225 protein-coding genes, 7 tRNA genes and 2 pseudogenes (2 of these 234 running past the window's edge) are annotated in these 225658 nt (G+C 60.2%); 71 read left to right on the forward strand and 163 right to left on the reverse strand.

The window, feature by feature from the left end:
* The 9 genes from CQ012_RS02280 to CQ012_RS02320 all read right to left on the reverse strand — a co-directional run.
* Positions 1-168, reverse strand: partial view of a hypothetical protein gene (locus tag CQ012_RS02280; RefSeq protein WP_105661314.1) — the 5' end (the start) only. Its footprint begins 582 nt before the window's first position; only the first 168 of its 750 coding nucleotides appear in the window; the start codon lies at positions 166-168; its stop codon lies off the left edge, out of view.
* 9 nt (positions 169-177) lie between these two features.
* On the reverse strand, positions 178-3462 hold the full coding sequence (locus CQ012_RS02285; protein WP_105661315.1) for a phage tail tape measure protein: 3285 nt from the start codon (positions 3460-3462) through the stop codon (positions 178-180).
* A gap of 23 nt (positions 3463-3485) precedes the next feature.
* Positions 3486-3704: a hypothetical protein gene (locus CQ012_RS02290; RefSeq protein ID WP_146112890.1), complete on the reverse strand. Its 219-nt coding sequence runs from the start codon at positions 3702-3704 to the stop codon at positions 3486-3488.
* 131 nt (positions 3705-3835) lie between these two features.
* Complete coding sequence (locus CQ012_RS02295; protein ID WP_105661317.1) at positions 3836-4489, reverse strand: hypothetical protein; 654 nt, start codon at positions 4487-4489, stop codon at positions 3836-3838.
* A 26-nt stretch (positions 4490-4515) separates the two neighbouring features.
* Positions 4516-4734: a hypothetical protein gene (locus CQ012_RS02300; protein ID WP_105661318.1), complete on the reverse strand. Its 219-nt coding sequence runs from the start codon at positions 4732-4734 to the stop codon at positions 4516-4518.
* A gap of 91 nt (positions 4735-4825) precedes the next feature.
* The gene (locus tag CQ012_RS02305; protein WP_105661319.1) at positions 4826-5344 is read right to left on the reverse strand and encodes a phage tail tube protein; all 519 of its coding nucleotides are present in this window, start codon (positions 5342-5344) and stop codon (positions 4826-4828) included.
* Positions 5345-5346: 2 nt separating this feature from the next.
* Positions 5347-5565 (reverse strand): hypothetical protein, encoded by a 219-nt coding sequence (locus CQ012_RS02310; RefSeq protein ID WP_105661320.1) that lies wholly within the window; start codon positions 5563-5565, stop codon positions 5347-5349.
* Between the two features lie 12 nt (positions 5566-5577).
* Positions 5578-6000 (reverse strand): hypothetical protein, encoded by a 423-nt coding sequence (locus tag CQ012_RS02315; protein ID WP_105661321.1) that lies wholly within the window; start codon positions 5998-6000, stop codon positions 5578-5580.
* Complete coding sequence (locus CQ012_RS02320; RefSeq protein WP_286134553.1) at positions 6000-6329, reverse strand: HK97-gp10 family putative phage morphogenesis protein; 330 nt, start codon at positions 6327-6329, stop codon at positions 6000-6002. The genes CQ012_RS02315 and CQ012_RS02320 overlap by 1 nt, the downstream gene beginning before the upstream one ends.
* 67 nt (positions 6330-6396) lie before the next feature.
* Here CQ012_RS02320 and CQ012_RS02325 point away from each other — a divergent pair, with 67 nt between their 5' ends.
* On the forward strand, positions 6397-6591 hold the full coding sequence (locus CQ012_RS02325; protein WP_105661323.1) for a hypothetical protein: 195 nt from the start codon (positions 6397-6399) through the stop codon (positions 6589-6591).
* On the opposite strand, the gene CQ012_RS02330 is transcribed toward CQ012_RS02325, so the two are convergent.
* The 5 genes from CQ012_RS02330 to CQ012_RS02350 all read right to left on the reverse strand — a co-directional run bounded on the left by CQ012_RS02330 (position 6588) and on the right by CQ012_RS02350 (position 10095).
* Positions 6588-7004 carry a DUF6093 family protein gene (locus tag CQ012_RS02330; protein WP_105661324.1) on the reverse strand — a complete coding sequence of 139 codons (417 nt, stop codon included), beginning with the start codon at positions 7002-7004 and terminating at the stop codon, positions 6588-6590. The two genes, CQ012_RS02325 and CQ012_RS02330, sit on opposite strands and share 4 nt — an antisense overlap.
* Positions 7004-7375 carry a hypothetical protein gene (locus tag CQ012_RS02335; RefSeq protein WP_105661325.1) on the reverse strand — a complete coding sequence of 124 codons (372 nt, stop codon included), beginning with the start codon at positions 7373-7375 and terminating at the stop codon, positions 7004-7006. Before CQ012_RS02335 ends, CQ012_RS02330 begins: the two co-directional genes overlap by 1 nt.
* Before the next feature lie 77 nt (positions 7376-7452).
* A complete protein-coding gene (locus tag CQ012_RS02340; protein WP_105661326.1) occupies positions 7453-8529 on the reverse strand; it encodes a phage major capsid protein in 1077 nt (358 codons plus the stop codon).
* 18 nt (positions 8530-8547) lie between these two features.
* Positions 8548-8898, reverse strand: coding sequence for a DUF2190 family protein (locus CQ012_RS02345; protein WP_105661327.1), 351 nt, complete (start codon positions 8896-8898; stop codon positions 8548-8550).
* A gap of 3 nt (positions 8899-8901) precedes the next feature.
* Positions 8902-10095, reverse strand: a complete 1194-nt coding sequence (locus CQ012_RS02350; protein ID WP_105661328.1) for a hypothetical protein — start codon at positions 10093-10095, stop codon at positions 8902-8904.
* A 26-nt stretch (positions 10096-10121) separates the two neighbouring features.
* Here CQ012_RS02350 and CQ012_RS17540 point away from each other — a divergent pair, with 26 nt between their 5' ends.
* Entirely contained in the window at positions 10122-10289 is a 168-nt protein-coding gene (locus CQ012_RS17540) for a hypothetical protein (RefSeq protein ID WP_181148999.1), read from the forward strand.
* On the opposite strand, the gene CQ012_RS02355 is transcribed toward CQ012_RS17540, so the two are convergent.
* Genes CQ012_RS02355 through terL form a run of 3 tightly spaced genes read right to left on the reverse strand, consistent with a single transcriptional unit; the run spans position 10269 to position 14427 of the window.
* Positions 10269-11321 (reverse strand): phage minor head protein, encoded by a 1053-nt coding sequence (locus CQ012_RS02355; protein WP_105661564.1) that lies wholly within the window; start codon positions 11319-11321, stop codon positions 10269-10271. The genes CQ012_RS17540 and CQ012_RS02355 overlap by 21 nt on opposite strands.
* A 13-nt stretch (positions 11322-11334) precedes the next feature.
* Complete coding sequence (locus CQ012_RS02360) at positions 11335-12867, reverse strand: hypothetical protein (protein ID WP_105661329.1); 1533 nt, start codon at positions 12865-12867, stop codon at positions 11335-11337.
* Positions 12868-12882: 15 nt separating this feature from the next.
* On the reverse strand, positions 12883-14427 hold the full coding sequence (gene terL / locus CQ012_RS02365; RefSeq protein ID WP_105661330.1) for a phage terminase large subunit: 1545 nt from the start codon (positions 14425-14427) through the stop codon (positions 12883-12885).
* Between the two features lie 22 nt (positions 14428-14449).
* On the opposite strand from terL, the gene CQ012_RS02370 reads away from it, so the two are divergent.
* Entirely contained in the window at positions 14450-15070 is a 621-nt protein-coding gene (locus CQ012_RS02370) for a hypothetical protein (protein WP_146112892.1), read from the forward strand.
* Between the two features lie 208 nt (positions 15071-15278).
* Here CQ012_RS02370 and CQ012_RS02375 read toward each other — a convergent pair.
* From CQ012_RS02375 to CQ012_RS02405, 7 genes are all read right to left on the reverse strand, one after another.
* A tRNA-His gene (locus CQ012_RS02375) sits at positions 15279-15351 on the reverse strand.
* A 250-nt stretch (positions 15352-15601) separates the two neighbouring features.
* Positions 15602-16201: a hypothetical protein gene (locus tag CQ012_RS02380; protein ID WP_146112893.1), complete on the reverse strand. Its 600-nt coding sequence runs from the start codon at positions 16199-16201 to the stop codon at positions 15602-15604.
* A 178-nt stretch (positions 16202-16379) separates the two neighbouring features.
* A complete protein-coding gene (locus tag CQ012_RS02385) occupies positions 16380-17069 on the reverse strand; it encodes a hypothetical protein (RefSeq protein ID WP_105661333.1) in 690 nt (229 codons plus the stop codon).
* A 9-nt stretch (positions 17070-17078) separates the two neighbouring features.
* Complete coding sequence (locus CQ012_RS02390; protein ID WP_105661334.1) at positions 17079-17342, reverse strand: hypothetical protein; 264 nt, start codon at positions 17340-17342, stop codon at positions 17079-17081.
* A gap of 4 nt (positions 17343-17346) precedes the next feature.
* Positions 17347-17664 carry a hypothetical protein gene (locus CQ012_RS02395; protein ID WP_105661335.1) on the reverse strand — a complete coding sequence of 106 codons (318 nt, stop codon included), beginning with the start codon at positions 17662-17664 and terminating at the stop codon, positions 17347-17349.
* Positions 17661-18359, reverse strand: a complete 699-nt coding sequence (locus CQ012_RS02400) for a hypothetical protein (RefSeq protein ID WP_105661336.1) — start codon at positions 18357-18359, stop codon at positions 17661-17663. Before CQ012_RS02400 ends, CQ012_RS02395 begins: the two co-directional genes overlap by 4 nt.
* Entirely contained in the window at positions 18349-18675 is a 327-nt protein-coding gene (locus CQ012_RS02405) for a hypothetical protein (protein ID WP_146112894.1), read from the reverse strand. Before CQ012_RS02405 ends, CQ012_RS02400 begins: the two co-directional genes overlap by 11 nt.
* 118 nt (positions 18676-18793) lie before the next feature.
* Between CQ012_RS02405 and CQ012_RS02410 the strand changes: the two genes are divergently transcribed.
* A complete protein-coding gene (locus tag CQ012_RS02410; protein ID WP_105661338.1) occupies positions 18794-19054 on the forward strand; it encodes a GlsB/YeaQ/YmgE family stress response membrane protein in 261 nt (86 codons plus the stop codon).
* Positions 19055-19108: 54 nt separating this feature from the next.
* On the opposite strand, the gene CQ012_RS02415 is transcribed toward CQ012_RS02410, so the two are convergent.
* The 7 genes from CQ012_RS02415 to CQ012_RS02450 all read right to left on the reverse strand — a co-directional run bounded on the left by CQ012_RS02415 (position 19109) and on the right by CQ012_RS02450 (position 22746).
* Entirely contained in the window at positions 19109-19489 is a 381-nt protein-coding gene (locus CQ012_RS02415; RefSeq protein ID WP_105661339.1) for a hypothetical protein, read from the reverse strand.
* A gap of 106 nt (positions 19490-19595) precedes the next feature.
* Positions 19596-19841, reverse strand: coding sequence for a hypothetical protein (locus CQ012_RS02420; protein WP_105661340.1), 246 nt, complete (start codon positions 19839-19841; stop codon positions 19596-19598).
* 372 nt (positions 19842-20213) lie between these two features.
* Complete coding sequence (locus tag CQ012_RS02430; RefSeq protein ID WP_181149000.1) at positions 20214-20624, reverse strand: ead/Ea22-like family protein; 411 nt, start codon at positions 20622-20624, stop codon at positions 20214-20216.
* A 95-nt stretch (positions 20625-20719) separates the two neighbouring features.
* Entirely contained in the window at positions 20720-20992 is a 273-nt protein-coding gene (locus CQ012_RS02435; RefSeq protein ID WP_146112896.1) for a hypothetical protein, read from the reverse strand.
* Between the two features lie 89 nt (positions 20993-21081).
* Positions 21082-21474, reverse strand: a complete 393-nt coding sequence (locus CQ012_RS02440; RefSeq protein ID WP_105661344.1) for a RusA family crossover junction endodeoxyribonuclease — start codon at positions 21472-21474, stop codon at positions 21082-21084.
* A 141-nt stretch (positions 21475-21615) separates the two neighbouring features.
* Positions 21616-22077 carry a hypothetical protein gene (locus tag CQ012_RS02445; protein ID WP_105661345.1) on the reverse strand — a complete coding sequence of 154 codons (462 nt, stop codon included), beginning with the start codon at positions 22075-22077 and terminating at the stop codon, positions 21616-21618.
* 240 nt (positions 22078-22317) lie between these two features.
* Complete coding sequence (locus tag CQ012_RS02450; protein WP_105661346.1) at positions 22318-22746, reverse strand: hypothetical protein; 429 nt, start codon at positions 22744-22746, stop codon at positions 22318-22320.
* Positions 22747-22806: 60 nt separating this feature from the next.
* On the opposite strand from CQ012_RS02450, the gene CQ012_RS02455 reads away from it, so the two are divergent.
* Positions 22807-23037 carry a hypothetical protein gene (locus tag CQ012_RS02455; RefSeq protein ID WP_105661347.1) on the forward strand — a complete coding sequence of 77 codons (231 nt, stop codon included), beginning with the start codon at positions 22807-22809 and terminating at the stop codon, positions 23035-23037.
* 225 nt (positions 23038-23262) lie between these two features.
* On the opposite strand, the gene CQ012_RS02460 is transcribed toward CQ012_RS02455, so the two are convergent.
* From CQ012_RS02460 to CQ012_RS02505, 12 genes are all read right to left on the reverse strand, one after another.
* Positions 23263-24828, reverse strand: coding sequence for a DNA cytosine methyltransferase (locus tag CQ012_RS02460; RefSeq protein ID WP_286134555.1), 1566 nt, complete (start codon positions 24826-24828; stop codon positions 23263-23265).
* A 157-nt stretch (positions 24829-24985) separates the two neighbouring features.
* Positions 24986-25321, reverse strand: a complete 336-nt coding sequence (locus tag CQ012_RS02465; protein WP_146112897.1) for a hypothetical protein — start codon at positions 25319-25321, stop codon at positions 24986-24988.
* Positions 25322-25350: 29 nt separating this feature from the next.
* Positions 25351-25641, reverse strand: coding sequence for a glutaredoxin family protein (locus CQ012_RS02470; RefSeq protein ID WP_146112898.1), 291 nt, complete (start codon positions 25639-25641; stop codon positions 25351-25353).
* Between the two features lie 221 nt (positions 25642-25862).
* The gene (locus CQ012_RS02475) at positions 25863-26345 is read right to left on the reverse strand and encodes a single-stranded DNA-binding protein (protein WP_105661350.1); all 483 of its coding nucleotides are present in this window, start codon (positions 26343-26345) and stop codon (positions 25863-25865) included.
* Positions 26327-27556: an AAA family ATPase gene (locus CQ012_RS02480; protein WP_105661351.1), complete on the reverse strand. Its 1230-nt coding sequence runs from the start codon at positions 27554-27556 to the stop codon at positions 26327-26329. Before CQ012_RS02480 ends, CQ012_RS02475 begins: the two co-directional genes overlap by 19 nt.
* Positions 27557-27636: 80 nt before the next feature.
* A complete protein-coding gene (locus CQ012_RS02485) occupies positions 27637-28521 on the reverse strand; it encodes a hypothetical protein (RefSeq protein WP_105661352.1) in 885 nt (294 codons plus the stop codon).
* Between the two features lie 23 nt (positions 28522-28544).
* A complete protein-coding gene (locus tag CQ012_RS02490; protein ID WP_105661353.1) occupies positions 28545-28784 on the reverse strand; it encodes a hypothetical protein in 240 nt (79 codons plus the stop codon).
* Positions 28781-29626: a hypothetical protein gene (locus CQ012_RS02495; RefSeq protein ID WP_105661354.1), complete on the reverse strand. Its 846-nt coding sequence runs from the start codon at positions 29624-29626 to the stop codon at positions 28781-28783. The genes CQ012_RS02490 and CQ012_RS02495 overlap by 4 nt, the downstream gene beginning before the upstream one ends.
* Positions 29627-29629: 3 nt before the next feature.
* Positions 29630-29776 (reverse strand): hypothetical protein, encoded by a 147-nt coding sequence (locus tag CQ012_RS17545; protein ID WP_181149001.1) that lies wholly within the window; start codon positions 29774-29776, stop codon positions 29630-29632.
* A complete protein-coding gene (locus CQ012_RS17550; RefSeq protein WP_181149002.1) occupies positions 29773-29976 on the reverse strand; it encodes a helix-turn-helix domain-containing protein in 204 nt (67 codons plus the stop codon). Before CQ012_RS17550 ends, CQ012_RS17545 begins: the two co-directional genes overlap by 4 nt.
* On the reverse strand, positions 29969-30253 hold the full coding sequence (locus CQ012_RS17555) for a hypothetical protein (protein ID WP_181149003.1): 285 nt from the start codon (positions 30251-30253) through the stop codon (positions 29969-29971). The genes CQ012_RS17550 and CQ012_RS17555 overlap by 8 nt, the downstream gene beginning before the upstream one ends.
* Before the next feature lie 15 nt (positions 30254-30268).
* On the reverse strand, positions 30269-30613 hold the full coding sequence (locus tag CQ012_RS02505; protein WP_105661356.1) for a helix-turn-helix domain-containing protein: 345 nt from the start codon (positions 30611-30613) through the stop codon (positions 30269-30271).
* A gap of 245 nt (positions 30614-30858) precedes the next feature.
* Here CQ012_RS02505 and CQ012_RS02510 point away from each other — a divergent pair, with 245 nt between their 5' ends.
* Genes CQ012_RS02510 through CQ012_RS02520 form a run of 3 tightly spaced genes read left to right on the forward strand, consistent with a single transcriptional unit; the run spans position 30859 to position 32869 of the window.
* A complete protein-coding gene (locus CQ012_RS02510) occupies positions 30859-31350 on the forward strand; it encodes a hypothetical protein (protein WP_105661357.1) in 492 nt (163 codons plus the stop codon).
* 53 nt (positions 31351-31403) lie between these two features.
* On the forward strand, positions 31404-31793 hold the full coding sequence (locus CQ012_RS17975) for an ImmA/IrrE family metallo-endopeptidase (RefSeq protein WP_105661358.1): 390 nt from the start codon (positions 31404-31406) through the stop codon (positions 31791-31793).
* Positions 31775-32869, forward strand: coding sequence for a tyrosine-type recombinase/integrase (locus CQ012_RS02520; RefSeq protein WP_105661359.1), 1095 nt, complete (start codon positions 31775-31777; stop codon positions 32867-32869). The genes CQ012_RS17975 and CQ012_RS02520 overlap by 19 nt, the downstream gene beginning before the upstream one ends.
* Positions 32870-32935: 66 nt before the next feature.
* On the opposite strand, the gene rpsD is transcribed toward CQ012_RS02520, so the two are convergent.
* Positions 32936-33562 (reverse strand): 30S ribosomal protein S4, encoded by a 627-nt coding sequence (gene rpsD, locus CQ012_RS02525; protein WP_105658291.1) that lies wholly within the window; start codon positions 33560-33562, stop codon positions 32936-32938.
* Between the two features lie 184 nt (positions 33563-33746).
* On the reverse strand, positions 33747-35153 hold the full coding sequence (locus CQ012_RS02530; RefSeq protein ID WP_105661360.1) for a replication-associated recombination protein A: 1407 nt from the start codon (positions 35151-35153) through the stop codon (positions 33747-33749).
* Between the two features lie 55 nt (positions 35154-35208).
* Here CQ012_RS02530 and dtd point away from each other — a divergent pair, with 55 nt between their 5' ends.
* Positions 35209-35646: a D-aminoacyl-tRNA deacylase gene (gene dtd / locus CQ012_RS02535; protein ID WP_105658289.1), complete on the forward strand. Its 438-nt coding sequence runs from the start codon at positions 35209-35211 to the stop codon at positions 35644-35646.
* Here dtd and CQ012_RS02540 read toward each other — a convergent pair.
* The 4 genes from CQ012_RS02540 to hisS all read right to left on the reverse strand — a co-directional run bounded on the left by CQ012_RS02540 (position 35643) and on the right by hisS (position 40463).
* Positions 35643-35972 (reverse strand): PadR family transcriptional regulator, encoded by a 330-nt coding sequence (locus CQ012_RS02540; RefSeq protein WP_105661361.1) that lies wholly within the window; start codon positions 35970-35972, stop codon positions 35643-35645. The genes dtd and CQ012_RS02540 overlap by 4 nt on opposite strands.
* Complete coding sequence (locus CQ012_RS02545; protein WP_146112899.1) at positions 35965-37086, reverse strand: hypothetical protein; 1122 nt, start codon at positions 37084-37086, stop codon at positions 35965-35967. Before CQ012_RS02545 ends, CQ012_RS02540 begins: the two co-directional genes overlap by 8 nt.
* 165 nt (positions 37087-37251) lie before the next feature.
* Positions 37252-39051 (reverse strand): aspartate--tRNA ligase, encoded by a 1800-nt coding sequence (gene aspS / locus CQ012_RS02550; protein WP_105661363.1) that lies wholly within the window; start codon positions 39049-39051, stop codon positions 37252-37254.
* 89 nt (positions 39052-39140) lie between these two features.
* Positions 39141-40463: a histidine--tRNA ligase gene (hisS, locus tag CQ012_RS02555; RefSeq protein ID WP_105661364.1), complete on the reverse strand. Its 1323-nt coding sequence runs from the start codon at positions 40461-40463 to the stop codon at positions 39141-39143.
* Positions 40464-40606: 143 nt separating this feature from the next.
* On the opposite strand from hisS, the gene CQ012_RS02560 reads away from it, so the two are divergent.
* Together CQ012_RS02560 and CQ012_RS02565 are read left to right on the forward strand one after the other, a co-directional pair.
* Positions 40607-41965, forward strand: a complete 1359-nt coding sequence (locus tag CQ012_RS02560) for a DUF349 domain-containing protein (protein ID WP_105661365.1) — start codon at positions 40607-40609, stop codon at positions 41963-41965.
* A 60-nt stretch (positions 41966-42025) separates the two neighbouring features.
* Positions 42026-42649 carry a hypothetical protein gene (locus CQ012_RS02565; protein WP_146112900.1) on the forward strand — a complete coding sequence of 208 codons (624 nt, stop codon included), beginning with the start codon at positions 42026-42028 and terminating at the stop codon, positions 42647-42649.
* Between the two features lie 27 nt (positions 42650-42676).
* Here CQ012_RS02565 and CQ012_RS02570 read toward each other — a convergent pair whose 3' ends face one another.
* From CQ012_RS02570 to pdxT, 9 genes are all read right to left on the reverse strand, one after another.
* On the reverse strand, positions 42677-44944 hold the full coding sequence (locus CQ012_RS02570; RefSeq protein WP_105661367.1) for a RelA/SpoT family protein: 2268 nt from the start codon (positions 44942-44944) through the stop codon (positions 42677-42679).
* A 238-nt stretch (positions 44945-45182) separates the two neighbouring features.
* Entirely contained in the window at positions 45183-46151 is a 969-nt protein-coding gene (gene secF, locus CQ012_RS02575; RefSeq protein WP_105658281.1) for a protein translocase subunit SecF, read from the reverse strand.
* Positions 46144-47868: a protein translocase subunit SecD gene (secD, locus tag CQ012_RS02580; protein ID WP_105661368.1), complete on the reverse strand. Its 1725-nt coding sequence runs from the start codon at positions 47866-47868 to the stop codon at positions 46144-46146. Before secD ends, secF begins: the two co-directional genes overlap by 8 nt.
* 60 nt (positions 47869-47928) lie before the next feature.
* Positions 47929-48339 carry a preprotein translocase subunit YajC gene (gene yajC, locus CQ012_RS02585; RefSeq protein ID WP_105661369.1) on the reverse strand — a complete coding sequence of 137 codons (411 nt, stop codon included), beginning with the start codon at positions 48337-48339 and terminating at the stop codon, positions 47929-47931.
* 187 nt (positions 48340-48526) lie between these two features.
* Positions 48527-49576, reverse strand: a complete 1050-nt coding sequence (gene ruvB, locus CQ012_RS02590; RefSeq protein ID WP_105661370.1) for a Holliday junction branch migration DNA helicase RuvB — start codon at positions 49574-49576, stop codon at positions 48527-48529.
* Between the two features lie 26 nt (positions 49577-49602).
* Positions 49603-50220 carry a Holliday junction branch migration protein RuvA gene (gene ruvA, locus CQ012_RS02595; RefSeq protein WP_105661371.1) on the reverse strand — a complete coding sequence of 206 codons (618 nt, stop codon included), beginning with the start codon at positions 50218-50220 and terminating at the stop codon, positions 49603-49605.
* A 108-nt stretch (positions 50221-50328) separates the two neighbouring features.
* A complete protein-coding gene (gene ruvC, locus CQ012_RS02600; protein ID WP_105658276.1) occupies positions 50329-50928 on the reverse strand; it encodes a crossover junction endodeoxyribonuclease RuvC in 600 nt (199 codons plus the stop codon).
* Positions 50929-50931: 3 nt separating this feature from the next.
* A complete protein-coding gene (locus CQ012_RS02605; protein WP_105658275.1) occupies positions 50932-51690 on the reverse strand; it encodes a YebC/PmpR family DNA-binding transcriptional regulator in 759 nt (252 codons plus the stop codon).
* A 3-nt stretch (positions 51691-51693) separates the two neighbouring features.
* Positions 51694-52305 (reverse strand): pyridoxal 5'-phosphate synthase glutaminase subunit PdxT, encoded by a 612-nt coding sequence (gene pdxT, locus CQ012_RS02610; RefSeq protein ID WP_105661372.1) that lies wholly within the window; start codon positions 52303-52305, stop codon positions 51694-51696.
* 159 nt (positions 52306-52464) lie between these two features.
* Here pdxT and CQ012_RS02615 point away from each other — a divergent pair, with 159 nt between their 5' ends.
* Together CQ012_RS02615 and CQ012_RS02620 are read left to right on the forward strand one after the other, a co-directional pair.
* Positions 52465-53298 (forward strand): aldo/keto reductase, encoded by an 834-nt coding sequence (locus CQ012_RS02615; protein WP_105661373.1) that lies wholly within the window; start codon positions 52465-52467, stop codon positions 53296-53298.
* Positions 53282-53977 carry a DUF6226 family protein gene (locus tag CQ012_RS02620; RefSeq protein WP_105661374.1) on the forward strand — a complete coding sequence of 232 codons (696 nt, stop codon included), beginning with the start codon at positions 53282-53284 and terminating at the stop codon, positions 53975-53977. Before CQ012_RS02615 ends, CQ012_RS02620 begins: the two co-directional genes overlap by 17 nt.
* A 1-nt stretch (position 53978) precedes the next feature.
* On the opposite strand, the gene CQ012_RS02625 is transcribed toward CQ012_RS02620, so the two are convergent.
* Complete coding sequence (locus CQ012_RS02625; RefSeq protein ID WP_105661375.1) at positions 53979-55196, reverse strand: CapA family protein; 1218 nt, start codon at positions 55194-55196, stop codon at positions 53979-53981.
* A gap of 76 nt (positions 55197-55272) precedes the next feature.
* On the opposite strand from CQ012_RS02625, the gene CQ012_RS02630 reads away from it, so the two are divergent.
* Positions 55273-57285 carry a M3 family metallopeptidase gene (locus CQ012_RS02630; protein WP_105661376.1) on the forward strand — a complete coding sequence of 671 codons (2013 nt, stop codon included), beginning with the start codon at positions 55273-55275 and terminating at the stop codon, positions 57283-57285.
* A complete protein-coding gene (locus CQ012_RS02635) occupies positions 57285-58052 on the forward strand; it encodes a GNAT family N-acetyltransferase (protein WP_105661377.1) in 768 nt (255 codons plus the stop codon). The genes CQ012_RS02630 and CQ012_RS02635 overlap by 1 nt, the downstream gene beginning before the upstream one ends.
* A 73-nt stretch (positions 58053-58125) precedes the next feature.
* On the opposite strand, the gene CQ012_RS02640 is transcribed toward CQ012_RS02635, so the two are convergent.
* The gene (locus CQ012_RS02640; protein WP_105661378.1) at positions 58126-58686 is read right to left on the reverse strand and encodes a dihydrofolate reductase family protein; all 561 of its coding nucleotides are present in this window, start codon (positions 58684-58686) and stop codon (positions 58126-58128) included.
* Between CQ012_RS02640 and CQ012_RS17840 the strand changes: the two genes are divergently transcribed.
* Entirely contained in the window at positions 58685-58813 is a 129-nt protein-coding gene (locus tag CQ012_RS17840) for a hypothetical protein (RefSeq protein WP_286134298.1), read from the forward strand. The genes CQ012_RS02640 and CQ012_RS17840 overlap by 2 nt on opposite strands.
* A 268-nt stretch (positions 58814-59081) precedes the next feature.
* Here the strand turns inward: CQ012_RS17840 and pdxS are convergent, their stop codons facing one another.
* The 5 genes from pdxS to CQ012_RS02665 form a co-directional block, all read right to left on the reverse strand.
* The gene (gene pdxS / locus CQ012_RS02645; protein ID WP_105658267.1) at positions 59082-59984 is read right to left on the reverse strand and encodes a pyridoxal 5'-phosphate synthase lyase subunit PdxS; all 903 of its coding nucleotides are present in this window, start codon (positions 59982-59984) and stop codon (positions 59082-59084) included.
* Between the two features lie 197 nt (positions 59985-60181).
* Entirely contained in the window at positions 60182-60796 is a 615-nt protein-coding gene (locus CQ012_RS02650) for a hypothetical protein (RefSeq protein ID WP_105658266.1), read from the reverse strand.
* A 154-nt stretch (positions 60797-60950) separates the two neighbouring features.
* The gene (locus tag CQ012_RS02655; protein WP_105661379.1) at positions 60951-61517 is read right to left on the reverse strand and encodes an HIT family protein; all 567 of its coding nucleotides are present in this window, start codon (positions 61515-61517) and stop codon (positions 60951-60953) included.
* A 23-nt stretch (positions 61518-61540) separates the two neighbouring features.
* Complete coding sequence (gene thrS, locus CQ012_RS02660) at positions 61541-63556, reverse strand: threonine--tRNA ligase (RefSeq protein ID WP_105658264.1); 2016 nt, start codon at positions 63554-63556, stop codon at positions 61541-61543.
* A 120-nt stretch (positions 63557-63676) separates the two neighbouring features.
* A complete protein-coding gene (locus CQ012_RS02665; RefSeq protein ID WP_105658263.1) occupies positions 63677-64312 on the reverse strand; it encodes a winged helix-turn-helix domain-containing protein in 636 nt (211 codons plus the stop codon).
* A gap of 80 nt (positions 64313-64392) precedes the next feature.
* Between CQ012_RS02665 and CQ012_RS02670 the strand changes: the two genes are divergently transcribed.
* Entirely contained in the window at positions 64393-65760 is a 1368-nt protein-coding gene (locus CQ012_RS02670; protein WP_105661380.1) for an MFS transporter, read from the forward strand.
* A 259-nt stretch (positions 65761-66019) separates the two neighbouring features.
* Complete coding sequence (locus CQ012_RS02675; protein ID WP_105658261.1) at positions 66020-66460, forward strand: VOC family protein; 441 nt, start codon at positions 66020-66022, stop codon at positions 66458-66460.
* 6 nt (positions 66461-66466) lie between these two features.
* On the opposite strand, the pseudogene CQ012_RS02680 reads toward CQ012_RS02675, so the two are convergent.
* The 3 genes and pseudogenes from CQ012_RS02680 to CQ012_RS02690 all read right to left on the reverse strand — a co-directional run.
* Positions 66467-66847: pseudogene (locus CQ012_RS02680) on the reverse strand (nucleotidyltransferase family protein); the annotation flags it as partial.
* 103 nt (positions 66848-66950) lie between these two features.
* Positions 66951-70406, reverse strand: a complete 3456-nt coding sequence (locus tag CQ012_RS02685) for a DNA polymerase III subunit alpha (protein ID WP_105661381.1) — start codon at positions 70404-70406, stop codon at positions 66951-66953.
* 36 nt (positions 70407-70442) lie between these two features.
* Positions 70443-70751 (reverse strand): hypothetical protein, encoded by a 309-nt coding sequence (locus CQ012_RS02690; protein ID WP_286134558.1) that lies wholly within the window; start codon positions 70749-70751, stop codon positions 70443-70445.
* Between the two features lie 642 nt (positions 70752-71393).
* Here CQ012_RS02690 and CQ012_RS02695 point away from each other — a divergent pair.
* Together CQ012_RS02695 and CQ012_RS02700 are read left to right on the forward strand one after the other, a co-directional pair.
* Positions 71394-72056, forward strand: coding sequence for a hypothetical protein (locus CQ012_RS02695; RefSeq protein WP_105661383.1), 663 nt, complete (start codon positions 71394-71396; stop codon positions 72054-72056).
* The gene (locus CQ012_RS02700) at positions 72056-74920 is read left to right on the forward strand and encodes a hypothetical protein (protein WP_105661384.1); all 2865 of its coding nucleotides are present in this window, start codon (positions 72056-72058) and stop codon (positions 74918-74920) included. Before CQ012_RS02695 ends, CQ012_RS02700 begins: the two co-directional genes overlap by 1 nt.
* Positions 74921-75329: 409 nt before the next feature.
* On the opposite strand, the gene CQ012_RS17980 is transcribed toward CQ012_RS02700, so the two are convergent.
* Together CQ012_RS17980 and CQ012_RS02710 are read right to left on the reverse strand one after the other, a co-directional pair.
* Positions 75330-76013 (reverse strand): DUF6308 family protein, encoded by a 684-nt coding sequence (locus tag CQ012_RS17980; RefSeq protein ID WP_105661385.1) that lies wholly within the window; start codon positions 76011-76013, stop codon positions 75330-75332.
* Between the two features lie 354 nt (positions 76014-76367).
* On the reverse strand, positions 76368-77396 hold the full coding sequence (locus CQ012_RS02710) for a DUF4238 domain-containing protein (protein ID WP_105661386.1): 1029 nt from the start codon (positions 77394-77396) through the stop codon (positions 76368-76370).
* Positions 77397-77633: 237 nt separating this feature from the next.
* Here CQ012_RS02710 and CQ012_RS02715 point away from each other — a divergent pair, with 237 nt between their 5' ends.
* The 3 genes from CQ012_RS02715 to CQ012_RS02725 all read left to right on the forward strand — a co-directional run bounded on the left by CQ012_RS02715 (position 77634) and on the right by CQ012_RS02725 (position 79957).
* Positions 77634-78719 carry an S-(hydroxymethyl)mycothiol dehydrogenase gene (locus CQ012_RS02715; RefSeq protein WP_105661387.1) on the forward strand — a complete coding sequence of 362 codons (1086 nt, stop codon included), beginning with the start codon at positions 77634-77636 and terminating at the stop codon, positions 78717-78719.
* Positions 78719-79348 (forward strand): MBL fold metallo-hydrolase, encoded by a 630-nt coding sequence (locus CQ012_RS02720; RefSeq protein WP_105658255.1) that lies wholly within the window; start codon positions 78719-78721, stop codon positions 79346-79348. Before CQ012_RS02715 ends, CQ012_RS02720 begins: the two co-directional genes overlap by 1 nt.
* A gap of 96 nt (positions 79349-79444) precedes the next feature.
* A complete protein-coding gene (locus CQ012_RS02725; protein ID WP_105661388.1) occupies positions 79445-79957 on the forward strand; it encodes a hypothetical protein in 513 nt (170 codons plus the stop codon).
* Here CQ012_RS02725 and CQ012_RS02730 read toward each other — a convergent pair.
* Positions 79954-80682 carry an SOS response-associated peptidase gene (locus tag CQ012_RS02730; protein ID WP_105661389.1) on the reverse strand — a complete coding sequence of 243 codons (729 nt, stop codon included), beginning with the start codon at positions 80680-80682 and terminating at the stop codon, positions 79954-79956. The genes CQ012_RS02725 and CQ012_RS02730 overlap by 4 nt on opposite strands.
* 127 nt (positions 80683-80809) lie before the next feature.
* Here CQ012_RS02730 and CQ012_RS02735 point away from each other — a divergent pair, with 127 nt between their 5' ends.
* Positions 80810-81088 (forward strand): glutaredoxin domain-containing protein, encoded by a 279-nt coding sequence (locus CQ012_RS02735; protein ID WP_105661390.1) that lies wholly within the window; start codon positions 80810-80812, stop codon positions 81086-81088.
* Between the two features lie 59 nt (positions 81089-81147).
* On the opposite strand, the gene CQ012_RS02740 is transcribed toward CQ012_RS02735, so the two are convergent.
* Positions 81148-81885, reverse strand: coding sequence for a lipoate--protein ligase family protein (locus CQ012_RS02740; RefSeq protein ID WP_105661391.1), 738 nt, complete (start codon positions 81883-81885; stop codon positions 81148-81150).
* 95 nt (positions 81886-81980) lie between these two features.
* Here CQ012_RS02740 and CQ012_RS02745 point away from each other — a divergent pair, with 95 nt between their 5' ends.
* Positions 81981-82595, forward strand: a complete 615-nt coding sequence (locus tag CQ012_RS02745) for a uridine kinase family protein (protein WP_105661392.1) — start codon at positions 81981-81983, stop codon at positions 82593-82595.
* Here CQ012_RS02745 and CQ012_RS02750 read toward each other — a convergent pair.
* Together CQ012_RS02750 and CQ012_RS02755 are read right to left on the reverse strand one after the other, a co-directional pair.
* Positions 82592-83410 carry a thioesterase family protein gene (locus CQ012_RS02750; RefSeq protein ID WP_105661393.1) on the reverse strand — a complete coding sequence of 273 codons (819 nt, stop codon included), beginning with the start codon at positions 83408-83410 and terminating at the stop codon, positions 82592-82594. The two genes, CQ012_RS02745 and CQ012_RS02750, sit on opposite strands and share 4 nt — an antisense overlap.
* 72 nt (positions 83411-83482) lie before the next feature.
* Positions 83483-84136, reverse strand: a complete 654-nt coding sequence (locus tag CQ012_RS02755; RefSeq protein ID WP_353616139.1) for a helix-turn-helix domain-containing protein — start codon at positions 84134-84136, stop codon at positions 83483-83485.
* On the opposite strand from CQ012_RS02755, the gene CQ012_RS02760 reads away from it, so the two are divergent.
* Both CQ012_RS02760 and CQ012_RS02765 read left to right on the forward strand, forming a co-directional pair.
* Entirely contained in the window at positions 84135-85070 is a 936-nt protein-coding gene (locus CQ012_RS02760; protein WP_105661394.1) for an NAD(P)/FAD-dependent oxidoreductase, read from the forward strand. The genes CQ012_RS02755 and CQ012_RS02760 overlap by 2 nt on opposite strands.
* 677 nt (positions 85071-85747) lie before the next feature.
* Positions 85748-85951, forward strand: coding sequence for a cold-shock protein (locus CQ012_RS02765; RefSeq protein ID WP_013349123.1), 204 nt, complete (start codon positions 85748-85750; stop codon positions 85949-85951).
* A 613-nt stretch (positions 85952-86564) separates the two neighbouring features.
* Here the strand turns inward: CQ012_RS02765 and CQ012_RS02770 are convergent.
* The 9 genes and pseudogenes from CQ012_RS02770 to CQ012_RS02810 all read right to left on the reverse strand — a co-directional run.
* On the reverse strand, positions 86565-87836 hold the full coding sequence (locus tag CQ012_RS02770) for an MFS transporter (RefSeq protein WP_105661395.1): 1272 nt from the start codon (positions 87834-87836) through the stop codon (positions 86565-86567).
* 450 nt (positions 87837-88286) lie between these two features.
* Complete coding sequence (locus tag CQ012_RS02775) at positions 88287-88646, reverse strand: hypothetical protein (protein ID WP_146112901.1); 360 nt, start codon at positions 88644-88646, stop codon at positions 88287-88289.
* A gap of 532 nt (positions 88647-89178) precedes the next feature.
* Positions 89179-90153 carry a class 1b ribonucleoside-diphosphate reductase subunit beta gene (gene nrdF, locus CQ012_RS02780; protein WP_105658533.1) on the reverse strand — a complete coding sequence of 325 codons (975 nt, stop codon included), beginning with the start codon at positions 90151-90153 and terminating at the stop codon, positions 89179-89181.
* A gap of 214 nt (positions 90154-90367) precedes the next feature.
* Entirely contained in the window at positions 90368-92506 is a 2139-nt protein-coding gene (nrdE, locus tag CQ012_RS02785) for a class 1b ribonucleoside-diphosphate reductase subunit alpha (RefSeq protein WP_105661397.1), read from the reverse strand.
* Positions 92503-92988, reverse strand: coding sequence for a class Ib ribonucleoside-diphosphate reductase assembly flavoprotein NrdI (nrdI, locus tag CQ012_RS02790; protein WP_105661398.1), 486 nt, complete (start codon positions 92986-92988; stop codon positions 92503-92505). Before nrdI ends, nrdE begins: the two co-directional genes overlap by 4 nt.
* Positions 92989-93030: 42 nt before the next feature.
* Positions 93031-93261 carry a glutaredoxin-like protein NrdH gene (gene nrdH, locus CQ012_RS02795; RefSeq protein ID WP_013349130.1) on the reverse strand — a complete coding sequence of 77 codons (231 nt, stop codon included), beginning with the start codon at positions 93259-93261 and terminating at the stop codon, positions 93031-93033.
* 514 nt (positions 93262-93775) lie between these two features.
* Entirely contained in the window at positions 93776-94513 is a 738-nt protein-coding gene (locus CQ012_RS02800; RefSeq protein WP_105661399.1) for a YggS family pyridoxal phosphate-dependent enzyme, read from the reverse strand.
* Between the two features lie 75 nt (positions 94514-94588).
* Entirely contained in the window at positions 94589-96313 is a 1725-nt protein-coding gene (gene poxB, locus CQ012_RS02805; protein ID WP_105658529.1) for a ubiquinone-dependent pyruvate dehydrogenase, read from the reverse strand.
* Between the two features lie 320 nt (positions 96314-96633).
* Positions 96634-97017, reverse strand: a pseudogene (locus CQ012_RS02810) (Cmx/CmrA family chloramphenicol efflux MFS transporter); the annotation flags it as partial.
* 84 nt (positions 97018-97101) lie between these two features.
* Between CQ012_RS02810 and CQ012_RS02815 the strand changes: the two are divergent.
* Positions 97102-97461 carry a cupin domain-containing protein gene (locus CQ012_RS02815; RefSeq protein ID WP_105658528.1) on the forward strand — a complete coding sequence of 120 codons (360 nt, stop codon included), beginning with the start codon at positions 97102-97104 and terminating at the stop codon, positions 97459-97461.
* Here CQ012_RS02815 and CQ012_RS02820 read toward each other — a convergent pair.
* The gene (locus tag CQ012_RS02820; RefSeq protein ID WP_105661400.1) at positions 97458-98519 is read right to left on the reverse strand and encodes a PLP-dependent cysteine synthase family protein; all 1062 of its coding nucleotides are present in this window, start codon (positions 98517-98519) and stop codon (positions 97458-97460) included. The two genes, CQ012_RS02815 and CQ012_RS02820, sit on opposite strands and share 4 nt — an antisense overlap.
* A 59-nt stretch (positions 98520-98578) precedes the next feature.
* Here CQ012_RS02820 and CQ012_RS02825 point away from each other — a divergent pair, with 59 nt between their 5' ends.
* Both CQ012_RS02825 and CQ012_RS02830 read left to right on the forward strand, forming a co-directional pair.
* Entirely contained in the window at positions 98579-99367 is a 789-nt protein-coding gene (locus CQ012_RS02825) for a TspO-related membrane protein (protein WP_105661401.1), read from the forward strand.
* Between the two features lie 117 nt (positions 99368-99484).
* Positions 99485-99832, forward strand: coding sequence for a hypothetical protein (locus CQ012_RS02830; RefSeq protein ID WP_105658525.1), 348 nt, complete (start codon positions 99485-99487; stop codon positions 99830-99832).
* Positions 99833-99905: 73 nt separating this feature from the next.
* Here the strand turns inward: CQ012_RS02830 and CQ012_RS02835 are convergent, their stop codons facing one another.
* Positions 99906-102440, reverse strand: a complete 2535-nt coding sequence (locus CQ012_RS02835) for an esterase-like activity of phytase family protein (RefSeq protein ID WP_286134561.1) — start codon at positions 102438-102440, stop codon at positions 99906-99908.
* A 178-nt stretch (positions 102441-102618) separates the two neighbouring features.
* On the opposite strand from CQ012_RS02835, the gene CQ012_RS02840 reads away from it, so the two are divergent.
* The gene (locus CQ012_RS02840) at positions 102619-103464 is read left to right on the forward strand and encodes a 3-hydroxyacyl-CoA dehydrogenase (RefSeq protein WP_219844345.1); all 846 of its coding nucleotides are present in this window, start codon (positions 102619-102621) and stop codon (positions 103462-103464) included.
* On the opposite strand, the gene CQ012_RS02845 is transcribed toward CQ012_RS02840, so the two are convergent.
* Entirely contained in the window at positions 103461-103871 is a 411-nt protein-coding gene (locus CQ012_RS02845) for a hypothetical protein (protein ID WP_146112902.1), read from the reverse strand. The genes CQ012_RS02840 and CQ012_RS02845 overlap by 4 nt on opposite strands.
* Positions 103872-103901: 30 nt before the next feature.
* On the opposite strand from CQ012_RS02845, the gene CQ012_RS02850 reads away from it, so the two are divergent.
* The gene (locus tag CQ012_RS02850) at positions 103902-105584 is read left to right on the forward strand and encodes an ABC-F family ATP-binding cassette domain-containing protein (RefSeq protein ID WP_105661405.1); all 1683 of its coding nucleotides are present in this window, start codon (positions 103902-103904) and stop codon (positions 105582-105584) included.
* A gap of 101 nt (positions 105585-105685) precedes the next feature.
* Here the strand turns inward: CQ012_RS02850 and CQ012_RS02855 are convergent, their stop codons facing one another.
* A complete protein-coding gene (locus tag CQ012_RS02855; protein WP_105658520.1) occupies positions 105686-106030 on the reverse strand; it encodes an ArsR/SmtB family transcription factor in 345 nt (114 codons plus the stop codon).
* A gap of 115 nt (positions 106031-106145) precedes the next feature.
* Between CQ012_RS02855 and CQ012_RS02860 the strand changes: the two genes are divergently transcribed.
* The 4 genes from CQ012_RS02860 to CQ012_RS02875 are packed head-to-tail and all read left to right on the forward strand — an operon-like array spanning position 106146 to position 111067.
* On the forward strand, positions 106146-107735 hold the full coding sequence (locus CQ012_RS02860; RefSeq protein WP_286134562.1) for an ABC transporter substrate-binding protein: 1590 nt from the start codon (positions 106146-106148) through the stop codon (positions 107733-107735).
* Complete coding sequence (locus CQ012_RS02865) at positions 107732-108736, forward strand: ABC transporter permease (RefSeq protein WP_105661406.1); 1005 nt, start codon at positions 107732-107734, stop codon at positions 108734-108736. The genes CQ012_RS02860 and CQ012_RS02865 overlap by 4 nt, the downstream gene beginning before the upstream one ends.
* Positions 108729-110336, forward strand: a complete 1608-nt coding sequence (locus tag CQ012_RS02870) for an ABC transporter permease subunit (RefSeq protein ID WP_181149004.1) — start codon at positions 108729-108731, stop codon at positions 110334-110336. Before CQ012_RS02865 ends, CQ012_RS02870 begins: the two co-directional genes overlap by 8 nt.
* On the forward strand, positions 110333-111067 hold the full coding sequence (locus CQ012_RS02875; protein ID WP_105661408.1) for an ABC transporter ATP-binding protein: 735 nt from the start codon (positions 110333-110335) through the stop codon (positions 111065-111067). Before CQ012_RS02870 ends, CQ012_RS02875 begins: the two co-directional genes overlap by 4 nt.
* Here the strand turns inward: CQ012_RS02875 and CQ012_RS17985 are convergent.
* The 9 genes from CQ012_RS17985 to CQ012_RS02915 form a co-directional block, all read right to left on the reverse strand.
* On the reverse strand, positions 111017-111205 hold the full coding sequence (locus tag CQ012_RS17985) for a hypothetical protein (protein WP_105658516.1): 189 nt from the start codon (positions 111203-111205) through the stop codon (positions 111017-111019). The two genes, CQ012_RS02875 and CQ012_RS17985, sit on opposite strands and share 51 nt — an antisense overlap.
* A 316-nt stretch (positions 111206-111521) precedes the next feature.
* Entirely contained in the window at positions 111522-112448 is a 927-nt protein-coding gene (locus CQ012_RS02880; RefSeq protein WP_286134565.1) for an urease accessory protein UreD, read from the reverse strand.
* Positions 112409-113020, reverse strand: coding sequence for an urease accessory protein UreG (gene ureG / locus CQ012_RS02885; RefSeq protein ID WP_105658515.1), 612 nt, complete (start codon positions 113018-113020; stop codon positions 112409-112411). Before ureG ends, CQ012_RS02880 begins: the two co-directional genes overlap by 40 nt.
* Before the next feature lie 43 nt (positions 113021-113063).
* Positions 113064-113759, reverse strand: a complete 696-nt coding sequence (locus tag CQ012_RS02890) for an urease accessory protein UreF (protein ID WP_105658514.1) — start codon at positions 113757-113759, stop codon at positions 113064-113066.
* Entirely contained in the window at positions 113740-114210 is a 471-nt protein-coding gene (ureE, locus tag CQ012_RS02895) for an urease accessory protein UreE (protein ID WP_105661409.1), read from the reverse strand. Before ureE ends, CQ012_RS02890 begins: the two co-directional genes overlap by 20 nt.
* Before the next feature lie 27 nt (positions 114211-114237).
* The gene (gene ureC / locus CQ012_RS02900) at positions 114238-115950 is read right to left on the reverse strand and encodes an urease subunit alpha (RefSeq protein ID WP_105661410.1); all 1713 of its coding nucleotides are present in this window, start codon (positions 115948-115950) and stop codon (positions 114238-114240) included.
* A 2-nt stretch (positions 115951-115952) separates the two neighbouring features.
* Positions 115953-116513: an urease subunit beta gene (locus CQ012_RS18040; protein ID WP_105661411.1), complete on the reverse strand. Its 561-nt coding sequence runs from the start codon at positions 116511-116513 to the stop codon at positions 115953-115955.
* Positions 116514-116540: 27 nt separating this feature from the next.
* Entirely contained in the window at positions 116541-116843 is a 303-nt protein-coding gene (locus CQ012_RS02910; protein WP_105658537.1) for an urease subunit gamma, read from the reverse strand.
* A gap of 376 nt (positions 116844-117219) precedes the next feature.
* Positions 117220-118944: an FAD-dependent oxidoreductase gene (locus tag CQ012_RS02915; protein ID WP_105661569.1), complete on the reverse strand. Its 1725-nt coding sequence runs from the start codon at positions 118942-118944 to the stop codon at positions 117220-117222.
* A 78-nt stretch (positions 118945-119022) separates the two neighbouring features.
* Between CQ012_RS02915 and CQ012_RS02920 the strand changes: the two genes are divergently transcribed.
* Positions 119023-119943, forward strand: coding sequence for a LysR family transcriptional regulator (locus tag CQ012_RS02920; protein WP_105661412.1), 921 nt, complete (start codon positions 119023-119025; stop codon positions 119941-119943).
* Here the strand turns inward: CQ012_RS02920 and CQ012_RS02925 are convergent.
* The 4 genes from CQ012_RS02925 to CQ012_RS02940 form a co-directional block, all read right to left on the reverse strand.
* Positions 119927-120553 (reverse strand): pentapeptide repeat-containing protein, encoded by a 627-nt coding sequence (locus tag CQ012_RS02925; RefSeq protein ID WP_105661413.1) that lies wholly within the window; start codon positions 120551-120553, stop codon positions 119927-119929. The two genes, CQ012_RS02920 and CQ012_RS02925, sit on opposite strands and share 17 nt — an antisense overlap.
* A 9-nt stretch (positions 120554-120562) precedes the next feature.
* The gene (locus tag CQ012_RS02930; RefSeq protein WP_105661414.1) at positions 120563-121561 is read right to left on the reverse strand and encodes an epimerase; all 999 of its coding nucleotides are present in this window, start codon (positions 121559-121561) and stop codon (positions 120563-120565) included.
* A gap of 10 nt (positions 121562-121571) precedes the next feature.
* Entirely contained in the window at positions 121572-122447 is an 876-nt protein-coding gene (locus CQ012_RS02935; RefSeq protein WP_105661415.1) for a VOC family protein, read from the reverse strand.
* Between the two features lie 75 nt (positions 122448-122522).
* A complete protein-coding gene (locus CQ012_RS02940) occupies positions 122523-123371 on the reverse strand; it encodes an SDR family NAD(P)-dependent oxidoreductase (RefSeq protein ID WP_105661416.1) in 849 nt (282 codons plus the stop codon).
* Between the two features lie 135 nt (positions 123372-123506).
* On the opposite strand from CQ012_RS02940, the gene CQ012_RS02945 reads away from it, so the two are divergent.
* The 3 genes from CQ012_RS02945 to CQ012_RS02955 all read left to right on the forward strand — a co-directional run bounded on the left by CQ012_RS02945 (position 123507) and on the right by CQ012_RS02955 (position 126657).
* Positions 123507-124013, forward strand: a complete 507-nt coding sequence (locus CQ012_RS02945) for an Lrp/AsnC family transcriptional regulator (protein ID WP_133833499.1) — start codon at positions 123507-123509, stop codon at positions 124011-124013.
* A 209-nt stretch (positions 124014-124222) separates the two neighbouring features.
* The gene (hisC, locus tag CQ012_RS02950; protein ID WP_105661417.1) at positions 124223-125284 is read left to right on the forward strand and encodes a histidinol-phosphate transaminase; all 1062 of its coding nucleotides are present in this window, start codon (positions 124223-124225) and stop codon (positions 125282-125284) included.
* Positions 125281-126657, forward strand: a complete 1377-nt coding sequence (locus CQ012_RS02955) for an amino acid permease (RefSeq protein WP_105658504.1) — start codon at positions 125281-125283, stop codon at positions 126655-126657. Before hisC ends, CQ012_RS02955 begins: the two co-directional genes overlap by 4 nt.
* Positions 126658-126690: 33 nt before the next feature.
* Here CQ012_RS02955 and CQ012_RS02960 read toward each other — a convergent pair whose 3' ends face one another.
* The 15 genes from CQ012_RS02960 to CQ012_RS03030 all read right to left on the reverse strand — a co-directional run bounded on the left by CQ012_RS02960 (position 126691) and on the right by CQ012_RS03030 (position 141916).
* Positions 126691-127365: a DNA alkylation repair protein gene (locus tag CQ012_RS02960; RefSeq protein ID WP_105661418.1), complete on the reverse strand. Its 675-nt coding sequence runs from the start codon at positions 127363-127365 to the stop codon at positions 126691-126693.
* Positions 127366-127379: 14 nt separating this feature from the next.
* On the reverse strand, positions 127380-128039 hold the full coding sequence (locus CQ012_RS02965) for a GyrI-like domain-containing protein (RefSeq protein ID WP_105661419.1): 660 nt from the start codon (positions 128037-128039) through the stop codon (positions 127380-127382).
* Positions 128021-129040 (reverse strand): magnesium and cobalt transport protein CorA, encoded by a 1020-nt coding sequence (locus CQ012_RS02970; RefSeq protein WP_353616140.1) that lies wholly within the window; start codon positions 129038-129040, stop codon positions 128021-128023. The genes CQ012_RS02965 and CQ012_RS02970 overlap by 19 nt, the downstream gene beginning before the upstream one ends.
* Positions 129041-129219: 179 nt before the next feature.
* Entirely contained in the window at positions 129220-130956 is a 1737-nt protein-coding gene (locus CQ012_RS02975) for an HNH endonuclease signature motif containing protein (RefSeq protein WP_105661571.1), read from the reverse strand.
* 111 nt (positions 130957-131067) lie between these two features.
* A tRNA-Ala gene (locus tag CQ012_RS02980) sits at positions 131068-131140 on the reverse strand.
* A 72-nt stretch (positions 131141-131212) separates the two neighbouring features.
* Positions 131213-131593 carry a ribosome silencing factor gene (rsfS, locus tag CQ012_RS02985; RefSeq protein ID WP_105658500.1) on the reverse strand — a complete coding sequence of 127 codons (381 nt, stop codon included), beginning with the start codon at positions 131591-131593 and terminating at the stop codon, positions 131213-131215.
* Between the two features lie 57 nt (positions 131594-131650).
* Positions 131651-133033, reverse strand: coding sequence for a hypothetical protein (locus CQ012_RS02990; RefSeq protein WP_146112903.1), 1383 nt, complete (start codon positions 133031-133033; stop codon positions 131651-131653).
* 82 nt (positions 133034-133115) lie between these two features.
* On the reverse strand, positions 133116-133721 hold the full coding sequence (nadD, locus tag CQ012_RS02995; RefSeq protein WP_105658499.1) for a nicotinate-nucleotide adenylyltransferase: 606 nt from the start codon (positions 133719-133721) through the stop codon (positions 133116-133118).
* A gap of 2 nt (positions 133722-133723) precedes the next feature.
* Positions 133724-133936 (reverse strand): hypothetical protein, encoded by a 213-nt coding sequence (locus CQ012_RS03000; RefSeq protein WP_105658498.1) that lies wholly within the window; start codon positions 133934-133936, stop codon positions 133724-133726.
* A 118-nt stretch (positions 133937-134054) separates the two neighbouring features.
* Positions 134055-135341, reverse strand: coding sequence for a glutamate-5-semialdehyde dehydrogenase (locus tag CQ012_RS03005; RefSeq protein ID WP_105661422.1), 1287 nt, complete (start codon positions 135339-135341; stop codon positions 134055-134057).
* Between the two features lie 16 nt (positions 135342-135357).
* Positions 135358-136515, reverse strand: a complete 1158-nt coding sequence (proB, locus tag CQ012_RS03010; protein ID WP_105658496.1) for a glutamate 5-kinase — start codon at positions 136513-136515, stop codon at positions 135358-135360.
* 3 nt (positions 136516-136518) lie between these two features.
* A complete protein-coding gene (obgE, locus tag CQ012_RS03015) occupies positions 136519-138108 on the reverse strand; it encodes a GTPase ObgE (protein WP_105658495.1) in 1590 nt (529 codons plus the stop codon).
* 124 nt (positions 138109-138232) lie between these two features.
* Entirely contained in the window at positions 138233-138487 is a 255-nt protein-coding gene (gene rpmA / locus CQ012_RS03020) for a 50S ribosomal protein L27 (protein WP_013349162.1), read from the reverse strand.
* A 48-nt stretch (positions 138488-138535) separates the two neighbouring features.
* On the reverse strand, positions 138536-138844 hold the full coding sequence (gene rplU, locus CQ012_RS03025; RefSeq protein WP_013349163.1) for a 50S ribosomal protein L21: 309 nt from the start codon (positions 138842-138844) through the stop codon (positions 138536-138538).
* Between the two features lie 228 nt (positions 138845-139072).
* The gene (locus tag CQ012_RS03030) at positions 139073-141916 is read right to left on the reverse strand and encodes an Rne/Rng family ribonuclease (RefSeq protein WP_105661423.1); all 2844 of its coding nucleotides are present in this window, start codon (positions 141914-141916) and stop codon (positions 139073-139075) included.
* Positions 141917-142522: 606 nt separating this feature from the next.
* Between CQ012_RS03030 and CQ012_RS03035 the strand changes: the two genes are divergently transcribed.
* Both CQ012_RS03035 and CQ012_RS03040 read left to right on the forward strand, forming a co-directional pair.
* Positions 142523-143146: a vitamin K epoxide reductase family protein gene (locus CQ012_RS03035; RefSeq protein ID WP_105661424.1), complete on the forward strand. Its 624-nt coding sequence runs from the start codon at positions 142523-142525 to the stop codon at positions 143144-143146.
* A 260-nt stretch (positions 143147-143406) separates the two neighbouring features.
* Positions 143407-143994, forward strand: a complete 588-nt coding sequence (locus CQ012_RS03040) for a GNAT family N-acetyltransferase (protein WP_105658492.1) — start codon at positions 143407-143409, stop codon at positions 143992-143994.
* 75 nt (positions 143995-144069) lie between these two features.
* Here the strand turns inward: CQ012_RS03040 and CQ012_RS03045 are convergent, their stop codons facing one another.
* Positions 144070-144342 carry a hypothetical protein gene (locus tag CQ012_RS03045; protein WP_286134567.1) on the reverse strand — a complete coding sequence of 91 codons (273 nt, stop codon included), beginning with the start codon at positions 144340-144342 and terminating at the stop codon, positions 144070-144072.
* A 189-nt stretch (positions 144343-144531) separates the two neighbouring features.
* Here CQ012_RS03045 and CQ012_RS03050 point away from each other — a divergent pair, with 189 nt between their 5' ends.
* Together CQ012_RS03050 and CQ012_RS03055 are read left to right on the forward strand one after the other, a co-directional pair.
* Positions 144532-145821, forward strand: coding sequence for an AI-2E family transporter (locus CQ012_RS03050; RefSeq protein ID WP_105658490.1), 1290 nt, complete (start codon positions 144532-144534; stop codon positions 145819-145821).
* 352 nt (positions 145822-146173) lie between these two features.
* On the forward strand, positions 146174-146380 hold the full coding sequence (locus tag CQ012_RS03055) for a hypothetical protein (protein WP_105661425.1): 207 nt from the start codon (positions 146174-146176) through the stop codon (positions 146378-146380).
* Between the two features lie 63 nt (positions 146381-146443).
* Here the strand turns inward: CQ012_RS03055 and ndk are convergent, their stop codons facing one another.
* The 6 genes from ndk to CQ012_RS03085 form a co-directional block, all read right to left on the reverse strand.
* Entirely contained in the window at positions 146444-146860 is a 417-nt protein-coding gene (gene ndk / locus CQ012_RS03060) for a nucleoside-diphosphate kinase (protein WP_105658488.1), read from the reverse strand.
* Positions 146861-146900: 40 nt separating this feature from the next.
* On the reverse strand, positions 146901-147335 hold the full coding sequence (locus CQ012_RS03065; RefSeq protein ID WP_105658487.1) for a DUF4233 domain-containing protein: 435 nt from the start codon (positions 147333-147335) through the stop codon (positions 146901-146903).
* Positions 147335-148630 (reverse strand): bifunctional folylpolyglutamate synthase/dihydrofolate synthase, encoded by a 1296-nt coding sequence (locus CQ012_RS03070; RefSeq protein WP_388022955.1) that lies wholly within the window; start codon positions 148628-148630, stop codon positions 147335-147337. Before CQ012_RS03070 ends, CQ012_RS03065 begins: the two co-directional genes overlap by 1 nt.
* A 56-nt stretch (positions 148631-148686) precedes the next feature.
* Positions 148687-151947 carry an isoleucine--tRNA ligase gene (gene ileS, locus CQ012_RS03075; RefSeq protein ID WP_105661427.1) on the reverse strand — a complete coding sequence of 1087 codons (3261 nt, stop codon included), beginning with the start codon at positions 151945-151947 and terminating at the stop codon, positions 148687-148689.
* Positions 151948-152312: 365 nt separating this feature from the next.
* Complete coding sequence (locus CQ012_RS03080) at positions 152313-153794, reverse strand: 5-methylcytosine restriction system specificity protein McrC (RefSeq protein ID WP_105661428.1); 1482 nt, start codon at positions 153792-153794, stop codon at positions 152313-152315.
* A 2-nt stretch (positions 153795-153796) separates the two neighbouring features.
* Positions 153797-155377 carry an McrB family protein gene (locus CQ012_RS03085; protein WP_105661429.1) on the reverse strand — a complete coding sequence of 527 codons (1581 nt, stop codon included), beginning with the start codon at positions 155375-155377 and terminating at the stop codon, positions 153797-153799.
* Positions 155378-155572: 195 nt separating this feature from the next.
* Here CQ012_RS03085 and CQ012_RS03090 point away from each other — a divergent pair, with 195 nt between their 5' ends.
* The 5 genes from CQ012_RS03090 (at position 155573) to CQ012_RS03110 (ending at position 161500) form a co-directional block, all read left to right on the forward strand.
* Entirely contained in the window at positions 155573-156820 is a 1248-nt protein-coding gene (locus CQ012_RS03090) for a sensor histidine kinase (protein WP_105661430.1), read from the forward strand.
* Complete coding sequence (locus CQ012_RS03095) at positions 156817-157434, forward strand: response regulator (protein WP_105661431.1); 618 nt, start codon at positions 156817-156819, stop codon at positions 157432-157434. Before CQ012_RS03090 ends, CQ012_RS03095 begins: the two co-directional genes overlap by 4 nt.
* Before the next feature lie 112 nt (positions 157435-157546).
* Positions 157547-159649, forward strand: a complete 2103-nt coding sequence (locus tag CQ012_RS03100) for an MMPL family transporter (protein WP_105661432.1) — start codon at positions 157547-157549, stop codon at positions 159647-159649.
* Positions 159642-160085: a DUF2871 domain-containing protein gene (locus tag CQ012_RS03105; RefSeq protein ID WP_181149005.1), complete on the forward strand. Its 444-nt coding sequence runs from the start codon at positions 159642-159644 to the stop codon at positions 160083-160085. Before CQ012_RS03100 ends, CQ012_RS03105 begins: the two co-directional genes overlap by 8 nt.
* Positions 160086-160261: 176 nt before the next feature.
* Positions 160262-161500 carry an exonuclease domain-containing protein gene (locus CQ012_RS03110; protein WP_105661433.1) on the forward strand — a complete coding sequence of 413 codons (1239 nt, stop codon included), beginning with the start codon at positions 160262-160264 and terminating at the stop codon, positions 161498-161500.
* 90 nt (positions 161501-161590) lie between these two features.
* Here CQ012_RS03110 and CQ012_RS03115 read toward each other — a convergent pair whose 3' ends face one another.
* The 11 genes from CQ012_RS03115 to CQ012_RS03165 all read right to left on the reverse strand — a co-directional run bounded on the left by CQ012_RS03115 (position 161591) and on the right by CQ012_RS03165 (position 172744).
* Entirely contained in the window at positions 161591-163045 is a 1455-nt protein-coding gene (locus CQ012_RS03115) for an FAD-dependent oxidoreductase (protein WP_105661434.1), read from the reverse strand.
* A gap of 17 nt (positions 163046-163062) precedes the next feature.
* Positions 163063-163842 (reverse strand): uroporphyrinogen-III C-methyltransferase, encoded by a 780-nt coding sequence (cobA, locus tag CQ012_RS03120; RefSeq protein ID WP_105661435.1) that lies wholly within the window; start codon positions 163840-163842, stop codon positions 163063-163065.
* Positions 163835-164692, reverse strand: a complete 858-nt coding sequence (locus CQ012_RS03125) for an ABC transporter permease (RefSeq protein WP_105661436.1) — start codon at positions 164690-164692, stop codon at positions 163835-163837. Before CQ012_RS03125 ends, cobA begins: the two co-directional genes overlap by 8 nt.
* On the reverse strand, positions 164664-165407 hold the full coding sequence (locus tag CQ012_RS03130; protein WP_105661437.1) for an ABC transporter ATP-binding protein: 744 nt from the start codon (positions 165405-165407) through the stop codon (positions 164664-164666). The genes CQ012_RS03125 and CQ012_RS03130 overlap by 29 nt, the downstream gene beginning before the upstream one ends.
* Positions 165407-166504, reverse strand: a complete 1098-nt coding sequence (locus CQ012_RS03135) for an ABC transporter substrate-binding protein (RefSeq protein WP_105661438.1) — start codon at positions 166502-166504, stop codon at positions 165407-165409. Before CQ012_RS03135 ends, CQ012_RS03130 begins: the two co-directional genes overlap by 1 nt.
* On the reverse strand, positions 166491-167786 hold the full coding sequence (locus tag CQ012_RS03140; RefSeq protein ID WP_105661439.1) for a sulfate adenylyltransferase subunit 1: 1296 nt from the start codon (positions 167784-167786) through the stop codon (positions 166491-166493). The genes CQ012_RS03135 and CQ012_RS03140 overlap by 14 nt, the downstream gene beginning before the upstream one ends.
* Before the next feature lies 1 nt (position 167787).
* Entirely contained in the window at positions 167788-168711 is a 924-nt protein-coding gene (cysD, locus tag CQ012_RS03145; protein WP_105661440.1) for a sulfate adenylyltransferase subunit CysD, read from the reverse strand.
* Between the two features lie 10 nt (positions 168712-168721).
* Positions 168722-169444, reverse strand: coding sequence for a phosphoadenylyl-sulfate reductase (locus CQ012_RS03150; protein ID WP_105661441.1), 723 nt, complete (start codon positions 169442-169444; stop codon positions 168722-168724).
* Positions 169441-171141 (reverse strand): nitrite/sulfite reductase, encoded by a 1701-nt coding sequence (locus CQ012_RS03155; RefSeq protein ID WP_105661442.1) that lies wholly within the window; start codon positions 171139-171141, stop codon positions 169441-169443. The genes CQ012_RS03150 and CQ012_RS03155 overlap by 4 nt, the downstream gene beginning before the upstream one ends.
* Before the next feature lie 67 nt (positions 171142-171208).
* A complete protein-coding gene (locus tag CQ012_RS03160) occupies positions 171209-171949 on the reverse strand; it encodes a sirohydrochlorin chelatase (protein WP_105658469.1) in 741 nt (246 codons plus the stop codon).
* A gap of 30 nt (positions 171950-171979) precedes the next feature.
* Positions 171980-172744: an SDR family oxidoreductase gene (locus CQ012_RS03165; RefSeq protein ID WP_105658468.1), complete on the reverse strand. Its 765-nt coding sequence runs from the start codon at positions 172742-172744 to the stop codon at positions 171980-171982.
* A gap of 459 nt (positions 172745-173203) precedes the next feature.
* Between CQ012_RS03165 and valS the strand changes: the two genes are divergently transcribed.
* The gene (valS, locus tag CQ012_RS03170) at positions 173204-175825 is read left to right on the forward strand and encodes a valine--tRNA ligase (RefSeq protein WP_105661443.1); all 2622 of its coding nucleotides are present in this window, start codon (positions 173204-173206) and stop codon (positions 175823-175825) included.
* 56 nt (positions 175826-175881) lie between these two features.
* Here the strand turns inward: valS and CQ012_RS03175 are convergent, their stop codons facing one another.
* The 13 genes from CQ012_RS03175 to CQ012_RS03235 form a co-directional block, all read right to left on the reverse strand.
* Positions 175882-176076, reverse strand: coding sequence for a hypothetical protein (locus CQ012_RS03175; protein WP_146112904.1), 195 nt, complete (start codon positions 176074-176076; stop codon positions 175882-175884).
* A 70-nt stretch (positions 176077-176146) separates the two neighbouring features.
* Entirely contained in the window at positions 176147-177154 is a 1008-nt protein-coding gene (locus CQ012_RS03180; RefSeq protein WP_105658466.1) for a trypsin-like serine peptidase, read from the reverse strand.
* An 898-nt stretch (positions 177155-178052) separates the two neighbouring features.
* Complete coding sequence (locus CQ012_RS03185; protein ID WP_105658465.1) at positions 178053-178661, reverse strand: mycothiol-dependent nitroreductase Rv2466c family protein; 609 nt, start codon at positions 178659-178661, stop codon at positions 178053-178055.
* Positions 178662-178701: 40 nt separating this feature from the next.
* Entirely contained in the window at positions 178702-179994 is a 1293-nt protein-coding gene (clpX, locus tag CQ012_RS03190; protein WP_105658464.1) for an ATP-dependent Clp protease ATP-binding subunit ClpX, read from the reverse strand.
* 167 nt (positions 179995-180161) lie between these two features.
* Complete coding sequence (locus CQ012_RS03195; protein WP_105658463.1) at positions 180162-180821, reverse strand: ATP-dependent Clp protease proteolytic subunit; 660 nt, start codon at positions 180819-180821, stop codon at positions 180162-180164.
* 47 nt (positions 180822-180868) lie between these two features.
* Positions 180869-181492, reverse strand: coding sequence for an ATP-dependent Clp protease proteolytic subunit (locus CQ012_RS03200; RefSeq protein WP_286134321.1), 624 nt, complete (start codon positions 181490-181492; stop codon positions 180869-180871).
* Between the two features lie 223 nt (positions 181493-181715).
* Positions 181716-183047, reverse strand: a complete 1332-nt coding sequence (gene tig, locus CQ012_RS03205) for a trigger factor (protein ID WP_105658461.1) — start codon at positions 183045-183047, stop codon at positions 181716-181718.
* Between the two features lie 87 nt (positions 183048-183134).
* Positions 183135-183209 (reverse strand) — tRNA-Pro (locus tag CQ012_RS03210).
* A 157-nt stretch (positions 183210-183366) separates the two neighbouring features.
* Positions 183367-183441: transfer RNA gene (locus tag CQ012_RS03215), tRNA-Pro, on the reverse strand.
* 157 nt (positions 183442-183598) lie between these two features.
* A tRNA-Pro gene (locus tag CQ012_RS03220) sits at positions 183599-183673 on the reverse strand.
* A gap of 812 nt (positions 183674-184485) precedes the next feature.
* A tRNA-Gly gene (locus CQ012_RS03225) sits at positions 184486-184559 on the reverse strand.
* 186 nt (positions 184560-184745) lie between these two features.
* Positions 184746-185714, reverse strand: a complete 969-nt coding sequence (locus tag CQ012_RS03230; RefSeq protein ID WP_105659203.1) for an Fpg/Nei family DNA glycosylase — start codon at positions 185712-185714, stop codon at positions 184746-184748.
* 2 nt (positions 185715-185716) lie between these two features.
* Entirely contained in the window at positions 185717-186190 is a 474-nt protein-coding gene (locus CQ012_RS03235) for a ribose-5-phosphate isomerase (protein ID WP_105659202.1), read from the reverse strand.
* A gap of 289 nt (positions 186191-186479) precedes the next feature.
* Between CQ012_RS03235 and pepN the strand changes: the two genes are divergently transcribed.
* From pepN to CQ012_RS03250, 3 genes are all read left to right on the forward strand, one after another.
* Positions 186480-189035: an aminopeptidase N gene (pepN, locus tag CQ012_RS03240; RefSeq protein ID WP_105659201.1), complete on the forward strand. Its 2556-nt coding sequence runs from the start codon at positions 186480-186482 to the stop codon at positions 189033-189035.
* Positions 189036-189116: 81 nt separating this feature from the next.
* Positions 189117-189593, forward strand: a complete 477-nt coding sequence (locus tag CQ012_RS03245; RefSeq protein ID WP_105659200.1) for an OsmC family protein — start codon at positions 189117-189119, stop codon at positions 189591-189593.
* Positions 189594-189605: 12 nt separating this feature from the next.
* Positions 189606-190124: a globin gene (locus tag CQ012_RS03250; RefSeq protein ID WP_105659199.1), complete on the forward strand. Its 519-nt coding sequence runs from the start codon at positions 189606-189608 to the stop codon at positions 190122-190124.
* A 56-nt stretch (positions 190125-190180) separates the two neighbouring features.
* On the opposite strand, the gene CQ012_RS03255 is transcribed toward CQ012_RS03250, so the two are convergent.
* Entirely contained in the window at positions 190181-190840 is a 660-nt protein-coding gene (locus CQ012_RS03255; protein WP_105659198.1) for a DUF8185 domain-containing protein, read from the reverse strand.
* Positions 190841-191013: 173 nt separating this feature from the next.
* Here CQ012_RS03255 and CQ012_RS03260 point away from each other — a divergent pair, with 173 nt between their 5' ends.
* Positions 191014-191907 (forward strand): acyl-CoA thioesterase, encoded by an 894-nt coding sequence (locus CQ012_RS03260; protein WP_105661445.1) that lies wholly within the window; start codon positions 191014-191016, stop codon positions 191905-191907.
* Positions 191908-191938: 31 nt separating this feature from the next.
* Here CQ012_RS03260 and CQ012_RS03265 read toward each other — a convergent pair whose 3' ends face one another.
* Positions 191939-193675 carry an MOSC domain-containing protein gene (locus CQ012_RS03265; RefSeq protein WP_105659196.1) on the reverse strand — a complete coding sequence of 579 codons (1737 nt, stop codon included), beginning with the start codon at positions 193673-193675 and terminating at the stop codon, positions 191939-191941.
* Between the two features lie 109 nt (positions 193676-193784).
* Positions 193785-194291 (reverse strand): redox-sensitive transcriptional activator SoxR, encoded by a 507-nt coding sequence (gene soxR, locus CQ012_RS03270; protein WP_105659195.1) that lies wholly within the window; start codon positions 194289-194291, stop codon positions 193785-193787.
* Between the two features lie 132 nt (positions 194292-194423).
* Here soxR and CQ012_RS03275 point away from each other — a divergent pair, with 132 nt between their 5' ends.
* The gene (locus CQ012_RS03275) at positions 194424-194930 is read left to right on the forward strand and encodes a flavin reductase family protein (protein WP_181149006.1); all 507 of its coding nucleotides are present in this window, start codon (positions 194424-194426) and stop codon (positions 194928-194930) included.
* A gap of 68 nt (positions 194931-194998) precedes the next feature.
* Here the strand turns inward: CQ012_RS03275 and ettA are convergent, their stop codons facing one another.
* The 3 genes from ettA to CQ012_RS03290 form a co-directional block, all read right to left on the reverse strand.
* Entirely contained in the window at positions 194999-196681 is a 1683-nt protein-coding gene (gene ettA, locus CQ012_RS03280) for an energy-dependent translational throttle protein EttA (RefSeq protein WP_105661447.1), read from the reverse strand.
* Between the two features lie 113 nt (positions 196682-196794).
* Positions 196795-197244, reverse strand: coding sequence for a single-stranded DNA-binding protein (locus CQ012_RS03285; protein WP_105659229.1), 450 nt, complete (start codon positions 197242-197244; stop codon positions 196795-196797).
* A 91-nt stretch (positions 197245-197335) separates the two neighbouring features.
* A complete protein-coding gene (locus CQ012_RS03290; RefSeq protein ID WP_133834188.1) occupies positions 197336-198211 on the reverse strand; it encodes a CPBP family intramembrane glutamic endopeptidase in 876 nt (291 codons plus the stop codon).
* A 126-nt stretch (positions 198212-198337) separates the two neighbouring features.
* On the opposite strand from CQ012_RS03290, the gene CQ012_RS03295 reads away from it, so the two are divergent.
* Positions 198338-198411, forward strand: a tRNA-Arg gene (locus tag CQ012_RS03295).
* A gap of 80 nt (positions 198412-198491) precedes the next feature.
* Here CQ012_RS03295 and CQ012_RS03300 read toward each other — a convergent pair.
* Positions 198492-200204 (reverse strand): FAD-binding dehydrogenase, encoded by a 1713-nt coding sequence (locus CQ012_RS03300; RefSeq protein WP_286134578.1) that lies wholly within the window; start codon positions 200202-200204, stop codon positions 198492-198494.
* Positions 200205-200497: 293 nt separating this feature from the next.
* On the opposite strand from CQ012_RS03300, the gene CQ012_RS03305 reads away from it, so the two are divergent.
* The gene (locus CQ012_RS03305) at positions 200498-201715 is read left to right on the forward strand and encodes an MFS transporter (protein ID WP_105659215.1); all 1218 of its coding nucleotides are present in this window, start codon (positions 200498-200500) and stop codon (positions 201713-201715) included.
* On the opposite strand, the gene CQ012_RS03310 is transcribed toward CQ012_RS03305, so the two are convergent.
* The gene (locus CQ012_RS03310) at positions 201712-202158 is read right to left on the reverse strand and encodes an Lrp/AsnC family transcriptional regulator (protein WP_105659214.1); all 447 of its coding nucleotides are present in this window, start codon (positions 202156-202158) and stop codon (positions 201712-201714) included. The genes CQ012_RS03305 and CQ012_RS03310 overlap by 4 nt on opposite strands.
* Before the next feature lie 154 nt (positions 202159-202312).
* Here CQ012_RS03310 and CQ012_RS03315 point away from each other — a divergent pair, with 154 nt between their 5' ends.
* The 6 genes from CQ012_RS03315 (at position 202313) to CQ012_RS03340 (ending at position 207700) form a co-directional block, all read left to right on the forward strand.
* Positions 202313-203029: a LysE family translocator gene (locus CQ012_RS03315; protein ID WP_105661450.1), complete on the forward strand. Its 717-nt coding sequence runs from the start codon at positions 202313-202315 to the stop codon at positions 203027-203029.
* Between the two features lie 148 nt (positions 203030-203177).
* Entirely contained in the window at positions 203178-203867 is a 690-nt protein-coding gene (locus CQ012_RS03320) for an energy-coupling factor ABC transporter ATP-binding protein (RefSeq protein ID WP_105656637.1), read from the forward strand.
* Complete coding sequence (locus tag CQ012_RS03325; RefSeq protein ID WP_166650789.1) at positions 203864-204469, forward strand: energy-coupling factor transporter transmembrane component T family protein; 606 nt, start codon at positions 203864-203866, stop codon at positions 204467-204469. The genes CQ012_RS03320 and CQ012_RS03325 overlap by 4 nt, the downstream gene beginning before the upstream one ends.
* Before the next feature lie 45 nt (positions 204470-204514).
* Positions 204515-205096 carry a biotin transporter BioY gene (locus tag CQ012_RS03330; RefSeq protein WP_105656639.1) on the forward strand — a complete coding sequence of 194 codons (582 nt, stop codon included), beginning with the start codon at positions 204515-204517 and terminating at the stop codon, positions 205094-205096.
* 4 nt (positions 205097-205100) lie between these two features.
* Entirely contained in the window at positions 205101-206540 is a 1440-nt protein-coding gene (locus CQ012_RS03335) for a class I adenylate-forming enzyme family protein (RefSeq protein ID WP_105656640.1), read from the forward strand.
* The gene (locus CQ012_RS03340) at positions 206537-207700 is read left to right on the forward strand and encodes a thiolase family protein (protein ID WP_105656641.1); all 1164 of its coding nucleotides are present in this window, start codon (positions 206537-206539) and stop codon (positions 207698-207700) included. The genes CQ012_RS03335 and CQ012_RS03340 overlap by 4 nt, the downstream gene beginning before the upstream one ends.
* A gap of 17 nt (positions 207701-207717) precedes the next feature.
* Here CQ012_RS03340 and CQ012_RS03345 read toward each other — a convergent pair whose 3' ends face one another.
* The 6 genes from CQ012_RS03345 to CQ012_RS03370 form a co-directional block, all read right to left on the reverse strand.
* On the reverse strand, positions 207718-208002 hold the full coding sequence (locus tag CQ012_RS03345; protein ID WP_105656642.1) for a metal-sulfur cluster assembly factor: 285 nt from the start codon (positions 208000-208002) through the stop codon (positions 207718-207720).
* A 147-nt stretch (positions 208003-208149) separates the two neighbouring features.
* Positions 208150-208494, reverse strand: a complete 345-nt coding sequence (locus CQ012_RS03350; protein ID WP_105656643.1) for a metal-sulfur cluster assembly factor — start codon at positions 208492-208494, stop codon at positions 208150-208152.
* A 10-nt stretch (positions 208495-208504) separates the two neighbouring features.
* Positions 208505-209263, reverse strand: coding sequence for a Fe-S cluster assembly ATPase SufC (sufC, locus tag CQ012_RS03355; protein ID WP_105656644.1), 759 nt, complete (start codon positions 209261-209263; stop codon positions 208505-208507).
* A 61-nt stretch (positions 209264-209324) separates the two neighbouring features.
* The gene (gene sufD / locus CQ012_RS03360) at positions 209325-210605 is read right to left on the reverse strand and encodes a Fe-S cluster assembly protein SufD (protein WP_105656645.1); all 1281 of its coding nucleotides are present in this window, start codon (positions 210603-210605) and stop codon (positions 209325-209327) included.
* 2 nt (positions 210606-210607) lie between these two features.
* Positions 210608-212068, reverse strand: coding sequence for a Fe-S cluster assembly protein SufB (sufB, locus tag CQ012_RS03365; protein WP_105656646.1), 1461 nt, complete (start codon positions 212066-212068; stop codon positions 210608-210610).
* Positions 212065-212850, reverse strand: coding sequence for a helix-turn-helix transcriptional regulator (locus CQ012_RS03370; RefSeq protein WP_105656647.1), 786 nt, complete (start codon positions 212848-212850; stop codon positions 212065-212067). Before CQ012_RS03370 ends, sufB begins: the two co-directional genes overlap by 4 nt.
* Positions 212851-213040: 190 nt before the next feature.
* Here CQ012_RS03370 and CQ012_RS03375 point away from each other — a divergent pair, with 190 nt between their 5' ends.
* Genes CQ012_RS03375 through CQ012_RS03385 form a run of 3 tightly spaced genes read left to right on the forward strand, consistent with a single transcriptional unit; the run spans position 213041 to position 215726 of the window.
* Positions 213041-213994 carry an ABC transporter ATP-binding protein gene (locus CQ012_RS03375; RefSeq protein WP_105656648.1) on the forward strand — a complete coding sequence of 318 codons (954 nt, stop codon included), beginning with the start codon at positions 213041-213043 and terminating at the stop codon, positions 213992-213994.
* Positions 213991-214755, forward strand: a complete 765-nt coding sequence (locus tag CQ012_RS03380) for an ABC transporter permease (protein WP_105656649.1) — start codon at positions 213991-213993, stop codon at positions 214753-214755. Before CQ012_RS03375 ends, CQ012_RS03380 begins: the two co-directional genes overlap by 4 nt.
* A gap of 32 nt (positions 214756-214787) precedes the next feature.
* On the forward strand, positions 214788-215726 hold the full coding sequence (locus tag CQ012_RS03385; protein WP_105656845.1) for a COX15/CtaA family protein: 939 nt from the start codon (positions 214788-214790) through the stop codon (positions 215724-215726).
* Positions 215727-215787: 61 nt separating this feature from the next.
* Here the strand turns inward: CQ012_RS03385 and CQ012_RS03390 are convergent, their stop codons facing one another.
* The 3 genes from CQ012_RS03390 to CQ012_RS03400 form a co-directional block, all read right to left on the reverse strand.
* Entirely contained in the window at positions 215788-216744 is a 957-nt protein-coding gene (locus CQ012_RS03390; protein ID WP_105661451.1) for a DUF1700 domain-containing protein, read from the reverse strand.
* Positions 216728-217078, reverse strand: coding sequence for a PadR family transcriptional regulator (locus CQ012_RS03395; protein ID WP_105656651.1), 351 nt, complete (start codon positions 217076-217078; stop codon positions 216728-216730). Before CQ012_RS03395 ends, CQ012_RS03390 begins: the two co-directional genes overlap by 17 nt.
* A gap of 213 nt (positions 217079-217291) precedes the next feature.
* Complete coding sequence (locus CQ012_RS03400; RefSeq protein ID WP_105656652.1) at positions 217292-218239, reverse strand: heme o synthase; 948 nt, start codon at positions 218237-218239, stop codon at positions 217292-217294.
* Between the two features lie 808 nt (positions 218240-219047).
* On the opposite strand from CQ012_RS03400, the gene tkt reads away from it, so the two are divergent.
* The 5 genes in view from tkt to CQ012_RS03430 are tightly spaced (at most 18 nt apart) and all read left to right on the forward strand, a layout consistent with a single transcriptional unit that may run on beyond the window.
* Complete coding sequence (gene tkt / locus CQ012_RS03410) at positions 219048-221162, forward strand: transketolase (RefSeq protein ID WP_105656654.1); 2115 nt, start codon at positions 219048-219050, stop codon at positions 221160-221162.
* 18 nt (positions 221163-221180) lie between these two features.
* Positions 221181-222284, forward strand: coding sequence for a transaldolase (gene tal, locus CQ012_RS03415; RefSeq protein ID WP_105656655.1), 1104 nt, complete (start codon positions 221181-221183; stop codon positions 222282-222284).
* Positions 222285-223859 carry a phosphoglucose isomerase-related protein gene (locus tag CQ012_RS03420; protein WP_105656656.1) on the forward strand — a complete coding sequence of 525 codons (1575 nt, stop codon included), beginning with the start codon at positions 222285-222287 and terminating at the stop codon, positions 223857-223859.
* A gap of 6 nt (positions 223860-223865) precedes the next feature.
* Positions 223866-225386: a glucose-6-phosphate dehydrogenase gene (zwf, locus tag CQ012_RS03425; RefSeq protein WP_105656657.1), complete on the forward strand. Its 1521-nt coding sequence runs from the start codon at positions 223866-223868 to the stop codon at positions 225384-225386.
* A protein-coding gene (locus CQ012_RS03430; protein ID WP_105656658.1) for a glucose-6-phosphate dehydrogenase assembly protein OpcA crosses the window boundary here: on the forward strand, positions 225383-225658 show its 5' portion. Its footprint extends 666 nt past the window's final position; the window shows 276 of its 942 coding nt (coding positions 1-276); its start codon is at positions 225383-225385; the stop codon falls past the right edge of the window. The genes zwf and CQ012_RS03430 overlap by 4 nt, the downstream gene beginning before the upstream one ends.

Consider the following 225658-nt stretch of genomic DNA (forward strand, 5'->3'; position numbering starts at 1 on the left):
CTCCCGGTAGAACTCAGGGAGGACATACCCGCCGTGTCCGTATGGCACGTCCTCCCTGTTTTCCTTGACGTCAGGGGTATCCCACCAGCCGTCGACCGAGTTGACTTTCCATTCATGGGCGTGGGTATCGCCGGTGAGCGTTTGCACGCCAAGCTTTACGAGGTTCATACTCACCGCCTAACTGCGAAATTGGTTCTCAAAGAAGAACTTCAACTCGTCGGACAATTCACGGCGGACAGCATTAGCGTCCGTCGCACCATATATCGGGATGTTCAGGGTTACTGTTGTCCCCCCACTGCCCACCGATGATGGGTTGCCACTCGCCCGTCCCCCGCTGGCGAAGCTGGCGAGGTGCTGTACGGATGGGTCGTCGGCGTTAATTGCTCCAAGTACTCGGTTGTACTTGTTGGCTGACGATTTGCGGATGATCCACTCTTCGTCGTCCACGTTCGCAATCGGGCGGCCCTCGGACGTTACTCCGAGGATCATGTCCCGTCCAAGACCGGTACGTGGGAGCTTCCCGCCGTCCTCGTAGCCAGGCAAACTGATTTGCCCGCCGCGATAGTTGCCGGTCAGCCCGCCTGTACCGCCACGATGCACCGCTGATGCGCCCGAGTCAGTGAATCGGGTGCTTACTGCGATGGTGGCGAAGCGTGTGCGTGCCGCGTTCTTCAGTGCTTCTTCTGCGGCGCCGGTGATCGCTTGCGCGTTGATCTTCGCGACCCGCTTCTTAGCCGCGGTCTCGTCGATCTTCTTACCGGTTTCGTCGGTGCCGGTTTCCGACACTTCGATACGACCATCAGGCAGTTCGGTAACGATGTACCCGAGGGTTTCCAACGCCGAACGCACTTCAGGCGAGTTCTCCGTGATGGTTACGTTGCCCTCCGGAGTGGACTGCACCAACTCGTGAATCTCAGTGATCTTCCCCGCCAACGAATCAGTGTTGGAGTTGAACTGCACGTACACGCTGCCAGGTATCAGGCCCAGCTGGTCTGCGTAGGCTGCAGCTGCTTCCTTGCTGTAGCCCATCGCAGTCGCCTGCTTGATGAAGTTCTCCCGGCCGTGCGCGAGCTCTTCGGACATCTCAGCGGTGGTCGCACCGGCTTCACGCATCGGGTCAATGACCGCCAGCGTACTGGATGCGATACCGTCGAGCGCCGACGAACTCGCAAGGTACTTCTCTGAGGTCCGGTCGAACGCTTCACCGTTCTTGTCGACGACCTCACCGTTTTCCTTAATGGTCTTCGTTGCCGAGTTGATCGATTCCTGCAGTCGCCGGATCGCTTCGTTCTCACCAATGATGACCATGCCAGAATTGACCAGCGAGTCGTACCATTCGTCGACAGCATCGGCCGCTTCTTCCGCCGCCTTAGCCGCGTTCTCATAAGCGGTGGCCATGCCATCGATACTGTCTTTCGCACCCGGTGCTTCAGCCTTTACGCGCCCAAGGGCGATACCAACTAACCCAAGCTCATCGTTCGGATCGAGCTGTATGCCGTTCTCGGTCGCAAGGTTAGTGAGCGCCGACTTGAGCTCGGGGGTGCTGTTGATCAGGGTTGCCATTTCCTGATCGGTAAATTCGAGCTGTTCAGCAAGACCCTTGAGCGAATCAATACCCAAGTCCGACTCGCCCATGTCGAAAGCACGCGCAATACCACGAGCCGCTTCCTGCAATTGCAGAGCGTCCTCGGTAGCGCCACGCACGTCTCCCACAGACAGGTTCTTAGAAAACCATCCGGTTAGTCCGGTCAGTCCGCTAGTGTTATCAAGTTGCTCGATAGCGCGCTTCGCGTTACCAGCCTCTACGGAGACAGTACCGAAGTGTTCCTTAGCTAGATCGCCGGAGTTCTTGAAAACTGATCCGGACCAGCCATCGTCCTCGCCGAGGTTCAGGGCTCCACGGAGGTCTCCGCCTGTGGCGAGAATGTTGAAGTACTCTTCAAGATCGGGGCGGCCAGAGCGAGCCTCGGTGTTGATCGCCTCAATAAGCTCTTTGCCTATGAGCAGTCCGGCGCCAACGGTGGTAATTCCGCCGATAGCTTTTCCTACGCCACGAGCACGGGTTTCAAGCTGAGTCATCGGGCCTTCTGCGCGCTGTGTGGCAGCACGAAGGTCCCTAAGTCCAGTGACAGTGGAGACGATGTTTGGTGCGATCTTCATGAAGGCGCCCGCAACCAGCGCGCCAACACCGATGAATCCAGTGAGTATGGTTAGCGCAGTCTGTGCTGGTTCCGGCAGGTCCGTGTACCAGCCAACGAGATCGGCGATGCCTTCTGCCAGTCCGGCAATGACAGGTAGCAGGGCGGCTCCCGCGTCGATTCCTGCGTCCTTGATGTTGTTCCAAGCGACTTTGACCTTGGATTCAGCGGTGGCGTAGCGTTGAGCGGCTTCGTCGGCCAACGCCGAGTTTTCCTCCCACGCCTTGGACCCGAGCTCCAAGGACTCGGTAAGCAGGTCGCCGGAGTTCGCCAAGGCGAGCATGACCTGCATTTCCTCGGTGCCCTTGATGCCCATGTCCTTCAATGTGGCTGTCAGGTTTCCGCCAGCGTCGTTGGTGCGGGCGATGCCTTCGGCAACGTCCTGCAGGGCTTCCATTGGGGAGCTGCTGAACTTGGAAGCGAATTCCTCGGCTGAGGTGCCTGCTACGCCTGCGAATGCTTCGAGGGATTCTCCGCTTTCGTCGACTGCGGTGCGCATTTTCAGCAGGACACGGGTGGCGACACCGCCACCGAGCTCTGAACGCACGCCCATGGATGCCAGGGTGTTAGACAGCGCCAGCACGTCAGCTTCGGAAGCGCCCAATGATGCGGCGGCGCCAGCGATGCGTTGGGCCATGGACAGGATTTCTGCTTCAGTGGATGCACCATCGTTACCCAGTGCTACCAGTGCGGAGCCGAAGCGTTCCACGCCTTGCGCGCCTTCGCGTTCCATGGTGCCCATGACGTTGGAGATCTGCGCAATGTTCGTGGCAGCGTCTTCCGCGGTCAGGTTGGTGGTTTCGCCGAGGTCGATCATGGTGGCGGTGAAGCCTAGAACGTCGTCGCGGGCTACGCCCAGCTGGCCGGCGGCCTCGGCCACGCCTGCGATCTCAGCGTGCGTTGACGGTAGTTCCTTGGCTAGGTCGCGTAGACCGTCGGAGAGCTCTGCGTAGCCTTCTTCGGTGTCGTCGATGGTCTTGCGGACACCAGCGAATTGGGACTGCCAGTCCATGGCTGCTTTGGCTGACAGGACAAGCCCGCCGGTGATGGCGGTACCGGCGCCGACCATGGTGTTGGCGACTTGGCCCCACGCTTTTTCGTGCTGGTTCGCTACGTCTGTCAGGCGGCCTATGCCGGACTGGGATTGTGTGCCCGCGTCTTCGGTCTTTTTGGCGGTTTCCTTGGCTTTTGCGGAAACCCGGTCCATGTCCTTGATGAACGCACCGATTTCGGCGCTAACAAGAACTCTCAGCTTTTTGTCCACCGCTGGGCACCGCCTTTATTTAGTTATCCGTCAAGATGGGTGTCTTTCAGGTGGAGTTTCTGGCCCGGCCATGTGGTGCGGTTCTTGTTGGACGTGAATGTTTCCAACGCTTCGCAGCCGTGGCACATGGTGTCGTCGTGCACTTCGAACCGTCCGACGTTGTCGTCCCCGCGGGTGATGTGCGCGGGTAGGCCGCAGCCGGAGCAGATCGTTTTCAGGTATTTCGTGTATGCGATCTGCATGATTTTGTCTTGGTCGCAGTACGTCCCGTCGTCTTCCCGTACGCCCAGGAGCACGGTGACGGGGATGCGGCAGTCCCGCGCTGTTTCCACCAGGTCGAGCAGGTGGGCCCAGCGCGGGGTTCCGAGGGCTTCTACGATTTTGGGACGGTCACCTCGGGGATGTCCTGGGTGGCGCGTGCGTTCGCGTCGGCAAGCAACCGCATTTGTGCTTCGCCGAGCTTTTCGTAGAGGGTGCGGGCCTGCTCTAGGTCTAGGCTGACCAGTTGCCCCTTGTTCATGAGTGTGGTGGATGCTGCGATGATGCGGAGCCGAGACTCACGCTCAATGAATTTCCGAGTGAACTCGTTGACGTTCAATCGAACTAGGGCGTTTACGTCGGCCGGGGTCTTCACTTCCATGCGCGCTGCGGTCTTGCGGGCTTCGTTTTTGCCCAGCTCTGCTTGCTTGTCGATTTCCTCGGAGCACTCGGTGAGGACGGTTTCGCGGATGCCGGCAATTTCAGCGTCGGTGAGTGAGGTGACTCGGAAGATCCTCTTCGACGCATGGATGCGCATTTTCAGTTCATCAATCTCAGCGTCGATTGCGGCGTTCGGGTCACTGTTCCCGCCGAGGGCTTCGTCGCCCTCGGGGACTTCTTCCACGGGCTGTTTCTGTGCTTCGAGTGCGTCGATTTCGGCGATCAGGTCGAAGCGTGCGTACAGGTTGACGTTATGGACGGTGCGTTCGCCCATGGCCAGCCACTCGTCGAGGTCTAGCTCGCTGTTTGGTGCAATGTTTTCGGACATGATGATTGACTCCTAAAGGATGGGTGTTACTTGACTTGCAGGGTGTAGCATCGGCGGTCGAAGCCTTCGAACGCTTCGTTGAGGATCCGGGCACCGTTCTCGTCGCGCACGTATTCAATGACACGGACACGATCTGCTGTCATGTTGATTGACACCGTGTTTTCGGGCTTCAGCCCCAACGCTTCAACAGTTGCTTTCAGCTGGTCGCGGGACACCGTGCCCTCATAGTGGCGTTTCTCGGCCATGGTTGACTCCTAATGTTTGTGGTGACCCCAGAAAGGTTTAGAGTCCGGGCAGGAGCGGGAGTCAAGCACCCCTACCCGGACTGGTCTTTGGTTACGCTGCAGCGACCACGGCGCGAGGCGCGAAGGACTGCGGAGCGAACGACTGGTTGAACTTCTCGTAACCCGCAGTCGCCGGCGACAGAGTGCGTGGCGACAAGGTCAGGACCTCCATCACGGCTACTTCATCACCAGTGGCCAGTGGCACCTCTGATGGGTCTTCACCGTCAGCGACCTGGCCGATACGCTCCACGAGGTACCCGCCGATGCCCTTGTCGGTGAACGTAGTCCACGCGATGTCTTCGACAGCGTCCTTGAAGCGGAACATGTCGAAGCCAGCTTCGACGGTGTCCATGCCTGGGGCGCCGGCTTCGATGGAGTCGCACGGCGAAGGGTCGGTAATCACGGCGGTGCCGGTGATACCGAACTGGTAGTTCGCTACGGTCACGAGGCACGTCAGCTGGATGCCAGCTGCGACCTCGGCGACCGTTGGTGCGTTCTTGTTAGCGATGGTTGGTACCCACCACAGGGCGCGGTTTTTCATGTTGAGCATCTTTGGACCCTTGGCGGCCATAGCTACTTACCTTCTTTCGAGGATGGTACTGGTGCGAGGTTTGGGAAGCGTCCGTCCAGCCAGGTTTCTGGTACTGGGCGGCGCACTACCTGCTTGGTGTTGGTGTCGTATACCTTGACCTTCTTGCGCGGGTCGTAGACGCGGTCTGGTTGTGATGGTTCGGTGATCCGGGCTACCACCGCGGGGGTGGCTGGCTCGGTGACCTGTTTAGGGGTTGCCACGGTGGGCCTCCTTTAGGTGGTGGTGAGCCGCCACGAGAGCGGCAGGAAAAACCGGGCTGGTGTTGCCTGGTCGTCTTTGATGGGCACGGCGACCCGGAACGCGTCGGTGTCGACGTGCAGCCGGTGGTTCCCGATTCGTGTGTTGGTCAGCGCGGCGGCGACTATTTCTGCGCATTTGCGTGCGTGGCCCGGCGTGGGTCCGACGCAGTTCGTCTGCGGTGCCCAGTCATGCACGAGGGTGTCCGTCATGCCAGTCAGATCTGGGTCGCCGATGTCTGCCGGGATTCCAGCGAAGAACAAAACGTATGGCAGGACGTATCCTGCGCCGTCGGTGGGGATCTTGCCCGGGATGTACCCGTCGTAGGCTCGCCCGACAAGGGCTGGGATAGCTTTCAGCTTGGCTTCGAGCTCAGCACTGAATTGTGTTGCGTCCATCAGCTGTTCACTGCTTTCTCGATGATTTGCGCCATCGCCTGTTCGAACGCGTCAGCATGCTTGTCTGCGGCTGGTCGCATGAACGGTTGAGGGGCCATGCGGCTGGTACCGAATTCGAGGTACGGGCTGTAGCTGGCGGATGCCGCGACTTCAGCGGACGGTGATTCCTGGCTGACATTGCGCAGGTCGGAGGTTTTGATTCCAGAGCGGAGGAAACCGGTGTCCACCGGGGCCAAGGTTTTGGCTGTGCCCTCGATGTCCTTCGCGGTTTTCTTGACCACGGTCTTCGCCAGTTGACCAACCACCTTGGGAACAGTTCCGAATTCCACGCTTAGGTTGCGTAACTCTGAAGCATCAAAGCTCATGACGCCTCCCCTCGCTGGGTAAGGTGGATGGATGACTGAGAAACCAATCAAGCCTGTGAAGTTGAACCGGGCAGCGCTGTTCTTCCTCGTGGTCGCCGTACTCGGGTTCCTTGCCGGTACCGCAGCCCCGTTCTTCACCGTGATTGGTGTAATTGGTGCCGTGATGTGCTTGATCACCGGCGCCTTATGGTGGATCAACTGGGCCAACGGCCGGAAGGGACTCTAGGCCGGGTTTTGCTGGGTTTGGTTTTCCCATGCGATGAAGTCGTGTGCCCAGAGTTCAGAGCCGGTCATGCGCTGTTTGAGGATGTACTCAGTGGCGTTGCTGGTGATGATGTCGCCGCGCTCCCCCACATGAAGTTCAGGCAGCGTGCGGTCGTATGGGAGTTGGATCAGGTATTGGCGTGACTCGGTGGGCTGGCCTGCAAGGTCTGCGGCTTGTTCTCGCTTCAGCTCTTGGATGCGGGCCTTGCCAGACCAGAGTTGAGTGCGCCCTGTCCAGCCTTCAGGCAACGGGAATGGTGCAGGGCCGTCGGTGACACGGTCGATGACACAATCAGCGGTCATGCCGCCCGCGGCGACTGGCCGGTGATGCTCAGACCAGCCGTCTGGAATGATTTTGGTTCCGGGGAATGGCATCAGAAGACCCGCCATTCCTCAGCTTCGAGACGGCTACGGCCGGCGTCGATGATTTCAAACGTTCCACCCAAGGTTGGGTCGTCGTCATCGGCTTGGGCACGTAGGCCTGCGGCGAGTTTTCGGAGCGACTCAGCCACGGCGGGGCCGTCGCTGGTCAGGTCTTGCGTGCGGATCTTCTTCGATACCAACACCTCGGACACTGCGATAGCTTCAAGCGCGTCGGCGGCTGCGCGCTTCACAGCCCATCGGGCGCCTTCGGCCCAGTCCTGCAGTTCCAGATAGGTTTGCAGGGTTGGGTCGTTGATTAGTGGAGGGGTGCCCATGTCTGCGATCAGTACGCGTACCTGTCGGATTGCTGCTTCGTAGTCCATGACCACCTCTTCGAAAGTTTTGGGTATAGCTGAGGGGCATCACCGATGGTGGTGCCCCTCAGCCCTACGGGTTTGGGCTAAGCGCCCTTGGAGCCGTAGACGGCTACGGTGAAGCCCTTGGCGCCACCGGTTACGTGGCGGCCACGGAACCAGATGGTGTCGTCGTTGAACGAACCGTCGTTCACTGGCACCTGGCCACCGCCGACGCGCTCGCCCTGGTCACGCTTCACGCGGATATCCACGTTCTCGTGACCGATCAGGCCGGTCTTGACCACAGCCGGGTTAGCGGTAGCCTTGCCCGGCAGGAGCGCCCAGCTGGTGTTCTTGGTGGCCGCGCCGTTCAGGTTGATGAACTCGCGGGATACCTGCAGCTGCACCAGACCGCGGAACGGGTTGGTTTCCTCGGTCTCGGTGACGTTGCCGGCACCGTCGTCGACCTTGCGGACGATCTTCTCCGCGTTGAGGATCTGGCGTGCACGCATGGCCAGGCCCGGGCCTACCACGAGAACGATGGTGCTGACGTCGACCAGTTCCTTGCGGTGGTTCTCCTTCAGCGACATGCCCTCGATGGCGGCGATCATGTTCTCAGCGGTGAGTGGCTTGGTGTCCACGGTGCCGAAGAAGCCGGTCTTCAAACCGGTCGATCCTACGAGTACCTCGTAGATCTTGCGGTTCTCGGTGTTCACCGCGGCGTTGCCGAGTACCTTCGGGAAGTCAGCGAGGTCGGAGAAGTCGCGGGACAGCTGCAGCTCCCAGGTGAGGCCGAAGTTCTTACCGGTCTTGCCGGTCTTGATCTCGACGTCAGTCTCGGCCAGCTTGCCGCCCTTGTACTCTTCGCCTTCCTTCACGTCTTCGAAGTACTCGTTGCCGAACAGGTCGACCATCTTCTTCGGACGGAAGTCGGACAGGTTCTTCTCGAACGCGAACAGGTCGTATTCCTTGACCGCGTCCTTCTGAGCACCCATCGCTTCCTTCTCGAAAGCGGCACCGAGCAGCTTCGGGAAGTCGGAAGTGGTGAACGCTTCCATCAGGGTGTTCTGGCGGGAGAAGTTCGCGGGGTTGCGTCCTTCGCCGAACAGCTTGGCGGCTTCAAAGACGCGCTCTTCCTCAGTAGGTGCGGCGCGGAAGCCTTCACGTGCTAGTTCAATAGTCATGGTGTGTGACTTCCTTTCTTAGGCGCCGGCCGGAGCAGGAGCGGTGTAGCCGAACGGAACGACTTCCAACGGGGCCGCGGTGGCGGTCTTGGTGGCCAAGGCGACGCCCCATGGGGTGTTGCCGGTGGCGGTTGCGTCGAGCTTTCGGTCGCTGGTGATGTAGACGGGGTCGCCTACGTTGGTGATGGCACCGGTGACTTCGATGTCCCAGGAGCCGTCGAGCCATACGGTGGCGTTGCCGTCTTCCTGGCGGTCGATCTGGGCGACACCGGAGATGCGGCCGATCTGGACTGGTTCGCCGGATTTGGTGCCGGATGGTACTGGCAGTGCGATGTGCAGTGCGTTGGGGTAGCGCTGGTTCAGAGCCATGGTTTAGGCCTTTCCGTGCAGGGCGGCGATCAGTTCGTCGTCGCTGATCTTCTTGGATTCGGTGGCGCGTGGGGTGTAGGTTCCCATGCCTCGTGGGGTGCCTGCGCCCTGGTCGGCTTCGGACTTGGCTGCCGCCTCAGTGACTTCGGCGCGGAACTTGTCTGCGTCGAAGTCCTCTGGGGTTGCGACGGATTCTGCGAGGCGGGTGTAGAGCGCTGGTGCGTCTTCACCGAAAGCTTCGGCGACGATGCGCTTGGCTTCCTTGACCCGGTTCGCAGCGGCTTCGGTTGCGCGCTCTGCGGCTTCCTTGGCTCGTGCGTCCTTTTCGGCCTGCAGTTCTGCTTCCAGCGCGGTGGCCCGGCCGGCGGACTCGCGGAGCTGGGTCAGTTCCGCTTCCTCAATCTGGGTGGTTGCCATGGTGGCATCCTCCTTCTTGTTTTCGGTTACCCCGGCCGGAGTGGCGGGGAGAATGACGGGGTCGTATTCGACCCGTCGGCGAACCTCTACAGGTTCCCCGGAGAGGGTGACGTTGACACCGGTCAGCTCGTAGGCTTGCCGGAAGTACTTGTCACCGATTTCGTAGTAGACGTAGGTGTCATCGTGGTCAGCGACCCATGCGTAGTCGTCGTGGGATCCGCGGATGGTGGCTTGCAGCCACATGCGGATGTCGCTGGCGGTGGCTTCGGCGATGATGGACCGTGACTCAATGACCTTGGCAGCTTCGAGGACTTGCTCGATCTTCCCGCCGCGACCTGCTACGGTCACGAGGTCTGCCCTGTTGAAAGGGTTGGGGATAATGCGTTCCACGATCTTCTGTCCGGATTCGTTCACGCTGATTTCAGCGCTGGCGAAGATGCTGGCACCGATGTGCTCGTGGAAGTCGTCTACGAGGTCACGCCACGCGGAAGCGACTTTGGCTTCTGCCTGCAGTGCCCCGCCTTCGCCAACGTATGCGTCTTCTTCAAGGACGATCGCGAGGTTCCGCAGGGAACCTTCGGGGCGTTCCATCATCTCGGTTGGGGTGTCGTGGTCGATCATGCCCAATGTGCCACGAGGGAACGCACACTCAGCTGCAGCCGTTGCCAGTACTTCGGGCGTGTAGTCGCCGCTGGATCCTTGGCCGGGGCTGATCAGGGTCAGCAGGATACGGCCGGGGCCGCGCCGGGTAGCTGTCGCGGATTCGCGGATGTGTTTCATCTGGTGGATCTCCTAAACTGGTGTCCATGAGTGCTGACGACGCGAATGACACCCCGGGCGAGCCGGGCGCTTGCCCTGGCCATGAGTGGAAGGTGGGACGCGTTTTCTTGCGTCCTACGGGTGGTTCCATGTCTGTGGTGTGCAAGTGGTGCGAGACTGTCGAGTACTGGCCGTCAGCCAGCGACGGCACCTAGCAGGTCTTTCACCGGTGTTTGGATGTAGGAGTCGCGCCAGCCGTCTGCGGTGCGGAGGGTTGCGAGGTCTTCCCAGCCGATCTTGCCGTCGTTGAGCAGCTGCATCCTGGTGGGGCCCATGATCGATAGTTTCGAGTCGTCGGTCAGCCCGTCGTACCAAGCTCGGGCGTCGGGGAACGCGTCGGCTGGTTCTTCAATGTTGAACCCGAGCTCTTTCCACGACTTGGTGATGTCGATGCGTGCGCAGCGCCCATTCTGGTGATCCTCTGGGCCGAAGTCATCAACCGGGTACAGGGTGCCGTGCTTGGACAGGCAGGATGGGCAGGTGCGCCGGTCCAGGGTGCATTGCCATTTCCAGCCGGTCAGCAGGTCTTTGTTCTGCTTCGCGGAGGTGAGCGACCCGTTCCGGTGGGCATCGAGCATTTCAGTGCGTGCGATCCGTGTAGCCCGGGCTAGTCCACCGTTGAAGTGTCCCTCGGTTGCGCGGATCAGTTTGCGGGCAACCTCGCGGGGGTTGTCCCCCACGACGATGCCGCGGACCAACTCTTTACGCATCGCAGCGGCCACCCAGCCGGCCAGTGGCCGTGTTGCCGAGTGGATCTGCTGGGTTGTGCGCAAAACGATCGCATCTAACGCGTCCGGTGCTGGTGCGTCCAGCTCCAAACCGACGCCAGCCGCTTGTGGCGGCAGTTGGGAGCGCAGGACTGCTTCATGCGATTGCACCGCGTCCAGCACTGCATCAGCCAAACTGTTCTCGATGACTTCGTTAGCGCCCCGGGTGAGTTCATTCAGCACGGTGCGCGCTTGCCTAAGCGCTGCCTGCAGTTTCCGGTTGCGTGCGACTACTGCACGGGGCAACCGGTCAGGAGCGCCCTGCAGCAAGTCCAGCAACGCTTCGTTGAACAACGGGGTGAGCGTATCCCAGGCATCTACCCAAGCCTTGGTGAGTGCGACGGCTTGCTCGTCGGTCATCCGTTGGAGGCGACGGCGGGTGTCGGCGGCTATCAGCAGGGTTTCATCTGTGACAGCCACCGACAATCACCGCCTATTCTTGTCCAGCCCGGTACGCGTCAGCCGCGGCCTGCCCGGCCGCCACGAGAGGGTCGAGGAAGTTGCCTTCCTCGTCGATCATCTCTTCCAGCCACTCGTCAACGTCACGCACGCCCAGGGCGCGCATGATCATCTCAGCCAACAGCAGTGGCGGGATGTGCCCGTCGGCCTTCTCCAAAGCGTCCATCATGGTTTTCGGATCAACCTTGGTGATGTCCGGGAACGCGATGGTGAGCGTCCGGTCGTCTTCTTTGGTGAGCACCGTTTGGAGCCGGTCGCCGTCACGCACCGTCCTGCCTTGGCCACGCAGCACACCACGCGGGGCGATGACTGCCTGGTCGATGACGTAGCCGAGGATCTGCCGGCGCGCTTCACGCCAAACCTCTTGGCGACCTTGCATCGTCAGCGTGGTCGGGAAGTCCAACGTCTCCGCCACGGCACGGGCACCGGTCTGGCCGGGATCCGCCAGCAACATGGTCACTGGAATGCCCAACGCGGTGGCGACCATGGCTGCCAGTGGTTTCGCAGAGTCAGAGTCGATGGTGGCGCCGGTCTTCGGGACCGCTTCGAGTTTCGTATCATCGGTGGCGTTCACACCACCACCAGGTGCCATGCCGGCAACCTTTTCCAGCTCACGACGACCAGCCGCCGCGGTACGCTTCCCGCCCTTGCCGACGCGCTGCCAAACGATCTTGGACAAGGCGTTCATCATGATCGCCCACGCTTCAAGGAACTCCTTGTACCCGCGGGCCCACGGCAGCGCGGCGAATGCGTCGCCGATGCCGTATTGCCAGCCGGTGAGGGCGTTGACCTTGATGTGGTAGATCGGTGCATCCCAGATGATGTCGTGGCCGACACTGTTCGGGGTGGCCCCGTATCGGCGTTGGCGCATCTGCGGGCGGTAGTCGTACCGAGGGTGGTACGTGGTGACCTCTTGCTCTATGCCGGATGCGTCGCGTCGGTTCCAGACCCGCTTGTAGTAGCGGACAGACAGGGAATCTTCCGGGTCGGTGATCTGCTCTTGGATTTCCTCGAACGGGATCACACGGGGCTTCACACGTCCGGTAAGTGGGTTGGTGAACAGTGCGAAGAACACGTTGCCATCAGTGCCCAAAGCGAGTTCGTTGCGTGCCTGTGCTTCGGATCCGGCGAACACTTCCCGTACTTCCGGGTCATCCAACCAAGTCTGCACGAGGTCGTTCACGCGTTCACCGGTAGCTGTGGTGCCAACGCCCTGCCCGAAAACGTACGCTGCACGCAGTTCCAGGCCACGCTTGATCAGCGGGTTAGCGATCGCATACACACGGCACAGCTCAGCATTGCGGCGGCGCGCCTCCGGCGTGAGTTCGCGTTGCCCGTCCTGCAGGATCCGTTCCCAACCAGCATCTTCACGAGCCAATGACAGCTGGGCCATGGACTCAGTCAAGGTTTCTAGCTTGTGCTCCAACGAGGACACGGTGCCTACAGGGACGCGCTCGGTTGTGTCAGCTTCGGCTAGTGGCGCCCAATCTTCGAGGTTCAGATCCACACGGCACCACCATTCCTAGTAGGGCGACAGATAGTATCCATCGCTTTCGAGTTGGTCATATTCATCCGGCTGCACAATGTCATCCCCCAGCCCGTCGATTCGGTGCAGGAGCAACTGATTCACTGCTTGGGACATGGTGTCCAGCTGGTCATCGTTGGCGCCTGCAGGGAAGGACAGGGCTTCTTGGGTGAAGTGTTCCACCCAAGGACACAAGCTGGTTGCTGGGAGCACGATGTTCTTGGAGAACGCCAACGGGCTGACAGCTGACACGCGAGCGTATTTCGAACCGACTGGTTCGACTGGGATCAGCCCGATCACTGTTTTCTGCAGGGCGTTCATGACCGCGGGGCCGTTGGCTTTGTCTTCAACGAGTTTCGCGGTAGCTTCCGGCCACTTCGCTGTCATGGTTTCGATAGCGTCGCACGTCTCGTTGAAGTTCATCCGCCGGCGGACTTGGTCGAGCAGGTAGGCGACGTTGCCGACGCGTAACCAGATTTGGCCTACAACGTAGTCGCTGGTGTTCTCGCCCTTGAAAGCGAGGTCCCAAGACTGTATGAGCTCGTGGTCGTCACGGTCGATGCCGGGCACTGTGTGCCGGCCGTCTGCGTGTTCGATCCACATTGGTTGTTCGTAGCGGGCCCACTCAGTTGGCAGTACGCCGCCGTCATCCAGTGTCGGGTTGCCCTGGTAGAGGGACTGCCACACTTTAGGACCGACAGACACCTTGATCTGTTCCCACTGGTGCGGTGTGCGCTGGCGTGCTGATTCGAGCCACTCGCCGGGTTTACGGTCTAGTGGGTCGTTCTCCACGGCTTCGGCAGGAATGTTGAGTACGGTCCAACGGTCAGCGTCTTCACCGGCGAGCAGGCGGCCGGCTAGGTCGTCAGCGTGCCAACGAGTTAGCACGAGGATTACTGGTGCGCCGGGGGCGAGTCGGGTGATGCCGACTGACTGCCAGAACCCCCATGCTTGTTCGCGGTAGGTTTTCGAGTAGGCCTGCTCAAGGTTGCTGATGGGGTCGTCAATGAACAGAGCGTCCACGGCGCGACCGGTAAGGCCACCGCGGATACCAACTGACCGGACACCGCCCTTTACGGGTACTTGCTTTGTCACGCCCTTGTCGTCGGTAACGCTGCGCGTGCCGTCAAGTTTCCAACGTCGTGCTGCACCGTTGTCTTTGGCGACGCGTAGGCCGAGGTCGAGGGTTTCGTCGTCACCGTCGTTGCTGATGATGTGGTTGCGGATGTTGCGGCCGAACTCGTCTGCGAGGTCTTGGGCGTAGGAGACGATGGCGATGCGTCGGTCCGGGTTCTTGGTGAGGAACCAGAGCGGGCCGATGGTCGTAACCCGGGTGGACTTGCCTTCCTGGGGCGGCAGGTTGATGATCAGACGATCAATCTCCCCCGCCTCAACCTTGACCAGGTACTCGTCAATCAGATCCAGCGCCGGGGTCTGCAGCGTCGTTGGTTCGATAGCCTTCGCCAGCTGGCCGGGGGTCCCCCAGTCATGCTCGGGAACTTCGAATGCGCGGGCCGCGTACTCCGCCCAATCCAATAGCACGCTAACCGCCTAAGATACGAATGTGAAGAAATTGAATATCAAGAAATGGCTTGAAGACAAAACAAGCCGTAGATCTGCAGGAGCTCTCGTAGCTTGTTTGGCAATTGCGCTTGGAATGCTGCTACTCGCCATAGCGTTGATCCGCTTTATAGTTGAGCAGCGAGGAATCGGCCTCATCGCCCCTGCTGCAACGATAATCGCGACAGGCCTTGCCTCGTTTGCCGCAATTATAGGCATCGAGACCTGGGCCGAAAAACATGATGAGGATCGGCAGAGAGCGGAGTATAAGAATCGCGAAGAAGTCTATGGCGAAATGGCGCAAATAATGCTCTCCAGATTTCCTAACTCGGACGATGACGCAACACCGTACGATAAAAAACGAGATCGCGAGCTGAGGGCAATTGCCGCATTGTGGGCAAGTTCCGAAGTCATCAATACTCTTGGCTGTTGGCAAGCCCAGCTATCAGAAATTATGAAAGCGCATCAAGTCACTTCAGGAAGCATTGCGCTAACTGAACATCAACAGACATTGATCAGACGCCGATTCGGAGACTGTGTCGCTGCCATGCGACGCGATCTTTCCTCCGGCAATGGTCAGGCTGTGTCGTCCGAGGCGATACTCGCATCAATTTTCAACAGTTAAAAAGCCCAGTTTTCAGTTAATCATCTCATTGACGGCGGTCTTTTTGTCCGCGGTGTGCGCCTCGCGTAGCGGGTCGCATGTGTGTTGTGTCGGCTTGTTGGCCGCCGTCAAGTTTGGTGGGGCAGGTTGGCCTCGGGCTGTTGAAGACTAGGTTTCCCTACTCGCAGCCTTCATGGGCGCCTTCACACATTGGTGTGTTTACCCCTCGTGCGACTGGCAGGACTCGAACCTGCGATTCACGGCCCTCACGCCGTGGGCTCATGCCACCGAGCTACAGTCGCTCCCCCCGGGCTCGTGCACCTGGGGGCTATTCAGTTATTGATGCCGAAGCTGGCGCGGGTCTTGGTGTCAGATCGAACAGGATCAGTATTCGTCTCACTCGCCACGGTATCGGTTTGCAGCAGATTCCAGCTTGGGCACCGGTTTTGCCCAACTTTGGGGGTATGGGCAAATCTTCGGGTTCTCACACTGCTCCGATCTTGATTTCATCCTAGGGACAAAACTGCGATAAATCAACTTCTGGTTGGTATTTCACCGCTTACTAAGCGGTATGGATTGAAAAACAATGAGAACATCGGCTGGCGAGTGGCCCTCCTGTCGTGATTTGAGGTCGCATCGTGGGTGGAGCTTGCCTCGTTGAGCCCATTTCTTAGCGCGTTCGTACTTGATTGGGTAGCCGGCATCGTTCAACGCTCGGACGACCACGCTCAGTGGTGCGATGTGGTGCCATGCTTGGGCGAATCTGTCGGTGATGCGTTGGGTGAGGTCGTGTTCTCGGTGGCATTCCCGGCAGCGGCCCGTGGTGGCTGTTTCGTGGCCTTCAACGACACCCGCGCATCGGGTGATGACGTTGGTGGCGTCGTCCATGAGCAGTGCCCCGCACTCCCCGAGTGGGCGTTTCTGGATGGGCCGGTCAGCTGCTGAGATGACGCGCCGTTCAAGGTCGCGTAGCTCTAGGTAGATGTCGGCGACGAACTCGCGTTTGCGGAGGTGGTGTGCCATGGCGCGCAGGTATTCGGCAGCGTGGAACGTGGTGGTGAAGATCCGCAGGTGCTTTGGTTCCTCGCGCCCGTTCACCCAATGCGCGAGCTCGGTCAACCGACGCTCGTATTCACCGAGACGTTCAGCCATGTCCAGGTTCAACGGTGCTCCAGGCGCCGACGTACCGGCGGACCCGACCCGGGGCTGCACACCCTGATTCGCCAACGTCGCCGCCGCGGTCCGCAACGTCGCAGGCACACGATCCAAAACCGCCCTCAGCCTCGTGTCGCAATGATTGCAAAGGCACAAACCCTCAACAGTCGTGTACTCACAAACTAGGCAGGTCATGCTTCTCCTTGGTGAACTGAACGTTTCGCGCACTTTCTATGAGTTGAAGCGCAAATTCTTCCGCTATCTCGCCTCGATGCAGACGCATGGTGGCCACACGAATAATCTGTTCCGCCTGTGTCGTGCGTCCTACTGATTCGACAACCTTCCAGAAACCTTCGTCGTCTTCCTCGCCATTTTCTCCGATTTCGATTGCAGCGTCCATTAGCTCATAAGTATAAATAACCTCATTTTCAATGAACGAGATTGTTTTGTCTAAGCTGCCAGCTCTGAATAGTTGGTCATAAGAAATAGCCCATATTTCCGCTTTGAACCGGGCTTCACTTGCCGCGGAACGCAGCTTGGCTTCGTCCACCACCTTGGAGTCAACGGCCACTAAAGCATGCAGTGCCGTCAAGAACTCAGTAAGTGCAGGTAGCCGTTGCTGCTCGACGGCAATAGTCCTGGTTAGATCTATTTGGTCATTAGCGGTCCGCCACGCTTTCCACGCGTACCGCGCCACAAATATCGTGATCAGCATGGCCCCGAATGCCCCAATTGCGCCGATAGCAATCCACATTAGTTCGAGTCCCTTAGCGGAGTCGATGAGGCTGGTTGAACAGTTGATCAGTTCGACTTTGGCCGCGTTCGGATCAGCTATTTGGCACGTTATTTCATCAGCGAGAATCATGCTCTTATTCTATCCGTCCTGATCAAGTACTGATCGGTGGAGGTTTAGGCCTGGCGGGGTGTCGGTGCCGGTGATGGTGACGGGTTCGCCTGCTCGGATTAGTCGGTATCCATTGCCGGTGTCGATGCTGACGCAGTCGTCTTCGTGTTCAATCGCGACGATGGTTCCCTTGGTGCGGTAGGTCAGCCCATCTCCTGGTTCCTTTCCGAGAAACTCGATGGTTTTGCCGAGGTCTGCGCCGGATAGGTGGCGGGCTTCGCGGGTGGTGGTCATGGGGTCACTTCCTCCTACTGGCCCACGCTGGTGCGCTGGTGGGGTATCTCATGTTGGTGTTCATGTGGCGTTGCGGAGGCCGGGGTTTCTCGAAGACGTGCGCGTCGAGTGCTTTAGCGAGGTCCCGCAGGGAGCCACAGGCAACGTCTGGTCTGATACCCATGGCCGTGGCCATTTGTTCCGCTGCACGCCGTATGCCGGCTTCGCATCTCAGGCCGCTATCGGTCACGTAGTCAGTGAGGTCGACGGCGTTACCCAACTCGTCCAGGGTTGGCGGATTGGTGCTGAGCGGGGTGTCGGGCAGGTAGTAGATGCGCTTCATGGTGTTCCTCCGGTGAGTTGGCGTAGGGCGTTGGGGACGATGGTTGGGAGCATGTCGGCTTGTAGCTTGGACAGGTTCAGTTGTGCGAAGATCTGCTTCAGCGCGACTACCACGAGTTCGGCTTTCTGCTCTTCCAGTTCGATGCGGCGCTGTTCGATGCCGGCTTTCAAAGCCATCGTGGTGAGCTTTGCGAAGTGCTCACGTTCCTTGGTGTAGAGCGTGTACCAGGTGTTGAATCCTGCTTCCTGGACGGTCATATCCACGGGCCCTTGGGCACCGATACCAGCTTCAGTTTTTGTTATCCCCCATACAAGCTCGTTGGGTTCGACCTCAGCGACCTTTGTGCGGAGCCATTGGACGTGTGCGTGGCTGATCCTGATCTCCTGCAGGAGTGCTTGGGCGGGGTCGATGTCGGGGTATTTGTCGGTGATGCCGAGGGTGCCTATGGCGTAGTTCAATTCTTGTTCCGCGATCCTTTCTTCTGCTGCTGCCTTCGCTTTCGGACTGTTCCCGCCGTGCCTGCCACAGCGCACACCACCGGGCACTGGGGAGGATCCGCAAGCCTCGTCTTTACCGCGCTTCTTCGCCCCGCAGATCAGTTTCCCGTCGCGCTCCTGCCCTGGGGCGTAGGTGGGGTCGCCTTTGTAGCGTTTGATCGCTTTGCCCAGGTTCTCAGCGGTTACTCTAACGACCATTGGCGGGTTCCTCCTTGTACTGGTTTGCGCGGGCACGGAGCCATGCCGTGATTGGCTGAGCGACGTGCACCCGGTCTTGTAGGCTGCCTTGGATCAGTTCGCTCCATGCCTTGTACTGAAAAGCGTTGGCTACCTCGTTGAGCGCTTCTGCTTTCGCTTCGGCGCGGACGGTTTCAAGCCAGCGATTGAACTGGGCAGCGCGACCGGGAATAGGGTAACCGTCAGTGTCGCTTGTATAGAACGTTCGTATGGTCGCAGTGTCCGGCGTGTATTCCCCGGCGTGGTAGGTGGCTACGTGCTTCTCATTAGCGCCCATGGGAATCATCTCCTATGTTTTTGATTAGTAATTCCTGTGCCCCGACCTGTAGTGTTTTCCCTTGTGCATCTCAGTCCTGGTGCTGAACGAAGTCACTCGATCCCAACAGGAGGAAGTTATGGGTTTCATTGGTTGGATTGTTTTAGGCCTTATTGCTGGTGCGATCGCTAAGGCGATCAAGCCTGGTGAGCAGGGTGGCGGCTGGCTCGCTACCCTGGTGCTTGGTGTTGTTGGCGCTATCGTAGGCGGGTGGATTGGATCCGCGATCTTCGGAGTCGGAGTAAACGAATTCTGGGATCTGTCTACATGGTTGCTGGCCATCGGCGGCTCGCTGATCGTCCTCGTTATCTGGGGACTGATCACACGCAAGAAGGCGTAGTTTGCGCGACAGAACGGGGTCTTACCTTTCGAGGTGAGGCCCCGTTCGCCATGCCTAGGCATCGTCCACCTCCGGGCGTTGGATGTTCAGCGTGTACTTATCCGCTGGCGACCATGCGCGGTCGGACTTTACGATCAATCCGACGAACGTTTCATCAGGTGCCAGCTTCCAGCACTCGTGTTCTGGTTCTTCTTCCCAACTGATCACCTGCACCTGTGCCGGGATCCCTTCCACGCTGTTCACTACAGGCTGGGCGACGGCTAGGACAGCGCGTGCGTTGCCCCGGTAGTGTTCCATGCTGGTTTCGGTGAGGTCTTCCCAGTTCGGAGGTTCTGGGCATTCAATGCTCGGCGTGTGGTACTTCCGTTCACGCAGGAACAACGCTTTCGCACCCGCTTCGAGCGCGTCCGGGTTTAGCGGGGGCTGGTCGGTCATTTGGTTTCCTCGTGATCGTGGTAGTCGTTTTCGGGGTGTGTGCAGCAATAGGATCCGGGGCCGCAGCAGTCACCGATGCAGCACGGTGGTCCATAGTCTGCGGCGTTCACTTCTCTGCCCTCATTCCCAGTCCTTCAGAAAGCTGTCGGGCGGCTTCGGCGTAGTCCACGCCGGGAATCGCGCTGCCATCGGGGAGGTTGAACAGCGTTGCCAAGGTGACCAAGCGCTGCTCGTACGCGAGGGCGAGGGCGGCGCTGATTTCGTAGGCAAGGTGGGATTTGCCCAATTCATGTAAAGTCTCCCGATAATTGTCGGGCCCCTCTGCAAACGGGTTGCCTGGTAGGTTACTCATTTGTTTTCTCCTTGGTTGGTTCGTGCCATACGATCGGCGTAGGCAATAGCTTCAGCGTGAGTGGGGAAATACTCTGGCTCCCCGTATTTCGACTCAATGGCCACCCACTCATATCCACCATCTGGCAGTTGATCCCACGTCTGGATGACAATCGGGCGACTCGGGTTGTCGATATGAAACTTGTGAAGCTTGATCTTGCTTGTTCGATCCACTCCGTCTGACCATGTGCCGTCAGCGAGCTTGTAGGGGCCAGTGCGCCAGTGGTCGTAATCGCACGTCTGGCAGTCGTTCGGGCAGTCGGAAACATCCAAGTGCTTGCAGGTCACGCACGCACTGCACGGCGGAGCCCAGGGGCACCGGCAGTCATGACACTCAGCCACGGGTATCATCGTCCAGGGCTTCTTGGAAGTCAGCGACCGTGCACTTGCAGCAGTCGCCATCCGAGTTGCACATGCAGGTCAGGCAGTCCGGGTCGTACTCGTGGACAACCTCCCGCACCCTCGCGACGGCCTGCTCAGCCTGTTCGAGGCGGGACAGGAGCGCGAGGACGGTTGGCGGGTCGAACGTGGCGATGTGGGTGGCGAGCGGCTCGCGCTCTTCCTCGTTGATCCCGTCCTGTGCGGCGATCATGGCAACATGCTCGCCGCCGCTGGCGACGTACCAATGATCACCATGCCAAGGCCCAGTGGTGCGGGGTTCCCAGTCCCCAGCCGGAGTTGCTTCTGCGATCTTGCGCAGGGTGTCCAGGTTGGTGGCGTGCGGTCCTGTGCTGGTTGTTGGCACCCCCATGCTGCCTACACCCGGCACAGAGCCAGAATGCATTCGGCGCTGTTTGCCTGAAGGATTGGCCGTTGGTTGAACTTTTTTGGATGGCTGGCTCATTTCGCACCTCCAGCATGAGTTTCGTAAACGTCGGCCACGCACTCGGCGAGTGGTGCGGCTGCTGGGTGGTCTGGTGCGTGGTCTGCTGGGATCGGGTGCGCTTCCAGACAGCCGCGTAAGTCTTGTTCGAACTCGGGGCTGGTGCCGAACAGGTCAGCCTTCACCTCGTCGGCGGTGACAGGTGCCGTGTCCGCTACCCGGTCAGCCGGCGCGCAACCAGCCAGCGTGACCAGGGTGGCCGTGACGGCTACCAAAGATTTCTTGTACATGATGGTTCCCCCCCCCCCGCGCTCAGATGGCGGGGTGATCATTGTGTTTCTGCTGCTGGTTGTCAGACTACCGTCTAACAGTTGGTATTTCAACCACGCGTAAGCGGTTCAAGCGAACGAATTTCCAATACGAGCTTTTCGTTCCCATATCCGCCATGGTGGACAAATGGGCCGACCAGGTACTCGCTCGAATCATCAACCAGTAGCCCGCAATCAACCAGCCCGTCGATCACGGGTTTCAGTGTGGGCATGAGGTTGTGCGGGTCATAACGCACCCGAGTTTTCTTCCACACGTACGCATCCACCTGAACCCGTTGCAGGCCCTTCGGGAGCTTGGCCTGCCGGGCCATGATGTGCGCACCGTGGCGCCAAGCCTGGGCACGCTTGTTTCGTGGCGCCCAATGTTCCTTCTGGTTGAGGTTGAGCCAGTCGGCGAGTTTGGGGATTTCGAGGGTGAAACTTTCAGAAGCCGTAGAATCCATTGTGAGGGCCTTTCAGGAGGTTGAACGGGGAAACGCTCACGCAGTGCGCCAAAGTCACACCTAGGCAGGTTTCTGCCCGAGCAGCGGTGGTTCACCGTCTGTTGGTTGGTGTGGGTTGCAAATAAAAGTTTTAGAATGGGGCTACGCCCCGGGTTGTTGCGGAAGGTATTCTTCTGCGTGCTCGGGGCTTTTGAGTGTCCGGAGTGCTTGTTTGACGGCTTGGGCGCCGAAGGCGTTGGGTTTGCCTTCTGCGTGGATTCGTTTGCCGATCATGGTTTCTGGTCTTTCGCCGAGGAGGATGTCTGCTTGGCAGCAGCGGCAGGTGTGTGCGTCTTCGCCTGCGTGTTCTTCGCATGGCGGGTTTTTTGGTCGTTTGGTGTTTCTGCCGAGGTTCCAGTGTTTGCCGTCGAGGAAGATCACGGTGGGTGATTTGATGTCTGGGTTGTTGGCTGCTCGGATGGCGACTTCGGCGATGTCACGGAATGGGTGGGGTGTTGTCCGGTGTTCGTAGAACAGGTCAGTGAGCTGTTGTTGTCGCCAGTCGCCTGGGCGGATCATGGCGAGGAGGTTGGCGAGGGTGATGGCTTGTTGTTCGGTGATCATTTTTTGGGTGTCTCCTTTCGATCGAGCGTTTTGGTGTCTCACGTTTAAGTACTGAACGATCGACGATTTTCTTTAGCCATTTCTTTTAAACTGAACCAAGAGTGTCCGTAGGTTTTGCCACCTACGTAAGTAGGTTCTTAACTTCTTAAGTTCTGCCACTGTGTTTGCTAGTTGGCGACTTGGGGTTTTGCGTCTAGCTAGAGTGGCATTTGCTAGAATTTTGCCACTTTTGCTAGGCAGTTAGAACGGTGGTTCTTCCGGAATGACTTGGGCATTCACTTGTTCTTTCTGGTCTTCTTGGCAGTACTCGCAATCTGTAGCAAAAATACCCTTGTTTTTGTGGTTCTTCGTATGACCTCCCCGAGCACCGGAAATGGCTCGTTTTTTGGATAATTCATGCACGGTTTGATGCTTCTCGTAGTCGTGGATCCGGTAGGTTTTCGGGTCTTCCTTGACGAGCAGTTTCCCGTCGGTGAGTTCCTTGAGAACAGCCTTGCCCCGTTGCTCCGCGACTCGTGCTGACACCTTTCCGCCCGACCGTTGCTGGGCTGCCCGGAGCATCAGGGCGAGGTGCAGGAGGATCGCCTGGTCACTGAGTCCGTCGATCTTCGGGTTGTCGAGATAATCGATGGAGAGCTTGATCCAGGGCCGTTCATCCTTGGCACTCATTTTGTACCTCCGTTCTGTCATAATGAAAGTTCTTTGTTGGGCAAACTTTTAGGAGTCGGAATGGCTATTGGCATTCGCATTGAGTTCGAACACAACCCGGATTCTGATGACAAGGCAACGATTGGGGATTTGCGCCGTTGGCTGGCCATAGTCGACCGGAATGGCGTAGATGACGATGAAGAACTCCTTCCGCTATTTGAAGGCCATTACAACAAGATGACTGAGTCGTCAGAGCTGAGCGGATTCTTTGTTTATGGTTCGCCATCTGCACAGAATGGCTTGCAGTCCTGACACATTCTGACTTCTAGGACTGCCAAATCGGTTTTACGATTTCTCGTGTCCAGTGCCAGCCGCCGGCGTGTTCGTAATATCGGACGCGTTCGGCGGCTGTTCCTTTCTCCGCGATGATTTCAGCGCGCAGCTGCTTGGCTGTGCGCTTGTCTGGTGCCCAAACTTTCGTGCAGTGGGGGTCTGGGCATTGAGGCCTTGGCGAACGGTGCGGATGCGGTTGCGCGGTCATGCTGCTAGCAGGCTTTCTACTGCGATGGTGCCGAGGTCGCGGGCCGCTGGCGGGGTGACGCTGTTGCCGGACTGCTTGACCTGCTCACGCTTGTTCCCGGTCATCTGGTAGGTCTTGGGGAACGCCATGCCTGCCATGATTTCGTGTGGTTCAAGCATTCGGAACTCGCATTGGTTGATATCCTCCGTAGTCCACTCGGTTAGTCCGTGGTGGTTCCCGCCGGCGGTGAGCGTGCCTAGCGGGTCACTGGCTGGCCGGGAGCTATTCTCCAACTGGTTCTCCGCGGTTCCGCGCATCGTCGTGACCATGGCGAACCGGTCCACGGTGGGGATCGTCGGGATCGCCCGAGATACCGGGTGGGTCACGCCGTTGCCGTAGTACTCCATCAACATGTGATGCCCAGGCGTGGTCAACAGCCCGGTTTCATTGCGGGTGGTCTGCGTGCGCATCACTTCATCGGACGCTTGTGCCCACTTTCCAATGCGCCCTTCGACTGGAACCAGCAGGCCACGGGTATAGCTTGTGGTCTGGGTAGCGAAAGGGTCATCGGTGCGGGTGATGATGTTCGAACCGCGTACCGCGTCGATGGCTAGACCGACCGGATCAACCATGCAGTGCCCGGCACCTTCAGTAGTGAGGGTCTGCAGAGTGTCACTGGTGGAGTAATTTCGGGCACGCCCGGATCGCATGAGAGACAGGAAAGGTTCGGTCTGTCCGTACTTTTCCAGCCCTGCCCGGATGCGCGCCATCGTCTTATCCGCCAGCGGTCGAGCACGGTCGCCGATCCTCTGCCCACGAATCGACCAGTCGATGGCGTGCGCTGCCGGGAGCCAGCCAGGTTCGATGATCTGGTTCCGGCAGGCAGAGTTCGGGCAACGGTAGTTGTACTGGGCCCGGTAGCGCCCCCAGCGCTCGTTTGGCTTCTTGAAGATCTGCATGGCCCGAACTGTTTCATCGCAGGTTGGGCAGTACGCCATGGGCCGTAGCTTGTCGAAGTCCGGGCGAGGATTGCCCTTGAGCCAGAACATCACGTACATGCGGTCGCGTGACTGAGGGGCTGGCAGTCCGCCAAGCTGGGCGTGCATCGAGTTCATGTAAACGATGTGGTGGTTATAGCCGAGGGAGCTCATGGCCATCAGCCATGCGTCGAACATGACCCACTTTGCCGCGTCCACAACGTTCTCGGTGATAATCAGCTTGTACTTGTGCTGTTCGGCGAACCGAGGCACATCCCACATCGTTGCGCGGGATTTCTCCGCTGCTTCGTCAGCGATGGAATCACCGAACAAATCCGGCTGGTTAGTGATCCGCTTCCTGCCCTTGGCCACCGAGTGATTAGTGCACTCCGGTGACGCCCAAAGGATATCCGACGATGCGACGTAGCGCGGGTCAGTCACCTGGATATCCGCGAGCACGTGGTCAGTCGATGGGTGATTCAGGCTATGAGTCTCTACGGCGCGTTCCCAGTGGTTCATCGCCGTTTTCACGGTCACACCGGGAATCTCTAGCAGGCCGGTGGATGATCCGCCCGCACCGCAGAACATGTCAGTAATGGTTAGCAATTTCGTTTCCCCTTGAGCTGAAGGACCGCGTTGGCCCGAGTGATTTCTTCGAATGTGAGCCGCTCGTAAACCGGCCGCTCACTCGTATGGCAACCGCATTCTTTCTTGGTCGCGCACACCTGGAACGGGGTCCAGCAGCAAGACTTCTTGCAGAAGCTCACGATGCTTTCTCCAACCAGCCGTCAGCCATGACGAACCTCTTGCAGTCCTTGCAGAAGTACTCGTCAACACCATGAGTGACGGCTTTCTCCACCCCGCACCGGTCGCATTCCCGCGCATACTTGTGGCCTACGATCCGGGTCGGCGGGACTTCGACTACGGGCGACTCGACGACAACCACGAGCGCTGCAGGGCCAGCACCAGGGATCTCATTACCTAGACGGACGAATACTTTCGGTTCGCCGATGGTGATGACTCCGTGGCGGCGTGCGACCTTGGGCAGGTCGGCGAGGGCTTCGGCCTTCAGTTCTTCGTATGGAATCGTGCTATCCACGACTGGCCATAAAGCTTGGAAGGTTCGCATTACGCAGCATCCTCCGCGTCTCGTACCAATGCGTAGTCGGTGATCTTGCCGGGCTGTAAGCCGAACCAGTCAGCGATCAGCGTGTTGTGGATGTCGTAAACGGTCACGTACGGCATAGTCGCTGACACACCGAGTTCGGCTGCTCGTTCGCGGATCGCATCTGCAAGCTGAACCTTGTCGGCTGCATCGGCTTGGACGGTTTCGTATTCGACCCCGGCTTTGTCCAGGACTCGCTTTGTTCTGCGGCATTGCTGGCAATTCTCGGTGGTGTAGACGGTGACGATAGGCATTTTTTCTCCTGAAGATTGGTGTGGTGCGGGGTGGCCTGGTCCGACTGCTGGCCAGACCACCCCGGGGTGTTACTGCGGGTTACTGCTTTGGTGGGATCTCATAGGTGAGAGAGCACTTCCTGCAGACAAGCCACCCGCATAAACGCTTCCTGCAATGCGGGAGTGAATGGTTGACTGCAGGTCGTTTACAGCGTGGGCAGACGATTAGCGTTGCCACGGGCTTAGAACGGTGGATCCTGCGCGGGTGGGTTGCCCCATCCCCCGCCACCGGTGCTGTTGTTCCAGCCGGCCCCCGAGCTGCTGTTTTGTGCCCGGCCGGCGGCGCCTTCGCCGTTGCCCCGCTGTGTGCGGGTGACCTTGGCTGATGCGTAGCGCAGTGACGGGCCGATCTCCTGAATTTCCAGCTCCATGACGGTTCGGCGTTCGCCTTCTTTGGTGTCGTACGAGCGGGATTTCAAGAAGCCCTGGGCGACTACGCGCATGCCCTTGGTCAGGGTTTCGGCGACGTTCTCCGCAGCTTCCTTCCAGACCGAGGCCCGGAGGAATAGCGCTTCGCCGTCCTTCCATTCATTCGACTGCCGGTCAAACGTGCGTGGAGTACTAGCGATAGTGAATTTCGCTATCGCGCTGCCGGACGGCGTGAACCGCAGTTCCGGGTCAGCAGTCAGGTTGCCGATAACAGTGATTAGAGTTTCGCCAGCCATGGTTCGGCCACCTCTCCGTCGATGATGGTGTATGCGTCTTCGATGTCGTCGCCGACTACTTCGAGCCAAATCTGGTAACCGTGCTCCTGCGCGGTTTCCTCGATCAGGGCGAGGCTGTCGGTGTCCAGCAGGGAGCCGTCCTGGATGCGGATGACCTTGAGCTTCGGGTTCAGTGCGATGGCCATGGCCATGGACACGCGGATCTGCTCGGCGCTGGATGCTTGCTTGAATGGGACGCCCTGGTAGGTGACGCCGTCCTCGGTGAAGCCGAGACCCTGAACTGGGAACTGCGCGGCGGCCAGCCCGTCGGCCTTGGTCTTGGCGATCTGGTCGAGCTTCGCGGTGAGCTGGTTCGCTTGGCCCTTGGCTGCCTCGAACTGGAAGGACAGTGCACCGCGTTCCTGGGCCTTGCGTACGAGCCGGTTCGTTTCCTCAGCACCATCGATCTGGGCTTGGATCGCGGTGAGGTCGATTGGCTTGGCGTTCGGGTCCACGCCTGCCAGTGCTTCAGATAGATCGTTCTTGGCCTTGGCCAGCTGTTCTTCCAGTTGCTCGATCTGCGCTTGCAAAGATTCGACGAACTGCTGGCTCCGCTGAAGAACTTCGTTCTTATTTCGTGCCTCGTGGTATTCGCTGAGCAACCCGGAAACGGATACCTCAGCTGTTGGTAGGTCCGCTGGCAGGTCGCCGAACTGGGCCAGTGCGGATTCGAATTCCTTCACCCGGCGGTTCACCGCGGTGCGTTCTTCGAACACCTGCTTGCGTTCAGCTTCCAACTGGTCAGGATTGAATGGCAGGTCTACCAGATCTAGAAGTTGGGCCAGCTGCTTCTTGTCATCCAAGAGCGTGAACGCGAGCGGATCCATGGACAGGTTGCCGACCAATTCGTCGAGCTTCGCCTGCGCCTTCGGGTACTTCGCCCCGTCCTTGCTGGTTAGAGTGAGGCGGGAACCCGATGGGGTGAACACCCGAGTGACGGTGAGATCCTCAGTTTCGAGAACAATCTCGGCCCGGTCTTCGCCGTCGCGGATCGGCTTCGGCGTGGTCTTGGAATTGGCGCCACCGAGTGCCGCAGCGATCGAGTCGAGGACGCTGGACTTGCCCTGCCCGTTCTTCCCGGCAACGATGACCAGGTTGCCGTCCGGGTCGGGCTTGATCTCGACGTGCTTGGCACGCTTGTAGTTCGTGGTGGTTAGCGAAATAACTTTCATGATGGTTGACTCCTACTAGTTGGTTGGTGGATGCCCTGCCCCCAAGACAGGGCACCCACCGGGTTTGGTTGGTGTTGCGGTTAGGCGAACTTGGATCCGGCATCGACGATGCGGGACACCATTTCCGCCGGTGCGCCTTCAGCTACTGCACGGTTCCAGAGGGTGAGCAGTGCATCCCGGCTGCTGCTGGCCTCGGCAAGTTCGGCTTCCCAGTCGGTTTCGAGTACCGCGGCCGGGCCGTCGTCCTGTATTTCACCGGTGGTTTCATCCGCAACCAGCTCCGGTGCCGGGGCGGGGCGCGCCGGGCGCGCCGCGGCCTCCGCCTTCTTCTCGGCAGGCTTGCGGGTGAGCTTGCGAGTCTTCACGGGAGCTTCGGCAGCTGGTGGCTTCTCCCCCATGTCTTCCAGTTCCATTTCCTCGGCGCTGTACGGCATGCCTGCCAGTACGTCTGGTGCGATGGTTCGGCAAGCTTCTGCCTGCGCCTTCGCGGTCAGCATCGCAATCGGGTCGGACTGGTACTTGCTGTTCGACGTGTACCCGGCGGTCTTGGCCCGGTCGATAGTCCAGGTGAATTCCTGCCAGCGTTCCTGCCCCTTGCGGCGGCCGGCCACAGTCACAGATTCTGGGGTGGCTTCCGTGCGGACCACTTCGTGTCCCTGAGCCATCACCAGCGCGGTCATCGTCCGGGCGTACAGGGCTGGGCGGCCGTGGACAACGAAGATGTTCGACAGTGCGTTCATCGGGTCAAGGCCGAGGCTCTTGCCGGCGAGGATCGCAGCTGCTGCGGCTTCCGGTTTCCCCATGAAATCTTTGGGGACGAAAGCGGTCTTGCACAGGGCGGTTCCGAGCTGGTGCGCGGCGCCCAGTTCGGCGGCCCACTCTGCGAGCTGGATCGTGCCAGTGCTGGTTGGGAGGTTGGTCTGGGTGGCGACTTCGCCAGCGGGGTTGAATGGCTGGATGCTCATTGTGGTTTGACTCCTTCTGGTGGTTAGGCTGCTCGGGCTTGGCGTGCCCGGATTTCGGTGATCATGTCCTGCAAGGCAGCGACCAGGCTGTCGGCGTTCTCGACAGGGACGATGGCTTCAAAGTCAGGGCGGTCAAGCTTCGGGAGCTTCCCCCAAACGGGGTGCTGGTCCGTGGGTTCCATGTCGACTGCGATCGCATCGTCCTCGTAGTAGAGGGAAAGATTGCTGTGCTGGACTTCGCACTCAAACTTGTAGGCGCTCATGCTGCTACCTGCATTTCGGTTGGTGGGTTGATGGGTTCGAGCTTCTGCTTGCCCCGCGCTTTCGCGTCCTCGTGGACTGCCTTGGCGTGCAGGAACTGCTGGAAGTGTTCGTCGATCTCCGCCGGCGACGTAGCCAGCGGGTACAAGCTGGTGCCCAACGGTGAACCCTCGTACCGGGCGTTGATGCCCTCACGGTCCATGGGGGTGACGTGCCCAACGAAGTTCTTGATGACTTCCGGCATGGGAACTTCCTTGCCGCCGTCCATGTAGAACTCGGCACGGGCATAAGCTGCTGTCTGCAGAGCGGTTTCCATGTACACGCCCTTGGAAGTTTTCAAGTCGATCTGGATCAACTTGCCAGCATCGATGTCCGCCTGGGACATGAGCAGTGGCGACGTGGCCAAGAGGTCGACCTTGCCCGAGTACCAGTGCTCACGGTTCGCCAGCACCACTTCCACCAGGACGGGGGTGATCTGCCACCTGTCGAGGAAGTCCAAGTACCCTTCAATGAATCCGACCAGATCCTCTGGTGCGTCAACTTCACCGGTGGTGGCGAGCTTCTCCGCGAGGTCGTGCACCTCGGTGCCACGCTCGGCAGCACTGTCGCGTTCCTTGTTCGGGAGCAGCTGCAAGAACTTGATGGACTGGTCCCGGTCGCCGGCGAGCAGCTCCGAGACCTTCCCCGCGTTGTCCGGGTCGGTAACGAACTTGGCGACCACACCCGGCGCCCACCAAACCAAAGCAGGCTTCGGGATACCGCCACCCAAAATGGTGGTGGCACCACTGACCGGTTTTCCATCGAGCCTGTACCGATGCGATGCTTCGTTGAATACGAGCGACATGACCTATGCCCCAATCTGAGAGTTGATGAATGCTTCAAACAGGAACCCGGCACCGCACAAGGTGACGATTCCCAAACCGGCCAAGCTGACCAGGACCCGCTCCCCCAAACTGGTGAGCTTCAAACCATTGCGTTCCATCCACCGGCTCATGCTGCGTACTCCTGCCGGCGCAGGAACCGTTCGATACTGGACTCACGGATCTTCCACGTTCCGTGCCGGTTAGCGGAAGAGAATTTGATGCCGACCAGGTCGCCACGGCGAAGCATCTGGCGGACTGTTTCCGGATGCGAACGGAGTCGTTCAGCGGTTTCCGGGACTGTGAGCAGCGGGTCTGGGTCTGGTTTAGCCAAGGTGATCCCTCCAGGTCTTTCCGATCCATTCGTATTGGTGTCCGCCGTTGCGGGATTTGACCCGGCTGATGGCGTTAGCGTTTTTCGTGATCCATCCGCGTCGCTGGGCGGTGGTGAAGATCGCGCCGACCATGTTCTTATGCGGCGCTGGCCGTCGCATCGCGGCGCGGAGATCGTCTGCAGTGAACCGCCGGCCCTGGGTGGCCCAGCGTTCAACGATGTCCAGTGCGTCTTCGCGCCATGTGGTGTCTTCGAGTGCCATTGGTTGTGCAGTCACCGGCGTGTCCTTTCTCTAGGCCGCTAGCGTCGCTTGACGCTGGTTAGGTTGCCGCCTGACAGTTGGTTCTTCTGGCAAAAAAATTACATTCAGTGGTACGCCAAGTGCCCCGGCAATGCTTTCCGCAGTGTGTGGGTCGCAGGATTTCTTGCGACCCGAAGTTAGGTGGTTGATAAAGCTGGGATGGACGTTGGCCTTTTCAGCAAGATGCCTTTGGGAAATCTTTTGCTCGATTGGCTTCCCTGCCCTATAGGCGTCGATATCTTCTTTCGTGACAACGAACGCTCGCAGGAGGTCGACTGATTTGAGTCGCATGTAGCTTCCTTTCGCATATCGTTTGCGCTGCTTCCAGGGGGACATTTGCGATCCTTTCGAATATGCCAGGTAGGCATCTTTTTGTTTTCTGCTGCAAAAACAGTATTGCCTACCGGTAGGCGGTATGTCAACAACCAATAAGCGTTATTGGCCAATGAATGCCCCGCTTCCGCGAGAAACCAGCGATTATTTGGTAGGCACGAACTAGAATTTTGAGTACCGCCTACCGGTAGGCATGATGCCCTCCGGCACGTTTGAAGTCGACAGCAACCGAAGGAAAACTTGAAGCCATGGACAACAACCAAGCCGAAAACTTCCAACAACTAGTCCTGCGACTCAAAGCCGACAAGAGCTACGACGCCATTGAGAAGCTCTCAGGGGGTGCGCCGACGAGTAGATCCCTACAAAAGCTCGTCACCAAAGGCTTCACTCGAATGCCGGATCCAGAGACCTTCCAGGGTCTTTCTCGCGCCCTCAATGTTTCACAAAGAGATCTCGTCTTAGCGGCAGCCAGAACCTTGGGCATCTATATTGAGGCCGAGAATCCAGCTGATTTGACCTTGATCGGCGCGGGTCGATTGCCAAATGAGTCGCAAGAGCTTCTTCGCTCCACATCAAGAGAACTTCAGAGGTGGATGGAGCGAGAGCAGATCGCGAATTCAAAGACCGACGCGCCAGACCCGGCGGTGGATGCTGAAGTGCATGAACTTTTCCCAACCCGTCGAATGGCCGCGGACAAGGGTGAGCCTGGCTTGGATCCGGAGCAATTGCCGGAGTCGTAATTTCCGGAAGCTTGAACTCTAAAGTGTCGTAGTGTGCGTTTATCTTCGAAAGTATGTTCGAAGAAGTTCTATCACGCATACGACCGCGAATCATAGAAACCGACCTCCCCGGCAATCTTTGGGGAGCATACGACCTCGTCACCCACACCATCTTGTTGCGGCCCAGGCTGGCGCCCATCCAGCGGCGGTCCACGCTCTCTCATGAGACCGCGCACGCCCTCCTGCAACACGAGGGCTGCTCACCACGCCAAGAACGCGCTGCAGAGGAACTCAGCGCCTCCTGGCTAATACACCACGACCAGTTCACCCAAGCATCACTCGTCTACGGCACAGCAACAGCCCTAGCCAACGAACTCGACGTGCTCCCCCGAGACATCCACGCATACATGCGCCTACTAAAGCGCACCCAAAAACAGGAGACATCATGGCGACCGGAAGAGTAAACGACCTCTGGCACCGTAAAGACCGAACCCGAACTACCAGATACGGCAAGGGGAAGCGCTGGCAAGCTGTCTGGACCGACGGCACCGGCAAAGAAACCAAGCGCTCCTTCGACTACAAGGACGCCGCCCAGGCGTGGCTCGATAGCAAGACTACCGACCACACATTGAATCCTCACGGGCTCAAAGCAGACATGCTGTTCAAGGACTTCTGGGCTAAATGGCGCCAACAGCAAACACATCAGCGTCCCAGCTCGCTACGCATGATTGACTCCGCCGGCCGCCAAAGGATCCTGCCATCGTTCAACGAGAAGTACCTGACCGAAATCAAGCGTGAGGACGTTCAGGTAGTCATCAACGCCTGGACTGCGAGTGGGCTCGCCCCATCCACTGCCAGGCTCTACTACACGTACATGCGTCAGGTATTCAAGGAGGCCGTGTTCCAGCGGGTCATTCGGGAATCTCCGTGCGTGAAGATCAGCTTGCCGCAGGTGGAGAGCAAGAACTTTCAGTTCAGCAAAGAAACTCTAGAACAGCTGATTTCGATTGTTCCAGAACCATACGCGACAGCCATGCGTGTTGGAGCTGCGACGGGATTGCGTCCCAGTGAGCTTTTCGGGCTCTCGAAACAGGACATTGATTTCCCGAACAGTGTCATCCGCATGACGCTTCAGGATTCGAGCCGTCGCACCGGTGAACTGGTGCGTGGCCCGCTCAAAACTAAGTCCTCAAGGCGGAGCGTTAGTTTCGGTCCAGTGATGCGGAATATCCTGCTGTCGCTCTGCAATGCTGCAGGGCCAGAAGGCCGGCTCTTCCACACGGCTGGCGTGGTGCAGGTCTGGAAGTACGAGGCAGTGTGGGTGAAAGCCCGCAAGAGCTTGCCGGAGATCGGCCCGGGGTGGCACCAGCTGCGCCACTACCATGCGAGTGTGTTGATCTCCCACGGCTTCTCGCCCGTGGCTGTGGCGGCTCGTCTGGGGCATAAGGACGCCAATGAAACATTGCGTACTTACGCGCATATGTGGGACAGTGACGGGTCCGCGATGGCAGCTGTGGCAGATACAGTTGTGGCGGCCTAACTAGGTTAGACCGCCACAAAACCGCTACAGCTAAGCTGATTCCCTTTGTTTATAAGGGATCAGGTATTAGCGTGCGTAGTACTCGACCACGAGGTTCTCTTCGCAGGTCACTGGGATTTCGGTGCGCTCTGGGGTGCGCACGAAGGTAGCCTGGAGGGCTTCCAGCTTTACGTCCAGGTAAGCAGGAGCGGCTGGCAGCACCTTCGAGTGCTCACCTGCTGCAGCCATCTGGAATGGAACCATCTTCTCGCTCTTCTCGTGTACGTGGATCAGCTGACCCGGCTGTACCTTGAAGGACGGACGGTCTACACGCTGGCCGTTGACCAGGATGTGGCGGTGAACAACCATCTGGCGGGCCTGCTGGATGGTGCGGGCGAAGCCTGCACGCAGAACCAGGGCATCCAGACGGGACTCGAGCAGAGCCAGCAGGTTACCGCCGGTTTCGCCGCCGAGGCGCTTAGCTTCCTTGAAGGCGCTCAGCATCTGAGCTTCGCGGATGCCGTACTGGGCACGCAAACGCTGCTTTTCGCGCAGACGTACTGCGTAGTCGCTGTCCTGCTTCTTACGGGCGCGGCCGTGCTGGCCTGGACCGTATGGACGGCGCTCCATGTACTTTTCAGCTTTTGGAGTCAATGCAAGGCCGAGCGCACGCGAAAGGCGTACGGTGCGGCGGGCACGGGCGTTAGCCATAATGTGTCCCTTTCGATTAGCGACGGTATCTACTGGCCTCCAGGTGGGAGAGTGTGTGGGCGTCGCGTCCCTGCTTCACTTCAACCCTGCCTCCACGCTCGATGACTCGAATGCGGGACAAGGCTTGCCAGCCAAAGATCAAGTTTACACGAAACGGCAGCAGCTTTCGCTGAGGCTTAGCGCACAATCAGCGCTTGCCCTTGGAGCGCTGCGGATCCTTGCCCCGGATGATTTCACGCAAACGGGACAGGCGGGACCCTATGGTTTTTTCCGCACCGTTATTGGTCGGCGTGTAGTAGTCGGTGCCCACCAGATCATCGGGCAGGTACTGCTGGGTTGCGATGGAGTGCGGAGCATCATGGGCGTAGATGTAGCCCACGCCATGGCCCAGCTGCTTGGCGCCGGGATAGTGCGCGTCACGCAGGTGGTCGGGAACCAGCGAACCCTTGCCTTCGGATACGTCGGCCAGGGCGGCGTTGATCGCATTGTATGAAGCGTTGGACTTCGGGGCCGTAGCCAGATGAACCGTTGCCTGCCCGAGCATGATCCGTGCTTCCGGCATGCCGGTGAGCTGCACCGATTGAGCGGCTGCTACGGCAACGGGAAGTGCGGTGGGATCGGCCATGCCGATATCCTCCGAGGCCGAGATCATCAGGCGGCGGGCAATGAAGCGGGGGTCCTCCCCCGCAGAGAGCATGCGCGCCAGGTAATGCAGGGCCGCGTCCACATCAGAGCCACGAATGGACTTGATGAACGCGGAGATGATGTCGTAGTGCTGGTCGCCATCCTTGTCGTAGCGCTGGACCGCCTGGTCCATGGCCAGCTGCACATGGTCGTCCGTAATCAGCACCGGCGGATCGATGCCGGCGCCCGCGGCGTTCCAAGCCACCGCGCCGGCTGCTTCCAGCACGGTCAGCGAGCGTCGGGCATCGCCCTGGGCCAGGCGGACAATGGCGTCGCGCTGCTCCTCCTTGAGGAGCACCTGGCCGTCGAAACCCCGCTCGTCGGCCACAGCGCGCTCGAGCAAGGTGGACAGGTCGCCGTCGGTCAGCGGACGCAAGGTCAGCAGCAAAGAGCGCGAAAGCAGCGGCGAGATCACCGAGAAGGAGGGATTCTCCGTCGTCGCAGCTACCAGGACGACGACACGGTTTTCCACGCCGGGCAGCAGTGCGTCCTGCTGGGCCTTGTTGAAGCGGTGGATCTCGTCGAGGAAGAGCACGGTGGTAATCCCGCGCAGATCGCGGTCATCCTTGGCCTGTTCGATGACTCGCCGGACATCTTTGACACCGGCGGTGATGGCCGAAAGTTCCACGAATTTACGGTCGGTGGCGCGGGCGATCACGTGCGCGATGGTGGTTTTGCCAATTCCCGGAGGGCCATAGAGGATCACACTGGCAGGTCCAGCCAACCCGGTTTCAGGGTTTTCGGCCAGCTGTCGCAAGGGTGAACCCGGGCCTAGCAGGTGTTGTTGGCCGACGAGCTCATCCAAGGTCTTCGGGCGCATGCGCACCGCCAGTGGCGGACGGGGCCGGTTGACTTGGGGCTCACGCGCATCGCGTGGCTCATCGGACAGGGAATCGAACAAATCGCTCACCCCCTAAGCCTACCGATATTCTGGAAGCCCCACCGTCTTTTGAAAGGTCCGCCATATGCGCGCTGTCGTCCAGGTCGCTTCCACCGCCCATGTTGAGGTTGAAGGGCAGATTACCGGCCAGCTCGACTCCCCCGGTTTGGTGATCCTACTTGGGGTGACCCATGAGGATGATCAGGCGATCGCACGCAAGGTGGCCGAAAAGATCTGGCAGCTGCGGATCATGGAGGATGAAACCTCCGCAGCCGGGGTGAATGCACCACTGCTAGTGATCAGCCAGTTCACCCTGTACGGTTCGGTGCGCAAGGGCCGCCGCCCATCCTGGTCCAATGCGGCGCCCGGTCCTATCAGCGAACCGTTGTACGACTACTTCGTGGAGCACCTGCGCGAATTGGGTGCGAGCGTTCAGACCGGTGTATTTGGCGCGATGATGAATGTCTCGCTAACGAATACCGGACCGTTCACGATGATCGTAGACTCGGCAGACCTCCCCTAGCGGCCGGTGCTCTGTACCAGTTGGGTCAGTTGGTCGAAGCTGGCTCGTTGCTCGGCTAGTTCCACTCGTCCGGTGGCGGAGAGTTCGTAGACCTTTCGCCCCGGGCCACCTTGGCCTTCTTCCCAGCGGGTTTCAACAAAACCCGAGGCCTCGAGTTTGGCCAATGCGGGGTAGAGCGTGGCTCCCTTGATCGGCCCGAAACCGCGTTCCTGCAGGGATTTCGCCAGTGCATAACCGTGGGCCTGGCCAGCCGAGAGTTCGGCGAGTAAGAGCATCGGCAACATGGCGCGTTGCCAGCTACCCGGAAAGCCTTCGGGCTTAGTCATCGTCGCGCTCCTGCAGTGCCCGGGCATTGGCTGCTCGTTCCTTGAGCTTCTCTTGGACGTAGGCCTTGCGGTCAGCCGGACGCAGCTCGTAAACGCTCACCGCGGCAAACACCAGCACTGCGACCCCAAAGAAAATATCCCCGCCATTTCGCGCTGGATCCATCAGGCCAGCGACCGCGCCGACCGCGAATAAAGCGACTACGGTCAAGGTGGCCATGCGGCGTAGAAGCCAACGACGCTTGAGCGCCTTTTCGGTGTTCACTGCCAGCCCAATCACGAATTCATTGGGCGTTCCGAATTCAAGGTTTGGGTCAGCTTTTTCGCCTCGGGTCGCCGCATCATCGAGATGTTCTCGCGCAGTACTCAGCGACTCATTGGCTTCCTTGTGACTCATGCCGTAGCGTCCGCGCAGCAGTCTGGTGGTTTCCGCGAACCACTCGTCGGTGCCGAGAAGGATTTGTTGCCCGCCAGCGGCTTTCTGCGCTTTATAGGCAGGCATCAGATAGAAGCAAGCAACCACCAGCCCTGCGCCAAGAATTGGAGCTAACCAATTTGGCAGGGGCAGCAGATTATTGCTTCCTCCTATCTGCACGATTAGAGCGGCAGCTCCAACCGACACGAGGATACCTACCGGTCCCAGTATCCAGGACAGGCCGAATTTCCCCTTCAATCGGTTAAACCACCACAGGTATCCCGATAGTGCGATCCCTGCCCCGGCAGTTAGAGCAGAAAGCTGCCAGTAGTGCCACGAACTCGAGGTCCACCCATCGCGGAACCCGATCCAGATTCCAAATCCAGTGCACAGCAGGCCAACAAGCATCCCAACAACCGCCAATAGCGCAGTACTTGATTCGACGGGAAGTTCCGCGTCCGCGCGCTGCTCTGGCGTCAATAGACATTGAGCCCGCGTCGCACCATATTCGCCCGAATGGCCAAAGAGTTCCTCGGCCCGCTGCCCGCTATCGCGAACCATGCTCAGGGTGCGGTCCAGTTCGAGCGCCACCTGCGCATTGGTGAGGTCGTTCCACACCATTGAAGCGAAAAAGGTTTTAGCCCATTCCTGGTCCGCTTCTGGGTAACGTTCGATGATATCGTGTGGTTCTTCTGCTGGCACGTATCGCTCCAAAGTGGTCGTGAGAACTGGTTCTGCAAACTAAGTCAAAAACAAACCTAGTATTAAAAATACTCATAGTCCACCAAAAGAGCTAATTCCAGGTTAAAAAGAAGCCGGATGGAACGCATTCAAGCGTTCCATCCGGCGTTACGAAGCTGCGTGAACCTACTTGGCTTCGGCCTTGGCTTCGGTCTCTTCGGCCTTCTTCTTCTCAGGCTTGAAGTCGATGCCGGCTTCCTTGCGCTGCTGCGGGGTGATTGGCGCAGGAGCCGCGGTCAGCGGATCGAAACCGCCACCGGTCTTCGGGAAGGCGATCACGTCGCGGATGGACTCCGAGTTGGTCAGCAGCTGCAGCACGCGGTCCCAACCCAGGGCGATGCCGCCATGCGGTGGGGCGCCGTATTTGAAGCCCTCGAGCAGGAAGCCGAACTGGGTGTCAGCCTGCTCCTGGGTTACGCCCATGAGCTTGAAGACGCGTTCCTGGACGTCGCGCTGGTGGATACGGATCGAACCGCCGCCGATTTCGTTGCCGTTGCAGACAATGTCGTAGGCGTAGGACAGGGCCGATGCAGGATCAGTGTCGAAGGTGTCCATGAACTCCGGCTTGGGGCTGGTGAACGCGTGGTGCACAGCGGTCCAAGCGCCAGCGCCCACGGCCACGTCACCCGAGGCGACAGCGTCGGAGGCAGCTTCGAACATCGGTGCGTCGACGATCCAGACGAAGGCCCAGTCGCCTTCCTTGATCAGGCCGGTGCGGTGGCCGATCTCGACACGGACCGAACCGAGCAGTGCACGGGATTCGTTCTTCTTGCCGGCGGAGAAGAAGATGCAGTCTCCGGCGGCTGCGCCGGTAGCTGCGGCCAGTCCGGCCTTCTCTTCCTCGGACAGGTTCTTGGCCACTGGGCCAGCCAGCTCGCCATCTTCCTTGATCAGCACGTAGGCAAGTCCCTTGGCACCGCGCTGCTTGGCGAATTCCTGCCAGGCATCCAGGGTGCGGCGCGGTTGCGATGCGCCGCCAGGCATGACCACGGCGCCGACGTACTCGGACTGGAAGACCTTGAAGGAGGTGTTCGCGAAGTACTCGGTCATTTCGGTCAGTTCCAGGCCGAAGCGCAGATCCGGCTTGTCCGAACCGTACTTGGCCATGGCCTCCGAGTACGCCATGCGGCGGATCGGGGTCGGGACCTGCACGTCGATCAGGTTCCACAGTTCGGTGACCAACTTTTCGCCGAGCTCGATGATGTCATCTTCCTCGACGAACGATGCTTCGATGTCCAGCTGGGTGAACTCCGGCTGGCGGTCCGCGCGGAAGTCCTCATCGCGGTAGCAGCGGGCGATCTGGTAGTACTTCTCGAAGCCGCCGACCTGCAGCAGCTGCTTGAACAGCTGCGGGGACTGGGGCAAGGCGTACCAGCTGCCCGGGGTCAGTCGGGCCGGCACGACGAAGTCGCGGGCGCCTTCCGGGGTGGAGCGGGTCAGCGTCGGGGTTTCGATCTCGATGTAGCCCTGGTCGTGCAGCAGGTTGCGTGCCACGCGGTTGGCCTCGGAGCGCAGGCGGATGTTGCGGGCCGGGGTCGGGCGGCGCAGGTCCAGGTAGCGGTGGCGCAGGCGCGCTTCCTCGCCGACCTCGACGTGCTCGTCGACCTGGAATGGCAGCGGGGCCGCGGTGTTCAGCACGGTCACGGTCTCAGCGATGACCTCGATCTGCCCGGTAGGCAGATTCGGGTTCTCGTTGCCCTCCGGGCGGCGCTCGACGGTGCCGAGAATCTGCAGCACGAACTCATTGCGCAGCGGATGGAAGTCCTCTTCATCGCGCACGACGACCTGGGCCACGCCCGAAGCATCACGCAAATCCAGGAAGGCGACACCACCGTGGTCGCGGCGACGCGCGACCCAACCGGTGAGTGTGACCTGCTGTCCAATGTGCTCGGCGTTCAAGACGCCCAGCTGATGAGTGCGTAGCACTACGATCCTTTCGGTCGGTTGGGAAAGTTTCTTCCCATGAAGTTTAGTGCACCGTGATTGGTGCGCGGGCGGGCGATGGAGCCCGAGAACTAGCTGATGGCGATCTTCAGGTCCGCTTCGGCCGGCATCCAGGTGGACGGATCCGCGGCGACCTGCTCGCCGGAACGGATGTCCTTGACCTCGTGGGCGCCATCGGCATGGGTGAACCAGACGAACGGAATCCCGCGTCGATCAGCGAATTTGATCTGCTTGCCGAACTTCTCCGCGCTGGCTGCTACCTCGCAGGCGATGCCGCGCTCGCGCAGCTGCGAGGCTACATCCTGCGCTTCGTGCCAGGACTCGTCGTTGGCCAAGGTGACATATACCACCGAAGGCACCGAACGGCTTGCGGACACGGACTCTTCTGCAAGGATGCGCGAGACCAGGCGGGTGACGCCGATGGACAAGCCCACACCCGGGTAGTTCTTCTTGCCCTTGGAAGCCAGCGATTCGTAGCGCCCGCCCGAGCAGATCGAACCCAGGGATTCGTGGCCCACCAGCACGGTTTCGTACACGGTGCCGGTGTAGTAGTCCAGCCCGCGGGCGATGGACAAATCGGCCATGACCTTGCCCGGTGCGCGCTTGGATGCGGCATCGATGACCTGCGAGAGCTCATCCAAGCCGGTATCCAGCAGTTCGTGGCTGACGCCCAGTGCGCGGACCTGCTCCACGAAGGACGTGTCCATGGTGCGGATCTTGGCCAGGGCCAGGGCGGCGGCGGCCTGCTGCGCGGTGGCGCCGACTTCTTCGACCAGGATCTTGGCGACGGCATCATCGCCGATCTTTTCCAGCTTGTCGATGGCGCGCAGGACTGCATCCGGATCTTCCAGGCCCAGGCCGCGGTAGAAGCCCTCGGCCAGCTTGCGGTTATTCACCCGCAGGCGGAAATCACCGATCGGCAGGGCGGAGAGCGCGTCGGCAATGGTCAGCGCCAGCTCCACGTCGTAGCTGAAGGGCAAGGTGCCATCGCCCACGACATCGATGTCGGCCTGGGTGAATTCGCGGAAGCGGCCATCCTGCGGGCGTTCGCCACGCCAGACCTTCTGCATCTGGTAGCGGCGGAAGGGGAAGGCCAGGTGGCCTGCGTTCTCCACCACGTAGCGTGCGAAAGGCACGGTGAGGTCGAAGTGCAGGGCCAACGCGTTGGGATCGTTCTTCTCATCCTCCGCGGCCAGCCGTGACAGTCCGTAGACTTCCTTGTCGATTTCGCCCTTGCGCAGAAGTTGCGCTCGGGTTTCCACCGCACGGGTCTCGATGTTGGCGAATCCATGCAGTTCGAAGACGTGGCGCAAGGTATCGAGCACATGCTGTTCAACTGCCCGTTCGGCGGGAAGCCATTCCGGGAAACCTGATAGTGAGGCCTTGCGTGCCATGAAACTCCTTAGTGCAAATTGGGCTACCTACCCATCTTATAGCCCGAAACCCGAGAAACCTGTGCACGTCGGCTTACTAAGAAGCGGAGGTCACAGGTAGAGTTGGCTAAAGCAAGTGCTCGTAAAGTGAAAGAGTTTCAGCGGTGACCACCAGTCAGCAATCCGACGACAGCCAGAAGACCCCATTGCCACAGGCCCAGAAGCCTGCCGCAAAGCCGGTTGTAGCGCCAAGCGTCGCACATACCACTCCCCTCGACGAAGCGGCAAAGTTCGCCCGTGTGACCGAGGACGGCCACGTCTTCGTGATCATTGACGGCGCCGAATTCCCAGTGGGCCAATACCCCGACGCAACCCAGGACGAAGCCCTGGGCTACTTCGTGCGCAAATACGACGACGCGCTCTCGCAGCTGATGCTCCTGGAGCAGCGCGTCGTTGCCAAGGCCCCGGCCGGCGAGCTCAGCAAGGCTGTGCAGGCGCTCTCGGCCACCGTTGCCGAACGCCATATGGTCGGCGACATCCCGGCGCTGGAAACGCGCCTCGAGAATGCCCGCGTAGCCGTCGAGGCATTGACCAGCGAACAGCGCAAGGCCAACGACGAAGCTCGCGCGGAACAGCTCGCTGCCCGCGAAGCCATCGTCGAACAGGCTGAAGAGCTGGCCGGCAAGCGCCCGGAGCAGATCCAGTGGAAGACCGCTTCGGCGGCGATGAACGAGCTGTTCGACGCCTGGAAGGGTTCGCAGCGTTCCTCGGTGCGCCTGCCACGGTCCACCGAAGATGCGCTGTGGAAGCGATTCCGCTCCGCCCGCACCACCTTCGACCGCCATCGCCGGGCCTACTTCTCGCAGCTGGATTCGACCAACGCGGCCGCCAAGGAAGTGAAGGAAGAGCTGATCGCTCGCGCCGAGGTGCTGCAGGGGTCCACCGACTGGACCGCTACCGCCGCCGAGTACCGCAAGCTCATGGACGAGTGGAAGAAGTCGCGCCGTGCCTCGCGCAAGGACGACGACCAGCTCTGGAGCCGCTTCCGCGCCGCCCAGGATGTCTTCTTCCAGGCCCGCGCCGCGGCCAACGCCAAGATCGATGAAGAGTACTCCCAGAACCTCGTGGTGAAGGAAGCCCTGCTGGAAGAAGCGCGCGCGCTGCTTCCCATCAAGGATCTGGCTGTTGCCAAGAACAAGCTGGATTCGATCCGCACCCGTTGGGAAGCTGCCGGCAAGGTGCCGCGCAACGACCTGCAGCGCATTGAATCGACCCTGCGCCAGGTCGAGGACGCGGTCAAGGGTGCCGAGGACGAGCAGTGGCGCCGTTCCAACCCGGAGACCAAGGCCCGCTCCAACTCGATGCTCTCGCAGCTGCAGGACACCATCTCCGCCTTGGAAGATGATCTGGCAGCAGCACAGGCCAAGGGCAACGCCAAGCAGATCGCGACAGCCCAGGAAGCCCTGGATGCACGCCGCATGTGGCTGAGCACCTTGGAGAAGTCGGCTGCCGACTTCCAGTAAGTAATCCACAGATCGCTTGCACACCGCCAACGCGGCGGCGCGAACTGGTTCAGTAGCTCTATGGAAACGAGAAATTCCCCAGCTACCGGACCTCGCGCCGCCGCGTTGCGCATTCCCGGGGACCTGTGGATCGCTGGTGAGATGTTCACCCGCAACGAGCTGCACGCCATGGCCCACAACGGCCTGCTGATCGAGGTCCTCGGTGATTATTTTTTGCCCAGCAGCATCCGAGTCAACGCGTCGGTGCGGGCACGGATTGCAGGTTTCGCCTGTGGCCGCGAGCTGGCCCGCGATGCGGTGCTAGCTCGCCAAACTGCAGCCTGGATCCATGGGCTCTTGCCGTCAGTGTCCACATTGTGCATCTACACCAAGAGCTACCATCGGCCGTTCTACCCCGGGCACGGGCTGAGGGCGGAATTCGCCCAAATGCAGGTGCCGGATACGGACATGGTGTTCCGCAGCCGCATCAGGGTGACCACCGCATTGCGCAGCGCCTGCGACTGCGCGAAATACGATCCATTGCCCATTGCCAGCCGCGTTCTGGGCACAGTCGCGGCGCTGGCAGATCCCTACCTGACTTTGGACGCCATCAAACAAGCCCTGGCATCTGAGGTTCCCTCACCCGAGCGCTCCCGAGCCCTGCGCCTGGTCCAGTCCTTCTCCGATACGGCGCAAGCGGCCTAGGTTGCCGCCGCGGGGTGCACCGCGCTATTAGCGGCGGGACCCTGCGGTGGTGCGGTAGACATCGTAGACGCCATCGATGCGGCGTACTTGGTTCAGCACGTGGCTCAGGAACTTGGGATCGCCCATTTCGAAGGAGAAACGGGAGATTGCCACACGGTCCTTGCTTGTCTGCACACTGGCCGAAAGGATGTTCAAGTGGCTTTCGGAGAGTATCCGGGTGACGTCGGAGAGCAGCGACTTGCGGTCCAATGCTTCGACCTGGATCTCCACCAGGAACACGCCATGGTGCTTGGTGGCCCACGTGACATTGACCAGTCGATCCGGCTGCTCGGCGAGCTGCGTCAGATTCAGGCAGTCGGTGCGGTGCACCGAGACTCCGGCGCCACGGGTTACGAAACCCTGGATTTCATCTGGCGGCACCGGGGTGCAGCAACGCGCCAGCTTCACCAGCACATCCCCCAGGCCCTCGACGATCACGCCGGCGTCGTTGCCCGTAGCCGGGCTGGGAGCCGTTGGGCGGACTACCGCTTCCTCATCGACCTGTTCGGCTTCTGGAGGGCCAATCAGGGCCGTTAAATGCTCAATGACGTTCTGTGCACTGGTATGGCCGTCGCCCACGGACTGGTACAGGGCCGAAATGTCCGTGTGGTGCAGTTCGTTGGCTACCGCCGTGAGCAGGTCGTGAGTCATCAATTTCTGCAATGGCAGCTGGTTGCGACGCAGTTCCTTGGTCAGCAGCTCCTTGCCCTTTTCGATGGCCTCCTCGCGGCGTTCCTTGGAGAAGTAACCGCGGATCTTTGCCTTGGCACGAGGCGAGCGGACAAAGTTCTGCCAATCCTGGGATGGGCCAGCGCCTTCGGCCTTCGAGGTGAAGACCTCCACCACATCGCCCTGCTTGAGCTCGGTATGCAGTGGGACGAGCTTGCCATTGACGCGGGAGCCGATGGTGCGGTGGCCGACGTCGGTGTGGATCGAGTAGGCGAAATCCACCGGTGTGGCACCAACCGGCAAAGACATGATGTCGCCCTTGGGGGTGAACACATAGACTTCAGCGGAGCTGATCGTGTAGCGAAGGCCGTCCAGGAACTCTTCGGAGTCGGCGGTATCCGCCTGCCACTCCATCAAGGAACGCAGCCAATCCATATTCTGTTCCGGCGAAAGCATGGAGTTATCGGTCTGCCCATGCTTGTACTGGAAGTGCGCTGCTACACCGTATTCGGCGCGTACGTGCATATCGTGGGTGCGGATCTGGATCTCTACCGGCTTGCCTTCAGGACCCATCACCGTGGTGTGCAGCGACTGGTAGAGGTTCAGCTTCGGGATCGCAATATAGTCCTTGAAGCGGTTAGGCAGTGGATTCCACTCCGCATGCACGACGCCCAGGGCGCCGTAGCAGTCCTTGACGGTATCCACCAGGATGCGCACGCCCATGAGGTCATGGATATCGTCGAAGTCCTTGCCGCGCACGATCATCTTCTGGTAGATCGAGTAGTAGTGCTTGGGCCGGCCGGACACCGAGGCATGGATGGCGACATCGCCGAGATCGCCCGAAAGGGTCTGGCGGATCGAGGAGAGGTACTTTTCACGTTCCGGAGTGCGATCGCCCACCATGCGGACGATCTCCTGGTAGACCTTCGGGTGCAAGGCAGCGAAGGACAGGTCCTCCAGCTCCCACTTGACGGTGTTCATGCCCAGACGGTGTGCCAACGGTGCGAAGATCTCCAGGGTTTCCTTCGCCTTGCGCGAGGAAGATTCCGGGGATACGTAGCGCCAGGTACGGGCATTGTGCAGGCGGTCGGCCAGCTTGATCAGCAGCACGCGGATGTCGCGGGACATGGCCACGACCATTTTGCGCACGGTCTCTGCCGGGGCCGCATCGCCATAGGTGACCTTGTCCAGCTTGGTCACGCCATCGACCAGCATGGCGATTTCCTCGGAGAATTCCTTCTTAACCGACTCCAGAGAGTAATCGGTGTCTTCAACGGTGTCGTGCAGCAAGGCGGCGGCAAGAATCGAGCCGGTCATCCCCATCTCCGCCAGGATCGTGGCGACGGCGACCGGGTGCGTTATGTACGGGTCGCCGCTCTTGCGCTTCTGGCCTTCATGGTACTTTTCGGCGACCTCGTAGGCGTGGACCAGCAGGTCCAGATCCGCCTTCGGATGCTTGGACTTGACCGTGCGCAATAGCGGTTCAAGGGTCGGCGATGTGCTCGGGGTGCTCCCCCGGCCAGCAAAGCGCACCAAACGAGAGATAGAGCGTCGTTTCGAATTGTTCAGGTTAGGCGTATTCGCCATGCCCCGCTCCTTCCCGTTGCCGTTGGATTCTTTCCCGAGCCTGCGTGAAGCCCGACGGAATCCAACGGTAGTTCCGGGCCACCAGATCACTGGTAGCCGTGCACTGAAAAAACACCTTCTTTAGTTCAAACGTTATAGCACGTTCGGGCGGTGACAACTAATTACGCATCTTCCCGCTTAAGCGAATTGGTGCCCCCAGCAAATGCTGGGAGCACCAAATTCAGATCTTCGGATCGGTTTAGGCAGCAGCCATCTTCTTATCGTGCGCTACCACGTCGTCGTCCTTGTGGCGGAGCCAATGGAACATTGGCGCCTGCACGAACAAGGTCGACAGGGCCGAGACGATGATACCGACGAACAGCGCCAAGGACAGGTCCTTGAGCGTACCGGCACCCAGCAGGTAGGAACCGATGAATAGGATCGCGGCCACTGGAAGCACGGCAACGACCGAGGTGTTGATCGAGCGAACCAGGGTCTGGTTCACAGCGAGGTTCACCAGCTGCTCGAAGGTGCGCTTGGACTGCTGGGTGTAGTCCTTGGTGTTTTCGCGGACCTTGTCGAAAACCACCACGGTGTCATACAGCGAGTAGCTCAGAATGGTCAGGAAGCCGATGATCGCGCTGGGCGTGATTTCGAAACCGGACAGCGAGTAGATGCCCGCAGTCACGATCACCACGGTAATCAGTCCGACGATCGCTGCCAGCGACATCTTCCAGGTTCGGAAGTAGGCAGCCATCAGCAAGCCAACCAGGACCACGAAGACTACCAAGCCAACCAGTGCCTGGCGCGAAACGTCTTCACCCCAGGTTGGGCCGATGAAGTTACTGGTAACTTCATCGCTGGAGACGCCGTAGTTCTCGGCGAGCTGGCCGGCGATGGCCAAGGTCTGGTCATCGCTCAAACGCTCAGTCTGCACGCGCATGGTGCCCGGAGCAATGTTAGTGACCGTTGCCTCGGAACCCGAAGCCACCGAGCTAACAGTTTTTTCACCAATCGAGATATCAGTGTTCTGCACATCCGAAACGGTGAATTCAGAACCACCGCGGAAGTCGATGCCCAGGTTGAAGCCGCCCTTGACCACTGGAAGCAGGATCGACAGCATCACCAGAATACCGGCGATCAGGAACCACAACCGGTACTTGGAGGTGAACGGGTAGGAACGCTTGCCGGTGTAGAGCTCGTTGCCCCAAGTGACTAGCTTATTCATTGTTCTCCTCCTGGGCCTTGGCCTGCGTGCTGGCTGGCTGTTCGGCCTGTGCACGGCGACGCTCGGCAATCGTCATGCGCTTGGCGGCCTCAGCCGAGGCCTTCGCATTCTTCTTGCCGCGGTTTGCCACAACGTTTTCATCGAAGCGGCGAACCTTGCCTGCACCTTGGTACAGCGGCTTGACGCCAAGCAACGATGGATCCATGCCCGAGAGCGGGTGGCCGTTGGCGAAGAACTTGGTGCGTGCCAGCAGGACCAAGGTTGGATGGGTCAGTCCGTACACGACCACGAGGTCAACGATTGCGGTCAGGCCCAAGGTGAAGGCGAAGCCTCGCACGTTGCCCACGGCAACGATGTAGAGCACTACTGCAGCCAACACGTTCACGGCCTTGGAGGCCAGAATGGTGCGCTTGGCACGCTTCCAGCCGATATCCACGGCGCTTGCCAATGGCCGGCCTTCGCGCAGCTCATCTCGAACACGCTCGAAGTACACGATGAACGAGTCCGCGATCAGGCCGATCGCCACGATCAAGCCAGCCACGCCCGCCAGCGACAGGCGGTAGTTCATGCCCCAGCCAAGCAGGACCAGGCAGAGGTAGGTCAGCACACCGGCGACGAGCAGCGAAGCGATGGTCACCAAGCCCAGGGCGCGGTACTGGAACAGCGAGTAGACGAATACCAGGACCAGGCCGATAACACCGGCAATGAGGCCCGCGGTCAGCTGGTCAGCACCCAGCGTTGCAGAAACCTGGCGCTCTGACTGGATGTCGAAGCTGATTGGCAGTGCGCCGTACTTCAGCTGCTCGGCCAGCGCCTGCGAGGTGTCCTGGGTGAAGCCACCGGAAATCTGCGGACGGCCATCGGAGATCACCGCATTGGTGGTTGGCGCCGAAATGGTTTCGCCATCAAGCACGATGGAGAACTGGTTCTGCGAACCCTGCAGGGCAATCAGACGCTGCGTGGTATCGGCGAAGATCTTGGTGCCTTCGGCATCGAATTCGATGACGACGACCCATTCGCCGGTGACCGAACCATTGACGCCGCGAGCGAGCTGCGCATATGCGTCCTTGATCTTGTCGCCGGAGATTTCCTGTGGGCCAAGGATGTACTTGACGCCCATGTCCGTATCGCAGGAGATCATTGGCTTGGCCGGGTCCGCAGCGTCCCCGCCACGGTCCTTGAGCTCGGTTTCGCAGTCGTAGCCTTCAAACTCCTGGAAGAGCTCTGCGGTGATCCAGTTGGTGTCCGATGGGTTCTCTGGCTTGCCCTCGGGCTTTGGCAGGTCTTCCTTGGGAGTGCGATCTTCCTCAGGAGTGGCTGCGTAGCTGCCGGTGATCAGCACCGGGCGGAACTCCATGTTGGCCGAGGCCTGGATCAAATCGCGAGTGGTCTGGTCCGGGGTGCCGGGCATCGATACCACAACGTTGCGACCGGACTGGGTGGTGATTTCCGATTCGGTAACACCGGAACCGTCCACACGCTGGCGGATGATCTCCACAGCTTGGTCCAGTTGTTCTTGGTTGATTGCTTCGTCGCCCTGGACCCGAGGGGCCAGGATCATCTCGGTACCGCCTTCGAGGTCGAGGGCGAGCTTCGGTCCCCATCCGGTTTTACCGTTCGCTGCACCGGCTACCAACACGCCGGTTGCGATGATGAAGACGATCAGCAACCATAGCAACGCTTTGCGCGCCTGCTTAACAGGTCTGATTGATGACATCTATTGTGCTTTCTGGTTTGGGTGGCTTAGCCTTCGGGCCACCGCTATGCTGCCCGGGACTTAGGCGTTGCGCTCGTCCTTGCCCTCATCGTTCAGGCGACGCAGGGACTCTTCCGGGGTTTCGGTGGTGCTGGTGGATTCTGCAGCGCCGTCGGCCACGGCCGGGGTTGCTGCATCCTTGTCCAGGAAGGTGGCAATGGCCTGGCGGTGCAGGTTCAGCACTACGCCCGGTGCGACCTCGACCTGGACGCGATCCTCTGCGTCAACGCCGACGACGGTGCCGAAGATACCCGAGTTGGTCATCACCTTGGCGCCTGGCACGGTGTTGTTCTTCAGCTTCTCCTGCTGGGCGGACTGCTTCTTGCGGCCACGGAACATCATGAAGATCAGCACTGCGAACAGCGCGACCATCAGGATCAGCGAAGGGTTGAAGCCGCCACCAGCGGCCTGAGCGATTACGAGGGGATTCACGTATTTACCTGCTAACGAATTGTTGCGATTTGATCTGAAGTTCTGGGATGCTGTTGCGGCTATTTCTGGCGTAATACAGCAAAGACGCCCCACCTCGCCCCGAAACGGGCATAGGTCGGGCGTCTTTAGTCTAATGCGTCACGGTGAACCGGCAGACCATTTACGCGGGCAGTGAAGTAATGCTTGCCTAATCCTCATCGTTTTCATAGCTTTGCGCACTGGCGAAGATGGCATCCTTTGGCATCGCCAAGCCCAAATGCGCCCAGGCTCCGGGCATGGCAATACGACCGCGCGGGGTCCGGCCCATCAGCCCTTCACGCACCAGGTATGGCTCTGCGACAGTTTCGACGGTTTCGGTTTCTTCACCCACGGCGATGGCCAGGGTCGATAGCCCCACCGGTCCCCCGCCGAATTTGGTGCACAAGGCTTCGAGCACACCCCGGTCCAGGCGATCAAGGCCACGTGCATCGACCTCGTACATGTCCAAGGCGGCCTCGGCCGCTTGGGCATCGATCTCTTCGAGCTTATGCACCAGCGCCCAGTCACGCACGCGGCGCAGCAGGCGGTTGGCGATACGGGGCGTACCGCGGGAGCGTCCGGCGATCTCGGTGAACGCGGCCGAAGTGACGCTCAGATCAAGCATCATGGCCGAACGGCGCAAAACCAGTTCAAGCTCCTTGACCGCGTAGAACTCCAGATGGCCAGTGAAGCCGAAGCGGTCACGCAACGGGCCGGGCAATAGTCCGGCGCGCGTGGTTGCGCCAACGAGGGTGAAGGGTGGAAGCTCCAGCGGAATGGCCGTGGCGCCGGCGCCCTTTCCGACGATGATATCTACGCGGAAGTCTTCCATGGCCATGTAGAGCATTTCCTCGGCCGGCCGGGACATGCGGTGGATTTCATCGAGGAACAGCACCTCGCCTTCGGTCAGCGACGAGAGGATCGCGGCCAAGTCACCGGCGTGCTGGATCGCTGGGCCGGAGGAAATGCGCAATGGCGCGTTCATCTCGGCGGCGATAATCATCGACAAGGTGGTCTTGCCCAGGCCCGGCGGGCCAGAAAGCAGAACGTGGTCCGCGGTGCGTTCGCGGATTTTCGCTGCTTCAAGCACCAGCGAGAGCTGCTGGCGCACTCGGGACTGGCCCACGAAGTCGTCGAGGTTCCGCGGGCGCAGGGCCGCTTCGATTACCCGTTCCTCGGGTTCGCTGCCGGCGTTCGTGAGCCCGGTGGAGTCATTCATGATCAGTTGATCCTCTCGCAGACCGCTTAGGCGCGGGTTCCGCTGGACATGCTGCGCAGTGCAGCACGCAAGATTTCTGCGACGTTGCCGGTGGCAACGACATCTGGATCAGCCTTGGACAGCGATTTCAGGGTGCTGGTTGCATCCTTTTCGCTCCAGCCCAGGCCGGTCAGCGCCTCGATCACCTGCGGTTCCCAGACGCTCGCGTTGCCGCCGCCGGAAACCGGAGCCACTGGCGCGCCAGTCGGGATCAGCTTGCCGTTCAGTTCCAGCACGATGCGGCTCGCGCCCTTGGGGCCAATGCCCGATACCTTGGTGAAAGCGGCGGTGTCCTTGGTGTTCGCCGCGATGCGGACTTCCTCCGGAGAGTGCACCGCCAAGATGGCCAAGCCGGTGCGCGGCCCGATGCCCGATACGGAAACCAGGACCTCGAAGACATCGCGTTCCTCAGCGGTGGCGAAGCCGAAGAGGGTCATCGAATCCTCGCGGACCACCATGGAGGTGAATACCGTAGCCTCGCGTCCTGCCTGCAGGGTGGACAGCGTCCCGGGGGTGGCATTGACCAGCATCCCGAAGCCGTTAACGTCAATTACCGCGGTATTCAGGGCTACCGCCTGCACGGTGCCGGTCAATGAGCTGATCATGCCACTCCTTGGGATATATGTTCGATCGAACCCAGTTTATCGAAGATACCTACGAATATCGATCCGCCGCGTTCCCCGGTGGGTCGAGGCCGCTGCCGTGCTGGCCGGCTAGCGGCGCACTGCACGGCGCTTGGCCGACGCCTCAGCGGCAATCCACGCCTGCTGCGCACCGGTCAGCTGCGACGAACCACCGGCATTAGCCGCGGAGGCCGAGGCATTCGAGCCGGTGGCCGCACCGCGCCAACCGTGGGTAATCGCCAAGGCCACCGCATCAGCGGCGTCGGCAGGCTTAGGCGGTTCATCGAGCCGGCAGATCTTCGCAACCATCTTGCCGATCGCCGCCTTGGTGGCCTGTCCCGAACCGGTAACCGCCGCCTTGACCTCGGTCGGCGTGTGCAGGGCCACGGGTATTCCGCGTCGCGCTGCCGCGGTGATGACAACACCGGTGACCTGCGCGGTGCCGATGACCGTGGAGACGTTCGCCGAAGCGAACACGCGTTCCAAGGCGAGCACATCGGGCTGATGCAGATCCAACCATTCGTCGATGGCGTTGGCGATCTTCAAGAGCCGGGCATCGAGCGGAGTGCCCGGAGGGGTGCCGGCGACGGTGACGTCGACCAGCGAAACTTGCCTGTTTGCGGCGACGTCGACCACGGCAAGACCGCAACGGGTCAGGCCGGGATCGACGCCAACAACACGTAAGGCCAAGCCTTACTGCTCTTCGTCCAGCGCGGCGCGAACCTCGTCGGACAGATCAGCGTTGGTGTAGATGCCCTGGACATCATCCAGTTCTTCCAGCGCGTCGTAGAGCTTGAGGAACTTGCGAGCTCCTTCAACGTCCAGGTCGACCTTCATCGATGGAATGAATTCCATTTCGTCGGACTCGTAGGCGATGTCCGCTTCATCCAGCGCAGCGGCCACAGCGCGCAGGTCCGAAGGGTCGCAGACGATGGCGAAGTTCTCGTCCTCGTCCATGATCTCGTCGGCACCGGCGTCCAGCACGACCATCAGCAGGTCGTCTTCGGTCAGCTCGCCCTTGGGCAGGCGGACAACGCCCTGGCGGTTGAACAGGTAGGCGACCGAACCCGGGTCGGCGATGGTGCCGCCGTTGCGGGTGATGCCCACGCGCACCTCGGAGGCTGCACGGTTCTTGTTGTCGGTCAGGCACTCGATCAGCAGGGCCGAGCCCTGCGGGCCGCGTGCTTCATAGATGATCTCGGTGTAGTCGACGACCTCGCCGGTCAGGCCTGCGCCGCGCTTGACGGCGCGGTCGATGTTGTTGATCGGCACGGAGTTCTTCTTGGCCTTGCTGACAGCAAGTTCCAGTGCCGGGTTGCCGGCCATGTCGGCGCCGCCGGCACGGGCGGCAACTTCAATGCCCTTGATGAATTTTGCGAAGGCCTTGGCGCGCTTGGCGTCGATCGCGGCCTTCTTGTGCTTGGTAGTTGCCCATTTGGAGTGGCCTGACATGCTTTAAGCGTCTCCTCGCGTGAGATTGATGAAAAATTGGTGGATAGCGGTGCTGCCGGTGACTTCCGGGTGAAAGCTGGTTGCCAACAATTTTCCCTGGCGTACTGCAACAATTCTACCCTGTTCGTGATCCGTCCCCGCTTGAACGGTGCTGATCACTTGCACGTCCGGGCCAATTTGCACGGCTTCCGGTGCGCGGATGAACACCGCTTCGAGATTTTGCCCGTTGAAGTCCAGCTGGTGCTCGAATGAGTCGATCTGGCGCCCGAACGCGTTGCGCTTGACCGTCATGTCGATGCCGCCGAAGCTTTGCTGTACCGCGCCATCTCGCGAGATTGCAGGGTTCTCGATGCGATCGGCCAGCATGATCATTCCGGCGCAGGAGCCGTAGGCTGGCATGCCTGCTGCGATGCGCTCCTTGATGGGACCAGCTAGCCCGTAGTTGCGGGACAGCCGGTCAATCACCGAGGACTCGCCGCCGGGAATCACCAGCGCGTCAACCTGCTCCAAATCGACGACGGTGCGCACCATGTGCGTGCGCTGCCCGAGCCGTTCCAAAGAGGCCAGATGTTCGCGGAAATCCCCTTGCAGAGCGAGGACGCCTATTTTCGGCATGGTTCTAACCTTCATGGTGTTCAGTGGTTGGCAGCACGAAAAATGCGCCGAAATAACGTTAAACCCAGAGAGGCCGTGGTCCTGTTTTGTTTCCCGGTGTGTCGCGGATTCTTCGACGCCGCCTCCCGGCAAGTGGTGGAACTTGGTAGGTTCAAGGACATGATTGCTGATATTTCTTCCCTCGAACTTGCCGGCGGCGTGAGCATGCCCTCGATCGGTTTGGGCACGTGGCCCATGCGTGGACACGAGGCGGCCGCAGCGGTGCTGTCCGCCCTCGACGTGGGCTACCGCCGCATTGATACAGCGGAGAACTACGAGAATGAGGACGCCGTGGGCAAGGCCCTGGCACAGAGCCGGCTTCATCGCGATGAAATTTTCGTAACCACCAAATTCAACAAGCAATGGCATTCGGCCCAAGGCGTGCGCCAGGCGTTGGAGAACTCCCTGGACCGCTTGGGTCTTGAGTATGTGGATCTGTTCTTGATCCACTGGCCCAGCCCCCAGCAGAACACCTATGTCGAAGCCTTCACTGAGCTGGGCAAACTAGTAGACGAGGGCAAGATCCGGGCTGCGGGAGTCTCGAACTTCAAGCCCTACCAGCTGCAGAACGTCCTGGATTCGGGGCTCGTGCCGGCGCTGAACCAGATCCAGGTTGATCCTGAACGGCAAAGCGTCGATTGGCAAGGTTTCAACACCGAGCATGGCGTTCGGACCGAAGCCTATTCCCCGCTGGGACGCAAGAAATCTGGACTCCTTTCACATCCTGCCCTGGTCCGGATCGCCCAAGCGCATGGGAAGAGCAGCGCGCAGGTGACCCTGCGCTGGCATGTCCAGTCCGGGCGGGCAGCAGCACCGAAATCGGCAGACCAGCGGCGGCAGAGCGAGAACCTGGACATTTTCGACTTCCAGCTCACCCAGGCGGAAATGGCCGCCATCAATGCCATGGATACTGGTGCTGGCCCCTTCACCGATTCGGATGAGTTCGGGCACTGAATTCCCGCAATTCCTGCATGCGGCAGAAACGGAGAACCCGAACATGCTTCACGGCTACCAGCGCCCAGATATCGAAGTGGCGGATTACTTCGACGAGCACGGTGCGCTGATCCCCTATGGCCAGCGCTGGGATGAGCAGCCTCCAGCGGAGAGCTATTCGCTGACCTCCCATGTGCAACGCTTTGCCCCGGTGCCGCAGGTAGCCCAGGCGTTGCTGGATTGCCTGCGCGAGCAGTTCGAGGTGCGTTGCTTCGAAGATCCCGGGCTGGCCAGGCACATGCGGATTCAACCGGGCCATGTGGTGCGCTCTGTTCGCGTATTTCCGATGGATTCGCGCTGCGCGCCACTGGGCATGGTCTTCACCACGTTTCCCGCGGTGCACCTGGAGCTCGGCGCGTTGTACCGCGCGACATTTCCGCCGTGCGGCTGCGATGGATGCGACGAAGTTGTCCCAGAAATCCTTGAGGAACTCGAGATCCAGGTGAGTGCCGCCGCGTCCGGAGGATTCGGCGAGTTCCTGGATCGAGGCATGGACCGCCTCGTGCACTGTTTCGACGTTGACGGGACAGGATTCGGCGAGCAGTCCCGCGGCCTCGAAGACATATCGCCGGCACGGCTAGCCAGAGCACGCGCAATTCTTCCCTCAAGCCGCGTGTGGGCACCTTGGCCATTGCGCTAGGTCAGTCCAGCGTCCACTCTCGAAGTCCGTCGTCGAATGCGCCATAGGCATTCACTGTGGCCTCGCTGCGCTTCAAGGAGGCTTTTGCTTCATCTTCCCGTATGCATCCAGCAGCATCGAAGACTTGGCACCAGGCCACAGGTTCATTTGAGAGCTGGTGCGGTACCCACCGCAATTCGCTGACATCCCATTCGCCGGGCGCTCCCTGGGTAAACGTTGCCTTTACGCTGATGCCTTCGCGGTTGAGAATGGTTGGTGTGGCGTGTTTTGCCACGGAATTGCCCAAACCGTAGACGATCCAGGTTCCGTCGTGCTTCTCAATGGGCAATACCGAGTGGGTGTGGTGCATGTAGATGAAATCGAAGACACCGGACTCTGCCAAGGCTCGACCGAGCCTTTTCTGGGACGCTGTCGGTTCGGTGCTGTATTCAGCCCCATCGTGCACGGCAGCCACGACGATGTCCGCTCCCGCCTTGCGCGTTGCCTTGCCCCTGGCGATCAGTTGCTGCGCATCCACCCCGGTATCGACTTGCCAGTCAGCTTCTTCCGGCAAGCCATTGAGCGAATAGGTGCTGGTTACTACACCGAGCTTCACGCCTTCCATGTCCAGGATCGATGGCTTCTCGGATTCTTTTTCACTGCGGTAGGAGCCGGTCGCGAAAAGCCCATTCGCTTCCAGAGCGTCCAGCGTTCGCTCTACTCCGGCCGTCCCGGCATCTACCGTGTGATTGGTGGCGGTGGTGCATCCGTCGTAGCCAATTGCGCCGAGGTCGGCCAGGATTCGATCTGGGACCGTGAACCGCGGATACCCCGAATACGGAGGGATGCCAATCGGTGTTTCCAGATTGCATAGCGCCACATCTGCGTCCTGGACATAGGGTGCCAGGCCCGCAAGCAAGGGGCTGAAATCGTAGTCCCCGCCGTTGCCCGTTTCCGCTCCAGCCGCTTGCTTCGCTTCATCCAATAGCTGCGGATGCAGCAGTACATCGCCGGTAACCATCAGCGATAGCTCTTCGGGCGCCGAAGGTGCGGCCGGGGCATCCGCTATGGCTGAACTCGGAGCCGGTTCCGGCGAGGCAGGAACGCTGGCCTGGACGGAAGGCTGCGGGGTTGCTGGTTCTGCGTGATCGCTTGGGACTGCAGAGCAACCGCCAATCAGCAATGCGGCCAGCAGCGTTGAGCTCAGCGGAAGAAATGCAGGCAGTGCACGTTGGGGCATGCATCGAGCCTAGCTCAGCTGGGCACCTGGGGTGTAAATGCAAGCTAAATCACGTTTTCCATGAAAACCTAGGCCTATGCAAAACCCGCTTCTGACTCCCAGTACCAGGCCCTACCAATGGCCAGCCTTCGACCAGCTCACCGCTGAGCATTACCTGGAGGCAGTCCGGCTCGGCGCAGCCGAACAGCGTGAGGAGCTGCAGCGCATCATCGACGATGCCCAGGCTCCCACTTTTGAGAACACTTTCTTGGCGCTGGAAGCCAGCGGGCAGACCCTGCGCCGTGCGCTCATGACGTATTTCGCGGTGATTTCCGCCCACGGCACCGAAGATCTGCGGGCGATTCAGTCGGAGATTTCTTCGATCTGGACTAGGCAAGAAGATGAGATTTACCTAAACCAAACCTTGTACTTGCGTCTACAAGCTTTGAATTATGAGGGTCTCCAGGGGGAAGATGCCCGTCTAGTGGAGCAAACGCTGAAGAATTTCCAATTGGCCGGCGCAGGCTTGGGCGACGCCGAAAAGGACCAGTTGAAGGCACTGAACGCCAAACTCGCTGAGCTTTCCACGCAGTTCGCTGACCTCGTCCTGGAAAATCAGAATGCCCACGCTGTGCACTTCGACGATGCTGAGGAACTCGCAGGTCTTTCCAGCCAAGCGATCGAGTCCGCTGCGCAAGCCGCCAAGCAAGCAGGCCACGCATCGGGATACTTGCTGACGCTGGTTTCGCCTACCCAGCAACCGGTCCTGGAGTCGCTCGCGTCAAGCCAGTCCCGCCGCAAGGTGTTCAATGCCTCGATCAGCCGTGGCACCGAGGAAAACGCGACCATTCATGTGGCTGCCGAAATGGCACAGCTTCGCGCTGAGCGCGCCGCTCTGCTCGGATTCGCCAACCATGCAGAAACCGTGCTCGCCCAGGCCACTGCACCTTCCACCGCTGCGGTGGAAGAACGGCTGGCCGAGCTAACCAAGGCCGCCACCGCAAATGCCCGCCAGGAAGCCCAGGTGCTGGGCAAGATCGCCGGTGCCGAAATCAACGCGTGGGATTGGAAATACTTCTCCAACCAGGTCTTGCGTGAGGAGTACTCGGTGGATTCCGAGGCACTGCGCAACTACTTCGAATTAGACCGGGTCCTGGTCGATGGCGTCTTCGCGACCGCTACCAAGCTGTTTGGCATTACCTTCAGCGAGCGGTTCGACCTTCCCGCCTACCACCAGGATGTTCGGGTCTTCGAAGTTTTCGACGCCGATGGCAAGCCGCTGGCGCTCTACACCGGCGACTACCTGACCAGGGATACCAAGAAGGGTGGTGCATGGATGACCAGCCTGCGCGATGCCGCTTCGTTCCTGGATGAGCGGCCGATCGTCACGAATACCTTGAACATCACCCCGCCTGCGCCGGGTGATCCGGTTCTGCTGTCCATGGATGAGGCAAATACGCTGTTTCACGAGTTCGGCCATGCGCTGCACGGGATGTTCTCCAGCGGAAAGTACGCTTCGCTTTCTGGCACCTCGGTCCCCCGCGATTTCGTGGAGTTCCCATCGCAGGTCAACGAGATGTGGATGCTCCACGAGGATGTCGTATCCGGTTATGCTATCCACCACCAGAGCGGCGAAGTATTGGACGATGCGCTGATCGAGAAGATCCGCGCGGCTTCGCTATGGGGCCAGGGTTTTGCAACCACTGAGTACCTTGCCGCCAGTGTCCTTGATTGGGCCTGGCACACCATCAGCGCCGGGACTGTTATCGAGGATCCGCTGCAGTTCGAACAGGACGTGCTTCAGGGCGCCGGCTTCGACTCCGCAATGATTCCGCCTCGCTACCGCACCGGTTATTTCCAGCACATTTTCGCCAATGGATACTCCGCTGGCTACTACTCCTACATCTGGAGTGAGGTGCTCGATGCCGACACTGTGCAGTGGTTCGAGGAAAATGGGGGCTTAATGCGCGAAAATGGTAATCGGTTCCGTGAGGAACTGCTTTCGCGCGGAAATACGCGCGATCCCCTTGAGTCCTACGAATTATTCCGCGGCCGCACCGCATTGGTTGAACCGTTGTTGCGCCGTCGAGGATTGGTGAACGCAGAATAATGACCACTATTGCCTCCGCACAGGAAGCACTAAGCCACTGGCATCAGGCACTTGCAGTCGCCACCGGCGGCAAGATCTTTACCACCCACGGATGCTCATGGGCATGGCAGCCAGTACGCAAGCGGCTGATCCTGCTGTTCCCCGAACAGCCAGAACAGGCGGGCCTGCGTCCGGCGCTAGCCGAAGGCCATCGGCTCGGCGCCCGGCGCGTGGAAGCTTGGGTTAACTCAGGCGCCCACGCAGATGAGCTGAGGGCGACCGGTTTCTCCGATAATGCCCAGGTTTCCTGGCATGCTGGCCCATTGGCCATTCCAATGGATCGTTGGACCGGCAAGATCCGTTTGGGCAATAACGTGCCTGAGGCCACGGGAGCTGATGCGGCCGAGCTGAACGTGACGAACCTTTGGCGCGAGACCAGCACCCAGCTCTCCAGCGGGCATCCGGCATTGCGCCGCGTCGAGCATGCCTTGGCTCGTACCGACGAGGGAGAGATCGTGGGCCGGGGCTTTGCCCAGCAGGGCCTGAACGGCCAGCTCATGGTGCATTCCTTGGCCGTAGGCAAGGAACATCGCCGCCATGGCGTTGGCACTGCCTTGCTTCATGGCCTGTCGCGATCAATGATCAATCCGCTGTCGCCGCCAGACGATGAGGTACCTCAGGAGCTATTGGCAGCGGCGACTCCGTCTAGTGCCGATTTCTTCAGTGCGAACGGCCTGAAGCTGCTGGGACGAGGACGCCATATGGTTCTGCGCTCCTGGAACCAGTAGCCAGCCACTGATAACGAGAAAGCTCAGCCGGTCACGGGGCGTTCCGTGACCGGCTGGGCTTTTTCGAATGGCCTTACCGCGATTTGTTGACTCGATAGACAAGCCGGGCGAAAGGTCCGGCTTGCCGCGCTTCAACCAGTTCGAGGCTCTCGCTGGAAATAGTTCGTGGCAATACGGGCGCACCCGACGATAGCGCGGCCGGGGCGATAGTCAATGCCAAGACATCGAGGGCATCGGCATCCAGGAATTGCCCCAGCAGTTCACCGCCGCCAAGTACCCAAACATTCTTCTCCCCTGCGCTGTCACGAATTGCCGGCAAGAACTGCGCAACTGGCCCGTTCAGCAGCTGCACATCAGCCCCTTCTGGAATGGGCAACTCCCTCGAAGTGAAGACATAGGTCTTGACCCCCGGATAGTATTCATGCCACTTTTGCGGATTTTCCATGAGCTGTTCATTCTCGATCATCCACATATAGGTGTTCGCGCCTTCGACATGCACACCAACGTTTTCAGGCAATAGTTCCGGATCAGGCTCTTGGGACCCCGGAACATCAAAGAGCCATTGCAGGCTATGGTTCTCGTCGGCCAAGTATCCATTGAGACTGACCGCGGCATCGAAGATAATCTCGCTCATGGCACATAGTCTGCCACAGGAAAATTGCTCACGGCTCCGGGTGCACTTCGCTACCGGCATGCCTGCTCCAGGGCTGCACCACCAGCAGGTCGCCATCGATGTCCCACCGGCTCTGGTCGAGCAGTAAGTGATCGGGGTGCGCCGAGATACTCGCGATTCCAGGCAGCGGACCTGGTTGGGCGGGGCCGGAGACGGATTGCTGCTCGTAAACGCACCACCTGGAATCAGTTGATTCATGCTGGCTGGAAAGAACACTTGGAGGCAAAGGCTAGATCGCAGTCTCGTTCCGTATCGGGCCCCTGCATCACTACCGGCAGCACAGAAGCAGCGAGGCCGAAGAAATGGACTGATCTGTCCACTTCTTCGGCCTCGTCATCAGCTACTCAGCGCAGTTCCTACCAGCCGCGCTCCGAAAGGCGGTGAGGCACTGGCACGTCGGCGACGTTGATGCCGACCATTGCTTCGCCCAGACCGCGGGAGATCTTAGCCAGCTCGTCCGGGTTGTCGAAGAAGGTGGTTGCCTTCACGATGGCCTCGGCGCGCTGCACTGGGTTGCCGGACTTGAAGATACCCGAGCCGACGAACACGCCGTCGGCGCCCAGCTGCATCATCATCGCAGCGTCGGCCGGGGTGGCGATGCCGCCAGCGGTGAACAGCACTACCGGCAGCTTGCCGGTCTGCGCGATTTCCTTGACCAGCTCATACGGTGCCTGCAGCTCCTTAGCGGCCACGTACAGCTCATCTTCCGGCAATGCGGCCAGCTTGGCGATCTCTGCACGGATCTTGCGCATGTGCCCGGTGGCGTTCGAAACATCGCCGGTGCCGGCTTCGCCCTTCGAGCGGATCATTGCGGCACCTTCGTTGATTCGGCGCAATGCCTCACCGAGGTTGGTGGCACCGCAAACGAATGGAACGGTAAAAGGCCACTTATCGATGTGGTTCTCGTAGTCTGCTGGCGAAAGGACCTCGGACTCGTCGATGTAGTCGACGCCGAGGGACTGCAGGATCTGCGCCTCGACAAAGTGGCCGATGCGCGCCTTGGCCATTACCGGGATGGAGACCTCGGCGATGATGCCGTCGATCATGTCCGGGTCGCTCATGCGCGAGACGCCGCCCTGGGCACGGATGTCCGCAGGAACGCGCTCCAGAGCCATGACGGCCACGGCACCTGCATCTTCAGCGATGCGTGCCTGCTCTGGGGTGACTACGTCCATGATGACGCCGCCCTTGAGCATTTCGGCCATGCCGCGCTTGACGCGGTCCGAACCGACGACGGAGTTCTGGTTGTTCGTAGACATGGTGAGGAGGGGTTCCTTTCGACACTGCGGTGACTCGTTTTTGCCCCAGAATTTCGGGGATATAAGCGAGGTGGTACGCCAGTAATCGTAGGATCGCTTTGCTTTATTACCTCGCGTGTTGCGTCATAATTGGCAGATAGTAGATTTATCCACCAGTTACGAGTTAGTGCGTAACATTGGCAATCTCTACTAAACAACTAGTCAGAGTGCTTTTTGCCGGTGAATATTTGGCGTGACGCTATTGCATCCGACACTTGATATTTTGCTGGCTGACCGTAGCCTTCAGGATTAGCTGCTTCAATGCGCGCCACTTCCTCAGACATAAATTGCACCAGCGGAACGTCGCCGTTGATATCTTCGGCTACGGAGCGCAATTGCTGCGCATATGCCAGCAATCGCGGAGTGAAGTGTTTGGTGTAGGAGGGGTCCGGGTCGCTGGCACGCTGATGGACGGATTCAAAATTTTTGGCAAGGTCCTCGATTGCCGGTTTAACTGACTCCATCACCTGCACCAATGCCCGGTCCGCCGCTTGCGAGATCGCAACTAGGCTCAATTGGTAGTGGTGCTCGGTGGCCACAGCCGCCGCGAGCCGTTCCAGCGGATCCAGGGTATCGAGCCAACCGCGCAGGAACCTGTCGCAGTTTGCATCATGCTCGTAGCTCAGGTCTTCAAGCAGCTGATCAATCATGCCGATTGAGTAGCGGGCTGCACCTTGGATGGCGAAACGCATTTCATGCTCGGATCCACTAATAATCCAGTCGCGGATTTCTTCGATGGTGCCGATTGGTTCAGGGGACCTGGGAATATTCAACGATGCTCATTTCAGGAAGAAGTTTCTCCAACATGCCGCAACAGTCTATTTGGTCTTGCATTGCAGCAGGCCAACGTCGTGGCTTTTGCATTAAATGACGTTGGGCCCGACAGAACATTTCCATGTTCTGCCGGGCCCAAGTACCAGCTATTGCCTAGTTCGGGGTTTCGCTGTCCCACGCTTCGGCAATGGCACTGCGAACCTCGGACAAGGTCTGCGGGATCGCCTTGGTCTGCGCGATGATAGGGAAGAAGTTCCCATCCCCGTTCCAGCGCGGCACGATGTGCTGATGCAGGTGCGCGGCGATGCCTGCTCCCCCGGCTTCGCCCTGGTTCATGCCCAGGTTGAAACCGGCGGGGTTGGAGACCTTGCGCAGCACGCGCATTGACTGCTGCGCCAACGCTGCCATTTCGGCCGTTTCCTCCACCGTGATATCGGTGTAGTTGGGCACATGGCGGTACGGGCACACGAGCAGGTGGCCCGGGTTGTACGGGAACAGATTCAGGATCACGTAGCAGGTTTTGCCACGGTGCACGATCAGCGCTTCTTCGTCGGTACGCCCAGGACCGGCGCAGAATGGGCAACTGGCCTCATCCTTGACCTGGTCCTGTCCGCCCTTGATATAAGCCATCCGGTAGGGAGTCCACAGGCGCTGGAACGAATCCGGCACTCCGGCGAGTTCAAAGTCGTCGGTGACGGACCGGTCTGCTTGTTCCTGCATGCTTGGTGGACTCCCTATCCGAACTAGTTGTTGTTGTCGCGGCTCTTGATGGCTTCAACGATGCGGGCTACCGCATCGTCGACTGGAACCTGGTTCTCCTGGCTGCCATCGCGGAAGCGGAAGGACACGGCGTTTGCATCGGCATCTTCGCCACCGGCGATGAGCACGAATGGAACCTTGTCCTTGGACGCGTTGCGGATCTTCTTCGGGAAGCGATCCGTCGAGTCATCCAGTTCCACGCGGACACCCTGCGCCTTGAGCTTGGCAACAACTTCACCGAGGTAGTCGTTGAAAGCCTCGGCCACTGGGATCGCGCGAACCTGTACCGGCGAGAGCCATGCGGGGAAGGCACCTGCGTAGTGCTCGGTGAGCACGCCCAGGAAGCGCTCGATGGAACCGAACTTCGCAGCGTGGATCATCACTGGTTCCTGGCGGGAACCGTCGGCAGCCTGGTACTCCAAACCGAAGCGCGCTGGCTGGTTGAAGTCGTACTGCACGGTGCCCATCTGCCAGGTACGGCCGATGGCATCCTTGGCCTGGACCGAGATCTTCGGACCGTAGAATGCGGCTCCGCCTGGGTCGGCAACCAGTTCGACGCCGGATTCGGTGGCGACGCGCTCCAGCACGGCGGTAGCTTCATCCCACTGCTCATCCGAGCCGATGAACTTGTCCGACTCCGGATCACGGGTGGACAGCTCCAGGTAGAAGTCGTCCATGCCGAAGTCGCGCAACAGCGAGAGCATGAAGTTCAGCAGGTGCTCAACCTCGGCCGGTGCCTGCTCCTTGGTGACGTAGGAGTGGCTGTCATCCTGGGAGAAACCTCGCACGCGGGTCAGGCCGTGGACCACGCCGGACTTCTCGTAGCGGTAGACGTGGCCGAATTCGAATAGGCGCAGCGGCAATTCACGGTATGAACGTCCGCGGCCGCGGAAGATCAGGTTGTGCATCGGGCAGTTCATGGCCTTCAGGCGGTATTCCTGGCCCTGCTTGGTGATGTTGCCATCTTCATCGCGCTCTTCATCGATGTGCAGCGCCGGGAACATGGTGTCCGCGTAGTACGGCAGGTGGCCCGAGGTGTGGAACAGCCCATCCTTGGAGATGTGCGGGGTGCCCACGTACTGGAAGCCTTCTTCGACGTGGCGGTCGCGCACGTAGTCTTCCATTTCGCGCTTGATGATGCCGCCCTTGGGGTGGAACACCGGCAGGCCCGAGCCCAGCTCATCGGGGAACGAGAACAGGTCCAGTTCGGCACCGAGCTTGCGGTGGTCGCGGCGCTCGGCTTCGGCCAGGCGCTCCTGGTAGGCCTTCAGGTCGTCCTTGGTTGGCCATGCGGTGCCGTAGATGCGCTGCAGCTGCTTGTTCTTCTCGCTGCCCAGCCAGTAGGCGGCAGCCGAGCGGGTCAGCGCGTAGGCGTTCTTGATCAGCTTGGTGTTCGGCAGGTGCGGTCCGCGGCACAGGTCCTTCCAGACAGTGTCGCCGGACTTGCGGTCCACGTTGTCGTAGATGGTGGTTTCGCCAGCGGCCACCTCAACGGTGACGCCTTCGCCGGAAGTGTCGGCGGAGTCGGCCTTGGCCAACAGCTCGCACTTGTATGGCTCGTTGGCCATTTCAGCCTTGGCTTCCTCCGGGGAAACTTCGCGGCGGACAAAGAGCTGGTTCTGGTTGATGATCTTCTGCATCATCTTTTCCAGCTGCTTCAAGTCTTCTGGGGTGAATGGGTCCTCGACATCGAAGTCGAAGTAGAAACCGTCGGTGATGTAGGGGCCGATTCCCAGCTTGGAGTCCGGGCGCAGCTGCTGCACAGCCTGGGCCATCACGTGGGCAGTCGAGTGGCGCAGCACCTCCAATCCTTCTGGATCATTGATGGTTACGCGGGTGACAGTGGTTCCGGCTTCCAGTTCGCGGGCCAGGTCGCGCAATACGCCATCGACGTGCATGACAACCACGTCTTTATCGTTGGCAAAATGCTGCAGACCGGTCGTTCCCGCGTCCACCTGTACCTGCTCGCCGTCAATGGTGAGAGTCAGCTGCTCGCTCATGAGATCGGGTTCTACCTTTCAATCTGTGATGGCTTCATAGCTTGTGGCATACCTTGGCCACAGCCAGCCAGAATCCAGTTTAGTTCAGGACCCCACCTCAGCGTGCGTTTACCTCGGGTTTTACGAAGATTGATCGCCCTCTTGTGACTCGTTCAACAGCGAATCTGCGTTGAACAGGCTCATGACATGCCAGATTTCACGATCGCCCGCGGGCTGCGAACTGGTGACTTTGCCGTTTTTCAGATCCTCGCGGAAAGCCGGAATCACTTCTTCCATGCGGCGCATGAGTTCGTCGCATTCATCTTGGGTAAGCATCAGGTTGCTCGTTTGCATCTGCGCTTTAATCTCCCCGGGCTCTTCGCCGCGATAGTGCCTTTCTGCATGCCGAAGCGTCGCTTGCAGGCGGCGTTGCTCGTCATGGACCACTTGGCTGAGGTAGGCATCCATGGCCGTCCCGGTCTGGTCCTCCGGGCGCTCTCCCACTTTGCCGGTCGTATAGCCGCGAGCCGCAGGTTTCCATACGCGGTCACGCCTATCGCGCGCCAGTTCCGGAACTTCAACGATCATGTCGGCTTTGGCCAGCTCACGCAGATGGAAACTGACCTTGTTCGCGGGTACGCCAAGAGCCTGCGCGAGGTCTGCCGCGCGTGCGGTTTCCATTGCCGAAAGCGCGTCAAGGATTTGCCGACGCAAGGGGTTTGCGATGGCCTTGAGCATGGGGGTGGTGAATGTGACCGGTGGCTCATGGTTGCTCATAAGCACAGCATAGCAATCCCACAAATAAAGTTGCGCAAATTCTATTGCGCAACTTTATTTGCGAATCTATAGTTGGTGCCATGACCAGCATCCAGGCCAACGATCCATCAGGCACCACAGCGATTATCACGGAGCCTTTGCCGCCTTTGCGCGTGCAGCGCAACTACCGGATGTGGCTGCTGGCGGACTCAACGGCTTTGCTGTCGGGCAGTATTTACGGGTTCATCTTTCCTTTGATCTTGCTGTCCGCTACGGGGTCCCCGGTTTTGGCCGGAACCCTGGCCGCAGTGGGAATGGCAGCACGGGCGAGCGTAATTTTGGCCGGCGGAGCCATGGCGGATCGTACCGACAAGGCTCGGATGATTCTCATAGGAAGTTTCGCCGGTGCTGCAATCACGGCAGCCATGGCCCTGGGCAGCAGCGTCGGTTCACTGCCGGTTGCCTCCTTATGCCTTGCCCACATCCTTATGGAACTGCGCGGCGGGTACTTTGGGTCGACAACTAATGCCGCCCTAAAGGATCTTGTACACCCCAAACAGCTCGGCCGTGCGATGGCGGCGAATCAAGGCCGCGACTCGGTGCTGATGCTCGGCTCCGCTCCCCTGGGCGGCGTGCTTCTGGGATTAGGCGGTGGCATTGCCCTGCTCATCGTCAGTGTCCTGAATCTGATCGCTGCGGCCAGTGGATTTGCACTGCGTCGTCCATTGCGGGCAGCCAAGCTATCTGGGCAAGATTCCAATGGCACCAGCAATGATTCCGAAGAGAAAGTGGCCCACGGAATTCTGGCAGGCATGCACTGGTGCTTTTCCCGGCCACAGCTGCGCGCTCTGCTGATTTTGATTACGGTCGTCAACATCGGCGTCAACGGGCTGATGACAACGCTGATCTACGGACTTCAACAGCGTTCCGAAGAACCCTGGGTTATCGGGTTAACTTCTACCTTCATGGGCGCTGGAATGCTGCTCGGATCGTTGGTCGCAACGAAGCTCATCGATAAATTCCGCAGTGGTTTACTGACCTGCACCTGTCTCACCATTTTGGGTGTAGCCATGCTGCTCATCGGGTTTAATACGAACCTGCTCTGGATGGGGACCATGCTGATGATCAGCTTCCTCAGCGTTCCAGCTCTCAACGCTGCGGTGGGTGGATACTTCATGGCCTCCATTCCGAAGCAAATGTCTGGGCGCGCTAATTCCCTAATCACCTTTATGGCACTGGCCGCTTTGCCCTTATCTCCGCTGCTTACCGGATTTGGTCTGGAATCGGTCGGCATGGGACCAACGCTGATATTTTTCGGGGCATTCGTTTCCTTAGCAGCAGTCTTGGCCTGGCTCTCACCGCAGGTACGGCGCATACCCCGTCCTGAGCATTGGATGGCGGCATCGCCCGAACTCACCAGCGCATCCGCCCCTCAACAATCCCCCGCCCCAGCGGCCTCCACCGAATAGGAGTATCCAAAGTGAATTCCGATCCCACGTCGCCCAGCGATTTCCGGCTCAAGCGATCAGCCCGGAAGCGAATCTTCAGCAGCGAAAAAAGATACCGCCATGCTTCTGCATTGACGCACCAAGCCGACGATGCAATTGCCCAGGCGAGGTATCAAGCGCTGCGCAACGAGCAATGGATCTATCTATAAGGAGGCAGGAAAAGTCTTGGAAGATCCGCAAACCCATGGCTTTCATTTTCAACCCCTCCTACCCTAGTAATATGAACAAACCGGCCCCACCTGTCATCAGTGCCATTACCCTCGGAGTGCGCGATGTCGGTGCTTCCACGAAGTTCTACACCGAGGGCCTGGGGTTTGAGCTGGTCCAGCCAGCTCACCCGGAAATCGCTTTTGTCCGTGCCGGCTATGGCTTGATGCTCGCCCTCTGGGATGTGAAGCAGATGCCCAGCGAGTACGGCGACGTCGGGCACAGCCAGCTGGCGCCACCGATCTCACTGGGACACAACGTGCACTCTGACGCAGAAGTGGACCGACACTACCGGCGAGCGCTGGATGCGGGAGCGACTTCTGTCACCGAACCGACGGTGCAGCCGTGGGGCGGCAAGAGTGCCTGTGTGGCTGATCCGGATGGCTTCCGCTGGGATTTTGTGCACAACCCGTCATTTGTCGTCGACGCCGATGGGCATGTTTCCTCGGTTTGAGAATTATCAGTTTTCAGTGATCTTCCTTGATGGTTCCCGTTCAGGCCAGGGTTCATAGGTACTAATTTGCCCAGGCTCATCACTAGTGCCTGCAAAGCAGCAGGTCTTCGCTGCGAAATGGTCGATGGCGTCCTTAACGCTGAGGAATGGAATAGCCGGCGCCCCAAAGGGCTCTTCGTACCAAAGTTGGACGCATGCTCCGTTGCGTACTTCGATTTCTGCGTCCATGCCCTTGAAGAGGACTTTGGCTCCACGAATGAGCGCATCTTCGGCCTCCCAGGACGTATCTTCATCGAAGTAGATGAAGTCGTAGTCACGAATTCCTCTTTGCGGATCTTTGCCTTCGAGCACGTTCCAAACTGTTTGGGATAGTGCACCTGCAGTGAGCCACCAATCATCTGCGCTTACGCCCGTTCTCCCCTCACATCAGGTATCTCTCCTATTGGACCCGATGTATCTGTTAGGTAAACCCTGTCAGCGAACTAGCTCATCAGGCCCCTCTCTGGTCCAGGCCTTCAGCTTCCATCCGTTTGGCAAGTTCCCCGACACTTTCGATCTTGCGTGCTCCCTCGCCGAGGTTTGGCCGATAGCTTGGTTGCGGCCGGGTGAGCTCCGCGAGGTAGCCTGCAGCAGGCAGGGTCTCCGGCTGATGCAGGTCCCAGGCGTTCAGCGCTTGGAGGGAGATGCCGCGCGGTCCGGTACGGCGTGTGACCCCGTGGATGAGCAGCATGCGTGTGGAGAAGAGCAAGGGCGCTGTGCGCTGCTGCGTGTCATCGAAGAAGGTGGCGTCGATGCAGCCAGTCCCATCATCCACGGAAATGAAGACCACACGCTTGCCTCCGCGCATGGGAGGAGTCTGAGTGGCCACCCGTACCCCGGCGACCAGAACTTCGGTTCCGTTGCGCAGGTGCAGCAGCTCGGCTGCCTGCGTAATGGGCAGGTGCGCCAGCCGTTGGCGGTACGAGGTGATCAGATGCTCGCTGGCGTCCAGATGCATGAGGTCCAATTCGGTACGTACTACTTCCGCGGGATCCAGTGCTTTGCCGGTCTGGTCGATATATTCGATCTGCCCCAGATCCAGGGCAAGTTGTCCGGGTCCCGGCCGGTATTTGGCCGGAAGGGAGCTGTGCGCCATGGATTGCGTGTGGGCGATCGTGTCGGCACGGGAGGTCCCGGACAATAGGGAATCGAACACTCCGAGCGCTGCAAGGTTCTGGTAGGTGCGTCGCGAGAGTCCTGCGCGGGCGCGGACATCGGCGAGGTGCTCATAGGGCTGGCCTGCGACCAGGCGTTGCACTTCGCGTTCGCTCATCTGGTGGATGTCGCGGAAGGCCAGGCGGATTCCATAGCGCCCAGGGCGCAGCGAGCTGGGTGCGCGGGGCACCACAGGAACCTTCGCTGGAGCGGATTCGAATATTCGTTCGACTCGGTAGTGCCCGGTGGATCGGTTGATATCCAGCGGGAGGATGGGAACGCCCATTCTGCGTGCTTCGGAGACCAGCAGCCGCTTGGGGTACATGCCCGGGTCGTGCTCCCAGATCCCGGCAAGGAAAGCTTCGGGGTGGTGCGCCTTGAGCCAGGCCGAGTGGTAGGTAGGTACGGCAAAGGCAGCCCCGTGGGCCTTGCAGAAGCCGAAGGAGCCGAAGCCGGAGAGCACCTCCCAGACTTGGTCAATGGTTTCCTGGCTATAACCGCGTTTGGCCGCCTCGGCGCGCACATACTTCTCTACGGCTGGTTCCTTCTCCGGGTTGCCCAGCAGGCGCCGGTAGACATCGGCCATGCCCAATCCGCATCCGGTGAGCACATCAAGCATGCGCAGCACCTGTTCATGGAAGACGGTCACCCCGTGGGTTTCGGCGAGCGCCGGAATCAGATCCTCGTGCAGGTATTGGGCAGGGGCGAATCCGTGGCGGTGCTCCAGGTAGGGCTTGACCATATTCGACTGCATGGGACCCGGGCGGAACAGGGAAATATCGATGATCAGGTCGTTGAATTCGCGGGGCGCGAGCTTGCCGATCAGTTCGCGCTGCCCCGGGGATTCGATCTGGAAGCAGCCCAGCGTATGGGTGGAGCGGATCAATTCGAAAGTGGGTTCGTCATCCAGTGGCACCCTGGACAGGTCTATCGCTCCGGTAGCGGAGATATAGCTGTCGTCGGCGTGCCCTCCGGCGCGGGCGGCCGCTTGCTTATCCGGGTGCATGCGGGCGATCTCCTCGAGCGTGTAGGCGATGGCCGATTGCATGCGCACACCGAGCACGTCGAGCTTGATCAAGCCCATCAGGTCCATGTCGTGCTTGTCGAACTGGCTCATCTGCAGTCCGATGCCCGAGGGCTGGACCGGGGTGCGGTCCAGCAGGCTCGCGTCGGAGAGGATCACCCCGCAGGGGTGCATGGAGATATGGCGAGGCAGCCGGTCGAGGCGCTCGGTAGCGTCGATGAGGATATCGAGCTGGGTGTCATCGGTAATGCGTTCTGCCAATGCGGCCAGCTCCGGCTTCTCGGTGAGCGCTTCGCGGAAAGAGGATGCGGAGAAGCGCCAGAGTTGCTTCGCGATCTCATCTACCTGTTCCTGCTCTACCCCGAGGGCGGCTCCTGCATCACGGACCGCGCCGCGCGCACGGTAGGCGTTCTGCATGCTCATCAGGCTGACGCGCTCTTCCCCGAAGCTGGAGAAGATCTCGCGGTAGATCTCGTGGCGGCGTGCGGATTCCACGTCGATGTCGATATCCGGCAGGGTGGTGCGGGTATCGGAGAGGAAGCGTTCGAACACCAGGTCGTGGGCCAGCGGGTTCACCTGGCTGATGCCCAGCAGGTAGTTCACCAGCGAGGAAGCACCGGAGCCGCGGGCTGCCACGCGGATTCCCATGCCGGTGATCAGCTTGACGGTTTCGGCGACGGTCAGGAAATACCCGGCGAAGTCCAGCCGGTCGATCACCCCGAGTTCCAGAGCCAGCTGTCTTTCAATGAGGCTGGGATTGGCGTGCGGCAAGAGCCCAGGCACCGCTGCATGGACTCGCTCGGTGAGTTCTTGCATGGCCGGACGGTGCAGGCCGATGATCTTCGCTTCGGGGATCACCGGCTTCTTCCATCCGAGATCGGCTACCGGGTCTGCCGCCGCCCATTCGGCGAGCGCTTCAGTTTCCCGCAAAAGCTGTTGCGCCCAGCTTTTTTCGGTGGCTTGGCCGATCTCTTTGGCCAGCTGGCGCATCTCTTGCGGGGTTTTCAGCCACCCTTGGCCATTGGGTTGGCAGGAGTCCAGGTTCTTCAGGCTATGCAGGGCGCGCGCTGAGTCCAGGATGTCTGCGGTGACCGCCCCGTCGGGGTCTACGTAGCGTACGGCATTGGTGAGCACGGCCTTGATCCCCCGCTCTTGGGCGTACCGCAGCAAGCGGGCTGCTTCACCGAGGCTGTAGCGCGATCCAGGACTGGACAGGTGCGTGGTGATTTCCACTCGCAGCATCTTTCCCACCCGGTTTTTCCAGTCGCCCATGAGGGTGCGCGCTTGGGTGTATTTTCCCTTGAGGATCGCTCTGGCCACATCGGATTCGCCGCCGAGCAGGATTATCAGGTTGCTGCTTCGGCCTAGTTCCGCAATCTGCCGGGCGCTCAGTCCGGGAACGCCATGAGCCGTGCCGTGCGCGAGGGTAATTGCCCGGCATAATGCCGCGTAGCCAGCTCCTGCGCAGCCTCCGCGGGCCAGCAGGGTGATTCTTCCAAGGGTTTCCCCGGAGGCATCGAGCACCGCGAGGTTGACTCCGAGGATCGGCGCCAGCCCTTCAGCCATGCAGGCCGCCACGTGCTTGACCGCGCCATATAGCCCGTCCCGGTCGGTCAGCGCCAGCATCTGCGCGCCGTGCGCTTTGGCTGCTTGCGCCAGGGCGCGCGGGTGTGACACCCCGTAGTGGGCGCTATAGGAAGAACTGACGTTCAAATGGGTGAAGCTCATTGCAGCCCTTCGAAGATATGTTCCCCTGCCGTCAGCCTAGGCGCTGCGGGCCAGGGAGTCATACACACGCACCAGCCGCCAGCGTTCGGTTTGCGGATCAAAGCTCACGTCGACGCTGTGCACCTGCTGGGGTCCGCGCACCGCAACCAGCTGCAGCAGCCACATCTCATAGTCAGCCATTCCTGCGCCGATTCCACGCGGAATCCGCAGGTTTTCGTCCCACCATTTGCGGCGCTCGAACCAGCGTTGAGGCTCGGCAACCAGGCGATAGTCCTGCCCCTGCCACCTCACGCGCAACGGCATTCCGTTCGCCGCACGGGCAACCTCGATTGACTCGGTGAACATCCCCACGTGTGCACTCCTTACCTAGTAGAACCATTCTATTCGAACACGTATTCGAATGACAGTTACACTAGTCAGGCGCACCGACAGTTTGGGCTAATCACTTTCACGGTTGGAGCAAGGGCAAGCCCGACATCGGAACACTTTCCCAATCGCGTTTGGACCTATATGCACGCATGGACAGCTAAACCAAAGACTGCATCCTGAAACATGCCTTGCCCTCCCCAATTTCAAAGATAGTGCTCTCGATGAACGTCCTAACACTCCTTGGCAGGCGGAGATGGATTCACGGTGGGGTACCCCACGAATAGATCGGGTGGTGGAGCGCTGAAGCGCACCTTCACTACATGTGCTCTAAAGTATGGAAGCGAGAATCTATCCGGCAGAAATCTACAGGTCTGGCATTACGCTTCGCATTCCCGGTAGCCGGTAGCGTCGTTGCTCTTTGCTAAGCTAAGGGCACTACCAGAAGAACCAACGCATGCCTCCCAAGTGCGAAGGAGTGCACGAAGCGATGGTTGAAATAGCCAAGGACAGGCAGCGCATGGGTCCGTCTAAGTTGACCTGACACGATTCGAATAACATGCACGGAAGTGTCGTAACTAACCAGGACTTTTTCGGGCTACACAATGGAGACCGCGGATAGTGGCAAATGAAGCCAAGCTGGATGACCGTCAAACGCATGTGGTTGACGCGCTGCAGAACCGTAACGAAAAATTGGCAGGTTTATATGGCACTGCCTTGGACATTCTCGCCGCGAAAGCGATTCCACCTCGGGAGGCTGCGAGGATTTCGATCATTTGCCACTGCATGCGCGAGCTAATGATCGGGCTCCCTGCAGTCATGTCTGAATTCTCAATCCCGCGTCCTGTTCCCTCCTCGGCGACTCTGCTGAGACAACTCCCAGAGCTATTGGCGGCGCACCCTGACGCTGACCTCGCGCTCGATCAAGATCTTGTGCCCGTTCCCCGAGCGGTTGCGCTGGTTCTTACCTCATTGATGAACACAGCATCGAAAGAGGAAGCACGCAACCGCGCCAACGCAGCGGCGCTGGTGACGGGAGTGCCTCACACCAAGCACCCAGTAATCGAACAGTGGACAAAGGCGTATGAATTCTTTGTGGGCTGGACCCATTTGGACCGTAACCATGACCGGCAGAGGCCACTACCGAATGACGAAACCCTGCTGGCGCACATGCGGGTGGTGGAGGACGTAATCGAAGTGCGGAGTTCCTTGTTTTTCGAGAACCTGCATGCGTTGGAGGACCTCCTCGCTGAGATCAATGCCGTCGACGATGGGGACTCGTAATGCCAAACTTCAAACCACCAACTGACACGCAAGTAAAAGAGGCCTTGCGCCGAATTCTCACGCCTCAACTTCGTCAGGCCTTCTTTGATGGGCTGAAGAATCCTCTGTGGGTGGAGCCTCTGGCTAAAGCGGGGATGTTTGATAACCCGCCGGAGCCAGAGATGACAGACGATGGTCTTATCCGAGATTTTTACTGGCCTGAGATTGATTACTTAAAGCGGGTGGCACCAAAGACACCAAAGACCGTGGTGGATATTCTCGTTAAACTTAATGGCAGCAACAATGCGTGGGTGCATAGAGCTGTATTCTCAATCGGTGCCTCAATCCCGTCCGATGAGGCCGCCAGGCTAAAGCCTCTGATCAAGAATTTAAACGAGAACGGCTTTGGACGACGAAGCGACCCCCGTGAAATCGTCGCGTTAGCCGTAAACCTGCTACGGGGCGGACAACAAAAGGTCGGAAAGTGGACGGCCAATTTGATATTCCGCCCTAGCGCCTCCGAGAATCCGCACAAGCCAAATCTGACGATCAAGGAGCACTGGTACCAAGAAGGTTTACCACGCGTGGTTGATACGTTCGACGACGCCAACGATGGCCTTAAGGCAGTCCTGCCCTGGCTCGAAGAATATGAGCGCCACTCAGGTCGTGTGACCGACACGTACGACTGGACGTTTATGTCGTTCGACTCGATTCGCCATCCTATTGGTCGCCGTTCCGCCGAGCAGTCCCTCATCGATGCGGTTTTCGACTTGGCTACCAAGTCGATGATTTCTGACCCGCGAGTAGCAAAGGCGACTCTGAGCAAGAGCCGCATGGTTCTGACGCGCAAGATCACCCTCTCTGCGGTATCAGAAGCACTCGGAGGAAATAGAGATCGGACCCCAACTGAGAATCACAATCTGCTGGCTATCGCTGCTGAGCTTTTAGCTGATAGCGAGTTTCGCGAAGACTCTTGCAGGATCCAGTTCGGCGAGCTAGCACGGCAAGTCGCAAAGTACTCACCCGCCGCGCTAGAGCCGCTCATAAGTTTCATCGCAACTGGACCGCAAATGGAAATAGACCAGTTACGCGAGCGCCTGCGCCGGGATGAGGAAGACACTCCCGATGAGCTCCAAGAACGTGTCGCAGCAGTGCTGGATACATGGAAACATCAGTGGCTCTCTGCAGTCGGCAGTGACGCGCTGCCTACGGCTCTGAAGCCCATCCTCTTAGAGCTTGACGCACGATTCGGCGCTATTGAGTCGCCGCTTTTACCTGAGGTTCTACATTCGAGTTGGAGCGGACCCAACAGTCCGATGTCCACAGACGAAATGTCTGTTATGAGTTCTGCAGAACTAGCTGCGCATCTCGAGAGTTGGCATGATGTCGGCGATGGTTGGGATCCAGGTCCGTCACACGAGGGCCAAGCCCGGGAGCTTTCGGCTTTTATAGCCACTAGCCCAAAGGCGCTGGAAGGCATCGATGACCTAGTAGACAGGTTACGACCTACATATCTGCGAGCGATTTTGGAGGGTTGGGAAGCTTCTGTAAAGGCAGACATCGATATTGACTGGCATCAGTCAATCAATCTCGTCAAGGGGATCCTCATGCACAGCGACGCCTCTTCATTCCCGGTGGAGGGCGGAAGATGGGATGACGACGTTGACTATCGCGGAGCGAAGAAAGCCGCTGTCGGCCTGCTCGAAGAACTCGTCAAGGAACGAAAAGCCTCATCCATGCCGGCTGAGGAAAGACGGCGTTTTGCCGACCTGCTTATCAATGCCAACGACCAAAGCGCCTGGACCGAGTATGACTCGATCTCACCAGAGCACGGCATGGATCCGCTCACCCTCTCGATCAATTGGCAATGGCCGATTCGAGTACGGGGCCTGCTCAATTTGATGCTCCACGGCCCAAATGCATCTTGGTACGAAGCCGCACGTGAAGCGTTCGAGAGGGAAATAACGCGTCCGGACAGTAAGGGTGCATCGCGAGCTGTCATTGGTGAAAGGCTTGGGCATTTGCTCTCCGTCGTTCCAGATTGGATCAAGCCCCGTCTCGGAGCGCTGATTGGATCAACTGACGGAATTACACGAAATCAGCAAATCGTACTAACGACTGCGATGGCAGTCCATTACTACAGCAGTGCGCTCTACGACTCATTGGCGCCGTCCATGATCGCGGCCATTCGGTCAACACAGCCCCTCGTCACAGGATGGCAAAATAGCCATTCCGACCCGTTGCAACGAATCGGAGAGTGGGTAATAGACGCGATAATCTTCGGTCACAAGACGCTGAGTGATTCGGTTGCAGCAGAGTTTTTTGCAACCGCGGAACCTAAGATCCGCGGAGCTGCTGTCGGGCATATCGCCTGGACGTTCGAAAATGCCGAATCGGTTGATGACGTGATTCGCGATCGGCTTGCTGACCTCTGGGATACGAGAATGAAGCATGTCCGCGAACACCCTGAGGACCACCAAGAATTACTCGAGTTCTATTGGTTTGTTTCAAGCGACAAATTCGATGTCTCCTGGTGGTTGCCTCGTTTAAAGGAAGGACTGGACCTCGCCCCGGAACTCGCCCATGAATCGCACATGATCAGCAAGCAAATCGCAAGCTCCGCCGATGTAGACCCCAGCGGGGCGTTCCAGGTGGTCCGGCGTCTCCTCACGAATCGAGAGGACGCCAGCACGCGGTTCTGGGTTTTAAGCGAAAATGCTGTGCCAATGGTCATCGCGAGAGCGGTTGCTTCAGGTCACGAACATCTAAAGCAAGAGGCGATACTCTTCATGAACGAACTAGGAGAACAGGGAAACCCCGCGCTTGAGAAAGAGGTACAGGCCGTGTTGAACGGCGAGATCACCCAGGATGACGTCAAGGACTAGCGACGACGTGGATTCTCTGGCACCAGTTCGAAGATATCAGTGGCAGCTGGTTAGATCGACATCGGCGCTTTACTACCGCGCTCGACGCCACCAATAAACACCACCGATACTCGCAGCGGGTTCATTTGTCCTAACACAGGTAAGTCTGCGCTCTAACTGCAACAAAGCCACCTGAAGCTCATCGTCGCGAGCGCCCGACCAAGACTTTCTGTGGACAGGTGTTGGGCAGACACAGACCGTATCGTCCGTCTCAACGGTAAGCTGCGTTGGTGCCAAAAGCGGACGAATCACTGCTCGACGATCTGAACGGTAACCCACCCCTTATTGCCGCGGCCGGTACCTTAAAGCTTTGCGAGAAGCAGACCAGAAAAATCGTGAAGAAATGAAAGCAAGGTTGGCATTGGTTGACCTAGCAACGTTCGCGACCAGCCCGCCAGAGGACGATATCCAGTGTCCTCAGCAAGGACAAATGGGCTGCACCCGATTCACTACGAATACTATTCGCAAAATCGACAACAGGCCGGCGGCCCTCGACGTCTAGGTGCATGGCTTCCCACCAAGCCCGCCAATAGTCCTTGTCCCGTATACCAAGTATCCGCATAACCACTTCATCTTGCACTGGAACCAAATTTGGGCGTTTGCGAGCAAGGATCTTGCTTGCGATGGTAGGACCAATTCCCCACTTTTTTCCCTTGAAGTCGGTCCCGTGTCGGACTAATTCCCACAGCTGCTGCAGTGCCGATTGGGCTCCAAAAGTGAATTCGTAATCGCAGTCCTCGTTCTCGATCGTCAGCTCCGTGGGTATCTTCACTAGCAAGGAAGATACCGTAGCGTCTAGCCGGGTGAGCAACTGCCATGCAGCAGAGGCTGGGACATCAACCGAAAGGAATGACACCGAGAGAAGATCCTCTGCGGTCAGACGCATCGGAACTTGCCCTGTACCACCGAGTAATTCGAAGCATCGCCCGGTAAACCGTGGCCTACCCTCGGCGTCCTCCTCTTGATACTCTGCTACATAGCGAATTGCTTCGGAAGTCGGGATACTCCGCAAGATATCCCAAATTCGTTGCCCTAAAACTAAGTTATCCCGCATTGTTTCTCCTCGAACATCATCCGAAATATGAGCAAATCAACTTCCTAGATTCGCCAGACTCACGAATGCCGTAGGCTTCCAGTGAGCTCAGTGGCATGATTCGGGCCTAGAGATTTGTCATGATCATAATCTCTCTAGCGACAGGCGCGATGTGTACGCACCCTAAATCCAACCGTTCAGTATCTGGACGTACTGACTCCTCAGTAGGAATTATGCTGAATCTGAGGCATTCAATTTTGGGCGACTGGCAACCTTCCGGTAATTACGCCAACGGTAAGTATCCTTGGCAGGATCAACACCTTCGAGATCATTTATGAATCAACAGAAACCTTCGACGCAATTTGCCTATTCTTCCTACTGTCCAAACCACGGCTCACCGTCGAACTCAGCGTCCGTGAATCCATTTACTCTCATCTTTACGAGGTTTGGTTCAGGAAGATTATCTGGAACGAATTGTGCATCATCCGGATGGTGATAGACATATTCGCTCGCTGACCCCACCGAACGCTCGTTGAAAAGCTTCTCCATAGATGTAGTGCCCGGTTGCTGCTGATCATACGTCCCTCGAAGGATTGAAGTCCTGATCTCCTGAACGTCTGGGTTCTGTGGCGTTAGACCCTTAAGTAATACTCCCGGATCACACATGAGTAGCCCCAGCTTCCGAGAGATTGGAAACGTGATCCCCCATGCAGTTGCAAACCCCACCCCCTGCCATTGTTCGTGGTCGGGATTGGGAATCAAACTTATCGGAGCATCCGAAGTGATGAGGGAGCGCCGGTCAAACTGCACGAGGGTCCATGGGCGGCATTCCATGTACGATGTTAGCTCTTCGGCAGTTTCTACCATGTGCTCAATATGGGTTTGGTTTGGGAAAACGATTGGTGGGCCTCCCGGCTGCGTGACTGCTTCCCAGATATAATCTTCCTGCTCGGGAGTCGGGTCGAGTCCGAAGTTTTTCTTGATCCAGCTGGCCACGTACCTTCGACCGCCAGCCCCAACCTCGACCCTGATCATCTTCGCGTGAATGTAGTCCATCGTCTTACGAGTGTCCGGACCACGAACACATTGCAAAGCCATGTAGAACGAGAGTGTCTGACGGTCAGCCTCTGAAGGCGGGAACATACCAGTCTCGAAGTTCCTGAGAATGATGGTCGCGTCGTGCTCGATCCGGCTCAGTGCTTTCTCGAACTCGTCGGGTTCTGACAGCCCGTCAATCGTGTAAAAATGCGACTGCGCAGCCACATTTTTCACGGACGAAACGAAAGTCTTTCGGGAATCATCGAAGGGTACGACGCTGATTCGTCCCTTGTCGTTAGCAAACCCCCGAAGATACGCCTGCGGAACGTAGTGATGAAGCTTTGCCGTGTTCCCTTTGCCTGCCATATGAGCAGTATTTCATAGCTGCCTCGGGTTCGTTAGGGGTGGCATTCGGAGCGGTGCGACCTGATCGCCGCTAATTAAGAAGAACCCAAAACGCCTCTCAATTAAACCGTTTGGAACACCGTCGAATTGGCTCTGCGCGAAACTGCCTGCGTCATTGTGTCTCGAATGCTCGATTAGCACCTGAGACACCGATAGCATCGAGAGAGCACTAGCCAATCGTTCCAGGAGCTAAATCCCATGTCCCATAAGGTCAAAGCCGTTATTTCCCGCGTCAAGGACGCACCCGTAGAGGTCGTCGATATCATCGTTCCGGATCCGGGTCCCGGAGAAGTAGTTGTCGATGTGCTCACCACCGGTGTCTGCCACACCGACCTGCACTACAAGCTCGGCGGAATTGGCGACGAGTACCCGTACCTGCTGGGCCACGAGTCCACCGCAGTAGTCAGCCAGATCGGCGAGAACGTCACCAACGTCAAGGTCGGCGACCGCGTGATCCTGAACTGGCGTGCAGTCTGCGGCCAGTGCCGCGCTTGCGCCAAGGGCGAGCCGAAGTACTGCTTCAACACCTTCAATGCCACCCAGAAGATGACCCTGGAAGATGGCACCGAGCTTTCCCCGGCGCTGGGCATCGGGTCCTTCGCCGAAAAGACCCTGGTCCACTCCGGCCAGTGCACCATCGTGGATGAAGAAGCCGACCCGGCCGCAGTAGGCCTGCTCGGTTGCGGTGTCATGGCCGGCATCGGGGCAGCGATCAATACCGGCGAGATCAAGCGCGGCGAGTCCGTCGCAGTGATCGGTTGCGGTGGCGTCGGCGCTGCTGCCATCGCCGGCGCGCAGCTGGCCGGCGCAACCACCATCATCGCGGTGGACGTGAACCCGGACAAGCTGGAAGGCGCCAAGAAGTTCGGCGCCACCCACACCGTGGATTCCTCCAAGGTCGACGCCGTGGAAGCCATCCAGGCGCTGACCGGCGGCTTCGGCGCCGACGTCGTCATCGACGCGGTGGGCCGCCCCGAAACCTACAAGCAGGCCTTCTACGCCCGCGATCTTGCTGGCCGCGTCGTATTGGTAGGCGTGCCAACTCCGGAGATGAAGCTCGAGCTGCCGCTGCTCGATGTCTTCGGCCGCGGCGGCTCGCTGAAGAGCTCGTGGTACGGCGACTGCCTGCCAAGCCACGACTTCCCGATGCTCGTCGAGCAGTACAAGCTCGGCCGCCTGGATCTGGATGCCTTTGTCACCGAACGCATCACGATCGATGAAATCGAAGAAGCGTTCACCAAGATGCATGAAGGCACCGTGCTTCGTTCGGTGGTGGAGCTCTAGTGGCCGCCCGCATCGAGAACGTCGTCACTTCCGGCACCTTCTCCCTGGATGGCGGGACGTGGGATGTCGATAACAACGTCTGGATCGTCGGCGATGATTCCGAGGTGATGGTCATCGACCCGGCACATGATGTTGCCAAGATCCGCGAAGCTGTGGGCGATCGAGAAGTCATGGCCGTGCTGCTTACCCACGGGCACGATGACCACATCCGTGCGGCTGGCGAATTCGCCGACGCCGTGGATGCACCGCTGTTCTTGAACCCGGAAGACCGCATGCTCTGGGAAGCTGTCTACCCCGAGCGCGATGTGGACGCAGAAATCAGCGAAGGCGATTCATTCACCATCGCCGGCACCACGCTGACCGCCCTGCACACCCCGGGGCACTCTCCGGGCTCAACCTGCTTCTACGCTGAAGACCTCGGTGTACTGTTCAGCGGTGACACCCTGTTCAACGGCGGCCCGGGGGCTACCGGTCGCAGCTACTCCAGCTTCGAGACGATCGTCGAGTCGATCCGCACCAAGCTGCTGGTCCTGCCAGCTGAAACCGTGGTCAATACCGGCCACGGCGATGCCACCTCCATCGGTGCAGAAGCGCCGAACCTGGATGAATGGATCAAGCGCGGTCACTAAGCACCACGCATCGAGCGGCAGCAGGCCTTTAGAGCCGGCTGCCGCTCGTGTTTAAAGTTGATGCGCAAAACATCTGGTGATGGCAAGATTAAATACATGCCTTCAGATAAACGCTACAAGTCCGCCACTGCCTTATTCCTGGGCGCAGCAGTATTCATCATCGTCGGCATCGTCGTGCTGTGGTGGGACAGTCAACAAGAAGTAGTTTTCTACTCTGGATCCTATGTACCGCTGGTCGAAGACTCTGAAACCTACTTCGGCCCGGGTCCCGCCGAAGTTCTCGGTTGGGTGCTGGCTTTGCTCGGCGTTGGCGCGCTGGGGGTTGCCGGCGGCTTATCGCTTCGCCAGCTCGCTCGGTTCAAGGCCTGGTTCCTGATCGCCGGGCTGTTGTTGGCAGCAGGTGGCATCGGAGCACTGCTATGGGACTACAACCAGGTTCGAACCTTCGGCTGGTTCGCCTATGCTCCGCTGAGCGAAGCAGCATTCGTTCCTGACAGCGCAGCCCACGTCATGGGCGAGCTGGGACTTGTGGCAGGAACCCTGCTGGCCAGCAGCTACCTGGGGTTCCGGCTCGGGTCCAAGCCCAGCGGCTCAGCCATCCGCGGCTAAAACAGCGAGTTGCTGTGCGCCGCAATCAGCTCCGGCGAATTATTGCGCACATTGCCAACAGCGGTATCGACCTCATGCATGGTCCATTGGGAAGCCACATCGAAAGCTTCGGCGCGAATCTGCTCGATCAGCCCTTCACCGTCTTCCTCGGCAGGGTTCATCCACCGGCCCATCATCTCCTTGCCCAACGGAATGGGCAGGCGATCATGCAGGCCCGCAAGTTCGCCGAGCACCCCGGGCTCTTCCGCCGAAGGTGAATCCATGGTCATGATCGAGGTGGAAAGAATCCAGGACCCGTCCTGGTCCTTCCACCATTCGTAGAGGCCGGCGAAGAAGATCAGCTTTCCATCCTCGCGATGCACGTAGAAGGGGCGCTTTTTGCTGCCTTCCTTTATCCATTCGTAATACCCTTCCACCGGGACGACGGCACGGCGCTTCTTCACCGCCGAACGGAAGGTCGGCTTGGTGCTGGCCGTCTCGCTGCGCGCATTGAAGGCGCGCACCCCGACCGCCAGCTCCTTGGCCCATCCTGGCACCAGCCCCCACCGTGCTACATGGATCTGGCGGTGCAGCTCATCGTCGATCAGCCGCTCGAGCACAACCGGCACGTCGGTAGTCGGAGCAACGTTCCAGGACTGGCGCAGTTCCAGATTGGCGTCCGCTTCCGCCTCGGCCTCTGCCACCAGATCGCCGATGGCTTTGGCCATCACATATCGTCCGCACATCGCCTACCCCTTAGAACCGGCATCAAGGAAAATCTGCTCCCCAGTCTAGCGAGCGGAGCAAAAGAATCCAGCGAACTTTTTCTACCCCTCCGGGAACAAAGTAAACATCATTGCCGTTACACCATGTATGAGCAACGAATTGAACCTTGACCAGTACGTTCCCGCTGCCGGCGGAGTCACCATGTTCACCACCAGCTGGTGCGGCTACTGCCGCAACCTCAAGCGCCTGATGGACCAGAAGGGTGTCGCATACACCGAGGTGAATATCGAAGAAGTCGAAGGCACCGCAGAGATCGTCGAGGCGTTCAACAACGGCAACCAAACCGTGCCAACCCTGATCTTCCCGGACGGCACCGCAGCCACCAACCCGCGCATTGACGAGGTTGTTGAGCGAGTCGGCGCCTAGATCCGGCCGCGAACCAAAATCGGCACCCGCATCGGGTGCCGATTCTTTTTTAAGCTGTGCTAGATGCCTTGCAGCGTGGCGTGCTCGCTATATTCGTCGAGCAGCGCTGAAATAAATGCTTCGGTGGTGACAGCGGCGAGCAGATCATTAGCCGCACCTACCGTCGTGGGATCCATTGGAATGCCCATTGCTTGGTAGACCCCATCGAGGACTTGCCGCAATGGCGCGGAATCCTCGACAACAAAGACCGAAGAGAACAGCCATGCCCCGGAAACCACACGCTGAGCTGTGCCTGCCAGCTTCACTGGATAGTTGCGCGGCGATTTCCCATCAGGGAGGCCATGCACCGAATGATCTCCCGGGCAATACTCCCCCGGGATTGGCCCGACTTGCGCATTCACGCCAAGGCGCTGGAAAGCGTTGGCATACACCCGCGCGAAGACCTCGAAGCGATTCTGCTGGCGCATCACCGCCTCGGCTTCGGGCTCAATATGATCAACGATCAATGTACCCCGGTGATACGCGGCGGCCCGGCCTCCAGCTTTGCGCACCAAAGGAGCAAAGCCTTGCTGCTGCGCTACGTCACGAGCCGCCTCATAGCCCTCTAGCCGCACATCGCGCTGGCCGAAGGCCAGGGTCGGGTCCGGACGATAGAGCCGTAGCAGCGCGCCGCTTTCGCCAGATTGGACGCTGCGCAGCAGTTGCACTCCACGTTCTAGGTCAGCAGCCGGGTCTCCGGTAGGATTTTCGATTTCCACAGATAACGGCGCATCTGACTGGGGGTTCCACAAACTCATAAATCTGAGTCTAATTCAGCAATTCGCTCCAGGCGGAGTAGATGTCACAGCATCCGATTGCCGATGGCCGAGGTTTCTGGGCCATAATAGAAGGCGTGCCAAATTCTTCTACCCCTGTCATCCTGATCGGCGGACCGTCCGGCTCCGGCAAGTCCTATCTCGCGTCGAAATTCGGCCGACCCCACCTGCCGCTGGACGAGTTCTACCGCCAGATCAGCGAAGACGGGAATCCCGTTGATTTCCCCCGTACCGATTACGGCGAAATCGATTGGGACAATTCGGCTACCTGGAATCAGGAAGCCGCACTGCAGGCTATCGATGATTTGCTCCACCACGGTACCACTCTGGTCCCCAACTACTCGATCACGACCTCGAGCTACAACGGGCATCGTGAAATCGCTTGCGCAGACGGGCCGATTGTCGCCGAAGGCATCTTCCTCTACGAAATCCTTGATCCGCTGCGCGCCAAGGGCATTAACGTCCAAGCGTATTACGTCGACGAACCTGCATTGGTAACTGCTCTTCGACGGTTCGTGCGCGATGTAGCACAGCGCCGGAAACCGGTCCTGTTCTTGGTCAAGCGCGGCTATGCACTTTTCCGGGCCCACGGTGCAGACCGGGAAAAGTACCGCCAGCGCCAGTTCACGCTGAAGTCCAAGCCAGAGCTCAAGAAGCTGCTGGCCAAGCTTTCAACCGGCGCATCGAGCTAGCGCGAACGGACCGTCAGGATCTGTTCAGCACGGCCGAAAGGGCCTGCTTCATCGTGCAATACCGTTGAGGTCAGGCCGATGCCGTCTGTGCCGAAGCTCTGCTGGACATCCAGGCCCAGCCACTTGCCCTCGGGCTTGCGGTACATGTGGATCTGCAGATCCACGTTCGGGTAGATCCAGGTTCCTTCACCCGGATCCACGCGCGGCACCACACCGTTTGCCGTGTCGATCATTCCCACCAAGCTGGACAACGCTGTGGCGTCTCCTGTGTCGACGAGGTCATAAGGAGTACGCAGCCACGCAAAACCTCGACCCGGCCGCAGCTCATCATTGGCGCGCATCTCGATGGATTTGATGTAGCCGCCGGGCCACTGCTCACTGATTTCGCGCACCGCGCAGGCCTCTGGGCCTGGGATTTCCTTGTCTTCAGCCCCTGCAACAGCACTGGTGTCACCCGTAATCACCCGCCACGCGCGCGCAACGATGCTGGTGCGGCCCTTGGCCGTCATTTCGGCCTCGATCAATTCGATCGTCCGGCCGGGACGGACCATTCGCGTTGAGATCTCGAATTCTCCGGCGTGAATAAGGCCATGGATCTCATAGCTGATCCGTGCGATGCGCATGTCTTCACGAGGCTGGAAATTTTCCAAGGCGTAGGCCAAGATTCCAGAGGCGGGACCCATGTGCTGCTCATGGGGATTCCACGCACCTTGGGAATGCCACGACGAGCGATAGCGGCCTTCACCGAGTGCTTCGAAATAGAAATCGCCATCAGCTAGGACCTGTTCAAGCTCCTCGTTGAGCTGGTGCGTCATCGTTGCCCTCCTGGCATCGCAGTGTTCAATACTCTGCCCTCAGGTTATCCAAGAGTAATTGAAATCACTAAACTAGCTGGCTGTGTCGTGCTCATGGGCTCGTTGGCCTGCATTATCCATGATTCCGAGCACCTCGGCAATGCCATTGACCGCCCACAGGGCATGAGGAGTCATTGTGTCGAACTGCGCAGATTGCCCCGCCTTCACGTGATAGGTGCGATCTCCTAGCTTTAGCTGGATTTCTCCGAGGAGCACTGTGAACCATTCCTTGCCCGGATGAATACGCAGCTCGGTGGGAGCAGGCGCCTGCGAAGGGTCGAAACGCATTTTCGACACATTCACCCCGTTAACTGCGTCATCGGTGGACAGCTTCCACATGGTTATCCCGGGCATCGAAATCGGCTCCGGGCGGATAATAATCTCGGCTTCAGAGGTCGATACGAGCTCATCCAAGCTGGTATTCAGTGCCTTGGCTATTGGAACCAGCTGGTCAAGAGCAATACGCCGGCCTCCCGTTTCAATCCTGCTGAGCGTGGAAACGCTCAGGGAAGCCTTGCTCGCCAACGATTCCAACGACCAGCCGAGGTTCTGCCGCAACGTTCTTATGCGCTGGCGGATAACTTGGTCAACTTCGAATTCTTGCGTCATGCGCAAAACGGTACACCCCACAGCGCAAAACGTCGATACCGTGGACACAACATCACAAATAGCAGGGAGAGGAATCATGGAACATTTCGAAGCGATCATTATCGGCGGCGGCAGTGCCGGGCTCGCGGCCGCAGTCGCATTGGGCCGCTCACGGCGCACTGTCCTGGTCATCGACGAGGGAAATCCGCGGAACGCGGCAGCGCAGCATGCCCACAACGTTCTGGGAAACGAAGGCATCAACCCGCTGGACCTCCTGGCCCGCGGACGGCAGGAAGCGATTAGCTATGGCGCGCGGATCATCGAAGGCGAGGTGGAGAACCTCACCGGTTCACTGGACACCGGATTCAACGTCTCAGCTGAAGGGAATACCTTTAGCGCCGAACGAATCGTGCTGGCAACGGGCCTCATTGATGATTTGCCGTCGATTCCGGGGCTGGCCCAAGCATGGGGTGATACCGCGATCCATTGCGCATACTGCCACGGCTGGGAAGTGCGTGACCAGGAGATCCTGGTACTCGGAATCGGCCCCATGAGCACGCACCAAGCAATGATGTTCAGCCAGCTCAGCTCGAAGATCACCTTCGTCAACCACACCCCGGATGCATTGAACGATGAAAATCGCGCGACACTTGCCGCATTGGGAATACCGGTGGTTGAGCAGCCAGTGAAAGCAATCGATTTCGACACCCAGGGGACTCTGGATTCAGTCACGCTGGCAGACGGCCAGAAGATCAGCGCTCAAGCTCTGGTAGTTGCAAGCCGAATGAACGCACAAGCCTCGCTCTATCTCAAGCTCGGCGGACAGCTTGCCGAGCACCCGCTTGGCACCTTCATCCAGGTCAATGAAATGGGTGCCACAGCCCTGCCAGGGGTTTATGCGGCAGGGAATGCCAGCAACCTAGGCGCGATGGTCATGGCAGCAGCCGCAGCCGGAACGATCGCCGGAGCAGCCATAAATGCGGATCTGCTCGGAAATCAGCTAGCTAAGGTCCAGGCGCAAGCGAATCCGTAACTGCTGGCTCTACCCCTTCGGGCACCGGCCCAAACGGGGTAGAGCCAGGGCCGCAGGGTGAGCATGAAAATAGCCCGCATCAATTTTCCGGAAAAATAATATTTACTAAAACACTAGTCAACAGGCAAATAACGAATGTCGATGCAACGATTTGCATTGCCAAAACGCCCAAGTATCACGCATCACGCCCCACGGACCAACGATCAATGGTACGCTTGATTTGTTACCTCAACGGTTGCAGGTGTGAGTCCCCGCCAGTAATTGTTAGCAGTAGGATTTGTAGCACAGCCAACAAATCGTCTGTGCTTTACAAATCGGTTCATCGATCTTCAGATCGAATGAGCTCCTATCGAAACGAATTCTTCATCTTCTCTTCTTCACTGCAGATAAAACATCTCGACGACTCCGTACGTCACTTTTCTGTGGATTCCTTGTTCTACTCCGCTAGCGTGGGGTCATTACCCGTTAGCAGCCTGGAATCCGACGATGTTTAAGCAAGTGCAGCGACCCCCGTTTTGGCCGATACCGGCAAAATCAGTATTCGATTCTCCGTATCGACGGCAGGCGAATCGTTCTCGGCAGCTCTGCGCGAGGTAACCCCTAAATTTTCCGATTCGGAACTTCGGATCGGCAACCAGGCCACATCGTGGCCAATCAATAAATAAGGATATAACACTATGGCCACTGGCACCGTGAAATGGTTCAACGCTGAAAAGGGCTTCGGCTTCATCGCTCCTTCGGATGGATCGGCTGACGTCTTCGCACACTACAGCGCAATCCAGAGCTTCGGTTTCCGTAGCCTCGAAGAGGGCCAGACTGTTGAGTACACCCTGGAAGCTGGTCCAAAGGGCCCACAGGCAACCAACATCCAGGCTCGCTAAGAGACTTTCTTCAAAGGTGTAGTTCCCCGCAAGGTTGGAACTGCACCTTTGTTGCTTTTAACCGGTTCTTAGCTGCAGGCTTCGACCGGAGGTCGTTCGCGAAGGACCCCAACGCCAAGCAATCTACCTGGCAGTTCCGTCTGCTTCGGGGGCAAGCGGAAAGCAGCAGCTATCGGCATCGGTAGCCGGAGTTCAGCTCGGAATTCGACTATCAACTGCACGGGCTAGTAGATTGCGGAAACTCCACTGTGGCGCCACGGCAATGAATCGAAAAGGGAGCTGCATTCGCGACAGGTTAGGAACGGTTGCCGGCGATCCGTTGGAGACCGGACTACTTGCCTGGGTAACTTTGCTGAACCCGATTCTTCGAATTCGCCCACCAGTCCCAGTTCATCGAGCACGTGCAAAGTTGACGGACAGATGGTGCCACCGCGAAAGTCCCTGAGGAACTCACGGTGCTTTTCATGAACCGCTACTGGCACACCGCTGCGAGCAGCATTAAACCGGCGGCCATTCCAGCCGGCCCTCCCCCAACTTTGATTCACTGCCTTCTGCCTGCCATGAATATGCTCTCCTTCATTTGAAATGCCTATTATCGAGTTAGATTTGCACCCTACTCGTGAACAGTTCCAGCGCTATTAGACTTCATATTCACAGCGATCATGAACATCGCGAAAATCAACAGCACCACGGCCAGTCCGCGGAACCCTACAGCTGCCAAAATTGGGCCAGCGGTGAGACCGCCAAGCACACCAGCCAGATTCATGCAGAGGTCCGACGTGCCCTGCAACTTCGGACGTTCGGCAAGGCCAACTGATCCAGTAATCATCGTTGCGCCTGCAACCGTCGACGCCGACCAACCGAGGCCTAGACTAAGCAACGCCAAAGTTGTCACGGTATGGTTCTCTGCATTGCTCCATACCAAGATGCTTGCGGTAACTAGCAACGCCTGCCCGGTAAAGATGACCGTTCGTGGACCTAGCATATCTGTGAGCCAGCCAAAGACTGGTGAGAGCGCATACATCCCCGCAACATGGACCGAAATGGTGATCCCGATGAGCGTGAGGCTTGCCCCTTGATGCTGCATGTGAATTGGAGTCATCGACATCATGGACACCATATAAAGATGAGTCAAGGCGACGGTAAGCACGGCATGCCTGGCAGCAGAAGTGTTTCTTAGGATGCTCCAGCCGCGGCGGCGAAGCTGAACCTCGCTCGCTTGGGCAGCCGCCTGACGCTGTGCGATCTGCAACGGATCGGGACGCAAGCCCAGCCAGTAGACAAGAACCCCTACCAGCTGGGCGCACATCGCAATAAGAAAGCCGCCGGTAAACGGTGGAAGGCTAATGAACTGCGCTAGCTCTTCTCCAGGTTCAAATAAATTCGGGCCGATGACTGCACCCGCAGTTGTTGACCACACAACCAGGGAAAGGTCACGGCCTCGTGTAGCCGTGGTGGACAAGTCGGTGGCGGCGAATCGAGATTGGAGGTTCATTGCCGAACCTGTTCCCAGAACCAGCATTCCAAGCAGCAGCAACGGCCAGTATCTCAGAAAAGCTGCGGCAATGATGACGACAACACCGCTGGCTGCCAGCAATGCGCCGGTCGACAGCGAAATACGCCGGCCGAACTTCTGGGCAAGCAATGCCAAAGGCAACGCCATGATGGCAGCACCTAAAGTATTCATGGTCGCGGCCATGCCAGCCAATGCATCGAGTCCGGAAATGCTTACGATCAGCAGCGACCCCAAAGTCAGGGTTGCGCCACCGCCTAGACCTCCAAGAATTTGTCCCGCAGCGAGGACGGAAATCGACTTGCGTCGAATCCGCTGAATCTGCTGGTCATCCAATGAACGCTGTTCATCCGAAGTGGATTCGATCTGCACATTGACTCCCCCGCATTTATAGCTACCTGTACTGTCTAAGTATCTACTATTTATCTCCGAGCGTTGAGTGCGCCGCTGTGCATGACTATGGACCCACCGAAGCTGGGCTATAGCCGGAGTGGTCGCATCCCCATGAATTTCCAATTCAATGGGCTAGGTAACTCACATTGGTTGCGGATCCGCATCTTTCGACGCTCGAATAATACTGGCGTATCGCTCTGCCGGGTCAGCAGGCAGTCCCACTTTAAGTTCACGGTTCACATCAACAGCGAACACCTCTGCGGCTCCGGATTGGAGTCCATCTCGCGGTCTTCAGACCCCAGTTTGGCTGAGCCGTCGGCGAAGGCGCAAAATTTCGGACCCGTATGTGAGATCGGTCCTTTCGAATAGGGCAACGGCGGCGCATGCTTCTGTGGAAGCATACCGAGATTGCTATTACGCCTACTCAAGTTACTCGTTTTCACGAATCGCTGCCGTAGGCAGCTTACCTTTCGCTGCCTCAAGACCACTGCCTCCAAAGCTCAAAATACGTGCCTTGTCCGGCGCAGTCTCGATCGTTTCCATGACGTGCACCGCGAAGAGCGCCACTTGAGCTTCAAGTGGTTCGAGTTGAGGCCAGATCTCTTCGCCACCAGATTGAACCGCGTGATTGAGCACTTCTTCGAAAGTGCAGTCGAATGCGTATAGCTCTTGGGAGTCGGCATACCGCAAGAATACGTATCCATCTTCAGCAGGAGGCACAATAAAGACCTCGCCAAGCCCCGATAATTGGTGTTTCAATCGCTCCAGTTTGCCTGGCAAGCTAGGCATTTGGACCCCCATTCTTGCTTTGGCAGAGAACCATAATGATGCAGCGATCTGATTATTCGGCCGCCGTGCTGAGGTCTCTCCCTTCTGCTTTTGTGGCCGAAGGAGTTTTTGCCTTAAGAGGCTGGACTCGCGTGGATGCTAGTCAAACCCCGTTGCTCACGATACCTGCGAAATCTCGCCATTTCGCGTTCATCTGCGGTTGCGGGCCAGGTTGCTTCCGCCCAAGCCATAATTCCCCGCGATCTGGCGGTTGTCCTTGTCTCGATGGGGATACTGCGAGAACGAACTCCAGATTTCATAACCGCTGCTCACCGCGCAAACGGGACATTTGTCCACGCACCGGGTTCGCACGTGATAACCATTGGCGTTTCCAACACCACAGGCTCCCCAAGATCTTGCTCGGTCCACCGCTGACGTACCGTTAGCCCAGCCGGATACGTCAACTTCGGAACAGCTTAAATGCCAGCAGGCCCGGACTCTGCATGAGTCCGGGCCTGCTGGCCATCACCAATTAGGCTGAAGATTTTCTAGATTAGAAATCCCAGTCTTCGTCTTCGGTGTTCACTGCCTTGCCGATCACGTACGACGAACCGGAACCGGAGAAGAAGTCGTGGTTCTCATCAGCGTTCGGGCTCAACGCAGCCAAAATCGCTGGCGACACATCGGTCACGGTCGATGGGAACATCGCCTCATAGCCCAGGTTCATCAGCGCCTTGTTGGCGTTGTAGTGCAAGAACTTCTTGACGTCCTCGGACAGGCCTACCGGATCATAGAGATCGTGGGTGTACTGGACTTCATTTTCGTACAGTTCATACATCAGCTCGAAGGTGTAGTCCTTCAGCTCCTGCTTGCGCTCCTCGGTCTCGTTTTCTAGACCCTTCTGGAACTTGTATCCGATGTAGTAACCGTGAACAGCTTCGTCGCGGATGATCAGGCGGATCAGGTCTGCAGTGTTGGTCAGCTTCGCATGCGAGGACCAGTGCATTGGCAGGTAGAAGCCCGAGTAGAACAAGAACGATTCGAGCAGGGTCGAAGCAATCTTGCGCTTCAGTGGATCTTCGCCGTGGTAGTAGCTCTCAATGATCTGAGCCTTCTTCTGCAGGTTCACATTTTCAGTGGACCAGCGGAAGGCTTCGTCGATTTCCTTGGTCGATGCCAAGGTCGAGAAGATCGAGGAGTAGCTCTTTGCGTGTACCGATTCCATGAAGGCAATGTTGGTGTACACGGCTTCTTCGTGTGGGGTGATCGCATCTGGAATCAGCGAAACAGCGCCAACGGTGCCCTGCAAGGTATCAAGCAGGGTCAGACCGGTGAAGACGCGCATGGTCAGCAGCTTCTCGTCTTCGGTCAGGGTTCCCCACGACTGGATGTCGTTGGACAGCGGCACCTTCTCCGGCAGCCAGAAGTTATTGACGAGGCGGTTCCAGACCTCTACGTCCTTGTCGTCCTGGATACGGTTCCAGTTGATTGCCTCAACCTTGTTGGTGAGCTGAATCTTCTCGGTCATTGCCCCTCATCGAAAAGCTAAATCGTATTAAGAACTTTGCTTACAACTCTACCGTTCTTTCGAACGCCGCCTGTACAGCAAGGCCCCAAGTTATTGTCAGATCGCTGACACGATCTGAGGTCGTTTTGATATGCAACAGCTGCCGTTGGACGAAACCATGCGGCAGCTGTTGCGTGATGCCATTGCCCGGCTAACCGGTCAATGGATCAAGGTCTTACAGTGCGCAGGAAACGCAGCCTTCAACCTCGGTGCCTTCCAGCGCAAGCTGGCGAAGGCGGATGTAGTACAGGCTCTTGATGCCCTTGCGCCATGCGTAGATCTGGGCCTTGTTGATGTCACGGGTGGTGACAGTGTCCTTGAAGAACAAGGTCAGCGACAGGCCCTGGTCTACGTGCTGGGTTGCGGCAGCGTAGGTGTCAATGATCTTCTCGTAGCCGATTTCGTAAGCGTCTTCGTAGAAGTCGATGTTCTCGTTGTTCATGTAAGGAGCCGGGTAGTAAACGCGGCCGATCTTACCTTCCTTGCGGATCTCGATCTTCGCTGCGACCGGGTGGATCGAGGAAGTCGAGTTGTTGATGTACGAGATCGAACCGGTGGGAGGAACTGCCTGCAAGTTCTGGTTGTAGATGCCGTGCTCCATGACAGAAGCCTTCAGCGCCTTCCAGTCTTCCTGGGTAGGAATCTGCATGCCGTCGAACAGTTCGCGCACGCGCTCGGTAGCTGGAACCCATTCCTGCTCGGTGTACTTGTCGAAGAATTCACCCGAGGCGTACTTCGAGTTCTCGAAGTTATCGAAGGTCTCGCCGCGCTCCATGGCGATCTTGTTCGATGCAGTCAGTGCATGGAACAGGATCGTGTAGAAGTAGATATTCGTGAAGTCGATGCCTTCTTCGGAGCCGTAGTAGATGTGCTCGCGGGCCAGGAAGCCGTGCAGGTTCATCTGGCCCAGGCCGATGGCGTGCGACTTGCTGTTGCCGTCAGCAATCGAAGGAACCGAGGCGATGTAGGACATGTCCGAGACTGCGCTCAGGGCACGGATGGCGATGTCTACCGAGGTAGCCAGATCCTTGCCGTCCATGGCCTTGGCGATGTTCATCGAACCGAGGTTGCAGGAGATGTCCTTGCCGACGGTCTTGTAGCTCAGGTCGTCAGAGAACTCCGAAGCGGAGGAAACCTGGAGGATTTCCGAGCACAGGTTCGACATGGTGATGCGGCCGGCAATCGGGTTGGCCTTGTTCACGGTGTCTTCGAACATGATGTACGGGTAACCGGACTCGAACTGGATCTCGGCCAGGGTCTGGAAGAACTCGCGGGCGCTGATCTTCGTCTTCTTGATCCGAGCGTCGTCTACCATCTCGTAGTACTTCTCGGTGACGGAGATTTCGCTGAACGGTACGCCATAGACGCGCTCGACGTCGTACGGGCTGAACAGGTACATGTCTTCGTTCTTGCGAGCCAGCTCGAAGGTGACATCCGGAATAACAACACCCAAGGACAGGGTCTTGATACGGATCTTCTCATCAGCGTTTTCGCGCTTGGTGTCCAAGAAGCGGTAGATATCCGGGTGGTGTGCGTTCAGGTAAACGGCACCTGCGCCCTGGCGTGCACCGAGCTGGTTTGCATAGGAGAAGGAATCTTCAAGAAGCTTCATCACCGGGATGACGCCGGAAGACTGGTTCTCGATCTGCTTGATCGGCGCACCGTGCTCACGCAGGTTGGTCAGCGATAGGGCAACGCCACCTCCGCGCTTGGACAGCTGAAGCGACGAGTTGACTGCGCGGGCAATCGATTCCATGTTGTCTTCGATGCGCAGCAGGAAGCAGGAGACGAGTTCGCCACGCTGTGCTTTGCCGGCGTTCAGGAAGGTTGGGGTGGCAGGCTGGAAGCGGCCTTCAATGATTTCATCGACCAGGTGCATGGCCAGCTTTTCATCGCCACGTGCCAGGTGCAGGGCAACCATGCATACGCGGTCTTCGTAGCGTTCCAGGTAGCGCTTGCCATCGAAGGTCTTCAGCGTGTACGAGGTGTAGAACTTGAAGGCGCCCAAGAAGGTTTCGAAACGGAACTTCTTGCCGAAGGCGTGCTTGAACAAATCCCGGATGAAGTTCATCGAGTACTGATCGAGGGTTTCACGCTCGTAGTACTCGTGCTTGACCAGATATTCAAGCTTCTCATCGAGGTCATGGAAGAACACGGTGTTGTTGTTCACGTGGTCCAAGAAGTACTGGCGAGCCGCGTAGCGGTCCACCTCAAACTGGATCTTTCCATCTGGTCCGTAAAGGTTCAGCATGGCGTTGAGGTCGTTGTAGCTCAAGCCCTGGAACTGGGCTGGGAGCTCCTTTGAGCTATTCATCGTTGCTGCCGGTTCTGCGACGCTGGTGTCCAAAAGGTTTCAAGCCCTTCTTTGACGTTGAGAACGTCTTCTGAGGTTCCCATAATTTCGAATGTGTAAAGCACGGGTACGTTGCATTTCTCGGCAATGCGTTTTGCCGCAATGCAGTAGTACTCGCCAAAGTTTGTGTTCCCTGCACCGATCACGCCGCGAAGATTCACGCGGTTCGCTTCATGCCGCAGGAACTTCATGATCTGCGGCATGATCGAGCGCTTGCCACGCTCTCCGCCATAAGTGGGTATGAGCAGCACGTACGGTGCAGTTGAGATCAGCTGCGGTTCGGTCGCATAGACCGGAATCCGTGCGGCATCCATCTCAAGTTTGTCCACGAAACGCTTGGTGTTCTCCGAAACAGATGAAAAATAGATCAGTTTCGAATCGGTGAGTTCCAGCGGTTCCTGGGCCTCAGCATGTTGCCTATCGGCAAGCGCTGCAGGTGACATTGCTTTTCGCCTCCACTACAAGCTAGCGGATGGAATTCTTGATTAGTTGGCTGGAGCCAGCAGCTCGATCTTGTCTGGGCGGAAGCCCGACCAGTGATCGTCATCGGTGATTACGACAGGTGCCTGCATGTAGCCCAAGCCACGAACGTGCTCCAAAGCTGCCGCATCCTGAGAGATGTCTACCTTGTTGTACTCGACACCCTTCTTATCCAGCGCGCGGTACGTAGCGTTGCACTGAACGCAGGAAGGCTTCGTGTAAACCGTGATGGCCATGTCCCTGATCCCCTTTAAAAAGTCTTGGTTTCGGCTAAGATCCCGGATTTTCGGAAAAGTCCTAGCCATCCTCTCGGATGCCTCAAAACCACTGTTTCGAGGTGCTTCTGGTGCGAGCCGCACCGACGGGTTCAATACTACATCTTGTGTTTGGCGGGTCAAGCGGCCACAACATGATGTATTACAAGTATGTCATTCATCCACGGCAACGTCCACAGGAACTGTGGATATTAACCCCCGTTTAAACCGCGATTTCTCGCGGACTCGAGACCTTTGTCCACAGGTTGGCAGAAGTCCGCTGTGGGTTAAAAATTCTTCTTGTGAGATGTTCGTCGGCGTGTTCTGCACCCTCCATGTAGTTCGGGGTACACGGTGTGCACCACTACATGTAGTGTCGCCCCTGGCACCCACAGTTTGGCCGACGCACGACCGGCTGTGGAGAACGCGCAGCAAGGGCAGCTGGCGATTTGCCAGCTGCCCTTGCAACGAAGCTCAGTGGCGACGCAGAAGCGACTTAGTCCGGGTAGGTGCGGGCACCGAAGATTCCCTGGCCTACACGCACGACGGTGGCCCCCTCGGCGATGGCCAGCTCGTAGTCTCCGCTCATGCCCATGGACAGGTGCTGGAAGCTTTCAGGAGCATCCTGCTGCAATTGGTCACGGGTTTCGCGCAGCAACGCAAAGCTGCCACGGATAGATGCTTCGTCCTTGGTATTTGCGGCCATGGTCATCAAGCCCACTGGCGTCAACCGATCCAGCGGCGCCAACCCGCCAAGCAAGTCCGCTGCCCCAGCAGCTTCGATGCCTGATTTGCTTTCCTCGCCGGAGGTATTGACCTGGATGAAGACTTCGAGCGTCCGATCCTCTGCCTCCAAACGGCGTTGCAGGGTCTGTGCCAGTTTCAGCGAGTCCAAGGCATGGAACTCATCAGCGAACTTCGCCACGAACTTCGCCTTGTTGGTCTGCAAGGGACCGATAATCGCATAACGCAGGTGCGGGAAATCCTCGCAGAAGTGCTCGTACTTGCCTTGGGCCTCTTGGACCTTATTTTCCCCCAGCGTGTCCACACCGGCAGCAATGGCCAATGCCAAGCGCTCGAAATCGATGGTTTTGGTGACCGGCAGCAGCCGAACCGAGCCAGCGTCGCGGCCGGCAGCCAGCGCCGCCGCGGCGATCTTCTGGTTGACAGCAGCCAGGTTGCGGGTGAAATCCTCGATGGTGGCCGCGTGGGTAGCGGCAGGTTGCGAAGCCAAAGCGCCAACTTTCTTGATGTCACAAACGTGTTGCTGGTGCCAAGGGCACCAGCAACAAGCATAGGCATAAAAGGACTAGAACAATTGCCGCCAATTGGTTTTAGCCAGATTCAGCAGCTCGTCGCCACGCCCGGAGAGCACGGTGCGTATGGCATACAAGGCAAATCCCTTGGCTTGTTCCAACTTGATTTCCGGTGGCATCGACATCTCCTGGCGGTCGGTCACCACATCCAGCAGCGCAGGACCGTCATGGGCCAGGAATTCTTGCACCGTGGCTTCAAGCTGCGCCGAATCATCTACCCGGTAGCCCTTGAGCCCCGAGGCGGTAGCCACGGCCCCGAAGTCGGGGTTGTGCAGATCGGTGGCGTAGGTGACGAACCCGGCGGCCTTCATTTCCAGTTCCACGAAATTCAGCGAGGAGTTGTTGAACACCACGATCTTGATCGGCAGCTTGTTCTGCGTGGCGGTCAGCAGCTCACCGAGCATCATGGCCAATCCGCCGTCACCGGCGAACGCGATAACCTGGCGCTGCCGGTCAATTGCCTGGGCGCCCAGGGCATGGCACAGTGCGTTGGCCATGGAACCGTGGTTGAAGGAGCCGAGCACCCGTCGCTTGCCGGTCATGGTCAGGTAGCGGGCTGCCCAAATCACCGGAGATCCCACATCGGCGGTGAAAATCGCATCCTCATCTGCGTGCTGGTCGATCAGCCGGGCCAGATACTGCGGATGGATTGCAGCACCCGGCTTGGAGGGCGTGGCGAGCTCGTCGAGCTTCGTACGGGTCTTGCGGTAATGCTCCACCGCTGTCTCCAGGTGCTTGCGGTGGGTCTGCACCGGCAGCAGCGCATCCAGAGCCGCCGCGGTGTCCTTCACGGTGCCCACCAGCGGGATGTCCACCCGGGTGCGCTTGCCGATCTGCTCGCCGCGGATATCCACCTGGATGATGGTCGCGTCCTGCGGGTAGAACTGCTGGTAGGGGAAGTCGGTGCCCAGCATCAGGAGCACGTCGCATTCGGCAATCGCCTTGGCGCCCGAAGCGAAACCCAGCAGGCCCGTCATGCCCACATCGAAGGGGTTCTCGTACTCGATATGCTCCTTGCCTCGCATCGCATGCACGATCGGCGCCCCGAGCTTGCCAGCCAGCGCGATCACCTCGTCATGAGCTCCTGCCACGCCCGCACCGGCCAGAATGGTGACCTTGCGCGAGCCTTCGAGGATCTCTGCGGTACGCTCCAGCTCGTCTTCATTGGGCAGCACCCGCGGGTTGGTCTTGGTGATTTCCTGGGTGGGCGTGCGTTCCATCTCCGCCAACGCGACATCGCCGGAAATCACCAGTACTGCCACGCCGCGCTTCTCGATGGCCTCGCGCATCGCAATGCGCAGCATGCGCGGCATCTGCTTGGGGTCGGAAACCTGTTCGGCATAGACCGAGCAGCCACGGAAGACTTCCACCGGGTGGGTCTCCTGGAAGTAGTTGGAACCGATCTCCTCGGTAGGGATGTGCGCTGCAATCGCCAGCACCGGCACGCGCGAGCGGTTCGCGTCGTACAGCCCGTTGATCAGGTGCAGGTTCCCCGGACCGCAAGAGCCGACGCATACCGTCAGCTCTCCGGTGATTCCGGCTTCGGCCGCCGCGGCAAAGGCAGCGGCTTCCTCATGGCGGTGGTGGACCCATTCGATCCGCCCGTTCTCCCGCAATGAATCGGTCAAGCCGTTCAGGGAATCCCCCGGAAGGCCGTAAATCCGGCGCACTCCCTGGGTATCGAGCTGTTCAATCAGGTGGTCGGCTACGGTAGGCAAAACATTCCTCCTGCACAGAATTTTCCAGTGGGTCTATTCTTCACCCTACTGCGCCAGCCAACTTGTGTCATGGGTTTTTGACGCTGCCGAAGGTTCCTCCCAACACACCGGCAGGTGGCGCACGCAACGAGCGCTGCCTACCGGGCAACGCCGGCTACCCCGCACCGGTCCACCCAGGTCCACCGCGCCTTCTTTCCCGGCGTCCCGGGGCCTGGGGGGAAGCGCGCCGCGGCGGATCATCGATGGGAGCCAGCCGTGGTATCCAACAGCATGCGCCGGCTCAGCAGCATGGCCAAGGGAGCGGCCGCCGCCAATGCCCAGGCCGCGTAGAGCACCCGCGCAATCACGGTGCTGCCGACGCCGAAAATCAGGAAACCCTGGATGAAGACAAGGCAGAGCAGCGCCATGGGATGCGACGCGGTCCAAGCCAACACGACCCAACCGGCCAGCAGCAGCGGTCCTCCGGAGAAGAGCACCAGGCCCGGTCGCCGATCCGATAGCCGCCCTGCGCTGGTTACGCCGAGGAAGGATCCGAGCCCGAACAGGACCAGCGCGGCCCAAACCCATCCCTCGGCCACGCCGGCGGTGATAGCCGCAACCGGCGCAATGAAGGTGAACGCCGCGAAGGTGCCCCCGTTGACCAGCGCTCCCAGTGCCATGGCCAGGATGAGCGGCCGCGTGGCCAACTGGCTCAGTTCGGCACGCACCGCGTCACCGCCCGGTGGACCGGGGCGTTGCCCGCCATTGGATAGGCTGGAAGCTGCAGCAGAGAACTTCAAGGAGAGACGATGCCCGAACCGCGCCGCATGGCCAATACCACCGAGCTGGCCGCCGGAAAAACCAACGGAGCGATCTGGAAGCTGGAACCCGGGCAGCGCGACCTCGACGCCAACGTGATCTCGCTGGCCCCGTCCGGAGAGATCGGGGAGCACCAGGGCCCGGAGCTGGACGTGGTGCTGCACGTCTTCGCCGGCTCCGGGGTGCTGCATACCGCCAGCGGATCCATCGAGCTGGCCATCGGCGACATCATCTATCTGCCCGCCCGCTCCCAACGGCGCTTCGTGGCCGGCGAAGCGGGCCTGGGCTACTTCTCGGTGCACCAGCGCAAGAAGCGGGCCGGGCTCATGCCCGCCCTGCGTGGCAGCTAGCTCCAGGCCCCGGTCTGGATGAAGCGCTCCAGCTGCGCGGCGTAGGGCTCCAGGTCCAAGCCCTGCTCGGCCACCCACTGCTCGTTGTAGTAGGTGTTCGCGTAGCGCTCGCCGGAGTCGCAGATCAGCGTCACCACCGAGCCCTGCTCGCCGCGTTCGAGCATCTGGGCGATGATTCCGAACGCCGCGTAGAGGTTGGTCCCGGTGGAGCCGCCGGCAAAGTAGCGGGTCTTGGCGCGCAGGAAATGCATGGCTGCCAGCGAGGCGGCGTCGGGCACCTGCACCATCTGGTCGATTACCCCGGGCACGAAGCTCGGTTCCACGCTGGGCCGGCCGATCCCCTCGATGCGCGATCCCTGCCCCGTCGCGTAGCCCATGTCCCCGGTGCGCCATCCCCCGTAGAAGGAGGAGCCTTCCGGATCGCCCACGCAGATCCTGGTTTCGTGCCGCTTGTAGCGCGCATAGCGCCCGAAGGTGGCGCTGGTGCCGCCGGTCCCGGCGCCGACCACGATCCAGCTGGGGATCGGGTGGGCTTCGGCGGCCATCTGCGCGTACACCGACTCGGCAATGTTATTGTTCCCGCGCCAATCCGTCGCCCGCTCGGCATAGGTGAACTGGTCCAGGTAGTAGCCGCCGGTTTCGGCCGCCAGCGCGCGGGCCGCCTCATCGACCTGGCCGGCCGCGTCCACCAGGTGGCAGCGCCCGCCGTAGAACTCGATCAGCTCGATCTTCTCGCCGCTGGTGGATTTGGGCACCACCGCGATGAAGTCCAGCCCCAGCATCCGCGCGAAGTAGGCTTCGGAAACGGCCGTGGATCCGCTGGAGGCCTCCACCAGCGTGGTGCCTTCGTCGATCTTCCCGTTGACCAGCCCGTAGAGGATCAGCGAGCGTGCCAGCCGGTGCTTGAGCGAACCGGTGGGGTGCACCGACTCGTCCTTCAAATAGAGCTCGATCCCCCAGTGGGCGGGAAGTTCGAAGCGATGCAGGTGGGTGTCGGCGCTGCGGTTCGCGTCAGCGTCGAGCAGGGAAATGGCACGGCGTACCCAAAGATCTGTCATGGCTCCACTCTAACCGTGGCGAACGGTTTTAACCCTGGCGGCGTGGTACCTTCGGAATCGTGAAAAGAAGGCTGGTTACCGGCGGTTATGCCGCCATCATCCTGCTCGGCTTGGGCTGGGCGGCGTGGGCGGTGCTTTCCGCCGCCGGGCTGGAAACACTCGCCGGCGGGTGGATGGGGCAGGACGCCACCGTCACCTCGGTGCCGCGCATCGGGCAGCTGCCCTGGTTCGGGCTGATGGCCGCAGTGGCGTTCTACGCGATCTGGCAATGCCTGCCGCAAGAACGCACCGGGTTCCATCGCCGGCTGCGCCCCTGGGTGCTCGGCGCGGTGCTGTGCAATGCGCTGTGGGTGGCGTTCTTGGAGCGCGACCGCATCGGCACCTCGCTGGTGTTCGGCCTGCTCCTGCTGGCATTGCTGATCCGCATCGTGGTGATGATCGGCAAGACCCCTGCCCTGCAGCAAGTGGACCGGTGGATTACCCGCGCCAGTTTCGGGCTGTTCACCGGGTGGCTTTCGGTGATCGTGCTGGCCGAAACTGTCGCCTTCGCCGCCCTGTCCGGGGCCGACGCCAGCTCCCTGATGTTCAAGGGCGCCTGCGCCCTGTCGGTGCTGCTCCTGGCGCTGTTCCTCAGCGCGGTGAGCTTCAAGAATCCCATGGGGATCTACCTGAACGCCGGCGCGCTATGGGTGATCGGCTGGATCATCGTGGACCGCTACACCGGCCACGCCACCTCTCCCGGGTTTGCCACGGTGCTTTCGATCGCGGCGATACTGATGCTGCTGTGCCTGCTCAGCGCGCTGCGGACCCGCATTCGCAAGCTGCGCCCGCCCGCAGCCTCCCAGTAAATTCCCAGTTCGCAGTCAGCGCAACGGCGCGGCCTTGAGTGCCCACCCCCGGCTGGCTAGGCTGGGAGCTGAGACCTCAAGGTCCACCAGACTCAAGGTCCATCAGAGAGGAACAACATGTCGAAGACTGCCAAGAGCTTGAAGCAAGTTGAAAAGTCGCTGGCGAAACTCGCCAAGGCTGCCAAGGAAGAGCTGCCGAAGGAAATCCGTGGCGGCTGGAACGAGGCCGTCTCCGGTGTCAACACCGAAGCCATCAGCAAGGCCGGCGCCAACCTGATCGAGAATGTCGGCGGGAATTCCAAGGCCGCCAAGCGTGCCCGCGCCTCGGTGGAGAGCGCTGTGCAGGCCGCGCAGAAGAACCTCGCCGCCCAGGACAAGAAGTCCGGCAATGGCGGCAAGTTCCTGGTCATCTCGCTGATCATCGCCGTCGTGGCCGCGGTCGTGATTTCGCAGAAGAAGAACTAGCTGTCAATACCGAAGGCGTGGCACCTGCATAGGTGCCACGCCTTCGCTGTTTTCCTGGTTCCTTCCGCTCGGCCTACTTCGCCCGGGCCCGTGCGGTCTTGAGGGCCGCCGCGGCGCCGAGCAGCGCGATCACTGCACCCACCGGAATCAGCCAGAAGCTGTTCGCACCGGTATCGGCGAGGTGTTCGCTGGCTTCCGGCTGGGCTGGATCCGCGGCCTGCGGCGCCTGGGACTGGCCAGCTTCCCGGGTCGGATCCGGGACCTGCGAAGGATCGTGCGATTCCCCGCTCGGCTGCGGCGAGGGGTTCCGGGTTGATTCCGCGGCTAGCTCTTCGCCCTGGTCTTCACCCTGTTCTTCGCCTGGCGTGTCGCTTGGTGCCTGGCCGGCCAGCTCGAAGACCTCTTCCACCGCACCGAGGTTCGCGAAGACGGTCTCGCCGGTGGCCTCATCCACCGCATCGTTATCGGTCACCATATAGAGGTGGCCATCGGCTACGGCCAGCCCCTCCAGCTTTTCCTGGGTCCATCCGTTGGTTTCCTGCAGGGCAGGCAACGCATCGGCCGCCAGCTTCTTCTCGACCAGCGGCACCTCTCCGGCTACGGCTTGCGGAAGCCGGAACTGGTAGATCGCCTTGTGCTTGGCGTTCGGACCCACCTGGTTATCGCGTTCGATCACCGCATAGGAGCCATCGGGCAGGGCGGTGATTTCCGACAGGCCATTCCATGCACCTTCGGCAGCCGCGTCCAGCCGGTAGCCGTACCAGCTGAATTCCCCGGTGGACGGCAGGTACTTGCCCAGGCGGACGAAGTCCTCGCCGGGCAGTTCGCGCTGCACGGCGAACACTACTTCTTCCTGTTTCCCGGAGCCGGTCGCGGCAATGCCTTCCAGCCCGTGCTTGCCCAGCCCCGCCAGTGCAGGCAGCGCGACTTCTTCTTGCACCGCACCGGCCGCGTCGATGCGCACCAGCAGGTTTTCCGCCCCGGTGGCCCCTTCATGGGCGGCCCAGAAACCGCCCTCCGCGCGGGCGGCAATGCCTTCCAGGTCCAGTTCGGTACTGGCCGAGGTCACCGCCATCGACGATTCCACGGTGGCCGGGGTGCCGGCGCCCAGGGTGTAGATGCGTGGTTCGTACGCGTTGTCGCTGACCGCGAAGAGCTGCGAAGCATCGGCCGGGTTGGCCGACAGGCCGCTGAGCGCACCGAATGGCACCGGATCGGCGGCATCCGAGGACAGCTGCGGGAACTGCGGCGCGGCGGCGCCGAAGGAGTACAGGGACACCGCCGAGCGCACCTGGCCCTCATCGGTTTCCGAGGCGATGGCCAGCAGGTTGCGCCCGGGGATCGGCAAGATCCCTTCCGGGCCGTTGGTGGTCGGCAAGCTTTGCAGATAGCGCGGGCTGGATGGCTCGGACAGGTCGTACACGGCCACGAAGTTCCCGCGTTCGGCCGCGATGAATCCGTAGTCCACGCCGCCGAATTCGGCGATGGCCAGCCCTTCGGGCTCAACGCCCTTCTTCCCTGCGCGCTGCTCCGGGAACAAGCCCTGGGATAGCGCGAGGTGCTCGAAGCTATTGCCCGCATCCCACACCACGTCGCCGGTGGCGGAATCGAAGATCGTGAATCCGCGGCTGCCGCCCTTCCAGTCGCCCTCATTGGCCGTGGCCAGATAGCGGTCCTGGATCCAGCCGATGGCATCGGGCTCGCGCGGCACGCCCTTCAGCTCCCCGCTGGGATCGAGCACGCCGTCCTTTTCGGTGTCGATCCCCGCCAGATCCACGGTCCCGGTGCTGAAGGCGCCGGTAATCCCGCCCGAGGCCAGGTCCACCAGCACCACGCCGTTGTTTTCCTGGAGGGTTGCCGCCAGCTGGTTCTTCTCGTTGATCGTGACGTACTCGGGCTCGGGGTCTTGCGGGGTGTCGAGACCGGCCGCGGCCAGCAGCGGCAGCGCAATCGGTTCGGTGCGGGAACCGGAGGTGAGCGGGACTTCGCGCAGCTTCCAGCCGGCCGGGTCCGCGCCTTGCAGGTCCATGATGGCGATCGATCCGGCCGGGGCTTGCGGCAGCGCGCCTTCGCCAGCGTCCTCGTCGCGTTCATTCTCGATGGCGATGCCCGCGTAGGCACCGTCGGCAGACAGCGCGATGGAATCGGGCTGGCCTGGCAGCGCAAAACTGTGCACCAGCGTGCGGTCGGCAATCCGCACCACATCCACCCGCCCCGAGGGGTCGCTGTAGCTGGCCGAGGTGTTCACCACCACGAACACGTAGTCGCCGTAGGCGGCCACGCTGGTGGGCTCGTCCTCGGCGCTGCCCAGCTGGTGCAGGCCCAGCAGGCCCAGGCCCTTCGGCGCGGCAGGGTTGGAAATGTCCAGAAAGCCGACGCTGCGCGAGAGCGCATCGGAGTAGATCAGCGTGTTGCCGTCCGCCGATACGGTGGAGATTTCTGCGGCGGTCTGGGCCGCGGCGCCCTCGGGATGGTTCTGGTAGACCGGGTAGGTGGCCTCGCGTTCGAAGTACTCCCCCGGGTCCGCGGCGGCGGCTAGCGGCGACAGGCTCGCGGCGATGACGGCGGCGGCCAGGACTCCCGGGGCCTTCTTGGATATGCGGTGCACGTAGTTCTCCCCCATGCTGGTTGCGGATGACTCCCCAAGAGTTCCAGCACCACCTAGCCAGAAAGTGAATGTTCGGCAACTGGAAGCCAACCAGCAGGTGTCGGGCGTTCTCCCGCTCACATTTAGTTGAAATGGCGCAACTAAAAGCGGAGAGTGAAGCTGTACCCCAAGGAGAATCATGGAACTGCAACGCATCACCGTTCTGGGCACTGGCGTGCTCGGCGCACAAATCATCTTCCAAACCGCCTACCACGGCTTGCCCGTCATCGGCTACGACATCAGCGAGCAAGCGCTGGCCGCCGCAAACCAGCGGCTGGATGCCCTGGTTGCGCAGTACGCCCAGTACTTCGGGAACCCGCAGAAGGCCCAATCCGCCCGCGAGTCCATCGAACTGACCAGCGATCTGGCCGACGCGGTGCGGGAGGCCGACCTAGTCATCGAGGCGGTGCCCGAGAATCTGGAGATCAAGGCGCAGACCTACCGGAAGCTGGCCGTGCTGGCCCCCGAACAGGCCATATTCGCCACCAATTCATCGACCCTGCTGCCCTCGGATATCGCCGAGTTCACTGGCCGCCCCGGACAATTCCTCGCCCTGCACTATGCCAACCGCATCTGGTCCAACAACACCGGCGAAGTCATGGGCACACCAGCAACCACCCCCGAAGCCTACGAAGCAGTGGTCGATTTCGCCGAGCGTACCGGGCTGGTCGCGATCCGGGTGCTCAAGGAGCAGCCGGGCTACGTGCTGAACTCGCTGCTGGTCCCCTTCCTGCAGTCCGCCAGCCACCTGCTGGTCAACGGGGTCGCCGATGCGCAGACCATCGACAAGACCTGGAAGCTGGGCACCGGAGCGCCGCATGGTCCGTTCGAGATCTACGACATCGTGGGGCTGAACACCGCCTACAACATTTCCCGTGCAGGCGATGCAACCAGCCAGAAGTTCGCCGAGCTGCTCAAGACCCAGTACATCGATCAGGGCAAGCTCGGCGCAGCGGCCGGCGAAGGGTTCTACAAGTACAACTAGCCGCCGCGGGGCGCGCCACCAGGCAGGGGCGCGCCCTCATCCCAGTCGGCCAGCGGCGGAAGGCTCTTCGGATCCGCTACTTCCAGTCCCACCACGATCCAGTTGTGGTCGAAATCCGTGCCTTCGGGAACATGCAGGGTATCGACCACCGGGACAGGGCCACCTGCCAGTCCCCCGGCCTTCGCCGCACGTTCATGATCCCGGTACTGGATGCGCACCACCCGGGCGGCGACTGCTGCCACGGGCACCCCCGTGCCATCGAAGGTGCCGTGGTCATCGAGCTCGAAGGAAATTTCCCCGCGCCCGTTGCGCACCTCGGCCAGCTGCCAGCGCACGTGATCTCCTACCGAAAACGCTGAATGGCAGCAGGCATGGAGCGCTCCGTAAATTTCTACTGTGATCTGCATGTTCGGCAATCTACCCGATAGGATTGCCAGGTGGCCCATATAGACGTGACAGACATCCAGTATTTCCTTTCCGACGGCACCCAGCTTCTGGGCGGCGCGGCCTTCAAGGTCACCGCCGGCTCCAAGACCGCGCTGATCGGACCCAACGGCACCGGCAAGACAACCCTGTTCAAGATCATCGCAGGAGACCTGAAGGCCGACGAAGGCTCCATCAACCGCACCGGCACCCTGGGCATCATGCGCCAGTTCGTCGGGCAGGTGCGCGACGACTCCACGGTGAAGGACCTGCTGCTGTCCACCGCCGCACCGGCTTTGGCCCAGGCCGCCGCCAAGGTCGCCGAGTACGAGGCCAAAATGCTCACCAGCGAGGACGAGAAAGTCCACATGCGCTACGCCGAGGCGATCATCGAGTGGGGCGACGCCGGCGGCTACGAGCTGGAAACCACCTGGGACAAGGTCTGCATGGCCGCCTTGGGCATCGGGTTCGACAAGGCCGGGGACCGGCTGGCGCGCACCCTGTCCGGCGGCGAGCAGAAGCGCCTGGTCCTCGAAGCGCTCTTCGAAGGCAACGACGAACTGCTGCTGCTCGACGAGCCGGATAACTACCTTGACGTGCCCGGCAAGCGCTGGCTGGAAGAGATCATGTCGCGCTCCAACAAGACCGTGCTGTTCATCAGCCACGACCGCGAGCTGCTGGACAACGCCGCCACCCGCATCGTGACCCTGGAACCGGGCCACGGCGGGGCCACCGCCTGGGTGCACGGCGGCGCGTTCGGCTCCTATGTGGAAGCCCGCAAGGAGCGCAACGAGCGCTTCGAGGAGCTGCGCAAGCGCTGGGACGAGGAGCACGCCAAGCTCAAGGAACTGGTCAACATGTACAAGACCAAGGCCGCGTTCCGTTCCGACATGGCCAACCGCTACCAGGCGGCCACCACCCGGCTGGAGAAGTTCCTGGAGGCCGGCCCGCCGCAGGCGATCCCGCTGGAGCAGAACGTGCAGATGCGGCTGAAGGGCGGGCGCACCGCCAAGCGCGCGGTCGTGGCCGAAAAGCTCGAGCTGACCGGGCTGATGAAGCCCTTCAATACCGAAATCTGGTTCGGCGACCGGGTGGGCGTGCTGGGTTCGAACGGCTCGGGCAAGTCGCACTTCCTGCGCCTGCTGGCCTCCGGCGGATCCGACCCGGAGCGCGAGCACCTGCCGGTCTCCGATGTGGTGATCGCCCCGGTGGCGCATGCCGGCACGGTGAAGCTGGGAGCGCGCATCCGCCCGGGCTACTTCGCCCAGACCCACAGCCGCCCGGACCTGTTTGGCCGCACCCTGCTCGAAATCCTGCACCGCGGCGACGAGCACCGCTCCGGAATGCCGCGCGAGGCAGCGGCCGGAGCGCTGGATGGCTACGGGCTGGCAGCGCAGTCCGAGCAGAAGTTCGAATCGCTCTCCGGAGGCCAGCAGGCGCGCTTCCAGATCCTGCTGCTGCAGCTCTCGGGGGCAACCCTGCTGCTGCTCGATGAGCCCACCGACAACCTGGACCTGCACTCGGGCGAAGCCCTGGAACGGGCCATCGACGCGTTCGAGGGCACGGTGCTGGCGGTGACCCACGACCGCTGGTTCGCCCGCGGCTTCGACCGCTTCCTGGTCTTCGGCTCCGACGGCACCGTCTACGAGTCCGACGAGCCGGTCTGGGACGAGGCCCGGGTGCAGCGCAAGCGCTAATCCCAGGGAACTGCCCGCGGGTATGGGTCCGGCACAATATGATGCCAAGCCCGTGCCTTCAGTTGCGCCTTCTGCGTTCTGCGGCGCGTTTGCACGCGGGACTAATGCTCGGGGTGCAGGTGAGAATGCGGGGCGTCCATCTGGTGCAGCAGCTGATGCACGCCGGGGTGCACCAGCTCCCAGCGGCGGTACTTTCCATCCCGCTGCACCTGAACTACCCCGGCCTTGCGCAACGTGGCCAACGACTGGGTCACGGTGTTTGCGCCCAGCTGCGCGGCATCGGCCAGCTGGGTGACCGAGGACAGCGGCGCGGCGTGCATGGCAATCAGTATTTTCATGCGGGTGGCATCCGCGCACAGGGCGAACACGTCGATCCAGTCCTGCAGCGATTCCTGCACTTCCTCCAGGGCGTTGGCGCCCACCTGGCCGCGCTCGGACTCAGGCATGCCGCCCCCGCGAAATAGTGGTTGGCAAAATCACCACGCAACCCCTCATCTGTGTGATCAAACACCTGTAGTCTGTGAACATCTACCCCACGCACCGCTCGGAAGGACCTCGTTCGTGCACAGCTACGTCCGGCGCGCCGCACTGATGCTCCCCATCCTACTGGCCACCGCAGGCTGCCAGGCCGCCGTCCCCAGCGACGACGTGCTGCTGCTGACCCCTGCGCTGCCCGAAACCCTGAATCCGCTGGCAGGTTTCGACAACAACGGTACGGGCAAGATCAACGAATCGCTGTATACCCTGGACGGGGAAACTGGCAGCCTGCCGAATTTGGTGCCGCTGCTGGCCGAGGGCGAACCGCAGATCAGCGCCGACGGGCTGCGCTGGAGCATTGCGCTGCAGCCCGGCATCAGCTTCAGCGACGGCAGCGGCTTCGACGCCGGGGATGTGGCCGCCAGCTACCGGGCCATCCTGGACCCCGCCAGTGCCTCGCCCATCGCCGGCGTGCTGGAAAACCTCGATACGGTGCGTGCCGTGGACGAGCACACCGTCGAATTCACGCTCAAGGAGCCCCAGGTCTCCTTCAAGACCGCACTGCTGATCGGCATCGCCCCCGAAGAACTGATCGCCGACGGGCCGGTGAGCAATTCCAGCCTGAACCGCACCCCGGTGGGTACCGGCCCCTACACGGTGCAGAAAATCGATTCCGCCCAGCTGGTGCTGGGTGCCAATCCCGACTACCGTTCCGGCGCCCCCGACGTGGCCCGGGTGGTCTACGAGCAGTCAGCCGACGACAACGCCCGCTCGCAGGCACTGGCAGGCGGCGGCTACACCGGCACCGTGCTGCCTCCGCGGCTAGCGGCCAGCTTCGCGGATCGCGACGGGTTCGAGGTGGTCACCGCAACCAGCGCGGACTGGCGCGGCATCTCGCTGCCCGCCGACCACCCGTTCACCGCCGATCCTTCCGTGCGCCTGGCGCTGAACCTGCTGGTGGACCGCCAAGCGCTGATCGACGGGGTGCTGGCGGGCTCCGGGCGCCCTGCCTACACCTTCGTCCCGGCCCAGTACGGCAAGGCCTACAACTCTGACGCCGTGTTCGCCCACGACCCCCAGCGGGCCGAGCAGCTGCTGGAGCAGTCGGGGTGGACGCTGGACGGCTCGATGCGCTCCAAGGACGGCCAGGACGCCGCATTCACGATCATGTACAACGCGGGCGACACGCTGCGACGGGACCTGTCCCTGGCCTTGGCCGCCCAGCTCAAGGAGCACGGCATCACCGCCGAGGTCGTGCCCGCCACCTTCGACGAAGCCGAGCCGCGCATCGGCACGGACGCGCTGATGCTGGGCGGCGGCGACACCCCTTACGATGTGGACACCCAGCTCTACAAGATGCTGCATTCAAGCTACCCGGAGGACGGCGCCTACTACGACAACCCCAGCCGCTACGCGGACGCGGCGATGGACCGGCTGCTGCACATCGGCCGGACCAGCACCGACCCAACGGCCCGCGACCAGGCCTACCGCAAGGTCCAGGAACTTTACGTCAAGCAGCCATCGATGCTGCTGCTGGCCTTCACCGACCACAACTACGTGCAGCGCAGCGACGTCCATGAGACGTGGAACACCGCCGGCACCCTGCTCGAACCCCATGACCACGGCACCGCATGGGGCCCGTGGGTGAAAATCGGCCAGTGGACCGGCAAATGAGCCTGACCGTCCTGCGCCCGCGAGGCGTGCCGCGGCTGCCAAGAGCCGGGCTGCTGGTGCTCCGCCGGATGCTGCTGGCCATCCCGCTGACCGCGGGGCTGACCGCAGTGGTGTTCTTCTTGGCTTCCGTCGCCCCGTTCAATCCGCTGGCTGCCTATCTGGGCAGCCGCTACGAGCACACCGGCGCCGCCGAACGCGCGGCCCTGCGCGCCGAGCTGGGCCTGGACGACTCCTGGTTCGGTGCCTGGCTCGGCTGGCTGGGCTCGGCGGTGCACGGCGAGCTGGGCACCTCGCGCATGCTGGCCCGGCCGGTCACCGAGGTGCTCGCCGAGCGCGTGCCCTATACCCTGCTGCTGATGCTTGCCGGGCTGCTGCTTGCCGTGGTGCTCGCGGTACTGCTGGCCTGTGCCGCTGGTCTGTGCCGCGGCGGGTTGGCCGACCGCGCCACCACCTGGATCGCCCAGCTGGCCCAGGCCATCCCGCCCTTCGTGCTGGCGCTGGTGTTCATCGCTGTGTTCTCGCTGCGGCTCGGGCTTCCCACCGGCGGCGTGGCGCCTCCAGGGCAGGAGCCGACCGCCGGGTCGCTGGCCGTGCATCTGCTGCTGCCGGCCACGGTGATGGCCATCAGCCTGCTGCCCTGGCTGGTGCTGAACCTGCGGGCCTCCATGTTCGATCTGCTGGACTCGGATGCGGTTCTCGCGGCTCGGGGACGCGGCGAGGGAGCCGGACGGATCTTGGTGCTCGAGGTGCTGCCCGGCGCCCTGCTGCCCTTCATCACGGTGATCGGCTCCCGCCTGGGCGAACTGATCACCGGAGCGCTGCTGGTTGAAACGGTGTTCGGCTGGCCCGGGATTGCCTCGGCGGTGATCGATTCCGCGGTGTCCGCGGACTTCGCGCTGCTGGCCGCGGTGACCGCCTGCTCGGCGCTGGCCGTGTTCCTGGGCAATGCCCTGGCCGACGCCGGCTACCTGCTGCTTGATCCGCGGGTGGGCGATGTCTAGCATCATCCGTGATTCCCGCTTGCTGCCGCTGGGCATCATCCTGCTGGCCGTGGTTTATGCGGTGCTCGTTCCGTTCTTCTCCCCCGAGGCGGTGGAGAACATCGACCTGGCCGCGGTGTACCTGCCGCCGGGGGCCGAGCATTTCTTCGGCACCGATCAGCTCGGGCGCGACGTGTGGGTGCGGGCCGCGGCCGCGCTGCGGCTGTCGATGCTGCTCGCCGTCGCATCGGCGCTGTCCTCCACGCTGCTGGGGGTGCTGGCCGGAACCCTGTCCGCCACCGCCGGCGGGCTGGTGGACCGGATCATCACCCGGCTGGTAGACAGCGTCAGCGCGATCCCGCACCTGCTGCTGGGTGTGGTGATCCTGGCGCTGTGGCCCGGGCAGGGGTGGGCGATCATCCTGTCCATCGCGCTGACCCACTGGACCCAGGTGGCGCGTATCGTTAGGGCCAGGCTGTTGGCCGAACGGGAGGCCGGATACGTCAAGCTCAGCCGGGCCTCCGGCGCCCGGCCGCTGGCGCTGTGGTGCACGCACCTGATTCCCGCGGTGCTCCCGCAGGCGGGCATCGCCGTGGTCCTGCAGCTGCCCCATGCCATCTGGCACGAATCCGCGCTGTCCTTCCTAGGCGTGGGGCTGCCGCCACAATCCGCGTCGCTGGGTTTGCTGCTGGAGGACGCCCGCACAGGCATCCTGGTCGGCGCTTGGTGGATGCTGGTGTTCCCGGCCGCGCTGCTGGTGCTGCTCAGCTGGTCCTTTGCCGCCCTGGCGCACCCACAGCCGCAACGCCGCCGCTCCGCGCGGCGCCTCGATTCTCTCGCTCCGCGACGAAAGGGCGGTGCCGCAGAAAAAGCCGATGGGCATCCGCTTCCACGGGGCGCAGGCTTGGTCTTGCGGGGATTGTCGGTATGGAGCAAGGATGATTCCCCAGAACGCTCCGTGCTGCTGGATAACGTCAGCTTCACTGCCGCCGCCGGAGCGGTCAACGTGGTCATGGGTGCCTCGGGCGCAGGAAAGACCATGCTGCTGCGCGCCGCCGCCGGGCTACTGCCTCAATCGCTGGAATCCACCGGCAGCGTCCTCGTGCCGGGAACCGCTGGCGGGCCCTGCCATGCCCCCAAGCTGGGTGAAGATCTGGTTTTCATTCCCGGGTCGGCGGCCACGGCGCTGAACCCGGTGCTCAGCGTGGGCACCGCCTTGCGCCGCGTACGCCGGAGCCACGGCCTGGACAGGTCGCCGGCCGCGCTGGCGGCGGTGTTCAAGGACTTCGAACTGGTTCCCGACCTGCTCCATCGCTACCCGCACGAGCTGTCCGGAGGCCAGGCCCAGCGTGTAGTGCTGGCCCTGGGCTTGGCATCCCCCGCCAGCTGCGTTGTGCTGGACGAGCCCACCAGCGCCCTGGATGCGGATACCGCGGCGGCCATCGCTCGGATCCTGCGCCGCTTGGCGGACACCGGGTGCACCATCGTTATGGTCACCCACGACGCTGAACTGGCCGCAGAACTCGCCGACACGCTGACCGTGGTCAGTGATGGGCAAGTGCTCGCATCCGCTTCCGGCGACGGGCAGGTCATCCCGGAATTGGAGGATAGCACCCCATGAGCCTTGAATTGTCTGCGGTGAGCCACCGCTATGCCAAGAACGTCCCCAGAATCCTGGATCAACTGGACCTGGAGGTCACGTCCGGCTCGGTGATCGGTCTGGTCGGGCCCTCGGGTGCCGGGAAGTCCACCCTGCTGGCCATCGCCTCGCTGATGCTGGCCCCGACAGAGGGCAAGCTGCGCATCGACGGCCAAGCGGTACCTGCCCGAGGGCACGTCCCGGCCGAACTGCGCCAGCGCATCGGCATCCTGCCGCAAAACCCGCGCAGCTTCGCGAACCCCCGGCTCACCCTGGGCGCGATCATGGCCGAGCCGTTAGCCCTGCGCGACGGGCTGGCGTTCCCCCGTCCGGGCCGCTATCGCCGCGAGCTGGAGGAACTGGCCCGGGAGGCGAGCCTTGAACCGGCGCTGCTGGAGCGGAAGCCCGGGCAGGTTTCCGACGGGCAGCTGCAACGAGCCCTGCTGGGCAGGGCGTTGGCCCTGGACCCGGCGCTGCTGGTGTGCGACGAGCCGACGTCAGCCCTGGATCCCGGCACCACTGCGCAGATCTTCACGGTGCTGCGCGAGCGGGCTCGAGCCGGGGCGGCGGTGCTCATCGCCTCCCACGACAATGTCTCGCTGGCCGAGCACTGCGATTCGATCCACCAGCTGTCGGCGCTGCGGCGCCCAGACCAAGGGGCACTACTTGGACTCCCCGCCCAAATGCCAAGCGATGATGTCGAGCGCAGGTAGCGGTGTAATCGGCACGTCGGGCTCCACCAACTGGGGAATTTCCAGCCAGAATTCGTGGTGGCCCTGCAGATCAGCCTGCACCTCTGGCAGCCAAGCCAGAATGAAAACGCGGTCGGAGCGCTTGTTGTCCCCTAGCATCCGTTCCTGATGCAGCCTGCGCACCTGGCGGCCAAAGAGTGGAATCAGCTCGGGATTTTGCGATGCACCACCATGGCCAGTTTATCGGATTGACTTGTGGGGTCCGCGGCTAGTCAAGGACACCAAAATGATCAGCAATAGCGTCAAGCTGCGGTTGGCCTGCGTCGCTCAGCGCTCCGGACAGGCACAGGTACGGCATTTATTGGCGAATTGTGCCGGCGCACCGCCGCCCTGTGACCTCGCCGGGATGCGAAACGGCCGCCGGGATCCCCTGCGGGAGGAACGTCGGCGGCCGTTGGATCAATTCCGGAACAGACTAGTACTTGCGCAGGTTCACCGGCTGCTGTCCGCGCAGCTCGATGCGCAGCTGGTTCACGAGGGCGTGCAGCACCGCATTCGCCGATTCCGTGGAGCCTCCCAAGGTGCGTACCGCAAGACCGGGCACCGGGGCCTGGGAAATGCCCACAGAAATTCCGTCGCGCTGCTGCCCGGCGATCTCGTAGGCCAGTTCGCGCAGGCGAGCGACCATTGCCGCGTCGATGCGCGGGTCGATGGCCAGCAGCATGCCCACGTGGGTGGATTCCTGCAAGTACAGCAGCGAGTCGATGGAATCCTTGCCCGGCTTCACCCACAGGTTATCCAGCGCCCCGAGCCGCCCGTCCAGGTGGACCTCGGTGCGCAGGCGCAGCTGCTCGTAGCTGAACCGGCTGCCGTCCGGGCTCCAGCCCGGGGTGAGGACCTCGCACAGCATCAGCGAGGCATCGGCGGCCATGTGCACCTCGGTGCGCTGGAAGTAGCTGGCGTCCTTATAGGCGATCAGCTGGTCCGGCAGGTATTCGAGCACCGCGCCGGGTTCCAGCCTGATGCGCATGTCCTGCTGCGCCGGGCCCTGCGGGGTGCGGTAGACCTTGGTGGCGGACTGGGTGGTCAGCAGCAGGCTGCTGCCCTCGGCAACACGGATCTCGATGCCGTACTTGTCGGCGCCCAGGTAGCCGCCACCGGGGTTCACGATGGTGTAGCAGACCTGGGCGGTGTCATCGAGGTAATGCGGGCGCAGCACGCGCAGCGCCCCCTGGTGGTATTGCCGCAGCGCGATGTCCTTCCCGGCCCGCGAGCCGACGTGCAGCCGCAGCTCGCCGACCAGGCCATCCGGGAACGGACTGGGCTCCAGCCCGGAGTCCAAGCCCGGGCTCGAAGCGGCCACTACGCCAGGTCCGTCATCAGCACGTCGTGCTTCAGCCACGCGATGACCTTCTCCAGCCCCTCGTCGGTCTTCAGGTTGGTGAAGCAGAAGGGCTTGTCCCCGCGGAACTGCTTGGAATCCGACTCCATCACCGACAAATCCGCGCCCACGTACGGGGCCAGGTCGGTCTTGTTGATGATGAACAGGTCGGACTTGATCATGCCCTGCCCGGCCTTGCGCGGGATCTTCTCGCCCTGGGCCACGTCGATGATGTAGATGGAGAAGTCCACCAGCTCCGGGGAGAACGTGGCCGAGAGGTTGTCCCCGCCGGATTCGACGAAGATCACCTGCAGGTCAGGGTGCTTGGCTTTCAGCTCCTCGATGGCCGCGGCGTTCATCGAGGTGTCCTCGCGGATCGCGGTATGCGGGCAGCCGCCGGTTTCGATGCCGACGATCCGATCCAGCGGCAGCACGCCGTTGGCGGCCAGGATCTTGGCGTCCTCGATGGTGTAGATGTCGTTGGTGATCGCCGCCATGGAGATCTCGTGCTCCAGGGCCCGGGTGATGCGTTCAATCAGCTGGGTCTTGCCGGCACCGACTGGTCCGCCGATGCCAATCTTGATGGGTTCCATGGTATTTCCTCGAATCTGTTGGGGCCGCAGGTGCGCGGCGGGGTCAGGACATGAACATGCGGGCGCGCTGGTGCTCGTGGCGCATCTGGGCGATTTCCAGCCCGGGCGCCGCGGCGCCCAGATCCATCTCCTCCAGGGTGAAGATCGCCGCGACGGCGTCCGCCACCGGTTCGTGCATCGCCCGGATCACCCGCTGGCCGGCGTCCTGGCCCAGCGGGATGGCGCGGATCGCATTCTGCGTCAGGCTGGTCACCGTGGAGAACAAGTAGCTGCCCAGCGCGTCGGCCACCGGGGCGCCGGCCCCGCGGGCACCCAGGGCGAAGGCGATGGCCGGGTGCCCGGCGCACTGCCCGCTGCGCACGCTGCGCGCATAGGCCGCCACGTCCGCGGTGGGGAACGCCGAGTTGGCCACGGCGAGCATCCGCGCGCCCATCTTGGTGGCTGCCTCGCGCAGCTGGCGGGGCAGGGCCGAGGCATGGATCAGCGCGTCGAGCTGCGCGATCCGCTCCTGGTCCGGCGCCTCATAGGCCAGGCGCAGCAGCAGCCCGTCGGTATAGGCCAGGGCCTGGGACAGGAACTGGTGCAGCCACGTCGCGAAGCTGGCCTCGTCGTGCACCTGCCCGGACTCCAGGTAGCTCTCCATGCCGAAGGAGTGGCTGAACGCGCCGGTGGGCAGTGCCGAGTCCGATAGCTGGAGCAGCGTGAGCAGGTGCGGGGCGCTAGTGGGTGTGCTCGGCATGGCGGAAGGGCACGGGCATAACCCGTTCCTGGCGCTGGTAGGGCGCGTCGTGGTGCTTGAGGAAGTCCTCGACGGTGTGGTCGTACTGCACCACCATCACCTCGGCGCAATACTCCGAGTCGGCGCCGAAGAACTGCGCCTGCAGGTGCCGGTTGCCCAGCGAGTGGGCGATCACGCCCATCTCCAGCACCGTGCGCGGGGCGATGACCAGCACGTCGGTGGGCAGCACCGACACGCTGATCACTTCGGTCTCCGAGAGGAACAGGATGTCCCCGTCACGCAGATCCGGGCCCGGGGCCAGGCGCAGGCCCAGCTCCCGCCCGTGGTCGGTCTTCACGCGCTGGATGCGCTTGACCAGCTCGGCGCTGGGCAGCACGACCTTTTCGTGGTGCCGCCCGGCCAGCTGCTCGGGCTGCTCGTGGAGGTTGCCCACGAGTTCGTCGATAATCATCTATCTCCTTGGTGGTTGGCGGGCCGGCTAGAACAGGAAGTAGCGCTGGGCCATGGGCAGCTCGTCCGAGGGCTCGCAGGTGGCCAGTTCCCCGTCGACGAATACCTCGTAGGTCTGCGCATCCACCTGGATATCCGGGGTGGCTCCGTTGTGCTTCAAATCGGACTTCACCAAATCGCGGATGCCGTGGCAGGGGCGGATCACCTTGCGCAGGCGCAGGCGTTCCGGGATGCCCTCTTCGATCGCTGCCTTGGACAGGAAGGTGATCGAGGAGGCGTGGACCGCGCTGCCCAGGGCACCGAAGTTCAGCCGCAGCGTGCGCGGCTGCGGGGTCGGGATCGAGCCGTTGGAATCGCCCATCAGCGACTGGACGATCAGCCCGCCCTTGATCACCATTTCCGGCTTGACGCCGAAGAAGGCCGGATCCCAAAGTACCAGGTCGGCAAATTTGCCTTCCTCGACGCTGCCGATGGAGTCGGCGATGCCGTGGGCGATGGCCGGGTTGATGGTGTACTTGGCGACATAGCGCTTCAGCCGCTGGTTATCGCCGATCTCCGGGTCGCCTTCCAGCTTGCCGCGCTGGCGCTTCATCGCGTCGGCCACCTGCCAGGTGCGCAGCACCACTTCGCCCACGCGGCCCATGGCCTGCGAGTCAGAGGAGGTGATGGAGAAGACCCCCATGTCGTGCAGCACGTCCTCGGCGGCGATGGTCTCCGCGCGGATGCGCGAGTCGGCGAAGGCCACGTCCTCGGGGATGTCCGGGTTCAGGTGGTGGGCCACCATGAGCATGTCCAGGTGCTCGTCCACGGTGTTCGTGGTGAACGGCAGGGTCGGGTTGGTCGACGCCGGCATCACGTTGGGCAGCGCGGCCATGCGGATGATGTCCGGCGCGTGCCCGCCGCCGGCGCCTTCGGTGTGGAAGGTGTGGATCACCCGGCCGGCGATCGCTTCGATGGTGTCCTCCACGAAGCCGCATTCGTTCAGCGTGTCGGCGTGGATGGCCACCTGGATGTCGAATTCGTCGGCGACCTTCAGCGAGTTGTCGATGGACGAGGTGGTCGCACCCCAGTCCTCGTGGATCTTCAGCCCGATCGCGCCGGCGCGGATCTGCTCGGCCAGCGGTGCGCGGTCGCTGGCGTGCCCCTTGCCCAGCAGCCCGATGTTGATCGGCAGGTTCTCCACCGCCTGCAGCATCCTGGCGATGTGCCAGGGGCCCGGGGTGAGGCTGGTTGCCTTGGACGCGTCCGAGGGCCCGGCGCCGCCGCCGATCAGCGTGGTAGTGCCGTTGGCCAAGGCGACTGGCACCTGGTCCGGGGAAACGAAGTGGATGTGCGTGTCGATCGCTCCGGCGGTGAGGATCTTGTGCTCCCCGGCGATCACGTCGGTGGACGCGCCGATGACGATATCCACCCCGTCGGAGATGTCCGGGTTGCCGGCCTTGCCGATCTTGAAGATATGCCCGTCGCGCAGGGCGACATCGGCCTTGTAGATGCCGGTGTAGTCCAGCACCACCACATTGGTGATCACCGTGTCGGGCACATCCTGGTCGCGGGTGACGCGGCCGTTCTGCCCCATGCCGTCGCGGATGACCTTGCCGCCGCCGAAGACCACTTCTTCGCCGTAGGTGGTGTAGTCGTGCTCGATCTCGGCCAGCAGCTCGGTATCCGCCAAGCGGATGGCATCCCCCGTGGTCGGCCCGTACATTTCCGAGTACTGCTTGCGGGTCAGCTCGAAGCCCATGCCTAGTTCTCCTCCTCTTCGTCGGCGGCCGAGGACTTGCCGGCGTTTTCCGCCTCTGCTGCAAGCCGTGCCTCATGCGGCTGCGGCGGGAGATTCTCGTCGACCGGGTCCACGCCGAAGGTGGTGCCCAGCCCGGAGGCCGCATCGCCCTGGTTGGGAAGGTCGATGCTGTAGTCTTCGACGACCTCGGCCTCGCGCTCGGCATCGATGCCTGCGGTGCCGCCGATCGCTTCCGTTTCAACGGCCGGGACCGGCAGGCCCAGCGGCCCGTTGATCCGGTCCTGGAAGCCGTGCACCTCGCGGGCTCCGGAGAATTCGACCAGGTGGACGGTGCGTGCATCGCCCGGCTCGAAGCGCACTGCGGTGCCGGCGGGAATATCGAGCCGGAATCCGCGCGCGGCCACTCGATCGAACTCCAGCTGCGAATTGACTTCGGCGAAATGGTAATGCGAGCCGACCTGCACCGGCCGGTCCCCGCGGTTCACCAGGTTCAGGATGCGGGTTTGCTGCTGTGCATTGCAGGCGATGGGTTCATCGCGCAGGATGTATTCTCCCGGGATCATGATCTGTGCCTTTCTGCGCAGAGGGAACTAGCGAATGGGGTTGTGGACGGTGACCAGCTTGGTCCCGTCGAGGAAGGTCGCTTCGACCTGGACTTGGTCCACCATTTCCGCAATGCCATCCATGACGTCTTCGCGGCGGAGGATCGTGGTCCCGTAGCTCATCAATTCAGCCACGGTCCGTCCGTCGCGGGCCCCTTCGATCAATTCGTAGGTGATGACCGCGACGGCCTCCGGGAAGTTCAGCTTCAGTCCACGCGCCTGTCGTCGGCGTGCCAGATCGGCGGCGACGACGATCATCAGCTTCTCTTGCTCCCTCGGCGTTAAATGCATCGACAATTCCCCGTTCAAGAGTGTTTAAGAGTGTCCACCAAGATCGCTGAATTCCGGCCAGAAAACGCCGTAACAGCTGTGGATATGGCTAGAATAGCAGACCTTCGGAAAAGGTTTTTTCGACCCGGAATCCATCCATAAAACAACCATTGACAAAATTTATCCACCCAAGTCAAAGAAGTTTTCACGGAAAACAACCCGAACCTCTCCAGCGCGTCGAAAAGCCACGACTTTCCATTCCAGCACAATGCAACGTTCCCCGGGGATTTAATTCCGGATTCCCTGCCTGTTTCCAGCCATGGCTCCGGCAGGAAACTGCTCCCGCTCGGTCCTCCAGGGCGACCGGGAGCAGTTTCCATGCACCGGGCCCGATGCGTCATTCCACGAGCTTGCCTGCCTGCGATACCTCGGTGATCAGCGCGGCCACTTCCGCAGGCACTTCGGGGATCGGCTCACGGGTGATGCCCTCAGGCGACCAGATGAGGTTCACCTGCAGCTGCGGATCGGTGTGCGGATAGTCACTGCGGTTATGGCAGCCGCGGGTTTCCCGGCGCTCCAGCGCCGACTCCAAGGTGGCGCGCGCGGCCAGAGCCGAGGACTTCAGGTCGAAGGCGTGGCACAGGTCCTGGTAGCCGGCGATGTCCGGGTGGATGCCCACCCGCGCCATCCGCGCTTCGACCTCTGCCAGTTTCTCCAGCCCCAGCTTCAGCCCCGCCTCCTCGCGCACGACTCCGGCGTGCTGGGTCATGATGTCGCGGATCGCCCGCTGCAGGGACCGGACATTTTCCTGCCCATCGGCGGCCAGCAGCCGGTCCACTTCCCCGCGCGCCTTCTCGATGGCCGCCTGCGAACGCGGCTGGGAAGTGAGCGCACGCGAATACCGGGCAGCTCCCTGCCCGACGATCCGGCCGAAGACCAGCAGCTCGATCAGCGAGTTGCCGCCCAGCCGGTTGGCCCCGTGCAGGCCCGAGGAGGCTTCACCGATCGCGTACAGGCCGGGGACCGCCGTCTCATGGGTGAGCGGGTCCACCTGCACCCCGCCCATGGAATAGTGCGCCGTCGGGGCGATCTCGATCTTCTGCTCGGTAATGTCCAGCATCTGCTCCTCGCGCAGCGTCTGGTAGACCCGGGGCAGCCGTTCCATGATGGTGGCGCGGGGCAGGTGCGAGACATCCAGCCAGACCCCGCCCTTGGCGGTGCCGCGCCCGGCGGCGATCTCGGTGTAGGCGGCCAGGGCGACCCGGTCGCGGGTGGACAATTCCATGCGCTGGGGATCGTAGCGCTCCATGAAGCGTTCGCCCAGGGCGTTGGTCAGGATCCCGCCTTCGCCGCGGGCCGCCTCGGAGACCAGAGTCCCGGCCACCGATTCGGGTTCGATGATGCCCGAGGGGTGGAATTGTACGAGCTCGGCATCGCGCAGCCGGGCACCGGCCTCCACGGCCAGGCGGAAGGCGTCGCCGGTGTTCTCGTCGCGCCGCGAGCTGCTGCGCCGCCAGATGCGGGTGTGGCCGCCGGCGGCCAGGATGACCGCGTCGGCATGGATCAGGTACCCGGTGCCGTCGTTGACGTCGAAGCCGTAGGCGCCGAAGATCCGCCCCTCGGCGACCAGCAGCTCGGTGATATAGACCGAGTCCAGGATAGGGACCTGCAGCTGCTGCGCACGGCGGACCAGGGTGCGCTGGATTTCCAGCCCGGTGTAGTCCCCGGCGAAGGCGGTGCGCCGGAATTTGTGGGCACCGAAGAAGCGCTGGGAGATCCGGCCGTCGGTTTCGCGGGCGAAGTTCATGCCGTAGCGTTCCAGGTCCTCGATGCCGCGGGCCGCGCCTTGGGCGACCACCTGCACGGTGCGCGGATCGGCCAGGTAGTAGCTTTCCTTGATGGTGTCCGCCGCGTGCTGCTGCCAGCTGTCCTCGGCGTCCATCGTGCCCAGTGCGGCGTTGATGCCGCCGGCGGCCAGCGCGGTGTGCGCGTCGTGGCGCGGGCGCTTGCCCACGGCCAGCACGTCGGTGCCCGATTCTGCCAGCTCGATGGCCGCGCGCAAGCCTGAACCACCGGTGCCGATGACCAGTACGGAGGTGGATATCTGCTGTTCGTTTCTCATGGTTTCCAGCATCGCCCCGCGCCCAGAATACGTCCAATGAATTATTGGCATGATGTTGATAGCAGTAGGCTATGCACCATGAACCTAGAGCAATTGCGCGGCTTCACCGCCATCGCCGAAGTGGGGCACTTCACCCGGGCCGCCGAGCAGCTGCACCTGGCCCAGCCATCGCTCAGCCGGCAGATCGCCACGCTGGAACAGGAACTGGGCTCCGAGCTGTTCCACCGGGCCCGCGGCAACATCACGCTTACCGCCGCCGGGCAGGCATTGCTGCCCCGTGCGCGCCGGATGCTGGCCGACGAGGAGTCCATCCGCACCGAAATGGCCGACCTGGCCGGGCTGCATCGCGGGCGGGTGCGCCTGGGCGCCCCGCCTACCCTGTGCGTGTCGCTGGTCGCCGAGGCGCTGTCCATCTTCCGCACCTACTACCCCGGGGTGCAACTGCAGATTTTCGAAGCGGGCTCGCACAAGCTGCTGGAGCAGCTGGACGGCGGCGCACTGGATCTGGCGCTCATCGTGACCTCGGAGCATGCGGTGAACGACAACCATCTGGAGAACCTGCCGCTGCTCGAAGAGGAATTGGTGGTCATCGACGCACTGGAGCACCCGCACCTAGCTGGCCAGGAGCTTGATTTGCGCGCGTTGGCTCCGGTGCCCCAGCTGGCCTTCTCGCACAGCTACGATCTGCGCGCCAGCACCGCCCTGGCCTACAAGAACGCCGGCCTGGTGCCCAATATCGTCGTGGAAGGCGGGGAGATGGACGCGGTGCTGCGCTTCGTGCAGCGCGGGCTCGGAGTCGCCGTGGTTCCGGCGACGGTGGCGCTGGACGCTCCGGGAGTGCGCTCCATTGCCTTGCGCGAACCGCTGGCCCGCACCATCGGGCTGGCGCACCGGCGCGATGTCTCATTGACCCGAGCCGCCGCGGCCATGGCGCAGCTGCTGGCCGAAACCGCGCAGCAGCTGGCCGCCGGCCACGGGCAAATCAACTCCCTAGCTTGATCCCCAGGTGGCTGGCCATCGCCTCGGCGAGCAGGCTCAGCTGCAGCGCACTGATCCGTGCCCCGCGCAACCCGTCGACCCCCTCAACCTGGGCGAAGTCCAGCCCCTGCAGGTCGACCTCGCGCAATTGCGCCCCGGCAGCGGTAATTTGCCCGGCCCGCGAATCGACGAAGCCCAGGCGCTGGATCTGCCCGCCCAGGTCGATCTCCTCGAATTGGCAATTGACGAAGAGCACATCGCGCACCGTTGCACCGCGCAAATTCAGCCAGCCGAATTTGCAGTTCTCGAATACCACGCCATCGAGCTGGGCCTCGGCGAAATCCGCAGACCCGAAGCGGCTGTGGGTCACCCGCACATCGTTGAGGAACGCACCAGCGGCTTGCAGGGCGGGAGCCCCGGATTGGTCCAGTTCGCACTGGATTAGCCGGGCATTGCGCAAGGCCTCGATCTGCACGGAGCTGAAACGGCATTCCTCCAGCCGCGCGCCATCGGCCGCCAGCGGCTCATCGAAATCCCTGAAGTGCAGCAGTTCAACGTAGTCGTCGCCCAGATCCCCACGGTAGCCAGGGGCCAGTTCGGGCAGGGTGAAGCGTCGGATTCTCGGTGCCAATGCGCGTCCTTAAAGTGCTTGCTTCGCAGCCAGGTTCCCGGCCACGTCATCCAGTGCCGCATCCAGGTGCGGCCAGCGGAACTCGTACCCGGTCCCCTGCAGCACCCCGGGCAGCGCCCAGCGGGACTTGAGCAGCATTTCCGGTTCCACGCGCAGCACGAACATGGCCGGCTCCAGCATCCAACGATACGCGGGCAGCCCGAATTTCGCGCCGGTGGCGCGGCGCAGCGAGGCCATCAGCGCCCGGTTGGCAACCGGGTTCGGCGAGCTGAGGTTGACCGGGCCGGTGATTTCGCGGTGGTCGATGATATGCCCGATCGCGCCGATCGCATCATCGACATGGATCCAGCTGAAGCGCTGGTTCCCGCGCGTGCGGTGCCAGCCGCTGCGTTCGGCTCCGCTCGGATCCGGGCCGATGCCGCGGTAGCGCCGATGCGCCGGCCACCAGCTATCATGCTGCGCCCCGCCCAGCCCGAGCCGTGCAACGGCAAGCAGCTTGCGCGTGGCCGGGCCGTCGCCGAGCACGATGGCCATGCGCAGGGCGACCCGGCGCGTGGGCAGCTCGCCGCGGAAGAACTCGCGTTCCCAGTTGCGCGCCACATCCACCGAGAACCCTTCGCCGATCCGGCCGTCCTCGGTGTTCGGCGCGTCCATGCTGTGCCGGTAGATGGTCGCGGTGGACGCGTTCAGCCAAAGCGCCGGCGGATCAGCTGCCTGGGACACTGCCTCGTGCAGCGCGCGGGTCGTGTCCACGCGCGAGGCGAGGATCTCGTTGCGCGCCGCTTCGTGATAGCGGCAGCCGACATTCTTCCCGGCCAGATTGACCAGCAGTTCTGCACCATCGATGAGTGCCGCCAGCGCCGGGCCATCGCCCCACTGCGCATCCGCTGTACGGCCGCGGCCGATGACCGCCACCTGGTATCCAGCCCCGCGCAGCTGCGCGATCAGCCGTTCGCCAATGAACCCGCTGGCTCCTGCCACTACCGCCCGCCGTGCAGCGCTCTGCATCGTTCCCCGCTCAGAAGTCGTTGATCACCAGTTTCTTCATCTTCAGCATATGCTCGAATGCGCCGGGTCGCTCCATCAGCTCGCCCATGTTCGAGGGCACGATCTGCCAGCTCACCCCGAATTTGTCGGTCAGCCAGCCGCAGGCCTCGGCTTCAGGCACCGCGGACAGCGCCTCCCAGACGCGGTCGATCTCCGCCTGGCCATCGCATGGCCATTCCAGCGAGACGCCGGGAGTGAAGGTGAAGTCCTGCGGCACGGCCGAATCCATGGCCGCAACGCAATCCTCGCCGAGCGTGAATTGGGCGTACATCAGCGCTTCAGCGGTAGCGGCTTCGGTCGGCTCCCCGTACGGGAAGGCGCTGTCCAGTTTCGCGCCGAGCACCTGGCTGTAGTACTCGATGGCCTCGACCGCGCGGTTCTGGGCCGCACCGCCGAACATCAGCGCAGGAAAGACCGAGGCGCGCGGCTCAACGGGCTCATCGGACTCCATCAGCTGCCAGGAGACACCGTACTTGTCGTTCACCCAGCCGTAGCGCGCGCTGAACGGGTAGGTGTCCAGCGGCATCAGCGCCGTGCCGCCCTCCAGCAGCGCGGCCCAGGTGGCATCGAGGGACTCGCGCTGGCCGGCGTTGAAGACCACGATGATCGAGATCGCCGGATTGGGCATGAATTCCTGGCCCGCGTTGATCAGCGTGATCTTGGTTCCCCGCACCCACAGCGAAACGGTCAGCGCCTTGCCGGCGAAGGGTTCCTGGAATTCCAGCAGGCCCTCGGTGGGATAGCGCGATTCGACTTCGGTTTTTGCCTCCGGCAGGGCGCGGGCATAGAATTCCCCCGCTTCCTCTGCAGTGCCTTGCATCCATAAATTGACGGTGAGCTTTTGCATGACGGTCCTCCTAGCTGGGCGATGCTCCAAAGCTACCCCGCAGGGCCCTCCAGCAACAGATGGGCCAGCGAACTTTCAGCCCCGATTCATCTGCTCGTCCCGCGTTGTTCGCCCGGTGAACTCGTCCATCGAGCGGTATACGCCGATAACCTTGCCGGCCACGAAATCCCAGGCCGGCCGCGGCAGCACGCCGCGCAGCAGCTGGCCCAGCTTGCTGGTCCACGGCATCAGCACCAGCGGCGTGCCGGCAAGCATCGCCCGCCACGCCCGGTCCACCACGACTTCCGGCTCCAGGATCGGGGTCAGCAGCATCGGCTTGGCGCCCGCGAACATGCCGGTGCTGATATAGGTCGGGCAAATGGTGCTCACGGCGATCTGGTCGTTGCCTTCCAGCTCCAGCCGCAGCGAATCGCTGAAGGACAGGGCCGCAGCCTTGGAGGCCGCGTAGACGCTCATATTCGGGTTGGACACCAGCGCGGCCGCCGAGGCGATGGTCAGCACCCGGCCCTTGCCCCGTCGGCCCAGCTGCGGAAGCAGGGCGTGGGTCAAGTACATCGGGGCGAGCGCGTTCACCTGCATGGCCGCGGTGATCTGCGCGGTGCTGTGCTTCGCGAAGGAGGTGCCGGTGACCACCCCGGCGTTGTTGACCAGCACGTCGATTCCCCCGCCCTCCACCGCCGTGGCGGCGTAGCGCTGGATTTGGCTCTGGTCGGCAAGGTCCACCACATGGGTCTCGACAGTGCCGCCGAGCTGGCGCAGCTCCTCGGCAGCCGCGTCGAGCTTGGCCGCGTCGATGTCCCAGATGACCACCCGTGCCGCGCCCTCGAGGCAAGCCTGCCTGGCGAAAAGCAAACCCATGCCCTGCGCGGCCCCGGTGACAAGGACGTGCAAACCGGCTACCGACTGGAGAGGTGTCTTGCCCATCAGTGAACTCCTTGAGGATCAGTATGGCAACAGCCTAGCCTGTGGCGCGGATTACACTTGGCTCATTTTCATCGAGCGCGCCCAGCAAACACCGCTAGCCTTGGATCATTGGACCGACTCGTCGAAAGGACGACCGTGCGCATTGACCGCCTGGACGCGGATTTGATCGAACTGCTCACCGAATCGCCGATGCTTCCGGTGATGGAGTGCGCCCGGCGCTTGGGTGTTGCCCGCGGCACGATCAGCAGCCGGCTGGCCCGGCTCCACGAGGCCGGCGTCATCCAGGGCATCGTCCCGCGGGTCAAGCCTGCGGGGTTCGGGTACACGCTGGTCGCGTTCTGCCAGGTGGAGATCATCCAGCGCTACGGGCACGATCCGGTCGCGAGCGCATTGGAGGAATCCATCCCGGAAATCCTCGACATGTACACCGTGACCGGCAGTTCGGACTTGCAGCTGCGCGTTGTGGCCCGGACCCCCGAGGACCTGCAGGCGATTTTCAACCGCATCAACAAGGTGCCGGGTGTGGCAAGGACCTCATCCTCCTTCGCCCTGCACGAGCATTTCCAGGGAAGGACACTGCCACTGGTCGCAGCGTGCGCTAGGGCCGAGGCAGAAGTGGAAAACACTGGGCAGATTGACTAGTAAAATGGGTTGATTGGCGGCGATTGCTATGCAGCCTGCATAGAAACAGGGTTTGCGATTGCGCCGGCAGATTCATTCAACCTACAGTCGATGCTTGTGAATCGCGACACGCGAGGATATGAGCAGGGCCACCGCTGACCACGCACCACGGCTTTGTCATACGAACGATTGCCAACCTCGTGCAGCTCTGGCAGTCAGAGAGGAAACTCATGACCCTTCACCAGCGCCCCTCCTTGCAGGAAGTGCCCGCTTACAAGCAGGGCAAGCCCGCAGCCGCTGGAGCCTCCAAGCTCTCATCCAACGAATCCCCGCATAGCCCGCTGCCCTCGGTGCTGTCCAGCATCCAGGAGGGCCTGGCCACGATCCACCGCTACCCGAGCATCGCGGCGCCCGAATTGACCGGCGCCCTCAGCTCGCAGTTCGGCGTCCCGGCGGAGCACATCACCCTGGGCGCGGGCTCGGTCGAGGTCGCGGCCCAGATCATCCATGCGGTTGCCGCCGAGGGCGACGAAGTCATCTACGCGTGGCGCTCCTTCGAGGCGTATCCTTCGCTGGTGCGGATCGCCGGCGCCACCCCGGTCGAGGTGCCCCTGGATGCCGATAGCCGCCACGATCTGCCCGCCATGCTGGCCGCGATCACCGATAAGACCCGATTGGTCTTCATCTGCAACCCGAACAACCCGACCGGCACGGTGGTGGAGGCCCGCGCGCTGGATGAGTTCATCAATGCCGTGCCGCGCAACGTGCTGGTCGTCGTCGACGAAGCCTACGTGCACTTCGACCGCTCGGCCGTGCGGGCCGATGGCATCGAGCTGTTCCGCAAGTACCCGCATGTGGCCGTGCTGCACACCTTCTCCAAGGCCTACGGCCTGGCTGGCCTGCGCGTCGGATACGCCATCAGCCCGCTGGAAGTTGCCGGGAACCTGCGCAAGGTGGCCGTGCCATTTGGCGTCTCCGACTTGGCACAGCGCGCGGCGGTGGCCTCGCTGGCCGCCATCGGCGAGCTGTCGCTGCGCATCGAGGAAGTCGTCACCCAGCGCGAGCGGATGTACGAGGGCCTGGCCGCTGCCGGGTACCCGGTCGTGAAGTCGCAGGCGAACTTCGTCTGGGTGGATGCCGGAGAGGCGACCGAAGAGCTTGAAGCCAAGCTCGCCGCCGGCGGTGTGGTGGTTCGCGCCTTCCCCGGAGACGGGTTGAGGATTTCCTCCGGTACCGCACACGACGTCGATCGCGTGCTCGCGGCCCTGCCCGTCCAGGAGGCCACCGCGTGAGCGCAGTCAAAGCCCCCGAGCAGCTGCATACCGGGCTGACCCGGCGCCAGATCTCCATGATGGGCCTGGGCGGCGCGATCGGCGCTGGCCTGTTCGTCGGCTCCGGCCAGGCCATTTCCATCGCTGGTCCGGCAGTGCTGGTCTCCTACCTGATCGCTGGAACCGTGATCATCGTGATCATGGCCATGCTCGCGGAGATGGTAGCCGCCAATCCGTCCTCCGGCGCGTTCTCCACCTTCGCTGGCCAAGCCATGGGGCGCAGCGCAGGGTCCACCCTGGGCTGGCTCTACTGGATCCAGCTGGTCGTGGTGATCGCGGCCGAGGCAACCGGGGCCGCGGCTATTACTGCCGGCTGGGTTCCGGCCTTCCCGCAGTGGGCATGGGTGCTCGGCTTCGTGGTGGTCCTGACCGGAGCGAATCTGCTCGGCGTAAGGAATTACGGCCGTTTCGAATACTGGTTTGCCGTGATCAAGGTGGCTGCGATCATCGCGTTCCTGGTCTTCGGCGCCTTGGTGCTGACCCGGGTGATCCCGACGCCGGAACCAGTTGGCTTCGCCAATCTGGCCGCCCATGGCGGCTTCGCCCCCGGTGGCATGGCCGGCATCGCCGCCGCAGTCCTGATCGTCATCTTCTCCTTCGGCGGTACCGAGGTGGTGTCCATCGCGGCCGCCGAGTCCAAGGACCCGGCCGGCAACATCAAGCGCGTGGTCAAGTCCGTGATGATGCGTATCCTGTTCTTCTACCTCGGCTCGATCCTGGTCATTGTCGCCCTGGTGCCCTGGAATGATCCGGCGATCGTGGACGGCCCATTTGCGGCTGCACTGGATGTCATGCACATTCCAGGCGTGGGCTTCTTGATGAACGCCGTGGTCGTGGTCGCCTTGCTTTCGGCGATGAACGCGAATATCTACGGTTCCTCGCGCATGCTGTACTCGCTGGGCCAGCGCAAGCTCGCCCCGAGCGCCGTCACCCACGTGACCGGCAAGGGCGTGCCGTCGAAGGCCGTGATCGCCTCCGTGGCCTTCTCCTTCCTGGCCGTGGGCCTGAACTGGATCTGGCCCGAGGCTGTGATGCCGATCTTGCTGAACGTGGTGGGTTCGACCATCATCTTCATCTGGGCGTTCATTGCCGTGACGCAGCTGATCCTGCGTCGCCGCGCGGACCGCGATGGCGGGCATCTGCCGTTGCGGCTGTGGGGTTTCCCGGGCCTGTCGATCGCTACGATCATCGTCCTTGCGGCGATTGTCGCCATCGCGATGACTGATCCCGCGGCGCGCACCCAGCTGCTGCTCACCGGCGGGCTGACCGCCGTGATCTGGGTGATCTCCAAGATCGCGCTGCGCGATAAGCGCGAGGAACCGGCGGACGCCTAGCTCCCGGAAGCCTAGGTCCAGCGATTGCTGGACCTAGGCTTTTCTTTTGGCCATTTCGGTGATCCAGATGGGAGCGAATGGTGAAATGCACCCGGCGGAGGTCGGGTAGTCCGCCAGCACCTGCAAGGTCTCGCCGATGGCCAGGGCACGTCGGCGCAAATGCTCATGCTCGATGCCGATGTGCGCCAGGGTCGTATTCATCGCCCACTGCAGGCGATCCGGTGCGGCGCTCATTCGGGCTTCGATCGTGTCAAGCAGCTGTTCCAGGTCCAGCAGTTCCGGGGCCTTGACTACCTGGTGGGCAGTCAGCTCCCAGCCGGCAGCCAGCTGTACCGGGTCGCTCTGGCTCATGAGCAGCAGGCGGAGCTCCTCGAGCAGCTTGGATTTCTTGACGATGTAGCTCAGGAACCATGCTTGGACCTTGGGAGTGCTGGCGTCTTGGCTCCACACCTGCAGCTGTTCCAAGGTAAAGCTCCGTGGTTTGGCGATCAGCAGCGCGACCAGCCGGGTTGCGGTTTCGCCGGTGGCCCAGAGTTCCTCGGCAAGCTCCTGGTTGCTCTTCAACGACTTGGCCAAGGCGCGGAGCTTGCCTAGATTCACGCCGAAATCATCGCCGTGCTTCTCATTGACCGCGCGGTACTTGGGGTCTTCGAGCTCGGCCAGTGCCTGTTGCACTTGGGCAACTGTGCTCTGGGGTGCCAGTTCCATCTATTTTCCTCTCGCTAGTTAGGCTCAACGGGTTGGCGCAGGATCGTGCGAAGCTTTTCCGGTGCCACCCTACGAGGGTCGCCGAGGTAGATCTCGTGGTGCCTGCCAGTCATGCGCAATCCCTGGCCGGGTATGAATTCGTGGTGCATCGGGGCCAGGATTTCGGCTTCTGCATCGTAGGGGCCAATGTGCAGCGTCTGCACGCATTGGCCTTCAGCAAGCGACTGGAACCGGATGCGCCCAGGGCAAGGCAACGGCTTCTTCGCCTGGGCGGTTTCCAGAGCCGTCGCGTAGTCGTCCTCGTTGATCCACGCCGGGACCATCAGCATCATGGTCCAGCTCCACTGTTCCTTGTCTCTCCGTTCGGTAAAGACCGCCATGTCCTCGGCCCACCACAAGCCTTCCAGCGGCGGGACGACATAGTCCTTGCCCTGCGCCTTGCTCGCGAATTTGAGTTTGTAGGCCACCGGATACAAGGTTTGCAGGGCTTGCTGGTACAAGTTGCTGGTATTCGGGTCACCTGATCCATCGAACATCAGGTAGTGCATCGCTGGCAGCTGCAGGACACGGAACTGCCCGGCCACGGACCGATAGCTGTCCAGCGACTTCTTGAAGTCGATTTTCGCCGTCAATGTCTCCCCTGGAATCTTTCCGCTCAGAACCACTTGCGCCATTTGAATACACCATATAGTGCGACAGCAAATCCCAGCATGAGGCCGGCCGCAATCGGGTAGCCGAAGGTCCAATGCAGTTCTGGCATGTTCTCGAAGTTCATCCCGTAAATCGCTGCAATCAAGGTCGGGGCGAAGAGGATCGCTGCCCAACCGGAAATCTTCTTCATGTCCTCGTTTTGGCGCTGGGCTACGAGGGTGGAATTGACGCTCAAGATCTGCGATAGCGCATCCCGGTATTCCACGGCTTGGGTATGCGCGCGGGTGAGGTGGTCAGTGACATCCTGCAGGTAGGTTTCCAGCTCAGCGGGCACCGGGTACTTCTTGAACCCGTCGTCGAGCGATTGCACGACCTCCAGCAATGACGCGGTCGCATGCTGCATGTCGATCACTTCTTGGCTGAGGCGATAAATGCGTTCGGTGACTGCGGCATCGCCACTGAAGACTTGCCGTTCGATCTGCTCCTTGTCGATCCCCAGGCCGTGGAGCACGGGGGCGTATCCATCAACAATCGCATCAAGTATCCGGTACAGCACTGCTTCGGCGCCCAACCGGAGCAGCTCCGGGTCTTTGAGCAGCACCTGGTCCTTGCGAAGCTTGCCGTTCCTGATTGACTCGACGAATTCCTCGCCGTCTGTACCGTCGATCCACCGGTGGTCCTGGCAGAGCACCGCCACAGCGCCTTTGCGCATCAGGATGTGGAACTCGGACAGCTCGACTTCTTCGGATTCATCGAGGTACAACGCTGAGCGAACTACCAGCAGGAGCACCTCGCCGTAGCGTTCGAGTTTAGGCCGCTGGCGGGCGTGCACGAGGTCTTCGGCCAGCACTGGATGCAGTTCCCACGCCTCGGTGAGATCGTGGATGTCAGCTTCATCTGGTGTGGGATACAAGGACAAAGCAATGCGCTGATCACCAGTCTGGCCGAACGCCAGCGCATCGGCCGCGCTCGTGCCTTCCGGAGCGGATTCCACGTTGCCATCATCAATATAGCGAACAGCCATCGAGGTATGCGACGAATTCTGGGTACCGAAAAATGGTCGGGAATTCGCAGCCCGGCGTTGAACACGTGACATATTGCTCCTGAATGATCTTCGTTCATTCAAGTATCGCAACTCCGGCGAGAATATCGGCGCTGAAACGGTCCTCCGCTTGTCGGCGGCTGAATCTTGCTAGGGGGATCTCAAGGTTCGACGATTTCTACGTCCAGCTCCCCCGCGCGCCACTTCGCTGTCGTTTCATCCGCCAACGCTTCAGCTTCCAATGCCTCTGCGGGAGTCATGAAATACGTATTGATCCGCAATTTCTGTTCCGGATCCAATTCTGGTGAAAGCAATACCATCGGCCTGCTCTCCGGAATCTTCACCGCGTGGAACAACCCGCAATGCCGGGCAGTGTGGTGTATCAGGCAATTCAACCCGGCAGACTTGATATCCGTTCGTCCACCCTTTTCCCACGCGTCCAGATGATCAATTTCGCACCGTTCTACGGGCATGCTGCATCCAGGATAGGAACAGCCCCGGTAGGCGGCTCGGATCGCACGGCGCTGGGACTTCGAATACAGTCGTTGCGTCCGGCCTAAATCGAGGGGCAGGCTCTGGCCATTGAGCACTACCGGATACACTCCGGCATTGCACAGCGCAGTTCTGACTTCACCAGCAGACAAGGACATCCCACTGCTGGTGACCGCGAAGTCTTGTGCTTGCTCTTGCATCTTGTCCCAATTCAGAATGATGCTCACCTGCGGTGCGACCAACCCAGCACGTTGACCCGGCGGGTCACTGGTGCTCGTCCTGTCACTCATCAGCATTGCCATGAATCCAACTAAACGGCGTCGCTCGGGCTTCAAATCCTCCCATGGAGTGACTGCACCATTGGTAGCTGATTCAGTATTACGTTCTTCAGGATCCCCCGGCCGGCAACATTCTTCCTCGTCATCCGAGGTCTCCGAAACTTGTTCGTTGTTGTCTGCCGGCGGACTATCGTCTTCGGTTTCTTCGTCCGCCACCGGATCGTCTTTTGCCCAGTCCGGTTTGGACTCCGCATCGTCCCAACCGGAGTCCTGCTGACCCGTGAATTGAGCCTCGGCGTCTTTCAAGCCGTCCCTGTTCCCGGCCACGGTGGCAGGATTGTCCAGTTGCGCGAAGTAGGCCTCGATATACGCCGCCTGGGAGGGCAACACACGAAGCGTATACTCGATCAGGCCCTGGCGCATGCCCTTCTTGAAGATGCCAATGCGCTCCAGCAGAGCTTTCAGCGGGCGTTTGCCGGCTTTCACCTGAGCCACCAAGTCATTGATGTGCTTACGAGCCGATTTGGGTTCTGAGCGCAGGAAAGCGACTGATTCTGCTTCCAATCGCGCTTTCTCCGCCTGGCCGGTTTCATCGTCGCCGAAATCATTACGTGCCGAATGCAGCTTCAAGGCCGTAGAAGCTACCAATCGCGGGTCCACATTCGGGGCTTCGAATTGCGCGGCTAGCTCCGGGAGCCACGGCTCTACCGGTTGCCCTGCTTGATCGACACCACCTAGCAGGCAGTCGGCTTGGACTAGCCGAGTTCCTGCAGTGCCGCGCGGAATATTCAGCCAGTCGGTCATCATGCCTTTGGCGTCTTTGAAATGGGTGCGCCCGGTAGTGGCATGTCCTTCGGCGGCTTCAAGTTGTTCCAGCGTGGGATCGACACCAGCATCGCTGACCGCTTGGAAGGAGGCCTGATCAAGTTTGTGTGCACCGGTGCGGCGTAGGGCATGAGCTGCGTGGATCTGTGCCCGACTGAGCTTTTGGTTGATTTCCTCGACATACAGCGCGAATATCGCAGCGTGGCCGGCCGGTACGTCGCCGGACAGGATCGAAGTAGCCAAGGCGATTAGCTTGCCCGCCTCGACCAGATTCGATAGTGCTTGTGCCGTCACTGTGCTCATGGGATACAGCATGCCGTGGGCATCGCGGGCACCGGCGGTGGGCAACACGGTTTGTGGAAAACAAAAAATCCTGAAATCTCGGACAAACCGAAATTTCAGGATTTTAATTTGTGGAGGTAAGGGGATTCGAACCCCTGACCTTCTGCATGCCATGCAGACGCGCTACCAACTGCGCCATACCCCCAAAAGGATTGCTGCCCTGATCAGGCAACTCCATAATCATAGATGACTACCTGATCAGGATGCAAATTGAGGGTTACTTCTGGTTTTCAGAAAGTTCCTCAGGCAGCTCGATGACTGGGCAGTCGGCCCACAGGCGTTCGAGCGCGTAGAAGATGCGGTCTTCCTGGTGCTGAACGTGGACGACTACGTCGCCGTAGTCCAGCAGGACCCAGCGTCCCTGGCCGAAGCCTTCACGGCGAATCGGACGCATGCTGTACTCGTCGAGCACCTCAGCGACGATTTCATCGACGATTGCGTTCACCTGAGGTTCTGATCCACCAGAGACAATCAAGAAAGCGTCGGTGACGCCCAAGCGGTCGGCAACGTCCAGCGCGACCATGTTTTCTGCCATCTTCTCGGAAGCCGCGTGCGCGGCAACTTTCACGAGGGCAATTGATTCGGCGTGTGCTCCCATAGAGTGGAGTGTCTCCTTATAGAGGTGTAGATCGAGAACCTAATTGTCCTACGAAAACTAGTTGCCAAGCAACATGATCAAGCCAGCAATCAATGCTGCACCGCCCACGCTGAGGGCGACGATCATCGCGATCAGCATGTTATTGGCGCGGCGGAGGCCGTGCGCCTGCACGTCAAGTGGCTGCAATCCCTGTGCATTGACCGCATCGATGCGTGGCATGTCAACGTCCGGGGCCGGTTGGGCCGTATGGGTTTCAGCCTTCTGATCCGCCGGCGCCTTTGGCGCAGGCTTAGCGGCTGGTTTTGCAACTGGCTTGGCTGCAGGCTTGGCCGGTGCCTTGGCCGCAGGCTTGGCGGGGGCCTTCGCTGCGGGTTTGGGCGCCGGCTTGGCCATAGGCTTCTTGGCTGCTGGTGCCGCTTCGTCCTTCTTGGAGCTGAGCTTGCCGCCGGCGTTGAAGTCCAGCGAAACACTCTGGGTCTTGGGCCCTTGCACGCCGGTTTTGGCGATGCGGTCCTCGACCTCGCGAATGTTGCCCATGGCGCCGGTGAAAGGATCGGAGGCCTTGTCGTCCTTGCCCTGGTTGGCATTCTGGATGCGCAGGCGTTCACGTTCCGCGGCACGGCGGGAAATGATGGCCGCGCGGGCTGCCATTTCACGCTGGTGGGCGAGCACTTCGAGATCGATCTCGGAATCGTCCTCCCCCAGCAGGTTTGGATCGACCGGGGTCTTCGGCGCGTGGGCACGGCGGGCGGCTAGCGCCTGCTCGACGCTCATGACCGTAGTCTCCGGGTCGTCTTCCTTGGGCGCAGGCTTCTTGGCGGCCGGGGCCTTCGGCTCGGCCTTGCCCTGGTCTGCCAGCGCCTGGAGGCGCAGTTGACGGCGGGTCAGCGGCTTAGGTTCCTCCGCGGGGGCGACCGTTGGAATATTAGTGGTCAGCGCGCCGACCTCTTCTTCCAGTCGACGACGCTCGCGCAAGGCCTCGCGGTCACGGGCACGGCGCAACGACGCCCGTTCACCCAGGGACTCTTCGGACTGTGGTGCGCTAGCTGGCTCAGCTGCAGGCTTTGCGCTGGGAGCCTTGGCTGGGGCTCCAGCCGGCTTGGCCGCTTCTGGCTTGGCACCTGCGGTCTTGGCGGCTGGCTTGGCCGGCTGCGGCTTGGCTGGAGCTGGTTTTGCCGGCTCTGGCTTGGGTGCAGGCTTGGCCGGCTGCGGCTTGGCTGGAGCTGGTTTTGCTGGCTCTGCCTTGGGTGCCGGCTTGGCCTTTGGGGTCGCGTCAGATTTCGCTGGCTTCGCCGAATCCTCGGCCTTTTCCGCGCTTTTCGACGCGTGCTCCTTGGCTGCCTGCTCGGCCTTGCTGTTGGCCAGCAAAGCTTCCATCTCAGCACGTCGTTTTTCGCGCAGAGCTCGCCTGCTTGAAACCGGCTGCGAGTTATCGCTCATCCTGATACTTCTCCCGACCGCATAGACAAATACCGTCACCCTTACCTAGAGATTATGCCGTGCTACCCCACCTTATGTGAGGTTACGACTCGGTATACAGCCCATATTTTGCAATGTACTGCACCACACCGTCCGGCACAAGATACCAAACCGGCTTGTCGGCGGCGACACGCTCCCGGCAATCGGTAGAGGAAATTGCCAGTGCCGGAATTTCCAATTGCGAGACATTGTCGCGACCCACATCCGCGATGACATAGCCAGGGCGGCTCACGCCAACGAAGTGGGCGAGGTCGAAGACCTGGTCGATGTCGCGCCAGCTCATGATCTGGCTCATCGCGTCGGCACCGGTAATGAAGAAGAGCTCCGCATCCGGGCGCAAGGCGCGCAGATCGAGCAAGGTGTCACGCGTGTAGGTGGCGCCTTCGCGGTCGACGTCGACCCGGCTTACGGTGAAGCGCGGGTTCGACGCGGTGGCGATCACGGTCATCAGGTAGCGGTGCTCAGCGCTGGTGACCTGGCGATCGGCCTTCTGCCAAGGCTGGCCGGTGGGCACGAAAACGACCTCATCCAGGCCGTACTCGGCGGCTACCTCGCTGGCAGCGACCAAGTGGCCATTGTGGATGGGGTCAAAAGTACCGCCCATCACGCCGAGGCGCAATGGGCGGTCTTGAGGCTTTTGCTCTGCCAAGACTAGTGGCTATGTGGTACGTGAGTCTTGAACTGGCGGTGGGTGTCCTCTGGTTCAGGCTTTGCCTCGTGGCGGTTGCCTACGTTGGTGTAGGAAACGGTAATCAGCAGCAGGACCATCAGTGCTGCGAAGATGCCCCCACCGACGATCACAGCGAAAGTGTGAGGATCCATGCCGGTGGAAGCGGCTTCCGAAGCCAAAATCAGCGCGTTCAAGATAATTCTCCAGTCGTTTTCACGAGTTCGCTAAGCCAGCAACCTGGGCGGCTGGATCAGTAGCTCGAAAAGTAACGGTACGTTTCTTCTACATCGTACCGAAAAGGGCGGTCAGAAACTATTTGCGAATGTGCCCGTCGCCCTGGACGATCCACTTGGTCGTGGTCAGTTCGGCCAGGCCCATCGGGCCGCGAGCGTGCATCTTCTGGGTCGAGATGCCTACTTCTGCGCCCAGGCCCAGCTGCTCGCCGTCGGTGAACCGGGTCGAGGCGTTGACAATCACCGCAGCCGAGTCGATCTCCGCCACGAACTGCTCGGAAGCAGCCAGCGTGGAGGTGATGATCGCCTCGGTATGGCCGGTGGAGTAGGCGCGGATGTGCTCCAGGGCCTGGTCCATGCCATCGACGACCTTCACCGCGATATCCAGGTCCAGGTACTCGTTGCGCCAGTCATCCTCCCCCGCCGGGATGGTCGGCAGCTGCGGAACCAGCGCGGCGGCTCGGTCGTCCGTGTGCAATCTCACGCCGGCTGCGGCTAGGGCCTGCAGCACTGCCGGGGCCACAGCGGCATCCTTGTGGACCAGCAGGGTCTCCACGGTGTTGCAGACGCTGGGGCGGTGGGTTTTCGCGTTGAGCAGGATATCGACGGCCATTTCCTCGTCGGCGCTCGCGTCGAGGAAGATGTGCACATTGCCTTCGCCGGTTTCGATTACCGGGACCTTGGCGGTGGTGACCACGCGCTGGATCAGCTCGCGGCCGCCACGCGGGATGAGCACGTCGATCTTTCCGCGCGCGCCCATCATGGCGTCGGCACCGGCGCGGCCGAATTCGTCGACCGAGATCACGATGTCGCGGGGCAGGGAGACGGACTCCAGCGCGTCGCGGATCACCGCGACCAGCGCCTGGTTGGAGTTCAGCGCCGCCGAACCGCCACGCAGCAGCACCGAGTTGCCGCTCTTGAGCGCCAGGCCGGCGATGTCCACGGTGACGTTCGGACGCGCTTCGTAGATGGTGCCGATGACGCCCAGCGGGACGTTGACCTGGCGCATGCGCAGGCCGTTGGGCAGGGTTTCCCCGCGCACCACGTGACCGACCGGGTCGGGCAGGCCAGCGAGTTCATGCAGCGCAGAAATCAAGCCGTCGATGCGCTTGCCATCGAGCTTCAACCGGTCCAGCAGGGCCTCGGAGGTGCCATTGGCGCGGCCGGCAGCCAGATCCTTTTCGTTGGCGCGCAGGATCATCGCACGGTTCTGGTCGATGCGCGAAGCCATGGCCGCGAGGGCGCGGTCCTTCCAGTCGCGGTTGGCGCGCTTGAGGATCCGTGCGGCGCGGCGTGCACGGTCGGCCAGCTGGTGGACGGAGGTGGTGACGTCGGTGGTCGTTTCTTCGGTGTTTACGGCATCCATACTCATGCTCCTCATTCTAGAAAATGGGTTCGATCAAAGCTAGGTCGTCAACATGCACTACTGATCTGTCGTAACCTTCGCCCAGCTCTTCAACCAGATCCGTGGTGTTGTGTCCGAGCATCTCGGGCAGTTCATGGGAGCTGAAGTTCACCAGCCCGCGAGCAAATGGGGTTCCTTCCGCGTCGCAGATCTCTACGGCGTCGCCAGCCTCGAATTCCCCGCGGACGGCGGTAATGCCGGCTGCCAGCAGCGAGTTGGTTCCCTTTTCGATGGCCTTGACTGCGCCGGCATCCAGGATCAGCTTGCCTTCGATGGAAGCCAGATAGGCCAGCCAGACGTCGCGGGCCGAACGGCGGGAGTTGCGGGCGGCGAACCAGGTGCCTACATCCTGTCCGCGCAGCGCCTTGGCGGCATTGTCGGTGCTGGTCACCAGGGTAGGAATGCCCGCCGAGGAGCTCAGGGTCGCGGCATCGACCTTGGTGATCATGCCGCCGGTGCCGACTCCGGCTGCCCCCGGGGTGCCCAGGTCCACCGCTTCGAGTTCGTCGGGGTGCTCGATGGTAGTGATGCGGCTGCCGCCGTCATCAGGGTGCGCGTCGTAGACCGAGTCCACGTCGGAGAAGAGCAGCAGCGCGTCGGCCTTGACCAGGTGGGCCACCAGCGAGGCGAGGCGGTCGTTGTCGCCGAAGCGGATTTCGCGGGTGGCGACCGCGTCATTTTCGTTCACGATGGGCAGCACGCCCAGGTTCAGCAAGCGAACCAGGGAGCGCAGCGCGTTGGTGTAGGAAGAGCGGCGCATCAGGTCGTCGGCGGTGAGCAGCACCTGGCCTACGCGCTGGTCGTACTCATCGAAAAGCTGGGTGTACTGCGCCAGCAGCAGACCCTGGCCAACGGCCGCCGCGGCCTGCTGGGTGGCAAGGTCCTTGGGACGCTTGGCCAACCCGAGCGGGGCCAGACCGGCGGCAATGGCACCTGAGGATACAAGAATGACCTCGGTACCGTTGTTGACAGTTTCAGCGAGAGTGTCCACCAGGAACTTCAACCGCTCGTGGGATATCCCGCCGCTGACCGTGGTCAGCGAGCTGGATCCAACTTTGACCACTAAGCGCTTGGCTTGAGGCAGTTGGTGGGGCGAGGTAATGGCTGAAATTGTTTTGGTGGCACTTTCACTCATACTTTAATTTTCCTCCTGGGTTGCCTTTGGTTCCGCAGTCTTTCGTCCGTACTTGGAGTCAACCGATTCGGTCCAGACGCCGGCCTTGCGTTCGGCTTCCAGCTCGGCGCGAGCCGATGCCTTGGCCGCCCGGCGCTCTTCGTGCTCGGCACGCTTTTCCTCGCGGGTCTTGCGATCGCCGCGATCCTCGAGGCGGATGTCCTCGCCGCGTCGGCTGCCGCCGAGCAGTTCGGCGCCGGCTGCCATAGTTGGCTCCCAATCGAAGACCACTGCGTTGTCCTCGGCGCCGATGATTACCGCGTCCCCTGGCTTGGCGCCGGCCTTGAACAGCTGGTTTTCGACACCCAGCTTGGCCAGGCGGTCAGCCAGGTAGCCGACAGCTTCATCGTTGCGGAAATCGGTCTGCATAATCCAGCGTTCCGGCTTTTCACCGATAACTCGCCACATTGGCTCAAAGTTCTGCTCCTCGCGGCGGATGGTGAACTCGGCACGCTTGGTGGTACGTGGACGAATCACAGGCACCTCGACTACTGGGGCTTCAACAACCTGTTCAGCGCGTGCCTGCTCTACCAATTCAGCCATAGCGAAGGACAGATCACGCAATCCGTTACGCGAGAGCGCGGAGATCTCGAAGACGCGGTAACCGCGTTTTTCCAACTCAGGGCGCACGAATTCAGCCATGTCGGCACCGTCTGGCATGTCAACCTTATTAAGTGCGATCAGCTTCGGGCGCTCGATCAGCGGCACGATGGTGCCGTCGGTACCGGCGAAGGTGGAGTCGGCTTCGTAGTTGGCCAGCTCTGCTTCGATGATGTCCAGGTCGCTGATTGGGTCGCGGTCCGCTTCCAGCGAGGCGCAGTCCAGCACGTGCACGATGGCGGCACAGCGCTCAACGTGGCGCAGGAACTCGTGGCCCAGCCCCTTGCCTTCGGAGGCTCCAGGGATCAGGCCAGGCACGTCGGCGACAGTGAAGCGGGTTTCGCCTGCTTCGACGACACCCAGGTTAGGCACCAGGGTGGTGAACGGGTAGTCGGCGATCTTCGGGCGTGCCGCGGACACGGCGGCGATCAGCGAGGATTTGCCGGCCGATGGGTAGCCCACCAGCGCGATATCCGCCATGGACTTCAGTTCCAGGACAATATCCTGGCCGGTTCCGGGAATGCCCAGCAACGCGAAGCCCGGGGCCTTGCGCTTGTCCGAGGCGATGGACGCATTGCCCAGGCCGCCCATGCCGCCTATTGCGGCGATGTATTCATCGCCCGGCTTGACCAGGTCGCCGAGGATGTCGCCGTCCTTGGTCTTGATGACGGTGCCGGCAGGTACGCCCAGGACCAGGTCCTCGCCGCTCTTGCCCGGGTGCAGACCGCCCTTGCCCGGCTCGCCGTTGCCGGCCTTGCGGTGCGGCAGGTGGTGGAAGTCCAGCAGCGTGGTGACCTGGGGGTCGACGCGCAGGATGATGTCTCCGCCCTTGCCGCCGTTGCCGCCGTCGGGACCGCCAAGCGGCTTGAATTTCTCACGCTTGATGGACACACAACCGTGGCCACCATTACCTGCGGTGACATGAAGGGTTACGCGATCAACGAATGCAGCCACGGGGCCATCTTCTCCTAGTACGGGGTTGCGAGGGTTACTCGCTTAAAAGTCTAACTATGCACGCAAGGGGCGGACCGAAATCGGCCCACCCCTTGTGTACTAAAAAATTTGCCTGTTGCCTGAATTAGGCAGCAGCCACAATGTTCACCACGCGGCGACCACGACGGGTGCCGAACTCGACTGCGCCAGCAGCCAATGCGAACAGGGTGTCATCCTTGCCACGGCCTACGCCGGCGCCTGGGTGGAAGTGGGTGCCACGCTGGCGAACGATGATTTCGCCTGCCTTGACTTCCTGTCCACCATAGCGCTTTACGCCTAGGTACTGTGCGTTGGAATCGCGACCGTTGCGAGTGGAACTCGCACCTTTCTTATGTGCCATGCCTTTTAGCCTCTTTCGCTACAAAAATGGATTCTACGATTGCCTGAATTAGGCGATCGAGGTGACCTTGACCTTGGTCAGAGCGGCACGGAAGCCCTGGCGCTTCTTGTAACCGGTCTTGTTCTTGTACTTCTGGATTACGATCTTCTCGCCGCGAAGGTTTTCTACAACCTCAGCGGTGACCGTGACCTTAGCCAGATCGGCAGCTGCGGAAGTTACCTTCTCGCCATCTACCAACAGCAAAGCTGGAAGCTCGATGGAGCTGCCTGGGGCAGCCTGAAGACGGTCAACGGTGATGAGGTCTCCAACGGAAACCTTCTCCTGGTGGCCGCCTGCGCGGACAATTGCGTACACCACGTGGGTACTCACTTCTACTCGACGTTTATTGTCTTACCGGCGCAGATATCGACCCGAACACCCACAAAGTGGATGCGATCCCGGGGATCTCATGCGCTTGTGCCTTGACGCCGAGCGGACCAAAAGTCCGTGATCTTGGCGTTTAGCACCGATCAACTAGATTACGCTAGTCCACACCGCTGGAGCAAATACAAACTGCCCCAGCGAGGGAAGCGTGATCAAGTTCATCTATTTCAGTTCGCGTACTGGAACACCCACACCGAGCATTACCGGTTGCCCGGCAGGCTCAGCTGGCTTATCTTTCTGCGAACCGGAGGCATCCATCTGAACTACCGAACCGGTAGCGGCGGATACCTCTGCCACGAGAACCTCTGCAGTCGCATCGCCCTGGACCGAGGTGGCCCGACGACTGCGACGCTTTGGCTTCGTGGAATTCTGTGGGGCTGCCGCGGTGGCGGCAACTGGGACGGAAGCCGCGGGGCTGCTGGACTCAGCAGGCGCGCTGGCAGCAGGCATGGCCAGGCCGGTGAGCACCGGCTGGTCCTGCTGTGCCGCTTCCTGCGGACGCGAAGCACGGCGTGAACGCTTGCGCGGCTGGTCCTCGGACGTCGAGGCGGCAACAGGTTCAGGAGCAGCCTGCTGTTCCTGGTTGGCCTGAGCTTCCTCGTTGCCCGAAGCGTTTTCCTCGGACTGGTTGCGTCCGCGTCCACGGGAGCGTGAACGGCGGCGCGGCTTGCGGCTGCCGTCCTGCTCGTCGCTGGACTCATCCTGGCCCGGCAACGCTGCTTCCAGCGCTTCCAGGGTAACCGAGGCCTCGGTGCCCTGCGCAGACGCCGCGGACTTGGCCACAGGAATCTGTTCGCCCTCGATGCTCACTGCGTTTTCAGCAGCGGCATCCAGGTGCGAAGCGGCGGCAATGCTGGCCAGGGCGTTGCGCGTGGCTTCGTCCTTCTCCCCTGCTGCCGGCTCCTGCTTCTCAACTGGCTTCTGCTCGTCCTTCTCGCCGCCACGACGGCGGCGGGAGTTGCGGCTTGGCTTGTCGTTGAACTTCTTGCTGTGCGCTTCGCCCTGCGAGTTGAAGGTCTTGCGCGATTCAACTGGCTCTTCGTGGGTGATGAAGCCAGCACCTGCACAGTGCTCGCACTCTTCACCGAAGACTTCGAGCAGGCCGGTGCCCATGCGCTTGCGCGTCATCTGGACCAGACCCAGCGAGGTCACTTCAGCAACCTGGTGCTTGGTCCGGTCGCGGCCCAGGCACTCCACCAGGCGGCGCAGCACCAGATCGCGGTTGGATTCCAGGACCATGTCGATGAAGTCGATGACGATGATGCCGCCGATGTCACGCAGGCGCAGCTGGCGGACCACTTCTTCGGCCGCTTCCAGGTTGTTCTTGGTCACGGTCTCTTCGAGGTTGCCGCCCGAACCGGTGAATTTACCGGTGTTCACGTCGATGACGGTCATCGCTTCGGTGCGGTCGATGACCAGCGAACCACCCGAAGGCAGGAAGACCTTGCGGTCCAGCGCCTTGGCGATCTGCTCGTCCACACGGAAGTTGGCGAAGATGTCCTCTTCGGCTTCCCACTTCTCCAGGCGGCCCATCAGATCCGGTGCCACGTACATGACGTAGGCCTCGATGGTGTCCCAGGCGTGGTCACCGGAGACGATCAGCTTGGTGAAGTCCTCGTTGAAGACGTCGCGGACCACCTTGATGGTCAGATCGGGTTCCGAGTACAGCAGTTCCGGAGCCAGGGTCTTGGTGGAGTTGGCCTGCTCTTCGATGCCTTCCCACTGCGCACGCAGCCGGTTGATATCGTTGGTCAGTTCTTCCTCGGAAGCGCCTTCGGCGGCGGTGCGCACGATGACGCCCGCGTTTTCCGGCAGGTGGTCCTTCAGGATCTTCTTCAGGCGCTGGCGTTCGACATCAGGGAGCTTGCGCGAGATGCCGGTCATCGAACCACCTGGCACGTAGACCAGGTAGCGTCCAGGCAGGGAGATCTGGCTGGTCAGCCGGGCGCCCTTGTGGCCTACCGGGTCCTTGGTGACCTGCACCAGGACCGAGTCGCCAGCCTTCAAGGCGTTCTCAATGCGGCGCGGCGCGCCTTCGAGAGCGGCTACGTCCCAGTTCACTTCGCCTGCGTACAGCACGGCGTTGCGGCCGCGGCCGATATCCACGAAAGCAGCTTCCATGGATGGCAGCACATTCTGCACCTTGCCGACGTACACGTTGCCGATCAGCGAATCCTGCTGGGTCTTGGAGACGAAGTGCTCTGCAAGCACTCCATCTTCCAGTACGCCGATCTGGATGCGGTCCTCGCGCTGGCGCACGATCATCTTGCGCTCGACGGATTCGCGGCGGGCCAGGAACTCGGCCTCGGTGATCACCTGGCGGCGGCGACCGGTTTCGCGTGATTCGCGGCGGCGCTGGCGCTTGGCTTCCAATCGGGTGGAACCGCGCACCGAAGCGACCTTGTCGTTGACCGAGCTGTGGCTTTCGATACTGCCACGCGGGGCGCGCACACGGGTAACGGTGTTCGGCGGATCATCCTGCGAGCCGCCCTCAAGTTCCAGATCCACTTCCCCGCGGCGACGGCGGCGGCGGCGGCGCGAAGTCACGTCGTCGGCATCGGCGTCTGCCTCGGGATCTGCGGCAGCTGCGCGGCGAGCAGGTTCCTGCTTCTTCGCAACAGCCTGGGCCAGAACAGCCTGAGCTGTTTCCGGCACGGCGAAAGGATTCAAGATCATGGTGCTGCCGTGTTCGGCCAGCAGCATGCCGGTCTGGTCAACGTCGTTCGCTTCCTCAACCGGTGCAACTTCCTGCTCGGCCGGGGCAGCGATTTCAGCGCTCTGCTCCTGGACGTCTTCCTGCTTGTCCTGGACGTCTTCCTGCTTGGCCGCGGCGACCTCTACGGCCTCGTCATTCGCGGTATTGCGCACTGCCTGCGCCCGGCGTTCGGCCTGGCGGCTGGCCCGCTTGGTGGAATCAGGGGTGGAGATCTGGGTGCGGCGGGTGGCCCGCCAGCGGTATGGGCTTTCCTCGACGCCGGCAGCGGCATTGAGTTCGGCCAAGGTCATGGCGCGACGCAATGGTCGCGCGGGTGTGGTTGAAACACTGGTACGGCGGGCTCGTGTTGAACGGTTGCCCCGCTTATTACCTTGCGTTCCGCCCTTTCGTTGATTTGCTGCGCTCATTTAAATTCGCGTACTCCTACTATGTCCCGCTCGGGCATCCTCCACAGACGGCGCCGTTGCTGAAACTACAATCATCACGTGTCGCTTGGCCTACTTATCTTCCAGTAGTCCGGACACAAAAGCTCGCTATTTTCCGCGGGTTCGACGCTGGTCCAAATTTCTGAACCAGGCGCAAATCCTGCGGATCAACGTGGCCTAAGAAAACCGGCTGCTTTCCTTTGCAGCCCTACGATCCGCGGTATTCCCCCGGGAGGCGCACATATTGGGCACTCAACCGAAGCGATGCATCGCCTGTCGATCTGTTGTTTCAAAAGTCTGTCGTCGGGTTGAAAGCAGACTGTGGATCCGCGAACAACCATTCCCATTCTCTCATATTTCGTTCACGCCTTGTTCATTGCTTCTCACCAGATGCACAGAAATGCTTCCTAGTATGAAAAAGGCCTTGGCGGAATAACCCGCTTTCCTATGAACTTATGGAATAGTCAAAACATGGTTTCATCACAAGAAAATAGCCACGGCTCGGGCGTGTTGCCCTGGTGGGCTAAGGAACGCGGCTTCGGGCTGTTCATCATCGTTACGGGATTGATCTCTTGGCTCGCCGCCGGAATCCTGGTCCTGGAACGCTTGGAGTTGTACAAGAACCCCGACTACATCACCAGTTGCGACGTCAATCCCTGGATCTCCTGTGGCACCGTGATGAAATCCGAGCAGGCAGGAATTTTCGGATTCCCCAATCCCTTCTTCGGGATCGTTTGCTTCGCTGTTGTTATCGCCATCGGCTTCGCCCTGCTGGCCGGCGCAACAAACCTGAAGCGCTGGTTCTGGCTGTGCTTCCAGCTGGGCATCACCGCCGCTATGGGCTTGGTGATCTGGTTCTGGTCCCAGGCCCTGTATGAAATCAACGCCCTGTGCCCTTACTGCATGGTCGTGTGGGCCATGACGATTCCCTTGTTCGTGTTCACGACCGCACGCAATGTGCTTACCGGCGTGATTTCTGCTGGAGTCGGCGTGAAGAAGTTCTTCGCCGAGTGGAGCTGGATCATTACCGCCGTCATCTGGGCGCTCGTTGCCGCATCGGTCGTCCTGCGTTTCCCGCTCGCCTTCTTCGGCTAGAGCCCGGCTTCCATGCCCACCTGCGGGGCCGCTACTTCGGTAGCGGCCCCGCAGTGCTGTTCCTGGCGCTCCCCCACCCCGCCGCCAACCAGGTCGGCCGGCCTTGTGCCGCTGCTTGTTGCACCCCGGCGCGCCACCGGCGCCAAGACATCCCGCTTCGGCCTTCGATCCGCGTCAAAACGGCCATCGGCAAGGCCGGGAAGGGTTCGCCGTCAACGATCTTCCGGATACTGCCCAGCTAGACCCGGTAGATTAGAAGCATGGCAAGTGACATATGGAACACAGAAAATGCCCAGGACTACGGAATCAACCTGCTGATTTCCGAACACCTTCGGCTCCGTGAACTACAAGAGGAAGATCTTGCGTTCCTCACCCAATGGTGGAATAGCCCAGAATTCATGGCCCTGCAGGGCAACCTGGTACTTCCCCACCCGATCACCGAAGCCGCAGAACTCTTCAAATCGCGCAGCGTCAACCGTGGCACTACCGACGGCGTGGGACTTTCCATCACGCTTCCCGATGACACGCTGATCGGGCACACCGCTTTGTACGACTACAACGCGCCGGCCCGTTCGGCCGAATTGATGATCATGATCGGTGGTTCAAATGTGGGCCAAGGCTATGGCACCTTGGCCACCAAGATGATCATCGACTACGGCTTCCGCGAGATGGGCTTGAACCGCATCGGCTTGAACGCCTGGGCGTACAACGAGCGCGCACTGCGCACCTTCAACCGCGCAGGATTCCGCGAAGAGGGCCGAGTGCGCCAGGCTGGATTCCACGATGGGTCGTTCCACGACAAGATCATCATGGGCCTGCTGGCCAAGGAGTACTTCAACGCCAGGTAATCCGCACAGGCAGAGAACGAGACCTCAACAGAGCTGGGGCCGCGCACTGCGCGGCCCCAGCTCTGCTGCGTCAGTTCACTTCTGGACCAGACCCGCATAATCGGTCTGATAGCCCGTTACAGGCTGGTGAGGGATTTCTTCCCAGCGTTCTGGATCTTCTTGCTGGACTTCGCCCGATGCCATTCCGAGCAGCAATTCCTTGAGCGCAAGAACATTTTGGCGAATCAACTTGCCGCGGGACTTCTGCCCGAGGCTTCCGTCACTGCTATTTCCACTGGTTTCAAAGAAGACCACCGGGTTTCGATGCCCGTCGGCATTGAGCCCCCGGTAGTTCAAGCCCAGCATCATTGCAGAGACGACGCCGCAGGAATGCCGGGGAAATCAGCCCGTGGGTGCACGAATCGATGCATTCGGGCACGAAAACGGGTTAGTGGCCAGTGTGAACGCCAAAAAATCAGCATTTCGGTGTTGCCTTGGGACCTTGTCAAGTCGTTAGCCTATTGTTAGAGCTATCAGAACCAGCTACAAGGAGCGACTATGGCTTTTTTCCGTAAGGTCAGGCCCGCCGCGTTGTTGAAAAAGCAACCTCAGGACGACAAGCCGACACCTGCCGAGCACCACCGTGTTCCGGCCAGGGACGCCAAACCAGATTTCACGGTCACCAGCCTGTGGACCGACTTGCTAGGACGCCTAGGCATTCGAAGCGCCCAGCTGCTGGTAGTTGGCGCGCTGGCAACATTCCTCATCATCGGCATGCTCCGCTTGACCATGATCGTGATCCCGACGTTGCTGGCCGTCATCATTTCCTGTGCGTTGTGGCCCCTGGTGGTCAAGCTGCGCAAGTTTGTTTCCCCGATGCTGGCAGCATGGATCGTTTTTCTCGGATCCCTATTGGTCCTCGGAGGCATTGGCACCGGCCTGGTCTTCTCGGTCATCAAGGAATGGCCAAAGCTCGTTGACCAAGCTGTTGAGGGCTTCAACCAGCTCAATGACATGGTTCAGGGCTTCATCGGCACGATGCCTTTCAGCGTCGACCAGAGCCAGATCGATAATGTTGTCGAAACGGTAACCGGCTTCTTGACCAGTTCCCAGTTCGGCACCGGCGCTTTGAACACGCTGAGCGCAGCAGGCAGCTTCGTGACCGGCCTGGTCCTGCTGCTGGTGATCCTGTTCTTCTTCCTGAAGGACGGCGACAAGATCTGGGCCTTTGCCGTGTCGTGGACTCCACGCCACTACCGCAACAAGTGGATTCTTTCCGGCGACCGCGCGCTGCGCACCTTCGGCGGCTACATCCGCGGTACTGCCACCGTGGCCGCGGTGGATGCTTTGGGCATCACCGCGACGCTGCTGATCGTGCAGGTTCCATTGGCCATCCCGCTAGGCGTCATTGTCTTCCTCGGTTCCTTCGTGCCGATGGTAGGTGCCACCGTTGCCGGCATCCTGGCCACGCTGATTGCATTGGTTACCAACGGACCTGTGGTGGCGCTGATCGTGCTGGCTGCGGTGATCCTGGTGAACCAGCTGGAGGGCAACTTCCTGCAGCCGGTCGTCATGGCCAACGCCCTGAGCCTGCATGCACTGGTCGTGCTGATGGCACTGACCGCAGGCACCGTCCTGGCAGGCATCGTTGGCGCCGTCCTGGCGGTGCCACTGGTGGCCGCTTCATGGGCGGTGATCAAGGTATGGACCGGGCGCGACAAATCCGATGCGGTGGCTGAAGCCAGCGAGGACATCAAGTCTGAAGTCGAGATCAGCGAAGAGCAAGCGGCTTTCGACAAACTCGAAGCGAAGGAACAGCACCAGGAATCCCTCAAGGATTCCGAGTAGCTGTTGCGGCTGGGGCGCTCCTGCACGTCAGGGGCGCCCTTCCTTTTGCCACTTAAATGCTCTTGATCGAATTATTTCCAATTAATTCTCAAAGAGTTCATGCCCTCATCCAGCCCCGGCTTCCCGGGGTTTTCGCGCTGGGGACAAGACCGGTGGACCCGATCCCGCGTTGCCGTGGATGTGGTTTGTGTGTTTAATGTGACTGAAGTGATGGAAGTGGAGCGACGCGGGATGCGCAATCGCCTTGAGAAGTTTTGCTGCATGTCTTCGTTTTCCCCAACAGGGAAAACCCGCGCCACGCTTCGCCCGCAATCAATGTGCTAACGCGCACTGAAGACTGGGAGGTATCCACGTGCTGGAATTCAGCAATGACGGAGCAGATAAGTATCTTTCGCACATAGTCGGCCCTATCACCGACCACCACCAGGTGGTCAGGATCGGCGCTGCAGAGCAGCTGCCGCTGGACTCGACCGCACAGGCGCTCGGAAGTTCGGTGCAGCAGGCAGCTAGCCCGCAAGGAGCTATGCTCGCCCAGGACAGTTTGGATGACTGGTTCTAGGACCCGCTTCCAGGCATGAAAAATCCCGGCAGTTTCCAACTGCCGGGATTTTCGCGTTTCGATCTACTTGCCGAACCAGATGCCGATCTCGCGCTCGGCGGACTCGACGGAGTCCGAACCGTGGACCAGGTTCTGCTGGACCTTCAGGCCCCAGTCGCGGCCGAAGTCGCCACGGATGGTGCCTGGAGCCGCGGTGGTCGGGTCGGTGGTGCCAGCCAGCGAACGGAAGCCGGGGATAACGCCCTGGCCTTCAGCCACGATCGCCACCACCGGACCGGAGAGCATGAACTCAACCAGCGGCTCGTAGAATGGCTTGCCTTCGTGCTCTGCATAGTGCTCGGCGAGCAGCTCGCGAGTAGCTTCCAGCTGCTGCAGCTTGGCAATGGTGTAGCCCTTGGCTTCAATGCGGCCAAGGATCTGTCCGGTCAGACCGCGCTTGACGCCATCTGGCTTGACCAGGATCAGGGTACGTTCAGTCATGTGACTACCTCTTCGTATCGTTGATGTACTTCTTAGGTTCTCAGGCTTGCTCGGGGTTCGCTTTTTCCCAGGCTTCTTGGGCGGCGGCGCGGCGCTTGTTCACTGCGTCGATTTCGCCGCCCTTGTTCAGCGCATACCACCAGCACAGGGCGAAGGCCGCTGCGAGGTAGAACATGTCCGGCAGGATGAAGCCGCACAGGAAGAACACTACCTGCAGGATCCAGCCGATGATGTAGCCGATCTTCTTGCCCAGCAGGGCGCAGTTGAAGATGCACAGCAGCGCCACGGCAGCGCCGAGGCTGAGCACGACCACCGGTTCTCCGCCACGCTTGAGCCCGAAGGCCGCGAGGGTGACGAACACCGCCAGCAGCGCCTCGCAGACCAGCACTGTTGATGCGAACATCATTTTCGTGGAGCGCTGCTTCTTCTTCATCCCAGGACGCCACTCGCGCTGGGCACGGGTGAGTTTAGCCATCAGGATTCGCCTCCCTTGAGCAACAGTGAAATCTCGCCCACCAGTGTAATCGAACCGGTCACCAGCACGCCGCCGGACAAGTCGTTGCCTGCCTCGGCGCGGCCCACCGACCATTCGATGGCATCTTCCAGGTCCTCGGTGACGTGGATGTCCTCTTCCGGCCAGCCAGCGTCGATCGCCATGGTGGACAGTTCGCCGGCCGGGATGGCCCGCGGCGAGGACGACTGGGTGATGCAAATGTCCTCAACCATGTCACCGTACTGCTCGCGCATGGTGTAAAGCATTGCTTCGGCGTCCTTCTCCTGCAAGATGCCAACCATCAGCACCAGGCGGGTGAAGCCGAAGGATTCCTTGATCGCCTCTGCGGTGACGCGTATGCCATCCGGGTTGTGGCCGGCATCCACCAGGATGCTCGGTGCCGCGCGGACCAGTTCCAGGCGGCCCGGGCTGGTGGCGGCCGCGAAGCCGTCGCGGACCAGATCGGCATTCAGCTCGCGCTGGCCGCCGCCCAGGAAGGCCTCCACCGCAGCCAAGGCCACGGTGGCGTTCTGCGCCTGGTGGGCACCGAACAATGGCAGGAAGATCTCGTCGTAGCGCGCCGCTTGGCCCTGGATGGACAGCAGCTGCCCACCCACGCCATGCTGGCGTTCCAGGAGCTTGAAGTCCAGGCTGTCGAAAGCTGCCGGCACCTCAAGCTCGCGGGCGCGAGCCAGCAGCACGTCGGCGGCATCCACCGGTTGCACCGAAGAGACCAGGTAGCCGCCGGGCTTGAGGATGCCGACCTTTTCTTCGGCAATCTCGCCCGGGGTATCCCCCAGCAGATCGGTGTGGTCCAAGGAGATCGGGGTGATCACCGAAACGTCGGCATCTGCCACGTTGGTGGCGTCGGTGATGCCGCCCAGGCCGACTTCGAGCACCACGACATCCACCGGAACCTCGGCGAAAACCGCGAAGGCCAGGATGGTGACAGCTTCGAAGTAGGTCAGCTTGTTTTCGCCGCGCTCGACGAGCTCGGTGTCCACGATCTGAAGGAACGGGCTGATTTCATCCCACACGCGCACGAAGGTCCCGTCGTCTACCGGGGCACCGTCAATGGCGATGCGCTCGGTGACCGAGATCAGGTGCGGCGAGGAGTAGCGGCCGGTGCGCAAGTCGTGCGCCATCAAGAGCGACTCAATCATGCGTGCGGTCGAGGTCTTGCCGTTGGTGCCGGTGATGTGGATGACCGGGCAAGCCTTGTTCGGCTCGCCGAGGATCTCCATCGCGCGGAACATCGGATCCATGCGCGGTTCCATCTTGTTTTCCGGCGCACGGGAGAGCAGTTGCGCGTAGACGCGGTCCAATTCGCTCACTAGTTGGCCTCGACTTTGCCAGAATCCAGCTTGGCCACGGTGACCTGCTCGCCATCTACCGAATCATCGGCGACAAGTTCCAGCTGCGCGGTCAGGGTTTCACCTGCCACCAGCTCGCGGTTCGCTTCCAGTGCCGCGATGGCGGCCGTGTTGGCGGTGACCACGGTGTGGATGCGATCCGATACATGCAGGTCCGCGTCCTTGCGGGCGGACTGGATGGAGCGGATCATGTCGCGTGCGGTGCCCTCGGCAGCCAGTGCCTCGGTGACCTCGGTATCCAGCACCAGGAAGCCGCCGTCGATGACTGCCGCGGCAATTTCGCCTGCTGCATCCACCACGGTGTCCAGGGTGTACTCGCCCTCGGCCAGTTCCAGTCCTCCCGCGGTGACCACCCCGTCGGTGACCGACCAGTCCCCGGACTTGGCGCCCTTGATCGCCTGCTGCACGTTCTTGCCCAGGCGCGGACCGGCCGCACGGGCGTTCACTACCAGCTGCTGGCTGATGCCGTAGCTGGCGGCGTCGACGCCTTCGGCATCGATCAAGGTGACGGCCTTCAGGTTCAGCTCGTCCTTGATGATCGACGCGTAGGTGCCTTCCAGGCGGGCAGCGCCGGTGAGCACAACCTTCAGCTCGGCCAGCGGCAGGCGCACGCGCAGGTTCTTGGCCTTGCGCAGCGAGGAGCCCACGGAGCAGATCTTGCGGGTTGTTTCCATGGTTTCCAGCAACGCGGCGTCGGTTGGGAATTCGCTGGCTTCCGGCCAGTCCTCCAGGTGCACCGAACGTTCGCCGGTCAGCCCGCGGAAGATCTCTTCGCTGGCCAGCGGCAGCAGCGAAGCAGTGACCTTCACCAGGGTTTCCAGCGCGGTGTACAGGGTGTCGAAGGCCTGGGTGTCTTCATCGAAGAAACGCTGGCGGCTACGGCGCACGTACCAGTTGGTCAGGGTGTCCATGTACTGGCGCACGGCCTCGGTAGCATCGGAGACCTCGTAGGAATCCAGTGCCTCGGTGACTTCGCGCACCAGCTGGCCCGTGGCGGCCAGCATGTACTGGTCCAGCGGGTCGGTGGAGTCCATCGAGCGCTTGGCCTCGTAGCCGGCCCCGTTGTTGGCGGAGTTGGTGTAGAGGTTGAAGAAGTGCCAGACGTTCCACAGCGGCAGCAGCACCTGGCGCACGCCATCGCGGATGCCCTGTTCGGTCACGACCAGGTTGCCGCCGCGCAGGATCGGCGAGGCCATCAGGAACCAGCGCATGGCATCGGAGCCGTCGCGGTCCAGGACCTCGGTGACATCCGGGTAGTTACGCAGGGACTTGGACATCTTCTGCCCGTCCGAGCCCAGCACGATGCCGTGGGAGATCACGTTGGTGTAGGCCGGGCGGTCGAAGAGCGCGGTGGAGAGCACGTGCATGGTGTAGAACCAGCCGCGGGTCTGTCCGATGTACTCAACGATGAAGTCCGCCGGGTGGTGGCCGGAATCGAACCATTCCTGGTTGTTGAACGGGTAGTGCACCTGGGCGTACGGCATCGAGCCGGAGTCGAACCAGACATCGAGCACGTCTTCCACGCGCCTGAGGGTGCCGGATTCGGCGCAGCCCTCATGGGCCTTGGTCAGCTCGTCGATGAATGGGCGGTGCAGGTCAGGCTGGCCTTCGTGGTTAACCGGCATCCGGCCGAAGAAGTCCTGCATTTCCTGCAGCGAGCCGAAGACTTCGCGGTGCTCGCATTCGGCACCGCTGCATTCCCACACCGGGATCGGCGAACCCCAGTAGCGGTTGCGCGAGATGGACCAGTCGCGGGCGTTTTCCAGCCACTTGCCGAACTGGCCGTGCTTGACGTTGCCCGGGATCCAGTTGATCTGCTCGTTCAGCTCGACCATGCGGTCCTTGAACTTGGAGACCTCGACGTACCACGAGGAGATCGCGCGGTAGATCAGCGGGGTGCGGCAGCGCCAGCAATGCGGGTAGGAGTGCTCGTAGGAGGCCTGCTTGACCAGCTTGGCCTCGTCCTTGAGCACATTGGTGATGGTCTTGTTGGCGTCGAAGACCTGCACGCCGGCGATCTCGGCCAGCGGGCCGTTGCCGAAGACCGGCAGGAACTTGGCGCCCTCGTCTACCGAGAGGATCACCGGGATGCCGTGCTCTTCGCAGACCTTCTGGTCATCCTCGCCGTAGGCCGGAGCCTGGTGCACGATGCCGGTGCCGTCGGCCACAGTGACGTAGTCGGCGGTGAGAATCTGCCAGGCGTTTTCGGTGCCGTACTTCTCGGTGTCGGTGTACGTGTCCCACAGCGGCTGGTAGCGCACGCCGGCAAGCTGCTCACCGGTGTAGCTGGCGGTGATGGCCGCAGCGGCTTCCTTGGCATCCTTGTAGCCCAGGTCCTTGGCGTAGGAGCCCAGCAGGTCGCGGGCCAGCAGGAATGGCCCGGCGGCGGCCGAAGCCTTCACGCCGGCCTCGCCTGCAGGAACCACGACGTAGTCGATCGCCGGGTGCACGGCCAGTGCGGCGTTGGTTGGCAGGGTCCACGGGGTGGTGGTCCACGCCAGGGCCTGCACGCCGGCAAGTGCCTTGGAGGCTTCGGTTTCACCGGCAAGGATGGTGAAGCCCACGGTGACGGTCTGGTCCTGGCGGTTCTTGTAGACGTCGTCGTCCATGCGCAGCTCGTGGTTGGACAGCGGGGTCTCGTCCTTCCAGCAGTACGGAAGCACGCGGAAGCCCTTGTAGGTCAGATCCTTGTCCGAAAGCTGCTTGAAGGCCCAGATGACCGATTCCATGAACTCGACGTTCAGGGTCTTGTAGTCGTTTTCGAAGTCGACCCAGCGAGCCTGGCGGTTCACGTACTGCTTCCACTCATCGGCATACTTCATCACCGAGGTGCGGCAGGCGTCGTTGAACTTGTCGATGCCCATGGCTTCGATCTGCTTCTTGTCGGTCATGCCCAGCTGCTTCATGGCTTCCAGCTCGGCTGGCAGGCCGTGGGTGTCCCAGCCGAAGCGGCGCTCCACGCGCTTGCCGCGCTGGGTCTGGTAGCGCGCTACCAGGTCCTTGACGTAGCCGGTGAGCAGGTGGCCGTAGTGCGGCAGGCCGTTGGCGAAGGGAGGGCCATCGTAGAAGACGAATTCTTCGCCCTCGCGCTGGTCAATGGAGGCCTGGAAAGTGTCGTCGTTCTTCCAGTATTCGAGGACGCGCTTCTCAAGATCTGGGAATCGCGGTGAAGCCGGGGTCGAACCGGTTGGGTCTGTAGTGACCTTCGGGTAGAAGCTCATCGAATGGGCCGTCCTTCAAGCGTAGGGTCGATAAATCCTTGCCTACGAGGACGGCACGAATGCCGCGGTACCACCCCGCTTATCCCCCGCCGCAATGATGGGGAATCGCTTATCTTCAGCTGTGACGGGCTGGTCCCGTTCGGTTCTACTTGGCGTTCATGATGCTCGCGGTTCTTCCGAAGACTCACCGGTGATAGCCGGATCAAAGTCGCAGTCCTTATATCCTACCGCGTGATGCCCCAGCTGAAAATTCCCGGCAGCCTTCGAAATGCAAGTGAGCGCAGGCTCACAGCTCGGCGAGCGCAGAACACGCATGCCACCCGCAGCGCCATTCAAATATAGTTTCGAACAAGTGTTCGAACTTGTTAACTGCACTGGCCCTTCAACCCGGTATCACCCGAACGATCTGCGATAAAGTCCAGCAAGCGCTCAATCTCATTAGGCTCGACCGGTATCGCCGTTTGCCCGGGCTTCGGAAACGGAAGATTCATCGCACCGACCCTCCCTCCCCGGTTCGCAATAGCTGACGTCATGCATACGCGAGGTGATGAATCACCGGTAGATGGGTATGCAAGCACTGCCGGAGCATTCCAAAGATTTGCATAGGCGTAAATCTGGTACTGGTCTGCCATCGATGCGCTGGTAACGAACTTTTTAGATTTCTTGTACTTGCCGTCGATAAGCAGGACTGAACACCCCGGAGTATCAGCGTAGTCAATGTGGATGTCGACATTTTTCGACACTCCCCCATGAAATAGCACTTTGTTGCCAGGACTCCTATTGACGCGATATTTTCGCGTCGTATCAACGGCTCTGGCCACCAGATCTTCCCAGATCTCGCTAGTTGCAATCTTGAACGTGAAGACCACGCCGTCAGCGTCCTCATGGGTCGGCTCTGCCAGCGACACGTGATCGTTCAATACCGCCAGTGCCAATCGGTACACCGCGAGCAACCCGCGATTGCGCTGGCGAGCCGCATCCCGCAATGGGCGCCGTACGATTTCAGCGACGGATCCAATGGAAACGTCATTCAGTCTCGCGTCAATTTCCAGCGCCAAATCAACAAGCAGGTCATCACCGTTGACCTCTTGAGAGCACTGTTCAACCGCAAGTCGAATCGCTTGCCAGATTTGAGTGTCTCCGTCTAGATCGTCGAATGTACACCATATGGGCAATCTTCGATTTGCCTTGCGTTTAACAAGCTCGTTGATCATCAAACGACCTCGAACGGCTGCCAAGGGTTCGGAGACCGGAATGAACTCCGGCCTGCGCCGTGCGACTTGAGCTTCTGCCAGGAGCAAGAATAACTTCATGAAAGCCTGACGCGCCTGCGGTTCGCGCATCATGACCGAAATTCCAAGAGGTGGGTCATTGACTACTGGCTGCAATTTGTCACGGATCAATTCCCAAAATCCGGCCAAAATACTCGACCGCGTTGGCTCCGGGGCACGCGAGGCCACAGCTGGAGGAACCGAACGCGTCCAAAGCGCGTCTCTGACGCCGTCGTCATCCTCATCAACTTGAACAGGTCGGCACAAGCGACTCAGCGCTTCGGCGCACTGGCCATTCAATCTTAGATAGTCCATTTCATAGAGGACTAGGGTGTCTAAATCTGAGCCTGTGGATTCGCTGTCAAACTTCCAAGCGCGCGGCACGATCTCAGCTGCTTCTGAATCCCGCCATGCTTTCGGCAAGACGTAGATGAAGATTGCGCGGCTATCTGCTTCGTAGGACTCCGTCGTTTTCAAGACGGTGAGCCCAATTCCGTTTCCACGTGTGCTGGCTTGAAACCACTTAGGCTCCTCGTTGGCTAAGCGGCCTTGTACAGTCGGGAGTTCGGTTTCCATGATCAAGATTCGGTACGGTTCGATGGAACTGTTAGGAATCTTCGTCCAAGTCCACGACCGTGCGCATAGAGTCGCATCTGGTTCGGCAGCTGGGCTTCTTCCTCATCGAAGAATGCTTTTACCGTTTCAGCGCTGAGATTGAAAATATGGGCGATCTCGGCCAGTTGCTGCACCAGCGCTTCCGCAATGTCCTTCGCTGTTGCATCGGTAGTGAAAAAATATGAGTGCCCCAGCTGTGCATCCGGGCCCACTTCGTCGTTTAATTTCTGGTTGACACACTCGTGCCACGCAATTACCTTGTCGAGTTCTTGAGACCGATCTTTTCCCAAAGCTATCGCTAAGCGCTGCCCTGCCAGAACTTCTTGAGTCTTCCACCAGAATCGGCGACGCAGCGCTAGGTCTATAGTGCCAACTGAGCGATCAGTTGTATTCATCGTTCCGATAATGTGCAGGTTTGGCGGAACAACCAAGTGCTTACGGTTACCTGGCAAACTTGTCTGCAATTCCACGCTGTTGAGTTTCGGTTGTTCGTGCAGTTCAGAGTCTGTAAGCACCGTGTGGAAGTTCTCGGTCGGCCAACACCAATGCTCAAGGGGATCATGCAGCCCCACACCAGTATCCGCCTGCACAGCCGACCTCTTGCTTGGTTCGATCACCATCAGGAGATCGCCAAGGACACGTGCGGTATTAGCTCGGTTGATTTCATCGAGGAATAGCAAGTAGTTCTGTTCAGGATCCCTGGTCGCCCGTTCGCACATCCGCAAGAATGGCCCAGGTACGACTTCAAATGAATCTGATTTTGGCCGCAATCCCACGACGAAATCTTCGTAGGAAGTCGAAGGATGGAAGACTAGAACGCTCGTCCGGTTGCTGTAGGCGACTTTGAGCGCTTCAAGGGTGTGCGTTTTTCCGCTTCCAGCGACACCTTCGAGAATGACGTTTTTGTAGGTGTCGAGATCGCTAATCAGCTGATCAATATCAGTTCCGGCTGGGATCAGTTCTTCCTCAGATTCGCCTGGTGCAAAAGCAACAACTTTCGCATTTTCCTGCATCCATCGGCTAAATCCTTGTTTGCAAAGTTCAGCATCTTGCGTCGTTCCCTTGAGTGCTTCAACAGGGAACTTGATCCACACGTAGCTATCTGGATCTCTGCTATCCTCCGGACCGGACTTGCGCCTAAGGTTTTCGATCATGGTGCCAGCTGCCAGCAGGTGCGGAAGCGGGTTATGTGCGAGATCCCATTGATCCACCAGCTCACGTGGTGACTTCGAATACGAACCTTCGCCCGGCCAATCAGGATCCAACAGACGCAAGAAGGAACTGATATCTTCGCGAATGACGACAAATTGCTTTAGCGGTTCTCCCGGCACAGCAGTCGCTTCGAACTTGCGCCCCAGAGCTTCCAGGCAGGTGGACGTCACCTTATCCGCCTGAAGTTCGTCGTCATATCCGAAGATGCAAAAGACGGTTGACCGCATCTGGGCACTCAGCGTGCCATCAATCCGTACCTGATTGAATATCTGACGCACCTGTACCTCAGCAGGCTCTTCCAAGAGCCGAACAGTTCCCGTGTTTACAGACATTGGCGCCTCTTCTACCAAGGGATGAATTCAATACTCACATCCGGCTCTACGACTATCGTCATCTTTGCACACTGCGTCGCGTCGCGGAAGACTAATATTTCGCATCAACTGCGGTAGGTTCTAACCCGAATTCTTCAACGAGGACTAAATGATCTTGGCACCTGCGCGATCCGTGGTTTTAGTAGGCTTGCGTCCATGAGCACTCCCGCGCCGTCTTGGGCTGGCCCGCAGAACCAGCCTCGTTATTTCGGCTCCCCCGCAATTTTGCGCTGGGGACAACACCTGGTCACCTTCATCCTGCTCCTCATCGTGCTGTTCAGGGCCTTCGCCAACGGGGAGAACCCCTGGCTCTGTCTGGGCATCTCGATCCTGTTCATCGCGTGGTACTGCGCCGGATTCATTCGCATGGCACGCAGCCACGCGAAAAATATGCCAGCCTGGTGGTTGGCGGTCCTGCTGGGCATCTGGGTGGCCAGCCTCGCAGCTTCCCCCGAATTCATGTGGCTCGCTTTCAGCCTCTGGTTGTTGCTCGGCCACCAGCTCCCCTTAGTGCCCTCGATCCTGTGGTCGGTCGTCGTCTATGCCTTCACCATCCTCGCCCCGTACCTGCACAACTCAACGGTTACACTGGCAGCGGCAGCCGGCCCCTTGGTTGGCGGGCTATTCGCCTGGGGCATCTCCCGCGGATACCTGCAGATGGAACGCGACGCGGAAGCACGTACTTCCCTGGTGGATTCCCTGGTGCGAGCCCAGCAGGAAATGGCAGACCTGCAAGGAGAATTGGCCCGCTCCCAGCATGAGGCTGGCATCGCCACCGAACGCACCCGTCTGGCCCGCGAAATCCACGACACCGTCGCCCAGCAGCTCTCCTCCATCGGATTGCATGCCAAGGCGGCCGAAGCGTCCAGGGATCCCGAAGCTGCCACGGCGGCCCTGAGCCGCATCGATGAGCTTTCCGGGCAGGCTTTGACCGATTTGCGTCGCATCATCGCCGCCCTGGCTCCGGCAGAACTCGATTCCCAGGCGCTCGCCGGAGCCTTGGGCCGCGTCTTGGAGAATTTCAAGGCCGATTCGAAGTTGGAGACCCGATTGGATATCGAACCGGGGCTGCCCACTTTGGATCCGAATGTGCAGATCGCGCTGCTGCGCACCATCCAGTCCGCCCTGTCCAACGTGCTGCGCCATGCCCAGGCCTCCACGGTGGCGCTCAGCCTGGGGTCCAGCGGCGACGAAGTACGTTTGGATATTGTCGATGACGGCATTGGCTTCGTTCCCAATACTGGTCGCGTTCAAACCAGTACGCACACCGGAGGCTTCGGCCTCACCGCAATGAACCAGCGCCTGCGCGAACTCGGCGGCGGTTTGGATGTCGAGAGCTCACCCGGTGAAGGCACCGCCCTGTGCGCCCACCTTCCGCTTCGCTTAGCAAAGGACAACTCATGATCCGGATCCTGCTGGTCGACGATCACCCCATCGTGCGGACCGGCCTGCGCGCGCTGTTCGAGAACTACGACGACATCGTTGTCATTTGCGAGGTTTCCAGCGGCGAGGAAGCGGTGGAATTCGTCAAGGCCAACACCGTCGATGTGGTGCTCTGCGACCTGCGTCTGGGTGCCGGGATGAATGGCGCACAAACCACCGCGGCGATCCGCCAACTGGCCAAACCGCCTTATGTGCTGATCCTGACCACCTTCGACAAGGACTCAGAGCTGCTCGCTTGCATCGAAGCTGGAGCTGCCGGCTACCTGCTCAAGGATGTCAGTGCCCAGACCATCGTCGAATCCATCCGCCAAGCCTCCGCCGGGCACATGGTCCTGGCCCCGGAGATGACCCAGCGCGTTGTCGAGGGCATGCGCCGTCCCAAAATCGAGCTCACCAAGCGCGAAAAGGACGTATTGGTCCAACTGTCTACCGGTGCCGGCAACAAGCAGATCGCCAAGGCCCTGTTCGTCTCGGAGGCGACGGTCAAAACCCACCTGGTCCACATTTTCGACAAGCTCCAAGCAACTACGCGTACCGACGCGATCAACAAGGCCAAAGACCACGGACTGCTGTAGCTGATCAACAGAATCCCGGTGACACGCCGGGGTGCATCTCAACCTTTCGATTGAAGTTTTACTCACCCCTTTCCACGATGGCCTGACCTGCGAAATCTCGTTAACTGGAACTATGAAAGTTCCAGTTATCCCCCGGATCGGCGATTCGCTGACCAACCGCCGCGGAGCCCGCATTTGGGCCGCCGGCATCTTTGCAGTAGTTCTCGTTCTCTTTGGTGCGCTGAGCAGCATCCAAGCCCCAACCCGTGCGGCCAGCTCCCTGGTCGAAGCCTCCGAATCGGCACAGGTCGCCGAAATCCTGGATGCCAACACCAGCGATTCCCAGAGCTCGGCTTTGCTGGTGGCCAACCGCACCGATGGCCATGCGTTGAGCAATGCCGACACCGCTGCCCTTGATGAGCAGACCGCGGCGCTAGGCCACGACGCGGAGGTGTCCGCCGGCCGCACCATGGCCAGCGAAGACCAGCAGGCAGCCATGGTTCCGCTCACCTGGGATACGGTCTCCGATACGGCCGACCGCCAGAAGCTGGATGAGGTCCGCAACTGGATCCAGGCCCATCCCATTCAGGGGCTGGCCGTGCAGGTCACTGGTTCTACCGCCTTCGCAGTAGATATCACCAATGCCTTCGCCGGGGCGGACTTCACCCTGCTGGCCGTCACGGTGGGCATCGTGGCAGTCTTGCTGATCCTCACCTACCGTTCGCCGGTACTCTGGCTGATCCCGCTGGTCGTTGTTGCCATCGCCGATCGCAGCGCCTCCCTGGTGGCGAACCTGCTGGGCAACGCCTTCAATCTGCACTTCGACTCCGGCGTGCTCAGCGTGCTGGTCTTCGGCGCCGGCACCAACTACGCCTTGCTGCTGATCTCCCGTTACCGCGATGAACTGCAGAAGAATACTGACCACCGCCAGGCGCTGTCCAAGGCGTGGGCGGCCAGCTTCGAAGCGATCCTGACCTCCAACCTCACCGTAGTGCTGGCCCTGCTGACCTTGGGACTGGCCGTCATGGAAGATACCCGCGGGCTGGGCATCGTCTGCGCCGCTGGCTTGCTGATCGCTGCGTTCTTCGTGCTCTTTGCGCTGCCACCGATCCTGGCCTTCGCCGGGCGCACGGCATTCTGGCCGCTGGTCCCCCGCCCGGGACAGGAAAGCAAGAAGGAAAACTTCTTCGGACGTGCTGCTCGTGCTGTGATGACCCGTCCGGGTCTGAACCTGGCAGCATTGGCGGTCTTGCTCATGGTGCTGGCTGGAGCGTTGACCGGCACCCGTATCGGCCTGGACCAGACCCAGCAGTTCCGTACCGCCACCGAGTCTTCCAGTGCCATGCAGACCCTGGCAGCGCACTTCCCCGCAGGTGAAACCCAGCCGATCACCGTGTTGGCGCAGGGAACCGATGTCCAGGTCCTGCGAGATGAATTCTCTGGAGTCGACAACGTCAAGCGTGTTGGCGAATCCTCCCAGCTCGGCACCACGCCATGGCAGCAGTTCTCTGTCATCTCGGCTGTCGATCCCAGCTCGGCCATGGCACAGGACCTGGTAGCGGACCTGCGCGGTGCTGCGGCAACCGGCAGTACCGGGCAGGTGCTCATTGGCGGGCAGAGCGCCGAACAGCTTGATTCGCACCAGATGCACCTGCGCGACCTGTTCGTGATTGCCCCGCTGATCATGGTCATCTGCTTCGTGATGCTCGGCTGGCTGACCCGTTCCTGGCGAACCGCACTTGCCTTGGGTCTGGTGAATTTGCTCAGCGCGGGCGCCGCCGTCGGCTTGGGTTCCCTGGTTTCCTCGGTGGTCTTCGAGGCCAACGCTCTGGATGTCCAGGTGCCGCTGCTGGCCTTCGTCTTCTTGGTCGCCTTGGGCGTGGATTACACCATCTTCTTGACCCAGCGAGTCCGCCAAGACTCGCAGGTGCTGGCGCTGGGCGACGCAGTGGTACTGGCCGCAAGCCGCACCGGTTCGGTGATCACCAGTGCCGGGCTCGTGCTAGCAGGTGTCTTCGCGGCACTGGCAACACTGCCGCTCACGGTATTAGGCCAGCTCGGCCTGATCGTAGGACTCGGCGTCCTGCTGGACACCTTCGTCGTTCGCACCCTGCTGCTCCCGGCGCTGTTCGCAGTCCTGGGCTCAGGCAAGCATCCACTCTTCGGCACAACTTCCTCCGCTGCAGAAGCAACTGCAGAACCAACCGTTCAGAAAGAAAACAAAATCAATGCGTAAGCTCGTGAATTTCTCCTTCGCCTACATGGTCCTCGGTGTAGCTTCCGGTCTTTTCTACCGTGAACTCACCAAGATGAACGGCTTCCCTGAAGGCCAGTGGACCCAGCTCTCCGTAGTCCACACCCACCTGCTGGTGCTGGGCTTCATCATCTTGCTGCTGGTGCTCCTTCTGGAAAAGGCCTTCGGCCTGAGCCAGCACCGCAAGCTCTTCGCGTGGTTCATGGGCACCTACAACGCGGGCGTGATCCTAACCGCGGGCATGCAGCTCACCCACGGCATCATGACCGTACTAGGCGTTGAGTCGTCCAAGATGATCTCGGGCATCGCGGGTCTTGGCCACATGTCGATCACCGCAGGCATGATCTTGCTGTTCATCATGCTGCGCCGCAGTGTCGGCACCCCGAAGCCAACCCAAAAGGTCGAGATGGCCGGCTAGCCCAGCCAAGTACCACAGCGGAACTGACACTCGGTCCAGACGAAGATCGTCTGGGCCGAGTTCGCTCGCGCTTCTGGCACCCACCGCCAGGACCCCAAGATTGGCCACTTGGCTAAGGATAAAATGATCCGCTGCTGCTATAGATTGAACTAACAATCTTTCTCCCAGGAGCGGTCATGAGCGACGAATTCTTTTCCATCGTGGATACCGAAACCACCGGCCTGTTCCCCGGAGGGAACGACCGCATCGCCGAAATTGCGATAGTCACCATGAATCGGCAGGGCACGATTGTCGACTCGTGGGAAACACTGATCAACCCGCAACGCGATCTTGGCAAGCAATCAATCCATGGCATCCAGAGCCGCGACGTGCTCGATGCACCCAGCTTCAAGGATCTGGCAGAAGAACTGCATTGGAGGCTATCGGGCACAGTGCTCGTGGCACACAATCTTTCCTTCGATTCCAGATTCCTTGAGGCTGAATTCCGCAAGTGCGGCCTGCCGGTGCCCGAGACCTTCCTGGCGCAAGGAATGTGCACCATGCGAATGTCCCACCGCTACCTGCAAGGCGCAGGCCGCTCGCTTCAAGACTGCTGCGATTCCTTTGGCATCGAGTTGCAACAGGCTCACAGCGCAGTGGGAGATGCGACGGCCACAGCGACATTGCTTTCGCGCTACATGGAACTGGATCCCGATGAACCAGAATGGGACGGACGACTGCGTTTAGCCTCGACAGGGCGGTGGTTTGATTCAACGCCGCGCTCGCGCGTCGTTCCAGTTAAGCGGTCCCAGTACAGAGCTGAATCTGCCGGGCATTTTCTGGAAAAGCTTGCGACCCGGTTGCCGGAATTTTCGGGCACGGCTACGGAGGAGAACTACTTGGCCGTACTGGATTTAGCTTTGATGGACCGCTACGTATCAGCCCATGAAGAAGCCCAGCTGCTCCAGGCCGCCACTGAAATTGGTTTGGATAAGCACCAAGCGCTGAGATTGCACGAACTGTACTTCCAACAGCTTGTCGCAACGGCTTGGTCCGATGGCGTACTGACCGAAGACGAAATAGCCGATCTGGCGAAAGTCATCGGATTGCTAGGACTTCCGCCGCAGCTAATCGAGGTAGCCAAGGTGGCGCCGGTGGCTTCCGAAGATCACGAACCCATCCGCGAGCCTCAGGGCAATCATCAGATCGATCTCGGCGCCATGGTGGTGCTCACCGGCGATATGACTCGTCCGCGTTCGGAGATTGAAGCTCAGCTTGCGTCCGCAGGGTTCGCCCCTCATCGCGCGATCACCAAGAAAGTAGCCTTGCTGGTGGCCGCGGATCCTGACTCGCTCTCCGGCAAAGCCAAGAAAGCACGCGACTACTGCATCCCTGTTGTCGGCGAAGATTATCTCTGGAACACCCTACTCCGCTGACACCTGCGCCAGGTACAGCAATGGGCGATGTCCCCCAGCAATGATTTGCCGAGGGACATCGCCCATAGTTGCTAGAGCCCGGGGTGAAACTTACAGGCTCTCAACCAATTTTTTTGCCGAAGAGAATTCCATCATCGCTTCGCGCTCTACGACCTTGACGCGGTCGCGAGTGATCTCGCCGAAGCGAGTCGAAACGGTGCCGGCTGCGGCGCCCAGTTCCTTCTCGTGCGCGTCCAAGTTCTTCCAGCCATCCCAGTTGGAGAAGTTCACGCCGCGGCTTTCGAGCAGTTCCGAGATCTTCTGGGAAGAATCCGGCTGCGCCAGCTTAGTGAGGTCTTCAAGCAAGTGGGTAATGGTCTCCAGGGCGTCGCCCTTGGTGTGGCCAATCAGCCCAATCGGGCCACGCTTGATCCAGCCAGTGGCATACAGGCCGGGAACGTGAGCGCCGGACGCGTTCAGCACGCGGCCTTCCATGTTGGGCAAAACGCCCTTGGCCCCGTCGTATTCAATGTCGTCGACTGCCGAACCGAAGTAGCCGACGGCACGGTAGATGGCCTGCAGCGGGTACTCGACGAATTCGCCGGTGCCGCGTGCGCCGCCATTTCCGTCGAGCTCGTTGCGCTCCACCTTCAAGCCGGTGACCTTGCCATCTTCGCCCAATACCTCGACTGGCGACTGCAGGAAGTGCAGGTGCAGGCGGCGCGAGGCGCTTGGAGCTTCTTCACGCTCTTCCTGCTCGATCAGCCAGTTGGTCAGGGTGGAGACCATGGTCTTGGTCTGGTTATTGGTCTTCATGGCTTCATCCGAAGCCTTGTCGAACTCGAAGTCCTCTGGGTACAGGACGATGTCAACGTCCTTGGAGTGCGAGAGTTCGCGCAGTTCCAGCGGGGTGAACTTCACCTGGGCCGGGCCACGGCGGCCGAAGACATGCACGTCGGTGACGGCCGAGTCATTCAGCTGCTCGTAGATGTGCTCAGGGATTTCGGTTTCCAGCAGCTGGTCAGCATGCTTGGAAAGGATGCGGGCCACGTCCAGGGCAACGTTGCCGTTGCCGATGACAGCAACTTCCTTGGCGGACAGGTCCCAATTCTTGTCAACATCTGGGTGTGCGTCATACCAGGACACGAAGTCGGCGCCGCCGAAGGACCCTTCAAGATCGACACCTGGGATGTTCAGGTCAGCGTCCTTCTGGGCGCCGGTGGAGATGATCACTGCGTCGTAACGGGTATGCAGGTCTTCCAGCGAGATGTCGCGGCCCAAGCCGACGTTGCCGTAGAAGTCGATCCAGTCGTTGTCCAGCACCTTGTGCAGGGCGTTGATGATGCCCTTGATACGCGGGTGATCCGGGGAAACTCCGTAACGGATCAGACCGAATGGCGTAGGAAGCTCGTCAAAGAGATCAACGTGCAGCTTCAGTTCGCCCGATGCGACCGGCTGGCTCTTGTTGAGCAGGTCAGCGGCGTAGATGCCGGCCGGACCGGCACCAACGATGGCAACACGCAGCGCCCGGGAATGGAGGTGCTCAGGGACGATAATTTCACTCATCAAACAACTTCTCTTTCTTAGTCAACGAATGAGGCCGGCGCGGTGGCATCGGCATTCTCTAGCGGCAGGAGGTCTACCAGTTGGTCGGAGGCTTCCGGGGCTAGCCGAACGACGTCACCAATAACGATAACGGCCGGATTCGCCACTGCGGCCTTGCGGGCGCGCTTTACTATCCCTTCTAGCGTACCGATAGTTGTGCGCTGCGTCTGTGAGTAACCTCGCTCAACTATCGCAATCGGTGTACTTGACGGTAAACCACGGGTAAGCAATGTCTCAACAATTTGTGGCAAATTCGATACTCCCATCAGCACCGCAAGGGTGTGATCAGAGCGGATCGGCACGTCCGCGAGTTCGCTGTGTCCACTGACTACGGTAAAACCGGCCGCAATTCCCCGGTGCGTGACGGGAATGCCAGCGGCCATGGGCACGGAGACTGCACTGGTAATGCCGGGAATCACACGCGTAGGGATCCCGTATTTCGCGGCGTGGAGCAGTTCCTCGCCGCCGCGTCCAAGTACAAACGGGTCGCCACCTTTGAGGCGAACTACCCGCTTACCTTCTAAAGCGTACTTGACCAGTAATTCATTGGTTTCATCCTGGGTTTTGACGTGGCAGCCTGGTGACTTGCCCACATCGATGACAACCACATCATCGGAAAGTTCTGCCAGCAACGCGGTAGGTCCCAGCTTGTCGGCCAAAACCACTTCCGCGGCAAGCAGGGCCTTATAGCCGGCGATGGTAATCAGCTCGGGATCCCCCGGTCCACCGCCAATCAGGGTGATATGCCCTTTAGCCATAGTTTTCTCCCGTTCGGGTCATTCCTCGATCGCGCAACAGCTTGCGTTCAATCGGAGCGAAAAATAATAATTCGATCAGCACACCCACCAGCAGGATGGTCAAGATCACCAGCATGACCAATGGCAGGTCTGCCAGATCGCGGCCCCGTTGCAGCAGTGAACCGACGCCTAGGGCCAGTGAACCGCCCACGGCAATCAATTCGGCAGCCATCAACGAACGCCAGGCGAAAGCCCAGCCCTGACGCAGTCCGGCTACATACCCTGGCATGGCAGCTGGCAGCTCAATGTGCAGCACATGCTCCCATTTGGAGGCACCGAGCACCTTAGACAAGGACTTGTACTGCGCTGGAATCATGTCGATCCCGGCGAGCAGGCCATTGATGATGGATGGAATCGCGCCGAGCAGCAGAACCGTGTAGATGGTCGCATCGCTCAGGCCAAAAAGAATGATGGCTGCGGGAACCCACGCAATAGAGGGCAATACCTGCATGGCCGATACCAGTGGCCCCACCCCCTTGCGCAACAGCGGCTGATGCGCCAGCAGCAACGCCAGCGGGGTGGAAATAATCACGGCAATCGCAAATCCGCTCACGGCGCGGAACAACGAATTGCCCACGGCCGCAACCAATGATCCATCTGCCAGCAGTTGCGGAAGCTTAGCCGCGACAGCCAGTGGACCGGGAAAAAGGTCTTCGCGCAGTGGGCTTGCCCAGGAAATAATTTGCCACAGGCTCAGAAGCACAACCACAGTGAGCAAGGGGGCAACCCATGAATCGAGCTGGTTGTTCGGGCGTAGCTTGATAACGCGCACGGGTTTGAACCTAGTTCGAGATTCTGTCAGTGAGCTCATGTTTCCGCTGCTCCTTTCTGAGAATCGTGGTTAGTTCATCGGCCAATGCGGCGGCCTCGGCCGGGTTATTGCGGAGTTCGCCGGTGATCCGGCGAGTCTCCAGGATGCGCCCGGGGTGCGAAGAAAGCACCAGAATGCGGCCGGAGAGGCGAATCGCCTCACGCACATTGTGGGTGACGAAGATGATGGTTTTGCCCGTTTGCCTCCACAAGGCCCGCAACTGCTCATGGAGCATGTCACGCGTGATGGCGTCCAGGGCGGCAAATGGCTCATCCATCAACAGAACCTGGCGGTCCTGAGCCAAAGCCCTGGCCAAAGCTACGCGTTGGCGCATGCCGCCAGAAAGTTCATGCGGCTTCTTGCCGCTTGCATGCCCCAGCTGAACGAGGTTGAGCAGTTCCTCGACGCGTTGCTGGCGTTCCGGAGCTGGCTTCCCCGCGAGCTTGAGCGCCAGGTCAACGTTCTCGCTGGCTGTCAGCCACGGCAGGAGGTTGGCATCCTGGAACATGAATGCCGCGCCGTCTTCAGGTACTTCAAGCCAGCCGGAGCTGGGCGGCAGTAACCCAGCAATCATGTTGAGCAAGGACGACTTGCCGCAGCCTGAGGCCCCCAAGACAGCGATAAACTCTCCGTCTTCAATTTCTGCACTGAGGCGATCTATGACCAAGCCAGTGCCTGGATAGCTCAGGGAAACTTCATTCAGCCGTACTCCCATTACTTCTCCTGCTGTTCAAGAAAACGCGTATCCACGAGTCCGTCTGCGTTACCGCCAGACCCCACTCCTACGGCCAATGCGTGGTCCACGAGTGACTGGTAGGTTTCAGGCAGGGGGTCCTCGCTGAAGTGCACCTGCTTCAAGGCTTCAGCGATCACTGATTTGTCAAAGGAACTTCCGTTGGCTTCGACCAAAGCTTTCTGCACAGCCGCCAACTTCTGTTTTCCGTCCGCATGATTGAGCCAATCGATGGCTTGGGTATTTGCATCGACCAGCTTCTGCACGGTTTGCGGATGGCTAGCCATGAATTCCTTGGAGACCACCAGAACCGTTGTCGGGAACTTGCCGTCGGGCCAGAGCTCGGCTTCATTCACCAAGCGGTGTCCCCCGTTCTTCTCGACTAGCAATGAAGCGTAGGGCTCCGGAAGCCAAGCACCGTCAATTTCACCGCGGCCGAAAAGCTGTGCGACGGTTCCATTGGAGCTCGGGGTCACTGTGGCGTCCTGTTTCAAGCCCTGGCCCTTCAGGTAGCTGCGCAAGGCAACATCCTGGGTTCCGCCGAATTGCGGGCTGGCCAGATTGCTGCCGGCCAGTTCCTCGGGCTTAGTGATCTTCTTGTCGACAACCAGGCTGGCTCCGCCGTAGGCGACGCCGGACACCACGTTCAACGACTCGCCATCGCTGGACAGGTAGCTGTTCAACGCCGGGTTTGGCCCCAGATATGCGGCGTCGATGGCCCCCGAGTTCAAGGCTTCTACGGCTGCCGGTCCCGCGTTGAATATCTGGCTTTGGACACTGGTACCGTCTTCTTCAAGGTGATCTTGGAGAAGACCTTCGGACTGGGCGATCAAGGCCGGAGCATGGGTGAGGTTGGCGAAATAGCCAATCTTCAGCTCATCTGCCGGTCCGTGATGTGCCGCCTGCGCTGGTACTTCATTTGGTCCCGGAAGAAACGTCGTCGCCACAGCAACTGCGCTCAATGCTCCGACCGCCGCCAGCCCGAGGAAGCGTCCTCGGAAGCCGGTCTTCTGCCCATGAGCCGTCAGCCGGACCCGCCCTTGGTTTCTTGTTGGCTGGCCAACATCAGGCTGCTTCATTATTTTCCTCGATGATCCCCGCCGCAAGGGTGCGCCCCGTAGCTGGATCGATTAGCAGGAAGCTTCCGCCAGTGCGCGAGGTGGCGTACTGCTCGATGGCCAACGCTGCCTGGCTGCGCAAGGTGATCCGGCCCAGGTCGTTGAGCTCCAAGGAGTGGGCGGGCTGCTGCGAATAGTCGGCCACGTTGATGACGTATTCGATGGTTGACAGCTTGGCTGCGGCGACCTTGGTACCGTGCTTGATCAACAGCCGTTGGCCGCTAGTGAGCTTCACTGGGTCCAATACGCAGATGTTCGCCTGGAACTCCCGGTGCGCGGTTGGCAGTTCGCCGGCGACGATGGTGTCGCCGCGGGCAATATCCAAGTCGGTCTCCAGCTCGACAACGATGGCGTCGCCGGCCTGGGCGCGGTGCGCGGTACCAGCAGGGGTGCTGATGGCCTTGATCCGGCTGCTCACCGGCTGGCCGTTGGAGAGCACCTGCACGGACTCCCCCACGGCCAAGCTGCCGTCAACCAGAGTTCCGGCATATCCGCGGTAGTCGCGGTACGCGTCCGGGTCCAGGCCTGGAGCCAAGGCGCCCTGCGGGCGGATCACGTACTGGACATCCAGACGGGCAGTGCCCCCGCCGAGCCGCGGCTCGATGTCCTCTAGCAGCCCGAGCAAGGTCGGGCCGGCATACCAGTGCGCGGAAGCCGAAGGATCGACGATGTTATCTCCCTGAAGCGCGGAGACCGGGATGACGGTGGTTGACTTCAGGCCGAGTTCTCCGGCGAGCGCGAGTACTTCGGCCTCGATCTGGCTGAAGGCCGCTTCGTCCCAGTCGATCAGGTCCATCTTGTTCACGGCGATGACCAGTTGCGGAACCCGCAGCAAGGCGAGCACGCCAAGGTGGCGCCGGGTCTGCTCCAGCACGCCGTGCCTCGCGTCAACCAGCACGATCGCCGCGTCTGCGGTCGACGCGCCGGTGACGGTGTTGCGGGTGTACTGCACGTGTCCGGGGCAATCGGCCAAGATGAAGGACCGCTTGTCGGTGGAGAAGTAGCGGTAGGCCACGTCGATGGTGATGCCCTGCTCGCGTTCGGCGCGCAACCCGTCGGTGACCAGCGCGAGGTCCAGGGTTCCGGCGCTGCCGCCGAAGCCGCGTTCGGCGCTGGTACGGGCCAGGTCATCGAGCGAGTCGGCGAGGATGGCCTTGGCGTCATGGAGCAGGCGGCCCACGAGAGTGGACTTGCCGTCGTCGACCGAACCGGCGGTAGCGATGCGCAATAGTGTGGTGGTCATCTTAGAAGTACCCTTCGGTCTTGCGGTCTTCCATTCCCGCGGCGGAAATACGGTCGTCGGCGCGGGTGGCTCCGCGTTCGGTGATGGTGGCGACGGCCAATTCATCGAGCACCTTCGCCACGGTGTCGGCGGCGGAGAGCACCGCACCGGTGCAGCTGGCGTCGCCCACGGTGCGGTAGCGCACCTGCTTGACGACGACCGGCTCATCGGCGTTGGGCTGACTGACGCTGGTCAGTGCCCGCCACATGCCGTCGCGTTCGAAGACCTGGCGGCAGTGCGCGAAGTAGATCGGCGGCAGCTCGATGTTCTCGCGCTGGATGTAGGCCCAGATATCGCGTTCGGTCCAGTTGGAGATCGGGAAGGCGCGCACATGCCAATCCGGCTCGTGCCGCCCGTTGTACAGGCTCCAGATTTCCGGGCGCTGGTTGCGCGGATCCCAGACGCCGAACTCGTCGCGCAGGGACAGGATGCGCTCCTTGGCGCGGGCCTTGTCCTCATCGCGGCGCGCCCCGCCGAAGACCACGTCGAAGCCGTTGGATTCGATGGTGTCCAGCAGGACCCGGGTCTGCAGGCGGTTGCGGGTGCCGTCGGGCAGCTCGGCCAGCTCTCCGCGGTCGATGTACTCCTGCACGGAGCCGACGACGAGGTTCAGCCCGTACTTTTCCACGACCGCGTCGCGGAAGTTGAGCACCTCGGCGAAGTTGTGGCCGGTATCGATGTGCACGACGGGGATGGGCACGCGGCCCGGGGAGACGGCCTTGGCCAGCAGGTGCAGGACGACTACGGAGTCCTTGCCGCCGGAGAACAGCAGTCCGGGCTTGTCGAATTCGGCGAGCACTTCGCGGATGATGTGGATTGTTTCGGCTTCCAGGGCGTCCAGGACGCTGCGCTGGGTGCCTGCGGGCGCGTTAGCGGTGATGGTCATGATTCGCTCCTTAGACGTGGATTCCGCATTCGGTTTTATTCAGCCCGGCCCAGCGGCCAGCCCGCGGGTCCTCGCCCTCGGCTACCGGCCGGGTGCAAGGCTGGCATCCGATGGACGGGTAGCCGTTGGACAGCAGCAGGTTCACGGGTACTTGGTGCCCGGTGGCGTAGTCGATCAGCTGATCGAAGCTCCAGGGCGCCACGGGATTGAATTTGACCAGTCCGTGCTTCTCGTCGAAAGCGACCAGGGGCGTGTTGATGCGGGTCTCAGCTTCGTCACGGCGTACCCCGGTGAACCACGCGCTATATCCGGACAGGGATCTGGCCAGCGGGTCCATCTTGCGCAGCTGGCAGCAGGCGGCCGGATCCCGGGAGAACAGGTCCTTGCCGAACTTCGCATCCTGTTCGGCCACGGTCAAGGCAGGCAGCACGTCGACGATGTTCACGTCCAGCGTGCGAGCCACTTCGTCGCGGGTTCCGTGGGTTTCGGCAAAGTGGTAACCGGTTTCCAGGAACAGCACATCGACCTTGGGCAGCTGCGCGCAGACCAGGTGCGGCAGCACGGCATCGGCCATCGAGCAGGCCACCGCTACCTCGTCGGCGTCGAGGTGCTCAGCTGCGAAAGCGACGACCTGGTCCGCTGTGGCATCCCCGCCCAGCTCGGCGGCGCCCAGCTTGGCGATGCGCCGCAGTTCAGCCTCGCTGCGGGTACGTACTGGGGTCGGCTTGCTCATTTCAGCTCATCCTCTTCAGCTCGGTGGGCCCAGGCAGCGAAGGATTCCCCTTCGGCAGCCGAGGCCGAGTAGTTCTTCACTACCCGCTCCACGTATTCGGGCAATTCATCAGCCGCGACCTTGAGCCCGCGCACCGTGCGCCCCAGGGCGGCTTCGCCATTTTCGAAACCGGCCAGGGTGCCACCGAGGTGAACCTGGAATCCGGAGACCTGTTCTCCCTGGTCGTTGGTAATCAGCTGGCCCTTGAATCCGAGGTCCGCTGTTTGGATGCGGGCGCAGGAGTTCGGGCAGCCATTGACGTGCAGAGACAGCTGGCGAGGCAGCTTGCCCTCGTGGTCGGCCAGGCGATCCTCGATTTTTGCTACCGCGTCAATCATGGTGTCTTTGGTGTCCACAATGGCCAGCTTGCAGAATTCGATACCGGTGCAGGCAATGGCCGAACGCTTGAACAAGCTGGGGAATGCCTCCAGGCCCAGGGCGCGGGCCGAAGCGACGAAGTCCTGCACCTGCTCTTCGGCGATGTCCAGGGCGATGATCTTCTGGTGCGGGGTGGTGCGCAGCCGGGTGGATCCATGGGCTTCGGCCAAATCGGCAAGGCCGGTCAGCGCGGTACCGGATACGCGGCCAGCCGGAGCGGTCAACCCGATATAGAACTTGCCGTCCTTCTGCTCGTTGACCCCGCTGTGGTCTCCTGCTTCGGTGGGCTGCTCCGGCAACGGGCCGTCGGGCAGCTCGTAGCCCAGGTACTCATCTTGCAGCACCTGGCGCATTTTTTCCGTGCCCCATTCGGCCAGCAGGAACTTCAGGCGTGCGCGGTTGCGCAAGCGGCGGTACCCGTAGTCACGGAAGATGGAAACTACGCCCTCCCAGACATCCGGTGCCTGCTCTTCGGTCACGAAGGCGCCGAGGCGTTCGCCCAGGCGGGGGTTTGCCGACAGCCCGCCGCCAACCCACAGGTCGTATCCGGGGCCGAGCTGCGGGTGGACGGTGCCGATCAAGGCGATGTCGTTGATTTCGTGGACGACATCCTGGCTTGGGTGGCCGGTGATGGCGGTCTTGAATTTGCGCGGGAGGTTCGCGAATTCCGGCTTGCCGATGTAGCGGCGGGAAATTTCGGCGATCACCGGGCTGGGATCGATGATCTCGTCCTTGCTGATGCCTGCCACCGGAGAGCCGAGGATGACACGGGGCACGTCGCCGCAGGCCTCGGTGGTGTGCAGGCCGACGGCTTCCAGCCGCTGCCAGATCTCCGGGACATCGACGACGTCGATCCAGTGCAGCTGGACGTTCTGGCGATCTGTCAGGTCGGCGGTGTCGCGGGCGAAGTCGGTGGAGATCTGGCCGATGACGCGCAGCTGCTCGGTGGTCAGGGCGCCGCCGTCGATGCGCACGCGCAGCATGAAGTAGCGGTCTTCAAGTTCTTCTGGGCTCAGCGTCGCCGTCTTGCCGCCGGGGATCCCCTGGGCACGCTGGGTGTAGAGGCCCCACCAGCGGAAGCGGCCGTGCAGATCCTCGGGTTCAATGGAATCGAAGCCCTGCTTCGAGTAGATTTCCTCAATGCGCTGGCGCACGTTCAGGCCGTTGTCGGCGGCCTTCATCTCTTCGTTGGCATTCAACGGGGCAGGGCCGTCGATTTTCCATTGGCCGTTGGGTTTTGCCGCTCTTGTGGAGCGAACTGGTGTGGTTGTCTGCGTCATGTCCACCAGCGTAGGAACTGCCCCCAGGAGGTCGGCAACCTGCCGGTGTCACATGGCTACGCGTTGCCTAACGAGTTAGGACTTCGTCATCTGGAGACATGAAAAGCTCCTCTTCGAGCGCCTTTTGCAGTCGCACAAGGAAACATTGAGCAATCATTACGTCAGGAAGCAGGGGGCTTGTCACCACGCCTGCCCCCGTGCTAGCCAGCTTCTGCTGGAAGAATCCGTCGGCGAGCAGCGAGCTGAGCACGAGCACTGGACGCGCGGCAGCATTTCCCACGACGTCAGCGATCCGCGGCTGGGCCCCTGCGCAGTAGCCCACCTGCACTTCGCGCTCCAATAGGACAGCGAGCTGCTCGGCGAGATTCTTGACCTGGTTTTGGCCGACTTCCAATCTCGTGCCCGCCGCCGCCAAGACAACGAGCGGGTCGTTGGCCAGGTGCCCTGCGGCGCGTTGCGCCAGGACTTGGGCCAGCTCCGGCAGCGGACCCAATGGCAGGGCGGCGGAGGTTCCCGCGCGCGAGGCGACCGCCTGCGCAATGTCGTGCGTCGTATGAACGCCGTCGGAGACCAGCAGCGGCAAGACCACTGCCGGCTCGCCTTCAGGCAAACCGGCGATAACCGTTTCAAGCCGGGGCTCTTGGACATCCACATAGGCTTCGTGCCAGACAAGCTGCACCGGGAATCGCTCTTCGCTCCGCCGTTCCAGGTCGGCACGCAGATCATGGATTAGTTGCTGCCCGTTGGCGTTGTCCGTGCCGTGGGATGTTGCGACAACATGTATCTTCTGCTGGGTCGCTTGACTCATGAATTGATCCTCACCGATGTTGTTGGGCGCCTATTTGGCGCTGCGCACTAGCTTGTGGTTGGCGGCCTGCGCCTGCGGGCGGATGACAATTTCATCCAGATTCACGTGGGCCGGGGCGCTGACCGCATAGCGGATGACTTCGGCAACGTCTTCACCGGTCAAGGGATTCTCCACACCGGCGTAGACGTTGTCGGCGGCGCTCTGGCTTCCCAGACGACGGAGCGCGAACTCTTCTGTCTGCACCAGGCCGGGCAGGATCTCGATTACCCGCAGCCCGTTCTCGACTTCTTCAAGACGAAGCGCCTGGGTCATGGCTCGTTCAGCGGCCTTTGCCGCGTTGTAGCCGCTGCCGCCTTCGTAGCTGGCCAGTGCGGCGGTGGAGGTAACGTTCAAGACGGTGCCTCGCGCCTCGCGAAGCTGGGGCAGCAGTGCACGGGTCAAGCGCATGGTTCCCATGACATTGGCTTGCCACATGAAGTCCCAGTTGTCATCGACCGCGTCGGCCCAGGTTTCGGTTCCACGCGCACCGCCGGCGCAATTGACCAGCGTATCTGCGCCGCCATGCGCGGTGACCGTTTCTACCAGTGCGTCGACATCTGCCTGCACGCTGACATCTGCTGGCACCGCGATCGCACCGCATTCAGCGGCGAGCTTTTCCAAGCGGTCTGCCCGGCGGGCTACTGCGAAGACGGTCCATCCTTGTGCGCGCAACGCACGGACTGTTGCCTGGCCAATTCCGCTGGAAGCTCCGGTAACAACGGCCGAACGGGAAGAAGTCTTATCTGTAATTGTCATACGTCAACTGTAGAACCAGATCATTACCAGTTGGTAAGGCATGAATTTCTCTTACATTTCATGCGGCAAGATTTTCTTCCGGGCCAGGGCCTGGAATCCAGGGCGGCGAGCGTCGGCGGTGCCGCCAGGGCCATGGCCGATGCTGTCCCGCCTGCGCCTACTGCGCGGCGGTAACGTGCAGCTGGCGCGGCTGCCGGAGGAATGCAATCGGAGGGAATATCTTGCGTAAGCGGAGCCATGCAGGAATGCGCCAACGCCAGACGGCGCTGCTATGCCCGGGTGCACCGTGCCGCTGGTGCGGGCGACAAGGCGATTCGGCGTTCGCGGCAGGACGGCTGAGCCAAGGGCCGCCGGTCCGGCACAGGCTTTTGATCCAGCTGGTCCCGGCTGGACAGCGGCGTGGTGCAAGCCATGGGCAACAATGACTGTGCGCCGGGCAAAACATGGAAGAATAGACGTATGGCAGCAGAAAACTTGGGCACAGACACGCCCGCAACGGTTTCCGTTCCTGACAAGCCCGCTTTGGAAGGCTTGGAAGAACGTCTTTCGTCCCGGTGGCGCACCGAGGGCACCTATCACTTCAATGAGGACACGACTCGCGAAGCCGTGTACTCCATCGACACTCCCCCGCCAACCGCTTCGGGTTCGCTGCACGTAGGACACATGTTCTCGTACACGCAGACCGACGTGTTGGCTCGCTACCAGCGCATGATCGGCAAGAACGTGTTCTACCCACTTGGTTGGGATGACAACGGCTTGCCTACCGAGCGCCGCGTGCAGAACTACTTCGGCGTCCGTTGCGACCCGACCAAGCCGTACATCGAGGGCTACCGTCCACCGGAAAAGCCTGCGAAGAACCAGCGCGACTGGGATGTCATCAGCCGCAAGAACTTCATCGAGATCTGTGAAGAGCTGGCGGTCGAAGACGAAAAGGTCTTCGAGCAGCTGTTCACCACCCTGGGCCTTTCGGTGGACTGGCGCATGACCTACCGCACGATCGACGACAATTCGCGTGCAACTTCGCAGCGCGCCTTCCTGGACAACCTGGCAAAGGGCGACGCCTACATGGCTGAAGCTCCAACCCTGTGGGACGTGACCTTCCGTACCGCAGTGGCCCAGGCCGAACTCGAAGACCGGGAAATGCCCGGCGCCTACTACCGTTATGCATTCGACGCTGAAAACGGCGAGCAGGTCTTCATCGAGACCACCCGCCCGGAACTGCTCGCTGCTTGCGCCGCGCTAGTGGCCCACCCGGATGACGAGCGCTACCAGCACTTGTTCGGCAAGACCGTGACCTCGCCGATCTTCGGAGTTCCCGTCACCGTCCACCCGCACCCATTGGCCCAGGCCGACAAGGGTTCTGGCATTGCCATGGTGTGCACGTTTGGCGACTTGACCGACGTGACCTGGTGGCGCGAACTGCAGCTGCCAACCCGTCCGATCATTGGACGCGACGGCCGCATCCTTGCAGACACCCCCGAGTGGATCACCACCGAGGCCGGCAAGGAAGCGTACGCCCAGATTTCGGCAAAGACCGTGTTCTCCGCCAAGGAAACCGTCGTCGAGATGCTTTCCGACGCGGGCCTGCTTGATGGCGAGCCGAAGAAGATTTCCCGTCCGGTGAACTTCTTCGAAAAGGGCGACAAGCCGCTGGAAATCGTGACCTCGCGCCAGTGGTACATCCGCAACGGCGGCCGTGATGAAGAACGCCGCAACCAGATGATCGCACGCGGCCAGGAAATTGATTTCCACCCGTCGTTCATGCGCTCGCGCTACGAAAACTGGGTTTCGGGCCTGAACGGCGACTGGCTCGTTTCCCGCCAGCGCTTCTTCGGCGTACCAGTGCCAGTGTGGTACCAGGTCAACGAGCACGGCGAACCGAACTACGATGCGCCGCTGTTGCCGACCATCGACCAGCTTCCGGTTGACCCGGCAGCAGACGCGCCGACCGGCTACACCGAGGACCAGCGCGGCTCCGCTAACGGCTTCATTGGCGATGCCGATGTCCTGGACACCTGGGCAACCAGCTCGCTGACCCCGCAAATCGCTGGCCGTTGGGGCCGTGACGACGAGTTCTTCTCGAAGGTCTACCCCTTCGACCTGCGCCCGCAGGGCCACGACATCATCCGTACTTGGCTGTTCTCCACCGCGGTTCGCGCAGATTCCCTGCACGGCAACGCTCCGTGGAAGCACGCTGCGATTTCGGGCTGGATCCTGGATCCGGACCGCAAGAAGATGTCCAAGTCCAAGGGCAACGTGGTTGTACCTAACGAAGTCCTGGATAAGTTCGGCGCGGACGCCGTACGCTACTGGGCGGCCAGTGCCAAGCTGGGTGCCGATACCGCGTATGAAATCAACCAGATGAAGATCGGCCGCCGCCTGGCCATCAAGATCCTCAACGCCTCGAAGTTCGTGCTGAACTTGGGCGCGACCGACGCCAACGTCTTGACCGATGACGCTTCGGTAGTCACCAACGGGCTGGATCGTTCGCTGCTCGCTCGCCTGTCGACCGTTATCGAAGACGCCCAGCGCGCTTTCGACAACTACGACTATGCTCGCGCGCTGGATATCACCGAGTCGTTCTTCTGGTCGTTCACCGACGACTACGTCGAATTGGTCAAGGACCGCGCCTACGGCGGCCACGGCGAAGCCGAGCAGGCGTCGGTTCTGGCTACCCTGGCCACCACCCTTGATTCCGTGCTGCGGCTGTTCGCGCCATTCCTGCCATTCGCTACCGAAGAGGTTTGGGGTTGGTGGCGCACCGGGTCGGTGCACCTGACCCAGTGGCCAAGCACCGGGCACTTGTCCGCTGCAGTGGAGGGCTCCGACCCGGCGGTACTGCCACTGGTTGGCGTCGCTCTCTCGGGCATCCGCAAGGCCAAGTCCGATGCGAAGGTCAAGCAGCGTACCGAAGTGCTCTCGGGCGAGATCCACGCTCCAGCGTCTCAGGTTGCGCAGCTCAAGGCAGGATTCGAGGACTTGAAGTCCGCGGCGAACGCCCGTGAGCTGACCCTGGTTGAAGCCGACGGTGAAATGACTGTCACCAACGTTGAATTGGCTCCGGCTGAAGAAACCGAATAGCAGTTGAACCAGAAAAACCGGTTGCCATCCCGTCATCGGGATGGCAACCGGTTTTGCTATTTCTGCCCTTGCTCCTCCCCCGCATCAGGGTCATCCGTCTCGGGTGGAGACTGGACGGTTTTCTCCATGGGCCGAGCCGCGCGTCGACGTTCGCCGGTGAAGTGTTCCAGTTGGTCTTCCGCGCTGGACTCAAGACGATGCTTCTGGACCGAGTCTTCTGACCCGGCAGCTGGCGAATTTCCGTCGGTCATCTTCTCTTCCCATCTACTTGCAGCCAGCAGCTGGATCCCCATCGATGTCCAGCTGCTGGGTTATTAGTGCTTAGTTCTGCGCGCTCTGGTATGCCTGCTGGATCACCGAGCCCCAGTACGGTCCGAACATGGTGTCGCGCACCGAGCTGTAGCCGAAGCTGTTCACAGAGTTCTGGTAGCCGTTAGATCCACTCCCCAGGAACCATGGGCCACCGGACGAGCCGCCGGTCATGTTGCATGGAATGCCTTGGGACTGGGACTGGCCAAACGGATCGTCGCTGGAGTATCCGCTGCACGATTGCAAGGTCTCGCCGTTGAATGGCGAAGCAGCTGGGTAGCCGTAAGCAGTGTAGTACTCTCCGCGCGCCTGGTTGAAGGCGACCCCCGAAGCGCCAACAGCATCAGTCAAGGACGCACCACCGCTGGAGCTGACCACGGCGAAGCCTGTGTCATAGGTGATGTCCCCGCCATTTGACCATTCAGTTGGTGCCACCAGCTCGGTCGCTGCGAAGGAACCGTAGGGTGCTTTGCCGTTTTCATAGGCTGGAACGAAGACCCAACGGGTTGCGAATGAACCGGGTCCTTCATTCAGGCAGTGGCCAGCGGTGGAGACCGTCGACTCGTTGGCGGAGACGACAGCGTTGCCAGAGCACACGTAGTCTGATCCGCCGAGAGTGAAGAACACCTTGCCGATGTGCGAAACCGGTGTTTCCTGGGTAGCGCGAGTCTTGCCACCCTTCGTTTGGGCCTGCTTTCCGGCTGCCGCCTGCGCGCCATGACCGGCGACCTTGGCCGGCTTGCCGGCTTCAACCTTGGCAGCCGAACCCGACTTGCCAGCTACGAGTGAATCTGCGTTCTTTGCGGCTTTCATCCGATCCGCGGTCCAGTAGGATACCGCTGCGTCAGCCTTCTGTTCCGAGATCGTGATTGACTCGACGTCGCCACCAGTGGTCGTCGGCGCTGCCGAGGCCATCGGTGCCACGCCGAGCATCAGCGCGCCTGCAAGAACCGCGGCGCTTGCCAGCTTGTGGCGCCCCTTGCCCTTGGATGAATCCGTAATTAGAGAACGAATCTGCACGATTTAACTCCTTGTCCAGTGGCTTCTTTGCCACTATCGATGGGGGTGCTGTTGCACTCGTGGGAAACAGTCAAACACACACTTCAAGCATTTTCTACAGGAATATTTTCCTCCGCCCGCCGCGTCACCGACCTGCAACGGCCACCAAGTTGTGAAGCGAAATAGTTTTGAAACAGATACTTTCAATCGATTCCCCGGCGCCACGACTCCCCTTCGAATGAGCCCGTGCATTTCTGGTGATTTCAAACCAGCCCCTGAATACCAGTGAGCCGAATCACACGCCCAGAGTCCGGCCTTGCCGCGCGAGACCGGAGAAGCGTGTCTGAATATATGAAATAGAAGCTTCGGTAACAGATACTTTCCCGGCTCCGCGATGTCTGCCCTGTAGGAAAAAATATGCATTAATTAGGCTTTAAAATTGGACTTATTCGACACCCAATAGAGCCGGTTGCCGATGCCGACGGCCTACCTCCACGACTTGCCTTGCAATCCGATGACGCCTGCGCACTCTGCAAAGGCAGCTTGAACTGTCCGCCCGCCGCGCGCCGTTGCCCTGGATTGATGAGTCATCATCCGAGCCTAAGAAACGGAGGTTCGAACGACGCACCAATTGGACTGCGGAACCGTCCCTGGCCAATATGAACCGCGTGCTCCGCGATCCGACGAGAAGGTGAAGCACCGGTGCAACGAATGGCGGATGCACAGAATACTGGTCCGGCCCATGCGGATCGGCGCCTTGATGGCGCACCTTCCTCCGTCGGCGGATAGCCAATCGTCCCGTGGATTAGTGGCATCGGAGGGCGAACACCCGGCCCTCCATGCCAAGCGCCTTCACTGATTAAAAACCAAGGACGCTGCCTCGCAATGAGACAACGTCCTTGGAACAGAAAATTCCCGCTTAGTCGAAAACCGGGCTTTCGGTACGAGTGCGCTTCATTTCGAAGAAGTACGGGAAGGATGCGAGCTGCGCCGCAGCGTCAAACATCTTTCCTGCATCTTCCCCAGTTGGAATACGGGTAATGACCGGACCGAAGAAAGCAACGCCATCAACGGCGACGATTGGCGTGCCTACATCCTGCCCCACCAAGTTGATGCCTGCCTCGTGGCTCGAGCGCAGCACGTCATCGTTGGCATCGGTATTCGCAGCTTCAGCGAGTTCCGCCGGCAATCCCGCCTTCTTCAGCGCCTTGGCGATGACTTCATCACGATCTTCGATCTTCTCGTAATGGAATAGTTCACCCATGGCGGTGTACAAGCTGTCCTTGACTCCCTCGCCGTGTTCCTGGGCAGCACGCGTGACCACCCGCACCGGCCCCCATGAGATGTCCATCTTGGCGCGGTAGTCAGCTGGAAGGTCGCGGCCTTCGTTAAGCATCGAGAGGCTCATGACGTTCCAGTTCACGTCGATGTCGCGGACCTTCTCCACTTCCTTGATCCAGCGGCTCGTCGCCCAAGCGAACGGGCAGATTGGATCGAACCAAAAATCTACTTGCTGACGTTCAGCCATGAACTACCAACTTTCTTCCGAAGAGAATTTTTGAATACGGCTAGGCGGACTTCATATCGCGCTTGGCCACCATCGCGTGAGAGAGCAACGTGGGATCTTCACGGTCAATGACGGTTGCCCGAGTAATGACCACCTCGGCAACATCGTCGCGGCTTGGAAGGTCGAACATTACGCCGCCAAGGGTTTCCTCAAGAATCGACCGCAAACCACGCGCGCCGGTCTCACGCGCAATAGCCTGTTCTGCGATTGCTTCCAGTGCCGACTGGTCGAAGCTCAAAGCTACGCCATCCATCTGGAACATCTTCTGGTACTGCTTGAGAAGTGCGTTCTTTGGTTCGGTCAGTACGCGCACTAGCGCGTCCTTATCCAGATGCTCCACCGTGGTGATCACCGGCAGGCGACCAATGAATTCTGGAATCAGGCCGAACTTGAGCAAGTCTTCCGGCCGAACATCCGAGTAGGAAGCGGTCTCCGACTTCAGCGCTTTCAGCGGAGCACCGAAACCGATGCCTTTCTGCCCTGCCCGCGAAGAAATAATTTCTTCCAGTCCGGCAAAGGCGCCGGCAACGATGAACAGGATATTGGTGGTGTCGAGCTGAATGAAATCCTGGTGAGGGTGCTTGCGGCCACCCTGGGGCGGCACCGCAGCGACAGTGCCTTCAAGGATCTTCAGAAGCGCCTGCTGGACGCCTTCACCGGAAACGTCCCGGGTGATCGAAGGGTTCTCGCTCTTGCGGGAAATCTTGTCGATCTCGTCAATATAGATGATGCCGGTCTCGGCCTTCTTGACGTCATAGTCGGCAGCTTGAAGCAGCTTGAGAAGAATATTTTCCACATCTTCACCCACGTAGCCTGCTTCAGTCAGGCTTGTAGCGTCGGCGACAGCGAAAGGAACATTCAGCTTCTTCGCCAGCGACTGCGCCAGGTACGTCTTACCGCATCCGGTAGGACCAATAAGCATGATGTTGGACTTCGAGACTTCCACATCATCCAGCGGGTCATCGTTAGTCAGCGCCGCAACAGGACCGTGGTCCTGGTTGCCGTGGATACGCTTGTAGTGGTTATAGACAGCGACCGAGAGAGCACGCTTGGCGTTCTCCTGGCCGATGACGTATTCCTGCAACGAGTTGAAGATCTCGCGTGGCTTAGCCAAGGAGAACTCTTCGTGCACCTGCTCTTCGGCGAACTCTTCAGCGATGATTTCGTTGCAGAGTTCGATGCATTCAGTACAAATGTAGACACCATGGCCTGCAATTAGCTTCTTAACCTGCTTCTGGCTCTTCCCGCAGAAAGAGCATTTCAACAGATCCGAGCCTTCACCCATGCGTCCCATCGCACCATTCTCCCGTTTACTTGAGTAGCTGTGGACTTACTCAATTCTAGGCTAGTAGTCCCCCAAATTAGATGAATATGGCGGTTTACCTGTGTTGTGCCGTCTGCCTTTGGACAGACCAGCAACTAGGTAAACCGCCATTCATCATGGATTATTCCAAGTATGCGCTAGCTTCCCAGCTGAGCACGGTTCAGCTTACGAGGAGTCAATACCTCGTCTACGATGCCGTACACCTTGGCTTCGCTAGCAGTCATGAACAAGTCACGCTCCACGTCGCCGCGCACCTTCTCAACGTCCTGGCCGGAGTGGGAGGCAATGGTCTCTTCCAGCCAGCTGCGCATGCGCATAACTTCCTCGGCCTGGATCTGCAGGTCAGTCGCGGTGCCGCGTTCGCCGCCACCCATTGCTGGCTGGTGGATCAATACGCGCGCGTTAGGCAGGGCCAAACGCTTGCCCGGGGTACCAGCTGCGAGCAGTACTGCTGCTGCGGACGCCGCCTGGCCAAGGCACACGGTCTGGACCTCTGGGCGGATGAACTGAATCGTGTCGTAGATTGCAGTCATCGCGGTGAAGGAACCACCTGGCGAATTGATGTACAGGGTAACGTCGCGCTCAGGGTCCATGGATTCCAGGACCAGCAGCTGGGCCATCACGTCATCGGCCGATGCGTCATCAACCTGGGCGCCGAGGAAGATGATGCGATCTTCGAATAGCTTTGCGTATGGGTCCTGGCGCTTGAAGCCGTATGGGGTGCGCTCTTCGAACTGTGGCAGGATGTAGCGGGCCGACGGCATCTGACCGCTAACGGCTTCCGGATTGAAGTTCATGGTTTTCTCCTAGGACAAATCTTTGGGTATCAAGCGATGCGGTGCGACTATTTGTTGTCGTCGCCTACGAAACCGTTGACCGAGCCTGCGTGGGTTGCGATCTGATCGAAGAAGCCGTACTTCAAGCCATCTTCTGCGGTGAACCACTTATCACGCTGGTTGTCGATGAGGATCTGCTCCACGGTCTGACCGGTCTGTTCTGCAGTCAACTCGCTCATGACCTTCTTCATGTGCATGATCAGTTCAGCCTGGATCTTGATATCCGAGGCGGTACCGCCGATGCCGCCCGATGGCTGGTGCATCAGGATGCGGGCGTTCGGCGTAGCGAAACGCTTGCCCGGGGTGCCCGAGGACAGCAGGAACTGGCCCATCGATGCGGCCAGACCGGTTGCTACGGTCACGACGTCATTCGGGATGAAGTTCATGGTGTCGTAGATGGCCATGCCAGCGGTGATCGATCCACCTGGCGAGTTGATGTACAGGTAGATGTCCTTCTCAGGATCCTCTGCCGAGAGCAGCAGCAACTGCGAGCAAATGGCATTCGCATTGTCGTCGCGGACGTCGGAGCCCAGCCAGATGATGCGCTCCTTGAGCAGGCGGTTGTAGATGTAGTCATCACGGCCGGCCGGCTCTGCGGCTGCCATAGTGGGAGTGCGCGAATCATTTGACATGTTCTCTACCTCTTCCAAACGTGTAGATCAGTTTCTGGAATCTCTGTTTCTAATCCCATAGCTACAACTGGTTACTTTGAGATTACTTACTTCAAGCCATTCTTGGGCCGTTTCATGCCCCTGTTTCGCTCACGGCGCATGATGCACGCCCGCAGCGAACAAAAATGGCCATCGGCGGCTTGTTTTGAACAAGCGGCCGATGGCCATCAGAGTTTAGTGAAGACTACTTGGCCTCTTCGGCCTCAACCTCAGCAGCTTCTTCTTCACCGGCTGGCTTGACGAAGGAGGTCAGGTCAACTGCGGCACCGTTGGAATCGGTAACCTTAGCGAACTCGAGAACCTTTGCAAGTGCCTTGCGGCGGCGAACTTCGCCCATGAGCATTGGAACCTGGCCTGCGCCGTCCAGCATCTGTGCAAACTGGTTTGGCTCCATGCCGTACTGGCCTGCGGTCTGAACGATGTAGTCGATCAGCTCGGACTGCTCGACGCCAACTTCTTCAGCATCTGCAACAGCGTCGAGGATGATCTCGTTCTTGAAAGCACGCTCGGTGTTCTCGCGAACCTCTGCGCGGTGCTCTTCGGTGTCGTGGTCTGCTTCAGCGTCTGGTGCGTTGAAGTGCTGCTCGATCTGCTCATCGATAACCGATGCAGGAACAGGAACCTCAACCAGTTCAACCAGCTTGTCCAGAACCAGCTCGCGAGCCTCTACGCCCTGCTCGACAACCTTGCCCTCTGCAGCGTCCTTCGACAGGTTCTCGCGCAGCTCGGCGATGGTGTCGAATTCCGAAGCCAGCTGAGCGAAGTCATCGTTAGCTTCTGGCAGTTCGCGCTGCTTCACAGCGTTGACGACAACCTTGACGGTTGCGGTCTTGCCGGCGTGCTCGCCGCCAGCCAGGGTGGTCTCGAAGGTTGCGTCTTCGCCGGCAGACAGGCCGGTAACAGCCTCGTCCATGCCCTCAAGCATGTTGCCGGAACCGATCTGGTAGGACAGGCCCTGTGCGGAGTCGACTTCTTCGCCTTCTACAGCAGCGGTCAGGTCGATGGTCACGAAGGAGTCTGCAGCTGCTGGAGCTTCAACTTCCTTCAGGGTGCCGAAGCGGCCGCGCAGATCGTCGAGAGCCTTCTCGATGTCCTCGTCAGCAACTTCCTTGGCCTCAACAGAAACTTCGATGCCCTTGTAGTCCGGAAGTTCAACCTTCGGACGTACGTCTACCTCGAGGGTGAAGACCAGCTGGCCTTCGCCTTCCTTTTCGAGGGATGGCAATTCGGTGATGTCTACCTCTGGGCGGGACAGCGGGGTGAGTTCGTTCTCAACCATTGCCTTCTGGTAGTACTCGTTCAGACCTTCGTTGACGGCAGTCTCGATGACATGGCCGCGACCGACGCGCTGGTCGATCATCTTTGCAGGAACTTTGCCCTTGCGGAAGCCTGGGATCTGAATCTGCTGAGCGATGGTCTTGTACGCCTCATCGACGCGGGGCTTCAGTTCCTCGTAAGGAACTTCAACGGTCAGCTTAACCCGGGTCGGGTTGACGTTTTCGACGGCGCTCTTCACAGCGTTGTACTCCTGAGTTGTCTAATATTAGGTCTAATCTGCAAAAAACCCCGCAACATGGTGGCGTTGCGGGGTTGTTCGACAGAGTCGGGGTGACAGGATTCGAACCTGCGACCTCACGCTCCCAAAGCGCGCGCTCTAGCCAAGCTGAGCTACACCCCGATTAGCAGTGAACAGTCTAACCCGAGTTATCCTGTATCCACTAATCGTTTGTGATGCTTACTAGTTACTTTTTACGGTTCTTAGTGATCACAAGATCTAAATTATATTTAGCTCTCAAATTTCACGAGCTGAATCCGAAGATTTTTCACTCGTAAAGTCGGGGTGACAGGATTCGAACCTGCGACCTCACGCTCCCAAAGCGCGCGCTCTAGCCAAGCTGAGCTACACCCCGATTAGCAGTGAACAGTCTAACCCGAGTTATCCTGTATCCACTAATCGTTTGTGATGCTTACTAGTTACTTTTTACGGTTCTTAGTGATCACAAGATCTAAATTATATTTAGCTCTCAAATTTCACGAGCTGAATCCGAAGATTTTTCACTCGTAAAGTCGGGGTGACAGGATTCGAACCTGCGACCTCACGCTCCCAAAGCGCGCGCTCTAGCCAAGCTGAGCTACACCCCGGTAAAGTTCAGAAGAAAGCTTGTTTCATCTGGACTAACCGTTTTGCAATCGGTCCGGGAATGTTTTGTTTCCCGTGCTGATCACAAGAAACTAAGTTACACGGGTTCGAACCAAAAGCAAAATCGAGGATTTTGCATGTTGCAGAAAGACATCCGCATGATTTAGCGGTTTTCCTCGTTTCACAAGCCAGAATTTAGCCAAAACTCGCTTTTTCGTGAGTTGAATTACAGGTGGATTTTCGAACGACCGCAACACCAGTGCCGCCGGCCGACTGGAAGACAAGAACCACCCATTCTCCTTTGAAGCATTGACTGGGACCCAGATGCGGCCGATTATTTTTTCCAGGTGTTCAAGCAGCGACTGTTGCTTTGCTCGGCGACCCGGCACATAATCCGTGGCTGCTGGACTGAACCCCGGTCGAAACCAAGCGTCACGCTTGCAAACCTGACGCCATGCCAACAGCTCCCAGGCAGGCGTGAGGAGGGTGCGAGTTTGGCATATTTGAAAGCGGGAAATCGCCAATTCCCGAAGCTGCACCCCGGAACGCGAGGCTCATCGAATCAATTAGCGACGTTCGGCGACGACTCTTCTCCGCCGCTGACGAAGTGAAGGGGCCTGGGAAAAACGCTCCCCGCCGATGCATAAGAATGCGATTTGACGTCCAGGAGCAGAAAAAAATGGAAGCCGCAAACATTATCGGAGCCTCATTTCTGCAGTGACCCGAAATGGCTGCACTACGCAGAGGAGGCCAGGAAAAGAGCGGCCTTCGTCCAGATGCGCGAAAAGGCCCCGCACGGCGAGACCTTTTCATTTGGAGGGGATGACGGGAATCGAACCCGCATCATTAGTTTGGAAGACTAAGGCTTTACCACTAAGCTACATCCCCATTTCGAAGCTTCTGCGCTTCGAACAAGATTCAGTCTAGACCATAAAACTCTTGCTTTGCAAATCGGGGATTCCATGTCTCACTTGGCACCTCTCCCTTATCACTGCCGTACGGTGATGGTTAGCAAAACACGCCGACGAGCCTGAACGAAAAGAACTCCGCTCGTCCCATCGACGAATCTGCAGCTTATGCCTTCACATGTTTGCGCGGAAGCTTCTGGCAACGAGGGCACCAGTACAGCTTGCGAGCCGCGATTTCGGCCAGGGAAATCTGCGCCGAACATTTCCGGCACCCCATTCCCTGCCGCTGATAAACGTAGTACGCGTTATCGGGCCAAACCACGCCCTGTGGGTCGCGGTCTTCGGGCAAGGTAGTGATGATCTTGCCATCGCGAACGCCGTCTTCCATTACCGATACGATGTCCCACCAAAGTGATTTGGCCTTTTGAGCACTAAGTTCATTCGCCGGCAATTCCGGAGCGATTCGATTCCGGAATAGGGCTTCCGCTCGGTAGATATTGCCGACACCAGAAATGAGCGCCTGGTTCATGAGCACGATGCCAATGGCTGTCTTGGTCTTCATCAGGTTCGCCCGGAATTCCTTGAAGCCCGCTTCAAGCCGAATATCTGCGTCCGCTAAATCAGCCTGGCCTTTGGCTGCCCTGAAACGCACTGCGGACCCAATCAATGGATCCGGGCCGAGCTTATCCAGATGAATCTGGACCTGTTCGTATTCCAGAACCTCGCATGCAGTTGGCCCGCGCAAATCAGCCCAGCCGTGTTCGGAAACGATCCGCGCTCTAACTGCTCCTACCGGTGCGGGCGGGCCGGTGTACTTCTCAGCATCCGTACTGGCACTGGCTTCGATTTCACCAATCTTCCGAGGGGCGCCAATCGAGGAAGCACCCGTAAAGTAGCTGTCTCCCCCGAAATTGAACGCGCCATAGAGCCCCAGATGCACTCGCAGATAGAGATCGTTGGAAAAGCGGCAGAAGAGCTGCTTGCCCTTGGCAAAGGCCTGTTCCAGCTGATGGCCGTCGATGCGCGCGGCATCGGAGCTGAAACGGCCCTGCGGAGAAGTAACCAGGACCGTTTGCCCGCCAAAGACATCGTCGAACTGGCGGGCAAGTCGGTGAAGGGAATGACCTTCAGGCACGACTAGTCGATGACCTCGCCGGTCGTTTCATACGTGGCGATCTTGCCGATGCGGCGTACGTGGCGCTCCGCTTCGCTAAATGGTTCAGCGAGGAAGGCCTCGATAAGTTCCGCAGCTTCTTCTACTGAGTGCTGGCGCCCGCCAACGGCTATGACGTTGGCGTTGTTGTGCTCACGGGCCAATTTCGCGGTATCCATGTTCCACGCCAGTGCGGCGCGAATCCCTTCGACCTTGTTGGCAGCAATTTGTTCGCCGTTGCCGGAGCCGCCCAAGACGATACCCAGTGCGTCCACGCCCGCGCGCTGGTCATCAACAACAGCTTGTGCCGCGTTGATGCAGAATGCCGGGTAATCATCCTCCGGGTCATAGGACTTCGGGCCGTGGTTGACCATTTCGTAGCCCTTGGCGGTCAGGTGCTTTACCAGGTAGTCGCTGAGCTCAAGTCCTGCATGGTCAGTAGCGATATGCACGCGCATAGTCGATTGCCTCATTTACTAGGGAGGGTTCTTTTACTTTCCTATCTAGGATAGCGACCGCGGCACGCGCTCCGGCTACTTCTCAGCTGCGCATCACGGAGTATGAACCGAATAAGTCTCCGAGGCGTCCCAAAGCGTGCAATTTCGGGACGCTATTGGAAAATTGAGTAAATTGTTCGGCCCGATGACTTGCGCAATGCCCGGTCAAAGGTGACACAATAGACAGATATTCAATATTCATTTCACAACTTCCACCGGTGGATAGCCATCGCCAAGAATTGGAGAACCCATGCCAGGAATGAACCTCACTCGCGCCGAGGCCAGCGAACGCGCAAATCTGCTCAACGTTGACAGCTATGAGGTAAGCCTGGATCTTACTCGCGGTGAGCGCGTCTTCACTTCCAAGACTACGGTGCGGTTCTCCGCCACCGCCGGCGCTTCGACATTCATTGATGCAGTCACCGACTCGGTACGCTCCATCAATCTCAATGGCGTCGAGCTGGACCCAGCGCAGCATTCAGATGGCATCCGTATCCAGTTGCCGAACCTCGCCGCAGAAAACCTACTCGTGATCGACGCGGACGCGCTGTACATGAACACCGGCGAAGGCCTGCATCGATTCGTAGACCCAGTGGACCAGGAAGTCTACTTGTACACCCAGTTCGAGGTCGCGGACTGCCGGCGCATGTTCGCCGTCTTCGAGCAGCCTGATTTGAAGGCCACCTTCCAGTTCTCGGTCACCGCGCCAAAATACTGGAACGTTGTTTCCAACGCCCCGACTCCTGCGCCAGAGGAAAACGGGAATTCAGCAACTTGGGCCTTTGCCCCAACCCAGCGGATCTCGTGCTACATCACTGCCCTGATCGCAGGCCCCTACCAGGTCGCCCGCGATTCGCTGGTTTCCTCCAGCGGCCGCACCATCGAGCTGGGTGTCTTCGCCCGCGCATCCATGATGCAGTACCTGGACGTCGAGAACATCGTCACCGTGACCCGTCAGGGTTTCGAATTCTACGAGAAGAACTTCGGCACCCCATACCCATTCGAGAAGTACGATCAGTTGTTCGTTCCCGAATTCAACGCAGGCGCCATGGAAAACGCTGGAGCGGTGACCTTCCTCGAGGAATACATCTTCCGTTCCCGTCCAACCGGTGCCATGATTGAGCGCCGCGCGATCACCATCCTGCATGAGCTGGCACACATGTGGTTCGGTGACCTGGTCACCATGAAGTGGTGGAACGATCTGTGGCTCAATGAGTCCTTCGCAGAATTCATGTCCACTCTGGCGGCCGCGCAGAACACCGAGTTCACCAGCGCTTGGACCACCTTCAATACGTTGGAGAAGAACTGGGCCTACCGCCAGGACCAGTTGCCTTCCACCCACCCCATTGTCGCGGAGATCAATGACCTTGAAGACGTAGAGGTCAACTTCGATGGAATCACCTATGCCAAGGGGGCCAGCGTTCTGCGCCAGCTGGTAGCTTTCGTAGGCCAGGAAGAATTCATGGCTGGCGTACGCGAGTACTTCGCCAAGCATGCCTGGAAGAACACCGAGCTGCCAGACCTGCTCAAGGAACTGGAAGCCGCCAGCGGCCGCGATCTCAGCGGCTGGGGCGCATCCTGGCTGGAAACCGCTGGTGTGAACACCCTCAAAGCCGAAATTGAAACCGGCAATGACGGTGCTATTACGTCCTTTGCCATTCGCCAGTCCGCCGTTGCCCAGTTCCCGACTTTGCGCCAGCACCGACTTGCTGTTGGCTTCTACTCGCTCGATGAGGCCGGAACGCTGCAGCGCGTGCACCGCGAAGAACTTGATATCGATGGCGAGCTCACCTTCGTTCCCGCGCTGGCCGGCATGAAGCGCCCGGATTTGGTTCTGCTCAATGACGATGACCTGACCTACGCGAAGATCCGCCTGGATGAAGTTTCCTTGGCGACTGCCACCGAGCATCTGAAGGACTTCCAGGAGTCGCTGCCGCGCACTCTTGTTTGGTCAGCCGCGTGGGACTCTGTACGTGATGCCGAAGCCCCTGCAAGCACCTACGTCCAGTTGCTGCTGAACAATATTGGCCACGAGGTGGATTCCACGGTGATCATGGTGCTGTTGCGCCAGCTGAACACCTCGCTGGATCTTTTTGTTGCTGCAGAACGCAGCGAAGAACTTTCGGTGCAGGCTGCCGACCAGCTGTGGCAGCTGGCTTCCAATGCTGAAGCAGGCTCCGACGCGCAGCTGCAGTTCGTCAAGGCCTTCGCGCACCGCTCGCGCGCCGCCGCCCAGTTGGATCGCGTCAGGAACTTGTTCGACGGCTCGGCAAGCTTGCCAGGCCTGGCCGTTGACACCGATTTGCGCTGGTCCTTCGCAATCGCGCTGAGTGCCGGCGGCTACCTGAGCGATGCTGATCTCGACGCAGTTCTGGCCAGCGACGACACGGCCAAGGGCAAGGCGTCGTGGTACACCGCGCGAGCTTCCCGCCCAACTGCAGAAGCAAAGGCAGAGGCATTCGGGGCGGCAACCGCTGCTACCTTGTCCAACGATCAGCAAAGCGCCGTCATTTCCGGTTTCAACAACGTGCACCAGAACGCGTTGATCTCCGGATACGCCGAGGACTACTTCGGGCTGCTCGTCAACGCGTGGGAATCCTACTCGCATGAGATGGCCAAGCAGATTGTGATCGGCTTCTACCCCAGCTCCAACGTCTCGCAGGAAACTTTGGACCAGACGGATGCATTCCTGGAATCCCTGGGATCCAAGCACGCGGCGATGCGCCGTCTGCTGGTGGAATCGCGTGCCGACGTGGTCCGGGCTCTCGCTGCGCGTCGGGCGGACGCCGAGGCACTAGAAATCTAGGGTCGCTCGGATGGTGGCGGCGGCTTCTGCTCAATGCGGAAGCCGCCGCCACCTTTCGGTTAAAAGTGGGAGAATAGACCTATGGACCTCTCGCAACATGAATATCGGGTAGGGCTCGAATGGACAGGCAATCGTGGAACCGGAACGGAAAGCTACCGCAGCTACGGCCGGGACCATGTATTGCGCGCATCGGGCTTGCCAGATTTGCCGGGCACCGCGGATCCAACATTCCATGGGGATCGCGATCGCTGGAATCCAGAACAACTCCTGCTTGCTGCCCTGAGCCAATGCCACATGCTCTCGTTTCTGCATGTAGCAGTTACCCACGGCGTGAATATCACGGGTTATACGGACGATGCTTCTGGAACACTGCGTCTCAATCGGGATAACAGCGGTGAATTCACCCAAGCCATCTTGCGGCCCGTCGTTTACCTTGCCGATGAATCCCAACGAGAACTTGCCGATTCGCTCCACTCCCAGGCGAACAAGGTTTGCTTCATCGCCCGGTCCGTCAACTTCCCGGTTCTCCACGAGCCGGTATCCCCTAGCTCCTCCTGAGGATTTTTACGAATGACTGAAAACCTGCCACTTGCACATGACCCGAAAAAGGATCCCTTCAGCAATCCCCTGGTTCTAGGCCGATCCAGCCAAGAATTCTTGGATGCCGCCGAAACGCCGATCGACGTTGCCAACTATCCCGGTACCTTCTACGCAGAGGTTGGCGGTCGCGAGATTTTCGCTCAGCTGACCAAGAATTTCTACAGTTCCGTTGCCGAAGACGAGGATTTCCGTCGGATGTATCCAGAGAAGGAGCTTCGGGCTGCCCAAGTTCGCCTCCAGCTGTTCCTGGAACAATACTGGGGTGGTCCGACAACGTTCTCCGAGCATCGTGGCCACCCTCGGCTCCGCATGCGTCATGCAAATTACCCGGTGAACGGCCACTACCGTGATGTCTGGCTGGGCCATATGAACAAGGCTATCGACCAGCTAGAGCTGCCAATGCTGCAGGCCGAAACCCTTCGGGACTACTTCGAGCGTGCGGCTCACTCGTTGCTGAACACTCCGGATGAACACCGGAATCTGCTCTAAGAATTTATGGACTAGAACCGCCACGGGCGAGTTCTAGTCCATATCCTTATTACTGCTTAGCCGAGCAAAGAGGCTTTGCGGACAAGGACATGCCCTCGCTCGTTACTCAGTCGAGTCCAACTGCCATTGCGGAGTACTCGGCTTTGCCCGCCAGGCGCCAGGAAACCCAAGGCATGCATGGCAAATGCGGAGCCCATAGGAATCTTCAAATCTTCTCCTTGCACATCCGCAGCCCAAATTCGCTGCCGTATCTGCACAAGCACAGGCAATCCCGGGTTTTCCGGCAATGCTTGGGCGACGGCGTCGATGCCGTTTTGAGCTGAGGAAGTTAGCATGTCGTTCGCTACGGCTCCTGCATCTTCCCAGCCTGAGACCGGCACGGAGATCCCAGCCCATTTAGGGTTCTCTTCAACCGGTGGGAGCGCGAAGTCGACGGTTGACTCCCCCATGCGAGCAAGGCGATCCTGGATCGATGCCAAGGAATAGCTGGCCTTGAGATCTGCAGGCTGCGCCAAGCGATGAACTCGCATTCCGAGGATGGTATAGCCGCCTTGACCGAGGTCGGAAGGGACCAAAACAGGTACATAGACAGCCAAGGCCATATTTCGAGCGACGAATTGGGCCGCATCATCTTCAATTGTTTTCGCCCGGCTAATAAAGTTCGCTAAGTCGCTTACTGAATTACTGTCGTCGAAAATCACCGCATCACTAGCCATATATTTATCGTCTCACGGAGCGGCAACTACGCGTGGCGACTTTGCTCATGGCGTGATGCTGCTCCGTGAAACGTATAGTTTTCCTATGAGCCCGAATCTCAACTGAAAATATTACTTTCGAGTAGCATTAAATTTGGTTTTGTTCCGCTATCGCATTCCAAGGAGCCCGCACAGTGACCGAAGACCTAGGCACCACCCAGATCCTGCTGGATCTGTTGAATCTGGATGGAGAAGACCAGGCGCGCACGGATGAGGATATCTTCATCGGCCATACCCCTGGGCAGACTCGACCTCGCATCTTTGGCGGGCAGGTTCTGGCCCAATCGATCATGGCCGCCACGCGTACAGTTGAAGCGACCCGTGCGATCCATTCCCTGCACGGTTACTTCCTGCGTCCGGGAGACCCGAACCAGAACATCACTTTCGGCGTACAGCGCCTGCGCGATGGCCGCTCATTTTCCGCACGTCGAGTGCACGCCTACCAAAATGGCGAACCGATCCTGTCAATGATCACCTCATTCCAGGAACCGGCAAACGGCCTCGAACACCATGATCCAATGCCTGCCGGAATCCCGGATCCCGAGTCGCTTCCGACTACCGCAGATCTCGTGGGGCACCTGGACCATCCGGTGGCAAAGGAATGGGCTTTCGAACGGCCTTTCGACGTCCGGCATGTTTCGGAACCGATCTACCTTCCAGGAAATTCGGCCAAGCTTGCCGATAGTGCGGTTTGGCTGCGCACCACCTCGGCAATGCCCAATGAGCCCGCCCTGCACCGAGCTGCCTTGGCTTACGCGAGCGACTACATGCTACTTGAGCCTGCCCTGCGAGCCCATGGAGTGCCATGGGTACATCGCGGCTTGAGCATCGCCAGCCTCGATCACGCAATGTGGTGGCACCGGGATTTCCGAGTCGATGAATGGCTGCTCTACGTACTTCATTCGCCATCGGCCTCGTCGGCCCGCGGACTTGGTGCGGGAAAGTTCTACAACAAGGCAGGCGAGCTCGTCGCGACCGTCGCCCAGGAAGGCATGATCCGCCTGCCTGAGTTCGCAGAGGGGCACTAGCCCTCAATCGATAGCGCACCGCCCGCGTGGTTCATGCGTCCAGTTCAATATCGCCTGCTGGTACGGCCATACAGGCGAGGATCTGGCCCGGTGCTACGCGGGCGCTCGGCTCCAACGGGTAGGAAATCCTGCCCCTGAGCAGGCTAACGGCGCATTCGCCGCAAGAACCCGAGCGGCAAAGACTAGCCGGTTCAAGCCCTTGCTCTTCCAGCGCATCAAGCAACACTCCATTCTCCGCACTCCAGGTGAAATTCTTTTCGCTCCCACGACAAGAGACTTCTGCGGGCGGATAGTTCTCAAAAAGGCGTTCCAGATCGGTCGCTGGTGATGCGAAGGTTTCGCTGTAAATCTGCGAAGCAGAAATTCCCGCTTGCTCGCACGCCTCGAATACCATCTTGGTGAACTCTTCAGGCCCGCACACCACCACCCTGCTGCAACCGCGTAGTCGTGCTGCGATCGCAGCAGCCGCTGGCCGCCCCTCGGAGGTGTCGATGCGATCCAAGCTGATTGGCGCCTTCAGCCCGGCAGCCATCTGTTCCAGCCGGCAGTACAAGGCACTGGCTCCGCCACGTTCGACATGGATGAACCTCAGATCTTGGCTGCCATTCACCGCTGCAGCATCCCCGAGCAGCCCCAAAGCAGGAGTGATGCCAATTCCAGCGCTGACGATGGCAGTGCTGGAGCCTAGTACATTAGCCGAGGTCAGCACACCGTACGGCCCTGAGACAAGAAGTTGCTCGTCCTCCTGCAGCTGTGCTATTTTCGCTGAAGCTTCACCTTGGATGCGAACGGCGATACTAATGCCCCGGTCGCTCACCGAGGTGATGGTGTAATTTCTCCACAGCGGATCTGGCAAGTGAACCCTTAGATGCATGCCCGGTTCATACTCAGACTTAATCCATCCGTAAGGATCGTGAAGCAGCAGTTCGACTACTCCTGAGCCCAAGTCCTCGTTTCGAAGTATGGTCATGAACCGTGGAGAGATCTTCACTGGAACCAGTTCTTCGGCTTCTGTTGCTTCGTTTTCTATTTCAATTGAGGCGCCAGTCTCCAAGACCCCGGATTCCAGAACGGTTCCATAAATGCCACAGTGAACGTGGCCAAAGTGCGTTGCCAGCAAACGGGGTCCGTTGGTATCGACTTCGGTAGTATCCGGATTTACCGAGGTTGCTGAGCAACGGGCGATTGATTTGGTAATGGCAATACGGGTTTCGCCTATGCGCAGCACTTTGCCAATAAGCCCATATTCCGAGTATGCGGGCAGGCCTTCCACCACAAGGTTGCCTCGATACCGCCGGGGATCCAAGTGCACCCCGGATACTCGCGACAGCTCCGCAACCGTATTGGGGTTAATAATCGAAATGCCCGACAGTCGCGAATCGAACATTCCTTGCGGTGCAGACACCAATCTTCGCGGTTTTGGCCCCTGCGCCGGCAAGTGATTCGACAGATAGGCGCTGGCGGCATCCCTGCCATGATGGCTACTGGCATCAAAGGTCAATGGTGCCGCACCTGTAGATGCTGGCGCGGTCATGGTGATAAGTGGAAAACTGGATTCAACTTGCCACTTTTGCAGGCTCTTGTTGTTCTTGAGAATAGTGAAGCTTAGGCAGCTCTGCCACTGCCCGTCTTGGTGCTCAATTGTGCCGTTTCCGAAGGCGACACAGCGATCGCCCTCTAGCCCGCTTCCCTTTTTGGCTGCGACCGAACTGACTGCTTCGCCTGGTAGCCCTTTAACAGGAAAGCGATATATTTGAGCAATTTTCATGATTACATTCTAGTAAGTGCCGAGTTCAGTACGGGAGTTCCAGGCGGCGCCAATCGAAGGCGCCAGAGGATATCGGAATTTCAAAACAGGTAATGTTCTGCCCCTCCGGCTACATGGACTGCTCCCCGGCATCTGCGGGTGCTTCCAATCGCCGCGCGCCCACACCTTCACGCGCCAATTGGTCTTCCGGATTCAGGAGGCTGCAGGCCTGCATCGACAGGCAGCCGCATCCAATGCATCCCATAAGCCGATCTTCTAATTCCTCGATGGCACGCCGCCTCGCTTCGAGTACTTTCTTCCATTCCTCTGTCGCGCGAAGCCAGTCTCTTTCCTCGGGGATTTTTCCCATCGGCACTGGTGCCAAAGCACGCTTGATGTCGCTGAGTGGGATGCCCAACTTACTGCCGACACTGATCAACGAGATACGACGCAGCAAGTGGCGAGGATAGCGTCGCTGATTCCCCGCTGTCCGCATGGAAACGATCAGCCCAATATCTTCGTAATAATGCAGTGCAGATCTGGCCACACCAGTGCGTTCGCTAACCTGCCCGATGCTTAGCAGCTCACGCCCGGGAAAATTTTTTTCGCAATCCCCAGATTCCGCTGTGTGAAGCATCACCACCCCTTTCCTTGACCTCAAGTTTACTTGAGGTCTTAGGGTGGAAGTATTCAAAGTTGTTGGCAAAAGCTCGGGCTTTTGCATCAGTTACTGGAGTTTTATTCCAACTCCAGGCAAAGGAGCGGCTCAGTGAGCGAATTATCAGATGGATTCCGTACAGCCTTCCGTCACCATCCTGCTGGAGTAGCAGTGATTACTGCAGCGGTCGACGGGGCATTCTACGGTTTAACTATCTCTTCCCTCGCTTCACTTTCCATTGATCCCGTTGCCGTTTCGTTCTCGCTGGCCAAAGAATCCGGCGCTGCCGGCGCTGTGCTAGCAGCACCGAGTTTCTTGATCCATATGCTCGGCGAAGACCAGCACGAGCTGGCAAATAATTTCGCGCGCCCGGGTGCCCCACGATTTACCAGCGATCAACATTTCCGGGTCTTGCCCACCGGCGAGCCACATTTCATCGAGGCTCCCGTTGCTTTCCGCGCCAGTATCCACTCCTCCATCAGCGTTGGAGGCTCCCGCCTGATTGCTGCTGAAGTCCATGCGGTACTCTTCGGGCATGCGCAACAGCAACACCTGCTTTACCAGGATCGCGAGTATCTGAAATTGTCCGGATTGCGTGCCGATTCGACGACGAGCTAATTGAACGATGCCTCCTGCGGCATAAAAATAGCCGCCACAAATGTGGCGGCTATTTTCATGCCCGTGGATTAGTCGCGGGTCAGGCGACGGTGGGTAACACGGTGCGGCTTAGCCGCGTCGGCACCCAATCGTTCAACCTTGTTGCTCTCGTAAGAGTCGAAGTTGCCTTCGAACCAGTACCAGTTCGATGGGTTCTCCTCAGTGCCCTCGTACGACAAGATGTGGGTCGCGACTCGGTCCAGGAACCAACGGTCGTGGGAGACCACTACAGCGCAACCCGGGAACTCAAGCAGCGCGTTTTCCAACGACGACAGGGTTTCAACGTCCAAGTCGTTAGTAGGCTCATCGAGCAGCAACAGGTTGCCACCCTGCTTGAGGGTCAGTGCCAGGTTCAGACGGTTGCGCTCACCACCGGAGAGAACACCTGCCTTCTTCTGCTGGTCTGGGCCCTTGAACCCGAACGCCGAAACGTAGGCACGCGATGGCATCTCAACTTGACCGACGTTGATGTAATCGAGGCCGTCAGAAACGACCTCCCACAACGACTTCTCTGGGTCGATATTTTCGCGATTCTGGTCGACATAGGAAATCTTGACCGTGTCGCCGACCTTCAGGGTGCCACCGTCAAGCTCTTCCATGCCAACGATGGTCTTGAACAGGGTCGACTTGCCGACGCCGTTGGGACCAATGACACCCACGATGCCGTTGCGCGGTAGCGAGAAGGACAGACCATCGATCAATACACGATCGCCGAATCCCTTCTTCAAGTTTTCGGCTTCGATTACCAGCTGGCCCAGGCGCGGGCCTGGCGGAATCTGGATTTCTTCGAAGTCCAGCTTGCGGGTGCGCTCGGCTTCCGCAGCCATTTCCTCGTAGCGCGCCAGACGAGCCTTCGACTTAGTCTGACGGCCCTTGGCGTTCGAACGAACCCACTCGAGTTCTTCTGCCAGACGCTTAGCAAGCTTCTGGTCTTTCTTGCCCTGAACTTCCATGCGCTCGCGCTTCTTCTCCAGGTAAGTGGAGTAGTTGCCCTCGTATGGGTGCAGGCGACCGCGGTCAACTTCACAGATCCATTCGGCGACATGGTCCAGGAAGTAGCGGTCGTGGGTTACGGCCAGCACGGCGCCCGGGTAAGATGCCAGGTGCTGTTCCAGCCACAGTACGGACTCTGCGTCCAAGTGGTTAGTAGGCTCATCGAGCAGCAGCAAGTCCGGCTTCTGCAGGAGAAGCTTGCACAGTGCTACACGTCGACGTTCACCACCGGAGAGGTGGGTAACTTTCTCGTCGCCTGGTGGGCAGCGCAGCGCGTCCATTGCCTGTTCGAGCTGATTGTCAATGTCCCAAGCGTCGGCAGCGTCAATCGCTTCCTGCAGCTTGCCCATTTCTTCCAGGAGCGTGTCGAAGTCGGCACCGTCCTGTGCCATCTCTTCCGAGATTTCGTTGAAGCGAGTGATCTTTTCATAGATCTCGCCAACACCTTCCTGGACGTTGCCCAGGACGGTCTTTTCTTCATTCAGTGGGGGTTCCTGCAGCAGGATGCCTACCGAGTAGCCCGGTGAAAGACGCGCTTCACCGTTGGAGGGAGTATCGATCCCCGCCATGATCTTTAGGATCGTTGACTTACCAGCACCGTTGGGTCCCACGACGCCAATTTTGGCACCGGGGAAGAACGACATGCTGACATTGTCAAGGATGACTTTGTCGCCAACGGCCTTGCGAGCCTTGGTCATCGTGTAAATGAATTCCGCCATGTTCTTAAGGCTAGTCTGTTGCGGGGGTCATTTCCGAATCCACACACCACTATTTTGGGTTGGTGGTGCCCGGATTCACACGAAACCCTCAAACACCACCAGAACACGCGTCTTCAGGCCGCTTCCCCATCCTCGCTTTGCCAGCTCGCTTCAGTGTCGGACGAACGTGACGGGTGCTGCACACGCTCCATTTCGCCGGTATCTGTCCGTACACGGTTAAAGGAACTCGTTCCAAAACGCAGATCGTGACCAATTGAATAAGCCTCGATATCTGCGCTATTCCCTCGCGAGCCATCTGCTCGTTCGAATTCTCGGATCTGCAACTTTCCGAAAATCATTACATGGTCGCCTTGCCCCAGGGATTCCATGGAATTCTCTCCCAGGGCACGGAACGCCGAAACCGCATACCAATTGGTCGGCCCGTCGACCCACTGCCCTGTTTCAAGATCGCGTTTTCGCTCATGCGTCGCTACTCGGAATTTCAAGATAGAAACGCCCTTGGGCGTAATGCTGAGTTGAGGTTCCGTTCCGACAATTCCGCGGATTGTCACAAGATCGCTCATTGGACTGCCTCCTATTGGATACAAATGGCAGAAGCCTTTTCTGCCATTGAATCCGATGATGGCGCACCGCAAGATCCGGTCGGACGCAAAGTCAACGGCCTGTGGATAAATCTTTAGCCCATTGAGGTTTGAATGCGCCTTTCAATAGCATGGCGGCTATGACGATTCCTGGCAAGATCCAGCCGGACCAACCCATGATTGATGCTTTTGTTGCGTCCAAAGGAACTCCCATCACCATAAACAGTGAAACCAATCCCACGCTGGCGTTGAAGGCTCCATGCGCCAAAGCCGCTGGCCATACGGAATCACTGTAGGTACGCAACCAGCCAAGGAAGGCGCCAAATACGGTACACATGCCGCACATAGCCATGACTCCCCACGCGCCCGTAGCCATCGGATAGTTGTAGCCCAGAAGCACCAATGGTGCATGCCAGATCCCCCAGACGACGCCGGATACAAGAATTGATACAAGTTGCCCATAAGGCTGCAGGCGAATCCAAAGCCATCCCCGCCAACCAATCTCCTCTCCTAAAGCAAACAAGGAATTCATGAGGCCAGCGACAACTATCAACCCCGCCTGTCCGAGAAGGTAGATTGTCGGGCCTTCCTGGCCGGAGACAACGCGCAGTACGGTGAAATTCTGCAGATCACCAGGGAAGACCCCTAGCCATGTTCCGATGAAGGGCGCTTGAAGTATGAGCCCGAGCGGAATCACATAGGACAGCACCAGTGCGATGGCAAACTTCCCCGGACGCTTGATTGGCCAGAGCCCAACCTCGGAGGTGAAGCTCGTTAGCCGGCGTTCGACAATGGCAATCACTAGAGCAGCGATGGTCGGGGTAAACATCATTGCCATGGCGATTCCTGGAAGCTTGGCATCATTTATGCCTTCTCCCATCCAAAGCGGCAACGCTACGGCCCAAGCTAAAACCACGCTTAGCACACAGAAGCACACGATGCTCAACACGCTACCGATTCTCAATTTCGGCAACTTAACTACTCCTAATCAGATGATGATCTACATTCGTTTCTCCAGCCTATCGGCCTCAAGTCGTATTTTTGGTGATCAATGAGCTAAACTATTTTCGGTTATGCCTCCGTAGCTCAGCTGGATAGAGCAAGAGCCTTCTAATCTCTAGGTCGCCGGTTCGAATCCGGCCGGGGGTACGAAATAAACCGCCGTTCACTTGGTAATACAAGTGAACGGCGGTTTTCGCATCTATCCAGATCTAGGAATTTGACCAGTGTTAGGCCTCATTTCTAGCTTGAGGCCCTTTCCGGCCGAGCCTGTCAGCCAGCCCTCGTCCTATTTGCCGGCCACTAAATAAGCACCCGCCCAAGAAAGTTCCTTCCAGCGCGTTGTACCCATGCATCCCGCCGCCCCCGAATCCAGAAGCTTCACCGGCCGCATAAAGCCCGTCAAGAACTGTTCCGTCGTATTTGAGGACTCGCCCAGATAGGTCTGTCTGCAGTCCGCCTAATGACTTTCGCGTCAGAATGTGCAGCTTCACAGCTATCAATGGCCCCGCCGCAGGATCGAGTATCCTGTGCGGAGCAACTGCTCGGGTCAAACGGTCTCCGATGTACTTTCGGGCATTGCGGATAGATTGAATTTGGCGATCTTTGCTAAATGGATTTTCAGTTTGCGAATCACGAACCATTAGTTGCTGGTGAAGCCGCATCGGATCAATATGTGCTTCCGGCGCGATTGCATTCATCTTCGTCACGAGCTCCTCGACGGTAGTCGCTGAAACGAAATCCGCACCTTTGTTCAAGAAATCCGTGACCGGCCCCGGAGCACCCTTGCCAAAGAACCGGTCCTTGATAACTCCGGCTTTATCCCGATTAGTCAGATCTGGATTTTGCTCCGACCCTGACAGCGCAAACTCCTTCTCGATAATTCGCTGATTTAGCACGAACCATGAATAGTCGTACTTTCGCGCAGTGGGATCGGTGCGCAGGTATTTCAACGTGCCCAAAGTGTCGTGCCCCGGAAGGCAAGGAGGACGAAGGCGGTTCCCTTCGGCATCGAACCACATCGGGCTTGGACCGGGCAAAATTCTAATTCCATGAGCGGGCCAAATTGGGTTCCAATTCTGGATTCCCTCTGTGTAATGCCACATTCGATCGCGGTTAACAAGACGCGCCCCCACCTCCTGCGAGAGTTCAATGCCGCTGCCGTCAACATAATTCGGAACGCCGGTAATCATGCGCCCCGGCGCGATGCCGAGCCTGTCGGGCCAGAGTTTCCGAACCAGGTCCTGATTTCCGCCTATTCCCCCGGTTGCAATCACCACTGCTTCAGCCGAAAACTCGAACTCCGAAACCACGTTTCTTGACGACTGTTGCCCGCGTGGAGCGTCATCAGGCGACAAGACCTCACCGCGAACGCCGGTAACTGAACCGTCAGTGGTCACCAATCCAGTAACCCTGTGGCGGTTGAGCAACTCGGCATGTCCCGTTTGCAGTCCGTCGAGCACCCTATTCACAAATGGCATCGATACCCCGGTGCCAGTTCCCCAGGCGATGTGAAATCTGGGTACAGAATTCCCATGCCCTTCGGCGCGACCATCGCCGCGCTCTGCCCAGCCCACAACTGGAGTCAGATCTATGCCTTTTTGCTTGATCCAGGACCGTTTTTCAGTAGCTGCGAACTCCACGTAGGCTTTGGCCCAACGTTGCGCCCACAGGTCCTCATCGTCCAACCGGTCAAATTGTGCACTATGCTGCCAATCCGACCAGGCAAGGTCAAAAGAATCACGAACTCCCAAGCGGCGCTGTTCAGGAGTATCAACGAGAAACAGTCCCCCAAAAGACCAGTAAGCCTGGCCGCCGAGATTACCCCTGTTTTCCTGATCCAGGATTCGGACTCTCAGTCCTGCATCAAGTGCCTCGGACGCTGCAACCAGCCCGGCCAATCCAGCACCCACGATGATCACTCCGCATTGTTCGGAACTCAACTTCACGATCCCACCTCTGCACGCAAGAAATTTACGAGTTTTCATCTCGAGCGTACTTCCCGGTGGGCAATGCCACCATACCCGTATTTTCCGCAAAGAAATCTGCTGACTAGCGAGAACTTTCGTTCTTCACCACCGTTTCTCTTCCTGGTCCGGCCGTCGAATCTGTGAATGTCATGATCGTGAGCCGTGCAGCGGCGCATAATCACTCAGAATCCCGACTGAACAGTAACTTATCCCCCTAACTTGAGATAAACTCTAGGAATTGTAGAAATCGAAAGGGACAGTGCCCGATGACCCAACTGGTCGCCCACCTCGCGCGACAGAGAATCACGGAACGCACCAGCATCAATCTAATATTCCTTCTTGCAGGATTATCTTTTGCGACTTGGGCAGGCCGCCTCTCCATTATCGACGCTGTTTTCGATTTCTCTGGCTTGAACCTCGGATCGTTCTTGATTTGCAGCACCATCGGAACTTTGCTCGGAATCTCCCTTATTCCGTCGGTGAGCAAATTCGTTCCAACACGCCGCCTGTTGTGCTGTTTGCCCATCGGATTAGCAGCATGTTTGGTCGTACTGGGCATAGCCATTTCGATAACCGAGGAAGCCACTCTTGCCTACGTAGCCCTGTTCTTTTACGGGCTTACTTTTGGCTGTTTGGACATCATGATGAACGTCAGCGGCGCACAGGTTGAACGTCGTGTCGGCCGCAGCATCATGCCTTCCCTTCATGGGTTCTTCAGCCTGGGAACCCTAATTGGCGCCGGGGTGGCAACAGCAACCATTTCCTTGAATATCTCGAGCCTTTGGCACTTCTCGTTTGTCGCGGTCATCATTCTTCTTCTCGCTTACGTTGCCCATCGAGGTATTACCTGCTGGGAAAACGAAAATTTGGTTCCAATCAACAAGGATGTCCCCCAGAACCGAATTCAATCAACGCACAAAATGGGACTCTTGCTGCTGCTTGGCATAATGGTCGCCGGTTTAAGTTTCAGCGAGGGTGCGGCCAATGATTGGATTGCCGTTACTTCGGTTGACGGGCACGGTTTCAAGCATCAAATTGGCGCGCTCATGTTCACCTTGTTCGTCGCAGCAATGACGCTGGGACGCTTTGTCGGCGGTCGCCTTGTGGACCGCTTCGGCACGAAAAATACACTCCTGATCATGGGAATTATCGGCCTTCTCGGCGTCGGCTTGTTCATCACCGGCACAAGTCCCTCCCTAGTAGGCCTCGGTGCAGCATTGTGGGGCCTCGGTAGCTCGCTCGGCTTCCCCTTGGGCATGAGCATCGCTGCTTCCCGCGGAGAACGCCTGGGTCCAAAAGCGGTGAGCATCGTCAGTGCGTTTGGATATGGAGCAATGCTTGGCGGTCCACCATTTATTGGTTTCGTCGTCGATACCTTGAAGTTGCCTCAGGCCTTATGGATTTGCGCGGTAGTTCTGATTATTTCGTTGTCCTTGACGCCGGCGGTAACCCGCAACCGGAAGCCGTCCGACAAGACGTCCTAGACGGGCAGAACCGCACGCTCCTTGATGTTTCGCATGACTATGGTGCTCGTCAATTTTTCCACGCCCGGTAGATCAACTAGGACCTCGTCGTATACACGCTGGTAATGCGGCAGATCCTTGGCAAAGACTCGCAATAGGAAGTCTGGCTCGCCGAAAAGGCGCTGCGCATCAACTATTAGCTCTTCCCTCTCTACTGCTAATTCAAAATGCTTAAGCTGCGCTCTGTCTTTCAACGTGACGAAAACCAGGGCCTCGAATCCCAGTCCAACCTTCTCCGGGTCAATCACCGCTTGGTAGCCGCTGATGACTCCCCTGCGCTCAAGATCTTTGATCCGGCGATGGCAGGGAGCCACCGATAGCCCAACTTTTGCAGCTACCGCGGTAGCGCTCATCCGTCCGTCATTCTGCAACTCGGCCAAGATCGCACGGTCTAGTTCATCCATGAAATCAGACTACAGCACAAATAATTTGCGCCATTTAACGCCAGAGCAATTTTTTCTTGCCGAAGGGCCGGGTATCCCCAAAGAATCGGCAAGCACATTTCACGATTTTTTCCTTACTGTTATCAGAGCACAGGTTTCTAGATTTGGAGAAGCAATGGATCTCTCGCAGTTCACCGGGTTCCTCTTGGTATCGGTGACGTTGGCGTGCACGCCCGGCGCCGACTGGGCGTACATCATTTCCTCTGCACTGGGCAAAACCAGCTATCGCCCAGCCGTATGGGGATTGCTCTCGGGATACCTGGTTCATACTGCATTGCTGGTGTGCGGAATTGCGGCCCTGGTCGCGAGTTCCCCGTCACTTCTCCTCTGGCTCACGGCAGCCGGATCGGTCTATCTGCTGTGGCTAGGCATTGCGACCCTGCGTTCCTGCAGGAACGCCAGGTTCTTTGATGCCAATGCTCCATCTACCTCCGAAATTGAAGCACTCGATGGCGATTACCCTCGGAGCAATCCCGAACCTACCGATAGCACCGTCGCGCTGTTGGACAAGGTCCGTCATCGATCGCTACGCGGCCAATTCCTCAAGGGCCTGCTCACCAGCGGCACTAACCCCAAGGCACTACTGCTGTATGTGGCCCTCATCCCGCAGTACCTGGATTCATCCCTGGATCTTCCGCTCTCCCTGCAAACCGGCGCTCTTGGGCTTACTCATTTCGCGGTATCGATCCTCGTGTACTTCTCCGTTGCATTGGCTGCCAGGGTGCTGCTTCGCTCCCGGCCCATGGCGGCACGCATCGTAACCATGTGCTCCGGAACCATAATGATCCTCTTGGCCCTGGGCTTGGTCTACGAACAATTCTTCGTTGCATAAGAATTTATTGAACACTGATCAAGACAATTGAACGGTGATCAAGTATGCTCTTAATCGATGGCTCTTCGGTCATCTGTAACGCAAGCATGAATGGCTGTCCGATCATGGAGCCCGCCGTTCAAGCTACGAACCTTGCGCTGGAGCACTCGTGGAACTACCCCCAATTCGATTTGAGAATGTCACTGTCCGCTTTGAAGAGCGCGATGTCCTCAAAGATGTGCGATTGACTCTCAACGAACAGCGCATCGGCATTATCGGGGCAAACGGTGCTGGGAAGAGTACGCTCTCCCGGCTCATCAATGGCCTCGTTTTGCCCACTGAAGGATCCGTGCACGTTGGCGACCTGAACACTCGGAATCATGCAAAGCAGATCCGCCGCGATGTTGGTTTTGTCTTCCAGAATCCAGCAAATCAAATCATCATGCCGCTGGTCTCTGAAGACATTGCGTTCGGACTGAAGAATTTGCAAATTCCCAAAGCAGAGCGCCAATTGCGCGTGCATGAGACACTGGCAGAGCTCAACATCTCGCATCTGGCAGATCGCGAAAGCCACACTCTTTCCGGCGGCGAGCAGCAAATGGTCGCACTCGCTTCCGTCCTTGCCATGCGGCCACGAACCATTGTTTTCGATGAACCCACTACGATGCTGGATCTGCGCAATCGACTCGCGTTCCAACGCGAAATAGCCAAGCTGGCGCAACGTGCAATTGTGGTGACGCACGATTTGGAAATACTTGAAGATTTCGACCGCGTTCTCGTGGTCACCGACGGAGCTATCGCATTCGATGGCCGACCGGAAGAAGCAATCGCCCATTACCGCCAATGGAGCCACGCATGATCGCGGCCAAGAATACTTCGTATCTAGCGCGTGTTAAGCCGGGATGGAAATTCGGAACATTGCTGGTTCTGAGCATCGGGCTTTACTTGATTAGCTCGTGGCAGGTCTTGCTGCCCCTGTTCATTCTCAGTGCGATACTGCTGCTTTCGGCTAGGGTCGACCTCAAGCAACTGCGCATGCCACTGTTCTCATTGGCCATGATTCTCGGCATCGTCTTCATTCTTCTCGCCCTGCAAACCGATTGGGCCAACGCCGTGGTCTCGGTCCTGCGGCTGCTGACCATGTGCCTGATGGCCTACGCCGTCAGCCTCACCACAAGCTTTGACGCGATGCTCGAGCTCTTCCAACAGGTTGCCTCTCCATTACGATTCCTTGGAGCTAATCCAGCGCAAATCGCATTGGGATTGTCCATGACAATACGGTTCATTCCGGAATTGAAAAAGGTATACCTCGAAGTTCGCGAAGCCCAGCATGCTCGGGGTCTGGGCAACAATCCGTTGGCCGTGAGTGTCCCATTAGTTATCAGATCACTAAAAATCGCTGACGAGACAGCCGAAGCGTTAGACGCCCGCGGCTACGATTCAGCACCTTACCGACGCTAAGCGCGTCAGCTACTTCCATCTCGCTCGCACTTCCAAGGAAACACAATGCCAACTCGCACCGACTCAACTTCGCAAACTCGCAATACGGTATACGTCGCAGTCTTTGCCGCCATGATCGCGGCCATGGGGCTCCTTCCCCCTATTACATTGGGGATCATCCCGGTACCCATTACCCTGCAAACCCTGGGTGTCATGCTGGCCGGCGCCTTATTGGGACCTTGGCGAGGTTCATTGGCCTCACTGGTTGTCGTAGTCCTGTCTTTGGCAGGGCTGCCCTTGTTGGCTGGTGGGCGTGGTGGGCTTGGAGTCCTGTTCGGGCCGACCGGCGGATATCTCATTGGATGGATTTTCGGGTCACTCGTTATTGGAGCCCTCTTCAAATACTGGGTTCTGCGCTACGAAAACAAGGTCGCCCGATTCATGTCCGGACTGGCCTCGGCTCTCCTTGGCGGAATCGTCGTCATCTATCTGTTTGGCGTTCCGTGGACCGCTGCTGTTACCGGGCTTGCTCTGGGCACATCCTTGCTGGGGTCTCTCGGATTCCTGCCCGGGGACGTCCTCAAAGCCGTAGTCGCCACCCTGGTGGCCCTGACCGTGCACCGTAGCTACCGCGGGTTGATGAAGTAGCTCGATGGAACTGTGGCAGGCACTGGCAAGGTGGGCCAATCAACGACCGGATCATCTTGCCCTGCTCACGGTTGAAAGCCGGCTGACTTATGCGCAGTTGGCCAGCAGAAGCGGTGCTCTGGCCAAGCGGCTAGAATCCGTTCCAGGCAATCGGATCGCTGTGCACACCAGCGATCCGATTGAGATGGCCATCGCTTTTTATGCGATCGCGCGCAGTGGCAAGACATTGGTGGTGATTGACCCTGCTTGGCCCGGAAATCTGGCCACTTCCATGGCAGCAGTTCTTCTATGCGATTTTGTGCTTGAATCGACGGTTCCGCGGCCTTTGCCCGGCGTCCCAAGATTCGCCTTGCCGCCCGAGCCACCCGAGCCCGGTGAATACATTGTGCCCGCGACCAAGACTCATTGCGCTGAAGTCCTGCTGATCATTTGCACTTCTGGAAGCTCATCTCGTCCCAAGCCTGTGCTCCGGAGTGCTGCATCGTGGGAAGCGTCCCTGAGTGCCGGCGCCACGATTTTGGGCGCTTCGCCAGAGGATTCCACTCTTTGCCCGAGTCCCATTTCCCACGGTCTGGGCCTCTACGCGATGGTCGAGTCCCTGCATACTGGCGGCACCTTCATGGCTTCCGGAAAATGGGATCAAAAGGGCGTTGCGTCTTTGCTGGCGCGCGTCAGCTGCACCCGTATCGTCAGCGTACCGACAATTCTTGGCAAGGTGCTGGCCCTGGATGACCCGGCACTGTTCTCCAGCCTGCGATTGGTCATCAGCGGCGGGGAATCCCTGGACCAGGCGACCGTTCAAGCGCTTCACCAGATGGCTCCGTCGGCGCGCTGCGTTGAATATTTCGGGAGCAGCGAGCACAGCCTCATCGCGTATCGCGAGCGACTGGCCAACCATCCGCGAACTCCCTATTTCGACGGTCAGCTGTTTCCCGGGGTGCAGGCTCACACCCATGAGGCAACGCCGGGTTCAGGCTTTGGCTCGCTCTATATCGATAGCCCGTTCAACGCCAAGGGGTACGACCTTAGCTCGGACTCTGTCATCGCTCGGTGCGGCACAGCAATCGGCATTGGTGATCAGGCGAAGCTCCTGGGTTCAAATCGCATCGTCCTGTCCCGTCGCAACGACGGGATGATGAATCTCAACGGAAACAATATCCACCCGGGCGAAGTGGGCGCAGCGCTTAATGCCGAGGGGCTGGCCAATGCCGTAGTGCGGATCGATGCATCGAGCGCACCAGCCAGGTTGCTGGCCTACACGGTTTCGCCACCCCGCAATCCGTCCGCTCTTCTCACAGGCCTGCAGAAGCATTTGCCCCAGTACAAGATCCCGCACCAAATCATCTACTTGCGATCGTGGCCCGAGACCTTCAGCGGAAAATTGAATGCCTCGGCTTTGGACTTCCAGGATCTGGACATTGAACGGAGCGACTGGCTCAGATGAATGACGCCTTCATTATCAATGCAGCACGCACGCCCATCGTCAGAGCAGGCAAGGAGTATTCCCGCATTACCGCAGACCAACTGCTGGCTCGGGTGATCAACGCGCTAATAGATCGAAGCGGCATCTCCCCTGCGGATGTAGACCACGTATTTGCCGGCAATGCGGCGGGACCGGGCGGAAATATAGCGCGAGTGTCTGCTTTGGCGTCGGTGCTGCCCAAGACCGTCAGCGCGACCAGCATCGATGCCCAATGTGCCAGTGGACTGGACGCAATTGCCGCCGCTGCGCGGATGATACGTTGCGGTGAAGCGCATGTCGTGGTGGCCGGTGGCGTGGAGTCGGTGAGTACCGCGCCATGGCGGGTTGAAAAGCAAACCTCCGTAATCCAGCCTCCGCGCCTCTACTCGCGTGCCCGATTCACTCCAAAGCGAGACCCGGACCCCGAAATGGGCGAAGCTGCGGAGAATATTGCCCAGTCCTACGGCATTGCACAAGAGCGGCAAGATTCTTTCGCATTGCAGAGCCACCAGCGTGCGCTGCGCGCTCAAGCGGCTGGACTCTTTGATCGCGAGCTTGTCACCGTGGATACAAGCAACGGGCAAGTAGCGGCCGACACCTGCCCCAGGCCCGGACTGACACTTCGCAAGCTCGCTGCGCTCAAGCCGGCATTCGTACCCGGTGGCACCGTGACTGCGGGAAACTCCTGCCCGATTAACGATGGTGCAGCTGCGGTAATCTTGGTGAGCGAACAAATGCGCCAGAGACTGAACCCAACCTTCGCAATGCGCTACCTTGCTTCTGCTTCAGGTGCTTGCGATCCCAGCATTCTCGGCATGGCGGCGGTACCGGCGTACCGCAAGCTCATCGGCCTGCTGCCATCCGCTGCTGCTTCCAGCACTCCACTGATCGAGTTCAACGAAGCCTTTGCGGTCCAGGCCCTGGCATGCCTCGATGAGCTAGGGATCACCGAGGTGACGGTGAACCAAGGTGGCGGGGCCTTGGCGTTGGGACACCCCTACGGTGCTAGCGGCGCGATTCTTGCGACTCGGCTGTTCTGGCAGGCCAACCAGGCTCGGATACCTGGGCAAAGGGCGATCGCGCTCATGGCCGCCGCGGGTGGCACCGGAAGCGCGTTTGCTTTCGAGTCAGTACCGCATTGAGCCCTTGGGGCATTGGCCTAGATGTTGAACCCCAAGGCCTGCATCTGATTCCGGCCGTCGACAAGGTTCTTCAGCACTTCATCAATCTGCGCTTCGAGTAGATCGGTCAGCGGGCAGGCAGGCGTCGTCAACGTCAAGTCGATTTCCAGGACTGAATCGCCGTCGAAACACCGTCCGTAAAGCAGGCCCAGGCCAACAATGTTGACTCCCAGCTCGAGGTCATTCACGTCCTTGGGTGCTTCGTCGATTTCTGCGATCGGCCACGTTGCGCTCTCATGTGCACCATTTGCGGCTTCGGACATGCGCTGCTCCCCGATTCTGCCCCGGGTACCCCTTTCCCTTTCGGCTCTTCCACGAGATACCAGAAGGAATGCAGGCCCCTCGGGCGTTAACGAACAGAACCGCTCACCCCCGTAGGGAGCAAGCGGTTCTGCTTGAAACAGCCTAAATTAGATGTTGAAGCCCAGGGCTCGCATCTGATCGCGACCGTCATCGGTGATTCGTTCTGGACCCCAAGGCGGCATCCAGACCCAGTTCAAACGGTGGTCGTCCACAACGCTCTCCAGCGCCTGGCCGACCTGCTCTTCGATAATATCGGTGAGCGGGCAAGCGGCGGTTGTCAGTGTGAGGTCCAGCAAGAGTACGCCGTCTTCTGCGTACTTCAGGCCATACAGCAAACCCAGGTCGACAATATTGACACCCAGTTCAGGGTCAATGACGTCCTTGAGCGCTTCCTCAACGTCTTCCAGAGGAGTCGTAGCGGCTCCCGTGCTCTGTTCGGTCGATTCGCTCATGATTGTAACCTTAGGCCTTGACGTTCAGGTAACGGTCGTAGCCTTCTTCTTCCAGACGGTCAGCCAGTTCCGGGCCGCCCTGTTCTGCAACTCGGCCATCCACGAACACGTGCACGAATTCTGGCTTGATGTAGCGCAGGATGCGGGTGTAGTGGGTGATGAGCAGGGTGCCCATTTCGTTCTCGTCCTGTGCGCGGTTAACGCCCTCGGAGACAACCTTCAGAGCGTCGACGTCCAGGCCGGAGTCGGTCTCGTCCAGCACTGCGAACTTGGGCTTGAACAGTTCCAGCTGCAGGATCTCGACGCGCTTCTTCTCGCCACCGGAGAAGCCTTCGTTGACGTTACGGCCAGCGAAGTCGGCATCGATCTTCAGCTTGCTCATAGCTTCCTTGACGTCCTTGGTCCAAGTACGAAGCTTTGGAGCTTCGCCGTCGATGGCGGTCTTGGCGGTACGCAGGAAGTTGGTCATGGTTACGCCTGGTACCTCTACCGGGTACTGCATAGCCAGGAACAGGCCAGCCTTGGCGCGCTCGTCGACGCTCATCTCCAGGACATCTTCACCATCGAGGGTGATGGAGCCGGAGGTGACGTTGTAGCGCGGGTGGCCAGCGATGGTCGAAGCCAAGGTCGACTTGCCCGAGCCGTTAGGGCCCATGATTGCGTGGGTTTCGCCGGTCTTGATGGTCAGGGTTACACCCTTGAGAATTTCCTTCTCGCCCTGCTCGGTGTCAATCGAGACGTGCAGGTCCTTGATTTCCAGAGTAGACATACGTCGTTCCGTTTCTTTCTAAAAAGCGCTAAGGCTAAAAAGCTGGTGAAGCGAGCACTACCTAGTTCTCGGTAGCAGCCAATTCTTCTTCGATGGTGTCGGTCAGTCGCTCCTGCAGAGCCTCATCGCCGATCTGCTGAACGATTTCGTTCAGGAATCCGCGAACTACCAAGCGGCGTGCGGTCTTTTCATCGATGCCGCGAGCCATCAGGTAGAAGAGGTGCTCATCGTCGAAGCGGCCGGTGGTCGATGCGTGGCCAGCACCATCGATCAGACCGGTTTCGATTTCAAGGTTCGGAACCGAATCAGCGCGGGCGCCATCGGTCAGAACCAGGTTGCGGTTGGCTTCGTAGGAGTCGGTACCAACAGCAGCCTTCTGGATCAGCACATCGCCAACCCACACGGTGTGTGCGTCCTTGCCCTGCAGCGCACCCTTGTACAGCACGTTCGACTTGCAGTTGGCCACAGCGTGGTCAACGAACAAGCGGTGCTCCAGGTGCTGGCCGGCATCTGCGAAGTACAAGCCGTAGAGCTCGATCTCAGCGCGTTCGCCGGTGAAGCGAGCCGACGGGTTCACGCGAACCAGGTCGCCACCGAAGGAAACAACAATGTGCTTGAACGAAGCGCCAGCAGCTACCAGCGCCTGCTGCGAGGAAGCGTGAACGGCGTCATCTTCCCAAGCCTGCAGGGAGATCACGGTCAAGCGGGCGTTGGCCTGGACGTCGAACTCGACGTTCTGTGCCAGCACTGCCGAACCGACGTGGTCCAGCACAACAGTAGCCTCGGAATTTTCCTCGGCAACAACGATGAGGTGCTGAGCCGCCGCTGCCGGCGACTCGCCGGTGATGCGCAGGGTTGCGTTGGCACCTTCGGCGTTCTTCGGGATCGTCACAACGTGGGTCTCGGAAGCGAACTTCCAAGCGTTGGCCGACACGCGGTCATCCGGGGTATGCGCAACACCGTTCAGCGCGTCGCCAGCCGGAACAACCGACAGCTTGGCGATTCCGTTGCCGGCGAGCTCTATCTTCGGAGCCGCGCCGGTGAGGTCATCGCTGTGCAGGCCCTTCAGGCGCTTGAGCGGGGTGAAGCGCCAGTCCTCTTCACGACCGGTCAGCTTGGCGAAGTCATCTACATTGGTGCTGGTCAGTCGACCGGCACGCGATGAATCGGGAACTCCAACTCCGCCGCCGTGGCTGTGCGCCTTGGTGGAGGCACCGGCCAGCGGCGAGCTGTCGTTGTCGTTGATCGGCGAAAGGTCTTCGCCCTCTTCGGTGAAACCAGGAATCGATGGTGCGCCGATGCGCGCCTTCTCTGCTGGGATATGGGTGGTGGTCTCCGACATTCTTAGCCGACCGATCCTTCCATCTGAAGTTCAATAAGGCGGTTCAGTTCCAGCGCGTACTCCATAGGCAGCTCGCGTGCGATTGGCTCAACGAAGCCGCGCACGATCATTGCCATGGCCTCGTCCTCGGCCATGCCGCGGGACATCAGGTAGAACAGCTGCTCTTCGGAAACGCGCGAGACGGTCGCCTCGTGGCCCATGGTTACGTCGTCCTCGCGGACGTCGATGTACGGGTAGGTATCCGAACGCGAGATCTGGTCGACCAGCAACGCGTCGCAGACCACCGAGTTCTTGGTGCCCTTGGCGCCTTCCTGGACCTGGACCAGGCCGCGGTAAGCCGAGCGGCCACCGTTACGAGCCACCGACTTGGCCACAATGGCCGAAGAGGTGTTCGGAGCGATGTGGACCATCTTGGATCCGGTGTCCTGGTGCTGGCCCTCGCCGGCGAAGGCGATGGACAGGGTCTCACCCTTGGCGCGTTCGCCAACGAGGTAAACGGCTGGGTACTTCATGGTGACCTTCGAGCCGATGTTGCCATCGACCCATTCCATGGTGGCGCCTTCTTCGCAGACGGCACGCTTGGTCACCAGGTTGTAGACGTTGTTCGACCAGTTCTGGATCGTGGTGTAGCGAACGCGGGCGTCCTTCTTCACGATGATTTCCACAACGGCAGAGTGCAGCGAATCCGACTGGTAGATCGGTGCGGTGCAACCCTCGATATAGTGAACGTAGGAGCCCTCATCAGCGATGATCAGGGTGCGTTCGAACTGGCCCATGTTTTCCGTGTTGATGCGGAAGTAAGCCTGCAGCGGGATCTCCACATGTACGCCCTTCGGGACGTACACGAACGAGCCGCCGGACCACACGGCAGTGTTCAGCGAAGCGAACTTGTTGTCGCCCGCTGGAATGACCGAGCCGAAGTACTCCTGGAAGATCTCCGGGTGCTCCTTCAGTCCAGTGTCGGTGTCAAGGAAGATGACGCCCTGGGCTTCAAGGTCTTCACGCAGCTGGTGGTAGACAACCTCGGACTCGTACTGGGCGGCAACGCCGGACACCAGACGCTGCTTTTCAGCCTCTGGAATACCCAACTTGTCGTAGGTGTTCTTGATGTCTTCTGGAAGTTCTTCCCAGGAGGTCGCCTGCTTCTCGGTGGAACGCACGAAGTACTTGATGTTGTCGAAATCAATACCCGAGAGGTCTGGACCCCAGGTAGGCATTGGCTTGCGATTGAAGTACTTCAGTGCCTTCTGGCGACGCTCCAGCATCCATTCTGGCTCGGACTTCAGGGCGGAAATATTCGCCACCACGTCCTTGTCGACGCCACGGCGCGCATTTGCACCCGCGTCGTTCTTGTCTGACCAGCCGTATTCGTAATTGCCGATTCCGTGGAGTTCGGGGTTCTTCTCCAGAATTTCGGAAATTACACCCGGGTCGGCAGACTCCTGTGCAATCTGATCCGTCATCGCGGCCTCTCCTGCTTCGTGAACTGAATTCGAGTTCTTTTCTCAGCGCGCATTGGCGCCTTTTCACGCCCCACAGGGATGTGGGTCGTGCACACGTGTCCTCCACCGGCCAAGGTCGACAGTCGTCGGACGTCGACGCCTAGCAAGCGGGCGAACATTTCCGTTTCCATGTCGCAAAACACTGGAAACTCTCGTGCCAAGTCTTGTATCGGGCAGTGTCCCTGGCATAGCTGCACGCTATGCATCAGGGCAGTTGCCACTTTGGTATCCACTTTTCGGGTGTATCCCACGAATCCATCTGCACTGAGCAAATTGCCCAGCACCTCGGCTCGTGCTTCCAGCCCTTCAACGCCGACCAGCGCCTTGGCGTATCGATCTTCCATTGATGCGAAGCGGTTACGCGCAAACTTGCGAATCGCGTCCTCTCCGGCCGCATCGCCGAGCATCTTCAATGCGTCGGAAGCAATCTCCAGGTAATCGTTGCCCAACTTCGTCTGCCCGCGGTGCGAAAGCACGTAGCGACGCGACGGACGTCCAGCACCGGTTTTCTGGTTGGCTACCAGTTTCACCTCTACGAGTCCCGATTTTGAGAGCGCGTCGAGGTGACGGCGGACCGCAGCAGGCGTGAAGCCCAGCTTGCTTCCAAGCTCGGCAGCACTGACCGGCCCATCCTCGAGTACTGCGTACAGGACGCGGTCGCGCGTACGCTCCTCGGTATCCCCAACTGCGCCAACTGTCGCGGCAGTGGAGCCACTAGCTGATTCTGAATTTGATGAATACACAACACAATCATGCGTAAATTTTTGCTCTAGGTCTAGTAAGGAAGGACTTACTAAGGACATGCTTGCCCGACTAGTGCGTTACTTGAATCGAACCTCTGACACTCCCATTGTCCCGCCCACCTCAACGGAACTCGAGGGTTGGTGACAAAACACTCAGCTCAGCCAGTTCGACATGTCGTAGAATGTTTCAGTGTCTTCTGTAACTCCCAGCCTTGTCATCAACGAGCTGGCTAAAGATTTAGGTCCAGTCCCCGCCTTGGACAATCGCATGTTGCGAGTCCTGGAGTCGGTGTCCCTAAAAGCTTATCCGGGTCAGGTCACCACGCTTTTAGGAGCTAACGGAGCCGGCAAATCCACGACCCTCGCTTGTGCCCAGGGGCTGCTTCAGCCCGAAGGCGGAACCGTCGAACTCCTGGGCCAGAACCCCTTCGGCGACAATCCCGAATTGCGTTCCCGCGTCGGAGTCATGCTCCAAGACGGAGGGTTGCCACCCTCAATGCGACCGGTTCCGCTCTTGAGGCACGTCGCTTCCCTCTATCAGAAGCCCATTGATATTGATGCGTTGATCACACGGTTGGATCTCGAATCATTTGGCACCCGCACGATCCGCCGTCTCTCTGGTGGCCAGAAGCAGCGCGTCGCCTTGGCCCTGGCGCTGGCCGGAGATCCGGAAGTGCTCTTCCTCGATGAACCAAGTGCTGGGCTGGATCCGCAGTCCCGCCAGGTAGTCTTCGACCTCATTGCCGAACTTCGCGATGCAGGAAAGGCCATCATCCTCACCACCCACCTCATGGATGACGCGCAACGCCTCAGCGACTACGTCTACATCATCGACAAGGGCTGCACCGTGGCGCAAGGCACCGTGGCCGAGCTGACGGCCCGCGCTGCCGAAGACCAGGACACCCGCCCGGTGTCCTTCTCCGCCCCAGCAGGGCTGCGCCTACCTGAACCACCGGCAGGATTGCACCTGGAGGAGACCGGAGTCGGCCAATACCGGCTCGACGGGGTCAACTCCCCCGAACACTTGAACTGGCTAACCCATTGGTGGCTCCAGGAGGGCATTTTGCCAACCGAGCTCAACTTGCAGTCACGAAGCCTCGAAGACGTTTTCCTCGAAATCGCACAGAAGGAGGGAAGGGCATGAGCCAAACACAGGCACGCTCCAATGCTGTCTCGCCACTGCGCCGAATCCTGAACCAGGGTAAATACGAATCCATCCAGATGCTCAGCAATGGCGAACAGCTCATTCTCGCTGTTGTCATGCCGCTCATTGCGCTCTTCGTGCTCACCCTGACCGATCTGGTCAAGGATGTCGCAGACCGCAGCATTGATGCCGCCGTTCCTGGCGTCTTGGCCTTGTGCGTCATTTCGACGGCTTTCACCGGGCAGGGAATTGGCACCGGATTTGACCGCCGCTATGGCGTGCTGACCATGTTCTCCACTACGCCGCTGGGGAAAACCGGACTGATTTTCGGCAAGGTCATTGCCGTGCTGTCGGTCCTGCTGATCCAGGTCGTCTTAATCTGCTCTGTCTCCTTGTTGTTCCTGGACTGGCATCCGAACCCCTGGGGCATTGCTCCGGCTATACTCTTCCTGCTCTTGGGCGCAGCCGCGTTTACCGCGCTAGGCCTGCTGATTGCCGGCACCGTCCGCCCTGAAGCGACGTTGGCGATCACCAACCTTGCCTGGATCCTGCTGGCCGGTGCCGGCGGTGTCCTCTACCCCTTGAGCATGGCCCCTGATTGGGCCCAGCCAACCCTGAATGCGCTGCCATCGGCAGCGCTGGGCGATGCCATGCGCGATGCCCTGATCCACGGCCAGTTCAGCATTGCTGGCCTTATCTTCTTGATCCTTTGGTCAGCAGTTGGCTCCTTTGCAGCCATCAAGCTGTTCAAATGGAGCTGACCACCACCCAAATTCCGAAAAGGGAGATTTCAATGTCTTCAGCCCAAGCCACCCAGAGCTGGGCCGATAAACTGCCCACGAAGGTCACTCGCCTCGTGCATGGTCTCGCGATCGCATCCCTGATCTCGCAGATTGGCATTATCGTCACCGGTGGAGCCGTACGCTTGACGAATTCGGGCCTCGGCTGCTCCCACTGGCCCAATTGCGTTCCCGGTTCGATGACCCCTGTCCCGGAAATGGGCATCCATGGAATCATCGAGTTCGGCAACCGCCTGCTGACCTTTGTCCTGCTGGTCATCGCTGTCGCGTTCCTGATCTCCATCTGGAAGATGCGCCCTACCCACCGCACCCTGTTCAAGCTGTCCATCGGCTTGCTCGCCGGCATCGCGTTGCAGGCACTCATCGGAGCCATCACCGTGTGGACCGGACTGAACGCTTGGGTCGTTTCGGTGCACTTCCTGATTTCCGGCGCACTGGTCATCATGGCAACATTCCAGGTGAACCGCACCGCCAAGGAACTGAAGAACCGCAAGTTCGATCAGAGCAGCAAGTCGATCCGCCAGCTCTCCTTCGCCGCATGGATCTTCTCCCTGCTCGCAGTGGCATTCGGAACTATCGTGACCGGCACCGGACCGCATGCAGGCGATGCCGATGCCCCGCGCCACTTGTTCGATCCACTGCTGGTAACCCGCATGCATACTGCTCCGGTGTACTTGCTCGTTGCCGCAACCATCGTGGTGCTGATTCTGGCCTACAAGCAGGGCGGAAACATCCAGCTTCGCATCGCCATCTGGTGGCTTGTCGCGGCAATTGCGGTCCAGGCAGCAATTGGCTACATCCAGCATTTCAATGGGCTGCCAGTCGCCCTGGTACTCTCCCACATGCTCGGCGCGAGCTTGCTGCTTGCCGCCTCCGCAAACGTCTGGGATCGGGCTGCCATCCTTCCGGAATACCAGCGCAACGATTCCTAGAATCCTGAGTAAATGACTGGGGGTTGCCCTGCACTCGATGTGCAAGGCAACCCCCAGTTGCTTAACGCTGTCCCCCGGCCGTTCCACGGCGCGTGAACCACATCAAACCATAAAGTCCAAAGAAGAAATAGACTGTTCCGGCTAGCCAGAATGCCGCAAGCAGCAGGCCTTGATCCACGGTGGAAACCGCAAGAAGGGCGGCGCCGTTAGCGCAGGTAGCCCATAGAGCAATCCGGGAATTGGACAAGAACCCGATGCCGCCGGCCAAGCCCAGGGCAAGGTATGCGTACAAGGCGACGTTCGGCTCGATACTCGTGAACGATGCGGCTCCCAGGAGCACGACTGGCAATAGCAGAGCAGTGCCACCAATGATGCGGATCAACTTTGAACGCGGTTCTCGATTCACCGATTTGGACGAACGCCCATTGATTCCGACTAGCATCCATGCTGCGACCATTGACGGGATATAGAAGATTCCACTGCTGGTAATTAATCCGGCAACGAGCGCTGTCATGCACAAGGCCGCCGCGTAGCCGTAGATTCGTGCCGCTTTTCCCTTCATGACCGCGGTGGCCGCTACGCCAAGTCCGAATATTGCGAAGATCAGCAGTTGCAATGCGCCTTGCTCATATATCGAGTCGTAGCTACTGCCCTCACCTTCTGGCACAGAAGCGCCAAAAATCAGGTCACCCAGGGTATCTGCCAGAGTCGTATCGATGATGGAGACAAGGACACCGAGGACCAGTGCCACCGCACCGAGCACCAAGCTATTCCTGCGTAGGATGGCCCGCTCCTGCGGAGCCGCGTACTCGGCCATCAGAGGGGCTGCAACAGCTTCAGGACTGCCTAGCGCGGCGAGGATTTGGTCATCATCCCTGCCTAGGGCTCGGCCATCCTCGATATGCTGCGCCACATCCTCCAGAAGCTCTACGCCCATATCCCTTGGAGCACCGCGCAGGAGCTTCCCCAATTCCCGCAAATACGCTTCCGCACTGTACTGCTCAGCTGTCGATGCCATGTTGCTCTCCAAGTAGATCGGTGACTTGCATTGAAATTGCTTCCCATACCCCGCGGAACTCGCCAACCATCAGATGCCCGTGCTCGGTAATGGTGTAGTACTTCCGTTTGCGTCCCGACGCGCCTTCTTCCCAGTAGGTTTCTACCAGCCCAGTGGCTTTCATGCGCGCCAGCAACGGATACAGGCTCCCCTCGCCGGCGGTAAGCTTCCGCGCGGTGAGCTCTTCTGCCAGCTCCAACCCGTATTTATCTCCGCTGGCTAACGAAGCCAGCACACAGTACTCAAGGACGCCCTTGCGTATATTCGTGGCGATTTTCTCGCGTTGATCGGACATGCGATAACCATACCTTGCGTAGCAAGACTTGCATAGCAAGATCTAGTCTTATTTCCCTCGATGAGAGTAATTTCTGCCTAAACGCATAGTGCGCATGCATTGGCCGATGCGAAGGGCAACTACGCTCGAACGCAGAAAAGCGCCCTTCCTGGAATCCATTTTCATTTGGATTCCAGGAAGGGCGCTAACCGACGCTCAGCTGCGGCGTTGAACCTAGCCGAACAGCGGGCTACCCACGAACGGGTCAATGGCCAAGGCCAGGAATACGATCGACAAGTAGGTAATGGAGATATGGAAGACCTTCATGGCCTTGCGGTTGATCTCAGCCGGCTTATGGTCGCTCTGCGCTTCGCGGTAGAGCACGTGCGATTCGTAGACGAACCAGATGCCCGCGCCACCAGCGATTGCGGTGTAAACGATTCCTGCGCTACCCAGTGGGACCAGCAGCATCGAGCAAACGACAGTGGCCCAAGCGTAGAGCACAACCTGTACCGAAACGCGGCGAGCGTTGGCGATCGCGCCCAGCATAGGCACTGAAGCCGCGTTGTAGTCATCCGCATACTTCATGGACAGCGGCCAGTAATGCGGCGGGGTCCAGAGGAAGATCACCAGGAACAGGATGATCGCTGGCCATTCAATTGTGTTGGTCACTGCGGCCCAAGCGATCAGCACAGGCATGCAGCCGGCGATGCCACCCCAGACAATGTTCTGAGCGGTACGGCGCTTGAGGATCAAAGTGTAGAACACGACGTAGAGGAGGATTGCAGCCAGGCCCAAGGCGGTCGTCAGCGGATTGGTGCCAACCCAGAGAACCACCAGGGAGGCTATGGCCAATACCCAAGAGAAGACCAGTGCTTCCCTCGGGGTGAGGTCCCCAGTGACTAAAGGGCGCCCCTTGGTACGCTTCATCAACTTATCCATATCGCGATCGATATAGCAGTTGAATGCACCAGAAGCACCTGCGGCCATAGCTCCACCAACAAGGGTGGAGATCATGAGCCAGACGGAGGGGAAACCCCGTTCGGCAAAGATCATGGTCGGAAGGGTGCTCACTAGCAGCAACTCGATTACGCGAGGCTTCGTCAACGCCACGTAGGCATTGGCCTTGCGCTTCAGAAAATCGCCGGCATTTTCATCAGGCTGACGCGATGCGCGGGGCACTGATGCTGCGGCGACACTTTGAGTCTTCAATTAAACGCACTCAGTTCTTCACGGGTACAAGACAGACACTGTCATTCTACGCTGGATAGAAATTGATTGAAACTCCCCAGGAGAGGATCACAGTTGAAAAATGGTGATTTGGCTCAATTCAAGACGCTACAATCGCCTGCCCGGCGGCTAGCCATGCACCTTTGCGGCCTCACGCTCCCATCGGATTCTGCTCCTCGAACCGATCTTCCGCAGGCAGCCCCCGCCCCAACCAGCGTTTCCCGCGAACCGTTGCAGCACGCCAAAGTCGACAAGCCGGGAGCCTTCGATGGAATAACCCCGCGCGGCGGGAGAACTCATCCAGTTCCAAATGCCCAACAGCATTTCGGCAGATTGCGCGCGGTCCCCCGGACCCTGCTCCCAAATGAACAAAGATGGCAACTGATGGCCGCTAGTGGAACAAATCTTGTTCTTTGTAGCGTTGGCTGGTTGCCGTGCACCGGCTGGCAGAAGTGCCCGGCCACCCATATCCCCCGGCTGCCACCTGCGCACGAATGCGCATAATGCCTGAGCAATTCGCTCACTCCATGGCATGAATAGCCGTATCAAGTCCACCTTCTGCGCAAACCGAATAATTCTGTGTCATCTTGCTAAATCCAACGCCCCAATACGCCTTTTCGCGATAGAGTTGACTCAGATTGCGCCGTCGCGACCTGCATCCCTCTGAATAAAGCACAGCCGGAGGAAGCAGGAGGCGACGGCGTATTGCGTGTCAGCGGGAGATATCTCCCGTCCAAGCCTGAATGGAAGGAACGCCGCTGTGGCGACTGAATCCTTAGTTGAAGAATTCTCACTGACCGAGTTGGACCGTAAGGCCATCGACACCACCCGTGTCCTGGCAGCCGACGCCGTCGAAAAGGTTGGCAATGGCCACCCCGGTACCGCAATGAGCTTGGCTCCGGCCGCCTACTTGATTTTCCAGAAGCACCTGCGCCACGATCCGAAGGATCCGAACTGGATCGGCCGCGACCGTTTCGTGCTTTCCCCGGGCCACACCTCGCTGACCCTGTACCTGCAGCTGTTCCTCTCGGGCTACGGCCTGGAGATGGAAGACATCGAAGCGCTGCGCACCTGGGGCGCCAAGACCCCGGGCCACCCGGAATTCGGCCACACCGCCGGCGTTGAGATCACCACCGGTCCGCTGGGCCAGGGCCTGGCTTCCGCCGTTGGTTTCGCCTACTCCCAGCGCCGCATGCGCGGCCTGCTGGATCCAGCTGCCGAGGCAGGGACCAGCCCGTTCGACCACACTGTCTACGTCATCGCTTCCGATGGCGACCTGCAGGAAGGCGTCACCTCCGAGGCCTCCTCGCTGGCCGGCCACCAGGAACTGGGCAACCTCGTTGTGATCTACGATGACAACAAGATCTCCATCGAGAACGACACCGACATCGCCTTCACCGAAGACGTGCTGGGCCGCTACGAGTCCTACGGCTGGCACACCCAGCGCGTGGACTGGACCGTCACCGGAGAATACGTCGAGGACATGGCCGCACTCGATGCTGCTGTGCGCGCCGCGAAGGCCGAGACCACCCGCCCATCGATCATCAGCCTGCGCACCATCATCGGCTGGCCATCGCCGACCAAGCAGAACACCGGCGGCATCCACGGCTCGAAGCTGGGTACCGACGAAGTTGCTGGCCTGAAGACGATCCTGGGCTTCGACCCCGAGAAGAACTTCCAGATCGAGGACGATGTACTGGCTCACGCCCGCGAGGTCGTAACCCGCGGTGCGCAGCTGCACGCCTCGTGGAACGAGACCTTCGAGGCCTGGAAGTCAGCCAATCCGGAAGAAGCCGCCCTGCTTGAGCGCCTGCAGGCTGGCGAATTGCCAGAGGGCTGGACCGAGAAGATCCCGGCCTTCGAGCCAGGCTCCACCATGGCTACCCGCGCCGCGTCGGGCAAGGTCATCAACGCGATCGCCGATGAATTGCCAGAACTCTGGGGCGGCTCTGCCGACCTCGCCGGTTCGAACAACACCACCATCGAGACCGCGAAGTCCTTCGCTCCAGAGCGCCGCTCCACCGATTCCTGGTCCGCCAGCCCGTACGGCCGCGTGCTGCACTTCGGCATCCGCGAGCACGCCGCCGCCTCGATCGTGAACGGCATCGTGCTCTCCAGCCCGACCCGTGCATTCTCCGGAACCTTCCTGATCTTCTCGGACTACCAGCGTCCGGCGATCCGCTTGGCCGCGCTGATGGGTGTCCCCTCGATCTTCGTGTGGACCCACGACTCCATCGGCCTGGGCGAAGACGGCCCGACCCACCAGCCAGTGGAGCAGCTCGCTTCGCTGCGCATCATCCCCAACTTCGACGTCGTCCGCCCAGCGGATGCCAACGAAGTCGCCTACGCATGGCGCGGCATCCTCGAGCTGACCGACACCCCGTCGGGCATCGTCCTCTCCCGCCAGAACCTGCCAATCTACGACCGCGCGGCCACCGGCTTCCGCGGCGCCGAAGGCACGCTGAAGGGCGGCTACATCCTCGCCGAGGCTGTGCGCGATGGCGCGGAGACCACTCCGGATGTCATCTTGCTGGCCACCGGCTCCGAGGTCGAGCTGGCTATCGAGGCCCGCGAAGCCCTGGCTGCCAAGAACGTCGCGGCCCGCGTCGTTTCGCTGCCGTCGCTGGAATGGTTCGCCAAGCAGGACGCGGCCTACCGCGAAGAGGTCCTGCCGGCAGCCATCACCGCCCGCGTTTCGGTTGAAGCCGGCGTGGCCCAGGGCTGGCGCGAGCTGGTCGGCGCGCACGGCGAAGTCATTTCGCTGGATCACTTCGGCGCTTCCGCCGATTACAAGAAGCTGTACTCCGAGTTCGGCATCACCACCGAGGCTGTTGTAGCCGCTGCCGAAACCTCCATGCAGAACGCTGCCAAGTAAGGAACCGAAGTAAAGATTATGAGCAACCCGAATACCCAGGCCCTGTCCGATGCCGGCGTCTCCATCTGGCTGGACGACCTTTCGCGTGAACGGCTGACCAGCGGCTCGCTGGCCAAGCTGATCGAAGAGAAGAACGTGGTCGGCGTGACCACCAACCCGGCAATCTTCGCGGCATCGCTGTCCAAGGCAGAGGTGTACGGCGAGGCCATCGCCGAGCAGAAGCACCGCTCGGTGGAAGACGCGATCACCGAGATCACCAGCGACGACGTGGCAGCTGCCTGCGATCTGTTCAAGGGCGTCTACGAGTCCTCCCAGGGCTTCGACGGCCGCGTGTCCATCGAGGTCGATCCCCGCCTGGCTCACGAGACCGCACCGACCATCGCCCAGGCCAAGGCCCTGTACGAGCGCGTGAACCGCGAGAACGTGCTGATCAAGATCCCGGCAACCGTCGAGGGCCTGGAAGCCATCACCGAAACCATTGCCGCCGGCATTTCGGTGAACGTCACCTTGATCTTCTCGCTGGAACGCTACCGCGAGGTCATCAACGCCTACCTGCTGGGCCTGGAGAAGGCCCACGCTGCCGGCGTGGACCTGTCCAAGATCCACTCGGTCGCTTCCTTCTTCGTTTCCCGCGTGGATTCGGAAATCGACAAGCGCCTGGACGCCATCGGCACCGATGCCGCGGCCGCCGTGCGCGGCCAGGCCGGCGTGGCCAATGCCCGCCTGGCCTACCAGGTCTTCGAAGAGTCCTTCGCTTCGGCACGCTACGAGGTGCTGGCAGCTGCCGGCGCCAACGTCCAGCGTCCGCTGTGGGCTTCGACCGGCGTGAAGGATCCTGCCTACCCGTCGACCCTGTACGTGACCGAACTGGTCGCGCCTCAGACCGTGAACACCATGCCGGAGAAGACCCTGGACGCCACCGCGGCTGAAGCCGAGGTGCGCGGCAACGCGATCGCCGGCGGCTACGATGCGGCCAACCGCGTGCTGGACAAGCTCGCTGCACTGGGCATCGACTACAACGAGGTCGTGGACCTGCTCGAGGTCGAAGGCGTTCAGAAGTTCGACGTCGCATGGAACGAGCTGCTTGAGGACATGGCTGTGGCATTGAAGGGAGCCAAGTAGATGGAGCTTGGTCTGGTAACCTCCGGCGAGGCCCTGGCCTCCGTCGATGCGTTGCTCCCGAAGCTGATCGAAGCGAAGATCGGCAGCCGCATCGCCGCCCAGGACCCGACCATTTGGGGTCCTGAGGCAGAAGCTGAATCGGCCATCCGCCTCGGTTGGGTCAACCCCTTCGAGGCAGCTGGAAAACTGATCCCGCAGATCCTGGATCTGCGCGATGAGCTGCAAGAAGAGGGCCTGACCCGCATCGTGCTGTGCGGCATGGGCGGCTCCTCGCTGGCTCCTGAGGTCATCACCGCCCATGACGAGGTGGAACTGGTCATCTGCGACACCACCGATCCGTCGATGGTCAAGCAGATCGTGGAAACCGACCTGCAGCGCACCGTCGTGGTGGTTGCTTCCAAGTCGGGTTCCACCGTGGAAACCGATTCGCAGCGCCGTGCGTTCACCGCAGCTTTCCAGGCTGCCGGCATTGATCCGGCGACCCGCTTGGTGCTGGTCACCGATCCGGGCTCGCCCATGGATAATCCTGATGGCGTGCGCGCGGTATTCACTGCGGATCCGAATGTCGGCGGGCGCTACTCGGCGCTGACCGCTTTCGGCCTGGTCCCTTCGGGCCTGGCCGGCGCGGACATCGAAGCCCTGGTTGAAGAATCCGGGCTGATCAACGATGTGCTGGCTCTGGACGACGAGGACAACCTCGCGCTGCACCTGGGTGCCGCCATGGCTACCGCGGGCCGCGACAAGCTGCTGATTGCCTGTGTGGGCGATGCCCTGCCGGGCTTCGGCGATTGGGCCGAGCAGCTGATCGCCGAGTCCACCGGCAAGGAAGGCAAGGGCGTGCTGCCTGTTGCCGCGCATGTGGATGCACCGGAGCTGGCGAACCCGGCTCAGGACGTGCTGCCGCTGTTCGTCTACGACGCGCTGCCTGAGGATTTCGACGAGGACGCCACCGCCGTGCACTTCAGTGCACCGCTGGGCACCGCCTTCATGATCTTCGAGTACGCCACCGCCGTGGCCGGCTACCTGCTGGGCATCAGCCCCTTCGACCAGCCTGATGTCGAGGCCGCGAAGATCGCCGCCCGTTCCATGCTCGATGCTCCGGCGCAGAGCGCTCCGGATGCAGTGGACGGACCAGTTGAGCTCTACGGCACCGGGGCCAAGACCTTGGAGGCGGCTGTGGAGCAGCTCGCCGCGCAGCTTCCGGCAGACGGCTACCTTGCCATCCAGGCATACCTGAACCGCAATGCGGACCAGGAGCTTGCCGCGCTGCGCGATCTGCTCGCCAAGAAGACCGGCCGTCCAGTCACCTTCGGCTGGGGTCCGCGCTTCTTGCACTCCACCGGCCAGTACCACAAGGGCGGCCCGGCACAGGGCGTGTTCTTGCAGGTCACCGCGGATCACAAGGAAGACCTTGGGATCCCGGAGCGTCCGTACTCCTTCGGCGGCCTGATCACCGCCCAGGCGATCGGCGATGGCGCAGTACTGGCTGACGCCGAACATAACCGCCCAGTGCTGCGCGTGAACCTCACGGACCGCGCCGCCGGAATCGCTGCCCTGCTAGAGGCAGCGAAGTAAGGCACTATGAGCAACCCACTACGCGACGCCCGCGACCGGCGGCTTAACCGCATTGCCGGTCCGGGCGCGCTGGTGTTCTTCGGAATCACCGGCGACCTTGCCCGCAAGAAACTCATGCCAGCGGTCTACGACCTGGCTAACCGCGGACTGCTTCCCCCGAATTTTGCGATTGTCGGCTTCGGCCGCCGCGACTGGACGGCACAGGACTTCGCCGACCAGGCCCGCGAATGGATCCTCGCCAGCGCCCGCACCCCCTTCAACGAAACCGTGTTCGCCCAGCTGGCCGCCGGCATGCGCTTCATCTCCGGCGCCTTCGACGATGATGGCGCCTACGAGAAGCTGGCCGCGACCCTGGACGAACTGGCCGAATCCCGGTCCACCGGGCGCAACCACGCCTTCTACCTCTCGATCCCGCCGAGCTGGTTCGAGGTTGTCTGCCAGAAGCTCTCCGAGCATAAGCTGGCCAAGGACAAGAACCCGGGCTGGGAACGCGTGGTCATCGAGAAGCCCTTCGGCCACGACCTGCAAAGCGCCCGCGAACTGAACGAGATCGTGGAGTCCGTGTTCCCGCCGGACGCGGTGTTCCGCATCGACCACTATCTGGGCAAGGAAACCGTGCAGAACCTGCTGGCTCTGCGTTTCGGCAACCAGATGTTCGAGCCGCTGTGGAACAACAAGTACGTGGACCACGTGCAGATCACCATGGCCGAGGACATCGGCATTGGCGGCCGCGCCAGCTACTACGACGGTGTGGGCGCCGCCCGCGACGTCATCCAGAACCACCTGCTCCAGCTGCTGGCGCTGACCGCCATGGAGGAACCCATTTCCTTCGACGCGGACCACCTGCGCAGCGAAAAGGAGAAGGTGCTCACCGCCGTCCAGCTGCCCGAGGACCTGGGCGCGGCCAGTGCCCGCGGCCAGTACACCTCTGGCTGGCAGGGCGCCGAGGAGGTCGTCGGCTTCCTCGACGAGGAGGGCTTCAACCCGAAGTCCAAAACCGAGACCTACGCGGCGGTGCGCCTGAACATCAATACCCGCCGCTGGTCCGGGGTGCCGTTCTACCTGCGTGCCGGCAAGCGCCTGGGCCGGCGCGTCACCGAAATCGCGGTGGTCTTCAAGAAGGCGCCGAACCTGCTGTTCACCGACCACAAGGACGACGAATTCGGCCAGAACGCGTTCGTGATCCGCGTGCAGCCCGACGAAGGCGCGACCATCCGCTTCTCCTCCAAGGTGCCCGGCACCCAGATGGAGATCCGCGATGTGACCATGGACTTCGGCTACGGCAACGCCTTCACCGAATCCTCGCCCGAGGCCTACGAGCGGCTGATCCTCGATGTGCTGCTCGGTGAGCCGCCGCTGTTCCCGCGCCATGAGGAAGTCGAGCAGTCCTGGCGCATCCTGGATCCTTTCGAGGAGTTCTGGGCCTCGCAGCCCACCCAGCCCGATCCCTACGCTCCGGGCTCCTGGGGACCCGAAAGCAGCGATGAGCTGATGGCCAAGGATGGAAGGACCTGGAGACGACCATGATGATCGATCTTCCCAACACCACCACCTCCAAGGTGGCCAAGAAGCTGATCTCCTCGCGCCGCACCCACGGCGTGGTAGCGCTCTCCCGCGTGATGACCCTGGTGGTCATCACCCGCGAGGGGTTCGCCGAGAACGCGATCGAGGCGGCCAACCTGGCCAGCCGCGAGCACCCCTGCCGGATCATCGTGGTGGTCCGCGGCAACAAGTCCGAGGCCAACCGACTGGACGTGCAAATCCGCGTGGGCGGGGACGCCGGCGCCTCCGAGGTGATC

The sequence above is a fragment of the Arthrobacter sp. MYb214 genome, from assembly GCF_002979865.1.
Classification (GTDB): Bacteria; Actinomycetota; Actinomycetes; order Actinomycetales; family Micrococcaceae; genus Glutamicibacter.

What these genes read in the sequence shown, in the direction of transcription:
- CQ012_RS02735 (WP_105661390.1), top strand. Translation starts at nt 80,810, where the DNA reads ATGAGCAACGAATTGAACCTTGACCAGTACGTTCCCGCTGCCGGCGGA.
- CQ012_RS02715 (WP_105661387.1), top strand. Translation starts at nt 77,634, where the DNA reads ATGTCCCATAAGGTCAAAGCCGTTATTTCCCGCGTCAAGGACGCACCC.
- CQ012_RS02410 (WP_105661338.1), top strand. Translation starts at nt 18,794, where the DNA reads ATGGGTTTCATTGGTTGGATTGTTTTAGGCCTTATTGCTGGTGCGATC.
- CQ012_RS03250 (WP_105659199.1), top strand. Translation starts at nt 189,606, where the DNA reads ATGACTGAAAACCTGCCACTTGCACATGACCCGAAAAAGGATCCCTTC.
- CQ012_RS02970 (WP_353616140.1), bottom strand. Translation starts at nt 129,040, where the DNA reads ATGGCTGTTCGCTATATTGATGATGGCAACGTGGAATCCGCTCCGGAA.
- CQ012_RS02820 (WP_105661400.1), bottom strand. Translation starts at nt 98,519, where the DNA reads ATGACAGATCTTTGGGTACGCCGTGCCATTTCCCTGCTCGACGCTGAC.
- CQ012_RS02485 (WP_105661352.1), bottom strand. Translation starts at nt 28,521, where the DNA reads ATGAGCATCCAGCCATTCAACCCCGCTGGCGAAGTCGCCACCCAGACC.
- CQ012_RS03380 (WP_105656649.1), top strand. Translation starts at nt 213,991, where the DNA reads ATGAGCCAAACACAGGCACGCTCCAATGCTGTCTCGCCACTGCGCCGA.
- CQ012_RS03330 (WP_105656639.1), top strand. Translation starts at nt 204,515, where the DNA reads ATGCCAACTCGCACCGACTCAACTTCGCAAACTCGCAATACGGTATAC.
- CQ012_RS02300 (WP_105661318.1), bottom strand. Translation starts at nt 4,734, where the DNA reads ATGGCCGAGAAACGCCACTATGAGGGCACGGTGTCCCGCGACCAGCTG.
- rpmA (WP_013349162.1), bottom strand. Translation starts at nt 138,487, where the DNA reads ATGGCACATAAGAAAGGTGCGAGTTCCACTCGCAACGGTCGCGATTCC.
- CQ012_RS02765 (WP_013349123.1), top strand. Translation starts at nt 85,748, where the DNA reads ATGGCCACTGGCACCGTGAAATGGTTCAACGCTGAAAAGGGCTTCGGC.
- CQ012_RS02615 (WP_105661373.1), top strand. Translation starts at nt 52,465, where the DNA reads ATGATTGCTGATATTTCTTCCCTCGAACTTGCCGGCGGCGTGAGCATG.
- proB (WP_105658496.1), bottom strand. Translation starts at nt 136,515, where the DNA reads ATGAGTGAAAGTGCCACCAAAACAATTTCAGCCATTACCTCGCCCCAC.
- nrdF (WP_105658533.1), bottom strand. Translation starts at nt 90,153, where the DNA reads ATGACCGAGAAGATTCAGCTCACCAACAAGGTTGAGGCAATCAACTGG.
- CQ012_RS02865 (WP_105661406.1), top strand. Translation starts at nt 107,732, where the DNA reads ATGAGCCTGACCGTCCTGCGCCCGCGAGGCGTGCCGCGGCTGCCAAGA.
- CQ012_RS02840 (WP_219844345.1), top strand. Translation starts at nt 102,619, where the DNA reads ATGGAACTGCAACGCATCACCGTTCTGGGCACTGGCGTGCTCGGCGCA.
- CQ012_RS03035 (WP_105661424.1), top strand. Translation starts at nt 142,523, where the DNA reads ATGGTTTCATCACAAGAAAATAGCCACGGCTCGGGCGTGTTGCCCTGG.
- CQ012_RS03385 (WP_105656845.1), top strand. Translation starts at nt 214,788, where the DNA reads ATGTCTTCAGCCCAAGCCACCCAGAGCTGGGCCGATAAACTGCCCACG.
- CQ012_RS03030 (WP_105661423.1), bottom strand. Translation starts at nt 141,916, where the DNA reads ATGACCTTGGCCGAACTCAATGCCGCTGCCGGCGTCGAGGAAAGCCCA.
- CQ012_RS03110 (WP_105661433.1), top strand. Translation starts at nt 160,262, where the DNA reads ATGAGCGACGAATTCTTTTCCATCGTGGATACCGAAACCACCGGCCTG.
- CQ012_RS03070 (WP_388022955.1), bottom strand. Translation starts at nt 148,630, where the DNA reads ATGGAACCGCGCATGGATCCGATGTTCCGCGCGATGGAGATCCTCGGC.
- CQ012_RS02960 (WP_105661418.1), bottom strand. Translation starts at nt 127,365, where the DNA reads ATGGAACTGGCACCCCAGAGCACAGTTGCCCAAGTGCAACAGGCACTG.
- CQ012_RS03045 (WP_286134567.1), bottom strand. Translation starts at nt 144,342, where the DNA reads ATGATGCTGGGCTTGAACTACCGGGGGCTCAATGCCGACGGGCATCGA.
- nrdI (WP_105661398.1), bottom strand. Translation starts at nt 92,988, where the DNA reads ATGTCACCTGCAGCGCTTGCCGATAGGCAACATGCTGAGGCCCAGGAA.
- CQ012_RS17980 (WP_105661385.1), bottom strand. Translation starts at nt 76,013, where the DNA reads ATGCGGGATAACTTAGTTTTAGGGCAACGAATTTGGGATATCTTGCGG.
- CQ012_RS02750 (WP_105661393.1), bottom strand. Translation starts at nt 83,410, where the DNA reads ATGACGCACCAGCTCAACGAGGAGCTTGAACAGGTCCTAGCTGATGGC.
- CQ012_RS02775 (WP_146112901.1), bottom strand. Translation starts at nt 88,646, where the DNA reads ATGCCTAGCTTGCCAGGCAAACTGGAGCGATTGAAACACCAATTATCG.
- CQ012_RS02435 (WP_146112896.1), bottom strand. Translation starts at nt 20,992, where the DNA reads ATGTACAAGAAATCTTTGGTAGCCGTCACGGCCACCCTGGTCACGCTG.
- valS (WP_105661443.1), top strand. Translation starts at nt 173,204, where the DNA reads ATGGCAGCAGAAAACTTGGGCACAGACACGCCCGCAACGGTTTCCGTT.
- rsfS (WP_105658500.1), bottom strand. Translation starts at nt 131,593, where the DNA reads ATGGGAGCACACGCCGAATCAATTGCCCTCGTGAAAGTTGCCGCGCAC.
- CQ012_RS02345 (WP_105661327.1), bottom strand. Translation starts at nt 8,898, where the DNA reads ATGGCTCTGAACCAGCGCTACCCCAACGCACTGCACATCGCACTGCCA.
- CQ012_RS02830 (WP_105658525.1), top strand. Translation starts at nt 99,485, where the DNA reads ATGTCGAAGACTGCCAAGAGCTTGAAGCAAGTTGAAAAGTCGCTGGCG.
- CQ012_RS03395 (WP_105656651.1), bottom strand. Translation starts at nt 217,078, where the DNA reads ATGTCCGATCAACGCGAGAAAATCGCCACGAATATACGCAAGGGCGTC.
- cysD (WP_105661440.1), bottom strand. Translation starts at nt 168,711, where the DNA reads ATGACCATCACCGCTAACGCGCCCGCAGGCACCCAGCGCAGCGTCCTG.
- zwf (WP_105656657.1), top strand. Translation starts at nt 223,866, where the DNA reads ATGAGCAACCCACTACGCGACGCCCGCGACCGGCGGCTTAACCGCATT.
- CQ012_RS02440 (WP_105661344.1), bottom strand. Translation starts at nt 21,474, where the DNA reads ATGGATTCTACGGCTTCTGAAAGTTTCACCCTCGAAATCCCCAAACTC.
- CQ012_RS02675 (WP_105658261.1), top strand. Translation starts at nt 66,020, where the DNA reads ATGAACAAACCGGCCCCACCTGTCATCAGTGCCATTACCCTCGGAGTG.
- CQ012_RS18040 (WP_105661411.1), bottom strand. Translation starts at nt 116,513, where the DNA reads ATGATCCCGGGAGAATACATCCTGCGCGATGAACCCATCGCCTGCAAT.
- sufD (WP_105656645.1), bottom strand. Translation starts at nt 210,605, where the DNA reads ATGTCGGAGACCACCACCCATATCCCAGCAGAGAAGGCGCGCATCGGC.
- CQ012_RS02325 (WP_105661323.1), top strand. Translation starts at nt 6,397, where the DNA reads ATGACTGAGAAACCAATCAAGCCTGTGAAGTTGAACCGGGCAGCGCTG.
- secD (WP_105661368.1), bottom strand. Translation starts at nt 47,868, where the DNA reads ATGTCATCAATCAGACCTGTTAAGCAGGCGCGCAAAGCGTTGCTATGG.
- CQ012_RS02480 (WP_105661351.1), bottom strand. Translation starts at nt 27,556, where the DNA reads ATGAAAGTTATTTCGCTAACCACCACGAACTACAAGCGTGCCAAGCAC.
- CQ012_RS03080 (WP_105661428.1), bottom strand. Translation starts at nt 153,794, where the DNA reads ATGGAAACCGAACTCCCGACTGTACAAGGCCGCTTAGCCAACGAGGAG.
- CQ012_RS02470 (WP_146112898.1), bottom strand. Translation starts at nt 25,641, where the DNA reads ATGCCTATCGTCACCGTCTACACCACCGAGAATTGCCAGCAATGCCGC.
- CQ012_RS02920 (WP_105661412.1), top strand. Translation starts at nt 119,023, where the DNA reads ATGAACCTAGAGCAATTGCGCGGCTTCACCGCCATCGCCGAAGTGGGG.
- CQ012_RS03090 (WP_105661430.1), top strand. Translation starts at nt 155,573, where the DNA reads ATGAGCACTCCCGCGCCGTCTTGGGCTGGCCCGCAGAACCAGCCTCGT.
- CQ012_RS02990 (WP_146112903.1), bottom strand. Translation starts at nt 133,033, where the DNA reads ATGAGCGATAACTCGCAGCCGGTTTCAAGCAGGCGAGCTCTGCGCGAA.
- soxR (WP_105659195.1), bottom strand. Translation starts at nt 194,291, where the DNA reads ATGCTTCACACAGCGGAATCTGGGGATTGCGAAAAAAATTTTCCCGGG.
- CQ012_RS03255 (WP_105659198.1), bottom strand. Translation starts at nt 190,840, where the DNA reads ATGGCTAGTGATGCGGTGATTTTCGACGACAGTAATTCAGTAAGCGAC.
- CQ012_RS03165 (WP_105658468.1), bottom strand. Translation starts at nt 172,744, where the DNA reads ATGACAATTACAGATAAGACTTCTTCCCGTTCGGCCGTTGTTACCGGA.
- secF (WP_105658281.1), bottom strand. Translation starts at nt 46,151, where the DNA reads ATGAATAAGCTAGTCACTTGGGGCAACGAGCTCTACACCGGCAAGCGT.
- CQ012_RS02620 (WP_105661374.1), top strand. Translation starts at nt 53,282, where the DNA reads ATGAGTTCGGGCACTGAATTCCCGCAATTCCTGCATGCGGCAGAAACG.
- CQ012_RS02855 (WP_105658520.1), bottom strand. Translation starts at nt 106,030, where the DNA reads ATGCCTGAGTCCGAGCGCGGCCAGGTGGGCGCCAACGCCCTGGAGGAA.
- CQ012_RS02495 (WP_105661354.1), bottom strand. Translation starts at nt 29,626, where the DNA reads ATGTCGCTCGTATTCAACGAAGCATCGCATCGGTACAGGCTCGATGGA.
- ndk (WP_105658488.1), bottom strand. Translation starts at nt 146,860, where the DNA reads ATGACTGAACGTACCCTGATCCTGGTCAAGCCAGATGGCGTCAAGCGC.
- CQ012_RS03185 (WP_105658465.1), bottom strand. Translation starts at nt 178,661, where the DNA reads ATGGCTGAACGTCAGCAAGTAGATTTTTGGTTCGATCCAATCTGCCCG.
- CQ012_RS02415 (WP_105661339.1), bottom strand. Translation starts at nt 19,489, where the DNA reads ATGACCGACCAGCCCCCGCTAAACCCGGACGCGCTCGAAGCGGGTGCG.
- nrdE (WP_105661397.1), bottom strand. Translation starts at nt 92,506, where the DNA reads ATGAATAGCTCAAAGGAGCTCCCAGCCCAGTTCCAGGGCTTGAGCTAC.
- CQ012_RS02890 (WP_105658514.1), bottom strand. Translation starts at nt 113,759, where the DNA reads ATGCCGAGCACACCCACTAGCGCCCCGCACCTGCTCACGCTGCTCCAG.
- CQ012_RS02450 (WP_105661346.1), bottom strand. Translation starts at nt 22,746, where the DNA reads ATGAGTGCCAAGGATGAACGGCCCTGGATCAAGCTCTCCATCGATTAT.
- CQ012_RS02975 (WP_105661571.1), bottom strand. Translation starts at nt 130,956, where the DNA reads ATGAGCACAGTGACGGCACAAGCACTATCGAATCTGGTCGAGGCGGGC.
- CQ012_RS02315 (WP_105661321.1), bottom strand. Translation starts at nt 6,000, where the DNA reads ATGGACGCAACACAATTCAGTGCTGAGCTCGAAGCCAAGCTGAAAGCT.
- CQ012_RS03335 (WP_105656640.1), top strand. Translation starts at nt 205,101, where the DNA reads ATGGAACTGTGGCAGGCACTGGCAAGGTGGGCCAATCAACGACCGGAT.
- dtd (WP_105658289.1), top strand. Translation starts at nt 35,209, where the DNA reads ATGCGCGCTGTCGTCCAGGTCGCTTCCACCGCCCATGTTGAGGTTGAA.
- CQ012_RS02915 (WP_105661569.1), bottom strand. Translation starts at nt 118,944, where the DNA reads ATGAGAAACGAACAGCAGATATCCACCTCCGTACTGGTCATCGGCACC.
- CQ012_RS02630 (WP_105661376.1), top strand. Translation starts at nt 55,273, where the DNA reads ATGCAAAACCCGCTTCTGACTCCCAGTACCAGGCCCTACCAATGGCCA.
- CQ012_RS02385 (WP_105661333.1), bottom strand. Translation starts at nt 17,069, where the DNA reads ATGATTCTCGCTGATGAAATAACGTGCCAAATAGCTGATCCGAACGCG.
- CQ012_RS03305 (WP_105659215.1), top strand. Translation starts at nt 200,498, where the DNA reads ATGACCCAACTGGTCGCCCACCTCGCGCGACAGAGAATCACGGAACGC.
- CQ012_RS03340 (WP_105656641.1), top strand. Translation starts at nt 206,537, where the DNA reads ATGAATGACGCCTTCATTATCAATGCAGCACGCACGCCCATCGTCAGA.
- CQ012_RS03200 (WP_286134321.1), bottom strand. Translation starts at nt 181,492, where the DNA reads ATGTCAAATGATTCGCGCACTCCCACTATGGCAGCCGCAGAGCCGGCC.
- CQ012_RS03160 (WP_105658469.1), bottom strand. Translation starts at nt 171,949, where the DNA reads ATGAGTCAAGCGACCCAGCAGAAGATACATGTTGTCGCAACATCCCAC.
- CQ012_RS03390 (WP_105661451.1), bottom strand. Translation starts at nt 216,744, where the DNA reads ATGGCATCGACAGCTGAGCAGTACAGTGCGGAAGCGTATTTGCGGGAA.
- CQ012_RS02730 (WP_105661389.1), bottom strand. Translation starts at nt 80,682, where the DNA reads ATGTGCGGACGATATGTGATGGCCAAAGCCATCGGCGATCTGGTGGCA.
- CQ012_RS02330 (WP_105661324.1), bottom strand. Translation starts at nt 7,004, where the DNA reads ATGCCATTCCCCGGAACCAAAATCATTCCAGACGGCTGGTCTGAGCAT.
- CQ012_RS02845 (WP_146112902.1), bottom strand. Translation starts at nt 103,871, where the DNA reads ATGCAGATCACAGTAGAAATTTACGGAGCGCTCCATGCCTGCTGCCAT.
- CQ012_RS02540 (WP_105661361.1), bottom strand. Translation starts at nt 35,972, where the DNA reads ATGACTAAGCCCGAAGGCTTTCCGGGTAGCTGGCAACGCGCCATGTTG.
- CQ012_RS02870 (WP_181149004.1), top strand. Translation starts at nt 108,729, where the DNA reads ATGTCTAGCATCATCCGTGATTCCCGCTTGCTGCCGCTGGGCATCATC.
- tal (WP_105656655.1), top strand. Translation starts at nt 221,181, where the DNA reads ATGAGCAACCCGAATACCCAGGCCCTGTCCGATGCCGGCGTCTCCATC.
- CQ012_RS02290 (WP_146112890.1), bottom strand. Translation starts at nt 3,704, where the DNA reads ATGCAGATCGCATACACGAAATACCTGAAAACGATCTGCTCCGGCTGC.
- CQ012_RS02350 (WP_105661328.1), bottom strand. Translation starts at nt 10,095, where the DNA reads ATGAAACACATCCGCGAATCCGCGACAGCTACCCGGCGCGGCCCCGGC.
- CQ012_RS02665 (WP_105658263.1), bottom strand. Translation starts at nt 64,312, where the DNA reads ATGAGCAACCATGAGCCACCGGTCACATTCACCACCCCCATGCTCAAG.
- cobA (WP_105661435.1), bottom strand. Translation starts at nt 163,842, where the DNA reads ATGGCTAAAGGGCATATCACCCTGATTGGCGGTGGACCGGGGGATCCC.
- sufC (WP_105656644.1), bottom strand. Translation starts at nt 209,263, where the DNA reads ATGTCTACTCTGGAAATCAAGGACCTGCACGTCTCGATTGACACCGAG.
- CQ012_RS03105 (WP_181149005.1), top strand. Translation starts at nt 159,642, where the DNA reads ATGCGTAAGCTCGTGAATTTCTCCTTCGCCTACATGGTCCTCGGTGTA.
- CQ012_RS03095 (WP_105661431.1), top strand. Translation starts at nt 156,817, where the DNA reads ATGATCCGGATCCTGCTGGTCGACGATCACCCCATCGTGCGGACCGGC.
- CQ012_RS02295 (WP_105661317.1), bottom strand. Translation starts at nt 4,489, where the DNA reads ATGTCCGAAAACATTGCACCAAACAGCGAGCTAGACCTCGACGAGTGG.
- CQ012_RS03350 (WP_105656643.1), bottom strand. Translation starts at nt 208,494, where the DNA reads ATGAGCGAATCGACCGAACAGAGCACGGGAGCCGCTACGACTCCTCTG.
- CQ012_RS02570 (WP_105661367.1), bottom strand. Translation starts at nt 44,944, where the DNA reads ATGGCGAATACGCCTAACCTGAACAATTCGAAACGACGCTCTATCTCT.
- CQ012_RS02935 (WP_105661415.1), bottom strand. Translation starts at nt 122,447, where the DNA reads ATGCAAAAGCTCACCGTCAATTTATGGATGCAAGGCACTGCAGAGGAA.
- CQ012_RS03140 (WP_105661439.1), bottom strand. Translation starts at nt 167,786, where the DNA reads ATGACCACCACACTATTGCGCATCGCTACCGCCGGTTCGGTCGACGAC.
- pdxT (WP_105661372.1), bottom strand. Translation starts at nt 52,305, where the DNA reads ATGCCGAAAATAGGCGTCCTCGCTCTGCAAGGGGATTTCCGCGAACAT.
- CQ012_RS03195 (WP_105658463.1), bottom strand. Translation starts at nt 180,821, where the DNA reads ATGAACTTCAATCCGGAAGCCGTTAGCGGTCAGATGCCGTCGGCCCGC.
- pdxS (WP_105658267.1), bottom strand. Translation starts at nt 59,984, where the DNA reads ATGTCTACGAACAACCAGAACTCCGTCGTCGGTTCGGACCGCGTCAAG.
- ettA (WP_105661447.1), bottom strand. Translation starts at nt 196,681, where the DNA reads ATGGCGGAATTCATTTACACGATGACCAAGGCTCGCAAGGCCGTTGGC.
- CQ012_RS02940 (WP_105661416.1), bottom strand. Translation starts at nt 123,371, where the DNA reads ATGGGCAAGACACCTCTCCAGTCGGTAGCCGGTTTGCACGTCCTTGTC.
- ureC (WP_105661410.1), bottom strand. Translation starts at nt 115,950, where the DNA reads ATGGGCTTCGAGCTGACCCGCAAGCAGTACTCGGAAATGTACGGGCCG.
- CQ012_RS03315 (WP_105661450.1), top strand. Translation starts at nt 202,313, where the DNA reads ATGGATCTCTCGCAGTTCACCGGGTTCCTCTTGGTATCGGTGACGTTG.
- CQ012_RS02380 (WP_146112893.1), bottom strand. Translation starts at nt 16,201, where the DNA reads ATGGCTGAACGTCTCGGTGAATACGAGCGTCGGTTGACCGAGCTCGCG.
- pepN (WP_105659201.1), top strand. Translation starts at nt 186,480, where the DNA reads ATGCCAGGAATGAACCTCACTCGCGCCGAGGCCAGCGAACGCGCAAAT.
- hisC (WP_105661417.1), top strand. Translation starts at nt 124,223, where the DNA reads ATGACCCTTCACCAGCGCCCCTCCTTGCAGGAAGTGCCCGCTTACAAG.
- CQ012_RS03245 (WP_105659200.1), top strand. Translation starts at nt 189,117, where the DNA reads ATGGACCTCTCGCAACATGAATATCGGGTAGGGCTCGAATGGACAGGC.
- CQ012_RS03130 (WP_105661437.1), bottom strand. Translation starts at nt 165,407, where the DNA reads ATGGGAGTACGGCTGAATGAAGTTTCCCTGAGCTATCCAGGCACTGGC.
- hisS (WP_105661364.1), bottom strand. Translation starts at nt 40,463, where the DNA reads ATGGCACGCAAGGCCTCACTATCAGGTTTCCCGGAATGGCTTCCCGCC.
- CQ012_RS03150 (WP_105661441.1), bottom strand. Translation starts at nt 169,444, where the DNA reads ATGAGCAAGCCGACCCCAGTACGTACCCGCAGCGAGGCTGAACTGCGG.
- CQ012_RS02875 (WP_105661408.1), top strand. Translation starts at nt 110,333, where the DNA reads ATGAGCCTTGAATTGTCTGCGGTGAGCCACCGCTATGCCAAGAACGTC.
- nrdH (WP_013349130.1), bottom strand. Translation starts at nt 93,261, where the DNA reads ATGGCCATCACGGTTTACACGAAGCCTTCCTGCGTTCAGTGCAACGCT.
- CQ012_RS17545 (WP_181149001.1), bottom strand. Translation starts at nt 29,776, where the DNA reads ATGAGCCGGTGGATGGAACGCAATGGTTTGAAGCTCACCAGTTTGGGG.
- CQ012_RS03325 (WP_166650789.1), top strand. Translation starts at nt 203,864, where the DNA reads ATGATCGCGGCCAAGAATACTTCGTATCTAGCGCGTGTTAAGCCGGGA.
- CQ012_RS03115 (WP_105661434.1), bottom strand. Translation starts at nt 163,045, where the DNA reads ATGAGTGAAATTATCGTCCCTGAGCACCTCCATTCCCGGGCGCTGCGT.
- CQ012_RS17985 (WP_105658516.1), bottom strand. Translation starts at nt 111,205, where the DNA reads ATGCTAGGGGACAACAAGCGCTCCGACCGCGTTTTCATTCTGGCTTGG.
- CQ012_RS02910 (WP_105658537.1), bottom strand. Translation starts at nt 116,843, where the DNA reads ATGCATTTAACGCCGAGGGAGCAAGAGAAGCTGATGATCGTCGTCGCC.
- CQ012_RS02395 (WP_105661335.1), bottom strand. Translation starts at nt 17,664, where the DNA reads ATGAAGCGCATCTACTACCTGCCCGACACCCCGCTCAGCACCAATCCG.
- ruvA (WP_105661371.1), bottom strand. Translation starts at nt 50,220, where the DNA reads ATGATCAGCTCATTGACCGGCACCGTGCAGGCGGTAGCCCTGAATACC.
- clpX (WP_105658464.1), bottom strand. Translation starts at nt 179,994, where the DNA reads ATGGGACGCATGGGTGAAGGCTCGGATCTGTTGAAATGCTCTTTCTGC.
- CQ012_RS02965 (WP_105661419.1), bottom strand. Translation starts at nt 128,039, where the DNA reads ATGGCGCAAGTGGTTCTGAGCGGAAAGATTCCAGGGGAGACATTGACG.
- CQ012_RS03100 (WP_105661432.1), top strand. Translation starts at nt 157,547, where the DNA reads ATGAAAGTTCCAGTTATCCCCCGGATCGGCGATTCGCTGACCAACCGC.
- CQ012_RS03085 (WP_105661429.1), bottom strand. Translation starts at nt 155,377, where the DNA reads ATGTCTGTAAACACGGGAACTGTTCGGCTCTTGGAAGAGCCTGCTGAG.
- CQ012_RS02700 (WP_105661384.1), top strand. Translation starts at nt 72,056, where the DNA reads ATGCCAAACTTCAAACCACCAACTGACACGCAAGTAAAAGAGGCCTTG.
- CQ012_RS02655 (WP_105661379.1), bottom strand. Translation starts at nt 61,517, where the DNA reads ATGCAGGAACAAGCAGACCGGTCCGTCACCGACGACTTTGAACTCGCC.
- thrS (WP_105658264.1), bottom strand. Translation starts at nt 63,556, where the DNA reads ATGAGCGAGCAGCTGACTCTCACCATTGACGGCGAGCAGGTACAGGTG.
- CQ012_RS02635 (WP_105661377.1), top strand. Translation starts at nt 57,285, where the DNA reads ATGACCACTATTGCCTCCGCACAGGAAGCACTAAGCCACTGGCATCAG.
- CQ012_RS02505 (WP_105661356.1), bottom strand. Translation starts at nt 30,613, where the DNA reads ATGTCCCCCTGGAAGCAGCGCAAACGATATGCGAAAGGAAGCTACATG.
- CQ012_RS02420 (WP_105661340.1), bottom strand. Translation starts at nt 19,841, where the DNA reads ATGAGTAACCTACCAGGCAACCCGTTTGCAGAGGGGCCCGACAATTAT.
- CQ012_RS03040 (WP_105658492.1), top strand. Translation starts at nt 143,407, where the DNA reads ATGGCAAGTGACATATGGAACACAGAAAATGCCCAGGACTACGGAATC.
- CQ012_RS03345 (WP_105656642.1), bottom strand. Translation starts at nt 208,002, where the DNA reads ATGTCCGAAGCCGCAAATGGTGCACATGAGAGCGCAACGTGGCCGATC.
- CQ012_RS03125 (WP_105661436.1), bottom strand. Translation starts at nt 164,692, where the DNA reads ATGAGCTCACTGACAGAATCTCGAACTAGGTTCAAACCCGTGCGCGTT.
- CQ012_RS02565 (WP_146112900.1), top strand. Translation starts at nt 42,026, where the DNA reads ATGGAAACGAGAAATTCCCCAGCTACCGGACCTCGCGCCGCCGCGTTG.
- CQ012_RS03065 (WP_105658487.1), bottom strand. Translation starts at nt 147,335, where the DNA reads ATGGCTAAACTCACCCGTGCCCAGCGCGAGTGGCGTCCTGGGATGAAG.
- CQ012_RS02390 (WP_105661334.1), bottom strand. Translation starts at nt 17,342, where the DNA reads ATGACCACCACCCGCGAAGCCCGCCACCTATCCGGCGCAGACCTCGGC.
- CQ012_RS02670 (WP_105661380.1), top strand. Translation starts at nt 64,393, where the DNA reads ATGACCAGCATCCAGGCCAACGATCCATCAGGCACCACAGCGATTATC.
- CQ012_RS17840 (WP_286134298.1), top strand. Translation starts at nt 58,685, where the DNA reads ATGGCACATAGTCTGCCACAGGAAAATTGCTCACGGCTCCGGGTGCAC.
- CQ012_RS03235 (WP_105659202.1), bottom strand. Translation starts at nt 186,190, where the DNA reads ATGCGCGTGCATATCGCTACTGACCATGCAGGACTTGAGCTCAGCGAC.
- CQ012_RS02340 (WP_105661326.1), bottom strand. Translation starts at nt 8,529, where the DNA reads ATGACTATTGAACTAGCACGTGAAGGCTTCCGCGCCGCACCTACTGAG.
- CQ012_RS02685 (WP_105661381.1), bottom strand. Translation starts at nt 70,406, where the DNA reads ATGAGCTTCACCCATTTGAACGTCAGTTCTTCCTATAGCGCCCACTAC.
- CQ012_RS02930 (WP_105661414.1), bottom strand. Translation starts at nt 121,561, where the DNA reads ATGCAGAGCGCTGCACGGCGGGCGGTAGTGGCAGGAGCCAGCGGGTTC.
- CQ012_RS02710 (WP_105661386.1), bottom strand. Translation starts at nt 77,396, where the DNA reads ATGGCAGGCAAAGGGAACACGGCAAAGCTTCATCACTACGTTCCGCAG.
- CQ012_RS02405 (WP_146112894.1), bottom strand. Translation starts at nt 18,675, where the DNA reads ATGGGCGCTAATGAGAAGCACGTAGCCACCTACCACGCCGGGGAATAC.
- CQ012_RS03175 (WP_146112904.1), bottom strand. Translation starts at nt 176,076, where the DNA reads ATGACCGACGGAAATTCGCCAGCTGCCGGGTCAGAAGACTCGGTCCAG.
- CQ012_RS02510 (WP_105661357.1), top strand. Translation starts at nt 30,859, where the DNA reads ATGGACAACAACCAAGCCGAAAACTTCCAACAACTAGTCCTGCGACTC.
- CQ012_RS02760 (WP_105661394.1), top strand. Translation starts at nt 84,135, where the DNA reads ATGGAACATTTCGAAGCGATCATTATCGGCGGCGGCAGTGCCGGGCTC.
- CQ012_RS02640 (WP_105661378.1), bottom strand. Translation starts at nt 58,686, where the DNA reads ATGAGCGAGATTATCTTCGATGCCGCGGTCAGTCTCAATGGATACTTG.
- CQ012_RS02815 (WP_105658528.1), top strand. Translation starts at nt 97,102, where the DNA reads ATGCCCGAACCGCGCCGCATGGCCAATACCACCGAGCTGGCCGCCGGA.
- CQ012_RS02490 (WP_105661353.1), bottom strand. Translation starts at nt 28,784, where the DNA reads ATGAGCGCCTACAAGTTTGAGTGCGAAGTCCAGCACAGCAATCTTTCC.
- CQ012_RS02445 (WP_105661345.1), bottom strand. Translation starts at nt 22,077, where the DNA reads ATGATCACCGAACAACAAGCCATCACCCTCGCCAACCTCCTCGCCATG.
- ruvB (WP_105661370.1), bottom strand. Translation starts at nt 49,576, where the DNA reads ATGAATGACTCCACCGGGCTCACGAACGCCGGCAGCGAACCCGAGGAA.
- CQ012_RS02690 (WP_286134558.1), bottom strand. Translation starts at nt 70,751, where the DNA reads ATGTTCACCGAGTCAATCGAGGTTGCCCGTGCGGCGAACGGAATGCCG.
- CQ012_RS02305 (WP_105661319.1), bottom strand. Translation starts at nt 5,344, where the DNA reads ATGGCCGCCAAGGGTCCAAAGATGCTCAACATGAAAAACCGCGCCCTG.
- CQ012_RS03050 (WP_105658490.1), top strand. Translation starts at nt 144,532, where the DNA reads ATGGCTTTTTTCCGTAAGGTCAGGCCCGCCGCGTTGTTGAAAAAGCAA.
- CQ012_RS17975 (WP_105661358.1), top strand. Translation starts at nt 31,404, where the DNA reads ATGTTCGAAGAAGTTCTATCACGCATACGACCGCGAATCATAGAAACC.
- CQ012_RS02755 (WP_353616139.1), bottom strand. Translation starts at nt 84,136, where the DNA reads ATGATTCCTCTCCCTGCTATTTGTGATGTTGTGTCCACGGTATCGACG.
- CQ012_RS02520 (WP_105661359.1), top strand. Translation starts at nt 31,775, where the DNA reads ATGGCGACCGGAAGAGTAAACGACCTCTGGCACCGTAAAGACCGAACC.
- CQ012_RS03310 (WP_105659214.1), bottom strand. Translation starts at nt 202,158, where the DNA reads ATGGATGAACTAGACCGTGCGATCTTGGCCGAGTTGCAGAATGACGGA.
- CQ012_RS02625 (WP_105661375.1), bottom strand. Translation starts at nt 55,196, where the DNA reads ATGCCCCAACGTGCACTGCCTGCATTTCTTCCGCTGAGCTCAACGCTG.
- CQ012_RS03420 (WP_105656656.1), top strand. Translation starts at nt 222,285, where the DNA reads ATGGAGCTTGGTCTGGTAACCTCCGGCGAGGCCCTGGCCTCCGTCGAT.
- CQ012_RS03005 (WP_105661422.1), bottom strand. Translation starts at nt 135,341, where the DNA reads ATGGATGCCGTAAACACCGAAGAAACGACCACCGACGTCACCACCTCC.
- CQ012_RS02455 (WP_105661347.1), top strand. Translation starts at nt 22,807, where the DNA reads ATGGCTATTGGCATTCGCATTGAGTTCGAACACAACCCGGATTCTGAT.
- CQ012_RS02605 (WP_105658275.1), bottom strand. Translation starts at nt 51,690, where the DNA reads ATGTCAGGCCACTCCAAATGGGCAACTACCAAGCACAAGAAGGCCGCG.
- ileS (WP_105661427.1), bottom strand. Translation starts at nt 151,947, where the DNA reads ATGAGCTTCTACCCGAAGGTCACTACAGACCCAACCGGTTCGACCCCG.
- CQ012_RS02475 (WP_105661350.1), bottom strand. Translation starts at nt 26,345, where the DNA reads ATGGCTGGCGAAACTCTAATCACTGTTATCGGCAACCTGACTGCTGAC.
- CQ012_RS03135 (WP_105661438.1), bottom strand. Translation starts at nt 166,504, where the DNA reads ATGAAGCAGCCTGATGTTGGCCAGCCAACAAGAAACCAAGGGCGGGTC.
- CQ012_RS02400 (WP_105661336.1), bottom strand. Translation starts at nt 18,359, where the DNA reads ATGGTCGTTAGAGTAACCGCTGAGAACCTGGGCAAAGCGATCAAACGC.
- CQ012_RS03265 (WP_105659196.1), bottom strand. Translation starts at nt 193,675, where the DNA reads ATGAAAATTGCTCAAATATATCGCTTTCCTGTTAAAGGGCTACCAGGC.
- CQ012_RS03285 (WP_105659229.1), bottom strand. Translation starts at nt 197,244, where the DNA reads ATGAGCGATCTTGTGACAATCCGCGGAATTGTCGGAACGGAACCTCAA.
- CQ012_RS02740 (WP_105661391.1), bottom strand. Translation starts at nt 81,885, where the DNA reads ATGAGTTTGTGGAACCCCCAGTCAGATGCGCCGTTATCTGTGGAAATC.
- sufB (WP_105656646.1), bottom strand. Translation starts at nt 212,068, where the DNA reads ATGACGGATCAGATTGCACAGGAGTCTGCCGACCCGGGTGTAATTTCC.
- CQ012_RS02335 (WP_105661325.1), bottom strand. Translation starts at nt 7,375, where the DNA reads ATGGACTACGAAGCAGCAATCCGACAGGTACGCGTACTGATCGCAGAC.
- CQ012_RS02725 (WP_105661388.1), top strand. Translation starts at nt 79,445, where the DNA reads ATGCCTTCAGATAAACGCTACAAGTCCGCCACTGCCTTATTCCTGGGC.
- CQ012_RS17540 (WP_181148999.1), top strand. Translation starts at nt 10,122, where the DNA reads ATGAGTGCTGACGACGCGAATGACACCCCGGGCGAGCCGGGCGCTTGC.
- ureE (WP_105661409.1), bottom strand. Translation starts at nt 114,210, where the DNA reads ATGATTATCGACGAACTCGTGGGCAACCTCCACGAGCAGCCCGAGCAG.
- CQ012_RS03155 (WP_105661442.1), bottom strand. Translation starts at nt 171,141, where the DNA reads ATGACGCAGACAACCACACCAGTTCGCTCCACAAGAGCGGCAAAACCC.
- ureG (WP_105658515.1), bottom strand. Translation starts at nt 113,020, where the DNA reads ATGGAACCCATCAAGATTGGCATCGGCGGACCAGTCGGTGCCGGCAAG.